Origin of the sequence: Allobosea sp. 47.2.35, from assembly GCF_024655635.1 — a bacterium.
Classification (GTDB): Bacteria; Pseudomonadota; Alphaproteobacteria; order Rhizobiales; family Beijerinckiaceae; genus Allobosea.
In genome coordinates, this window is sequence record NZ_JANLGI010000005.1 from 1 (window position 1) to 225,704 (window position 225,704).

General features: G+C 66.8%; 216 protein-coding genes, 1 tRNA gene and 1 pseudogene (1 of these 218 running past the window's edge). 106 read left to right on the forward strand and 112 right to left on the reverse strand.

The features are described 5' to 3' along the window. The 3 genes from NUV79_RS08250 to NUV79_RS08260 form a co-directional block, all read left to right on the forward strand. Window positions 1-398: electron transfer flavoprotein subunit alpha/FixB family protein (locus NUV79_RS08250; protein ID WP_257732596.1), on the forward strand; the 398-nt coding region annotated here is incomplete at its 5' end. Between the two features lie 82 nt (window positions 399-480). Beyond that, window positions 481-1,365 carry a 3-hydroxybutyryl-CoA dehydrogenase gene (locus NUV79_RS08255; protein ID WP_257732597.1) on the forward strand — a complete coding sequence of 295 codons (885 nt, stop codon included), beginning with the start codon at window positions 481-483 and terminating at the stop codon, window positions 1,363-1,365. Between the two features lie 224 nt (window positions 1,366-1,589). Continuing rightward, window positions 1,590-2,147 carry an HNH endonuclease gene (locus NUV79_RS08260; RefSeq protein WP_173044100.1) on the forward strand — a complete coding sequence of 186 codons (558 nt, stop codon included), beginning with the start codon at window positions 1,590-1,592 and terminating at the stop codon, window positions 2,145-2,147. A 3-nt stretch (window positions 2,148-2,150) separates the two neighbouring features. On the opposite strand, the gene NUV79_RS08265 is transcribed toward NUV79_RS08260, so the two are convergent. Both NUV79_RS08265 and NUV79_RS08270 read right to left on the reverse strand, forming a co-directional pair. Continuing rightward, window positions 2,151-2,678 (reverse strand): disulfide bond formation protein B, encoded by a 528-nt coding sequence (locus tag NUV79_RS08265; RefSeq protein ID WP_257732598.1) that lies wholly within the window; start codon window positions 2,676-2,678, stop codon window positions 2,151-2,153. Between the two features lie 7 nt (window positions 2,679-2,685). Further along, a complete protein-coding gene (locus NUV79_RS08270; RefSeq protein ID WP_257732599.1) occupies window positions 2,686-3,297 on the reverse strand; it encodes a YqaA family protein in 612 nt (203 codons plus the stop codon). A 198-nt stretch (window positions 3,298-3,495) separates the two neighbouring features. Between NUV79_RS08270 and NUV79_RS08275 the strand changes: the two genes are divergently transcribed. Beyond that, window positions 3,496-3,580, forward strand: a tRNA-Leu gene (locus tag NUV79_RS08275). Window positions 3,581-3,766: 186 nt separating this feature from the next. On the opposite strand, the gene NUV79_RS08280 is transcribed toward NUV79_RS08275, so the two are convergent. Next, window positions 3,767-4,639, reverse strand: a complete 873-nt coding sequence (locus NUV79_RS08280; protein ID WP_257732600.1) for a flagellar motor protein MotB — start codon at window positions 4,637-4,639, stop codon at window positions 3,767-3,769. 21 nt (window positions 4,640-4,660) lie between these two features. Beyond that, window positions 4,661-5,740 carry a flagellar motor stator protein MotA gene (motA, locus tag NUV79_RS08285; protein ID WP_257732601.1) on the reverse strand — a complete coding sequence of 360 codons (1,080 nt, stop codon included), beginning with the start codon at window positions 5,738-5,740 and terminating at the stop codon, window positions 4,661-4,663. A 508-nt stretch (window positions 5,741-6,248) separates the two neighbouring features. Between motA and NUV79_RS08290 the strand changes: the two genes are divergently transcribed. The 8 genes from NUV79_RS08290 to NUV79_RS08325 are packed head-to-tail and all read left to right on the forward strand — an operon-like array spanning window position 6,249 to window position 14,884. Next, a complete protein-coding gene (locus NUV79_RS08290; protein ID WP_173044066.1) occupies window positions 6,249-6,338 on the forward strand; it encodes a K(+)-transporting ATPase subunit F in 90 nt (29 codons plus the stop codon). Window positions 6,339-6,367: 29 nt separating this feature from the next. Continuing rightward, window positions 6,368-8,071: a potassium-transporting ATPase subunit KdpA gene (gene kdpA / locus NUV79_RS08295; protein ID WP_257732602.1), complete on the forward strand. Its 1,704-nt coding sequence runs from the start codon at window positions 6,368-6,370 to the stop codon at window positions 8,069-8,071. Between the two features lie 10 nt (window positions 8,072-8,081). After that, the gene (locus NUV79_RS08300) at window positions 8,082-8,252 is read left to right on the forward strand and encodes a hypothetical protein (protein ID WP_257732603.1); all 171 of its coding nucleotides are present in this window, start codon (window positions 8,082-8,084) and stop codon (window positions 8,250-8,252) included. 33 nt (window positions 8,253-8,285) lie between these two features. Next, window positions 8,286-10,343, forward strand: a complete 2,058-nt coding sequence (gene kdpB, locus NUV79_RS08305) for a potassium-transporting ATPase subunit KdpB (protein WP_257732604.1) — start codon at window positions 8,286-8,288, stop codon at window positions 10,341-10,343. An 11-nt stretch (window positions 10,344-10,354) separates the two neighbouring features. Beyond that, complete coding sequence (locus NUV79_RS08310; protein WP_257732605.1) at window positions 10,355-10,960, forward strand: K(+)-transporting ATPase subunit C; 606 nt, start codon at window positions 10,355-10,357, stop codon at window positions 10,958-10,960. Window positions 10,961-11,011: 51 nt separating this feature from the next. Continuing rightward, entirely contained in the window at window positions 11,012-13,720 is a 2,709-nt protein-coding gene (locus NUV79_RS08315) for a sensor histidine kinase (RefSeq protein WP_257732606.1), read from the forward strand. Then, window positions 13,717-14,409 carry a response regulator transcription factor gene (locus NUV79_RS08320; protein ID WP_257732607.1) on the forward strand — a complete coding sequence of 231 codons (693 nt, stop codon included), beginning with the start codon at window positions 13,717-13,719 and terminating at the stop codon, window positions 14,407-14,409. Before NUV79_RS08315 ends, NUV79_RS08320 begins: the two co-directional genes overlap by 4 nt. Before the next feature lie 28 nt (window positions 14,410-14,437). Then, on the forward strand, window positions 14,438-14,884 hold the full coding sequence (locus tag NUV79_RS08325) for a PTS sugar transporter subunit IIA (protein WP_257732608.1): 447 nt from the start codon (window positions 14,438-14,440) through the stop codon (window positions 14,882-14,884). Here the strand turns inward: NUV79_RS08325 and NUV79_RS08330 are convergent. Further along, window positions 14,857-15,858, reverse strand: coding sequence for a LysR family transcriptional regulator (locus NUV79_RS08330; protein WP_257732609.1), 1,002 nt, complete (start codon window positions 15,856-15,858; stop codon window positions 14,857-14,859). The genes NUV79_RS08325 and NUV79_RS08330 overlap by 28 nt on opposite strands. A gap of 108 nt (window positions 15,859-15,966) precedes the next feature. Here NUV79_RS08330 and NUV79_RS08335 point away from each other — a divergent pair, with 108 nt between their 5' ends. From NUV79_RS08335 to NUV79_RS08345, 3 genes are all read left to right on the forward strand, one after another. Further along, entirely contained in the window at window positions 15,967-16,803 is an 837-nt protein-coding gene (locus tag NUV79_RS08335) for an alpha/beta hydrolase fold domain-containing protein (RefSeq protein ID WP_257732610.1), read from the forward strand. Between the two features lie 51 nt (window positions 16,804-16,854). Beyond that, on the forward strand, window positions 16,855-18,054 hold the full coding sequence (locus tag NUV79_RS08340; protein ID WP_257732611.1) for an efflux RND transporter periplasmic adaptor subunit: 1,200 nt from the start codon (window positions 16,855-16,857) through the stop codon (window positions 18,052-18,054). A 79-nt stretch (window positions 18,055-18,133) separates the two neighbouring features. Beyond that, window positions 18,134-21,313, forward strand: coding sequence for an efflux RND transporter permease subunit (locus NUV79_RS08345; RefSeq protein WP_257732612.1), 3,180 nt, complete (start codon window positions 18,134-18,136; stop codon window positions 21,311-21,313). A 64-nt stretch (window positions 21,314-21,377) separates the two neighbouring features. Here NUV79_RS08345 and NUV79_RS08350 read toward each other — a convergent pair whose 3' ends face one another. From NUV79_RS08350 to NUV79_RS08370, 5 genes are all read right to left on the reverse strand, one after another. Beyond that, entirely contained in the window at window positions 21,378-22,247 is an 870-nt protein-coding gene (locus NUV79_RS08350) for an ABC transporter permease (RefSeq protein ID WP_257732613.1), read from the reverse strand. 111 nt (window positions 22,248-22,358) lie between these two features. Further along, entirely contained in the window at window positions 22,359-23,405 is a 1,047-nt protein-coding gene (locus NUV79_RS08355) for an ABC transporter substrate-binding protein (RefSeq protein ID WP_257732614.1), read from the reverse strand. Window positions 23,406-23,442: 37 nt separating this feature from the next. Next, entirely contained in the window at window positions 23,443-24,501 is a 1,059-nt protein-coding gene (locus NUV79_RS08360; protein ID WP_257732615.1) for an ABC transporter ATP-binding protein, read from the reverse strand. A gap of 4 nt (window positions 24,502-24,505) precedes the next feature. Next, on the reverse strand, window positions 24,506-25,321 hold the full coding sequence (locus NUV79_RS08365; protein ID WP_257732616.1) for an ABC transporter permease: 816 nt from the start codon (window positions 25,319-25,321) through the stop codon (window positions 24,506-24,508). Window positions 25,322-25,480: 159 nt separating this feature from the next. After that, window positions 25,481-26,716, reverse strand: coding sequence for a metal-dependent hydrolase family protein (locus NUV79_RS08370; protein ID WP_257732617.1), 1,236 nt, complete (start codon window positions 26,714-26,716; stop codon window positions 25,481-25,483). Window positions 26,717-26,935: 219 nt separating this feature from the next. On the opposite strand from NUV79_RS08370, the gene NUV79_RS08375 reads away from it, so the two are divergent. Together NUV79_RS08375 and NUV79_RS08380 are read left to right on the forward strand one after the other, a co-directional pair. Then, a complete protein-coding gene (locus tag NUV79_RS08375) occupies window positions 26,936-28,045 on the forward strand; it encodes a CaiB/BaiF CoA transferase family protein (protein WP_257732618.1) in 1,110 nt (369 codons plus the stop codon). Between the two features lie 264 nt (window positions 28,046-28,309). After that, window positions 28,310-29,053 (forward strand): aspartate/glutamate racemase family protein, encoded by a 744-nt coding sequence (locus NUV79_RS08380; RefSeq protein ID WP_257732619.1) that lies wholly within the window; start codon window positions 28,310-28,312, stop codon window positions 29,051-29,053. Window positions 29,054-29,063: 10 nt separating this feature from the next. Here NUV79_RS08380 and NUV79_RS08385 read toward each other — a convergent pair whose 3' ends face one another. Continuing rightward, window positions 29,064-29,975, reverse strand: a complete 912-nt coding sequence (locus NUV79_RS08385; protein WP_257732620.1) for an NAD(P)-dependent oxidoreductase — start codon at window positions 29,973-29,975, stop codon at window positions 29,064-29,066. A 101-nt stretch (window positions 29,976-30,076) separates the two neighbouring features. Here NUV79_RS08385 and NUV79_RS08390 point away from each other — a divergent pair, with 101 nt between their 5' ends. Beyond that, window positions 30,077-31,147: a LacI family DNA-binding transcriptional regulator gene (locus NUV79_RS08390; protein ID WP_257732621.1), complete on the forward strand. Its 1,071-nt coding sequence runs from the start codon at window positions 30,077-30,079 to the stop codon at window positions 31,145-31,147. A gap of 4 nt (window positions 31,148-31,151) precedes the next feature. On the opposite strand, the gene NUV79_RS08395 is transcribed toward NUV79_RS08390, so the two are convergent. The 5 genes from NUV79_RS08395 to NUV79_RS08415 form a co-directional block, all read right to left on the reverse strand. Next, window positions 31,152-32,057, reverse strand: a complete 906-nt coding sequence (locus tag NUV79_RS08395) for an NAD(P)-dependent oxidoreductase (protein WP_257732622.1) — start codon at window positions 32,055-32,057, stop codon at window positions 31,152-31,154. A 72-nt stretch (window positions 32,058-32,129) separates the two neighbouring features. Beyond that, window positions 32,130-33,032: a carbohydrate ABC transporter permease gene (locus NUV79_RS08400; protein WP_257732623.1), complete on the reverse strand. Its 903-nt coding sequence runs from the start codon at window positions 33,030-33,032 to the stop codon at window positions 32,130-32,132. Further along, window positions 33,025-33,981, reverse strand: a complete 957-nt coding sequence (locus NUV79_RS08405) for a carbohydrate ABC transporter permease (RefSeq protein ID WP_257732624.1) — start codon at window positions 33,979-33,981, stop codon at window positions 33,025-33,027. Before NUV79_RS08405 ends, NUV79_RS08400 begins: the two co-directional genes overlap by 8 nt. A gap of 138 nt (window positions 33,982-34,119) precedes the next feature. Continuing rightward, complete coding sequence (locus NUV79_RS08410; protein WP_257732625.1) at window positions 34,120-35,424, reverse strand: ABC transporter substrate-binding protein; 1,305 nt, start codon at window positions 35,422-35,424, stop codon at window positions 34,120-34,122. Between the two features lie 229 nt (window positions 35,425-35,653). Further along, the gene (locus tag NUV79_RS08415; RefSeq protein WP_257732626.1) at window positions 35,654-36,706 is read right to left on the reverse strand and encodes an ABC transporter ATP-binding protein; all 1,053 of its coding nucleotides are present in this window, start codon (window positions 36,704-36,706) and stop codon (window positions 35,654-35,656) included. A gap of 240 nt (window positions 36,707-36,946) precedes the next feature. On the opposite strand from NUV79_RS08415, the gene NUV79_RS08420 reads away from it, so the two are divergent. From NUV79_RS08420 to NUV79_RS08430, 3 genes are all read left to right on the forward strand, one after another. Next, complete coding sequence (locus tag NUV79_RS08420; RefSeq protein WP_257732627.1) at window positions 36,947-37,723, forward strand: FadR/GntR family transcriptional regulator; 777 nt, start codon at window positions 36,947-36,949, stop codon at window positions 37,721-37,723. Window positions 37,724-37,872: 149 nt separating this feature from the next. Further along, entirely contained in the window at window positions 37,873-38,847 is a 975-nt protein-coding gene (locus NUV79_RS08425; protein WP_374679031.1) for a 2-hydroxyacid dehydrogenase, read from the forward strand. After that, window positions 38,832-39,626, forward strand: a complete 795-nt coding sequence (locus NUV79_RS08430) for a protease inhibitor Inh/omp19 family protein (RefSeq protein ID WP_257732628.1) — start codon at window positions 38,832-38,834, stop codon at window positions 39,624-39,626. The genes NUV79_RS08425 and NUV79_RS08430 overlap by 16 nt, the downstream gene beginning before the upstream one ends. 39 nt (window positions 39,627-39,665) lie before the next feature. Here NUV79_RS08430 and hppD read toward each other — a convergent pair whose 3' ends face one another. Next, complete coding sequence (gene hppD / locus NUV79_RS08435; protein ID WP_257732629.1) at window positions 39,666-40,799, reverse strand: 4-hydroxyphenylpyruvate dioxygenase; 1,134 nt, start codon at window positions 40,797-40,799, stop codon at window positions 39,666-39,668. A 133-nt stretch (window positions 40,800-40,932) separates the two neighbouring features. On the opposite strand from hppD, the gene NUV79_RS08440 reads away from it, so the two are divergent. The 6 genes from NUV79_RS08440 to NUV79_RS08465 all read left to right on the forward strand — a co-directional run bounded on the left by NUV79_RS08440 (window position 40,933) and on the right by NUV79_RS08465 (window position 45,958). Beyond that, window positions 40,933-41,403 (forward strand): Lrp/AsnC family transcriptional regulator, encoded by a 471-nt coding sequence (locus NUV79_RS08440; RefSeq protein ID WP_257732630.1) that lies wholly within the window; start codon window positions 40,933-40,935, stop codon window positions 41,401-41,403. A 98-nt stretch (window positions 41,404-41,501) separates the two neighbouring features. Beyond that, a complete protein-coding gene (locus NUV79_RS08445; RefSeq protein WP_257732631.1) occupies window positions 41,502-42,386 on the forward strand; it encodes a tellurite resistance TerB family protein in 885 nt (294 codons plus the stop codon). 229 nt (window positions 42,387-42,615) lie between these two features. Next, window positions 42,616-43,506 carry a UbiA family prenyltransferase gene (locus NUV79_RS08450; RefSeq protein WP_257732632.1) on the forward strand — a complete coding sequence of 297 codons (891 nt, stop codon included), beginning with the start codon at window positions 42,616-42,618 and terminating at the stop codon, window positions 43,504-43,506. Continuing rightward, window positions 43,503-44,816 carry an FAD-binding oxidoreductase gene (locus NUV79_RS08455; protein WP_257732633.1) on the forward strand — a complete coding sequence of 438 codons (1,314 nt, stop codon included), beginning with the start codon at window positions 43,503-43,505 and terminating at the stop codon, window positions 44,814-44,816. Before NUV79_RS08450 ends, NUV79_RS08455 begins: the two co-directional genes overlap by 4 nt. Window positions 44,817-44,909: 93 nt before the next feature. Further along, window positions 44,910-45,524 carry a TlpA family protein disulfide reductase gene (locus NUV79_RS08460; protein WP_257732634.1) on the forward strand — a complete coding sequence of 205 codons (615 nt, stop codon included), beginning with the start codon at window positions 44,910-44,912 and terminating at the stop codon, window positions 45,522-45,524. A 134-nt stretch (window positions 45,525-45,658) separates the two neighbouring features. Continuing rightward, a complete protein-coding gene (locus NUV79_RS08465) occupies window positions 45,659-45,958 on the forward strand; it encodes a hypothetical protein (RefSeq protein WP_257732635.1) in 300 nt (99 codons plus the stop codon). An 88-nt stretch (window positions 45,959-46,046) separates the two neighbouring features. Here NUV79_RS08465 and NUV79_RS08470 read toward each other — a convergent pair whose 3' ends face one another. From NUV79_RS08470 to NUV79_RS08490, 5 genes are all read right to left on the reverse strand, one after another. Beyond that, window positions 46,047-47,495: an aspartate aminotransferase family protein gene (locus NUV79_RS08470; protein ID WP_257732636.1), complete on the reverse strand. Its 1,449-nt coding sequence runs from the start codon at window positions 47,493-47,495 to the stop codon at window positions 46,047-46,049. Next, on the reverse strand, window positions 47,492-48,496 hold the full coding sequence (locus NUV79_RS08475; protein ID WP_257732637.1) for an NAD-dependent epimerase/dehydratase family protein: 1,005 nt from the start codon (window positions 48,494-48,496) through the stop codon (window positions 47,492-47,494). The genes NUV79_RS08470 and NUV79_RS08475 overlap by 4 nt, the downstream gene beginning before the upstream one ends. 4 nt (window positions 48,497-48,500) lie before the next feature. Continuing rightward, window positions 48,501-48,623 (reverse strand): hypothetical protein, encoded by a 123-nt coding sequence (locus tag NUV79_RS08480; RefSeq protein ID WP_257732638.1) that lies wholly within the window; start codon window positions 48,621-48,623, stop codon window positions 48,501-48,503. Between the two features lie 8 nt (window positions 48,624-48,631). Further along, window positions 48,632-49,000, reverse strand: a complete 369-nt coding sequence (locus tag NUV79_RS08485; protein ID WP_257732639.1) for a DMT family transporter — start codon at window positions 48,998-49,000, stop codon at window positions 48,632-48,634. A 152-nt stretch (window positions 49,001-49,152) separates the two neighbouring features. Next, entirely contained in the window at window positions 49,153-50,472 is a 1,320-nt protein-coding gene (locus NUV79_RS08490; RefSeq protein WP_257732640.1) for a DUF3422 family protein, read from the reverse strand. A gap of 147 nt (window positions 50,473-50,619) precedes the next feature. Here NUV79_RS08490 and NUV79_RS08495 point away from each other — a divergent pair, with 147 nt between their 5' ends. From NUV79_RS08495 to NUV79_RS08505, 3 genes are all read left to right on the forward strand, one after another. After that, a complete protein-coding gene (locus tag NUV79_RS08495) occupies window positions 50,620-51,255 on the forward strand; it encodes a hypothetical protein (protein WP_257732641.1) in 636 nt (211 codons plus the stop codon). A gap of 297 nt (window positions 51,256-51,552) precedes the next feature. After that, window positions 51,553-52,491, forward strand: coding sequence for an ABC transporter ATP-binding protein (locus NUV79_RS08500; protein WP_257732642.1), 939 nt, complete (start codon window positions 51,553-51,555; stop codon window positions 52,489-52,491). An 8-nt stretch (window positions 52,492-52,499) separates the two neighbouring features. Next, a complete protein-coding gene (locus NUV79_RS08505) occupies window positions 52,500-53,261 on the forward strand; it encodes an ABC transporter permease (protein ID WP_257732822.1) in 762 nt (253 codons plus the stop codon). 25 nt (window positions 53,262-53,286) lie between these two features. On the opposite strand, the gene NUV79_RS08510 is transcribed toward NUV79_RS08505, so the two are convergent. Genes NUV79_RS08510 through NUV79_RS08520 form a run of 3 tightly spaced genes read right to left on the reverse strand, consistent with a single transcriptional unit; the run spans window position 53,287 to window position 55,521 of the window. Next, entirely contained in the window at window positions 53,287-54,138 is an 852-nt protein-coding gene (locus NUV79_RS08510; protein WP_257732643.1) for a class I SAM-dependent methyltransferase, read from the reverse strand. Between the two features lie 21 nt (window positions 54,139-54,159). Further along, the gene (locus NUV79_RS08515; protein ID WP_257732644.1) at window positions 54,160-54,357 is read right to left on the reverse strand and encodes a hypothetical protein; all 198 of its coding nucleotides are present in this window, start codon (window positions 54,355-54,357) and stop codon (window positions 54,160-54,162) included. Between the two features lie 30 nt (window positions 54,358-54,387). Further along, complete coding sequence (locus tag NUV79_RS08520) at window positions 54,388-55,521, reverse strand: APC family permease (RefSeq protein WP_257732645.1); 1,134 nt, start codon at window positions 55,519-55,521, stop codon at window positions 54,388-54,390. 195 nt (window positions 55,522-55,716) lie between these two features. Between NUV79_RS08520 and NUV79_RS08525 the strand changes: the two genes are divergently transcribed. Both NUV79_RS08525 and NUV79_RS08530 read left to right on the forward strand, forming a co-directional pair. Continuing rightward, entirely contained in the window at window positions 55,717-57,336 is a 1,620-nt protein-coding gene (locus tag NUV79_RS08525) for a peptide chain release factor 3 (protein ID WP_257732646.1), read from the forward strand. A 151-nt stretch (window positions 57,337-57,487) separates the two neighbouring features. Then, a complete protein-coding gene (locus NUV79_RS08530; RefSeq protein ID WP_257732647.1) occupies window positions 57,488-58,177 on the forward strand; it encodes an OmpW/AlkL family protein in 690 nt (229 codons plus the stop codon). Window positions 58,178-58,240: 63 nt separating this feature from the next. Here NUV79_RS08530 and NUV79_RS08535 read toward each other — a convergent pair whose 3' ends face one another. Next, entirely contained in the window at window positions 58,241-58,714 is a 474-nt protein-coding gene (locus tag NUV79_RS08535) for an Lrp/AsnC family transcriptional regulator (protein ID WP_257732648.1), read from the reverse strand. A gap of 178 nt (window positions 58,715-58,892) precedes the next feature. Between NUV79_RS08535 and NUV79_RS08540 the strand changes: the two genes are divergently transcribed. The 3 genes from NUV79_RS08540 (at window position 58,893) to NUV79_RS08550 (ending at window position 60,741) form a co-directional block, all read left to right on the forward strand. After that, on the forward strand, window positions 58,893-59,414 hold the full coding sequence (locus tag NUV79_RS08540; protein ID WP_257732649.1) for a cysteine dioxygenase: 522 nt from the start codon (window positions 58,893-58,895) through the stop codon (window positions 59,412-59,414). Between the two features lie 75 nt (window positions 59,415-59,489). Beyond that, window positions 59,490-60,080 (forward strand): glycoside hydrolase family 19 protein, encoded by a 591-nt coding sequence (locus NUV79_RS08545; RefSeq protein ID WP_257732650.1) that lies wholly within the window; start codon window positions 59,490-59,492, stop codon window positions 60,078-60,080. A 151-nt stretch (window positions 60,081-60,231) separates the two neighbouring features. Continuing rightward, on the forward strand, window positions 60,232-60,741 hold the full coding sequence (locus tag NUV79_RS08550; RefSeq protein ID WP_257732651.1) for a TspO/MBR family protein: 510 nt from the start codon (window positions 60,232-60,234) through the stop codon (window positions 60,739-60,741). 98 nt (window positions 60,742-60,839) lie between these two features. Here the strand turns inward: NUV79_RS08550 and NUV79_RS08555 are convergent, their stop codons facing one another. The 3 genes from NUV79_RS08555 to NUV79_RS08565 form a co-directional block, all read right to left on the reverse strand. Then, a complete protein-coding gene (locus tag NUV79_RS08555) occupies window positions 60,840-61,214 on the reverse strand; it encodes a response regulator (protein ID WP_257732652.1) in 375 nt (124 codons plus the stop codon). Between the two features lie 9 nt (window positions 61,215-61,223). Further along, a complete protein-coding gene (hpt, locus tag NUV79_RS08560; protein WP_257732653.1) occupies window positions 61,224-61,781 on the reverse strand; it encodes a hypoxanthine phosphoribosyltransferase in 558 nt (185 codons plus the stop codon). A 135-nt stretch (window positions 61,782-61,916) separates the two neighbouring features. Further along, complete coding sequence (locus NUV79_RS08565; RefSeq protein ID WP_257732654.1) at window positions 61,917-62,717, reverse strand: zinc-ribbon domain-containing protein; 801 nt, start codon at window positions 62,715-62,717, stop codon at window positions 61,917-61,919. 266 nt (window positions 62,718-62,983) lie between these two features. Between NUV79_RS08565 and ftsE the strand changes: the two genes are divergently transcribed. From ftsE to NUV79_RS08590, 5 genes are all read left to right on the forward strand, one after another. Then, window positions 62,984-63,607, forward strand: coding sequence for a cell division ATP-binding protein FtsE (gene ftsE / locus NUV79_RS08570; protein WP_374679082.1), 624 nt, complete (start codon window positions 62,984-62,986; stop codon window positions 63,605-63,607). Then, on the forward strand, window positions 63,594-64,556 hold the full coding sequence (locus NUV79_RS08575; protein WP_257732656.1) for a cell division protein FtsX: 963 nt from the start codon (window positions 63,594-63,596) through the stop codon (window positions 64,554-64,556). Before ftsE ends, NUV79_RS08575 begins: the two co-directional genes overlap by 14 nt. A gap of 112 nt (window positions 64,557-64,668) precedes the next feature. Then, complete coding sequence (locus tag NUV79_RS08580) at window positions 64,669-65,469, forward strand: YdcF family protein (RefSeq protein ID WP_257732657.1); 801 nt, start codon at window positions 64,669-64,671, stop codon at window positions 65,467-65,469. A gap of 18 nt (window positions 65,470-65,487) precedes the next feature. Continuing rightward, a complete protein-coding gene (locus tag NUV79_RS08585) occupies window positions 65,488-66,288 on the forward strand; it encodes a lysophospholipid acyltransferase family protein (protein WP_257732658.1) in 801 nt (266 codons plus the stop codon). A gap of 106 nt (window positions 66,289-66,394) precedes the next feature. After that, window positions 66,395-66,793 carry a hypothetical protein gene (locus tag NUV79_RS08590; protein ID WP_257732659.1) on the forward strand — a complete coding sequence of 133 codons (399 nt, stop codon included), beginning with the start codon at window positions 66,395-66,397 and terminating at the stop codon, window positions 66,791-66,793. Here the strand turns inward: NUV79_RS08590 and NUV79_RS08595 are convergent, their stop codons facing one another. Then, a complete protein-coding gene (locus tag NUV79_RS08595) occupies window positions 66,794-67,363 on the reverse strand; it encodes a gamma-glutamylcyclotransferase (protein WP_257732660.1) in 570 nt (189 codons plus the stop codon). A gap of 169 nt (window positions 67,364-67,532) precedes the next feature. Between NUV79_RS08595 and NUV79_RS08600 the strand changes: the two genes are divergently transcribed. Further along, a complete protein-coding gene (locus tag NUV79_RS08600) occupies window positions 67,533-68,573 on the forward strand; it encodes a DUF2125 domain-containing protein (protein ID WP_257732661.1) in 1,041 nt (346 codons plus the stop codon). A 58-nt stretch (window positions 68,574-68,631) separates the two neighbouring features. Here the strand turns inward: NUV79_RS08600 and rpoH are convergent, their stop codons facing one another. The 4 genes from rpoH to NUV79_RS08620 form a co-directional block, all read right to left on the reverse strand. Next, window positions 68,632-69,528, reverse strand: a complete 897-nt coding sequence (gene rpoH, locus NUV79_RS08605; protein WP_257732662.1) for an RNA polymerase sigma factor RpoH — start codon at window positions 69,526-69,528, stop codon at window positions 68,632-68,634. A 218-nt stretch (window positions 69,529-69,746) separates the two neighbouring features. Next, the gene (locus NUV79_RS08610; protein WP_257732663.1) at window positions 69,747-70,775 is read right to left on the reverse strand and encodes an RluA family pseudouridine synthase; all 1,029 of its coding nucleotides are present in this window, start codon (window positions 70,773-70,775) and stop codon (window positions 69,747-69,749) included. Window positions 70,776-70,821: 46 nt separating this feature from the next. Continuing rightward, entirely contained in the window at window positions 70,822-72,528 is a 1,707-nt protein-coding gene (locus NUV79_RS08615) for a heme biosynthesis protein HemY (RefSeq protein WP_257732664.1), read from the reverse strand. A gap of 18 nt (window positions 72,529-72,546) precedes the next feature. Next, the gene (locus NUV79_RS08620; protein ID WP_257732665.1) at window positions 72,547-74,397 is read right to left on the reverse strand and encodes a uroporphyrinogen-III synthase; all 1,851 of its coding nucleotides are present in this window, start codon (window positions 74,395-74,397) and stop codon (window positions 72,547-72,549) included. Between the two features lie 256 nt (window positions 74,398-74,653). Here NUV79_RS08620 and tsaD point away from each other — a divergent pair, with 256 nt between their 5' ends. From tsaD to NUV79_RS08640, 4 genes are read left to right on the forward strand one after another with little or no spacing between them, the layout of a single operon-like run. Then, window positions 74,654-75,709, forward strand: coding sequence for a tRNA (adenosine(37)-N6)-threonylcarbamoyltransferase complex transferase subunit TsaD (gene tsaD, locus NUV79_RS08625; RefSeq protein WP_257732666.1), 1,056 nt, complete (start codon window positions 74,654-74,656; stop codon window positions 75,707-75,709). After that, window positions 75,706-76,701 (forward strand): NAD(P)H-dependent glycerol-3-phosphate dehydrogenase, encoded by a 996-nt coding sequence (locus NUV79_RS08630; RefSeq protein ID WP_257732667.1) that lies wholly within the window; start codon window positions 75,706-75,708, stop codon window positions 76,699-76,701. Before tsaD ends, NUV79_RS08630 begins: the two co-directional genes overlap by 4 nt. A gap of 11 nt (window positions 76,702-76,712) precedes the next feature. Then, on the forward strand, window positions 76,713-77,039 hold the full coding sequence (locus NUV79_RS08635) for a hypothetical protein (protein ID WP_257732668.1): 327 nt from the start codon (window positions 76,713-76,715) through the stop codon (window positions 77,037-77,039). Further along, window positions 77,039-77,446, forward strand: coding sequence for an EVE domain-containing protein (locus NUV79_RS08640; protein ID WP_257732669.1), 408 nt, complete (start codon window positions 77,039-77,041; stop codon window positions 77,444-77,446). The genes NUV79_RS08635 and NUV79_RS08640 overlap by 1 nt, the downstream gene beginning before the upstream one ends. A gap of 4 nt (window positions 77,447-77,450) precedes the next feature. Here the strand turns inward: NUV79_RS08640 and NUV79_RS08645 are convergent, their stop codons facing one another. After that, window positions 77,451-78,584, reverse strand: coding sequence for a DUF2235 domain-containing protein (locus NUV79_RS08645; protein ID WP_257732670.1), 1,134 nt, complete (start codon window positions 78,582-78,584; stop codon window positions 77,451-77,453). 230 nt (window positions 78,585-78,814) lie between these two features. On the opposite strand from NUV79_RS08645, the gene acs reads away from it, so the two are divergent. Beyond that, the gene (acs, locus tag NUV79_RS08650; RefSeq protein WP_257732671.1) at window positions 78,815-80,767 is read left to right on the forward strand and encodes an acetate--CoA ligase; all 1,953 of its coding nucleotides are present in this window, start codon (window positions 78,815-78,817) and stop codon (window positions 80,765-80,767) included. 209 nt (window positions 80,768-80,976) lie between these two features. Then, window positions 80,977-81,699: an AprI/Inh family metalloprotease inhibitor gene (locus NUV79_RS08655; RefSeq protein WP_257732672.1), complete on the forward strand. Its 723-nt coding sequence runs from the start codon at window positions 80,977-80,979 to the stop codon at window positions 81,697-81,699. A 6-nt stretch (window positions 81,700-81,705) separates the two neighbouring features. On the opposite strand, the gene NUV79_RS08660 is transcribed toward NUV79_RS08655, so the two are convergent. Then, entirely contained in the window at window positions 81,706-82,320 is a 615-nt protein-coding gene (locus tag NUV79_RS08660) for a GNAT family N-acetyltransferase (RefSeq protein WP_257732673.1), read from the reverse strand. A 328-nt stretch (window positions 82,321-82,648) separates the two neighbouring features. Between NUV79_RS08660 and NUV79_RS25255 the strand changes: the two genes are divergently transcribed. Beyond that, window positions 82,649-83,356: a cold-shock protein gene (locus NUV79_RS25255; protein WP_308218174.1), complete on the forward strand. Its 708-nt coding sequence runs from the start codon at window positions 82,649-82,651 to the stop codon at window positions 83,354-83,356. Between the two features lie 115 nt (window positions 83,357-83,471). On the opposite strand, the gene bfr is transcribed toward NUV79_RS25255, so the two are convergent. From bfr to NUV79_RS08695, 5 genes are all read right to left on the reverse strand, one after another. Further along, window positions 83,472-83,966 carry a bacterioferritin gene (gene bfr / locus NUV79_RS08675; RefSeq protein WP_257732674.1) on the reverse strand — a complete coding sequence of 165 codons (495 nt, stop codon included), beginning with the start codon at window positions 83,964-83,966 and terminating at the stop codon, window positions 83,472-83,474. A gap of 117 nt (window positions 83,967-84,083) precedes the next feature. Then, window positions 84,084-84,371 carry a (2Fe-2S)-binding protein gene (locus NUV79_RS08680; RefSeq protein ID WP_257732675.1) on the reverse strand — a complete coding sequence of 96 codons (288 nt, stop codon included), beginning with the start codon at window positions 84,369-84,371 and terminating at the stop codon, window positions 84,084-84,086. After that, on the reverse strand, window positions 84,368-84,862 hold the full coding sequence (irrA, locus tag NUV79_RS08685; protein WP_257732823.1) for an iron response transcriptional regulator IrrA: 495 nt from the start codon (window positions 84,860-84,862) through the stop codon (window positions 84,368-84,370). The genes NUV79_RS08680 and irrA overlap by 4 nt, the downstream gene beginning before the upstream one ends. Before the next feature lie 284 nt (window positions 84,863-85,146). Next, window positions 85,147-86,739: a DHA2 family efflux MFS transporter permease subunit gene (locus NUV79_RS08690; protein WP_257732676.1), complete on the reverse strand. Its 1,593-nt coding sequence runs from the start codon at window positions 86,737-86,739 to the stop codon at window positions 85,147-85,149. Window positions 86,740-86,942: 203 nt separating this feature from the next. Further along, window positions 86,943-88,145 carry an HlyD family secretion protein gene (locus NUV79_RS08695; RefSeq protein WP_257732677.1) on the reverse strand — a complete coding sequence of 401 codons (1,203 nt, stop codon included), beginning with the start codon at window positions 88,143-88,145 and terminating at the stop codon, window positions 86,943-86,945. 148 nt (window positions 88,146-88,293) lie between these two features. Between NUV79_RS08695 and NUV79_RS08700 the strand changes: the two genes are divergently transcribed. Further along, entirely contained in the window at window positions 88,294-88,962 is a 669-nt protein-coding gene (locus NUV79_RS08700; RefSeq protein ID WP_257732678.1) for a TetR/AcrR family transcriptional regulator, read from the forward strand. Between the two features lie 3 nt (window positions 88,963-88,965). On the opposite strand, the gene NUV79_RS08705 is transcribed toward NUV79_RS08700, so the two are convergent. Together NUV79_RS08705 and NUV79_RS08710 are read right to left on the reverse strand one after the other, a co-directional pair. Beyond that, the gene (locus tag NUV79_RS08705; RefSeq protein WP_257732679.1) at window positions 88,966-89,898 is read right to left on the reverse strand and encodes a DMT family transporter; all 933 of its coding nucleotides are present in this window, start codon (window positions 89,896-89,898) and stop codon (window positions 88,966-88,968) included. A 147-nt stretch (window positions 89,899-90,045) separates the two neighbouring features. Continuing rightward, the gene (locus tag NUV79_RS08710) at window positions 90,046-91,080 is read right to left on the reverse strand and encodes an aspartate-semialdehyde dehydrogenase (protein ID WP_257732680.1); all 1,035 of its coding nucleotides are present in this window, start codon (window positions 91,078-91,080) and stop codon (window positions 90,046-90,048) included. Between the two features lie 480 nt (window positions 91,081-91,560). Between NUV79_RS08710 and NUV79_RS08715 the strand changes: the two genes are divergently transcribed. Both NUV79_RS08715 and NUV79_RS08720 read left to right on the forward strand, forming a co-directional pair. After that, the gene (locus tag NUV79_RS08715) at window positions 91,561-92,640 is read left to right on the forward strand and encodes a hypothetical protein (RefSeq protein WP_257732681.1); all 1,080 of its coding nucleotides are present in this window, start codon (window positions 91,561-91,563) and stop codon (window positions 92,638-92,640) included. A gap of 89 nt (window positions 92,641-92,729) precedes the next feature. Beyond that, window positions 92,730-93,035, forward strand: coding sequence for a hypothetical protein (locus NUV79_RS08720; RefSeq protein WP_257732682.1), 306 nt, complete (start codon window positions 92,730-92,732; stop codon window positions 93,033-93,035). A 210-nt stretch (window positions 93,036-93,245) separates the two neighbouring features. Here the strand turns inward: NUV79_RS08720 and NUV79_RS08725 are convergent, their stop codons facing one another. Together NUV79_RS08725 and NUV79_RS08730 are read right to left on the reverse strand one after the other, a co-directional pair. Continuing rightward, window positions 93,246-95,645 carry a transketolase-like TK C-terminal-containing protein gene (locus NUV79_RS08725; protein ID WP_257732683.1) on the reverse strand — a complete coding sequence of 800 codons (2,400 nt, stop codon included), beginning with the start codon at window positions 95,643-95,645 and terminating at the stop codon, window positions 93,246-93,248. A 158-nt stretch (window positions 95,646-95,803) separates the two neighbouring features. Then, the gene (locus NUV79_RS08730; RefSeq protein ID WP_257732684.1) at window positions 95,804-96,505 is read right to left on the reverse strand and encodes an invasion associated locus B family protein; all 702 of its coding nucleotides are present in this window, start codon (window positions 96,503-96,505) and stop codon (window positions 95,804-95,806) included. A 344-nt stretch (window positions 96,506-96,849) separates the two neighbouring features. On the opposite strand from NUV79_RS08730, the gene NUV79_RS08735 reads away from it, so the two are divergent. Beyond that, complete coding sequence (locus tag NUV79_RS08735) at window positions 96,850-98,271, forward strand: amidohydrolase (protein ID WP_257732685.1); 1,422 nt, start codon at window positions 96,850-96,852, stop codon at window positions 98,269-98,271. 86 nt (window positions 98,272-98,357) lie between these two features. Here the strand turns inward: NUV79_RS08735 and NUV79_RS08740 are convergent, their stop codons facing one another. Beyond that, entirely contained in the window at window positions 98,358-98,636 is a 279-nt protein-coding gene (locus tag NUV79_RS08740) for a hypothetical protein (protein ID WP_257732686.1), read from the reverse strand. A 278-nt stretch (window positions 98,637-98,914) separates the two neighbouring features. Here NUV79_RS08740 and NUV79_RS08745 point away from each other — a divergent pair, with 278 nt between their 5' ends. After that, window positions 98,915-100,024, forward strand: coding sequence for an aminotransferase class I/II-fold pyridoxal phosphate-dependent enzyme (locus tag NUV79_RS08745; protein ID WP_257732687.1), 1,110 nt, complete (start codon window positions 98,915-98,917; stop codon window positions 100,022-100,024). A gap of 122 nt (window positions 100,025-100,146) precedes the next feature. Here NUV79_RS08745 and NUV79_RS08750 read toward each other — a convergent pair whose 3' ends face one another. Genes NUV79_RS08750 through NUV79_RS08760 form a run of 3 tightly spaced genes read right to left on the reverse strand, consistent with a single transcriptional unit; the run spans window position 100,147 to window position 102,836 of the window. Next, on the reverse strand, window positions 100,147-101,100 hold the full coding sequence (locus tag NUV79_RS08750; protein WP_257732688.1) for a Rossmann-fold NAD(P)-binding domain-containing protein: 954 nt from the start codon (window positions 101,098-101,100) through the stop codon (window positions 100,147-100,149). Next, complete coding sequence (locus tag NUV79_RS08755; RefSeq protein WP_257732689.1) at window positions 101,093-101,710, reverse strand: helix-turn-helix transcriptional regulator; 618 nt, start codon at window positions 101,708-101,710, stop codon at window positions 101,093-101,095. Before NUV79_RS08755 ends, NUV79_RS08750 begins: the two co-directional genes overlap by 8 nt. Before the next feature lie 10 nt (window positions 101,711-101,720). Beyond that, window positions 101,721-102,836, reverse strand: a complete 1,116-nt coding sequence (locus NUV79_RS08760; RefSeq protein ID WP_257732690.1) for an aminotransferase class I/II-fold pyridoxal phosphate-dependent enzyme — start codon at window positions 102,834-102,836, stop codon at window positions 101,721-101,723. A 150-nt stretch (window positions 102,837-102,986) separates the two neighbouring features. Here NUV79_RS08760 and argH point away from each other — a divergent pair, with 150 nt between their 5' ends. The 3 genes from argH (at window position 102,987) to NUV79_RS08775 (ending at window position 108,692) form a co-directional block, all read left to right on the forward strand. Further along, on the forward strand, window positions 102,987-104,405 hold the full coding sequence (gene argH, locus NUV79_RS08765) for an argininosuccinate lyase (protein ID WP_257732691.1): 1,419 nt from the start codon (window positions 102,987-102,989) through the stop codon (window positions 104,403-104,405). Window positions 104,406-104,564: 159 nt separating this feature from the next. Beyond that, complete coding sequence (locus tag NUV79_RS08770; RefSeq protein ID WP_257732692.1) at window positions 104,565-107,573, forward strand: aminotransferase class III-fold pyridoxal phosphate-dependent enzyme; 3,009 nt, start codon at window positions 104,565-104,567, stop codon at window positions 107,571-107,573. A 90-nt stretch (window positions 107,574-107,663) separates the two neighbouring features. After that, on the forward strand, window positions 107,664-108,692 hold the full coding sequence (locus NUV79_RS08775; protein ID WP_257732693.1) for a LysR family transcriptional regulator: 1,029 nt from the start codon (window positions 107,664-107,666) through the stop codon (window positions 108,690-108,692). Here NUV79_RS08775 and NUV79_RS08780 read toward each other — a convergent pair. From NUV79_RS08780 to pip, 11 genes and pseudogenes are all read right to left on the reverse strand, one after another. Next, window positions 108,611-109,963 (reverse strand): MmgE/PrpD family protein, encoded by a 1,353-nt coding sequence (locus NUV79_RS08780; protein ID WP_257732694.1) that lies wholly within the window; start codon window positions 109,961-109,963, stop codon window positions 108,611-108,613. The genes NUV79_RS08775 and NUV79_RS08780 overlap by 82 nt on opposite strands. A gap of 37 nt (window positions 109,964-110,000) precedes the next feature. After that, on the reverse strand, window positions 110,001-111,011 hold the full coding sequence (locus NUV79_RS08785; RefSeq protein ID WP_257732695.1) for a serine hydrolase domain-containing protein: 1,011 nt from the start codon (window positions 111,009-111,011) through the stop codon (window positions 110,001-110,003). A gap of 41 nt (window positions 111,012-111,052) precedes the next feature. Then, a complete protein-coding gene (locus NUV79_RS08790) occupies window positions 111,053-111,847 on the reverse strand; it encodes an ABC transporter ATP-binding protein (RefSeq protein ID WP_257732696.1) in 795 nt (264 codons plus the stop codon). Then, entirely contained in the window at window positions 111,844-112,029 is a 186-nt protein-coding gene (locus NUV79_RS25375) for an ABC transporter ATP-binding protein (RefSeq protein ID WP_404979083.1), read from the reverse strand. Before NUV79_RS25375 ends, NUV79_RS08790 begins: the two co-directional genes overlap by 4 nt. A gap of 144 nt (window positions 112,030-112,173) precedes the next feature. Beyond that, window positions 112,174-112,632, reverse strand: a pseudogene (locus NUV79_RS25380) (ATP-binding cassette domain-containing protein); the annotation flags it as partial. Between the two features lie 70 nt (window positions 112,633-112,702). Further along, the gene (locus NUV79_RS08800; RefSeq protein ID WP_374679048.1) at window positions 112,703-113,635 is read right to left on the reverse strand and encodes an ABC transporter permease; all 933 of its coding nucleotides are present in this window, start codon (window positions 113,633-113,635) and stop codon (window positions 112,703-112,705) included. A 3-nt stretch (window positions 113,636-113,638) separates the two neighbouring features. Next, window positions 113,639-114,709: an ABC transporter permease gene (locus tag NUV79_RS08805; protein ID WP_257732699.1), complete on the reverse strand. Its 1,071-nt coding sequence runs from the start codon at window positions 114,707-114,709 to the stop codon at window positions 113,639-113,641. 10 nt (window positions 114,710-114,719) lie between these two features. Then, a complete protein-coding gene (locus NUV79_RS08810) occupies window positions 114,720-116,357 on the reverse strand; it encodes an ABC transporter substrate-binding protein (RefSeq protein WP_257732700.1) in 1,638 nt (545 codons plus the stop codon). Window positions 116,358-116,447: 90 nt separating this feature from the next. Beyond that, window positions 116,448-117,875, reverse strand: a complete 1,428-nt coding sequence (locus NUV79_RS08815) for a M20 family metallopeptidase (RefSeq protein WP_257732701.1) — start codon at window positions 117,873-117,875, stop codon at window positions 116,448-116,450. A 15-nt stretch (window positions 117,876-117,890) separates the two neighbouring features. Continuing rightward, the gene (locus NUV79_RS08820; protein ID WP_257732702.1) at window positions 117,891-119,705 is read right to left on the reverse strand and encodes a S9 family peptidase; all 1,815 of its coding nucleotides are present in this window, start codon (window positions 119,703-119,705) and stop codon (window positions 117,891-117,893) included. A 10-nt stretch (window positions 119,706-119,715) separates the two neighbouring features. Beyond that, window positions 119,716-120,693: a prolyl aminopeptidase gene (pip, locus tag NUV79_RS08825; protein WP_257732703.1), complete on the reverse strand. Its 978-nt coding sequence runs from the start codon at window positions 120,691-120,693 to the stop codon at window positions 119,716-119,718. A 242-nt stretch (window positions 120,694-120,935) separates the two neighbouring features. On the opposite strand from pip, the gene NUV79_RS08830 reads away from it, so the two are divergent. Beyond that, window positions 120,936-121,979, forward strand: coding sequence for a transporter substrate-binding domain-containing protein (locus NUV79_RS08830; RefSeq protein ID WP_257732704.1), 1,044 nt, complete (start codon window positions 120,936-120,938; stop codon window positions 121,977-121,979). Between the two features lie 182 nt (window positions 121,980-122,161). After that, entirely contained in the window at window positions 122,162-122,680 is a 519-nt protein-coding gene (locus NUV79_RS08835) for a phosphatase domain-containing putative toxin (protein ID WP_257732705.1), read from the forward strand. Here the strand turns inward: NUV79_RS08835 and NUV79_RS08840 are convergent. From NUV79_RS08840 to NUV79_RS08850, 3 genes are all read right to left on the reverse strand, one after another. Beyond that, a complete protein-coding gene (locus NUV79_RS08840) occupies window positions 122,656-123,342 on the reverse strand; it encodes a GntR family transcriptional regulator (RefSeq protein WP_257732706.1) in 687 nt (228 codons plus the stop codon). The genes NUV79_RS08835 and NUV79_RS08840 overlap by 25 nt on opposite strands. 75 nt (window positions 123,343-123,417) lie before the next feature. After that, window positions 123,418-124,449 (reverse strand): amino acid ABC transporter permease, encoded by a 1,032-nt coding sequence (locus tag NUV79_RS08845; RefSeq protein WP_257732707.1) that lies wholly within the window; start codon window positions 124,447-124,449, stop codon window positions 123,418-123,420. A 1-nt stretch (window position 124,450) separates the two neighbouring features. After that, on the reverse strand, window positions 124,451-125,713 hold the full coding sequence (locus tag NUV79_RS08850; RefSeq protein WP_257732708.1) for an amino acid ABC transporter permease: 1,263 nt from the start codon (window positions 125,711-125,713) through the stop codon (window positions 124,451-124,453). Between the two features lie 132 nt (window positions 125,714-125,845). Here NUV79_RS08850 and NUV79_RS08855 point away from each other — a divergent pair, with 132 nt between their 5' ends. Next, window positions 125,846-126,385 carry a phosphatase domain-containing protein gene (locus NUV79_RS08855; protein WP_257732709.1) on the forward strand — a complete coding sequence of 180 codons (540 nt, stop codon included), beginning with the start codon at window positions 125,846-125,848 and terminating at the stop codon, window positions 126,383-126,385. 1 nt (window position 126,386) lies between these two features. Here the strand turns inward: NUV79_RS08855 and NUV79_RS08860 are convergent, their stop codons facing one another. After that, window positions 126,387-127,085 (reverse strand): RNA polymerase sigma factor, encoded by a 699-nt coding sequence (locus NUV79_RS08860; protein ID WP_257732710.1) that lies wholly within the window; start codon window positions 127,083-127,085, stop codon window positions 126,387-126,389. A 148-nt stretch (window positions 127,086-127,233) separates the two neighbouring features. On the opposite strand from NUV79_RS08860, the gene NUV79_RS08865 reads away from it, so the two are divergent. Together NUV79_RS08865 and NUV79_RS08870 are read left to right on the forward strand one after the other, a co-directional pair. Beyond that, window positions 127,234-128,472 carry an amidase gene (locus NUV79_RS08865; protein ID WP_257732711.1) on the forward strand — a complete coding sequence of 413 codons (1,239 nt, stop codon included), beginning with the start codon at window positions 127,234-127,236 and terminating at the stop codon, window positions 128,470-128,472. Next, a complete protein-coding gene (locus NUV79_RS08870; RefSeq protein WP_257732712.1) occupies window positions 128,469-128,873 on the forward strand; it encodes an AtzH-like domain-containing protein in 405 nt (134 codons plus the stop codon). Before NUV79_RS08865 ends, NUV79_RS08870 begins: the two co-directional genes overlap by 4 nt. Before the next feature lie 16 nt (window positions 128,874-128,889). Here the strand turns inward: NUV79_RS08870 and NUV79_RS08875 are convergent, their stop codons facing one another. The 9 genes from NUV79_RS08875 to NUV79_RS08915 form a co-directional block, all read right to left on the reverse strand. Next, window positions 128,890-129,192 carry an alkylphosphonate utilization protein gene (locus NUV79_RS08875; RefSeq protein ID WP_061970508.1) on the reverse strand — a complete coding sequence of 101 codons (303 nt, stop codon included), beginning with the start codon at window positions 129,190-129,192 and terminating at the stop codon, window positions 128,890-128,892. A gap of 86 nt (window positions 129,193-129,278) precedes the next feature. Beyond that, a complete protein-coding gene (locus NUV79_RS08880) occupies window positions 129,279-129,824 on the reverse strand; it encodes a carboxymuconolactone decarboxylase family protein (RefSeq protein WP_257732713.1) in 546 nt (181 codons plus the stop codon). A gap of 17 nt (window positions 129,825-129,841) precedes the next feature. Then, window positions 129,842-130,705 (reverse strand): carbon-nitrogen hydrolase family protein, encoded by an 864-nt coding sequence (locus NUV79_RS08885; protein ID WP_257732714.1) that lies wholly within the window; start codon window positions 130,703-130,705, stop codon window positions 129,842-129,844. Further along, complete coding sequence (locus NUV79_RS08890) at window positions 130,702-132,369, reverse strand: ABC transporter ATP-binding protein (RefSeq protein WP_257732715.1); 1,668 nt, start codon at window positions 132,367-132,369, stop codon at window positions 130,702-130,704. The genes NUV79_RS08885 and NUV79_RS08890 overlap by 4 nt, the downstream gene beginning before the upstream one ends. Then, window positions 132,369-133,241, reverse strand: a complete 873-nt coding sequence (locus NUV79_RS08895; protein ID WP_257732716.1) for an ABC transporter permease — start codon at window positions 133,239-133,241, stop codon at window positions 132,369-132,371. The genes NUV79_RS08890 and NUV79_RS08895 overlap by 1 nt, the downstream gene beginning before the upstream one ends. Next, a complete protein-coding gene (locus tag NUV79_RS08900; protein WP_257732717.1) occupies window positions 133,238-134,182 on the reverse strand; it encodes an ABC transporter permease in 945 nt (314 codons plus the stop codon). Before NUV79_RS08900 ends, NUV79_RS08895 begins: the two co-directional genes overlap by 4 nt. Window positions 134,183-134,281: 99 nt before the next feature. Then, window positions 134,282-135,862 carry an ABC transporter substrate-binding protein gene (locus NUV79_RS08905; RefSeq protein WP_257732718.1) on the reverse strand — a complete coding sequence of 527 codons (1,581 nt, stop codon included), beginning with the start codon at window positions 135,860-135,862 and terminating at the stop codon, window positions 134,282-134,284. 43 nt (window positions 135,863-135,905) lie between these two features. Then, the gene (locus NUV79_RS08910) at window positions 135,906-137,375 is read right to left on the reverse strand and encodes a M81 family metallopeptidase (protein WP_257732719.1); all 1,470 of its coding nucleotides are present in this window, start codon (window positions 137,373-137,375) and stop codon (window positions 135,906-135,908) included. 7 nt (window positions 137,376-137,382) lie between these two features. Further along, window positions 137,383-138,708 (reverse strand): aspartate aminotransferase family protein, encoded by a 1,326-nt coding sequence (locus NUV79_RS08915; RefSeq protein ID WP_257732720.1) that lies wholly within the window; start codon window positions 138,706-138,708, stop codon window positions 137,383-137,385. Window positions 138,709-138,938: 230 nt separating this feature from the next. Between NUV79_RS08915 and NUV79_RS08920 the strand changes: the two genes are divergently transcribed. Continuing rightward, window positions 138,939-139,829 (forward strand): MurR/RpiR family transcriptional regulator, encoded by an 891-nt coding sequence (locus NUV79_RS08920; protein WP_257732721.1) that lies wholly within the window; start codon window positions 138,939-138,941, stop codon window positions 139,827-139,829. A 6-nt stretch (window positions 139,830-139,835) separates the two neighbouring features. Here NUV79_RS08920 and aptA read toward each other — a convergent pair whose 3' ends face one another. Next, window positions 139,836-141,185, reverse strand: a complete 1,350-nt coding sequence (gene aptA, locus NUV79_RS08925; RefSeq protein WP_257732722.1) for an omega-aminotransferase AptA — start codon at window positions 141,183-141,185, stop codon at window positions 139,836-139,838. Between the two features lie 141 nt (window positions 141,186-141,326). Between aptA and NUV79_RS08930 the strand changes: the two genes are divergently transcribed. The 5 genes from NUV79_RS08930 (at window position 141,327) to NUV79_RS08950 (ending at window position 147,090) form a co-directional block, all read left to right on the forward strand. Beyond that, the gene (locus NUV79_RS08930) at window positions 141,327-141,875 is read left to right on the forward strand and encodes a cupin domain-containing protein (RefSeq protein WP_257732723.1); all 549 of its coding nucleotides are present in this window, start codon (window positions 141,327-141,329) and stop codon (window positions 141,873-141,875) included. A gap of 400 nt (window positions 141,876-142,275) precedes the next feature. Then, entirely contained in the window at window positions 142,276-143,880 is a 1,605-nt protein-coding gene (locus tag NUV79_RS08935) for an ABC transporter substrate-binding protein (protein WP_257732724.1), read from the forward strand. A gap of 10 nt (window positions 143,881-143,890) precedes the next feature. Next, entirely contained in the window at window positions 143,891-144,832 is a 942-nt protein-coding gene (locus NUV79_RS08940; protein ID WP_257732725.1) for an ABC transporter permease, read from the forward strand. Continuing rightward, entirely contained in the window at window positions 144,829-145,701 is an 873-nt protein-coding gene (locus NUV79_RS08945; protein WP_257732726.1) for an ABC transporter permease, read from the forward strand. The genes NUV79_RS08940 and NUV79_RS08945 overlap by 4 nt, the downstream gene beginning before the upstream one ends. A gap of 195 nt (window positions 145,702-145,896) precedes the next feature. After that, a complete protein-coding gene (locus NUV79_RS08950) occupies window positions 145,897-147,090 on the forward strand; it encodes an amidohydrolase family protein (protein WP_257732727.1) in 1,194 nt (397 codons plus the stop codon). A gap of 150 nt (window positions 147,091-147,240) precedes the next feature. Here NUV79_RS08950 and arcC read toward each other — a convergent pair whose 3' ends face one another. The 6 genes from arcC to NUV79_RS08980 form a co-directional block, all read right to left on the reverse strand. Then, window positions 147,241-148,224, reverse strand: a complete 984-nt coding sequence (gene arcC, locus NUV79_RS08955; RefSeq protein WP_257732728.1) for a carbamate kinase — start codon at window positions 148,222-148,224, stop codon at window positions 147,241-147,243. Window positions 148,225-148,323: 99 nt separating this feature from the next. Then, entirely contained in the window at window positions 148,324-149,754 is a 1,431-nt protein-coding gene (locus NUV79_RS08960; RefSeq protein WP_257732729.1) for a YlbE family protein, read from the reverse strand. Window positions 149,755-149,756: 2 nt separating this feature from the next. Beyond that, complete coding sequence (gene fdrA, locus NUV79_RS08965) at window positions 149,757-151,301, reverse strand: acyl-CoA synthetase FdrA (protein ID WP_257732730.1); 1,545 nt, start codon at window positions 151,299-151,301, stop codon at window positions 149,757-149,759. Beyond that, window positions 151,279-152,181 (reverse strand): DUF2877 domain-containing protein, encoded by a 903-nt coding sequence (locus NUV79_RS08970; protein WP_257732731.1) that lies wholly within the window; start codon window positions 152,179-152,181, stop codon window positions 151,279-151,281. Before NUV79_RS08970 ends, fdrA begins: the two co-directional genes overlap by 23 nt. 39 nt (window positions 152,182-152,220) lie before the next feature. Further along, complete coding sequence (locus NUV79_RS08975; RefSeq protein WP_257732732.1) at window positions 152,221-153,453, reverse strand: tetratricopeptide repeat protein; 1,233 nt, start codon at window positions 153,451-153,453, stop codon at window positions 152,221-152,223. 109 nt (window positions 153,454-153,562) lie between these two features. After that, window positions 153,563-155,128 carry a SulP family inorganic anion transporter gene (locus NUV79_RS08980; protein WP_257732733.1) on the reverse strand — a complete coding sequence of 522 codons (1,566 nt, stop codon included), beginning with the start codon at window positions 155,126-155,128 and terminating at the stop codon, window positions 153,563-153,565. A 273-nt stretch (window positions 155,129-155,401) separates the two neighbouring features. On the opposite strand from NUV79_RS08980, the gene NUV79_RS08985 reads away from it, so the two are divergent. Together NUV79_RS08985 and NUV79_RS08990 are read left to right on the forward strand one after the other, a co-directional pair. Then, complete coding sequence (locus tag NUV79_RS08985) at window positions 155,402-157,024, forward strand: PucR family transcriptional regulator (RefSeq protein ID WP_257732734.1); 1,623 nt, start codon at window positions 155,402-155,404, stop codon at window positions 157,022-157,024. A 118-nt stretch (window positions 157,025-157,142) separates the two neighbouring features. Next, window positions 157,143-157,610, forward strand: a complete 468-nt coding sequence (locus NUV79_RS08990) for a hypothetical protein (protein WP_257732735.1) — start codon at window positions 157,143-157,145, stop codon at window positions 157,608-157,610. 1 nt (window position 157,611) lies between these two features. Here the strand turns inward: NUV79_RS08990 and NUV79_RS08995 are convergent, their stop codons facing one another. Continuing rightward, window positions 157,612-159,462, reverse strand: a complete 1,851-nt coding sequence (locus NUV79_RS08995) for a caspase family protein (RefSeq protein ID WP_257732736.1) — start codon at window positions 159,460-159,462, stop codon at window positions 157,612-157,614. A gap of 447 nt (window positions 159,463-159,909) precedes the next feature. Between NUV79_RS08995 and NUV79_RS09000 the strand changes: the two genes are divergently transcribed. From NUV79_RS09000 to NUV79_RS09055, 12 genes are all read left to right on the forward strand, one after another. Beyond that, complete coding sequence (locus NUV79_RS09000; RefSeq protein ID WP_257732737.1) at window positions 159,910-160,998, forward strand: LacI family DNA-binding transcriptional regulator; 1,089 nt, start codon at window positions 159,910-159,912, stop codon at window positions 160,996-160,998. Between the two features lie 141 nt (window positions 160,999-161,139). Further along, window positions 161,140-162,795: an FGGY-family carbohydrate kinase gene (locus tag NUV79_RS09005; RefSeq protein ID WP_257732738.1), complete on the forward strand. Its 1,656-nt coding sequence runs from the start codon at window positions 161,140-161,142 to the stop codon at window positions 162,793-162,795. Continuing rightward, a complete protein-coding gene (locus NUV79_RS09010) occupies window positions 162,792-163,520 on the forward strand; it encodes an SDR family oxidoreductase (protein WP_257732739.1) in 729 nt (242 codons plus the stop codon). Before NUV79_RS09005 ends, NUV79_RS09010 begins: the two co-directional genes overlap by 4 nt. A 90-nt stretch (window positions 163,521-163,610) precedes the next feature. Continuing rightward, complete coding sequence (locus NUV79_RS09015; protein WP_257732740.1) at window positions 163,611-164,651, forward strand: zinc-dependent alcohol dehydrogenase; 1,041 nt, start codon at window positions 163,611-163,613, stop codon at window positions 164,649-164,651. Between the two features lie 19 nt (window positions 164,652-164,670). Continuing rightward, on the forward strand, window positions 164,671-166,131 hold the full coding sequence (xylB, locus tag NUV79_RS09020; RefSeq protein ID WP_257732741.1) for a xylulokinase: 1,461 nt from the start codon (window positions 164,671-164,673) through the stop codon (window positions 166,129-166,131). A gap of 73 nt (window positions 166,132-166,204) precedes the next feature. After that, complete coding sequence (locus NUV79_RS09025) at window positions 166,205-166,882, forward strand: HAD family hydrolase (RefSeq protein WP_257732742.1); 678 nt, start codon at window positions 166,205-166,207, stop codon at window positions 166,880-166,882. A 7-nt stretch (window positions 166,883-166,889) separates the two neighbouring features. Then, window positions 166,890-167,837 carry a sugar-binding transcriptional regulator gene (locus NUV79_RS09030; protein WP_257732743.1) on the forward strand — a complete coding sequence of 316 codons (948 nt, stop codon included), beginning with the start codon at window positions 166,890-166,892 and terminating at the stop codon, window positions 167,835-167,837. 156 nt (window positions 167,838-167,993) lie between these two features. Next, complete coding sequence (locus tag NUV79_RS09035) at window positions 167,994-169,307, forward strand: extracellular solute-binding protein (protein WP_257732744.1); 1,314 nt, start codon at window positions 167,994-167,996, stop codon at window positions 169,305-169,307. Beyond that, entirely contained in the window at window positions 169,291-170,298 is a 1,008-nt protein-coding gene (locus NUV79_RS09040; protein WP_374679057.1) for an ABC transporter permease subunit, read from the forward strand. Before NUV79_RS09035 ends, NUV79_RS09040 begins: the two co-directional genes overlap by 17 nt. 4 nt (window positions 170,299-170,302) lie before the next feature. Then, window positions 170,303-171,193, forward strand: coding sequence for an ABC transporter permease subunit (locus NUV79_RS09045; protein ID WP_257732746.1), 891 nt, complete (start codon window positions 170,303-170,305; stop codon window positions 171,191-171,193). A gap of 29 nt (window positions 171,194-171,222) precedes the next feature. After that, window positions 171,223-171,963 carry a glycerophosphodiester phosphodiesterase family protein gene (locus NUV79_RS09050; RefSeq protein WP_257732747.1) on the forward strand — a complete coding sequence of 247 codons (741 nt, stop codon included), beginning with the start codon at window positions 171,223-171,225 and terminating at the stop codon, window positions 171,961-171,963. 3 nt (window positions 171,964-171,966) lie between these two features. Continuing rightward, window positions 171,967-173,451 carry a mannitol dehydrogenase family protein gene (locus NUV79_RS09055; RefSeq protein WP_257732748.1) on the forward strand — a complete coding sequence of 495 codons (1,485 nt, stop codon included), beginning with the start codon at window positions 171,967-171,969 and terminating at the stop codon, window positions 173,449-173,451. A 52-nt stretch (window positions 173,452-173,503) separates the two neighbouring features. On the opposite strand, the gene NUV79_RS09060 is transcribed toward NUV79_RS09055, so the two are convergent. Next, window positions 173,504-173,773 (reverse strand): hypothetical protein, encoded by a 270-nt coding sequence (locus NUV79_RS09060; RefSeq protein WP_257732749.1) that lies wholly within the window; start codon window positions 173,771-173,773, stop codon window positions 173,504-173,506. Window positions 173,774-173,960: 187 nt separating this feature from the next. Then, window positions 173,961-174,650 carry a GntR family transcriptional regulator gene (locus NUV79_RS09065; RefSeq protein WP_374679060.1) on the reverse strand — a complete coding sequence of 230 codons (690 nt, stop codon included), beginning with the start codon at window positions 174,648-174,650 and terminating at the stop codon, window positions 173,961-173,963. A 158-nt stretch (window positions 174,651-174,808) separates the two neighbouring features. Between NUV79_RS09065 and NUV79_RS09070 the strand changes: the two genes are divergently transcribed. The 6 genes from NUV79_RS09070 to NUV79_RS09095 all read left to right on the forward strand — a co-directional run bounded on the left by NUV79_RS09070 (window position 174,809) and on the right by NUV79_RS09095 (window position 179,660). Continuing rightward, window positions 174,809-175,795 (forward strand): TRAP transporter substrate-binding protein, encoded by a 987-nt coding sequence (locus NUV79_RS09070; RefSeq protein ID WP_257732751.1) that lies wholly within the window; start codon window positions 174,809-174,811, stop codon window positions 175,793-175,795. Between the two features lie 70 nt (window positions 175,796-175,865). Further along, window positions 175,866-176,399 carry a TRAP transporter small permease gene (locus NUV79_RS09075; protein ID WP_257732752.1) on the forward strand — a complete coding sequence of 178 codons (534 nt, stop codon included), beginning with the start codon at window positions 175,866-175,868 and terminating at the stop codon, window positions 176,397-176,399. Window positions 176,400-176,402: 3 nt separating this feature from the next. Next, window positions 176,403-177,683, forward strand: coding sequence for a TRAP transporter large permease (locus NUV79_RS09080; RefSeq protein ID WP_257732753.1), 1,281 nt, complete (start codon window positions 176,403-176,405; stop codon window positions 177,681-177,683). Window positions 177,684-177,693: 10 nt separating this feature from the next. Continuing rightward, window positions 177,694-178,530, forward strand: coding sequence for a 5-dehydro-4-deoxy-D-glucuronate isomerase (kduI, locus tag NUV79_RS09085; protein WP_257732754.1), 837 nt, complete (start codon window positions 177,694-177,696; stop codon window positions 178,528-178,530). After that, window positions 178,530-179,300: a 2-dehydro-3-deoxy-D-gluconate 5-dehydrogenase KduD gene (kduD, locus tag NUV79_RS09090; protein WP_257732755.1), complete on the forward strand. Its 771-nt coding sequence runs from the start codon at window positions 178,530-178,532 to the stop codon at window positions 179,298-179,300. Before kduI ends, kduD begins: the two co-directional genes overlap by 1 nt. A gap of 12 nt (window positions 179,301-179,312) precedes the next feature. Further along, window positions 179,313-179,660, forward strand: a complete 348-nt coding sequence (locus NUV79_RS09095; protein ID WP_257732756.1) for a cupin domain-containing protein — start codon at window positions 179,313-179,315, stop codon at window positions 179,658-179,660. Here the strand turns inward: NUV79_RS09095 and nagA are convergent. From nagA to NUV79_RS09110, 3 genes are read right to left on the reverse strand one after another with little or no spacing between them, the layout of a single operon-like run. Continuing rightward, window positions 179,657-180,775: an N-acetylglucosamine-6-phosphate deacetylase gene (nagA, locus tag NUV79_RS09100; RefSeq protein WP_257732757.1), complete on the reverse strand. Its 1,119-nt coding sequence runs from the start codon at window positions 180,773-180,775 to the stop codon at window positions 179,657-179,659. The genes NUV79_RS09095 and nagA overlap by 4 nt on opposite strands. Continuing rightward, window positions 180,772-181,533: a GntR family transcriptional regulator gene (locus tag NUV79_RS09105; protein WP_257732758.1), complete on the reverse strand. Its 762-nt coding sequence runs from the start codon at window positions 181,531-181,533 to the stop codon at window positions 180,772-180,774. Before NUV79_RS09105 ends, nagA begins: the two co-directional genes overlap by 4 nt. A gap of 47 nt (window positions 181,534-181,580) precedes the next feature. Further along, window positions 181,581-182,507, reverse strand: coding sequence for an N-acetylmuramic acid 6-phosphate etherase (locus tag NUV79_RS09110; RefSeq protein ID WP_257732759.1), 927 nt, complete (start codon window positions 182,505-182,507; stop codon window positions 181,581-181,583). 74 nt (window positions 182,508-182,581) lie between these two features. Between NUV79_RS09110 and NUV79_RS09115 the strand changes: the two genes are divergently transcribed. Then, window positions 182,582-183,481 carry a DMT family transporter gene (locus NUV79_RS09115; RefSeq protein WP_257732760.1) on the forward strand — a complete coding sequence of 300 codons (900 nt, stop codon included), beginning with the start codon at window positions 182,582-182,584 and terminating at the stop codon, window positions 183,479-183,481. Here the strand turns inward: NUV79_RS09115 and NUV79_RS09120 are convergent. Then, window positions 183,478-184,581, reverse strand: a complete 1,104-nt coding sequence (locus NUV79_RS09120) for an anhydro-N-acetylmuramic acid kinase (protein WP_257732761.1) — start codon at window positions 184,579-184,581, stop codon at window positions 183,478-183,480. The genes NUV79_RS09115 and NUV79_RS09120 overlap by 4 nt on opposite strands. Before the next feature lie 167 nt (window positions 184,582-184,748). On the opposite strand from NUV79_RS09120, the gene NUV79_RS09125 reads away from it, so the two are divergent. Genes NUV79_RS09125 through NUV79_RS09150 form a run of 6 tightly spaced genes read left to right on the forward strand, consistent with a single transcriptional unit; the run spans window position 184,749 to window position 190,639 of the window. Continuing rightward, window positions 184,749-186,278 carry an ABC transporter substrate-binding protein gene (locus tag NUV79_RS09125; RefSeq protein WP_257732762.1) on the forward strand — a complete coding sequence of 510 codons (1,530 nt, stop codon included), beginning with the start codon at window positions 184,749-184,751 and terminating at the stop codon, window positions 186,276-186,278. Window positions 186,279-186,296: 18 nt separating this feature from the next. Continuing rightward, window positions 186,297-187,247, forward strand: coding sequence for an ABC transporter permease (locus tag NUV79_RS09130; protein ID WP_257732763.1), 951 nt, complete (start codon window positions 186,297-186,299; stop codon window positions 187,245-187,247). After that, window positions 187,247-188,065 (forward strand): ABC transporter permease, encoded by an 819-nt coding sequence (locus NUV79_RS09135; protein WP_257732764.1) that lies wholly within the window; start codon window positions 187,247-187,249, stop codon window positions 188,063-188,065. The genes NUV79_RS09130 and NUV79_RS09135 overlap by 1 nt, the downstream gene beginning before the upstream one ends. Continuing rightward, window positions 188,062-188,511, forward strand: coding sequence for a GNAT family N-acetyltransferase (locus NUV79_RS09140; RefSeq protein WP_257732765.1), 450 nt, complete (start codon window positions 188,062-188,064; stop codon window positions 188,509-188,511). The genes NUV79_RS09135 and NUV79_RS09140 overlap by 4 nt, the downstream gene beginning before the upstream one ends. Beyond that, a complete protein-coding gene (gene murA, locus NUV79_RS09145; protein WP_257732766.1) occupies window positions 188,511-189,770 on the forward strand; it encodes a UDP-N-acetylglucosamine 1-carboxyvinyltransferase in 1,260 nt (419 codons plus the stop codon). Before NUV79_RS09140 ends, murA begins: the two co-directional genes overlap by 1 nt. After that, entirely contained in the window at window positions 189,767-190,639 is an 873-nt protein-coding gene (locus NUV79_RS09150) for a glucosamine kinase nucleotide-binding domain-containing protein (RefSeq protein ID WP_257732767.1), read from the forward strand. Before murA ends, NUV79_RS09150 begins: the two co-directional genes overlap by 4 nt. Here the strand turns inward: NUV79_RS09150 and NUV79_RS09155 are convergent. From NUV79_RS09155 to NUV79_RS09225, 15 genes are all read right to left on the reverse strand, one after another. After that, window positions 190,636-191,235: a histidine phosphatase family protein gene (locus tag NUV79_RS09155; RefSeq protein ID WP_257732768.1), complete on the reverse strand. Its 600-nt coding sequence runs from the start codon at window positions 191,233-191,235 to the stop codon at window positions 190,636-190,638. The genes NUV79_RS09150 and NUV79_RS09155 overlap by 4 nt on opposite strands. 4 nt (window positions 191,236-191,239) lie before the next feature. After that, window positions 191,240-192,178, reverse strand: coding sequence for an N-acetylglucosamine kinase (locus NUV79_RS09160; RefSeq protein WP_257732769.1), 939 nt, complete (start codon window positions 192,176-192,178; stop codon window positions 191,240-191,242). Continuing rightward, window positions 192,165-192,848: an N-acetylmannosamine-6-phosphate 2-epimerase gene (locus NUV79_RS09165; protein ID WP_257732770.1), complete on the reverse strand. Its 684-nt coding sequence runs from the start codon at window positions 192,846-192,848 to the stop codon at window positions 192,165-192,167. Before NUV79_RS09165 ends, NUV79_RS09160 begins: the two co-directional genes overlap by 14 nt. Beyond that, window positions 192,845-193,699, reverse strand: coding sequence for a carbohydrate ABC transporter permease (locus NUV79_RS09170; RefSeq protein ID WP_257732771.1), 855 nt, complete (start codon window positions 193,697-193,699; stop codon window positions 192,845-192,847). The genes NUV79_RS09165 and NUV79_RS09170 overlap by 4 nt, the downstream gene beginning before the upstream one ends. Continuing rightward, window positions 193,699-194,631 carry a carbohydrate ABC transporter permease gene (locus tag NUV79_RS09175; RefSeq protein ID WP_257732772.1) on the reverse strand — a complete coding sequence of 311 codons (933 nt, stop codon included), beginning with the start codon at window positions 194,629-194,631 and terminating at the stop codon, window positions 193,699-193,701. Before NUV79_RS09175 ends, NUV79_RS09170 begins: the two co-directional genes overlap by 1 nt. A gap of 108 nt (window positions 194,632-194,739) precedes the next feature. Continuing rightward, complete coding sequence (locus NUV79_RS09180; protein ID WP_257732773.1) at window positions 194,740-196,017, reverse strand: extracellular solute-binding protein; 1,278 nt, start codon at window positions 196,015-196,017, stop codon at window positions 194,740-194,742. Between the two features lie 29 nt (window positions 196,018-196,046). Continuing rightward, window positions 196,047-196,994 carry a hypothetical protein gene (locus NUV79_RS09185; RefSeq protein WP_257732774.1) on the reverse strand — a complete coding sequence of 316 codons (948 nt, stop codon included), beginning with the start codon at window positions 196,992-196,994 and terminating at the stop codon, window positions 196,047-196,049. Window positions 196,995-197,135: 141 nt separating this feature from the next. Then, complete coding sequence (locus tag NUV79_RS09190; RefSeq protein ID WP_374679069.1) at window positions 197,136-197,642, reverse strand: DUF411 domain-containing protein; 507 nt, start codon at window positions 197,640-197,642, stop codon at window positions 197,136-197,138. Between the two features lie 83 nt (window positions 197,643-197,725). Further along, window positions 197,726-197,986 carry a heavy-metal-associated domain-containing protein gene (locus NUV79_RS09195; RefSeq protein WP_257732775.1) on the reverse strand — a complete coding sequence of 87 codons (261 nt, stop codon included), beginning with the start codon at window positions 197,984-197,986 and terminating at the stop codon, window positions 197,726-197,728. A 65-nt stretch (window positions 197,987-198,051) separates the two neighbouring features. Continuing rightward, window positions 198,052-198,348: a hypothetical protein gene (locus NUV79_RS09200; protein ID WP_257732776.1), complete on the reverse strand. Its 297-nt coding sequence runs from the start codon at window positions 198,346-198,348 to the stop codon at window positions 198,052-198,054. Then, entirely contained in the window at window positions 198,345-198,623 is a 279-nt protein-coding gene (locus tag NUV79_RS09205) for a copper-binding protein (RefSeq protein WP_257732777.1), read from the reverse strand. Before NUV79_RS09205 ends, NUV79_RS09200 begins: the two co-directional genes overlap by 4 nt. Before the next feature lie 25 nt (window positions 198,624-198,648). Continuing rightward, complete coding sequence (locus NUV79_RS09210) at window positions 198,649-199,131, reverse strand: cupredoxin domain-containing protein (RefSeq protein ID WP_257732778.1); 483 nt, start codon at window positions 199,129-199,131, stop codon at window positions 198,649-198,651. Window positions 199,132-199,159: 28 nt separating this feature from the next. Then, window positions 199,160-200,596, reverse strand: a complete 1,437-nt coding sequence (locus NUV79_RS09215) for a multicopper oxidase family protein (protein WP_257732779.1) — start codon at window positions 200,594-200,596, stop codon at window positions 199,160-199,162. A gap of 21 nt (window positions 200,597-200,617) precedes the next feature. Beyond that, window positions 200,618-202,141, reverse strand: coding sequence for a TolC family protein (locus NUV79_RS09220; RefSeq protein ID WP_257732780.1), 1,524 nt, complete (start codon window positions 202,139-202,141; stop codon window positions 200,618-200,620). Continuing rightward, the gene (locus tag NUV79_RS09225; protein ID WP_257732781.1) at window positions 202,138-202,356 is read right to left on the reverse strand and encodes a hypothetical protein; all 219 of its coding nucleotides are present in this window, start codon (window positions 202,354-202,356) and stop codon (window positions 202,138-202,140) included. Before NUV79_RS09225 ends, NUV79_RS09220 begins: the two co-directional genes overlap by 4 nt. A gap of 169 nt (window positions 202,357-202,525) precedes the next feature. Here NUV79_RS09225 and NUV79_RS09230 point away from each other — a divergent pair, with 169 nt between their 5' ends. Together NUV79_RS09230 and NUV79_RS09235 are read left to right on the forward strand one after the other, a co-directional pair. Then, complete coding sequence (locus NUV79_RS09230) at window positions 202,526-203,302, forward strand: response regulator (protein WP_257732782.1); 777 nt, start codon at window positions 202,526-202,528, stop codon at window positions 203,300-203,302. Continuing rightward, window positions 203,299-204,717 carry an ATP-binding protein gene (locus tag NUV79_RS09235; protein ID WP_257732783.1) on the forward strand — a complete coding sequence of 473 codons (1,419 nt, stop codon included), beginning with the start codon at window positions 203,299-203,301 and terminating at the stop codon, window positions 204,715-204,717. The genes NUV79_RS09230 and NUV79_RS09235 overlap by 4 nt, the downstream gene beginning before the upstream one ends. A 22-nt stretch (window positions 204,718-204,739) precedes the next feature. On the opposite strand, the gene NUV79_RS09240 is transcribed toward NUV79_RS09235, so the two are convergent. Continuing rightward, a complete protein-coding gene (locus NUV79_RS09240) occupies window positions 204,740-205,729 on the reverse strand; it encodes a GlxA family transcriptional regulator (protein WP_257732784.1) in 990 nt (329 codons plus the stop codon). Between the two features lie 142 nt (window positions 205,730-205,871). Here NUV79_RS09240 and NUV79_RS09245 point away from each other — a divergent pair, with 142 nt between their 5' ends. The 10 genes from NUV79_RS09245 to NUV79_RS09290 all read left to right on the forward strand — a co-directional run bounded on the left by NUV79_RS09245 (window position 205,872) and on the right by NUV79_RS09290 (window position 216,061). Then, complete coding sequence (locus NUV79_RS09245; RefSeq protein ID WP_257732785.1) at window positions 205,872-206,699, forward strand: alpha/beta fold hydrolase; 828 nt, start codon at window positions 205,872-205,874, stop codon at window positions 206,697-206,699. 105 nt (window positions 206,700-206,804) lie between these two features. After that, window positions 206,805-207,584, forward strand: a complete 780-nt coding sequence (locus NUV79_RS09250; RefSeq protein ID WP_257732786.1) for an SDR family NAD(P)-dependent oxidoreductase — start codon at window positions 206,805-206,807, stop codon at window positions 207,582-207,584. 28 nt (window positions 207,585-207,612) lie between these two features. Continuing rightward, the gene (locus NUV79_RS09255) at window positions 207,613-208,113 is read left to right on the forward strand and encodes a hypothetical protein (protein WP_257732787.1); all 501 of its coding nucleotides are present in this window, start codon (window positions 207,613-207,615) and stop codon (window positions 208,111-208,113) included. Between the two features lie 193 nt (window positions 208,114-208,306). After that, window positions 208,307-208,735 carry a RidA family protein gene (locus NUV79_RS09260; protein WP_257732788.1) on the forward strand — a complete coding sequence of 143 codons (429 nt, stop codon included), beginning with the start codon at window positions 208,307-208,309 and terminating at the stop codon, window positions 208,733-208,735. Between the two features lie 14 nt (window positions 208,736-208,749). Next, complete coding sequence (locus NUV79_RS09265) at window positions 208,750-209,907, forward strand: NAD(P)/FAD-dependent oxidoreductase (RefSeq protein ID WP_257732789.1); 1,158 nt, start codon at window positions 208,750-208,752, stop codon at window positions 209,905-209,907. Window positions 209,908-209,921: 14 nt separating this feature from the next. Continuing rightward, window positions 209,922-210,635, forward strand: a complete 714-nt coding sequence (locus NUV79_RS09270; RefSeq protein WP_257732790.1) for an SDR family NAD(P)-dependent oxidoreductase — start codon at window positions 209,922-209,924, stop codon at window positions 210,633-210,635. 71 nt (window positions 210,636-210,706) lie between these two features. Further along, a complete protein-coding gene (locus tag NUV79_RS09275; RefSeq protein WP_257732791.1) occupies window positions 210,707-212,260 on the forward strand; it encodes an ABC transporter substrate-binding protein in 1,554 nt (517 codons plus the stop codon). 132 nt (window positions 212,261-212,392) lie between these two features. Then, window positions 212,393-213,331 (forward strand): ABC transporter permease, encoded by a 939-nt coding sequence (locus NUV79_RS09280; RefSeq protein ID WP_257732792.1) that lies wholly within the window; start codon window positions 212,393-212,395, stop codon window positions 213,329-213,331. A gap of 13 nt (window positions 213,332-213,344) precedes the next feature. Continuing rightward, window positions 213,345-214,235 (forward strand): ABC transporter permease, encoded by an 891-nt coding sequence (locus NUV79_RS09285; protein WP_257732793.1) that lies wholly within the window; start codon window positions 213,345-213,347, stop codon window positions 214,233-214,235. Beyond that, window positions 214,232-216,061, forward strand: a complete 1,830-nt coding sequence (locus tag NUV79_RS09290; protein WP_257732794.1) for an ABC transporter ATP-binding protein — start codon at window positions 214,232-214,234, stop codon at window positions 216,059-216,061. The genes NUV79_RS09285 and NUV79_RS09290 overlap by 4 nt, the downstream gene beginning before the upstream one ends. Before the next feature lie 38 nt (window positions 216,062-216,099). Here the strand turns inward: NUV79_RS09290 and NUV79_RS09295 are convergent, their stop codons facing one another. The 9 genes from NUV79_RS09295 to NUV79_RS09335 all read right to left on the reverse strand — a co-directional run. Continuing rightward, window positions 216,100-216,705 (reverse strand): histidine phosphatase family protein, encoded by a 606-nt coding sequence (locus NUV79_RS09295; protein ID WP_257732795.1) that lies wholly within the window; start codon window positions 216,703-216,705, stop codon window positions 216,100-216,102. Continuing rightward, window positions 216,702-217,805, reverse strand: a complete 1,104-nt coding sequence (locus NUV79_RS09300; RefSeq protein WP_257732796.1) for an ABC transporter ATP-binding protein — start codon at window positions 217,803-217,805, stop codon at window positions 216,702-216,704. Before NUV79_RS09300 ends, NUV79_RS09295 begins: the two co-directional genes overlap by 4 nt. After that, on the reverse strand, window positions 217,805-219,544 hold the full coding sequence (locus tag NUV79_RS09305; RefSeq protein ID WP_257732797.1) for an ABC transporter permease: 1,740 nt from the start codon (window positions 219,542-219,544) through the stop codon (window positions 217,805-217,807). The genes NUV79_RS09300 and NUV79_RS09305 overlap by 1 nt, the downstream gene beginning before the upstream one ends. A 62-nt stretch (window positions 219,545-219,606) precedes the next feature. Continuing rightward, complete coding sequence (locus NUV79_RS09310) at window positions 219,607-220,719, reverse strand: ABC transporter substrate-binding protein (RefSeq protein WP_257732825.1); 1,113 nt, start codon at window positions 220,717-220,719, stop codon at window positions 219,607-219,609. A 43-nt stretch (window positions 220,720-220,762) separates the two neighbouring features. Continuing rightward, a complete protein-coding gene (locus tag NUV79_RS09315; RefSeq protein ID WP_257732798.1) occupies window positions 220,763-221,599 on the reverse strand; it encodes a MurR/RpiR family transcriptional regulator in 837 nt (278 codons plus the stop codon). Between the two features lie 194 nt (window positions 221,600-221,793). Further along, on the reverse strand, window positions 221,794-222,678 hold the full coding sequence (locus tag NUV79_RS09320) for an inositol monophosphatase family protein (RefSeq protein WP_257732799.1): 885 nt from the start codon (window positions 222,676-222,678) through the stop codon (window positions 221,794-221,796). A gap of 42 nt (window positions 222,679-222,720) precedes the next feature. Then, window positions 222,721-223,854, reverse strand: coding sequence for an ABC transporter ATP-binding protein (locus NUV79_RS09325; RefSeq protein ID WP_257732800.1), 1,134 nt, complete (start codon window positions 223,852-223,854; stop codon window positions 222,721-222,723). A 30-nt stretch (window positions 223,855-223,884) separates the two neighbouring features. Continuing rightward, window positions 223,885-225,114: an ABC transporter substrate-binding protein gene (locus NUV79_RS09330; protein WP_257732801.1), complete on the reverse strand. Its 1,230-nt coding sequence runs from the start codon at window positions 225,112-225,114 to the stop codon at window positions 223,885-223,887. A 47-nt stretch (window positions 225,115-225,161) separates the two neighbouring features. Then, a protein-coding gene (locus tag NUV79_RS09335) for an ABC transporter permease (RefSeq protein ID WP_257732802.1) crosses the window boundary here: on the reverse strand, window positions 225,162-225,704 show its 3' portion. It continues 1,293 nt past the right edge of the window; only the last 543 of its 1,836 coding nucleotides appear in the window; its start codon lies off the right edge, out of view; its stop codon occupies window positions 225,162-225,164.

Genomic DNA, 225,704 nt, shown 5'->3' on the forward strand with positions numbered 1-225,704 from the left:
CGAAGTCCGACCGTCCGGAGCTGGCCTCGGCCAAGATCATCATCTCGGGCGGCCGCGCGCTCGCCTCGGCCGAGAATTTCGGCAAGGTGATCGAGCCCGTCGCCGACAAGCTCGGCGCCGCGATGGGCGCCTCGCGCGCGGCGGTCGATGCGGGCTATGCCCCGAACGACTGGCAGGTCGGCCAGACAGGCAAGGTGGTCGCGCCCGAGCTCTATATCGCCGTCGGCATCTCCGGCGCGATCCAGCATCTCGCCGGCATGAAGGACTCGAAGGTCATCGTCGCCATCAACAAGGACGAGGAAGCCCCGATCTTCCAGATCGCCGATTACGGCCTCGTCGGCGACCTGTTTACGGTGCTGCCGGAGCTCGACGCCGAGCTCGCCAAAGCCGGCAAGTAAGGCCGACGTCACCCTTCCGGGCCGCCATTGGGCGGCCCGCTCCGCTCCTGCGGGAGCCTGAACGTTCATCCGGGATCAAACCATGTCGGACCACGCGATCAAGACGATCGGCATCATCGGGGCAGGCCAGATGGGCAACGGCATCGCGCATGTCGCGGCCGCCGCCGGCTTCGACATCCGGCTGCACGACATCGCCGAGGAGCGCATCAACGCCGCGCTCGCCACGATCGACGGCAACATGGCCCGCCAGGTCTCGAAGGGCGCGCTCGCCGAGGAGGAACGCCGCGCCGCGATCGCCCGCATCCAGCCCGCCATCGGCCTCGCCGATCTCGGCGATTGCGATCTCGTCATCGAGGCTGCGACCGAGAACGAGGAGGTCAAGCGCAAGATCTTCACCGCCGTCTGCCCGCATCTGCGCCCGGACGCGATCCTGGCCTCCAACACCTCCTCGATCTCGATCACGCGGCTTGCCGCGGCGACAGATCGCCCCGAGCATTTCATCGGCATCCATTTCATGAATCCGGTGCCGCTGATGCAGCTCGTCGAGCTGATCCGCGGCATTGCCACCGATGACGGCACCTTCGAGCGCGCCAAGAACCTCGTCGGCAGCCTGCACAAGACCGTGTCGGTCTCCGAGGATTTCCCGGCCTTCATCGTCAACCGCATCCTGCTGCCGATGATCAACGAGGCCGTCTACACGCTCTATGAGGGCGTCGGCTCGGTCGAGGCGATCGACACCGCCATGCGGCTCGGCGCCAACCACCCGATGGGCCCGCTCCAGCTCGCCGACTTCATCGGCCTCGATACCTGCCTTTCGGTGATGCAGGTGCTCCATGACGGCTTGGCCGATTCGAAATATCGCCCCTGCCCGCTGCTGGTGAAATATGTCGAGGCCGGCTGGCTCGGTCGCAAGACCAAGCGCGGCTTCTACGACTATCGCGGCGAGAAACCCGTCCCGACCCGCTGACGAATCAGGCCGGCCGCCCGCAAGCTGCGAAAACCCGGCCGGGTTTCATCGCAAACTACCGCTTGGCTGCCACGGACGAGGCCGATCCTCGCCCGTGCGCGGGTGCTTGCCGCAGTCGCAATAAGTTCCTTCACATTCCTGTCGTCTCGCGCTTACATTGATCCTTGAGCGGGATTCGTTCCGCTTGGTGAAGCGGAGGTGCGACGGGTTTGACGGCGCATGTGATGCATCCGATGGCATCGCCGGACGGCTGTCCGGCTTTGGTGCTGAACGCCGATTTCCGGCCGCTCAGCTACTATCCCCTGTCGCTGTGGAGCTGGCAGGACGCGATCAAGGCGGTCTTCATGGACCGCGTCAACATCGTCTCCGAATACGACACCGTGGTCCGCAGCCCGAGCTTCGACATGCGGCTGCCCTCGGTGGTTTCGCTCAAGAGCTATATCAAGCCTTCGCGGACCCCGGCCTTCACCCGCTTCAACGTCTTCCTGCGCGACCGTTTCGCCTGCCAATACTGCAACACGCGCGAGGAGCTGACCTTCGACCACGTCATCCCGCGCTCCAAGGGCGGTCTGACCACCTGGGAGAACGTCGTCGCCGCCTGCTCGCCCTGCAACCTGCGCAAGGGCGACAAGATGCCGGCCGCGGTCGAGATGTTCCCGGCCCAGAAGCCCTATGCGCCGACGGTCAACGACCTCCACCGCAACGGCAAGCTCTTCCCGCCGAACTACCTGCACGAGAGCTGGCTGGACTATCTCTACTGGGATTCCGAGCTGGAGCCGTAAGCCTCACGCCTGCGACCGCCCGCGCAGCAAACCAAACACGGCAAGCAGGAAGAGGCCGGCCGAGGCCAGAGCATTCCAGCCCGCAAGCGACAGCCCGAGGAAGCGCCACGCAGCCTCCGAACAGGCGACGATCCGCGTCGTCTGCAACTGCTTCATGAAGTCCTGCAGGCCAGCCGCAGCCGGCGCAGCCCCGCCGCAATCGTTCGGCCCCATGAACCAGCCCCATTCGACACCGGCATGGTAGACACCGAGCCCGGTGCTCCAGGCCATCAGTCCGGCCAATCCCAGCAGGACGAACCACTGCAGCCGCGGCGAGCGCGCCAGCACCAGCCCGACGACTGCGAGCCCGATCGCGGCATAATGCGGCGCGCGCTGCTCGAGGCAGAGCTTGCAGGGGCGCAGGTGCAGGACGAGCTCGAAGAACCACGCCCCGGCGATCAGCGCCAGGCTGACCACGCCGATGAGAGCGATCAGTTGCCGCGAGTTCGGCAGGCGGCACGAAGCGGGGGCAGCGGCAAGGGAGGCAGTCATGACGGGCTCAGCAGGAGAAAAGCTGGCCAGACCCTGCGACGAGCTTGAGGCCGAAATAAAGCAGGATCAGCAGGGCGGCGCCCACCACCGCGATCACTTTCAGGCGACGTTCGATGAAATGGCGGATCGTGTCGCCATAGCGCCGGAGCAGGAAGGCGAGCGCGAAGAAGCGCGCGCCACGGGCCAGAACGCAGGAGATGACGAAGAAAGTCAGCCCGATATGGACGGCCCCGGCCAGGATCGTCACCACCTTGATCGGCGGCAGATGGGCAAGACCGGAGGTCGTCAGCAGGATCAGCGTCGTATCCGGCCCGGCGCAGGCCTTGAGCGTCTCGAAGGCGCCGAGCTTGCCGTAGAAGGCGAGGACCGGCTTCGCCAGCGCCTCGAAGGCGTAGTAGCCGAGCGCGTAGCCGGCGATGCCGCCGAGCACCGAGAACAGTGTCGCGACGAAGGCAAGCCGGTAGGCCCGCTGCGGCCGGGCGAGTGCCATCGGCACGAACAGCACATCGGCCGGGATCAGGAAGAAGGAGCTTTCGACGAAAGCGACCACCGCCAGCCAGAGCTCCGCCCGCGGCCGGGCAGCGAGCGACATCGTCCATTCATAGAGGCGCTTGAGCATGGCGCGCTCTAGAGCATGCGCCACCCGCTGACGCAACGGCTTCCATGCATCGGGAAGGCGTGATTTCGAGCTACCTCGCCCGCTCTTCGTTTCCGGCGGCGAAAGGCCTTGCAGTCTCTTCGTCAAAACCCGCTGGATTGGCGGAAGCAGCGATTGACCGGCATCGATCGATCGCTATAGTCCGCCCGCCTGCAAAGGGCCCCTGTGGCGGAATTGGTAGACGCGCTCGACTCAAAATCGAGTTCCGCAAGGAGTGCTGGTTCGATCCCGGCCAGGGGCACCAAAGGTTCTTTTACTGGCCTTCGCCAACCTTCGAAGCGTCCGATAAGATCCGGAGACGACAAGCGCTGGCTCTCCGCCGGCCGTCGCTGACAGCCGGCGATGGGATGGCCTCGTGAAGGCATAAGGCCGCTACTCCAAGAGCCGGGGCCATTCCCGTTTGGGCACTCTCATGGGAGGCGCCTTGTCGTCAGGGAAACACGCCCGGGGGCAGCGGCGGCTCCGCGTTGAGCAGCGTGATCGTCACGCGCCGGTTCGGCGGAATGTAGGGATTGTCGGGAAAGAGCGGCTCTGTGTCGGCGCGCCCCACCACGGACGTGAAGCGGTCGTTGGGGAGCCCGGCAGCCGACAGGATCTCGCGCACGGCGAGCGCGCGCCCGGCGGTGAGGCTCCAGGAATCGACAGCCTGCACCGAGCCCGGGCGCGCGGCGGCCGTATGGCCGGTGACAGACAGGCTGTTGGGCATCCGGCGAATGGTGGGCGCGAGCGCCTCGAGCACGAGACGGGTACGCTCGTAGGGCTGGACCGAGCCGTCGGGGAACATGGAGCGGCCATTATCGTCCACGAGGGAAACGTTCAGCCCCTCTTTGGTCTGCTCGATCACGATGTTGCGCGAAAGCTCGGCGATCTCGGGCATGTTCTGGAGCGCCTGCCGGAGGCTGGCTATGGCACTGTAGTTGGCCTGCACGCTGGGGGCCCGGCGGCTGACCTCGCGGTCGCTGGCGCCGCCTGAGTTGGTCGGTCGCGCTTTGTCGTCCTGCCCGGTGATGCCCCTCGCCGCGTCGCGGGGCACTGACGACCTGTTGCCCGACTTGTCCAGGGCACTGCCCATCAGGACGCCGCCAGCCCCGCTGTTTGTCGGGCTCAGGGCCGCCGGCGCGAAATATTCCGCCAAGCCTTCCTTCTGCTCCTGCGTCGTCATGCTGATCAGCCACATCAACAGGAAGAACGCCATCATGGCGGTCACGAAGTCCGCATAGGCGATCTTCCAGGCCCCGCCATGGTGCGCATGACCGGCCTTCTTGACCTTCTTGATGATGATCGGCTGGATGGGCTTGTCCATCGAGTCCTGCTGGAGATTGGATCAGACGCTGGCGGGCAGGGCGGCGGTAGCCGCTTCCACTTCGGCGAAGGTCGGGCGGACGTCGCTCATCAGGGCCTTGCGGGCAAATTCGACCGCCATCACCGGCGGTTGGCCGCTGATATGGGCGAGGAGCCCCGCCTTGAGTGAGAGGAAGTATTTGGATTCCGCCTCGAAGGTGCTCTTGAGCGACGCCGCCATGGGCGCGAAGAAGCCGTAGGCGACGAAAACGCCGAAGAAGGTGCCGACGAGCGCGCCGCCGATCAGATGCCCCAGCACCTCCGGCGGCTCCTTGATCGCGCCCATCGTCTTGATCACGCCGAGCACGGCGGCGACGATGCCGAGCGCCGGCGTTCCGTCGGCGATCGACTGCATCGCCGAAACGATACGCTCCTGCTCCTGGTGGTGCGTCTCGAGCTCCTCGTCCATGAGAGCGTCGATCTCGTGGACGTTGTTGGCGCCCAATGTCAACATGCGCATGTAATCGCAGACGAACTCGACCGCATGATGGTTCGCGGCAAAGGTCGGAAAGGCATTGAACAGCGACGACTCGCTCGGATTTTCGATATGCTGCTCGACCGCGAGCATGCCCTTCTGCTTCACGAGTTTGTACAACGAATACTGCATCCCCAGCAGTTCTACGTAGCATTCCTGCTTGTACTTGGGACCCTTCACGATCGTGCCGAGCATGCCGGGCACGGCCTTGAGCACCGGTCCGGGGTTGCCGATGACGAAGGCGCCGATCGCTGCACCGAGGATGATGACGAACTCGAACGGCTGCCACAGCACCTCGAGATGGCCACCCATAGCCGCGTAGCTGCCGAAGACGCAGACGAAGACGATGATTGAGCCGACGATCAGCCGCATGGTTTGCCACCCTCGCGCCGCAGCAGGTACAGCCCGCGCGAAGCCACTACTAAGTCCAACGAAATGACCGATCGAGGTTAAGGGCAAGTTTATTGGCGCTTGCTCCGCAGGTTCGGAAGCGTCGCTCTCCGGCCGCGGCTTTGGTGCTTGAAGCGGGTGTAGGGCACGGATGAGATCGCAAGCGCGAAGAAACCGCGCATTCACCGGAACCGACAAGCACTGGCTTCACCGCACCTTCCGCGTGGCGGTCCAGCCAGACGCGCGCGGCGTTACAACATTGGTGTCGCCACCCTGCCTCTGGGGGCACGAAGACAGAAGCTCCTGCCCGCCTCCCAACTCGGGATGCTGTTGCAATGGGGCAGACATCGCCTGCGTCCCACGCGGAACGCGTGTTCCGCATGCACTGGGATGTCCCATCGCAGCGCAGAGGCAGAACTCCCGATCGCTGCTCCGGAATCCGACGAATTCCTATAAAATTCCTATTCTGCAACCGCGCCCGCCGTCTCGAACGGCTATGCCGCCGGCACGATAATCCCTGCCATGGTCGATCCGCTCGCGTCCTCGCCTTCCGCCGGAAGGTGGGTCCGCGCGCGTCGGCCCATCGGTAACGCCCGGTCGAAAGGACCACGGCAATGGATATCGCCATGCTCGCGCTCGCGCTCGGCTTCTTCGGAGCCGCGCTCGCCTATGTCTCGGCCTGCAACGCGCTCTGAAGGAGCCTCCCATGTTCGTCGATTATCTCCTCGGCGGCGCGGTGACTGCGGTCCTGCTCGTCTATCTCACCTATGCGCTGCTGCGCCCCGAGCGCTTCTGAGCGCCGGCGCGAGCTGAGAAAGCCCTCCCATGACACTCTATGGCTGGATCCAGATCCTCGTCTTCTGCGCGATCGTGCTCGCCTTGATGAAGCCGCTCGGCAGCTACATGACGCGCGTCTTCAAAGGCGAGCGCACCTTCCTCTCCCCCGTGCTCGCACCGGTCGAACGTGGGCTCTACGCGCTTGCCGGCACGCATGAGCGCGAGGAGCAGCACTCGAGCGGCTACGCCGTCGCGCTGCTGCTGTTCAACCTCGCCGGCCTGCTGCTGCTCTACGGGCTGCAGCGCTTCCAGGGCGTGCTGCCGCTGAACCCGGACGGCATGGGCGCGGTCGCACCCGACCTCGCCTTCAACACGGCGGTCAGCTTCGTCACCAACACCAACTGGCAGGGCTATGGCGGCGAGAGCACCATGTCCTACCTGACGCAGATGCTCGGCCTCACCGTGCAGAACTTCGTCTCGGCCGCGACCGGCATCGCCATCGCCGTCGCGCTGATCCGCGGCTTCGCGCGCGCCTCGGCCCAATCAGTCGGCAACTTCTGGGTCGATCTGACCCGCGCGACGCTTTACCTGCTGCTGCCGCTCTGCATCCTGCTGACGCTGGCCTATGTCGCGCTCGGCGTCCCGCAGACCCTCGACCCCTCGGTGACTGCGACGACGCTCGAAGGCGCGCAGCAGACCATCGCGCGCGGCCCGGTCGCCTCCCAGCTCGCGATCAAGATGCTCGGCACCAATGGCGGCGGCTTCTTCAACGCCAACTCGGCCCATCCCTTCGAGAACCCCGACGCCATCTCGAACCTGATCCAGATGGTCTCGATCTTCGCGATCGGCGCCGCGCTCACCAATGTCTTCGGCCGGATGGTCGGCAACGAGCGCCAGGGCTGGGCGATCCTCTCGGCCATGGGCGTGATGTTCATCGCCGGCATCGCCGTCTGCTACTGGGCGGAAGCCGCCGGCAATCCGCTGCTTCAGTCTCTCGGCCTCCAGGGCGGCAATCTCGAAGGCAAGGAGATGCGCTTCGGCATCCCGCTCTCGGCCCTCTTCGCCGTCGTCACCACCGCTGCCTCCTGTGGCGCGGTCAACGCCATGCATGGCAGCTTCACCGCGCTCGGCGGCCTGATCCCGCTGATCAACATGGAGCTGGGCGAGATCATCGTCGGCGGCGTCGGCGCCGGCTTCTACGGCATCGTGCTCTTCGTCGTGCTGGCGATCTTCGTCGCCGGCCTGATGGTCGGCCGCACGCCGGAATATCTCGGCAAGAAGATCGAGGCCCGTGAAGTCAAGATGGCGATGCTCGCCATCCTCTGCCTGCCGGCCGGCATGCTGGTCTTCACCGCGATCGCGGTCGTGCTGCCCGGTGCGGTGGCGTCGGCCGGCAATAGCGGCCCGCACGGCTTCTCCGAGATTCTCTACGCCTATACCTCGGCGGCGGCGAACAATGGCTCGGCCTTCGCCAGCCTCTCGGCGAACACGCTCTGGTACAACACCACGCTCGGCATCACCATGCTGGTCGGTCGCTTCCTGGTCATCATCCCGGCGCTCGCCATCGCCGGTTCGCTCGCCGCGAAGAAATCCGTGCCCGCCTCGGCTGGCACCTTCCCGACCGACGGCCCGCTCTTCGTCGGCCTGCTCGTCGGCGTCATCCTGATCGTCGGCGGCCTGACCTTCTTCCCGGCGCTGGCCGTCGGCCCGATCGTCGAGCATCTCGCGATGCTCGCGGGCCAGAGTTTCTGAGGAGGCCGCCATGGCAAGCTGCCTGCGCCAAATGCGCCGCGACGCCGTCCATCGCGACGCCGCCTCGCGGGAAACGGACAGGGCGCCTCCGCGCCCTGCCACCCTCATCCTCGGCCTGACGGTCGCTTTGTTCCTTGTCCTGCTGCTCGTCCGCGCGCTCGCCGGCCTCGTCGCCGCTTGAGCCGGACCCGACACCCCTCCGCTGGAGCCTCTTATGAGCCAGTCCAAATCCGCGAGCCTGATCGACGCCCGGATCCTGCTGCCGGCGCTTGCCGACGCCTTCCGCAAGCTCGACCCGCGCAGCCTCGCCCGCAACCCGGTGATGTTCGTCGTCGCCGTGGTCTCGGCCCTGACCACCATCCTTTTCCTGAAGGACCTTGCTACGGGAGGTGCCAATCTCGGCTTCTCCTTCCAGATCGTGCTCTGGCTCTGGTTCACCGTGCTCTTCGCCAATTTCGCGGAAGCGGTGGCGGAAGGGCGCGGCAAGGCCCAGGCCGACTCGCTGCGCAAGACCCGCAGCGAGACGGAAGCCAAGCTGCTCTCGGGCGATGACCGCGGCCAGTTCCGGCTCGTACCGGGCACTTCGCTCAAGGTCGGCGATCTCGTGCTGGTCGAAGCCGGCGACATCATCCCCTCCGATGGCGAGGTCATCGAGGGCGTCGCCTCGGTCAACGAAGCCGCGATCACCGGTGAGTCCGCGCCCGTCATCCGCGAATCCGGCGGTGACCGCTCGGCCGTGACCGGCGGCACCCAGGTGCTCTCCGACTGGATTCGCGTGCGCATCACCGCCGCGGCGGGCTCGACCTTCATCGACCGCATGATCGCGCTGGTCGAGGGCGCCGAGCGCCAGAAGACCCCGAACGAGATCGCGCTCAATATCCTGCTCGCCGGCATGACGCTGATCTTCGTGCTCGCCACCGTGACGATCCCGAGCTTCGCCACCTATGCCGGCGGCTATATCCCGGTCGTCGTTCTGGTCGCGCTGTTCGTCACGCTGATCCCGACCACGATCGGCGCGCTGCTCTCGGCCATCGGCATTGCCGGCATGGACCGCCTGGTGCGCTTCAACGTGCTCGCCATGTCCGGCCGCGCCGTCGAGGCGGCCGGCGACGTCGACACGCTCCTCCTCGACAAGACCGGCACGATCACGCTCGGCAACCGCCAGGCGACCGAGTTCCGCCCCGTGCGCGGCGTCGGAGAGCAGGAGCTGGCCGATGCCGCCCAGATCGCCTCGCTCGCCGACGAGACGCCGGAAGGCCGCTCGATCGTCGTGCTCGCCAAGGAGAAATACGCCATCCGCGCCCGCGACATGGGCTCGCTGCATGCGACCTTCGTGCCCTTCACCGCGCAGAGCCGGATGAGCGGCGTCGATCTCGAGGGCTCGCAGATCCGCAAGGGCGCGGTCGATGCCGTGCTGAAATATGTCGAGGGCGCCGATATCCGGTCCACGCCCGAAACCGTGCGCGAGATCCAGGCCATCGCCGCCGAGGTGTCGAAGGCCGGCGGCACACCGCTGGCGGTCGCCCGCGACGGGCGTCTGCTCGGCATCGTCCATCTCAAGGACATCGTGAAGGGCGGCATCCGCGAGCGCTTCACGGAACTGCGCCGCATGGGCATCCGCACGGTGATGATCACCGGCGACAACCCGATGACCGCAGCCGCCATCGCGGCCGAGGCCGGCGTCGACGATTTCCTCGCCCAGGCCACGCCTGAGAACAAGCTCGCCCTGATCCGCGAGGAGCAGGCCAAGGGCAAGCTCGTCGCCATGTGCGGCGACGGCACCAATGATGCGCCCGCACTGGCCCAGGCCGATGTCGGCGTCGCCATGAACACCGGCACGGTCGCGGCCCGCGAAGCCGGCAACATGGTCGATCTCGATAGCGACCCGACCAAGCTCATCGAGATCGTCGAGATCGGCAAGCAGCTCCTGATGACGCGCGGCGCGCTGACGACCTTCTCGATCGCCAACGACGTCGCCAAGTATTTCGCCATCATCCCGGCGATGTTCCTGGCCTTCTATCCGCAGCTCGGCGCGCTCAACGTCATGGGTCTGGAGACGCCGCAGAGCGCCATCCTCTCCGCGATCATCTTCAACGCGTTGATCATCGTCGCGCTGATCCCGCTCGCGCTGAAGGGCGTGAAGTACCGCGCGGTCGGCGCCGGTGCGCTGCTCAGCCGCAACCTCACCGTCTACGGGCTCGGCGGCCTCGTCGTCCCCTTCATCGGCATCAAGGCCATCGACATGGCCATCACCGCCATCGGCCTCGTCTGAGGAACACGACCATGCTCAAGCAGATTCGCCCCGCCCTCGTGATGATCGTCGCGCTTGCGGCCATCACCGGCCTCGCCTACCCGCTCGCCATGACCGGCATCGCCCAGGCCGTCTTCCCACGCCAGGCCAATGGCAGCTTGATCGAGAAGGATGGCAAGATCATCGGCTCCAGCCTGATCGGCCAGAACTTCGTCAGCGAGCGCTATTTTCACGGCCGCCCTTCGGCGACGGTCGGCGCCGACCCGAACGACAGCACGAAGACCGTGGACGCGCCCTATAACGCCGCCAATTCCGGGGGCTCCAATCTCGGCCCGACCAACCAGAAGCTGGTCGACCGCATCAAGGCCGAGACCGAGACGCTCAAGGCGGAAAACCCGGGTGCGCCGGTGCCGATGGAGCTGGTGACGGCCTCAGGCAGCGGGCTCGACCCGCATATCTCGCCCGAGGCCGCCTATTTCCAGATCGCGCGCGTCGCCAAGGCTCGCAATGCCGACCCGGCGACACTGAAAGCGCTCGTCGATACCCATGTCGAGCGGCGCAAGCTCGGTTTCATCGGCGAGTCCGTCGTCAACGTGCTCGCACTGAACCTTGCTCTCGACGGCGCGCCCCCGCGCTGACACAAAGGCCCCGGCGGCGCATGAGGCGCCGCCGCTTTCCCCGCGGACCGCATGACCATCGCCGACAGCCATCGCGAGACGAGAGGCAGGCCCTCCCCCGAAGCGCTGCTGGCCAGCGCCCAGCGCGAAGGCCGCGGGCGCCTGAAGATCTTCCTCGGCGCGGCGCCGGGCGTCGGCAAGACCTACGAGATGCTGACCTCCGGCCGGGCCCGCCGGGCGGAAGGGATCGATGTCGTGATCGGCGTCGTCGAGACCCATGGCCGCAGCGAAACGCAAGCGCTGGTCGACGGCTTCGAGATCGTCCCGCGCCGGCTCGTCGATTACAAGGGCCGCGCGCTCGACGAAATGGACCTCGACGCGATCCTGGCGCGCCGCCCGGCCCTCGTCCTCGTCGACGAGCTCGCCCATACCAACGCGCCCGGCAGCCGCCACCCCAAGCGCTATCTCGATGTCGAGGAATTGCTCGCACGCGGTATCGACGTCTACACCACGCTCAATATCCAGCATGTCGAGAGCCTGAACGACGTCGTCGCCCAGATCACGCGCATCCGCGTGCGCGAGACCGTGCCGGATTCGATCGTCGACCGCGCCGACGATATCGAGATCATCGACCTGACGCCGGCCGACCTGATCAAGCGCCTCGAAGAAGGCAAGGTCTATCTCGGCAAGACCGCCAAGCGCGCCGTCGCCAACTATTTCTCGCCGGGCAACCTGACCGCTTTGCGCGAGCTGGCGCTGCGCCGCACCGCGCAGCGGGTCGACGACCAGCTCCTCAGCCATATGCAGGAGCATGCGATCTCCGGCCCCTGGGCGGCGGGCGAGCGCATCCTGGTCTGCATCGACGACAGCGTCGGGGCCCCTGCCCTCATCCGCCATGCCAAACGGCAGGCCGACCGGCTGCGCGCGCCCTGGAGCGCGCTTTATGTCGAGACACCACAGGCCGTGGCCCTGCCCGAAGCGGCCAAGACGCGCATCGCCAATACGCTCCGGCTCGCGGCACAGCTCGGCGCCGAGGCGATCACCCTGCCCGGACAGGACGTGGCGGGCGAGATCCTGCGCCATGCCGCCAGCGGCAACGTCACCCAGATCATTGTCGGCAAGCCGGCCAAGCCGCGCTGGCGCGAGTGGCTCAGGGCCTCCGTCTCGCATGAACTGATCGGCCGCGCCGGCGATATCGGCATCCATGTCGTCGCCTTGCGGGAGCAGCCGCCGGAGGCGGATGCCGGCGTCTCGGCCATCGGCAAGCCTAGCTTCACGCCAAGGCCCTATCTCGCGGCGGCGGCCTATGTCGCGGCAGCGCTCGGCGCGGCCGAACTGCTCAGCCAGATCATGGACCTGCGCAATATCGCGCTGGTCTTCCTCACCGCCGTGCTCGCCTCGGCCGTCACCACCGGACTGGGGCCGGCCCTCTTCGCCTCCTTGCTGAGCGCACTCTCGCTGAATTTCTTCTTCATCCCGCCGCTCTACACGCTCACGATCGCCGATCCCGAGAACGTCGTCGCGCTCGGCTTCTTCCTGCTCGTCGCGCTGATCGCCTCGAACCTGACCGCCCGCGTCCAGCGCCAGGCCAATGCCGCCCGCCAGCGCGTCCGCACCACCGAGGACCTCTATCTCTTCTCGAAGAAGCTCGCCGGCACCGGCACGCTCGACGACGTCCTCTGGGCCAGCGCCTTCCAGATCGCCTCGATGCTGTGCCTGCGCGTCGTCATCCTGATGCCGGATGAGGGAACGCTCGACGTCCGTGCCGGCTACCCGCCTGACGACACGCTGGTCGATGCCGATATCGCCGCCGCGCGCTGGGCCTGGGAGCATGACCGCCCGGCCGGGCGTGGCGCCGATACCTTGCCCGGCGCCAAGCGGCTCTACCTACCCCTGCGCACCGGCCGCACCGCGATCGGCGTGATCGGCCTCGACGACGACAAGGAAGGCCCGCTGCTGACGCCGGAGCAGCAGCGCCTGCTCGACGCACTGGCCGACCAAGCCGCCGTCGCCATCGAGCGCATCCAGCTCGTCGCCGATGTCGACCGCGCGAAACTAGCGGCCGAGGCCGACCGTCTGCGCTCGGCGCTGCTGACCTCGATCTCGCATGACCTCAAGACACCGCTGGCCTCAATCATGGGCGCGGCCGGCACCTTGCGCGATTACCGCCAGGCTCTGCCGGAAGAGGATCGCACCGCCCTGCTCGCGACCGTGATCGACGAATCCGAACGCCTCAACCGCTTCATCGCCAATCTCCTCGACATGACCCGGATCGAATCCGGCGCGATGGAGCCGAATGCGGCCTTGGTCGATGTCGCTGATGTCGTCGGCAGCGCGTTGCGCCGCGCCAACAAGATCACCGCAGGCCACCATGTCGAAACCGCCCTGCCCGGCGACCTGCCGATGCTCAGGCTCGATCCCGTCCTGTTCGAGCAGGTGCTGTTCAACCTGCTGGACAACGCCGCGAAATACGCGCCCGCCGACAGCGCCATCACCATCCGCGCCTGGCAGGGCGGCCGCGAAGTGCTGGTGACAGTGACCGATGAGGGGCCGGGTATGCCGCCCGCCGATCTCGAACGCGTCTTCGACAGCTTCTACCGCGTCCGGAAAGGCGATCAGGTCCGCGCCGGAACCGGGCTCGGCCTTGCCATCTGCCGCGGCTTCGTCGAGGCGATGGGCGGCACGATCACGGCGGCCAACCGGGCGGACCGCAGCGGAGCGGTCTTCACCATCCGCATGCCGGCCGACGCCCAGCCCAACCGAGTGGAACCACAATCATGACGGCAACGGATATCAAGGTGCTGGTCGTGGACGACGAGCCGGCGATCCGCCGCCTGCTCCGCGTCGGCCTCTCGACCGAGGGCTATGCCATCCGCGAGGCGGCCACCGCGCGCGAGGCGATCGAACGCGTCGCCGAGGACCTACCCGATCTCGTCATCCTCGATCTCGGCCTGCCGGATATGTCCGGGCAGGAGCTTCTGCAGAAATGGCGCGCCGAGGCGCTCGCCCTGCCGATCGTGATCCTGTCGAGCCGTACCGATGAGGCCGGCATCGTCGGGGCTCTCGAAAACGGGGCCGACGATTATGTCACCAAGCCTTTCGGCATGAAGGAACTGGCCGCCCGCCTGCGCGTGGCGCTACGCCACAAATTGCAGCAGCAGGGCGAGAAGCCGATCTTCCAGACCGGCGAGCTCTCGGTCGATCTCGTCAAGCGCATCGTCAGGCTGGGCGAGCAGGAGGTGAAGCTCTCGCCCAAGGAATACGACATCCTGCGCATCCTCGTGCAGCATGCCGGCAAGGTGCTGACCCATCAGTTCCTGATGAAGCAGGTCTGGGGTGCCTCGGCCGATGTGCAGTACCTGCGCGTCTATGTTCGGCAACTGCGCCAGAAGATCGAGCGTATCCCCGACCAGCCGCAATACATCACCACCGAGACCGGCGTCGGCTATCGCCTGCGCGAAGCCGAGTGAGCCCTGCCGCAAGGCAGAAGACCGATCCATGATCCCAACAGACATCATCCGCCCGCGCTCGATCGTCAGGCTTGCCGCCGCGAACAAGCCGGCCCTGTTCCGGGCGCTCGCGAAGAAGGCGGCCGAGCAGCTCGCCTTGCCCGAAACCGTTATTCTCGACGCACTGAACCGCCGCGAGGCGCTGGGCTCCACCGGCGTCGGCGGCGGGCTGGCGATGCCGCATGCGCCGGTCGAAGGCCTCCCCGAGCCTTTCGGCCTGCTGGCGCGATTGGAGAAGCCTGTCGCCTATGAGGCGATCGACGGCGCGCCGGTCGATCTCGTCTGCCTGGTGCTGACGCCTGTGAACGGCGGCAAGGGCCGCATCGACGCACTGGCCTGCATCGCCAAGCGCCTGCGCCCGGCCGAGATCCGCGAACGCATCCGCAGGGCCGCAGGCGGCGAGGACATCTACGCGCTGCTGCTCGACGAGAGCTGATCGGCCTTGGCCGGGATCGGCACCGGCACGGACGGCAGGATCGTCGGCTTGCAACTTGCGCCGCGCGACAGGACGAACTCGTCGCGCGCGAACAACTCCGCCAGCCAGTCGACGAAGACGCGCACCTTGTTGCTGAGGTGGCGGTTCGGCGGATAGACGATGTGCAGCGGCTTCGGCGCCGTGCACCAATCCATGAGCAGCGGCACGAGCCGTCCGTCCGCTATCGGCACGCGCGCCATGAAGGTCGGCAATTGCATGATGCCGTGGCTGGCGAGCCCGGCCGCGAGATAGCCCATGCCGTCATTGAGCGCGATCGCGTAGCGCCCGTTGACCTCGATCGTCTCACTGAGGCTCTGGTAGACCAGGGACAGCACCCGGCCGCCGAGCGCCGGCCGATAGGCGACGATCTGGTGGCCGTTCTCGATATCGCGCGGATGGACCGGCGTACCGAAGCGGGCGAGGTAATCCGGTGTCGCGCAGGTGATGAGTTGCATCTCGCCGATCCGCCTCGCGATCAGGCTCTGGTCGACGATCTCGCCGGCCCGCACGGCACAGTCGAGGTTCTCGCCGATCAGGTCGGCCGGCCGGTCGCTCAGGCCAAGGTCGAGCTGGATATCGGGATAGCGGGCCTGGAATTCGTGCAGCGCCGGGATGATCACGGAGACCGCCAGCGACGAACTGCAATCGACCCTGAGCCGCCCGCTCGGCCGCGCCTGCGCCAGCGTCAGGCTCGCATCGAGCTCGGAGAGCTCGTCGAGCAGGCGTAGCGCCCGCTCGTAATAGGCCGCGCCGTCCATGGTCACGGTCACGCGCCGCGTCGTCCGGTTCAGCAGCTTGGCGCGTAAGTGTGCCTCGAGCTGCTGGATCAGCTTGGTGACGGTCGGCTTCGGCATATCCAGGAGATCGGCGGCGCGCGTGAAGGTCCCGGTCTCGACGACCCGCACGAAGGCCCGCATCGCGGCAAGCTGGTCCATATGCCCTCGGATTGTTTCTGCATGTGAACAATGAATGAGCGGATAGCGTATTTATTCCAGAATGCCGATTCACTATCTCGTGCTGCAACGCAACAGCGAGGGTGCGTCATGCCCGCGATCGCCGCGCAGAAATTGCAACCGGTCCTCTCCGTCTTCTGGCGGGAGGAAACCCTGAGCGCCCGTGGGGAGAGCTTCACCGGCCGCCTCTACGTCCCCGCCGAGGTCCCGGACAATGCCGGCTTGGTGCTGCACCTGCATGGCGGCCACTTCAACAGCGGCTCGCCGGCCGAGGGGCAGGCCGTCGCCACGGCCTTGACCGAAGCTGGCGCAGTCGTGTTCTCGCTCTCCTACCCGCTCGCGCCGGTGCAGCGCTTCCCCGAGACGCTGGAGCGCATCTATGCAGCGCTCGAGGCTCTTGCCAGGGGGCGCAATCGCTGGGCGACGCGCGGCGCGCCGCTCTACATCGCCGGCGAGGAAGCCGGCGGCAATCTCGCTGCGGCACTTGCCATGATGGCGCGCGATCGCGGCGGCCCGGCGCTGGCCGGCCAGATCCTGTTTTCGCCGATGCTCGACGCTTGCCTCGGCACCGCCTCGCTGCGCGGCGCGCAGGCCGGCCCGGTCGGCTGCCGCTGGGCCGATGGCTGGGCCGACTATCTCGGCACGCCCGAGCGCGCCGCCCACCCCTACGCCGCCCCGCTTCAGGCAACACGCCTCGCCGGCCTGCCGCCGGCCCTGCTGATCAGCGGCCAGGACGATCCGATGCGCGACGAAGCCACGCAATATGCCGCTCGCCTCGGCCAGGCCGGCATCGCCGTCCGTCATGTCGAGTTCAGCGCGCCGACCCGTTGGCCGCAGGCCTATGCGGATGCGGCCGAGGAAGGCTCCTGTCTCTGCAAGAGCTGCGGCGAGATCGCCGCCTTCTATGAACGGACCGCGCCCTCCTAGCGCCCGCTCTCTTTCGAACACTCCAAGCATTTCCAAGGAAGGACCGACCCCATGATTCCGGGAACGAACCGTCGCGGCCTTTTGGCCGGCCTCACTGCCTCCGTCGCGCTGACCGCCATCACGGTCTTCGCATTATCCGGAACCCGCGCGCAGGGCGACACCGCCCCTGCCGCGCCGCCTGCCGTCCCCGTCTCCGTCGCGACCGTCGAAGCGCGCGAGGTCGTGCCCTGGGCCGAATTCTCCGGCCGGCTGGAGGCGATCGAGCGTGTCGAGTTACGCTCGCGCGTCGCCGGCGTCGTCGAAGCCGTGCACTTTCGCGAGGGCAATCTCGTGAAGCAGGGCGAGCTGCTCGTCAGCATCGACCAGGCGCCCTATCTCGCCGATCTTCAGCGAGCCGAGGCGCAGGTGCAGGGCGCGAAGGCGCGCGTCGCGCTCGCCGAGAGCGAGAACGAGCGTGGCCAGCAGTTGCTGGCGACCCGCAACCTCTCGCAGCGCGACGTCGATACCCGCGTCAACAACTTGCGGGAGGCGCAGGCCAATCTCCAGGCCGCCGAGGCCGCCCGCCGCACGGCACAGCTCAACCTCGACTACACCCAGATCCGCGCCCCGATCAGCGGCCGCATCGGCCGGCTCGACGTCACCATCGGCAACCTGATCGCGGCCGGCGGGCAGGTCCTGACCTCGCTGCTTTCGGTCGATCCGATCTATGCTGCCTTCAATGCCGACGAGCGCAGCGTGCTCGACGCTCTCGCCTCGCTGCCCGACGGCTCGCGGGCGCTGGAGCAGATCCCGGTCAGGCTGACCACCGCGACGGCGCAGGCCGCGCAGTTCACGGGCAAGCTGCATTTCGTCGATAACGGCATCGACGGCGCCAGCGGCACGGTCCGCGTCCGCGCCCAGCTCGACAATCCCGACGGCAAGCTGATGCCCGGCCAGTTCGTCCGGGTCCAGCTCGGGCAGGCCAGGGCCGAGCAGCAACTCGTCATCAACGAGCGCGCCGTCGGCACCGACCAGAACAAGAAGTTCGTCTTCGTCGTCGGCGATGACGCCAAGGCGGCCTGGCGCGAGGTCTCGCTCGGCGCCGCCCATGACGGCCTGCGCGTCGTCATCGCCGGCCTGAAGCCCGGCGAGCGCATCGTCGTCAACGGGCTCCAGCGCGTGCGCCCCGGCGCGACGGTCGCACCCGAGCCGGTGCCGATGGCCGAGAAGAGCGAACTGAAGAAGCCCGCGACCGAACTCGCGCAACGCTGACATCAATGACCCGCCACGGACGCCGCAAGGGCGGGTCCGTGGCCGCAGGTCCAATAAGCCGCTCGAAAGGGGGCGCACCATGAACCTCTCGAAATTCTTCATCGACCGGCCGATCTTCGCGGCGGTCCTCTCCGTGCTCATCTTCCTGGCAGGGTTGCTCTCGATCAGGGCCCTGCCGATCTCCGAATACCCGGAGGTCGTCCCGCCGACGGTCGTCGTGCGGGCGCAATATCCGGGCGCGAGCCCGCGCGTGATCGCCGAGACGGTGGCGACGCCGATCGAGGAGCAGATCAACGGCGTCGAAGGCATGCTCTACATGTCGAGCCAGGCGACGACGGACGGCGTCATGACGCTGAACGTCACCTTCCGCTTGGGCACCGACCCGGACAAGGCCCAGCAGCTGGTGCAGAACCGCGTCAGCCAGGCCGAGCCGCGCCTGCCCGAGGAGGTGCGCCGGCTTGGCGTCACCACGGTCAAGAGCTCGCCCGACCTCACGATGGTGGTGCACATCACCTCGCCGAACGGCCGCTACGACATGACCTATCTGCGCAATTACGCGGTGCTGAACGTCAAGGACCGGCTCGCCCGCATCGACGGTGTCGGACAGGTCCAGCTCTTCGGCTCGGGCGATTATTCGATGCGCGTCTGGCTCGACCCGCAGAAGGTCGCCGAGCACGGGCTCTCGCCCGGTGATGTCGTGCGCGAGATCCGCGCCCAGAACGTCCAGGCCGCGGCCGGCGTCATCGGCGCTTCGCCGAACGCGCCGGGCCTCGACCTGCAGCTTTCGGTCAATGCTCAGGGCCGCCTCCAGAACGAGGAGCAGTTCGGCGAAATCATCGTCAAGACCGCAGCCGACGGCGCGGTCGTCCGGCTGAAGGACATCTCCCGCATCGAATTGGGCGCTGCCGACTATGCTTTGCGCTCGCTGCTCAACGGCAAGTCGGCCGTCGCTGTGCCGGTCTTCCAGGCACCGGGCTCGAACGCCATCGCGATCGCCGACCGCGTCCAGGAAACGATGCGCGAGATCAAGCAGAACATGCCCGAGGGCGTCGACTACTCGATCGTCTACGACACCACCCAGTTCGTGCGCGCCTCGATCAAGGCCGTCATCACCACGCTGCTTGAGGCGGTGGCGCTCGTCGTGCTCGTCGTCATCGTCTTCCTGCAGACCTGGCGCGCCTCGATCATCCCGCTCGTCGCCGTGCCGGTTTCGGTCGTCGGCACCTTCGCGGTGATGTATCTCATGGGCTTCTCGATTAATGCGCTCAGCCTGTTCGGGCTGGTGCTCGCCATCGGCATCGTCGTCGACGACGCGATCGTCGTGGTCGAGAATGTCGAGCGCAATATCGAGAACGGCCTCTCCCCGCGCGAAGCGACCTACAGGGCGATGCGCGAGGTCTCCGGCCCGATCATCGCGATCGCGCTGGTGCTGGTCGCGGTCTTCGTGCCGCTGGCCTTCATCTCCGGCCTGACCGGACAGTTCTACCGCCAGTTCGCGCTGACCATCGCGATCTCGACGGTGATCTCGGCGATCAACTCGCTGACGCTCTCGCCGGCTCTCGCCGCGCTGCTGCTGAAGGGCCACCACGCTCCCAAGGACGCTCTGACCCGCTTCATGGACAAGCTGTTCGGCTGGTTCTTCCGCGCCTTCAACCGCTTCTTCAACCGCTCCTCCGAGGCCTATGGCGGCGGCGTGCGCCGGGTGATCTCGCATCGCGCGATCATGCTCGCGGTCTATGTCGTCCTGCTCGGAGCGACGGGCGTGCTGTTCAAGGCGGTGCCCTCGGGCTTCGTCCCCGGACAGGACAAGCAGTATCTCGTCGGTTTCGCGCAGCTGCCCGATGCCGCGACCCTCGACCGAACGGAGGACGTCATCCGCCGCATGGACGAGATCGCGCTGAAGCATCCGGGCGTCGAGAACGCCATTTCCTTCCCCGGCCTCTCGATCAACGGTTTCACCAACTCGTCGAATTCCGGCATCGTCTTCGTCGGCCTGAAGCCCTTCGACCAGCGCAAGGACCCGGCCCTGAGCGGCAACGCCATCGCGATGCAGCTCAACAAGGAGTTCTCGGGCATCAAGGAGGCCTTCATCGCAATGTTCCCGCCGCCGCCCGTGCAGGGCCTCGGCACCATCGGCGGCTTCAAGCTGCAGATCGAGGATCGCGCCGGGCTGGGCTATGCCGCGCTGGACGAGGCGACCAAGGCCTTCATGGCCAAGGCCGCGCAGGCGCCGGAGATCGCCGGCATGTTCTCGAGCTTCCAGGTCAATGTCCCGCAGCTCTATGCCGATATCGACCGCACCAAGGCCCGCCAGCTCGGCGTGCCCGTGACGGAAGTCTTCGACACGCTGCAAACCTATCTCGGCTCGACCTATGTCAACGACTTCAACCGTTTCGGGCGCACCTACACCGTGCGCGTCCAGGCCGATGCACCCTTCCGCGCCCAGCCGGAGCATATCGGCCAGCTCAAGGTGCGCTCGACCTCCGGCGAGATGATCCCGCTCAGCGCGGTGCTGAACGTGCGCACCGATTCCGGGCCGGAACGTGCCATGCGCTATAACGGCTTCCTCTCGGCCGATATCAATGCCGGCGCGGCTCCGGGCTTCTCCTCGGGACAGGCGCAGGAGGCGGTGGAGCGCATCGCGAAGGAGACGCTACCCAAGGGCTTCGCCTTCGAATGGACCGAACTGACCTATCAGGAGATCCTGGCCGGCAACTCGGCGGTGATCGTGTTCCCGGTGGCGATCCTGCTGGTCTTCCTCGTGCTGGCCGCCCAGTACGAGAGCATGACCCTGCCGATCGCGATCCTGCTGATCATCCCGATGGGCCTGCTGGCGGCGCTGACCGGCGTCTGGCTCTCGGGCGGAGACAATAACGTCTTCACCCAGATCGGCCTCGTGGTATTGGTCGGACTATCCGCCAAGAACGCCATCCTGATCGTCGAATTCGCGCGAGAACTCGAATTCGAGGGCAGGACGCCGGTCGAGGCCGCGATCGAGGCCAGCCGCCTGCGTTTGCGCCCGATCCTGATGACCTCGCTCGCCTTCGTCATGGCCGTGGTGCCGCTGGTGGTCTCGACCGGGGCCGGCGCCGAGATGCGGCAGGCGATGGGCATCGCGGTCTTCGCCGGCATGATCGGCGTCACCGCCTTCGGCATCTTCCTGACGCCGGTCTTCTACGTGCTGATGCGCAAGCTCGCAGGCAACCGCCCGCTCGCCCGGCACGATATCGAGCAGCCGGTCCTGCAGGCTGCCGAGTAAGCCTAGGCAATGAGAGGGAACCGCCTCCAGCCACTCGGCCGGAGGCGGTTTCGCTTGAGCCGCGTCAGCGATAGCGCCGCTGCACGGTGAGATGGGCGATCATGGTGAGCAGGATCGTCGCAGTCATCAGGATGAACGAGATCGCGCCGCCGAAGGGCCAGTTGTTCTGCTGCGCGAACTGGCCATAGACCAGCGGCCCCATCATCTGGAATTTAGGCCCGCCCAGCAGCACCGGCGTGGCATAAGCGTTCATCGCCAGGATGAAGGTCAGGATCGTGCCGGCGAGAATGCCGGGCAGCGCCAGCGGCCAGAGCACGCGACGGAACATCGCCGCGGGGCCTGCGCCGAGGCTGAAGGCCGCCTCCTCGACATTGCGCGGAATGCCCTCGATCACGCTCTGCAGCGTCAGCACCATGAAGGGCAGGTTGACCGCGATGATGCCGATCAGCACGGCATTCTCGGTATACATGATCTCCAGCGGCTGATCGATCAGCCCTAAGCCCATCAGCGAGGCGTTGAACGCGCCCTTGCTGCCGAACAGCGTCATCCAGCCGGCGGCGCGCACGGCATTGCCGACAAAGAGCGGCAGCACCACCGCGATGACCATCAGGTTCTTGAAGCGGCTCTGCGTGCGCGCCAGCACATAGGCGAGCGGGAAGCCCATGATCAAGCAGGCCAGCGTGCAGATCACCGCGACGCGAACCGTGCGGGCGAGCACGTTGAGATAATAGGCATCGGTGAAGAACTTGACGTAGTTCTCGATCACCAGCGCGTCGACCATGAACTGGCCGGGCACGAACTTGTTGAGCGAATAGCGGAACAGGATCGCCAGCGGCCCGATCAGCATGAGCGCGACGAAGAGCGTCGCCGGCATGACGAGCAGGCCGGCGAGTCTGGTCCGTGCACCGGCGACGGCTTCGGGAGCGGCGCTCATGAACCACTCCCCAAGCTTATGTCAACGGCATGGTTTGACCGTTCGCCAGCGCGAGCCGGGAGCGCAGAAAGCCGCGTCAGGCGGCCGCGATGGTCGAACGGACGAGGCATGTCAGCCCTTGAAGACCTTGTCCCACCACTCCTTCATCGCCGCGTCGTTCTTGGCGAGGAAGGCGTAGTCGAGATCCTTGAGGGTCTTCTCTTCCTCAGGCGTGAAGCCGATGCGCTTGTGCAGCGCCGGATCGACATTGAGGCCGGTGACCGTGCCGTTATAGCCCATGTCGACCGCGAAGGCCTCCTGCGGCGCCTTGGCCAGCATCGCGTCCATGTAAGCGTAGGCGTTGTCCTTGTTGGGCGCGTTCTTCTGGATCACGAAGCCAGAGACATAGGTCGGAATGCCCTCGATCGGCGAGACCGCCTCGCAGGGGATGCCGGCGTTCTGCCACTGCACGACGCGCGCCTTCCAGATCGCGCTGATGCCGACTTCCTCGTTCTTCATCGCCTGGGCGAAGGCCTCGTTGGTCGGATAGACACGCGCGCCGGCCTTCTTGACCGCGAGCAGGACCTCCTTGGCCTTCTCGATGTCGTTCATGTCCTTGCCGCCGGTCGCAGCCATCGAGGCCGCGATGAAGATCGACTGGTACTGGATGTCGATGAAGCCGATCTTCGAGCCCCATTTCGGGTCGAGCCAGTCCTTGAAGCCCTTCGGCGCCGGCGAGATGATCTTGGGATTGTAGATCACGACGTTGCCCGAATAGATGTGCCCCATGCCATAGGGGTACTTCATCGTCGGCAGCAGGTTCTTGGCGTTGGGCAGCTTGGAATAGTCGATCTGCTCGAGCACACCGGCTTCGTTCATCTCGTACATGTTGGCGGCCGACAGGCCCTGGATGTCGACCGTGCCGCGCGGCAGGCGCCGCTCGGCGACCATCTTGGCGCGGCGCGGCGCATCGCCGGCCTGATCCTGCACCACCTCGAGGCCCTTGGGCTTGAGGATCGGGTCCTCGATATTCTTGGTCAGGAGCCGCGCATAGTCACCGCCCCAGGTGCCGACGACCACGCGCCCGCCGGATTGAGCAAGAGCCGGCATGCCGGTGGCCGTGGCCAATGCGGCCGCACCGGCGCCTTTCAGAAGATCCCGCCTGTCGAATGAAGCCATGGTATTCCCCTCGTTTCTGGACGCCGATTGGGAGCTTTCAAGCCCCTTGCGGATAGACGAGCCCGGCGCTTTCGGCCCAGCCTATCGTGATGGTTTCGCCGACATGCGGTTCGGCGAGCCCGACCTTGTTCGGGATTTGCAGGAGCATGCGGTCCTGCTCGTTGAGCGCGACCTGCACGTCGAGAAGTGCACCGAGATAGGAGGCATGCTCGATCCGGGCCGGGAAGCGGTTGGGCAGGCCGTCCGCCTCGCCGCCGACCGCGATCCGCTCCGGCCTCAGCGCCAGCGTCGCCGGCCCAGCCGCGCCAGCCGCGGTGCAGGCGATGTCGAGCCCGCCGGCCGTGCGGAAGCGGCCCTGCCCGGTGACCTGCCCCTCGATGAAGGCACTGCGCCCGATGAAGCCCGCGACGAAGCGATCGGCCGGCTTCTCGTAGAGCTCGCGCTGGGTGCCGATCTGGCGCACCTGCCCCTTTTCCATGACGACGAGGCGGTCCGCCATCGTCAGCGCTTCCTCCTGGTCATGGGTCACCATGATCGTCGTCAGGCCGAGCTTCTGCTGCAAGTCGCGGATCTCGATCCGGACTTCGAGCCTGAGCTTGGCGTCGAGATTCGAAAGCGGCTCGTCGAGCAGCAGCACCTTCGGCTCCATCGCCAGCGCGCGGGCGAGCGCGACGCGCTGCTGCTGGCCGCCGGAGAGCTGGCGCGGATAGCGCTCGTCGAAGCCGCCGAGCCGGACAAGACGCAGCGCCTCGGCGACGCGCGGGCCGCGCTCGGCCTGCGGCACCTTGTGCATCTCCAGTCCGAAGGCGACGTTCTGCCCGACGGTCATGTGCGGGAACAGCGCATAGCTCTGGAAGACCAGCCCGCAATGGCGCTTCCACGGCGGCAGGTTGGTGACGTCCTGCTCGCCGATGGTGATCGCCCCGGAACTCGGCGCGATGAAGCCGGCGACCATGCGCAAGGTCGTGGTCTTGCCGCAGCCGGAAGGGCCGAGCAGCACCAGGAACTCGCCATCGGCGACGGCGATGTCGACATCGTCGACGACCGTCAGCGCGCCATAGGTCTTCTTCAGATGCGAAATCGAGAGCCGCGCCATCCGTTCACACCACCCGGCTCAGTTTGACATAGCGATCGGTCACGATCATCGCGACGCAGATCAGGACGATCTGGATGAGAGAGGCCGCGGCCACCGTCGGATCGATCTTCCATTCGAGATACTGGAGAATCGCGATCGGCAGCGTCGTGCGCCCCGGCCCGACCAGGAACAGGCTCATCTCGAGATTGCCGAACGAGGTGACGAAACCGAACAGGGCCGCCGCGACGATGCCCGGCCGGATGCTCGGCAGCGTCACTCGCCAGAAGGTCGTGACCGGGCCGGCGCCGAGATTCTGCGCGGCCTCCTCGATCGAGCGGTCGAAGCCGGCGAGGCTCGCCGTCACCAGCCGCACCACCCAGGGGATGACGACGAGCGTATGCGCGGCGATAAGGCCGGCGAGCGAGCCCATCACCGGCAATTGCGTGGCGATCTCGACCTCGATCTGGAAGACATAGGTCGCGGTGCCCAGCACGATGCCCGGCATCACCAGCGGCAACAACAAGAGCGTGCTGACGCCCGGCCCGAGCGGAATACGGTGACGTACCAGCGCGAGGCTCGCCGGCACGCCGAGGACGAGGCCGATCAGCGTCGATGCGACGGCGACCTGAAGGCTCAGCATGAAGCCGTCGATGAAGGGCTTGTTGTTCGCCGCGGCGGCGAACCATTTCAGCGAGTAGCCTTCCGGCGGGAAAGACGGAATCTCCTGCCGGAAAAAGGCAAGCCAGGTCACGAAGATCAGCGGCAGCAGGATGAAGCCGAGCGAGAGCGCGGCCGCACCGTTCAGCGCATAGCGCCCGAAGCGCTGCGAACCGGCGCTCACCCGGCGTTGTCCCGATGGCAGGCCGCTCCGGCTGCCTGCCGCTTGTTGTGCACTGTGAAAGCCAAAGCCGTCCCCTTGTTTGCGTGACAGTTTGCGACGCCAGTTACAAACAGTGAAGCCCGCTTTTCCGTCATCGGCTGGCCGGCGCCTGGGCAGGCCTCAGTGCAGCGTGTTCTTGTGGAAGGCGCCACCCTTCATGATCGCCGCCAGGTGCTTGCCCTGCTCCTGGAACAGCGCGAGATCCTTCAGCGGATCGCCATCGACGAGGATGAGATCGGCGAAGGCGCCGGTCTGAACCGTGCCGACCTTGCCTTCCATGCGCAGGATCTGGGCACCGACCGTCGTCGCCGAGCGGATGATCTCCAGCGGCGAGAGCACCTCGCGACGCAGCAGGAACTCGCGCGACTGCTCGCTCTGCAGCTGGCCGAGCAGGTCAGAGCCATAGGCGACGGGCACGCCGGCGCGCTTGCAGATTTCGAGGGACCGCAGGCCGCCATCGATGACGAGATCGTTCTTGGCCAGCATGTCGCCTGTCATGCCGAACTCGGCCGCCCGCTCCTTCATCGCGTAATAGGCGACGAGATTGGCGGTGAGGAACATGTTGTTCTCCGCCATCAGCTTGGCGGAGGCCTCGTCGATCAGGTTACCGTGCTCGATCGCGCGCACGCCGCATTGCGCCGCCCGCGTGATCGCCTCCGGCGTATAGGCGTGGGCGCAGACATAGCGCCCGAAGGCCTTCGCCTCCTCGACGGCTGCCTTCACCTCGTCCACGCTGAACTGCATCGAATCCAGCGGGTCATAGGGGCTCGCCACACCGCCGGACATCATGATCTTGATATGGTCGGCACCCAGCCGCATCTGCTCGCGCACCGACTTGCGCACCGAGGAGACACCGTCGGAGACGTTCATCGTATAGGCCATGGCGTTGCAGCAATGGCAGCGTGCGCCGAAATCGGTGCGCCGGCGCGGGTCGCTATGGCCGCCGGTCGGGCCGATGGCAGCGCCGGCGATGAACAGGCGGGGACCCGCGACATCACCCTTCTCGACTGCCTCCTTGATGCCCCAGTCGGCGCCGCCGGTGTCGCGCACGCTGGTGAAGCCGCGATCGAGCATGCCCTTCATCAAGCGGACGGCGCGCGCCGTCATCAGCGTCAGCGGCATGCTCTCCATCGTCCGGATATAGACCTCGGACAGGAAGACATGGACATGGCTGTCGATCAGGCCGGGCATCAATGTGCGGCCGCCGCAATCGACCACATCGGCCTTGGCCAGCTTCAGCGGCTTGTCGGAAAGCTCGCGGATTTTGTCGCCCTCGACGACGAGCTCATAGCCCTGTCGGAGCTCACCGAAACCGGGTTCGAGCAAAGCGAAGTTCTTGAAATGCAACATCGTCATTCCCGCCTCCGAACATGCTTGCCGGCGCACACCCGGCTCCAGACGAGCGCATGATATGCACGCAACATCCAACTTGTCGACAGAGCAGAAGCGTTTGGATCCGCTTTCCGAGAATATCCTTCGTCCGCCGCCGATCTAGGGGGTGTCCTGCCGTGAGCGACGTTGCGCCACCGCTCGATGGCAGCTTCACTGCGGCCCGAACGGAGATTCGTACGCGCCATGCCGGGACCACTGGACGGGATCAAGATCGTCGACCTGACCACGGTCATCGCCGGCCCCTATGCGACGCAGACGCTCGGTGACATGGGCGCCGATGTCCTCAAAGTCGAGCCACCGGGCGGCGACATCATGCGCGCCCCCGGCCCGGCCCGTTCGCCCGGCATGGGCGCAGCCTTCCTCAACTGCAACCGCAACAAGCGCAGCATCGCGCTCGACATGAAATCGGCCGAGGACCTTGCCCGCCTGCGCGCGCTCATCGCCGATGCCGACATTTTCATCCACAACATGCGCATGGAGGCCGCCCGCCGTTACGGGCTCGATCCGGAGACGCTGCTCGCCGGCCATCCACGCCTGATCTATTGCGCCATCGTCGGCTTCGGTCAGGCCGGGCCCTATCGCGACCGCCCGGCCTATGACGACGTCATCCAGGCCGCCTCGGGCTGGGCCGCGCTGGCCGAGCGCAGCGGCGATGCGCCGGCCTACGCCCCCACCATCGTCGCCGACAAGACCACCGCCCTCTTCGCCGTCGGCGCGATCAATGCCGCGCTTTATCACCGCGCTGTCTCCGGAGAGGGCCAGGCGATCGAGGTCCCGATGTTCGAGGCGATGGTCTCCTTCCTCGCGGTCGAGCATCTCGGTGGCCGCAGCTTCGCGCCCGCACTCGGCCCAAGCGGCTATTCGCGCGTCCTGTCGCGGCATCGCCGGCCCTATCGCACGGCGGACGGCTTCATCGCCGTGATGCCCTATACGGCGGCGCATTGGCATGCCCTGTTCCAGGCGGCCGGCCGGGAGGATTGGGCCGCGGAACCGGCGCTCAGCGACGGAGCCGCCCGCGCCGCGATGATCGACACGCTCTACGAACGGCTGGCGGAGTGCCTGCTGCACCGTCCGTCCGCCGAGTGGCTGGCGATCCTCGACCGGATCGATGTGCCCTGTTCCGCGATCAACACGCTCGACGACCTGCTCGACGACCCGCATCTGAAGGCGACCGGCTTCTTCGAGACGGTCGAGCATCCCGAGGAAGGGCGGCTGGTGACGACGAAACCGCCGATTCGCTTCAGCCGGACGCCCTGTGCGATCACGAAGCAGGCACCGAGCCGGCCGCGCTGAGCGCGCATTGCGCCGGCCGCGCCATCGGCGTGCTTGCTGTCGGCGCCACGGAATGCGAGAACGCCGAACAGTGCGAACAAGGGCCGGCCGTGCCGGAATGAAAGCACTGTTTCTCCATTCCTCCGCTTGCGAGCCGAACTGCATATCTGCTGTTGATTTCAGACCGATGAGACACCGTTCGCTCCTGATAGCCGCTGCATGGCCATCGCTCGATCGGGCGATCGACGGTGCCACTCTGCTGAATCGCGGATTGTGAGGCTTCGCTTGCGCATTCTCCTGCTCAACCCCAACACCATGCCGGAGATGACGGCGCTGGTGACCCGCGTGGTCCAGCCCTATCTGCCGGCGCAGACCGAACTCGTGCCGGTGACGGGCCGCTTCGGAGCGGAATATATCGCCAGCCGCAGCGCCGGCGTCATCGCCGCCCACGCGGCGCTCGAAGCCTTCGCCGAGCATGGCCAGGATTGTGACGGAGTCTATCTCGCCTGCTTCGGCGACCCCGGCCTGCTCGCCCTCAAGGAGATGGCGCGGGTCCCGGTGATCGGCATGGCCGAGGCCAGCAGTCGCTATGCCGCGGAAAAGGCCGAACGCTTCGCCATCGTCACCGGCGGCGAACGCTGGGGGCCGATGCTGCACGAATTCGTCGGCTCGATCGGGCTCGGCGACCGTCTCGCCGCCGTCGAGACCGTCGCTCCCACGGGCGCCGATATCGCTCGTGATCCGGACGGCTCGATCGCCATGCTCGCGGATGCCTGCCACCGTGTCGCCACGCGCAACGGCGCGGGTGCCGTCATCCTCGGCGGGGCGGGGCTCGCAGGGCTTGCACCCCGTGTCCAGCAATATGTCGATGTACCCGTGATCTGCTCGGCCGAGGCCGGCATCCGGATGCTGCTGACAGAGCTCGACCAACCCCGGCCGAAGCCGCAGGAGGGCGATCTCGCCCTGCCTGCCCCGGTCGCCAGCACCGGCCTCTCGGAAGGCCTGTCGCGGTTGCTGGCGCAACCCTGATCGGCGCCGCTCAGCCCCTGCCCGCAAGCGAGGTGCCGTTCAGCCCCGCGATCCAGTCCGAAAGCATCGGCACATAGTCATCGCCCTTGCCGCTGGCGACGGCCGCCGCATAGCTGTTCTTCACGGCATTGCCGATCGGGTTGGCCACGCCCGCGTCATTGGCGACGCTTTCCAGATAGCGCACGTCCTTCAGCGCATTGCTCAACGTGAACTTGTGGGCGTCGCGGTCGCGCTCCAACACGTATTGCATGAAGGTCTGGTAGAAGCCGCAATCCATGCGGCTGCCGCGGATGACGCTGTCGAAGGTCTGGGGCGTGATGCCGATCTTCTGGCCGAGCGTCAGCGCCTCCGCATAGATCGCGGCATAGCCGAGCGACAGGAAATTGTTGATCAGCTTCATCTTGTGGCCGTCGCCGACCGGGCCGAGATGCACGATCTTCTGCGCCCAGGCCTCGCAGGCGGGCTTGATCCGCGCGAACACCTCCGGCGAGGCCCCGATCATCGCGGAGAGCTGTCCCAGCGCGGCCTGCGCCGGCGTGCCGCCGAGCGGCGCGTCGGCAAGGTGTAGCTCCTTCGCCTCCAGCTCGGCGGCGAGCTTCACCGTCACGGTCGGGTCCGAGGTCGAGCAATCGACGATCACCGTGCCTGGCTTCGCTCCGGCAATGATGCCGTCAGCACCGCTCAATACGGCCTCGACCTGGGGCGAGCCGGTGACGCACAGGAAGATGATGTCGGAGCGCGACGACAGCTCCTTCGCCGTCTTCGCCTCCACCGCGCCGGCCGCGACCAGCTCCTCCACCGGATTGCGGTTGCGGTGTCCCATCACGGTTAGCGGGAATCCCTTGTCGAGGAGATTGCGGGCCATGCCCTGCCCCATCAGGCCGACGCCGATGAAGCCGATGGACTCTTTGGTTGCAGTCATCTTCAAATTCTCCCGCTGATATGGTTGAGATGGAGCCGGAAGTCGGCGAAATGGCCCGACCGGAAGCCGGCCTCAAGGCCCGCGCTCAGTGTGGACGTGTCATGACTGCCAGCGACCCGCCCGGGCCCCGTCAGCCCAACAGCCCTGCACCGGCCGGCCGCAGCCGCGTCACGCTGCAGGTCATCGCCGAGCGTCTTTCGGTCTCGACCGCGACGGTGTCGCTCGCACTGCGCGGCTCGCAGCTCGTGGCGGAAGCGACGCGCAACCGCGTGCGCGAGATCGCCCGCGAGATGGGCTACAGCTACAACCGCAGCGCCGCCTCGCTGCGCACCGACCGCACCAACATCATCGGCGTCGGCTTCCACGACATCACCAATCCCTATTTCGCCGAACTGCTCGCGGCGATCGAGGAGACCGCCGGCCGCTACGACCGCTCGATCCTGCTCGGCACCTATGCCGAGAATCTCGACCGGCAGCAGCGCGTGCTCGGCACGCTCGCCGAATACCGGCCGGACGGCATGGTCCTGTGCTCGGCCGGCGGCAGCACGGCGGAAAGCCTCAGCCCCCTGATCGATGCCGGCATCCCGATCGTCCAGCTCTCGCGCGAGATTCCAGAACTCGACCTCGATTTCGTCGGTTCCGATGATCGCCATGGCACCAATCTCGCGATGGAGCACCTGATCGGGCTCGGCCATCGCCGCATCGCCTTCCTCTGCGCCAACGAGAGCATCTCGACCGGCCGCAACCGCTATGCCGGCTATCGCGACGCGCTCGCCCGCCACGGCCTGCCCTTCGACCCGGCGCTGGTCCATTTCGATTACGGCACCCGCGAGAACGGGCTGAAGGGCATCCAGAAAGTGCTCGACGCCCATGATCCGCCGACCGCCGCCGCCTGCATGAACGACCTCGCCGCCTTCGGCGCCATGCTCGGCCTGCGCCATCGCGGGCTGGAGGCCGGCAGCGATTTCTCGATCGTCGGTTGCGACGACGTGAAGGAGGCGGCGCAGTGGTTCCCGGCGCTGACCACCATCTTCAACTTCCAGAACGACATGGGCGCCAAATCGGCCGAGTTCCTGCTGAACCGCATCGCCGATCCCACTGCCCCGAGACAGCGCCTGCTGTTGACGCCCGCCCTCCACGTCCGGGGAACGACCTGCCCGCCGCGGCGCTGAGCCCTCAGGCATCGTTCGCGGGCTTGGCGTTGAGCGCCCGATAGGCCCGCACGACCTGCGAATCGTCACGCCCGCCATGGCCGAGGCCCGACGCCGACAGGAACATCTGGTGCGCCGCGGCGGCCAGCGGCAGCGCCGTCTTCGCGGCACGCCCGGCATCGAGCACGATGCCCAGGTCCTTGACGAAGATGTCGACGGCGCTCGCCACCAACGGATCGGGTTCGTGCATGCGCGGCCCGCGATCCCTGAGCATCCAGGACGAGGCGGCCGATCCACCCATGATCTCGAAGAGCAGGCGCCCATCGATGCCGGCCTTCTCGGCCAGCGACAGGGCCTCGGCAGCGACCGCGATATGCACACCGCAGAGCAACTGGTTGACGGTCTTCACCGTCGCGCCCTGCCCGGCCTTCTCGCCGACATGGAAGACCTTGTCGCCGAGCGCATCGAGCACCGGCTTCGCCCGCGTGAAGCTGTCGTTGGGCGCACCGACCATGATGGTCAGCGTCGCATTGCGCGCGCCATTTACCCCGCCCGAGACCGGCGCGTCGATGAAATGCCGCCCGGTTTTCGTAACCTCCATTGCGATCGCCTCGGCCTCGCCGGGCGGGCAGGTCGCCATCAGGATGATCGCCGCGCCGGGCGCCAGCACGTCCAATGCCCCTGCCTCGAACAAGACAGAGCGCGCCTGCGCCGCATTGACGACCATCAGCACCAGCGCCTCGGCTCCCCTAGCCGCCTCCTTCGCGCTCGCCGCCGCGTGCCCGCCGGCCGCGACGAGCGCGTCACGGGCCGCCTCGCGCATATCGAAGCCGGTGACGCGGAACTGCTTCCCGACGAGGTTCTCGGCCATCGGCGCGCCCATGGCGCCGAGCCCGACGAAGGCGATGCTGGAGATCGGTTGAGCGGACATGAGGCAGACACTCTCGCAACGAAAGCGGGCACAGCTCGCGCCATGCCCGCAGGAAACCCGACGCCAGGTCGGTTACTCCTTCACCGCCCCCGTCATGGACGCGACGTAGTAATCGACGAAGAAGGAATAGAGGATCGCGACCGGGATCGAGCCGAGCAGCGCGCCAGCCATCAGCGAGCCCCAGTGATAGACGTCGCCTTCGACGAGCTGGGTCAGCACCGCGACCGGAACCGTCTTCTTCTCCGCCGACTGGATGAAGGCGAGCGCATAGATGAACTCGTTCCACGACAGGGTGAAGGCGAAGATGCCGGCCGAGATCAATCCGGGCATGGCGAGCGGCAAGGTGATCCGCCACAGCGTCTGCAGCCGTGTCGCCCCGTCGATCATCGCGCATTCCTCGAGCTCGTAGGGGATCGACTTGAAATAGCCGATCAGGAGCCAGGTGCAGAACGGGATCAGGAAGGTCGGATAGGTCAGGATCAGCGCCAGCGGCGAATCGAACAGGCCGAACTGGAAGATCAGCGTCGCCAGCGGGATGAACAGGATCGAGGGCGGCACGAGATAGGCGAGATAGATCGCGAGACCCACATATTGCGAGCCCTTGAACCGCAGTCGCTGGATCGCATAGGCCGCGAGCACGCTGGAGAACAGCGAGAGCGCGGTGGCCACGGCCGCGACCATCATCGTGGTCCACAGCCATTGCGGGTAGTCGGTCTGGAAGAGCAGCTTGTTGATGTTCTCCAGCGTCGGCGACTTCACCCAGAACGGGTTGTTGTTCTTGTAGTCGAGCAGTTCCCCGTTCGGTTTGATCGCCGTGATCGCCATCCAGTAGAACGGGAACAACAGCACGAGCACGAAGACCGATAGCGGCAGGTAGAGCGTGATGAAGCGCCGCGGGCCGGACGACCAGTCGATGACGCCTTCGCGTTCCTTGTCCGTGAGCTGCGGGCGCGTGGCGAGGGTCTGGTCAGTCATTGTCTTCCCCCTGCTGCCACTTCCGCCGGGACAGGCCGTAATAGCTGAATAGCGTCGCCATCACGAGGAACGGGATCATCGCGACCGCGATTGCCGCGCCCTCGCCGAGCTGGCCGCCCGGGATGCCGCGTTGGAAGGCGAGCGTCGCCATCAGGTGCGTGGCGTTGACCGGCCCGCCGCGGGTGATCGCGTAGACCAGCTGGAAATCGGTGAAGGTGAACAGCACCGAGAAGGTCAGCACCACCGCCAGGATCGGCATCAGCATCGGCAGCGTGACATGCCGGAAGCGCTGCCAGGAATTGGCGCCGTCGAGCATCGCCGCCTCGTAGAGCGAGGGCGATATCGTCTGCAGGCCGGCGAGCAGGCTGATCGCGACGAAGGGGATGCCGCGCCAGATATTGGCCGCGATCAGCGAGAACCGCGCCGGCCAGGGCTGGCCGAGGAAGTCGATATAGGTGTCGCGCCAGCCGAGCACGTCGACGAGCACATAGGAGATGATCGAGAACTGCGGATCGTAGATCCACCAGAAGGCGATCGCCGACAGCACGGTCGGCACGATCCAGGGGATCAGGATGATCGCCCGAAGCAGCGATTTGAACGGCAGGTGGTTGTTGAGCAGCAGCGCTAGCCACAGGCCGAGCGCGAATTTCCCGAAGGTCGCCACGCCCGTATAGAGCAGCGTGTTCCAGACCGAGGTGATGAAGACCCGGTCATGCCAGAGCGATTCGAAATTCTCGAAGCCGATGAACTGCCCGACACGGCCGATGCGCGTATCGGTGAAGGCGAGCCAGATACCGAGGCCCAGAGGATAGCTGAGGAAGACCAGCAGGAAACCTGCCGCCGGCAGCAGGCACAGGAAGATCAGGAACGGCTTGTAGTCGAACAGACGCACAAGCCAGCTCTGCTGCAGGCTGTGGACGGTTCGCGATTCGGCGGCAGCTACGGCCATGGCGCCCTCGCGTTCGGGTCGGCAACGGCATCGGAGCGAAAGACGGAAGCCGCCTCTCCAAGGAAATCCGATGCGATCTTTCGTCGGCCGCCGGACGAGCCGGCGGCCGCATGTCTCCGGATCAGCGCGACCGACGCATCAGGTCCGGTAGTAGCGCCGGGCGCGACGCTCGGCCTCCTTGGCCGCCTCTTCCGGCGTCGCCTGGCCGGCGCAGACGGAAGCGACCATCTGGACGACGACATATTCGGCATTGACCGTGCCGGCCGCCTCGTTGATCGCGCCCTTGTAGCCACTCCACAACGCCCGATCCCAGGTGTCGCGATAGACCACGATCTTCGGATCGGCCGACCAGACCTTGCTCTCGGCAAAGGCCTTCAGCGGCTGGGCCCAGTAGCCGTAGCAGCCGGTCAACCACTTGTCGTACTGTTCCTTCTCCATCATGAAGCGGAGATATTCCTTCGCGGCGTTCGGGAACTTCGTGTGCTTGAACGCCATGGCATTGATGATCAGCGCCGGCTCCGACGGGCGGCCGAGCGGGCCGACCGGCATCGTGGCATGGTTCAGGTCCTTGCCGATCGCCGCGGTCTTCTCGTCCTTCGAGTTCTTGATCGAGAAGTAGAGCGAGACACCATTCTGGGTCAGGCCGATTTCACCGGCCGACAGCGCCTTGTTGTTGCTGATGTCGAGCCAGGAGAGGGTGCCCGGAATGAAGGTCTCATAGAGCGCCTTGGCATATTTCAGCGCCTCGATCGTCTCCTTCGAGTTGATCGCGACCTTGTTGTTCTCGTCGACCATGTAGCCGCCATGGGTCCAGACGAGCCAGTTGCAAAAGGCGTTGCCGTCGCCGACCGCGTTGCCGAGCGCGAAGCCGGCGGGATGGCCCTGCTCCTTCAGCTTACGGCAGAGCCTGAGGAAGCCGTCGAGGTCCTTCGGGAAGGTGTCGAAGCCCGCTTCCTTGACCCAGGATTCACGATACACAGCCGGCGCGCCGGAGGCGCCCATCGGGATCGAGATCCACTGGTTGGTCTTGTCCTTCTTGCCGTATTTCTCGGCGATCGGGTACCAGCCGCCATATTTCTTGCCGAGCCCGTCAGCGATCTCGGTGAGATCGATCAGCTTGTCCGAGAAGATATGCGGATCGTCGGCCCAGCCGACGACGATGTCGGGCCCGGCGCCGGTATTGGCGGTGACCGCCGTCTGCGGGCGCAGGTCTTCCCAGCCGGCATAGTCGACGCGGACCGGAACGCCTGTCGCCTTGGTGAAGGCCTCGGTGTTCTCGTTGAAGATGGTCTGGTCGGGATCGACGAACTTAGTCGGGCGCAGCACGCGAAGCGTCGCGCCCTGCTCGATCTTGGCCTGCGCGATGGACGGGGCGAGCGGCAGCGTGGCTCCTGCCGCGAGTCCGGCGCCGCCGATCAGAACGTCTCTTCTGGAAATGCTCATGGAAACCGTCTCCTCCGTTGGCGCGGCGGCGGCCTGCATGGGACCTCCGTCCTGCATGATTATGGGCGTTGACAGCGATCATCCGTCGCTCCGCCTGGCGGGAGCGGCGAATTCCTTGGAGCCGGGCTCGATCAGGCCAAGACGATCCGATCGAGAAGGCGGCTTCTGAACACGCAAGAGAGACGCATGGCCTGATCGGATCGCGATACGATCCGATCAGCGCGTACCCTCAGAGACGCTTGCCCGTCGCGGCGTCGAACAGGTGCGTCACGCTGGTATCGGGCGTGATGCCGATGGTCTCGCCGGGCTTGGCCGAGATGCGCTCGCGGAAGATGCAGGTCAGGTCCTGCCCGCCGCAGCGGACGACGACCTGCGTCTCCGAACCCATCGGCTCGACGACCGCGACCTCGGCCTTCAGGCCGTTGGAGTCGAGCCGGATATGCTCGGGCCGAATGCCCAGCACTGCGGCAAGCCCGTCGGAGCCGATCGGATGCTTGCCGATCGGCCAGACCGTACCACCTTCGGTCTCGAAGCCGTTACCGACGATTTTGCCCTTGAGCAGGTTCATCGAGGGTGAGCCGATGAAGGCTGCGACGAAGAGATTGGCCGGGTTGTCGTAGAGATCGAGCGGCGCGCCCATCTGCTCGACGATGCCGTCATGCATCACGACGATCTTGTCGGCCATCGTCATGGCCTCGATCTGGTCGTGCGTAACATAGACCGTGGTGGTCTTCAGGCGCTGGTGCAGCTCCTTGATCTCGGTGCGCATCTGCACGCGCAGCTTGGCGTCGAGGTTCGAGAGCGGCTCGTCGAACAGGAAGACCTGCGGATCGCGCACGATCGCGCGGCCCATGGCAACGCGTTGGCGCTGGCCGCCCGAGAGCTGGCGCGGATAGCGGTCGAGCAGTTTGGTGAGCCCCAGGATCTGCGCCGCCTTGTTGACGCGCTCGTCGATCTCGCTCTTCGGCGCTTTCCGCAGCTTCATCGAGAAGGCCATGTTGTCGGCGACCGTCATATGCGGATAGAGCGCATAGTTCTGGAACACCATGGCGATGTCGCGCTCCTTCGGCGGAACGTCGTTCACCACGCGCGGGCCGATCCTGATCTCGCCGCCCGAGATGTTCTCGAGCCCGGCGATCATGCGCAGCAGCGTCGACTTCCCGCAGCCGGACGGGCCGACCAGGATGACGAATTCGCCGTCATTGATGTCGATATCGACGCCGTGGATGACCTGCGTCGACCCGTAGGCCTTGCGCACATCGGCGATCTGGACTGAGGCCATGCCGTCCTTCCCTGCTTTCCGTTCCCTGGTCGCTCCGCCCGTCATGCAGGCGGCTCACGACCACAATCGGTTTCTTGTGACCGAATGATGAAACCGGATATCGCCTGTTGCCGGCGATTGTCTCCGTTCCAATCTGCGATAAAGTCATACGATAGAAGCGGCCCTGTCAAGCGCCGCCACAGCCTTCGCAATGCCGCAAATTCAGGCTGGCCGGAGGCGCCCGAGGGAGGGGCACCAGCGATGCGGGTACGCGACTTTTCGCGGCCGACGACGCTCAATCCGGACCGGCTTTTCGGCCAGGTCGCCCAGAAGCTCGCCGTTGCGATCATCACCGGCCGCGTCCGGGCGGGCGAAGTCCTGCCCAACGAGGATGACCTGCGCTCGGAGATTTCGGTCTCGCGCACCGCCTATCGCGAAGCGGTCAAGATTCTGACGGCCAAAGGACTGGTCGAGGCCCGCCCGAAGAGCGGCACCCGCGCCGCGCCGCGCGAACGCTGGAACCTGCTCGATCCGGACGTTCTGTCCTGGCATTTCGAGTCTGATCCGAACGAAAAATTCATCCGGGATCTCTTCGAGTTGCGCCGCTTCGTCGAGCCCAGCGCCGCCCGCCTCGCGGCGCAGCGCCGGACCTCGGCCGACATCGCCCGCATCGAGGCGGCCTATCGCGGCATGGCCGATGGCGCGCCCTATGCCGAGAGCACGATCCGGGCCGACCTCGCCTTCCACGAGGCGATCTTCGCCGCCGCCCAGAATGCCGCCCTGCAATGCCTTTCCAGCGCGGTCATCGCCACGCTGCAATGGTCGTTGCTGCTCAAGACCGGGGACGAAGCCGCCTATATCGAGTCCCTGCCCGATCACGAGCACGTCCTGCTCGCCATCATCGACCGCGACGGCGATCTTGCCTCCGCCCGCATGGCTGGCCTCGTCATCGACAGCCTGAACACGACGCTGGCTTCGCTCGGCACGCATGTCGCCACGGAGACTGGGAAAATCGCCAGAATAAAGCATACTAAATGAACGCTTCGCATCGCCAGCGAAGCGTGTTCGGATAGCGCTCATGCGGCCGCGGGGCTATGCCTGTCCGGCAGACCACGTCATTTCATTTTAATCGATTCAGATCAGCCGAATCAACGACCTTCCTCACCACATCGACGGACAGCCCGACAATGACAATCTCCAACAAGCCCGAAATCGTCATGACCGGCCCGCTGATGGCCTATGCGGCCGACCAGCTCAAGGCCCGCTTCACCGTCCATGAACTGTGGAAGGCGGCCGATCGCGCCGCACTGCTGCGCGAGGTCGCGGACCGCGTGCGCGGCGTCGCCGCCGGCGGCGGCCACAACCGGGTCGACGGCGCGCTGTTCGACGCGCTGCCGAAGCTCGAGGTCATCGCCAGCTTCGGCGTCGGTTACGACCATGTCGACGCGGCCGAGGCCGGCCGGCGCGGGCTCGTCGTCACCAATACGCCCGATGTCCTGACCGACGAGGTCGCGGACCTCGCCATCGGCCTGCTGATCGCGACCGTCCGCCAGCTCCCCCAGGTCGACCGCTACCTGCGCGAGAGCAAGTGGCTCAAGGGCAATTACCCGCTCACCACCTCGCTCCGCGGGCGCAAGGTCGGCATCGTCGGCCTCGGCCGCATCGGCAAGGCGGTGGCGCAACGCGTCGAGGCCTTCGGCCTGCCGGTTGTCTACCATGGCCGCTCGCGCCAGCCCGACGTCTCCTATCCCTACTATCCCTCGCTGGTCGATATGGCTGCCGATGTCGACACGCTGATCTCGGTCGCGCCGGGCGGCGCCTCGACCCATCACATCATCAATGCCGATGTGCTGAAGGCGCTCGGCCCCAACGGCATCCTGGTCAATGTCGGCCGCGGCACGGTCGTGGACGAGCAGGCGCTGATCAAGGCCCTCAACGACAAGACTATCCTCTCCGCCGGTCTCGACGTCTTCGAGGACGAGCCGCGCGTGCCGGACGAGCTGATAGCGATCGAGCATGCCGTGCTGCTGCCCCATGTCGGCTCCGCCTCGGTCCATACCCGCGAGGCGATGGGCCAGCTTCTGGTCGACAACCTGGTTTCATGGTTCGATGGCAAGGGCCCGCTGACGCCCGTGTCGGAGACTCCATGGAAAAAGGCCTGATCCGCCGGCTGCTGCCGCTTATCCTTCTCGGCGCCGGCGCCCTGCCGGCCGCCGCCCAGACGGCGCCGCTACCGCGCGGCGCCGACAAGGCGCCCGAAGCGATCCGCCGCTGGCTTGGCGCCTGGGAGCTCGCGCTCGCCGATGCATCGAGAAGTTGCACCGTCACGCTAGGCGTGGAGCCGGCCGGCAACCGGCGCCAGCTGCGCTTCCCAGCCACCTGCCGCCGCGCCCTGCCGATCCTCGACACGGCGACGTCATGGACACTGAACGGCGGCGGGCAGCCGCAGTTCATGGATGCCAGTGGCAAGGAGGTCATCGGCTTCCAGAGCGGCACGCCCGAGGCCGGTCTCGACGGCAAGGGCGGCGACGGCAAGGCTTATAAGCTCTCGTCGGGAGCTCATTCCCGCGTCTCGCCGCAGGCCGCCCAGAACCCGGCAGCGACAGCAGCCCAGCGCGCCACGGTCGTCGATCCCGCGACAGCGCCGGCACCCGCTTCCTTGCCCGGGCGCTATGTCCTGATGCGTCAGCAGAACCGCGAGGCCTGCCGCCTCGTCCTCTCACCAGCCTCGGCCGACGGCCGCCAGCCCGCGGCCTTCGAGGGACTGTGTCCGGATACCGGGCTGACGATCTTCGACCCTGTCAGCTGGCGCTATGCCGGCGGGCGCCTGACGCTCGTCGCGCGTCGTGGCCACGGCATCGACCTCGTCTTCGAGAACGGCCAGTGGCGTAAGGACCCCGCCGTCGGCGCGCCCCTGCTCATGCGCAAGCTCGCGCCGTAACACGCATGGCCGGCCAGGCCGGCCATGCGGTTCGCTTGGTTACTCCGCGGCAGCCGGGCTCAGCACGCCCCTGCGGATCTGGTCTTCCTCGATCGATTCGAAGAGCGCGCGGAAATTGCCCTCGCCGAAGCCGTCATCGCCCTTGCGCTGGATGAACTCGAAGAAGATCGGCCCGAGCACGGTGCCCGAGAAGATCTGCAGCAGCACCTTGCTCATCCGGCCCTGCTTTTCGCCGAGCGCAACCGCGCCCTCGCCGTCGATCAGGATGCCGTTTTCCTTGAGCCGCTCGACCGGCTCGCCATGGTTCGGTACGCGGGCGTCAACCTTCTCGTAGTAGGTCGCGGGCGGCGACGGCATGAACGGCAGCCCGTTGCCACGCAGGGCCTCGACACTGGCATAGATGTCGCGCGAACCCATCGCCACATGTTGGATGCCCTCGCCCTTGTACTGGCGCAGGTATTCCTCGATCTGGCTCTTGTCGTCGAGCGACTCGTTGATCGGGATGCGGATCTTGCCGCAGGGCGAGGTCAGCGCCCGCGAGATCAGGCCGGTCAGCTTGCCCTCGATGTTGAAGAAGCGGATCTCGCGGAAATTGAACAGGTTGCCGTACCAGCCGGCCCAATGGTCCATGCGCCCGCGGATGACGTTATGGGTGAGATGGTCGAGATAGTAGAGTCCGGCCTGCTCCGGATGCGGATCGCGCTCGCCGATCCACTCGAAATCGACGTCCCAGATCGAACCCTTCTCGCCATAGCGATCGACGAAATAGAGCAGCGAGCCGCCGATGCCGCGCACCGCGGGGATCGCAAGCTCGCCCGGCCCGATCGCGCTCTCATAGGGTTCGGCACCCAGCGATACCGCCCTATCGAAGGCGTGCTTGGCATCGACCACGCGAAAGGCCATGGCGCAGGCGCAAGGACCATGCTCGGCCGCGAAGGCCTGGGCGAAGGAATCGGGCTCGGCATTGACCACGAAATTGACGTCGCCCTGCCGGTAGAGCGTCACCTGCTTTGAGCGGTGGCGGGCGACCTTGGTGAAGCCCATCGTCTCGAACAGGGCACCGAGCTTCTCGGGCTCGGGATGGGCATACTCGACGAACTCGAAGCCGTCGGTGCCCATCGGGTTGGCGGCCGAGATCGCGGGCGGGGCGGCATCGTGCGGAAACGGACCCATTGGCATTCCTCCTGTCTGCTCTCATCGGGGTGCTCAATCATCGCGCAGTTGGCAGGCAAATGGCGTGCAAATTTGCCTTTTTTGAAAATTTCAATGCACGATTCACGCATAGTAAACGCAATGGATGCACCGAATGGCTACGCTTGACGCACTCGACTGGCGCCTGCTCGATGCGCTGCAGAGCGACGCTTCAATGACCAACGCCGCCTTGGCCGAGACCATCGGCTTGTCGGCGAGCCAGGTCTCGCGTCGGCGGCAGCGTCTGGAGCAGGAAGGTGTCATCCGCGGGTACCGCGCCGCGCTGGAGCCCTCCGCCGTCGGGCTCGGCGTCATCGTCTTCATCCATGTCGCGCTCGATACCCACACGCGGGACAATGCCCGCCGCTTCCGCGATCTCGTGCGATTGACGCCCGCGATCCTCGAGGCCCATGCCTTGACCGGCGAGGCGGACTATCTACTGAAGGTCGCCGTCGGCGACCTCAAAGCGCTCGCCCGCCTCGTCAACGAAATCCTGATGCCGCATGAAAGCGTCGCCCGCGTGCGCTCGGAGATCGCGCTGGAGACGCTGAAGGAGCCGGGACTGCTGCCATTGCCGATGACGTAGACGCGCAGCTGTGCAAAATCGCGCCTTGGTCACGCCGTTTTCATACGGCTGATCAAACTCGACTGCGCGGCATGACGGCCGCCAACAGGAGAAACGATATGTTCAACGCCAAATCCCTGCTCGACGCCCTGATCAGCGCCGGCAGCCAGGCAGGCGCGCAGGCGGGACAGCAAGGCGGTCTCGGCGGCATGCTCGGCGGATTGGCCGATCAGGTCCAGCGCTCGGGCGGCATCGGCGGGCTCGCGGGGCAGATCCTGACCCAGGCGACACAAGGCCTCGGCGACGCCGCGCGCCAGACAGGTGTGCAGCAGGGCGCCGGCGACGCGCTCGGCCGGGTCACCGGCGGCCGGACGCCGGACCAGCTCATCGAGCAGGCCAAGGGCGTGTTCACCAGCAATCCCGCGCTGGCGACAGCGGTGCTCGGCGGCCTCGGCGCGCTCGTCTTCGGCACCAGCACCGGCCGCTCGGTCGCAGGCTCGGCGGCCAAGCTCGGCGGCCTCGCGCTGATCGGCGGCCTCGCCTACAAGGCCTATCAGAACTATCAGGCCGGAAAGCCGCTGCTCAATGCCACCCAGCAGGAGGTGCTGCCGGCGCCGGCCGGCACCGGCTTCGAGCCGCAGGCCGCGAGCGAGGCCACCGCCCTCGTCTTCATCCGCGCCATGATCGCGGCCGCCGCCGCCGACGGGCATATCGATGCGGAAGAGCAGAGCGCCATCCTCGGCGGCCTGAAGGAGGCCGGCCTCGAGCAGGAGGCGCATGAGTGGCTGGCGAAGGAGATGGCGAAGCCCGCTTCGATCGACACGCTGGTCGAGGCGGCCGAAAGCCCCGAACTCGCTGCCCAGATCTATACGGCCGCGCGCATCGCCATCAATCCGGACAACGCGGCCGAGAAGGACTTCCTGGCCGGGCTCGCCGGCTCGCTCGGCCTCGATGCCGAACTGGTCGCCAATATCGACGCCGCCGCCAGCGCCGCGAAGGTCTGAGACGCGGCGGTTACCCTTTGACGGTGCCCGGTCCGGGCACCGTCAGCGCCGGCTTTCGCGGAACGCGGAAGCCGGGCGTTAAGCATGGCGTTGAAATCACTGCCCGTTTCGGCGCCACATGCACCCCCGCTTAGGGTTTTACGTCCGATAACGCCCGCGCCGGTTGCACCGGCTGTCGGGTTCCGCGTCGCGGAGGCCGGCCCATGTCTTGGGGGAGACGGGTCGAACAATGTCTGTGACCGCGATGATCAGGGCGATGCGGCCGCACCACTGGCTCAAGAACGGCCTCGTCTTCGTTCCGATCCTGCTCAACCACGACGCGTTCGATCCGCACGCGCTTTGGCTTGGCCTGATCGCCTTCGTCGCCTTCAGCCTGATCGCCTCCGCGATCTACCTCCTCAACGACATCAAGGATGTCGAGGCGGACCGGCGCCACCCGACCAAGTGCAAGCGCCCGCTCGCGGCCGGCGAGATCACGGCGGCGCAGGCCTATGCAGCCGTCCCCATCCTGCTCGTCGCGGCCTTCTCGCTGGTGCTGCTCGTCCCGCAGCCGCAACCGTTCCTGCTTTCGCTGCTGGCCTATCTCTTCCTGGCGCTGGCCTATCTGCTCTTCCTCAAGCGCAAGCTGCTGGTCGACGTGCTTGGGCTGGCCGCCATGCACACGCTGCGCATCCTCGCCGGCAATGCCGCCGCCGCGATCCCGGTCTCGTCCTGGCTGCTCGCCTTCGCGATGTTCCTCTTCCTCAGCCTCGCGCTGGTGAAGCGCTATGCCGAACTGCGCCTGACCCAGGACCAGTCCGGCCTGAAGAAGGCGGGGCGTGGTTATCAGGCTGAGGATATCGAGGCCTTGTCCCAGCTCGGCATGGCCTCGGGCTGCACCTGTGCGCTGATCATGGCGCTCTATGTCGACAGCGCCAATGTGAAGCAGCTCTACAGCCAGCCGAAGCTGATCTGGCTGATCTGCCCGATCATCCTCTACCAGATGGCCCGGATCTGGTTCCTGGCCCGTCGCGGCCATATGCCGGACGATCCGCTGGTCTTCATGATCCGCGACTGGCGCAGCCAGTTCATGGGGCTGCTCGTGGTCCTGATCATGGTCGCTGCGACATTCCTGCCGTGACCGCATCGCTTTCGGATTTCCGGTCCTGGGGCGGGCTCGCAGCCCGCGGCAGCACGATCCTCGATGCCCGCGACTGGCTGGATGCGCCTCACCGCCCGCGCCGCCCCCTCCTTGCCTATGGCAACGGTCGCTCCTACGGCGATTCCTGCCTGAACGACGGCGGCACGCTGATCGATGCGCGCGGCCTCGACGACATCCTCGCCTTCGATCGCGAGACGGGCCTCATCACCTGCGGCGCCGGACTCATGCTCGACCGCCTGCTCGAGATCGCCGTGCCCGCCGGCTGGTTTCCGCCGGTCACGCCCGGCACCGCTTTCGTCACCGTCGGAGGCGCGCTCGCCAATGACGTCCATGGCAAGAATCACCACAGCGCCGGCACCTTCGGCAGCCATGTCCGCGCCTTCGAGCTCGTCCGCTCGGACGGGCAGCATCTGATCTGCGCACCGGACCTGAACGGCGAGCTCTTCGCCGCGACCATCGGCGGCTTCGGCCTGACCGGGCTGGTGACGCAGGTGACGCTGCAATTGATGCCGATCGCCTCGGCGGAAATGGCGCAGGAGGTCCTGCCCTTCGACAATCTCGATGGCTTCTTCGAGATCGCCGCCGCCTCCGACGCCACGCATGACTATACGGTCGCCTGGATCGACTCGCTCGCCAGCGGGCGGAATTTCGGCCGCGGCGTCTTCTTCAGGGCCAATCACGCCCCCGCCTCCGGCGAACCGCCTCCGCGCGAGGCGCGCTCCCTGCCCTTCCCGCTGAAGCCACCTGTCCCGCTGATCAACCGCGTGACGCTCGCTGCCTTCAACTGGCTCTATCGCAACAGCCAGCCGCGCGATCGCCTCGAACGCCGCGTACCCTATCGTCCGTTCTTCTACCCGCTCGACCGCATCCATGACTGGAACCGCGCCTATGGCCCGAAGGGCCTGCGGCAGTTCCAATGCGCCATCCCGCCGGAGAACGCCGCCGCAACCGTCGCGGAGATGCTGCGGCAGACGCTCGCTGCCGGTGAGGCCTCCTTCCTGACGGTGCTGAAGCTCTTCGGCGACAAGCCCTCGCCCGGCCTGATGTCCTTCCCCATGCCGGGCGCGACGCTGACGCTGGATTTCCCCTATCGCGGCGAGCGGACCGAGCGGCTGCTGACGCGGCTCGACGGCCTTGCGATCACCGCCGGTGGGCGGGTCAATCCCTACAAGGATGCCCGCATGTCTTCAGCGACCTTCGCAGCCTCCTTCCCGCGCTTGCCCGAGTTCGCCGGGCATATCGACCCGGGCTTTTCCTCAGATTTCTGGCGCCGCGTCACGGCGCAGTAGAGGCGGGCTGCGGCATCACGGCCAGGTGAGGCAGGCGCGACGGCGGTTTCCCGGCAGGCGGCCTGCTGCTAGCAGCGGCTCATGACGACCCCTGTGAAAGATCAAACGGCACTGAACCGCGACATCGCCCTTTCGCCGACACGCCGCCGGGCTCTCGCCCTCACGCTGTTCTCGCCATGGGCCGCCACGCCTGCCGCGGCCCGGCAGCCACCGCGGTTCGCCGGACCGAGCTCGCAATTCATCCAGATCGACCCGCCGGAAGAGGCGGGCTCCCTCGTCCTGACCGATCTCGCCGGCAAGACCCGGGCACTCTCCGCCTATCGCGGCAAGGCGGTCCTCCTGAACTTCTGGGCGAGCTGGTGCCCGCCTTGCCGGCGCGAATTGCCGATTCTGCGGCGGCTGCAAGCCAGAGCAACCAGCGAGCCCTTCGTCGTCGTGCCCGTCTCACTCGACAAATCCGTGGCGACCGTGAAGACCTATCTCGACCGGCTCGGCCTTGCCGATCTCGCGACCTTCATCGATGCCGAGGGAACGGTGGCCTCGGGGCCGAAATCGACCAAGCCCACGCCGTTCCCACTCTATGGCATGCCGATGACCTATCTGCTCGACCGCGAGGCGCGCAGCGTCGGTTATCTTGTCGGCGAAGCGGACTGGACGAGCCCGGAGGGACTGGAATTGCTGCGCTTCTATGGGCGAGCTGCGGGTTGAGCGCACCTGCGCTTCATGGCAATCCGAGCCGCTCCGAAAAAATCTCACGCCACCTTTGAACCCGTCTGCCGCTCACCGAGACCAATGAGCATGAAGAGCGAAACCTTCGCTCTCGCAGAGATCGGGAGACGAGCATGACGACGTTCCGCAAGACCGTGACCGCGACCCTCGCGGCCCTCACCCTGGCCACCACCTTCGCGGCTTCCGGTGCCGAGGCGCGGCCGCGCTGGGGTTACGGCTACGGCTATCGGGGCTGGGGTGTCGGAGCCGGTGTGGTCGGCGCGCTCGCTGCGGGCGCCATCATCGCCGGCGCCACCCGCCCCGCCTATGGCTACGGCTACTACGCCGCCCCCGTCCGCTCCTGCGACATGGTCGAGCGCTTCGACCGCTGGGGCAACGTCATCGGCTACCGCCGGGTGTGCGGCTACTACTGAGCCTTTCTGGAAGACCCCTGTTTCGAGACCCTTGACTCAAAAGGCCGGCTTACGCCGGCCTCTTTTTTGTTGTCGCAGAGCGAACCGCTCAGCCCTTGCCGACCGCGACCTTGCGCAGGTAGCCGGTGACGATGCCGGTGACGCCGCCTGACAGCACAGCCTCAAAGGCCGCGAGGAACTGGTCGCACTGCTCGCGCGTGACGATCAAGGGCGGCTCCAGCCGGATGACGTTGCGGTTGTACTCGGTGAAGGCGACGAGCACGTCATGCTCCTTCAGGAGCAGCGCGCCGACGAAGCCGCAGAGCGAACCCTTCAGCTTGTCGTCGAGCAGCGCGACCATGTGCTTCAGTCCGAAGGGCATGGTCTCGCTGATATCCTGGAACTCGACGCCGATCATCAGGCCGCGCCCGCGGATTTCCTTGAGCAAGGTCGGATACTTGGCGCGCAGGCCGTTCAGCTTCTCGATCAGGTAGTCGCCCTGGCGCTGGGCATTGCCCATCAGGTCCTCGTCATAGAGGACGTTGAGGGCCTCGATCGACGAGACGCAGGCCTCGCCCATGCCCCCGAAAGTCGCCTGCGCATGGATCAGCGCGCTCTTCGGCTTGCCATAGGCCTTCATGTAGATCTCGCGCCGCGCAATCATCGCGCCCATCGCGGCCTTCGAGCCGCCCAGCGCCTTGGCGAGCGCGGTGACATCCGGCACCACCCCGTCACGCTCGAAGGCAAAGAACTGGCCGGTTCGGCCGAGCCCGCATTGCACCTCGTCGGCGACCCAGAGCACGCCATGCTTGTCGCAAAGCGCTCGCAATTCGCGCCAGAAGCCCGCGGGCGCCTCGACGATGCCGCCGCCGCCCTGGATCGTCTCCATCACGACGATGCCGATCGAGGGATCGCTCTCGAGCGCCTGCCGGACGGCGTCGATGTCGCCGAACGGCACCTTCACCCGATTCTCGACCAGCTTGAACTGCGACTGGTAGAGCGTCGAATCCGTGACCGAGAGCACGCCCTTGGTCTTGCCGTGGAACGAGTTCGCGGCGTGCAGGATCTTGGACTTCTCCGGTCCCTGCGCCTGCTCGGCGACCTTCAGCGCCGCCTCCATCGCCTCCGAGCCGGTCGAGCCGAGGAAGACCATGTCGAGATCGCCCGGCGCGATGGTGGCGAGGTTCTTCGCCAACGCTGAAGCATATTGCGACATGAAGGCCATGCAGATCTCATGACGGTTCTCGTCCTGGAACTTCTGCCGGGCCGCGACGATGCGCGGATGGTTGTGGCCGAAGGCGACCGAGCAGAAGCCTCCGAAGAAATCGAGGATCTTGCGGCCATCCTTCGTGATGTAATGCATGCCCTCGGCACGATCGACGAGGATCTTGTCGAAGCCGAGCAGCTTCAGGAAGTGAAGCTGGCCGGGGTTGATATGGTTGGCGAAGAGTTCCTTCACCTGCGCGGCGTCGAGCTGCTTGGCGGCTTCCACGCTGATGAGCTGAGGCCGGGCATTCGTCACGGCTATGTCCTCGTTCTTGAAAGCGGGCATGCTCATGCGGCGAGGCTCCTCTCGGCCTGTTTCAGGCCATCCTTGGCCTTGCGGTATTCGGTATAGGCGGCGAGCAGCATGTCCTCGTCGCGATATTGCGGCGCCCAGCCGAGCTCGCGCTTGGCCTTGGAGGTGTCGAGGATGCAGATCTCGTCGGCGATCTTGTACTGCTCGGGATCCATGATCGGCAGGTTGATCGCGTCGAGCGTATCCAGCGTCAGCTTCACCAGCGAGGCGGGCGTCGGCAGCAGGATCGACTTGGAACCTGCATGCTTGATCAGGTCGCCGAGCAGCTTGCGCACCGGCGGCGGATCGTCGGAGCCGAGATTATAGGCCTCGTTCGGGAAGCCCGCCTTCCAGGCCGCGACGCAGGCGCTGGCGCAGTCGAAGACCGAGATGAACTGGTAGGGGTTCTTGCCCGACCCGATCATCGGCACCGGCAGGTTCATGTCGATCAGCTTGAACAGCTTGACGAGGATGCCGAGACGGCCGGGCCCGATGATCAGGCGCGGCCGGAAGATCGGGATGCGAAAACCCTTGGCGCGGTATTCGTCGGCGAGACGCTCGGTCGCAAGCTTGCTCTCGCCGTACTCGCCGAGCGGATGGGCCGGGTGCGTCTCGTCCTGCGGTACGGTCACCGAATGGCCGTAGATCATGTCGGTGGTGAAATGGACGAGCCGGTTGGCGCCGTTCTTCTCCATCCAGGACAGGATGTTCTGGGTGCCGTGATAGTTCACCGGCCAGAAGAACTCGTGCCTCTCGGCCCGCGTCACGATCGGCGAGAGCATCTTGGCCGAGAGATTGTAGACGAGGTCTTCCGGCGAAAGCGGGATTGAATTCACGCTCTCGGCCTGGGTCACGTCGATCTTCAGGAACGGCACCTTGGCGTAATGCGCATGGCCGCTCTGGTGGATGTCGGCGACCAGCACCTCCTCGCCCATGGCGGAGAGATCCGCCGCCAGATGCGAGCCGACGAAGCCGTCCCCGCCGATGATGATGTGCTTCATCGCGTCACCTCCGGTCGACAGGCAGGCGAGGATGGCGGTTGCGCACCGGCACGGGCACCGGCTGCGGCGCCACCGGCGGCTCAAACAGGGCGCCGAGGCGCAGGAACAGGCGTACGATCAGGTCCATGATCTCCCTCAGCTTTGTGCAATGAAAATGGTGCCCAGCACGATGAAGCCGATGCCCGCGATGCGCATCGCGCTCAGATCCTCGTGGAAGACGAAATAGGCGTAAGCCGCGACCACGACATAGGCGAGGCTCAGGAACGGGTAGGCGTAGCTGATCTGCACCTTGGAGAGCACGATCAGGTGCGAGGCCATGCTGATCACGAAAGTGCACAGGCCCGCGAAGACGAAGGGGTTGAAGACGACGCGGAAGATCGTGGCGATCAGCCCGTCGCCGGCGACATCGAGCGAACCGACGCCGGTCATGCCGCGCTTCAGCATCAATTGCGCGGCGGCATTGGTCAGCACCGTGAACAGGATCAGGGGAAGATAGGCGTTCATGGTGGCGCTTGCCGGCTCCGCATGGCTTCGTCGCCACTGGGATGCAGCCGAAAATACTTCAAATGCCTTAGGGGCCGGCGCCGACTTGCTTCTAGCGTTAAGGCTCTGCTGACGGGATCGCAGAAAATCGCAGGCGCTTCTTCAGGCGTTGCTCAACTCTCGTGATGCCCGCGCCGGATGCGCCTGACCGCCAGCCAGACGCCGGCCAGCGCCACCGGCACGAACAGCGCCATGGCGACGCCGGTATCCGGCATCGGCCAGCCCGCTTCTTTCGCGCCCTTGGCGAGATAGCCGAACAGGCTGACGACGTAATAGGCGATGGCCGCGACCGACAACCCCTCGACCGTATGCTGCAGCCGCAACTGCAGCCGCGTCCGCTCGTTCATCGCGGCGAGCAGGTCGCGGTTCTGCTGCTCCAGTGCGACATCGACGCGGGTGCGCAGCAGATTGGAAGCGCGCCCGAGATTGCGCGAGAGATCGGCCAGGCGCCCGACCAGCATCTGGCAGGTCCGCATCGCCGGCGCCATCCGCCGCGACAGGAAGGCGGAGATCGTCGGCCAGCCCTCATGCGGCTGCTCGCCGATCGCGGCGAGCCTTTGCTGCACGATATCGCTATAGGCGCGGCTCGCGCCGAAGCGGTAGCCGGCAACGGTCGCCTCCGCCTGGAGCCGGGCGGCGAGCGCCGTCATCTCGTCGAGCAGCGCGTTGTCGGCGGCGAGCCCGTCGGTCCGCGTCATCGTGCCGGCGATCCGCACCAGCGCCTCCTCCGTCGACTTGACGAAGGGCGCGATGCGATAGGCCTCCGGCAGGCCAAGCAGGGCCAGCGTCCGGTACGTCTCGATCTCCAGCAGGCGTTGCGCGAGCGCGCCCGTCTGCGCCGGCGTCAGCGAGCGATCCCGCACCAGGACGCGCACGAAGCCATCGGCGCAGGCCCGGAAATCCGTCGCCGCCATGGCCGCGCCGCCATCGACCGAGACGACGGCGAGGCTGGAGGCATCGAAGAGGCGGTCGAAAGCCTCGGTCGGCCGCTCGACGACCAAATGCAGATCGACAGAGACGAGATGCGGCCCCGGCTGCGGCAATTCGAGCATCGGCTGCGGCAGCATCGTGGGCGGCGGCTCGAAGGGCTGGCCGCCATTCGCCTGCAACTCCCAGCTATAAGTGGTGAACTCGCTATGCTGCTCCCAGCGCAAACCGGTGTCGTTGAGCCGGACACGATGATGCTTCGCGTCCTCCGACGGACCGGCGACGCCGCGCTCGGCACAGAAGCGCGCCAGCGCCGCGCGATCAGCGGCAGCCTGCTCGGCATCGGTCAGGAAGGCGAAATGCAGGACGCGGCTCGGCGTCGCCATCGGCGCGAAAGGGCGGGCATGCACCTCGCCCAGGATCAGGCCGCGATCGGGATGGGCGATCAGCCGCGACGGCGCCGGCTGTGGCGCCTGAATCGCATTCGCATGACGCACGTCTTCCATCGCCGTCCCCCCGCCTGGACGAAGCCAGCTTGCCTTAGGTCATCCGATGCGCCAACACGCTCCAGCGTCGCAGGGCCGGGCGCTGCTGCCACGGCCTGTCGCGCCCGGCCCGGATGCTCACGACGGTCAAGCTCGGCGAGCCCTCCCATGCCCCTTCCCAACCGCGTCAGGCCCGATGGCACGCTCTTCGCCGATCCGGCACGCGGCACCTTCTACGGCAATCGCGGCGGCCGCTTTCACGACCCCACGGCGCATGAGGTGCCCAGCCGGATCCAGGCGACGCATCACTGGCTCTGCTGCGTCCTCTCCTTCAAGGGCCGCAAGCGCAAGGTCTGGGGCCGCGGCTATACCGAGCTGTTCTTCTGCGACGAGGTGACGGCGCTCGCGGCGGGCCATCGCCCCTGCATGGAATGCCGGCGCCCGGACGCGCTCGCCTATCGCGAGGCGCTTGTCAGAGGCCTCGGCCTCCCCGAGACACCGCTCTTCCCCGAGATCGACCGCATCCTCGACGCCGACCGCCGCGACGGCCGGATGAAGCGCACGCACCGGCTGGCGGCGGAGCAATTGCCCAATGGAGCGATGCTGCGATCGGATGACGGAACGAGCTTCCTGGCGCTGCGCGGCGCCTCCGCCCTGCTCTGGTCGCCCGGTGGCTATGTCGCGCGGCAGAGTCGTCCAACGGGAACCGTGACCGTGCTCACTCCACCCGCAACGCTCGCAGCCTTGCAGCATGGCTATCGCCCGCAATGGCACCCGAGCGTGGAAGCTTTCGGCACAGCCTGACGGCCCGCAGGCAGGAACTTTTTCCCTCCGAAAAACGTTGCCGCAGCATCATCGATCCAACGAGGGGCTGACACATGCGCTCGATTATTCTGTGGCTTGTAGGCGTTCCGATCCCGATCATCATCCTGTTGTGGTTCTTCATGAAGTAGCGTGCGGTTGCGTCGCGTGGAGAAGGCCGGGCCCTGTGCCCGGCCTTTTCGTTTCGCGGCGCTTCCCGCCATGAACTGACAGGCGATCATGCTTTCCCCGCATGCTCCCGCCATCGCAACCACGCAACGGCTCCCCTATATGCCGCCCATGTCAGACACGACCTCGCCGATCATCTCGGTCTCCGGCCTCTCCAAGACCTACGCCTCCGGCTTCAGCGCGCTGAAATCGGTCGACCTCGCGATCAGGCGCGGCGAGATCTTCGCCCTGCTCGGCCCCAACGGCGCCGGCAAGACGACCCTGATCAGCATCATCTGCGGCCTGGTCCGGCCAAGCACCGGCACGGTCACGGCCGATGGCCACGACATCCTCACGGACTATCGTGCCGCCCGCGCGGCCATCGGTCTCGTCCCGCAGGAGCTGACAACCGACGCCTTCGAGACGGTGTGGTCGACGGTGAATTTCAGCCGCGGCCTTTTCGGCAAGCCGCGCGATCCCGCCCTGATCGAGCGCATCCTGAAAGACCTCTCACTCTGGGAGAAGAAGGACAGCCAGATCCGCATGCTCTCGGGCGGCATGAAGCGGCGCGTCATGATCGCCAAGGCGCTCTCGCACGAGCCGCGCATCCTCTTCTTGGACGAGCCCACCGCCGGCGTTGATGTCGAGCTTAGACAGGATATGTGGCGGATGGTGCGACGCCTCCGCGACGACGGCGTCACCATCATCCTGACCACGCACTATATCGAGGAGGCAGAGGAGATGGCCGACCGCGTCGGCGTCATCTCCAAGGGCGAGATCATCCTGGTCGAGGAGAAGGCCGAGCTGATGCGCAAGCTCGGCAAGAAGCAGCTCTCCCTCCAGCTCCAGCAGCCGATCGCGGCCGTACCGGAAGCGCTGGCGAGCTTCGACCTCAGGCTTTCCGCCGCCGGCGACGAGATCGTCTACACCTACGATACCCAGGCCGAGCGCACCGGGATCACCACCTTGCTGCAGGGCCTCGCCGAGGCCGGCATCCGCTTCCGCGACCTCAGCACCAGCCAGAGCTCGCTCGAGGACATCTTCGTCAGCTTGGTCAAGGAGCGCCGCTGATGACCGGCCTGAACCTGCACGCCATCGCCGCGATCTACCGTTTCGAGATGGCCCGCACCTGGCGGACACCGCTCCAGAGCATCGTCTCGCCCGTGCTCTCGACCTCGCTCTATTTCATCGTCTTCGGCGGCGCGATCGGCTCGCGCATGCAATCTGTCGAGGGCGTGCCCTATGGCGCCTTCATCGTGCCCGGCCTGATCATGCTCTCTCTCCTGACGCAAAGCATCGCCAACGCCTCCTTCGCGATCTATTTCCCGAAATTCACCGGCACGATCTACGAATTGCTCTCCGCCCCCGTCGCCTGGTGGGAGGCGGTGATCGCCTATGTCGGCGCGGCCGCGACCAAGTCGATCCTGCTCGGCCTGATCATCCTGGCGACGGCCGCCTTCTTCGTGCCGCTCCGGATCGAGCATCCCTTCATGATGCTGCTCTTCCTCGTGCTGACGGCGACGACCTTCAGCCTGTTCGGCTTCATCATCGGCATCTGGGCAGACGGCTTCGAGAAATTGCAGGTCATCCCGCTCCTGATCGTGACGCCGCTCGCCTTCCTTGGCGGCTCCTTCTACTCGATCTCGATGCTGCCGCCCTTCTGGCAGACGGTGACGCTGTTCAACCCCGTCGTCTACCTGATCAGCGGCTTCCGCTGGAGCTTCTACGGCCTCGCCGATGTCAGTCTCGCCGTCAGCCTCGGCATGACGCTGTTCTTCCTCATAGCCTGCATCGCCACCGTCGGCTGGATCTTCAAGACGGGCTACCGGCTCAAGAACTGAGCCGGCAGCTCCGCCACGCGCTCCGTCAGCTACTGGAGCGCGTCGCCTGCCAATCCAGCTTGGCGCCGGCCGCCTCGCTGCTGCCGGTCATGCGGTCGTTGTCGACACGCCCGGTATAGCTGCGCCCACCAGCCATGAAGCTGATCTCGCCGCCCTTCATGCGGGCGTCCGAGATCGGCTGCGCCTTGCCCGCGACCGTCAGGGTCCCCGACAGCTTCTGGAAGCTCTGCGCCAGCTTGAGCTCGCCATCGCCGAGCCGCCAGGTGCCCGCCACCTTGGCCGGGACGACCCAGTGATAGGCGCGGCAATAGCTCGAGCAGTTATCGGCGACGACAGCGGTCTCGTCCGGCTCCCAATCATCCATCATGAAGGTGTTGGAGACGACGCGGGTGCCCGGCTTCATGTTCAGGATCGTCGGCCGCAGCTTGAGATTGAGCTCCGGCAGCAGGAACAGCGTCAGCACCGTCGCGTCCGAGAAATTGGTCTCGAAGATATCGCCCTCGACGAAGCGCGCCTTGTCGGTCACGCCCTCGGCTTCCGCCGTGCGCTTCGACAGCGTCACCAGATCGGGATTGTATTCGATGCCGAGCGCGCGCACGCCGCGCTTGGCCGCCGAGATGACGGTGCGCCCGTCGCCCGAGCCGAGGTCGATCAGGTAGTCGTCCTTCGTCAGCCTGGCCATCTCGAACATGCGCTCGATCAGGACCTGCTGGGTCGGCACCCAGACGACATCCTTGCCCGGCTGGCCGGAGCGCGGCACGTAATCGGGGACCGCGCTGGGGTCCTTCGTCGCCTGGACGGGCTGGGCCTGGACGGCAAGTGGAGCGAGCAGGCCGATGGCGCAAGCGGCAGTGAGGATGCGAACGATCTTCATCATGTCTCTCCTGTCGGGCGGTCGTTACTTGAGCGGGGCAGGTGCGGCATCTGCGGGCAAGGCGGTCTCGGGCTCCCGGCGACGGAACAGCAGCAGCGGCAGGCCCGCCAGCACCACGGCGAGGCCGACGAGAGCGCCCTTCCCGGTATAGGCGAGGCTGGCATGCAGCATGTAGGCGCAAGCCATGCAGAAGAGGATCGGCGTCAGCGGATAGAGCGGCACCTTGAAGGGCAGCGTCCGCCCGGGCTCGCGCTAGCGCAGGATCGGCAGGGCGAGCCCCACCAGCAGCAGGAAGGCCCAGAATACCGGCGCGCTGTAATCGACCATGGCCTGGAAGCCGTCGCGGCTCGCGGCACCCAGCCCGACGAGCAGCAGCGCGACGGCGCCTTGCAGCAGCAGGCCGTTGGCCGGTGCTCGCCCGCGCTCGTCCCATTCGCCGACGCGCGGCAGCAGGGTGAGATCCCGCGCCATCGCGAAATAGACGCGCGCGCCGGTGAAGATCGTGGCGTTCAGGGTCGAAAGCGCGGCGACGACGATCGCGAGGCTGACGATCAACGCGCCCGGCTCGCCCGCGACACGCCGCATCATGTCGGCGGCGACCGCCTCCGAACGGCGCAAGCCGTCAAGGCCGAGGATCGAAAGCAGGGCGAGATTGGCCAGCACATAAATAGCGATCAGGATCAGCGTCCCGATCGTCAGCACCTTCACCATGTTGCGGGCGGGGTTCTTGAGCTCGCCCGAGAGATAGGCGGCCTCCGACCAGCCGCCATAGGTCAGCAGCACGAAGACCATGGCGAGCCCGATCGCGGCCGATGCCGGCGCGGGTGCGGCCGTTTGCGGCGGCGCCTCACCGCCTCCGAACAGCCCGAGCAGGATGATCGCCCCGAGCGCGCCGACCTCGACGAAGGTCATGACGATCTGCATCCTCTTGCTCTGGGTCGTACCGATGACGTTGAGCGCGGTCAGCGCGACGATGGAGAGCGCCGCATAGATCGCCGGCCCCATCGGCCCGATCGGCGCGATCTGCGCGGCGTAGTCGCCCAGCACGAAGGCGACGGCCGCGATCGCGCCGGTCTGGATCACGGTGCCGCGCGCCCAGCCGAACAGCATAGCGACCGGCCGGCCATAGGCGCGGGTCAGGAAATGATATTCGCCGCCGGCATGGGGATGGGCGGCGGCAAGCTCGGCATAGCAGAGCGCGCCGATCAGCGTGACAATGCCGCCCGCGACCCAGACGCCGATGAAGACGGCCTCGCTCCCGACATTGGCCGCGACGATCGCCGGCGTCTTGAAGATTCCGATCCCGACGACGATGCCGATCATGATCGTCACGGCATCGAAAACGGACAAGGTCGGCTGCGGCTCGGCCTTCGCGGCTGCGGGCATTCAGTCCCCCTCGTTTGATCAGAGTCGTACGACGGAAGTCGGATCGGAGAATGCGGCGGGAATGGCGGTTGTTCCGCTCACAAACCGGTCGGCAATGCTCACGGAACCGTGAGCGGGGCGTGATTGCGCGTGTTGCCCGGCGCACAAGCCGAGAATGATTGACTTCCCCCGCCTCATCCTGTCTTCACACCGGCCATGACCGATCTTTCGACCCTTCAGGCCCCGGTGGCCGAGGCGCCGCATGCGCGCCGGCGCACCTTCGCCATCATCTCGCACCCGGACGCGGGCAAGACGACGCTGACCGAGAAGCTGCTCTATTTCGGCGGTGCCATCCAGCTCGCCGGTGAAGTCCGCGCCAAGCAGGGCCGCCGCCAGACCTCCTCGGACTGGATGAAGATCGAGCGCCAGCGCGGCATCTCGGTCGTCACCTCTGTGATGACCTTCGAATATGGCGGCCACGTCTTCAACCTGTTGGACACGCCCGGCCACGAGGACTTCTCGGAAGACACCTACCGGACGCTGACCGCCGTCGACGCCGCCGTCATGGTCATCGACGCCGCCAAGGGCATCGAGGATCGCACCAAGAAGCTGTTCGAGGTCTGCCGCCTGCGCGACATCCCGATCGTCACCTTCATCAACAAGGTCGACCGCGAGACGCGCGACCCCTTCGACCTGATCAACGAGATCGAGACGACACTGGCGCTCGACGTCGCGCCGATGACCTGGCCGGTCGGCCGCGGCCGCGAATTCGTCGGCACCTACGATCTCAAGGCCAATACCTTCCGCCGCAACCAGAAGGGCGACGAGCGCGCCGAGGACCGCCAGGTCTCCGGCTGGGACGATCCGCTCTTCGACGAATTGCTGCCGCATGGCGCGGCCGAGACCTGGCGCGAGGAGGTCTTCCTCGCCGCCGAAGGCCTGAAGCCCTTCGATCTCCAGGCCTTCCGCGAGGGCCATCTGACCCCGCTCTATTTCGGCGCGGCTTTGCGCGACTATGGCGTGCGCGACCTGATCGATGCGCTGGGCGCCTATGCCCCGAGCCCGCGAGCCCAGCTCGCCGACAAGCGCCCGATCGAGGCGGACGAGCCGAAGATGACCGGCTTCGTCTTCAAGATCCAGGCGAACATGGACCCGAACCATCGCGACCGCATCGCCTTCATGCGGATCTGCTCGGGCAAGCTGACCCGCGGCATGAAGGCCAAGCTCGTCCGCACCGGCAAGCCGATGCCGCTCAACGCGCCGCAATTCTTCTTCGCCCGCGACCGCTCGATCGCCGAGGAAGCCTTTGCCGGCGACATTGTCGGCCTGCCGAACCACGGCACGCTGCGCATTGGCGACACGCTGACCGAGGGCGAGGACATCGTCTTCAAGGGCGTGCCGAGCTTCGCCCCGGAAATCCTGCGCCGCGTCAAGCTGAAGGATGCGATGAAGGCCAAGAAGCTGCGCGAGGCCCTGCAGCAGATGGCCGAGGAAGGCGTCGTCCAGCTCTTCCTGCCGCATGACGGCGCGCCCGCCATCGTCGGCGTCGTCGGCGCGCTCCAGCTCGACGTGCTCAAGGAGCGCATGGATGCGGAATACTCGCTCCCGGTCGATTTCGAGCCCTGCCAGTTCTCGATCGCCCGCTGGGTCTCTGCGGACGACAAGGTCGCGCTGGCGAAATTCGTCGGCCACAAGCCCTCGGCCATGGCCGACGATCTCGACGGCGACCCGGTCTTCATGGCGTCGAGCCAGTTCACGCTGAAATACGACGCCGAGCGCGCGCCCGACATCACCTTCTCGGACGTGAAGGACTACCAGAAGGTCACGAAGGCCTGATCGGCAGCCGTGGCCTGAAAGTCACAATCGGCACCAGCCGCTGCCTTGGTTGATCCGCATCAATTCGCATCACGCGAAACAGGCGCTGATGGAGCCATGAGCTGGAGCGGCCGACAGGCCGCCCCGGCTCGCCACTCCAGGGGCTGCCGCCATGACGTTTCATTCGATCAAACTTTCCCTCGCCGCCGCGCTGCTCGGCGCCACTGCCTTGACCGGCGCTCAGGCAGCCGACCTGCCTTCGACCAAGCTGGCCCCGATTGCGCCTGTCCTGACGCAGTGGAGCCCGTGGATGATCCGCGGCCGCGCGCTGTTCGTCGTCCCGCAGGAAAAGGCCAGCCTGAATATCGGCGGCGCGCCGGTCATCGGCGGCAAGGTCGATATCTCGAACTCGGTCGTCCCCGAACTCGACATCACCTATTTCTTCACTAAGAACATCGCGGCCGAGCTGATCCTCGGCGTCACCCCGCACAACGTGAAGGGCGCGGGCAGCCTCGCCGGCGCGCGCATCGGCTCGGCCTGGCTGCTGCCGCCGACCCTGATGCTGCAGTACCACTTCACCGATCTCGGCGCCTTCAAGCCCTATGTCGGCGCGGGCGTGAACTACACGGTCTTCTTCAACGAGAAGGCCAAGGGCGGCTTCACCGATTTCGATCTGAAGGACTCGTTCGGCTTCGCCCTGCAAGCCGGCTTCGACTACATGATCGACCGGCATTGGGGCTTCAACTTCGACGTCAAGAAGCTCTTCCTGGAGCCCAAGGTGAAGGTGAACAACGGCCTCGTCGCGGGCAAGGTCAAGATCGATCCCTGGCTGATCGCCGCGGGCGTGACCTACCGCTTCTGACCCTTCCCTCGCTGGATGATGAAGGGAGCGGTCCGCCGCTCCCTTTTGCCCGAGATTGCGAGCTCAGCGCTCGGCAAAGCCCAGCGGGATCGCCGAGGTCGATTTCAGCTCCTCCATTGCAAACATCGAGGTCACGTCGCTGAGGTCGATGCGCGAGATCAGCTTCTTGTAGAGCGCGTCATAGGCCGCGATATCGGCGACATAGGCCTTGAGCAGATAATCGATCTCGCCGCTCATCCGGTAGAAATCGACGATCTCGGGCAGGTCATGCACCGCCTGGTGGAAGCGCTCCAGCCACTCCATCGAATGGCGCGCCGTCTTGACCGCGATGAAGACCGTGACGCCGGCCTTGAGCTTGTCGCGATCGAGCAGCGCGACGCGGCGCTTGATATAGCCGCCCTCCTCCAGCTTCTGCACCCGCCGCCAGCACGGCGAGGACGACAGCCCCACCGCCTCGGCGAGCTCGGCGAGCGGCAGGCTGGCATCCTCCTGCAAACGCGCCAGGATACGCAGGTCGAAAGCATCGAGCTTGGCCATGGCTCCTCGTAAAAATCAGAATCAGCTTCCTCTCCAGCGAATGAAGCCGAGAGAAATTTCCACACATAATCCCATGCAAGGCATACAATTCCAACTGGGGATGAAAATTCTCCAACTCCGCAAACCACTGCCTCGGTTCGCGTCCTATCATTTCCCGAGTGATCCAGAGGGGAATGGCATGCAGGGTTTTCTCAGCGAGGAGCGGCGCGGGGCCGTGCTGCGCAATCTGCGGACCGATGCCGGCACGATGACGCGCGACTACCTGAGCGCCGCCCGCGAAGTGCTGCAGGAGCTCGTCGCCATGCCTGACCTGATCCAGCGCCTGCCGCTGGAACGCAAGGCCGGCTGCTATAGCCGCAACCTCCTCGCCGGCGACGAGAACGTCAGCGTCTGGGCGATCGTCTGGGGCGAAGGCTCTGCCACCTCGATCCACGACCACCATTGTTCCTGCTGCTTCGGTGTCGTCTCCGGCACCGTCACCGAGACCTGGTATCGCGCCATCGACGCCAATCGCGCCGTGCAGACCGAGGAGCAGGAGCGCAAGCCGGGCTATGTCGCCTGCATGCTGCCCTCGGGTCCGAATATCCACCGCATGCGCAATTTCGGGGCGGGCGAGGCGATCTCGATCCATATCTACGGCTTCGACCACGAGGTGCATGCCTCCTCGATCGAGACCGAATACACCGCCGTCAGCGGCTGACCTTTCCCGCGGATATCTTATCCCCTGCCCCGCGACAGCGGCGATGATGCCCTCCTTCCCCGGGAGGGCATTTTCATGTCGATGCGCGCCATCGGAAACTGGGTCGGTCTCGACCACGCAGCCGAGCCGAGGCTGGCGGTCACGCGCGAGCGCCTGCTGCGCCTCGCCCCTTCCGCCAAAGCGACGATCGTCGCCGGCATTGCCGAGCGCTTCGACGAACTGGCCGCTGATCACGACATCGCGACACCCCGACGCATCTGCCATCTCCTGGCGCAGGCAGCGCACGAGACCGACGGCTTCCGCACGCTGGAGGAATATGGCGGCCCCGCCTATTTCAGCCGCTACGAGGGCCGCCGCGACCTCGGCAACATCCAGGCCGGCGACGGCGTCCGCTATCACGGCCGCGGCATCTTTCAGCTGACTGGCCGGACGAATTACCGGCGCTTCGGCCAGATTCTCGGCATTGATCTGGAGCGCAATCCCGAGCTGGCGATGCAGCCCGAAACCTCGCTGCGCGTCGCCTTCGCCTATTGGAGCGAGCGCGCGATCAATGCCGCCGCCGATGCCGACGACGTGGAACGCGTGACCAGGCTGATCAATGGTGGTCGCAACGGGCTGGTGGAGCGGGCCCGGTATCTCGCGAAGGCAAAGGGCATTTGGCTCTGAGGGGCCTTCGCGCGTGCCGGGATCGGTGATGCCCGGCGCTTCCTTGGGGATAAGTCCCGAAAAAGTTCCATGACAAGCGGGAATGCTCGCTGCATGCCGCAAGCAGGCCCATCGCCTTGCGAGGCATCCCGCACCGCTCCATCATCGGGTCATGACGACGCCTGCCGATATCCGGACCGACCATCGCCCGCCGCTCTGGGCGGCGCTCGCCATCGCGATCCTGCCGGTCGTTGCCGCCTCGATCGCCGGCAGCGCGGTGACCGTCCCGCAGATCCCGACCTGGTATGCCGGCCTCGCCAAGCCGCCCTTCAATCCGCCGAACTGGATCTTCGCACCGGTCTGGACCACGCTTTTCGCGCTGATGGCGCTTAGCGTTTTCCGCATCCTGCGCCTGCCGGTCGGCATCCCCGGCCGCCGGCGCGCGCTGCTGGTCTACCACCTGCAGCTCAACTTCAATATCGGCTGGTCCTTCGCCTTCTTCGGCGCCAACAGCCCGCTGGCCGGCCTCGCTGTCATCCTGCCGCTGCTGGTCCTGATCGTCGCGACGATCGCGGCCTTCCGACCACTCGACCGGCTCGCCTCCAACCTGCTCTGGCCCTATTTCGCCTGGGTCGGCTTCGCGACGCTGCTCAACGCCTCGATCTGGTGGCTGAACCGCTAGAGCATCGGACCGAAAAGTGGGAACCGCTTTTCGGAAGAAGCAGATGCCAAAGCAAGGAGCTGGATCGTCACCTCGCGCCCGGAAGGGCGCGCGACGATCTAGCCGATCGAGCGCTCGATCACCTTCATCACGGTCGCGCGCAGATCGGCGATGGTGAAGGGCTTGGCCATCACCTCGGACACGATCGACTCGAGGCTCTTGGCCCGCTCGCGCTGCTCGGCATAGCCGGTCATCAGCATGATCGTCAGCTCCGGGAACTGCTGCTTGGCCGCAAGCGCCAGCGCGATGCCGTCCATCAGCGGCATGCGGATATCGGTCAGCAGCAGGTCGAAGCGGCCCTGCTCCGCTTCGAGGATATCCAGCGCCTCGGCCCCATCGGATGCGGTCAGGCAGCTATGCCCGTCGAGGCTCAGGCCGCGCGCGACCAGCACGCGCAGCGGCTCCTCGTCATCGACGACCAGAATACGCGACATGGATACTCCTCAGATGCCGGGCAGGCCGGCCTGATCATCGGTCTCGACCACGCCGACGAAGGGCAGCTGCCGATAGGAATGAGCCACGTCCATGCCGTAGCCGACCACGAAATAATCCGGGCATTCGAAGCCGACATAATCCGCCTGGATATTGACCGCCCGCTTATGCGGCTTTTCCAGCAGCACGGCGGTCGAGACCTTCCCGGCGCCGCGTGCCGCCAGCAGATCCTTGGCGAAGGCCAGCGTCCGGCCGGATTCGAGGATGTCGTCGACCAGCAGCACGTCGCGCCCGCGCACCTCGCTCTGGACGTCGCGCAGAATCTCGACCTGGCCCGAGGAGGTCGTGCCGGCCCGGTAGCTCGACAGGTGAACGAACTCGACCTGCGGCGAGAGCCCGGTGCGGTGCATCGCGCGGATCAGGTCGGCGGCAAACATGAAGGAGCCCTTCAGGACGGCGACGACGAGCAGGTCCTTCGGGTTGCTGGCCGCAATGGCCTGCGCCATCTCCTCGTTGCGCCGCGCGATCGCCGCTTCATCGTAGAGAACCCTGATGCGCCGTTCCGGCATGATGACTCCGTTTCGATATCCGGCCGCAACCAGCCTCGCGCTACGCCGATGCGCCAGCGAGCCGATGCGGCCAATGTCTGCGAACGCCGTCCGGTTCGGCACCGGAACGGTCGGCAGACACCCGTCCTAGCAGCCTCAGTGCTTGCTGGCGAGATTGGCCGCGCTCTGCGCGGATGTGAAGCGCACCTTGACCGACTGCCCCTGCTCCGGTGGCGAGGCCAGCCGGGCCCTGAAGCGGACGAGCTCGGCCGGCTCCAGGCTCGCGCGCGGCGGCTCGGTCGTCCAGGTGTAGAGCGTCGCGCCGCCGGCATCCTTGACCGCGACCTCGATCAGCGGCACCGCCGTCTTGCTTTTGGTGATGTTGGTGACATCGCCCTCGACGATGAGGAAACGGTTCTGGCCGTCGGCAACGACCCCGCTCTCGATAGAGCTGAGGCTGAGGCCCCGGACATTCACGGGCATGCCGATTGTCTCGAACAGGCCGGCCAATTGCGGCGCAGCGCGGACAACCGCCTGGCGCTGCCAAGCGACGATTCCAATCAAGGCAAGACCCGCGAGCGCCGCCGCCACCGGCAGCCCCGCTCCGCCCCGGCGCAGGAAGGCGCTCGACGCCTTGCCCGGCTTGGCAGGGCGCTTGCCCCGGCGCTTCGGCACGGCAGCGACCGGCGCCTCGACGACCGGAGGCTTCTCGGAAACACCCTGCGCGCCCGCTTCGGCAGCTAGCGCGGTGATCTCGGCATCGATCGCGGCGGCGCGCTCCAACTCCTCGGCGAGCAGCGCCTGGGTCTCGGCCTCGCTCGGCGGCTCGGGGAAGGCGCTCGGCTCGACATGCCAGGATGTCTTGCAGCTGGCACATCGCACCTTGCGCCCTTCCGGCCCCAGTTTGGCCGCGTCGAGTTCATATTGGCTCGCGCAGGATGGGCAGACGATCAGCATGGGTGCGAGCCAACTCCTTCAAGACGGTTGCGGCAAGCGCTTCGGCACGGCAGCGAGGCGCTGCACCACAGCAGCAATTGCGCGCGTCTCCATTGGCGCGATTTATGGTTAACGCCTCGTGAAGAATCTTCGGCGCAGATTGGCCGCGTCACGGTCTTTCCGCGCGCGTCGGCTTGCGGTGTAGGATCGTCCGCGGATTCGCAAGAGATCGGTTCAACGAGGAAGACCGCTTGGTTCGGTTCGAGAATGTCGGCCTGCGATACGGCATGGGCCCGGAGGTGCTGAAGGACATCAACTTCAGCATCGAGCCGCGCTCGTTCCAGTATCTCACCGGTCCCTCCGGGGCCGGCAAGACGACGCTGATGCGCCTCATCCTGATGGCGCTGAAACCGACGCGCGGGCTGGTCAACCTGTTCGGCCAGGATGTCTCGCGGCTCGACCCGGATACGCTGACAGCCTTCCGCCGCCGCATGGGCGTCGTCTTCCAGGATTTCCGCCTGCTCGATCATCTCACGGTCTATGAGAACGTCGCGCTGCCGCTTCGCGTCCTCGGCAAGGAGGAGGCGAGCTACCGCGCCGAGGTCGTCGAGTTGCTGCGCTGGGTCGGGCTCGGCGAGCGCATGCATGCCGTACCGCCGGTGCTCTCCGGTGGCGAGAAGCAGCGCGCGGCCATCGCCCGCGCCCTGATCAGCCGGCCAGAGCTCCTGCTCGCCGACGAGCCCACCGGCAATGTCGATCCCGGCCTCGGCCGGCGTTTGCTGCGCCTGTTCATGGAGTTGCAATCGCTCGGCACCGCCGTCGTCATCGCGACGCATGACCTCAACCTCATGGATATCTACGACGCACCGCGCCTCGTACTGGCCGACGGACACCTCCATGTCGACGCCTGAAGCCAGCGACCGGGAGCCCGGACGAACGGAGCGCGGCCTGCCCGCCAACCTTCGGCGCGACCAGCCGCTCGTCCCCGTCGACAATGTCGCCGGCCGCGCGCTGATGGCGGTGATCGCGATCCTGACCTTCCTCGCTTCGCTCAGCGCGGGGGCAGCGGTCCTCGCCGCGCGCGCCTCCGATCAGTGGCGCGGCGCCATCTCCAACGAAATGACCATCCAGGTCCGCCCCGATTCGCATCGCAAGATCGACGATGACGTCGCCCGCGCCGTCATGCTCGCCAGCGGGCTGAAGGAGGTCGAGAGCGTCCGCGCCGTGCCCAAGGCCGAATCCGACAAGCTGCTCGAGCCCTGGCTCGGCACGGGGCTCGACCTCGTCGAATTGCCGGTGCCACGCCTGATCGTGCTCAAGCTCAGATCGGAAGCAGGCTCCGATCTCGCCGGCTTCGGCGCGACGCTTCGTCGCGAAATACCAACCGCGACGCTCGACGACCACCGGCTCTGGGTCCGGCGCCTCTCCGCCATGGCCGGCACCATCATCGCATCCGGCTTCGCGATCGTGCTGCTCGTCCTGACGGCGGCGGCGCTCGCCGTCGCCTTCGCCACCCGCGGCGCGATGGCCGGCAGCCGCGACAGCGTCGAGGTCCTGCATTTCGTCGGGGCCAACGACGATTTCATCGCACGCGAATTCCAGAGCCGCTTCATCCGGCTCGGCCTTCGTGGCGGCCTGTTCGGCGGCCTTGCTGCCATCGCCACGATCGCCGTGCTCGGCTTCCTCGCCTCGCGCTGGAGCGCGACGCCCGAGGCCGAGCAGCTGCAGGCCCTGTTCGGTGCTTTCGAGATCGGCTGGACGGGCTATGGTGCCGTCATCCTCGTCGCGCTCGTCGTCGCCGTCATCGCCGGCCTCGTCTCCCGCTTCACCGTGCGTCACCACTTGAGGATGCTGGCATGAGCATCGCAAGCACGGCGCGACATCAACCAAGCCTTAACCGTTGCGGCACAGCCGGACGTAAGTCCGCCGCCGTTATGCCCGATTGGCGCGCTAGGACGGCGGCGTCATGGCCATGATCGGCAACACAGACGACCATCTCACGATGGCCCGGTCCGATTCCGCGCCCCGGAGCGGCAAGCCTGCCCGGTCGATCTCGCTGCGCCGCATTCTCGGCCTGACGGCGGCCACTCTCGCTGGTGCCGGGATTCTGCTCCTGGGCATGGGCTATGTCCGTTTCGCCGGCATGATCGACGCGCGCGAACCGGCCACCACGCCACGCACCGATGCGATCGTCGTCGTCACCGGCGGCGCCCAGCGCGTCGGCGACGCCATGGGCCTGCTCGGGGCGGAGCGCGGACGACGGCTCCTGATCAGCGGCGTCAACGAGAAGACCGGCCGCGAGGAGCTCGCCAAGCTGAACCCCGCCACGCGCGACCTGCTCGCCTGCTGCGTCGATCTCGACTATCGCGCGCGCAACACCATCGGCAACGCCATCGAGGCCCGCCGCTGGCTCCGCCGCCACGGCTTCCGCTCGCTGCTAGTCGTGACCTCGAACTACCACATGCCGCGCACGCTCGCCGAATTCGCCCATGCGATGCCGGGCGTCGAACTCGTCGCCCATCCGGTCGTGACCGAGCATATCGACACGGCTGGCTGGTGGAACCGCTGGTCCACCATCAAGGTCCTCGTGCCGGAATACGCGAAATACCTCGTCGCGCGCCTGCGCAGCCTCGTCGAGAGCGACCCGGAAACCTCGCGCCTTTCGGTGATCATCGGCGGCCGCAAGCCGGTTTCGCCAAAGCCCGCCGACGTGCTCGGCCCGGCAGCCGAGAAGCGCACGCGCCTTCCGGGCGAGCATCGCCACGAAGGTTGATGGCGAAAAGCCAAGGCGATGCTTGACCGGGACGGCATCTCGGGCTCATTGCGCAGCATGCTCGTCCTGCGCTCCCTCGCCTTCAATATCCTGTTCTATGCCAATCTCGTCCTCTGGCTGATCTTCGCGGTCCTGCCCGCGCTGCTGCTGCCGAAACGCGCGCTGCTGGCGGTCGCGATCGGCTGGTCGCACTCGTCGCTCTGGCTGATGCGCGTCATCGCCGGCACGCGCTACGAGATCACCGGCACCGAGAACATCCCGCAGGGCGGCCTGATGGTCGGCGCCAAGCACCAGTCCTTCCTGGAGACCTTCGCGCTGGTCACCGTGTTCACGAACCCGGTCTTCATCCTGAAGCGCGAGCTGACTTGGATCCCAGTCTTCGGCTGGGCACTGACCAAGATGCGGATGATTCCGGTCAATCGCGGCGCCCGCGCCCGTGCGCTGTCCGACGTCACGCGCCGCGCCAAGATCGAGCTCGGCCAGAACGGCCGCCAGCTCCTGATCTTCCCGGAAGGTACCCGCCGCGCGCCCGGCGCCCCGCCGGCCTACAAATTCGGCGCCGCCCATCTCTACGCCGAGCTCGGCGTGCCCTGCGTCCCCGTTGCGCTGAACACCGGCCTGTACTGGCCCCGCCGCAAGTTCCTGCGCCGCCCGGGCACCGTTCGGATCGAGATACTGCCGGCGATCGAGCCAGGGCTCGACAAGGTCGCCTTCCAGGCCATCCTTCAGGAGCGGATCGAGACGGCGAGCGACCGCCTTCTGGCTCAGGGCCGCGCGGAACTCGCCGCGCGCGGCATGGACCCGCTCGCCAACTCCTGACACACCCTGACAGCAGCGGAACAGGAAAGCGCCGACTCCATCGCCGGCAGCGCTTGACTTATCCCCATATCGTTCCCATTTTGTTCCTATCACTGGAGGAACGGATATGGCCGCTCTCGCCTATCGCTACACCCCCGATCTCTTCGACGAGGCCCCTGTCGCCCGCGAAATGCCCCTGCGCAGCACCGCGGCTCTCAACGAGCGCCGCTTCACGGCCTGGCGCGGTCGCTCGGGCCGGCGTTATGTCGCCTCGGTCTTCTCGGTCGACGACACGCATGCCCTGAGCTTCACCGATGCGGTGCTTCTTGCGATCTCGGCCGATCGGCGCGTCATCGCCGCCCGCGATTCCGGCCCGTTTGGCATCGAGGCCGCGCTCGGCCGCTGGCAGCGCGCGGTCATGGCCGCAGGCGCCTGCGAGATCCATGTCCATCTGCTCGCCGAGGACGGGATGAGCCGCCGCGCCGCCTTGCTCGACCTGATGCCGGAAGCCAGCCCGGAAGGCTGATCAACCCGTCAGCGGCGGATGGGGTGCGCCTAGCCCCGGCGCCAGCTGCTGCGCGAGTTCCGCCAGCACGGGATCGAAGATACCCATCTTGCGCAGATGATCATGCGTCTGCAGCACATAATCCGGGTTCTCGCCGGACTGGCCCTTGCCCTCCCGCACGAGCTTGAGCAGCTGCGCCGCGGGCAGCTTGCCGGCATATTGCAGGTGCTTGCGGTCAGCGACATAGACGATGCCGCGCACCTGCCGGCCATCCTCCAGCTTCAGCGGCACATGGCGTTCGAGATAGACCGCCGTCGCCTGCTCGCGTGCCCGGAGATAATCCACCGTCTCCTGCGCCTGTCCAGCCGCGACGCGGAAGGCAAGGCCGCGGCAAACCCCGCCGCGATCGAGCCCCAGCACCAGTCCCGGCCGCTCCGGCGTGCCGCGGTGCACATGCGAGAATACGCAAAGCGAGCGGTGATAGCCGTGGAGCCGCGCCTGCACGCTCTCCTCGAAGGCGAAGCCCGGCCGCCAGATCAGCGAGCCATAGCCGAAGACCCAGAGATCCGTTGCGCCGAATTCGGTCGTCATCCTCGTCCCATAATTTGGCCGCGCCGGCCTGCTTGCTTGAGCATCAGACCGAAAAGCGGTACCCGCTTTTCAAGCAAATCCGGTGTCACGACAACGAGATAGATCGGCCGCGACGGCAGTCCGGGCGATCTAGCGATCCGCCCGCCTCCGCGCAAGGAATGCCTGCCGCATGACCGATACTCTTCCGACGCGCCGCCGCAGCCGCTTCTGGCTCTATGGCCCCTTCATGCTGCTGGTCGTCCTCGCCGTCGCCTGGTCCACCTTCTGGTTCTATGCGCGCGGCCGCGTCTCGGCCGAGATCGAGAACGCGCTGGCCCGCGAGGCGCAGCGCGGCCGCACCTGGACCTGCACCGACCGCTCCGTCAGCGGTTTCCCCTTCCGCATCGAACTACGCTGCAACGCGCTGGCCCTGACCTCGACGCGCTGGGGCGATGCGGTCCGCGTCGAGACCGGCCCCGCCGTTGCCGTCGCTCAGGTCTATTCGCCCGGCCTCGTCATCTTCGAGGTGTCGGGCCCGGCCAAGGCAACCCTCCCCGAAGGCCGCCTCTTCGACCTCAGCTGGAAAAGCCTCGGCGCCAGCCTCGCCTGGCGCAGCCCCGAACGCTTCGCGCTCGTCGCCAGCGAACCGCGCGGCGTGCTGACCACGCCCGGCCTCGCCACCGAGACCTGGGGTGCGGCCGCCCTCGAAGCGCATCTGCGCCGCAACCCGACGCGCCCCGCAACCGAGCAGGCCGTCGACATCGCCATCTCCGCCAAGGGCACGATCCTGCCACCGATCGATGCCCTGCTTGGGAACACCGAAGCCGGCGAGATCGCCCTGCAGGCGACGCTCACTCAGGCCGAAAGCTTCCGCAAGGGCTTCAATCCCGACGCCCTCGAAACCTGGCGCACGGCGAACGGCACGCTCGAACTGACGCGCCTCGTCTCGACCAAGGGCAAGGCACGCGTCGATGGCAGCGGCCAGTTGATCCTCGATCAACTGCACCGCGTCGCCGGCGATCTCCAGCTGGCGGCGGCCGGCATCGAGCAGATCGGCGGCCTGCGCATCGGCAACCTGCTTGGCGGCCTCGGCGGCTTCCTGGGCGGACGCGGCAGCAATGCCGGCGCGGCGCCCGGCCTCACCACTCTGCCGCCGGTCTCGCTGCGCGAAGGCCGGGTCTTCATCGGCCCGTTCCGCCTGCCGCTCCAGCCGCTGCCGCCGCTCTACTGACAGCAAAGAAAAGGGGCGCCTCGCGGCGCCCCTTCAAACTCTCGACGGCAGAGCCGGCTCAGGCCGCCGGCAGCGCGGCGCGCGGCGCCTCGATGCGGGTGATCGCCTTCTTCACGGCCTCCTGCACCTTCTCGAAGGCACGCACCTCGATCTGGCGGACGCGCTCGCGCGACACGCCGAACTCCTCGGAGAGCTGCTCCAGCGTGATCGGGTCCTCAGCCAGGCGGCGCGCCTCGAAGATGCGGCGCTCGCGCGGATTGAGCACTTCCAGCGCCTCGCGCAGCGCCGAGTGGCGGTTATCCGCCTCCTCGGAATCGGCGAGGCGGCGCTCCTGGCTTTCCGAATCGTCGACCAGCCAGTCCTGCCATTCGCCCTCGCCATCCTCACGCAGCGGCGTGTTGAGCGACGCGTCGCCGCCGAGGCGGCGATTCATGTCGACCACGTCCTGCTCGTTGACGCCGAGCTTGGTCGCGATCTGCTGCACCTGATCGGGGCGCAGATCGCCCTCGCCCAGTGCCGAGATCTTGCTCTTGGCCTTGCGCAGGTTGAAGAACAGCTTCTTCTGGTTCGCGGTGGTGCCCATCTTCACCAGCGACCACGAACGCAGGATGTATTCCTGGATCGAGGCCTTGATCCACCACATCGCATAGGTGGCGAGGCGGAAGCCCTTCTCGGGCTCGAAGCGCTTCACCGCCTGCATCAGGCCGACATTGCCTTCCGACACGACTTCGCCGATCGGCAGGCCGTAGCCGCGATAGCCCATGGCGATCTTGGCGACGAGGCGCAGGTGCGAGGTCACGAGCTTGTGCGCCGCATCGCGGTCGCCATGCTCCCGCCAGCGCTTGGCCAGCATGTATTCCTCGCTCGGTTCCAGCATCGGGAACTTGCGGATTTCATCGAGATAACGTGACAGCCCGCCTTCGGCGGACAGGACGGGCAGCGAAGCACTCGCCATGCTCGTTCTCCTCATCGAGGCCCCCGCTTGGCGGCAGGCCCTCCGCGCGATCAACCTTCGCGCAGGCTTCGGATTCGGCAAAACGATCCAACGCTGGAACCTGTCATCGGTTCGGTCGGAACGCTCGCTTGCGGCGCCCCCTTGGCCATCCGCATCCGAACAACCCCAGTATATGCGAACTCACTCTGGCGGAAAGGTGGCAAAATCGCCCGGTTCGCTCACAGCCGCGCGAGCGCTGCTTGCAAATTCGCAAAATCCTCGGGCGGTTCGGACTCGAACAGCATCTCTTCACCGCTCGCCGGATGCTCGAAACCGAGAATCGCCGCATGCAACGCCTGTCGGCCGAGCGTGGCCAATGCCGCTTGCGCATCGGCGGGCAGGCGGACCGCCTTGGTGGCGAAGCCCGAGCCGTAGAGTTGGTCGCCGAGCAAGGGATGGCCGATATGGCTCATATGCACGCGGATCTGGTGCGTGCGCCCGGTCTCCAGCCGGCATTCGATCAGGCTCGCCAGCGGCTCGGTCTCGTCCAGCCCCTTCAGCAAGGGCGGAAAGCGCTGGAGCAGTTCGATATGGGTGATCGCCTCGCGCCCGCGCCCTTCCTTCACCACGGTCATCTTCTCGCGGTTGCGGGTCGAGCGTTCGATCGGCGCGTCGATCGTGCCCTCGCGCAGGCGCGGCACGCCCCAGGCGATGGCGAGATAGGCGCGTTGCAATGGCCCGGTGCGGCCATGGTCGGCGAACTGCTTGGCGAGCTTCTGATGCGCGCGGTCGTTCTTGGCGACGACGAGCAGGCCGCTGGTATCCTTGTCGAGCCGGTGCACGATGCCCGGCCGCCGGATGCCGCCGATGCCGGACAGGCTCTCGCCGCAATGGGCGATCAGCGCGTTGACCAGCGTGCCGTCCTCATGGCCCCCGGCCGGGTGGACGACGAGCCCTGCCGGCTTGTCGATCACGATGAGGTGCTCGTCCTCATAGACGACGTCGAGCGGGATATCCTGCCCGACCGGATCGGCCGGCTTCGCGGCCGGCATGACGAGCGCGATCGTGTCGCCCTCGACCACCTTGCGGCTGCCATCGCTGAAGACGGCGCCGTTGAGGCTGACCCCGCCCTCCTTGATGACCTGCTGGAGACGCGCGCGCGAAATCTCGCCGGCGAGAAGGGCGAGCGCCTTGTCCAGGCGCTGGCCGGCCTGCTCGGGACCAACCGTCAGGGTAACAGCGGCATTCGGATCGAGAGTGGATGTCATCGCGTCGCTATAAGGCGCATGGCCGCCGGCCGCACGCCTTTTCCGCTCAGCCGAACAGCCTGAAGCCGCTCTTCTTCGGCTCCGGCGGCGGTTCCTCCTCCGGCCCTGGATCGTCAGGCGCGTGCGAGACCGGGAAGATCACCGGTTTGGGCGACGCCGCCTCGCGCGGAGCAGGCTTGCTTTCGACCGGCTTGGCCTCGGCTGGCTTCGATTCAACGGGCTTCGCGGGCTCGACGACCGCTTCCACCGGCTTCGACTCGACGACCGGCTTCGGCTCCTCCTTCGGAACCGGCGGCGCAGCGGCCACAACCGGCTCCGGCTTGGGCTCTTCCTTCGGGGCAGGCGGAGGTGGCGGCGGCATGACGGCCGCAGACTCGATCGTCGTGACGCTCTCGGCCTTGGCCTCGATCAGCTTGGTCGAATCGTCGAGATCGGCCAGCACGTCGTCGACGGCCTGCGCGCGGCTTCCCAGCGTCGCCGGCGGCACGGTCCAGACGAAGGCGTCGAGCCGGCCGGTGATCGGCGAGACCGGCATCCAGTGGTCGGAAACCAGCCCATCCGCCACCCAGGCGGCATCACGCGGCGCCCGCGTCGCCCGTGCCAGCCATTCGCGCACGCGCCCGGCGGCGCCATGCTCGGCATCCTCAAGCTCGGCCATCAGCAGGCAGGCCCGTACCGAGGCACCACCCGCCAGCAAGGGCTTCAGCGTCTCGCGCGCCTTCTGGAACTCGCGGGCCTGGATGGCGGCGCCAGCCAGCGCGAGAACGCTTTCCGGATCGGAGGGACGCAGCTTCGTCAGCGTCGTCGCCCGGTTTAGGCGGTCCAGCGCGCTGTCGCCCGGCCGCGCATCGAGATAGGCGGCGGCGATATCGGGATGCGGCGCATCCTTCCAGGCGGCCTCCAGCAGTTTCGACGCCTTGCGGACGTCACCGCGCTCGGCGAGCATCCGCCCGGCCAGAGCGGCGGCCGGCGTCAGGGCCGGCGCGAGCTTCACCGCTTCGAGCGCGGCGGCGAGCGCCTTCTCGGGCTCGTTGTCGCGTGCCTGCAGGGCTTCGGCGGCCAGCAGCACGGCGCGCTGACGGCGCGCCTCCGCCTTGTCGGCAAGTCTCAGCGCCGCGCGGCGCTCGACGGCGGTGCGGGCTGCCTGCCAGTCGCCGGCCTGCGTGTGGAAATCGAGCAGGGCGTCATTGGCCCAGGCAAGCGATGGCGAGCGGCGCACCGCATCATCGGCGAAGGCGCGCGCGGCGGTGGCATCGCCGCGCCGCTTGGCCTCGACGAAGAGCCCGCGCAGGCCCAGCACCCGCGTCTCGGATTTATCCAGCATCGCCTTGAAGGCGGCCTCGGCCTGCGCCCGGTCGCCGCTCAACTGCGCGGTCTGGGCCTCCAGCAGCAGGGTCAGCGGTTCGCCCGGAACGAAGCGGCGGGCCTCGCCGGTATAGCGCCCGGCGGCGATGGGATCGCCCGCGCCGATCGCGACCATTCCACGCGACACCGCCTCGAAGCCGCGCGCCCGGCGCCGCGCCCGCGAAGACAGGCTGAAAGCCGAAGGCAAGCCGAAGACGAAGCGCAGCACCGCCCAGGCCAGCAGGACGAGGAAGGCCAGCGCGACGACGCCGATCGCCGCCAACGCGACGCTGGTCTCGATCCGGTAGCCCTGCCAGAGCACGGAGACTTCACCCGGCCGGTCGGCAAGCCAGACGGCGCCGAAGGCAAGGCAGGCGAAGACGGCGAGGTAAACGAGAACGCGAACCATGGACCCCTCAACCCTCCGTCAGCCGGCCACGCCAAGCGCCGCGACCGCATCCTGCGCGATTTTGGCGATCGCCGCATCCGCCGCGGCACGCTTCTGCAGATCGGCGCCGAATTCCGCACTGGCACGGCGCGCCGGCTCCGGCAACTGGCCCCACAGGGCCGCGGCCTTGACGATGTCGCCGGCAGCAATGGCGCTTTCCAGCCGGATCGGCAGCGTCGCCGGATCGGTCGAGCCGCTGTCGCCGACCGGGCGCACCGTGACGATGCGGCTGGTCAGGGCCAGCAGCTTGTCGCTCCAGCTGTCGGAAGCCGGCATCACCTCGCGCTGGAACGTCGCGCCATGCTTGCGGAAACCAACCTGAAGCGCCTCGCGGGTCGGCGCCCCCGAGGTCGCGACCGCCGTCAGCGCGGCGAGATCGGCCTGCGCCACGCCGCTTTTCGTCAGCGCCGCGATATCACCCGCAAAGGGCCGCCCAGTGACGAGCGCGCGCTGCACCCGCTCGGCCAGGACGATCCGCGCCGCCGCCATCGCCTCCGGGCTCGCGCCCGCTGCGGCTTTTGCCTGCGTCTCGACGCTGCCGAGCCGCCCCGCAATCTGGTCGAGACGCTGACCGACGGCGGCCGCCGCCGCTTCGGCGCGCTGAGCCTGAGCGCTGAAGGCGCTTGTATCCGGCGCCTGCGCATTGCTGCCGAGCGAGGCGAGCTTAGCCGTGACGGCCTGAAGTTCGGAGCCGGCCTTCGCGGCAGCGTCCGACGCCGCAGCCGCCTTGCGGTCGGCCGCAGCCGCGCTCGCCTGCAAGGTTTCGATCCGGCTGCGCAGTTCAGCGATCGCCTCGGTGCTTCCTGACGGCGCCGGTTTGGGGAGCACGTAGGACACGAGCGCACCGCCGATCACACCACCGACAAGAGCGGCCGCGGCCACCGTGAGCCAAGGCGTGCGAGCGGGACCATCACGATCAGCGGGCGGTCGCACCGGCTCGACCGGCGGCGGGGAGAATTCCTGCGGCAGCGCTTCGGTCGGCGCGACCGCTTCCGGCGAAGGCTTCGCCTCATCCGCATTCTCCGCTGTTTCCGACGACACCGCCTGCAGGTCGACGGTCGGCGGCGTGCGTTGCAGGCTGCCACGCGGCTCCGCTCGGGCCGGATCGCCAAGGCGCTCGCGCGCCGAGACCTGCTGCAGCGCCGCCAGCATCCCCGCTTCTTCAGGATGCTCCGCAACGAGAACCGTGCTCGCACCAGCCGAAATCAAGGGCGAGGCGACATCGGCGGAGAGGGTGACATGGGTCAGTTCCAGTGCTTCGTCGGCAACATTGGCGGCCTGTGCCAGCGCGATGAAGGTCCGTGCCCCGCGCGCCGAATAATGCAGTGCCGCACCACCACCACCATGCCTGAGCGCTGCCTGCGTATCCTCGGGCAGGACCGAGACCGGCTCGGCCGCATAGGCGGTCCAGAGCGTCACCTCGTAACCGGCCTCGCGCAGGCGGTCCGGCACATCCTCCTTGCGGTCACGCCCGACGATCATCAGGAGCTTGGCAGGCGCCGGCAGGGTGCGCTTGATCAACTCGATCAGGTCGTTGCGGTCGCCATCGGCGCTGCGGGTATCGTCCAGCCCGGCCTCGCGCACCTTCGCCGCCGTCCGGCTCCCAACGGTGAAGACCGGCAGGTCACGCCAGGTCGCGGGGCCATCGGCCAATGCCGGCACGCCGTTGCCGCTGGTCAGCACGATCGCATCGAACGCGCCCTCGGGCGCGGCATCCGTCAGGCGGATCACCTCGAAGAGCGGCGCGACCACCGGCTCGAAGCCATGCTCGGCAATGGCGCGCGCGGTCCGTTCGGCATCGGGACGGGGACGAAACACGAAAACGCGCATTCACAGCTCCTGACGAGACAGGCAACGGGCACTGGGCGATCCGCGAAGGATGCAGCATTCCGCGTTCGGGCTGCATTGAGGCGGAACAATGATGCCGAGCATGCCGTCTCCCATTTTGTATCTGGCGCGAAGGCAGCATCCGCGCGCCCTTGGCCTTGCATCCTGCCCCGCACTATACGAAGGAATTGCCGGCGAGGAACTGCCGGACAAAGCCCTTCATCCCGTTCTTCCGTTCCACGAGGTTAATCGAGCGATCATGCGTGTCCTTGGGATCGAGACGACCTGCGACGAAACGGCGGCCGCGATCGTCTCCGTCGAGCGTTCCGGCGACAGCAAGATCCTGTCGAACGAGGTGCTGAGTCAGATCGCCGCACATGCCGCCTATGGCGGCGTGGTCCCGGAGATCGCGGCCCGCGCCCATGTCGAGGCGATCGACCGCATCATCGCCCGCGCCTTCGCCAATGCGGATCTGAAGCCCAGCGACATCGACGCCGTCGCGGCAGCGGCCGGCCCCGGCCTCGTCGGCGGCGTCATGGTCGGCCTCACCGCCGGCAAGGCGATCGCGCTCGCGACCGGAAAACCCTTCATCGCGATCAACCATCTCGAGGCGCATGCGCTGACCGCCCGCCTCACCGACGACCTCGCCTTTCCCTACCTTCTGCTGCTCGTCTCCGGCGGCCATACCCAGTTGCTCGCCGTGCGCGGCGTCGGCGACTATCTCAAGCTCGGCGGCACGATCGACGACGCGGTCGGCGAGGCCTTCGACAAGATCGCCAAGATGCTGGCTTTGCCCTATCCCGGCGGCCCCTCGGTCGAGCGCGAGGCGGCCAAGGGCGATCCCGAGCGCTTCGACTTCCCGCGCCCGATGCAGGGAAGGCCGAGCCCGGATTTCTCGCTCTCCGGCCTCAAGACCGCCGTGCGCCTCGTCGCCGAGCGAATTGCGCCGCTTTCCGACAACGACGTCGCCGATCTCTGCGCCTCCTTCCAGGCCGCCGTGGTCGATGTGATGGTGGATCGCACCCGCGCGGGCCTGCGCGCCTGCCGCGAGGCCGGCCTCACACCCTCGACCCTGGTCGTCGCTGGCGGTGTCGCCGCCAACCAGGCGATTCGCAGCGGGCTCAACCGGCTCGCGACCGAAGCCGGCCTGCCGATGGTTGCCCCGCCCTTGGCGCTCTGCGGCGACAACGGCGCGATGATCGCCTGGGCTGGCCTGGAGCGTCTCAGACTCGGTCTCGTCGATGACATGAGCGCCGTCGCCCGCCCGCGCTGGCCGCTGGACGAGCTTTCGGCCGCGCCCTCGACCGCCGCATGAGCCCTCGCAACGCCTATCGCAGCATCGGCGTCGTCGGCGCCGGCGCCTACGGAACCGCGCTGGCGCTGGCCGCCGCCCGTGCCGGGCGTGATGTCCGGCTCTGGGCGCGCGATGCCGCGACCATCGAGGCCATCGCGCAGGCGCGGCAGGCGCCGAAACTTCCCGGCATTGATCTGCCGGAGACCATCCACGCGACCAGCTCCCTCGCCGCTCTCGCCGATTGCGACGCCCTGATCATCGCCGTGCCGACGCAGGCCCTGCGGTCGGCCTGCGAAGGACTGGCCGCAGCGCTGCCGCCGCGCGTGCCGGTGATCTCCGCCGCCAAGGGCATCGAGCAGGCGAGCGGCCGCTTCGCGACAGAGATCATCGAGCAGACCTGGCCCGGCGCGATCGCCGCGATCCTCTCCGGCCCGAGCTTCGCTGCCGATATCGGGCGCGGGCTGCCGACGGCGGTGACACTCGCCGCCAGCGACCCGGCTCTGGCGCAGGCGCTGGCCGCGACACTGAGCTCGCCGGCCTTCCGCATCTACCACTCCGCCGATACGCGCGGCGTCGAAATTGGTGGCGCCGCCAAGAACGTGCTCGCCATCGCGGCCGGCATCGCCATCGGCCTGGGTTATGGCGAGAGCGCTCGCGCGGCGCTGGTGGCGCGTGGCTTCGCCGAGCTGCGCCGTTTCGGCGAAGCTTATGGCGGCGACCCGGAAACCTTGATGGGCCTCTCCGGCCTCGGCGATGTCGTGCTGAGCTGCGCCTCGCCGCAATCGCGGAATTTCTCCTATGGATTGGCGCTGGGTCAGGGCAAAAGCCCGGCCGAAGCTGCCGGCGGCAAGCTGGCCGAGGGCGCCTTCACCGCCCCGGTCCTCGTCGAGATGGCCCGCGCGAAGCAGGTCGAGACGCCGATCGCCGAGGCCGTGGCCGCGATCATCGCCGGCCATGTCGGCGTGCGCGATGCGGTTGCGGCACTGCTGGCGCGGCCGATCCGGGCGGAGTGAGGGAGGAAAGCATGGCGGGAGACTGGTCCGACCTGACGAAGCGCGTCGCGCGCGGCATCGCCGAGGTCAAGAAGACGACGGGCTCAGAGCTGATCGCCGAGAGCGGCCCGGTGCCATTGGCCGGCCGCATCGCCGGCCCGGTGATCCAGCATCGCAAACGCCGGGCGGAGGGCACACATCGCTTCGTACTGATCCTGCCCTTCGGCGAGGGCGAGGTCCGCGTCGAGCTCGACCCCAAGGATTATGCCGCGCTGACCCGCGAGATGGTGCGGTTCTGGAACGAACAGGGCGAAGCGGCCTCGCAGCCGCCGGTGCCGCTCAAGGAGGACGAGGCCTGATGGCTCACTGGCTGATCAAATCCGAACCGTCGAAATGGTCCTGGGACCAGCAGGTCGCCGCCGGCGCCAAGGGCACGCATTGGGACGGGGTGAAGAACCACACCGCCAAGCTCAACCTGATGGCGATGAAGCTGGGCGACCAGGTCTTCTTCTACCATTCCAACGAGGGGCTCGAGGTCGTCGGCATCGTCGAGGTCATCAAGGAAGCCTATAACTGGATTCCGGGCGAACCCTGGGTCCTCGTCGACTTCAAGGCGGTGAAGCCGCTGCCGAAGCCCGTCTCGCTCGTCGCGGTCAAGGCCGAGCCGAAGCTCGCCAAGATGTCGCTGGTCACCTCCTTCCGCCTCTCGGTCCAGCCGGTGACGGACGCGGAATGGGACATCGTCTGCAAGATGGGCGGGCTCTGAGCCCTCAGCCGCGATAATAGTGCTCGAAGGGCGGATAGCCCGCCAGCGCGCGCGGCCGATAGGGCCGCATGTCGTCGAGGATCGGTACGGCCGCAGCCTGCTGGCGCGGCTCGACGGCCTCAGCCATGCGGGCCGGCTGCGGCTGGAACCGATGCTGCACGAAGCCTTCCCGCGTGCCCTCGCTCCAGGGCAGCCAGGAGGTCTTGCGCTCGTCATGCTGGCGGCCAAGCGCATCCGGCCGCAATTCCGCGATCAACCCCGGCTCGACGATGAGCGGATGCGCGATGGCCTGCGCCTCCGCGATCATCCAGCCGAGTGACAGATCGGAAAGCCCCATCTTCAGGCCGTAGCCGCCGCCGATATCGGTATGCACGCCGGCAAACCAGACCTGCCTGATCTGCCCGGACGGCGCCGCGCTCTCGTCCCAGAGCTCGGGCGCGAAGACCTGTCGGTTCTCGTCGATCGCCAGGACGTGGCGGCCATGGGCGACCTGCCGGTTGAGGATCGCATCGTGGAATTTGTGCCGGCCGGGCAGGCTGCCGATTCCCGGCAGGCCGAGCGCCCTGACCGTATCCCAGACGCCGACGAAGAAGGGCGGATTTGACTGCGCGCCATGGCGCTGGCGGAACGCCGCCGCAGCCTCGGCCCGGGCGGTGGCGTCCTTGACCATGTAGACGTCCTTGATCGCGCTCGCGGCCAGCGCCCTGACCTCTTCCACCTTGATCGCGGCGCTGAATCCATCCCAGCGTGTCACATGCGCGAAGCCGCCCGGCACGCCGCAAAGCGCCAGAACCCCGCCGAGGCTGCGGACAGTGTAGGCGCCGCGGCTGAAGCCGAACAGGAATATCCGGTCGCCCGGCCTGTAGGCACAGAGCAGCGCAGCATAGCAGTCGATGATGTTGTCGGTGATGCCGTAGCCGGTCGCCTGCGCCAGCAGATCCTTGAAGCGTCGGAACGGGCCGCGAATCTCGCCCTCGTCCGGATTCGAGCCGAGGCCCGGATCGTAGAAGCAGATTTGCCCGGCGCCATCCGCCTCGCGCGTCGCCATGAACAGGCGATAGACATTCGTCCAGTTGATCGGGTTGGCGCCGCCGGCCTGTCCCGTCCCATCCGAGAAGATGCCGATATTGCGCGCCATGTGGCCTCCCAGAGACCTATCCTACCATTGGATGAGGCGAACCGGGGATGTTTTGGCGCTGCGTCATGCCCCAAACGCCGGTCCCTGCCACGAAAGTGCGATGCACAATGGGTTGCCGCGCCGCGCGCGCATCCTATGATGCGTCGAAATCGAAGAAGCGACGTCCGCCGTGCCTACCCTTGAGGCGGACCAGCGCAACACAGACGATCCAAGTCTGGGGAGACGCCCGAATGTCCGAGATCATCTACGACGTCCCGACCTCCTGGTCGAAGAAGGCCTGGGCGACCGACGCCAAGTACAAGAAGATGTACGCGGCCTCGATCAAGGACCCCGACAAGTTCTGGGGCGAGCACGGACAGCGGATCGACTGGTTCAAGCCCTACACCAAGGTCAGGAACGCCAGCTACAAGCCGGGCAAGGTCTCGATCAAATGGTTCGAGGACGGTACCACCAACGTCGCCCATAACTGCATCGACAGGCATCTCGCGACCCGCGCCAAGCAGACCGCGATCATCTGGGAAGGCGACGACCCCAGCGAGTCGAAAAAGATCACCTACGGCCAGCTCTATACCGAGGTCTGCAAGTTCGCGAACGTCCTCAAGGCCAATGGCGTCAAGAAGGGCGACCGCGTCACCATCTACCTGCCGATGATCCCGGAAGCGGCCTATGCGATGCTGGCCTGCGCCCGCATCGGCGCGGTCCATTCGGTGGTGTTCGGCGGCTTCTCGCCGGATTCGCTGGCGAGCCGCATCGAGGATTCCGATTCGAAGATCGTCATCACCGCCGATGAGGGCCTGCGTGGCGGCCGCGCCGTCCCGCTCAAGAAGAATGTCGACACCGCCGACGACAAGGTGAAGGGCGGCATCGGCACCGTCATCGTCGTCAAGCGCACCGGCGGCAACGTCACCATGAAGGACGGGCGCGACGTCTGGTACCACGACGAGGCCGCGAAGGTCTCCGGCCATTGCCCGCCGGCCGAGATGAAGGCGGAGGACCCGCTCTTCCTGCTCTACACCTCGGGCTCGACCGGCAAGCCGAAGGGCGTGCTGCATACCAGCGCCGGCTATCTCGTCTACGCCTCGATCACCCACCAGTACGTCTTCGACTACCATGACGGCGACATCTACTGGTGCACGGCCGATGTCGGCTGGGTGACCGGCCACAGCTACATCCTCTACGGGCCGCTCGCGAATGGCGCGACCACGCTGATGTTCGAGGGCATCCCGACCTACCCGACGATCTCGCGCTTCTGGGAGGTCATCGACAAGCACAAGGTCAACACCTTCTACACCGCTCCGACCGCGATCCGCTCGCTGATGGGCGCTGGCGAGGAGCCGGTCAAGAAGACCAAGCGCAAGTCGCTGCGCCTGCTCGGCTCTGTCGGCGAGCCGATCAATCCGGAAGCCTGGGAGTGGTATCACCGCGTCGTCGGCGAGCGCCGCTGCCCCATCGTCGATACCTGGTGGCAGACCGAGACCGGCGGCATCCTGATCTCGCCGTTGCCCGGCGCGACCCAGCTGAAGCCGGGCTCGGCGACGCGGCCCTTCTTCGGCGTCAAGCCCGAGATCGTCGATGCCGAAGGCAAGGTGCTGGAAGGCGCCTGCGAGGGTAATCTCGTCATCGCCGAGAGCTGGCCCGGCCAGATGCGCACGGTCTACGGCGACCACAAGCGCTTCGAGGAAACCTATTTCGCGACCTATCCGAACAAGTACTTCACCGGCGACGGCTGCCGGCGCGATGCCGACGGCTATTACTGGATCACCGGCCGCGTCGACGACGTCATCAATGTCTCCGGCCATCGCATGGGTACCGCGGAGGTCGAATCGGCTCTGGTCGCGCACCCCTCGGTCTCGGAGGCTGCGGTCGTCGGCTACCCGCATGACATCAAGGGCCAGGGCATCTATGCCTATGTCACGCTGATGTCAGGCGAGGAGCCGACCGACACGCTCCGCAAGGACCTCGTCGCCTATGTCCGCAAGGAGATCGGCCCGATCGCCTCGCCCGACCTGATCCAGTTCGCACCCGGCCTGCCCAAGACCCGCTCCGGCAAGATCATGCGCCGCATCCTGCGCAAGATCGCCGAGGACGAGTATGGCGCGCTCGGCGACACCTCGACCCTGGCCGATCCGGCCGTCGTCGACGACCTCGTCGCCAACCGCCAGAACAAGCGCAAGGCGGGCTGAGCCGCCCTTCTCCGGGATGAACCCAAAATGGCCTGCCGCACCTGCGCGCAGGCCATTTTCATGGGATTGGGCCCGGCAGGCGGGAACCGAAGCGGATATCGAGGGTTCGCAACGCCGCAGGCCTGCGCTAGATCATGCTCATGCCGCGTTCATCGTGTTTCCTGATAGTGACGCAACGTTCGGCTGACCGAGATCGGAACCCGCGCCTGATGACGACGACGATCAAGACCGCATCGACCGCCGCCCTCACCCGCGCGGCCGCCTTGCTGCCTCTGCTGGCGCTGACCGCCTGCGCCGGTTCGCAGCGCTTCAGCGGGCCGGTGATGAACCAGCCTTCCTACAGCCAGCCCCTGCCCTCCGCGCCGCCGGTGAGTTCCGCGCCGATCACCTCGGAGCCCTTGCCCCCGCCCGGCGGGTATCCGGCTGCCCCCCCGCAAGCCGGCGGCTATCCCGCCGCGGGAGGCCCGCAGGGTGGTGGCGCGCTGCCCCCGCCCCAGGACCCGTTCTTCGACCCCAATGCCGGCGGCGCGGCGCAGGGCCAGCCCCTGCCCGCGACAGGCCAGCCGGTACAGGATCCCGGCCTGCGCGGCAGCAACAATCAGGTCGCGGGGCTCGGCTCGGCCCCGGCAGCGGCGCCGCGTCCCTCGGCCAGCCGCGACAGCATGGTCGGCGGCTGGACGGCGCGCGAGGCGACCGGCGGCTCCTGCCGCGTGCAACTGTCGAGCAGCCCGACGCTCGATCTCTATCGCGCATCATCCTCCGGCTGCACGAACAAGGACCTGCAGAAGATTTCGGCCTGGGATTTCCGGGACGGCGAGGTCTATCTCTACCAGCAGGGCGGCACGGTTGCGGCCCGGCTGCGCAGCTCCGGCTCAGGCGGATTGGACGGCGCCGTCACCAAGTCCGGCGCCTCCCTGTCGTTGAACCGCTGATCCGGCTCAGGCGCCGGGAACCCGTGAGAGCAAGGCTGTCGGCCAGAAACTTTTCTGGATCGACAGCGCCATGGTCGCGAAGCCCTTCGCGTTGTCGAGGGCTTCGTCGAGGATCGTGAAGGGCGTCGGACCACCGGTCGCGATCACGCCCTCGACATCGGCATAGCCCCCGACGAGATCGGCCTCGAACTTCGCCGCGAGCCGGCGCATGGCCGCATTCTCAGGCAGGCAGGTCAGATAGAGCGTGCGGACGCTGCGATTGCGCGCCGCCGTGATCAGGCGCCCGAACAATTGCGCGCCGACGCCGCGCCGGCGCCAGGGCGTCTCGACGCTGAAGGCGGCCTCGCCAGTGAGTGCGATGATGTCGTCGAGGCCGCGCAATTCGGCCGCCCCGCGCACTACGCCATCGACCACATAGGCATAGACCAGACCACCGACGCCGAACGTCGTCCTGGCATAGTTCTCCAGGAAGGCGTCATTGACCGCCGTGCCGAAACGCTGGTGGCGCGTGACGGCATCGAGCCTGAGCAGATGCTCCTTGAAAAGATCGCGCTCCGTCGGCCAGAGCCTGCGGATCACGCCATCGCCGGCCTTCTTGCCGGATTGTCGCGAACGAACCAATTCTCATCTCCTGAACAGCGCATGTGTCGCGCTTACCGACCAGGAGGCGTTGTCTTCCCTAACTCGCTCATCACATCGTATGAGGTGAGCACGATTGCAAGAGCGAGATCTGCGGCATTTTCGCCGGGTCAGCGGAAAGATCAAGCCCTCAACCGAGCTCCACATGCATCGGATGCATACGTTGGGCGCTAGATGACGTTGGGGACGGGGGCGAAAAAACCACTGTAACGCCGTAAAATGTCGTGCAATAATTTCGCATTGACCCCGATGACGGCGCGCCCGGCATGAGCTAAGTTGCGTGCTCCCGGTCACTCATATTTGAAGATCCATGTTCGATCGTCGCAAGCCTCCCGCTGCCCAGCCCTTCGTCACGCACGAAAACATCGAAGCCAAGGTCAAGTGGTTCGACCCCGAGAAGGGGTTCGGTTTCGCATCGCCCTCCGATGGTTCGGGCGATGTCTTCCTGCATGTCTCGGCCATCGGTCCGCTCGATCAGCAGGACCTGCTGCCCGGCGCCACGATCGTCGCCGATCTCGGCGAAGGCCGCCGCGGCCTTCAGGTCGTCGCGGTCCATGAGATCGACGCCTCCACGGCCACGCAGACCGCGCCGGCTCCCCGCGCCTTCTCGCCTCGTCCTCCCCGCGATGATTTCGGCGGTGGCGGCTATGGCGACCGGGATCGCGGCGGCTTCGGCGGCGATCGCGGCGGCTATAACGACCGCGGCGATCGCGGTGGCTACGGCGGTGGTGATCGCGGCGGCTTCGGCGGCAGCGATCGCGGCCCGCGTGGCGGCGGCGGCTTCCAGGATCGCAATAGCGGCCCGGTCGAAGGCCCCTATGATGGCGCCGTGAAGTTCTTCAACTCGGATCGCGGCTTCGGCTTCATCGCCCCGGACAAGGGCGGCCCGGACGTGTTCCTGCACGTCTCGTCGCTCGGCCGCAGCGGCCTGCAGCCGCCGATGGACGGGCAGCGCGTGCGCTTCTCGATCCGCACCGGCCGCAAGGGCCCAGAAGCCGCCGACGTCAGCTTCATCTGACGCCACGCAGCTTCGCTGAAAAACGGAAAAGGCCCGCCAATGGCGGGCCTTTTCTTTTTGGCGCGACAGGCCGTGCAGAACGCGCGCCACCTAAGCGGCGCGCGTCGCCCCGGGCTCAGTGGCCGTGGTCGTCGCCTTCCAGGCCGCCGATATGCTTCTGGGTGTAGAGCTCGATGCCGATGCGGCTGATGAGGTCGAGCTGGGTCTCGAGGAAGTCGATATGGCCTTCCTCATCCTTCATCAGGGCCTTGAACAGGTCCTCGGACGGGAAGTCGCCGACCTCGCGGCAATACTTCGCCGCTTCCTGATAGAGCGAGCGAGCCTCGATCTCGGCCTTGAGATCGCATTCGATCACTTCCTTGACGGTCTCGCCGATGCGCAGCTGGTCGAGCGTCTGCAGGTTCGGGAAGCCCTCGAGGAAGAGGATGCGGTCGACGAAGCGGTCGGCATGGACCATCTCCTCGATCGATTCCTTCTTCCAGGTCTTGGCCATGTCCTTCAGGCCCCAGTTGTCCAGCATGCGGTAATGCAGCCAGTACTGGTTGATGGCCGTGAGCTCCGAGCGCAGCCCCTTGTTGAGATATTCGATGACCTTCTTATCGCCCTTCATCGGGTGCACTCCGCAATCCACATTAGAATGATCCTAATGTAGACCCAGCCTGCCCGGAAGTGAAGAGGTAAAAAACGAACCCGCCGCTTTTGATCGATCAGGCGATCGGGGCAGCGCTCAGGCCGCGATGCTCTCGTCGTTCAGCTCGATCCCATCGAGCATGATGCCGACCGAAACATGCACCGCGCACTCGACCTCGCGGCTGGCGCAGCTGCCGCATTGCGTCGCGCAGACCGCGCGGGCTTCGGCCAGAAGGGCCCGGACCTCGCGCGCGCAACGGCCGCAATCCGGGCTGCAACCCAGGCAATCGTAGACCTCGCCGGCCGTCCGGGGGCCGCTGCCGTCAGCGGCGACAGTCCCCTTGATCTGGCCGCAGGACAGAACGTTGCAGGAGCAGACGATCACGCGTGGTGGCCCACCACCCGCTTGGTCTCGACTTCCTCGCCATCGGCGCTGCGCAGGCGGACGATGACCTCGACCGAGGAGATCACCATGCCTTCCGGAGCCTCCGGCAGGCCCGCGACCTGGATCATCGAGCCCGGGATATCGGTGACGGTCTCGTCGTCCTCGTTGTAGAAATGATGGTGCTCGGAGACGTTGGTGTCGAAGAAGGTCTTGGGACCGGAGACGGAAACCTGGCGCAGCAGGCCAGCTTCCGAGAACTGGCGCAGCGTGTTGTAGACGGTCGCAAGCGAGAGCGGCTCGCGCGCCCGCAGCGCCTCCTCATAGAGCATCTCGGCGCTGACATGGCGGTCGCCCTTGGCGAAGAGCAGCCAGCCCAGAGCCATGCGCTGGCGCGTCGGGCGCAGGCCCGCCGTCCGCAACCGCGCCTTCACGGCGCTGATCGGGCAGGTCGACGGGTTTTTCTGCGGCCACGGGATATGATCGCCCGCCATGGGCTTGTGATCGTGATCCTTGCTCGCCAGAACACTCATTGTAACGCCTTCCACACGCCGAACCTCGGCAGCGTAGTTTAGAAATCCTCTAAACTACTGATATTATTGTCATTTTTGCCAAAACACCTCTCAAATGTCAATCTTCGCAGCTGCGGCATCGGGTAGCGTCCACAGCACAACCGCGTGACCGCAGTGCCGGTCCCCCGCGCAGTGCGCATGACTATGGCTTTCGAGGCCGCCATTCCCGACCAACTGCGCAGCCGGAAGTTCTGCGTGGAAACGCGCTAGTGGCCTCCGCCGCCGCCAGCGCCTGCGACAGGCTTCGGCGGCTTGCGCAGGAACAGCGCCATCACGACCAGGCTCGCGAAGATCATGGTCAGGCCGAGGAAGACGTCGCCGAAGGCCATGACCAGCGCCTGCTTGTGGACGCGCTGATTGATCAGCGCGAGCGCCATGGTCTGCGCCGCATCGCCATAATCGATGAAGCGCTGCGCCGTATTGGCGATCGCGTCCTCCGCCACCCCGCGGCCGGCCGCGACCATCTCGTGCAGGCGGGCGATGTGCAGGTCGGTCCGGGTGTTCAGCATCGTGTTGATCACCGCGAGCCCGACGGCGCCGCCGAGATTGCGGGTGAGGTTGTAGAGGCCCGACGCGTTCTTGAGCTGCTGCGGCGGCAGCGAGCCGAGCGCGATATTGTTGATCGGCACCATGCACAGCATCAGCGAGCAGCCGCGCAGGATCTGCGGGACGAGGAGTTCGTAGAAATCCCAATCCGAGGTGATGAAGGAAGCCCACCAGGTGCCGACCGCGAAGCCGCCGAAGCCGATCATCATCATCACGCGCGGGTCGAGCTTGGTCGAGAGCCGCCCGGCGATCGGCGCCGTCAGGAACATGCACAGGCCGGTGACGAACATCGTCTCGCCGATCATCAGCGCGTCATAGCCGCGGATGCGCCCGAGATAGACCGGGTAGAGATAGGTCAGCCCGTAGAGGCCTATGCCCATCGTGAAGGAGAACAGCGAGCCGAAGGCGAAGTTGCGGTTCCGGAAGGCGTAGAGATCGACCAATGGATCGTCCCGCGTCAGCGCGCGCCAGAAGAACAGCACGGCGCCCAGCACCATCACGACCGAGAAGAACACGATCTCGTGGCTCTGGAACCAGTCGAGCCGCGTCCCCTCCTCCAGCACATATTCGAGGCTGCCGAGGAAGGCCGCCATGGCGCCGAGCCCCAGCCAGTCGAAGCGCTTGAGCAGGCTATGGTCGGGCTTGTCGAAATCGATCAGCGTCCAGGCCGCGATGGTCACCCCGATGCCCGGCACCACGTTGACGAGGAAGAGCCAGTGCCAGGAGAAGGCATGGCTGAGATAGCCTCCGACGGTCGGGCCGATCGTCGGCGCCAGTGTCGCGACGAGACCGATCAGCGGCGAGATCACCGGCCGCTTCGAGGGTGGGAAGATGGTGAAGGCCGCCGCGAAGACGCCGGGAATCATGCCGCCGCCGATAAAGCCCTGCACCGCCCGCCACAGGATCATCTCGTTGATCGAGGTCGCCTGCGCGCAGAGCACGCTGGCAATGGTGAAGCCCGCCGCCGCGATAGAGAAGAACACCCGCGTCGACAGCGCCCGGCTGAGATAGCCGGAGAGCGGGATCATGATGACTTCGGCGATCAGATAGGCGGTCTGGACCCAGGCGACCTCGTCGGACGAGGCGGACAGGCCAGCCTGAATCTCCGCCAGCGAAGCCGAGACGATCTGGATATCGAGGATCGCCATGAACATGCCGAAGACCATCGCCATGAAGGCGAAGATCCTGCGCAAGGGTACGGCATCCGAAGCCGGCGGCGCTCCCGCCGGCGCAGTCAGGGTCGCGGTGGCCATGGCGGCCTACCTTTCCTCGGGGCTGTCTTCCCGTGCGCGCTGCGGCACGGAATGCCGCTGCGCAGACACGGGACCGTCATCAGAAAGAGGCGCCCTCACAGAGCGGGGAGCCGATAACATTTCGTCCTGCGGTCCCGCATCTGCGCAGCAGCGCTTCTCGCTGCAGCGCGTGCGGGATGGCCCGCTTCATCAATGGTGCCTGATCAACGCTGGCCGGCCGGTCGCGGATCGATCGAGACCACCACCGACATACCGGGCCGCAGAACGTGCTTCGCCGCCGCGTCCTTGTCGAGCATGATGCGCACGGGCACGCGTTGCACGATCTTGGTGAAATTGCCGGTCGCGTTATCGGGCGGCAGCAGTGTGAACACAGAGCCCGTGCCGCCGGCGATCCCGCTGACCGTGCCGTGGAAGACCTGCCCCGGCAGGGCATCGACGGTGATGCTCGCCTTGTCGCCGGTCTTCAGCGGCCCAACCTGCGTCTCCTTGAAATTGGCGTCGACATAGACCTGATCGAGCGGAACGATCGACATCAGGCGCTTGCCCGCGCCGACGAGGTCGCCGATCTGGACGTTGGTGTTGGCGATGACGCCATCGATCGGCGCGGCGATCTTCATGAAGGAGAGATCACGCTCGGCCTTCTGCTCGGCGACCTTGAGCTCGTCGATCTGGCGGGCTGCCTCGATGCGCTGCGCCTCCAGCACCTTGATATTGGCCTGCGCCTGCACGACGCCGGCCTTGGCGCTCGCCACTGCGGCGACAGCCTGGTCACGCGCCGCAGTCGCGGCATCGAGCGTCGCCTGCGAACCATAGGACTTGGCGGCGAGGCTGTTGGCGCGGTCGAAATCCGCCGCCGTGCGGGTCACTGCCGCCTCGGCCGAGTTCTGTTGCGCCTGCGCCTGCATCTGGGCGGCACGCGCCGCCTCGACCTGGCTGTCGATGCGGGCGAGCGTCGCCTGCGCCGTCGCGGACTTGGCACGGGCGCTGTCCAGCGCGATCCGCCAGTCGCCATCGTCGAGCGCGACGAGCGGCTGCCCGGCCCTGACCTCCTGGTTCTGGCGCACCGAGACGGTCGCGATATTGGCGGAGAGCTTCGCCGAAATGGTCGCCATCTCGGCGCCGACATAGGCGTCGTCGGTCGAGACGATGAAGCGGCCATTGCGCCACCAGTCGACGCCGTACCAGAGCCCGGCGCCGATAACGGCAGCACCCACGACGAGCAGCGCGCCGCGCTTCAGCGGGCTCTTGCCGGATTTCGCCCTGGTCTCGGCAGTTTCGGGTGGCGCGCTCTTCGCCTGCGCGTCGCGGGCAGTGGCAGGTTCGGCCGCCGGCTGGGCGGTCTCGGCCTTGGCATCGACCAGCTTCAGCCGGTCGCGGCGGTGTTCGGTGGCGGTTTCAGCAGACATTGGGCGTCCTGCATGTCAATTCGAACCAATCAGTTCGATTGAACTTGAAATAACGCGGGGCATGATGCATATCAAGTCAAATCGAACCAATTGGTTCGATTCTTTTTCGCAGCAGCCATGCAGAGCCCGCAGACCGGGCCGGAACGAGATGTCGGAAAGCTCTGAAAGCCCGGTAAAGACGGGGCCCCGCAATCGCCGGATCGCCGGCACCGATCCCGACAAGCGCCGCCAGATCCTGGACGGCGCCTTGCATATCTTCACCTCGCGCGGCTTCGACGCCGCCAGCATGAGCGATATCGCAGCCGCCGCGAACGTCTCGAAGGGCACGCTCTATGTCTATTTCGAGGACAAGGAGCATCTCTTCGTCGCGCTGATCCAGCGCGAGCGCGAAGCCCAGAAGCGCGGCGCGATCGAGGCCTTGAACGAGGATTCCGATCCCGTTCGCGCACTGACCACCTTCGGCCGCTGCATCGTCAGGATGATCAATGGCGACCTTGCCGTCAGCGCCCACCGCGTCGTCATCGGCGTTGCCGAGCGCATGCCGGACCTCGGTCGCGGCTTCTACGAGAACGGCCCGATGCTGGGCTCCAAGCTGATCGCGGGCTATCTCGACCGCATGGTGGCCGAGGGCAAGCTCGCGATCGACGACACCTATCTTGCCGCCGTCCAGTTCCTCGATCTCTGCCAGTCGACCCTGACCCGCCCGCGCCTGTTCAATGCCGTCCGCACCGCGCCGAGCGACGAGGAGATCGAGCGCGTCGTCGCTTCGGCCATGGCGATGTTCATGGCGCGCTACGGCGTGAAGCCGCAGGACTGAGCCTCAGCCCGCGACCTGCCGGGCGCGGATACGCTCGCGATGGGCGGTATAGAGGCCCGAAGCCGCGATGATCGCCGCCCCGACATAGGTCCAGATATCCGGGATCGCGGCGAAGACCAGATAGCCGAAGATCGAGGACCAGAGCAGCTGCGAATAGGAGAAGGGCGCCAGCAGCGAGGCATCCGCGTAGCGGAAGGCCTGGATCAGGAAGATGTGCCCGATCGTCGAGATGCCGCCGATGAAGAGGCCGATCAGCACCGCCTTGAGATCGAGCGCCTGCCAGCTGAAAGGCACGGCCAGCGAGAGCAGGAGGAAGCCGATCGTGGCGGAATAGGCCAGCGTTACCACCGGTATCTCGGTGCGGCTCATCATCCGGGTGACGATCAGCGAAAACGCCCAGAAGAACGACGACCCGAGCACGAAAAGCGAGGCGCCATGAAAGCCGTCGCCGCCGGGACGCACCACGACCAGCACGCCGATCAGCCCGACGATCGTGGCAAGCCAGCGCCGCCAGCCGACGATTTCGCCGAGGATGGGAATGGAGAGGGCCGTCACGAAAAGCGGCGAGACGAAGGAGGTGGCGGTCGCGTCAGCCATCGGCAGGTCGTGCAGCCCGGCCACGAAGAGAATCGAGGAGATGGTGACGCCCAGGGCCCGCAGCACCTGCAGGCCGGGCCGGCTTGTCTTCATCCTGCGGAAGCCGCCGGTGAAGCTGATGGTGACGAGCATGATCGCGGCGAAGGTGCCGTAGCGCATCCAGGTGATCTGGAGCGCGGGCAAGGTGGTCGCGAGATATTTGGAGGCGATGTCGCCGCTGCACATGAAAATCGATGAGAGCAGCAGAAGCGCGATGCCGCGCGCGGAATTATCGATGCGCAGCGGCCTGCCTTCCTGCGAAGGAACGACCGGCGGTTCAGGAAGGGGGGCGTTGGGCAATGGCTAATGTTCGCGCGCAAGGACTGCTCAAGCCTTAGCCGTTTTGTCCGGCATAGCCACACGCAAAGACGGTCGCCCGCCCATGCGTGTGGGCATTGCCGGTAACCCTGCCCGGTTTCCGGACAGGGTCGGATCGCGTTGCTTACCTCAGGCGGCCTGCTTGCGCGGCTGGATCAGCTTGCGGTTGACCAGCACCTCGGCGATCTGCACCGCGTTGAGCGCCGCGCCCTTGCGCAGGTTGTCCGACACGCACCAGAAGGCGAGGCCGTTCTCGACGGTCGAGTCTTCGCGGATGCGCGAGATATAGGTCGCGTCCTCGCCGGCCGCCTCATGCGGGGTGATGTAGCCACCGGGCTCGTGCTTGTCGATCACGAGGATGCCCGGCGCGGTGCGCAGCACCTCGCGCGCCTCGTCGGCGGTGATCGGCTTCTCGCACTCGATGTTCACGCTCTCGGAATGGCCGATGAAGACCGGCACGCGCACGCAGGTCGCGGTCAGCTTGATCTTCTTGTCGAGGATCTTCTTGGTCTCGACCACCATCTTCCACTCTTCCTTGGTGAAGCCGTCCTCCATGAAGACGTCGATATGCGGAATGAGGTTGAAGGAGATGCGCTTCGGGAACTTCTTGGTGGTGACCTCGCCGGCCGAGAACACGGCGCGGGTCTGGTTGAACAGTTCGTCCATGCCTTCCTTGCCGGCGCCGGAAACCGACTGGTAGGTCGAGACGACGACGCGCTTGATGCCGAACTTGTCGTGCAGCGGCTTCAGCGCCACGACGAGCTGCGCGGTCGAGCAGTTCGGGTTGGCGATGATGTTCATCTTGGTGAAGCCCGCAGCAGCGGCGGCATTCACCTCCGGCACGATCAGCGGCACGTCGGGATGCATGCGGAAGGCCGAGGAATTGTCGATGACGACGCAGCCCTGCGCGCCGATCTTCGGCGACCAGGCCTTCGAGACGTCGCCGCCGGCCGACATCAGGCAGATATCGGTGTCGGAGAAATCATAATGTTCCAGGGCCTTGCACTTCAGCGTCTTGTCGCCGAAGGAAACCTCGGTGCCGACCGAGCGCGACGAGGCGAGCGCCACGACCTCGCCGACGGGGAAGGCGCGCTCGGCGAGAATGTCCAGCATCTCGCGGCCTACATTGCCGGTTGCTCCGACGACTGCGACCTTGAAGCTCATGATGTGATCCTTTGCGGATAAGGCGGTTCTGGTCTCCCTTTGGGGGCCGCCCCGCACCGGTTCGGGCGGGTTCGGCGATCTCTCCCCGCCGGGGGGAGATGGACCCGGAACCGAGGCGAAGCGTCAGCGCGACAGGCCGGTTTTCCCGGTCGTCGTTTTGGTCGTGAGTTTCGTCGTCGTCAGACGGACAGTCACAGAGCCAATCCCGAAGGGCTGAAAACTTCGCTAGGCGGCACAACCTTGCGCCACGCCTTGTCAGAACACCGGGAACGCCGAAATGTCAATCTCCTCCTCATAGTGGTGCCCGGTCCGCGCATTAACCCTGCCCGTTGACCTCCTGTTCACTTTGCCGGCCGATCGCCCGGCGCCGGTAACCCGGCGGCGACTCTCAGCGTCCAGCCTGCCCGCCTGACGATCGATGGCACGGCCGGCCTTGCGCCGCGCGGGAGTGACGGGTTGCGTTTGCGTTCGGAGGAATTGATGGACCGGTTGCGGTCCCTGTCGCAGCAATTGCGGCAGGGCTTGTCCGTTGCCGGCGCCGGATGCCGCGTCATCTGGGCAAGGGTCGCAGCCATCGATCTCGTCCCGGCGCTCATCACCTGCGTCGACCGGATCGAGAGCGGCTTCCGCACCGTCTCCCATATTCTTCGCCGCCTCATGCCGCGCAGGGGTCTGGGCTTGCCGGGTGCCCTCGCCTGGCGGATCGCGGCAGCTCTCGGCGGCATCAGCCTGACGGCAGCGCTCGTCACAGCGCTGTCCGGGAATGGCGAGGGCCAGTCGCAGCTCGCCAGCCTGGCATCACCCGTGGCAGCGGCAACCACCCAGAACGCCGCCGTCAATCGCAAGCCGCTCCTCGCCACCACGGAGGCCGATTGGGTCGCGATCACCCGCCCGATCACGATCTTCAATCTGGAAGCTCCCGAACTTGGCCGCGAGGCTCCCGCGATCGAGGCTCGTCGCAGCCGCGATGGCGGCCGGCGCGAAGACCTCCTGAGCTTCGGCACCTTCGCAGGCGCCGCCCCCCATCTCTTGCTGCGCCTGCAGACGGGCGATGGCATCGCCGCCCATTCCGGCTCCTTCACGGTCGCGCTGGTTCATGCGGCGGCACTTCGCAGCCTCGCCGTCGAGCGCGGCAGCACGCCCGCCACGATCGAGACCCGCTTCGGCCCTCTCGAAACCGCCGATATCGTTCTCGGCGACGGTTCGGAAACCCGCGCCTGCCTCGCCTTCCGCTCGGTCGGACCTGATGCTCCCTTCGCGATGAGCGGCTGGTGGTGCGCCGGTGCCAAGCCCAGCGACCGCAAGCAACTGACCTGCCTGATCGACCGGCTCGACCTCGCCAATGCCGGCGCCGAGCCCGAACTGCGCGCCGCCTTCGCCCGCAGCGAGCTTAAGCGTCAGCCGGGCTGCGCCACGCCGCGCCTAGCGGCGACCGGCCGCAAGGTCTCCTGGCTTGACGCTGATGGCACGATGCCGGCCCTGCGCATGAAGACCGCGACCGCCGAGCCGGCAGCCGAATCTCGGCCGCGTCGTGCGAAAAAGCCCCGTCGCGAGCGCTAACAAAGTTGTTAACGACGCGGTGCTAGTCTTTGCACCGGTTTTTGGATGCTTACATCGAGCGGATCGATCCGCTCCCGGAGATTGCCGTCATGATGTCGTTCAAGCGCGTTGCCGCCATCCTCGCCGTCGCCGCGACGGCCTCGACCGTGATGGTCAGCATCGCCGAAGCACAGAACCGCCGCGGCCCGCTGCGCGTCACCGTCCAGAAGCGCAGCTATCTCGATCCCGGCAATGTCGTGCCGGTCGGCTCGCTGAACCGCTATGCCAGCCAGCACATGTCGGCTTCGCCGGTCTATGCCAGCACGGGCGAGCTTTATGGCGAAGGCACCCTGCCTGGGCGTATCGGCGCGGGCGTGAACCCGTTCGCAAATACCTTCGCGACGCCGCGTTTCTGAGAAGCCCATTCGTCAAGGGCACCTTCTTGAAGGGCGCTTGTCATCCCGTGTCTGCGCCGCAGCGTGCAACGCTGCTGCGCAGACACGGGACCGTTCTCAGGAAAAGGCGCCCTCTCGTCGCGCGATCCCGCATCTGCGCAGCAGCACCACGTGCCGCAGCGCGTGCGGGATGACACCCTTCATTAACGCGCCCCCTTCGTGTCGCGCCCCTTACTCCGGCAGCGCCCTGAGATAACGCACCGGCCGCCCCGGCGCCGCCGCGTTCGCCGCATGCACGATCGCGTTAGCATCGATACCGAAATGCCGGTAGAGGTCCGCCACCGTGCCGGTCTGGCCGAAATGCTCGACGCCAAGCGCCTTCTGCCTGTGGCCATGCACGCTGCCAAGCCAGGCTAGCGTCGCCGGATGCCCGTCCAGCACCGAGACGATGCCGCAATCGCGCGAGAGTTCGCCGAGCAGCCGCTCGACATGGCTCGTCGCCTCGACATTGCCGCGCTGGCGCGCCCGCTCCGCCGCCTGCCAGCCGGCATTGAGCCGGTCCGCCGAGGTGATCGCGAGCAGGCCGACATCGCGCCGGTCCTCGCTAAGCAACCCGACCGCCTCGATCGCCTCGGGCGCCACCGCGCCGGTAAAGGCGATCACGACCGATGCGTTCGGCCCCGGCTTCCTCAGCCAATAGGCGCCATCGATGATGGCGCGCTCCAATTCCGGCGTCATAGCACGGCTCGGCTGCTCGACCTGCCGTGTCGAGAGGCGCAGATAGACCGAGCCCCCGGTCTCGTCGCGCAGCCAGGTGCGCTCGTCGGGGTCGCCCTCGCCGTCGCGCTGCATGTAGTCGAAGGACCAGCGCATCATCACGGCAAGCTCATCGACGAAAGCCGGCTCGAAGGAGCAGAGCCCGTCCTGGCTCATGCCGATCAAGGGCGTCGCAATCGACTGATGCGCCCCGCCTTCCGGCGCCAGCGTCACGCCTGACGGCGTCGCCACCACCATGAAGCGCGCATCCTGGTAGCAGGCATAGTTCAGCGCATCGAGCCCGCGCGAGATGAACGGATCGTAGAGCGTACCGATCGGAATCAGGCGCTCGCCGAAGATCGAATGCGACAGGCCGAGCGCCGAGAGGTTGATGAACAGGTTCATCTCGGCGATGCCGAGCTCGACATGCTGCCCCTTCGGCGAGAATTCCCATTTCTGCATCGAGGGAATGCGCTCGTCCTTGAAGGTGTCGGCCATCGACGCCTTGGCGAAGAGCCCGCGCCGGTTCACCCAGGGCCCGAGATTGGTCGAGACGGTGACGTCCGGCGCCGTCGTCACGATACGGTCCGCAAGCGGCCCGCCCGTCTTGGCGAGATCGTCCAGCACCTTGCCGAAGCCCATCTGGGTGGACATCGACGGCTGGATGCCGGCCTCCAGCTTCTCCGGAACCGGCAGCTTGGGGGCCGAGAAGCGCCGCCGCCCCTGCGAGAAGAACGGCACCTTGTCGAGGAAGGCGCGCATCTCGCTCTCGGACAGGCCAAGGCCCTCGAACAGGTCCCATTCATGGCCGGGGCGGATATTATTCGCCTTGCGGAAGCCGTCGAGCTGCTCCTTGGTCATCAGCCCGGCATGGTTGTCCTTGTGCCCGGCGATCGGCAGCCCGAAACCCTTCACCGTATAGGCGAGAAAGCAGACCGGCCGGTCATGGTCGATCACCTCGAAGGCCTCGAGGATCGACGGCAGGTCGTGGCCGCCGAGATTGCACATCAGCTTCGAGAGCTCGGCATCGGAGCGCTTCTCGATCAGCGTGGTCACCGGCCCCTGGTCGCCGAGATCGTCCATCAGGCGCTTGCGCCAGGCCGCGCCGCCCTGGAAGGTCAGCGCCGAATAGAGCTGGTTCGGGCAGGAATCGATCCAGGCCTTCAGCCGTTCGCCGCCCTTTTCCTTGAAGGCGGCCTGCTGGAGCGAGCCGTATTTCAATGTGACGACGTCCCAGCCGAAATTGCGGAACATCGTCTCGAAGCGGTCGTAGAGCCCCTCGCGGATGACGGCGTCGAGCGACTGGCGGTTATAGTCGATGATCCACCAGGTATTGCGCAGCCCGTGCTTCCAGCCCTCCATCAGGGCCTCGAAGATATTGCCCTCGTCGAGCTCGGCATCGCCGATCAGCGAGACCATGCGGCCTTCCGGCCGGTCCTTCGCCCAGCCATGCGCCTTCACGTAATCCTGCGTCAGCGAGGAGAACAAAGTCTGCGCAACGCCGAGGCCGACCGAGCCGGTCGAGAAATCGACGTCGTCGATATCCTTGGTGCGCGAGGGATAGCTTTGCGCACCCTTGTAGCCGCGGAAGTTTTCCAGCTTCTCGCGGGTCTGCAAGCCCATCAGGTAGTTGATGGCGTGGAAGATCGGCGAGGCATGCGGCTTCACCGCCACCCGGTCCTGCGGCTTCAGCGCGGCCATGTAAAGCGCCGTCATGATCGTGGCGAGCGAGGCCGAGGAGGCCTGATGCCCGCCCACCTTCATTCCGTCCTCGTTCTGACGGATATGGTTGGCGTTGTGGATCGTCCACGAGGCCAGCCAGAGGATCTTCTTCTCCAGCTCAGCGAGAAACGGCAGGCGCGGATCTGTTGTCATGAAATTGGCCCGAACTCCCAGTGCCGCCGATCATGCACGGAAGCACTGGCAGAACGAGCCAAATTTCTGTGCGGCGCCAGCCGGCTTTGGTGATTTCCGCTACGGCACGGCGGCCGGGCGAGGAAAACCACCAATCGGACAGCCGGGCCGGTTGCCGGCTACTTGTCGATCTGGGCGATCCGGTCGAGAGCTGCAGCGAAGCCGCTCAGCGAGACGTTGAACGAGACCGGCTCGTTATTCGATAGGTTCAGCGCCGCGACCGTCAGCGCCTTGCCGGCCTTCATCGCATCGGTCGCCACAGTCGGGAACGAGATCGGCAGCAGGCAGCCCTGCGCCAGGCAGGTCGAGAAGCGCAGGCCTTGTCCGAGATCCTTGTCGTCAAGCCTGAGAACGGCGCCATTCTCCAGCTTCATCCCGTGCGGGAACAGGATCGTACCCTCGGCGCGCCCATCCCTCGGCGCGCGCAACTCGATGGCGAAGACGCGCTGGCCGGTCTGGCTGTTGCCCTGCGACTGCAGGAGCACGCAGAGCCGCTGCCGCTCGACGATGCGGCAATCGACGGTCCAGTCGCCATAGGTCTCGTTGATCGCAGTGGCACCGTTCGGCAGCGTCGCGGCTGGGGCCGCAGGCTGGCTGACGCTCGGCGCAGCCGGAGAGGCCGGCGCCTGCGCGACGGGCTGGGCCGGCTTGGGCGCGGGCTTCGGAGCGGGCTTGGGCGCCGGACGGGGGGCAGCTCGTTGCGGCGTAGCTGCGGCCGGCTGCTCCGCCGGTTCTTCCTGCGCATGCACAGCCGGCGACGCGAAGGAGCCGAGCGCGAGAACGGCGGCGAGGGAGGCGGTGCGGAAGGAATGATGTTTCATGTCAGCGCTGTCGTATGAAGATATGGCTCGCCCTATCGCAGAAACCACTCCGGAGAGAAAGCACGAAAACGCTGCCTCGCCGAAATAGATGATTTCAGAGATCGAATGCTCAGCGAGATCAACAATAGAATCATTTCAAACTGAAAGTATTCGCTTCATCGAGAGCCTGCTTCGAGTGAGGCATCCGAAGCTCGATCTTGCGGCTGTAAAATCCTTAGAGACGCCTGACCTCTGCTGTCCGCGCAGGCGAACCCTGCCGCCGGCCTGCTTGTGAGCGCCCCGCCCCGCATGTCAGAAACCGGCACGGAATCGGGCCGCACGACCCGCGCAGGAGGAACCTACCCATGAGCAACAGCAAGGATGTCTGGCGTCGGGTCGACGACAAGGCCCCAGCCTATTTCGGGCTCTCCGACCGCATCTGGCACATGCCCGAGCTGAACTATCAGGAGGTCCGCTCGGCCGCCGAACACGGCGCCATGTTGGAGAGCGAGGGTTTTCGGGTGACGACCGGCGTCGCCGGCATTCCCACAGCGGTCGTCGGCGAGGCCGGCGAAGGCGGCCCGGTCATCGCGATCATGGGCGAATTCGACGCCCTGCCGGGCCTGAGCCAGGAGGCCGGTAACGCGACCGAGACCCCGGTCGAGAGGGGCGGCAACGGCCATGGCTGCGGCCATAACATGCTGGGCTCCGCCTCGCTGCTCGCCGCCGCCGCGGTGAAGGACTATCTCGCCGCCAACGGACTCAAGGGCCGCGTGCGCTACTATGGTTGCCCCGCTGAGGAAGGCGGCTCGGCCAAGGGCTTCATGGTCCGCGCCGGCGCCTTCGACGATGTCGATATCGCCCTGTGCTGGCACCCGGCCTCGTTCAACGGCGTCAACCGCGCCTTCTCGCTCGCCTGCGTCGAGATCGAGTTCACCTTCTCCGGCCGCGCCTCGCATGCCGCTGCGGCGCCGCATCTCGGCCGCTCTGCGCTCGATGCGGTCGAGCTGATGCATATCGGCGTCAACTACATGCGCGAGCACATGCCTTCGACGGCGCGCGTGCACTACGCGATCATCAATGCCGGCGGCATCGCCCCCAATGTCGTGCAGGCCACCGCGACGACCCGCCAGCTCATCCGCGCCGCCACGCTCTCCGAGATGTGGGAGCTCGTCGCCCGCGTGAAGAAGATCGCCGAGGGTGCGGCCCTGATGAGCGAGACCACAGTCGCGATCAAGCAGCTCTCGGGCGACGCCAATCTCGTCGGCAACCGCCCGCTGGAAGAGACGATGCAGGCCAACCTGCTGGCGCTCGGCGGCCCCGGCTTCGACGCCGCCGACCATGCCTTCGCCGCAAAATTCCAGAAGACGCTGAGCCCGCAGGACATCGCCGCCGCCTATGGCCGCTTCGACCTGAAGCCGAAGGAGGGCGAGGCGCTGAGCGACGAGATCTACCCGCTCGGCGCCGGCAACGACACCTCGGTCGGCTCGACCGATGTCGGCACCGTGAGCTGGGTCGTCCCGACCGTGCAGTGCCGCACCGCCTGCTACGCGATCGGCACGCCCGGCCATTCCTGGCAGCTGGTCGCACAGGGCCTCGCCCCGGCCGCCCACAAGGGCCTCGCGCTCGCGGCCAAGGCGATGGCCGGCGTCGCCTCCGACGTGCTGAACGACCCCGCCCTGCTCAAGGCAGCCAAGGACGAGTTCGCGGCCTTCCGCGCGAAGAATTCCTTCGCCAACCCGATCACTGACGATGTCGAGCCGCCGCTCGACATGGCCGCGCATTGATCGGGCGGACCAGAAGCGACAAAGCTTGATCAGCCGGCCGGACGCGGGAGAGCCCCCACATCCGGCCGGCTTATTCGGGGAATGCGCTAGCCACCCTGTAGTCCGGACAGCTCGACACGGATCGTCGGGCGGGTCGCCTTGAACTCGGCGACGGCAGCCGAAGTGAGGTCCGAGACCGAGTCGGAGGCGTTCGACATCAGGCGCAGGATGATCCGACCGAGCCGGTCGCGGGCTTCGGTCTCCAGCTCGGTGTCGAGCCTGTCGTCATGCCCGATCGCAGCCCAGGCCCTGGCCTGGACGGCTTCGGCGACGAGCAGTTCCTGGGAGTTCAGCACACCGGGGAAGCGGAAATTCGAGCTAGGCATCGGCGATTCAAACATGGCTGGCCAACGGATATAGGGCGGCCTCGGTTCCCGGCAAGGCAAAGAGAAAATCCGCAGCCGGATAGGTCGCCCCCTCACCATCGAAATTCCATGTGACGAGCGCGCTACGAAGCCGGACAAACAGGTCGGATAAACATAAAATCCAAATTGGACTTATTGTCCAAATTTGCCTTGACCCGCTCCCTCCCCGCCTGCACAGATGGCCGGCACAGCCTTGCCGCCCCGACGGCAAGCCACAGGCCGCAAGGCGGGAGGCTCGCGTGAAGTTCGACATTTTCCAGATGGAGCGGAACCAGACGCTCTTCGAGAACGACGTCGAGATCAACCTGACCGAGAGCGGCGTCCATCCCTGGTCGGTCGAGGACATTCTGGGCGAAGAGGCTGCGCGCGACCTGCTGAAACAGCCGCTCGGCTATGGCTGGACCGATGGCCGGCCCGATCTGCGGGCCAATATCGCCTCCTGGTATCCCGGCGCCACCGCCGCAAACGTGCTCGTCACCAACGGCTCTTCCGAGGCGACGATGATCGCGCTGATGGCGCTGTTCGAGCCCGGCGACTCCCTGGTCTTCGCCCTGCCGAACTTCATGCAGATCGACGGGCTTGGCCGCGCGCTCGGCTTCGATATCCGCCGGCTCGCATTGTCGGGCGACAGCGACTGGCAGATCGATCCCGCTCAACTCGCCAAGGTCGCGACAGGCGCCAAGGCGATCGCCGTGACCAACCCGGCCAACCCGACCGGCAGCGTGCTCTCGGCTGCGAGCCGCGCCGCCCTGATCGAAGCCGCGAAGCACAACGACGCCTGGCTGATGGTCGACGAGATCTACCGCGGCGGCGAGATCGACGGTGCCGAGACGGAAACGCTCTGGGGCAGCTACCCCAAGGTCGTGATTACATCGAGCCTGTCGAAATCCTTCGCCTGCCCCGGCCTGCGCCTCGGCTGGATCGTCGCGCCGGCCGAGGTCGTGGCCTCCGCGGCCGAGCGGCAGGATTACACCACGATCGGCAGCGGCATCCTCAGCCAGATCCTCGCCGAAGAGGTGATGCGCCCGGAAACACGCGGCCGTCTGCTCGCGCGCAGTCGCGATTTGCTGCGCAGCAATGCCGATCTCGTGGCGCAATGGATGGCGCAGCATAACAACTGGTCGTGGCGGCGCCCGCAGGCCGGCGGCATGGCCTTCCTGCGCTATCCGCTCGATATGTCTTCCGAGGTCTTCTCGCAGAAGCTGCGCGAGGAGGAGAGCGTCTTCGTCGTCGCCGGTAGCTGGTTCGGCATCGAGAACCACATCCGCATCGGCATCGGCGTCCCGACCGAGGTGCTGCGCGACGGCCTGGCGCGGATGGATCGGTTTCTGGCGCGGCAGAAGGGCTGAGGAGCCTTCCCGCCTTGCCGTCATGCTCGGGCTTGACCCGAGCATCTCCTGTCGAAGGAGGCTCCTGTGCCTCTCTTTCATGAGGTTCTCGGGTCAAGCCCGAGAATGACGCCTTGTCCCGTTCAGCGCCCGATCCCGTCCAACACCACCCGTGCGATCGCGATGTCCTGCACCGCGATCCCCGTGAGATCGGCGATGGTGATGTCGTCGTCCGAACGCCGCGCCGGCACGTTGCCGGCGAGCACCGCTCCCAGCTCGACGCAGTCACCCGCATCGATCAGCCCGACCGCCGCAGCGGCGGCGAATTCACCATGGTCGAGGCTCTGCTCCAGCGAATCCGCGATCCTGACATCGGCGAGCGCGACCAGCGCGGAATCCAGTTCCTGCTTGCCCGGCGCATCGGCACCGAGCGCGGTGATATGCGTCCCCGGCCTGATCCAATCGTCGCGGATGATCGGCGCCGCAGCCGGCGTCACCGTGATCAGCGCATCGGACTGCGCGCAAAGCGCCTCCAGTTCCGCCACGGGCTCGATAACGATACCTTCGCCTTCGAGATCACGCCGCAGCGCCTCCAGCTTTTCCGATGAGCGCGCCCAGACCGCGAAAAGCGGCTCGCGACCGCGCAGCAGATGCGCGGCGGCGCGGATCTGGAAACGCGCCTGCGTGCCGGCGCCGACAATCCCGATTCGGCGCGCATCGGCCCGCATGCCGGCCCGCGTCGCAATGGCGCCGGCCAGCGCCGTCCGGAGATCGGTGAGCCAGCCCTCATCGCGCAGGATCGCGACCACCGCGCCGGTCTCGGCCGAAAACGCGATCATCATCCCGCTCGTCGTGGGCAGGCCCTTGGCGGGATTGTCATAGAACCCCGTCGCGATCTTCACGACGAAGATGGCATCGCCGGCGATATGGCCGAACTTGATATGGCAGTCGCCGTTATGCGCGGGGAAGCCGAGATAGCCGACCGGCGGCATCTGCACCTGCCCCGCAGCCGCGGCCTTGAACCCCTCCTCCAGCGCGATGAAGGCCCGGTCGAGATCGACGGCGGCCTCGATCTCCGCACGCGACAGGTCAAGCATCCGGGGTCTCGTTGGCCTGGTTGAGATAGTTGTAGACGGTCGCGCGGGCGAGCCCGAGGATGCGCGAGATATAGGCGGCGGCATTGCGCCCGCCGAAGGCGCCATTGGCCGCGAGATCAGCCACCAGCTCGCGCTTCTCGGCCCGGCTGAGGCTGGTCACCGCGAGGCCGCGGCTTTGCGTCCATTGCTGCACGAACTCGTTGATGCGCTCGTGCCAGTCTTCCTTGAACAAGGCCTGCGGCTTCTCGACGCCGGTCGGCACGGTCGCCAAGGCAGAAAGCGTCTGCATCAGCGCGTGGAATTGCGAGACGTCGACATTGATGCAGAGCACGCCGATCGCCTTGGCCCCGACTGAGAGCACGATGCTGATCGATTTCAGCCGCCGCCCGTCCCAGTTCACCTTCTCATAGGGGCCGATGATCGTCTCGTTCGGATCGAAGCCGATCTCGTCGAGCAGGGACGGCTCGCCGAGCACGCGCTGCGAGAAATTGCCGGCGATATGCACGACGCTCTGCGAGCCGAGATCGTGCAGCACGACCTCGGCATGCGGCCGGAACAGCAGTGCCACCGCATCGCAGACCGGCAGATAGGGGGCGAGTTCCGGCGTCATGCCCGCTCCGTCAGCGCGGCTGCGACTTGAGATAATCGCTCAAGCGTTCCAGACCTGCCGAAAGATGGTGGCCCGGCGCGCCGATGCCGATGCGGATATAGCCGTCGAGCCCGTAGACATCGCCCGGCAGCAGCATGATCCCGCGCTCCTCGCGCAACCGGTGGACGAGTTCGGTCGAGTTCATCGAGTGGCTGTACCGGATGAAGGCCATGCCGCCGGCCTTGGGCGGCACGAAGGAAAAGAACTCGTCGTTCGCCTTCACCCAGTTCGTCAGCAGCGCGAGATTCTCCCGCAGGATGGTCTTGCTCCGCTGCAGGATTTCGGCGCGCTTGGCCGGCTGCACCACGATGCGGGCGATATGCTCGCTCAGCGCGCTCGTCGTGATCGAGGTGTAGTCCTTGTTCTGCCAGGCAGTATAGATGTCCCTGGCCGGCCCGACCAGCCAGCCGATGCGCAGGCCGGGCAGCGCCATCGCCTTGGAGAGCCCGCTGGTGATGATCGCCTTCTCGTAGAGATCGGCGAAGCTGGGCGGCTCGTCGGTTTCGAGCTCGGCGCCCTTGTAGACCTCGTCGGCATGGAGATAGCAGCCCTGCGCCCGGGCGATCGCGACCAGCGCGTCCATGGTCTCGCGCGAAAGCAGGCTGCCAGTCGGATTGTTCGGGTTGCAGATCGTCATCAGCTTGGTGCGGGGCGTGATCGCCCGGCGGACCTCATCGAGATCGGGCGTCCAACCCAGCTCCTCGCGCAGCTTCACCTCTTTGACGGTGGCGCCGATCGCCCGAGCCCAGCCCCAGATCTGCAGGTAGTTCGGCACGAAGACGACGATCTCGTCGCCCGGCTCGATCAGCGACATCACCATCAGGAAATTGGCTTCTGCCGAGCCGTTGGTGACGATCACCTCGTCCGAGGTCCGGTTGCGGTAGAGCTTGGCGATGTCCTCGCGCAATTCGACCGCGCCATTGGTCCAGCCATAGCCGAGCTCGACCTCCATCAGCTTGGCGCGCTGCTCCGCGCTGAGCAGCTCGTTCAGCGAATAGGGATGGACGCCGCTATCGGAGAGATTGAACTCGACGGTGTTCTCGTAGAGCGACTGGATCCGCTCCAGTGTGAATTCTTCGATCTTCATGCTGCCCATCCCGCGCCGGCCGATCCGCCGCATCTCCCGCGAGTATGATGGGCATCATTTGGACGTCAAGGTCGATTTTGGAATTTACAGTCCAAATCATGGTTGCTATCCCTTGGTGACCCCGTCGCAGCCGCTCCCGGAGAGCCCATCATGTCCGACCAGAACCCCGGTGCCAACAAGATGTGGGGCGGGCGCTTCACGCTGGCTCCGGCCGATGTGATGCGCAGGATCAATCCCTCGATCGGCTTCGACTACCGGCTTTACCGGCAGGACATCGCAGCGTCGAAGACCCATGCCGCGATGCTCGCCCGCCAGGGCATCATCGCCGGCGCCGACAACGAGCGCATCCAGGCCGGGCTCGACCAGATCCGCGGCGAGATCGACCGCGGCGAACTCCAGTTCAGCATCGACTTGGAGGACATCCACATGAACGTGGAGGCGCGCCTCAAGGAGATCATTGGCGAGCCCGCCGGACGCCTGCACACGGCCCGCAGCCGCAACGACCAGGCGGTCACCGATGTCCGCCTCTGGATGCGCGATGCGATCGATGCTCTCGACGGCACTATCCGCGAATTGCAGCAGGCCCTGATCGAGCGCGCCACCGAGCATGCCGAAACGATCATGCCCGGCTTCACCCATATGCAGGTCGCCCAGCCCGTGACCTTCGGCCACCATCTCATGGCCTATGTCGAGATGTTCGGCCGCGACCGCGAGCGCCTGGCCGGCGCGCGCCAGCGCACCAATGTCTCGCCGCTCGGCGCCGCTGCTCTGGCGGGCACGGCCTTCCCGATCGACCGGCAGTTCACGGCGGCCGAGCTCGGCTTCGCCCGGCCGACCGAGAACTCGATGGATTCGGTCGGCGCGCGCGACCATATCTGCGAATTGCTGTTCTGCTGCTCGATGCTGGCCGTGCATCTCTCGCGCCTCAACGAGGAGATCACGCTCTGGTGCAGCGACGGCTTCCGCTTCATCGCGCTGTCTGACGCCTTTACCACCGGCTCCTCGATCATGCCGCAGAAGCGCAACCCGGACGCGGCCGAGCTGGTGCGCGGCAAGACCGGCCGCGTCGTCGGCTCGCTGACGGCCATGCTGGTGACGGTCAAGGGCCTGCCGATGACCTTCATGAAGGACATGCAGGAGGACAAGGAGCCGATGTTCGACGCGCTGGAAACGGTCGAGCTCTGCGTCGCCGCCACCACCGGCATGGTCCGCGACCTCACCGTGCGCCCCGAGGGCATGCGCGCCTTCCTCGATCGCGGCTTCCCGACTGCGACCGATCTCGCCGACTGGCTGGTGCGCGAGGCCGGCATACCCTTCCGCGACGCCCATCATATCACCGCCCGCGTCGTCGCGCTGGCCGAGGCCAAGGGCTGCACCTTGCAGGCGCTCGATCTCCACGCCATGCGCTCGGTCGATCCCCGCATCGGCGAAGCAGTGTTCGCGGTGCTGGCGCCGGAGCACTCCGTCCGCAGCCGAAGCAGCTATGGCGGCACGGCTCCCGACACCGTCCGCGAGGCGATCGAGCGGGCGAAGCAGCGCTGGCTGTCCGGCAAGCCGATCCAGAACTGACTTCCCCCTCGCCCCACGCAACCCGGCGGCCGCCGTCCCGCAAACTTTGCGGGATCAAACCGGCCGCCTTTCTGGCTATGGAAGACGGCGCCGGTCGATTCGACCGGGCCTGAAAAAACGAGCGCGGAGCCATAGCAGCTCCGCGGCGGGGGAGAGATGATGGAACACGTCTGGTTGCGTGGGGTTGCCGAGCAGTTCGGCATCGCTGGCGGGCTGCGGCAGCTCGGCGGCGAATACGATCTCAACTTCCGCGGCCGGACCAGCGAGGGCGACGTCATCGTCAAGGCGATGCGCCCGCAGGGCGAGCCCGCCCTCGTCGACCAGCAATGCGCCGCGATCAGCCACGCGCTCGCCGCCGACCCGACGCTGCCGCTGCCGCGTCTTCTCCCCACCGAAGGCAAGCGCTTCTGGCAGAACGTCGCGGACGCTCAGGGCAATCAGCGCATGGTCTGGGTCCAGCGCGCCTTTACGGGCATCCCGATGGGCGAAGCCGGGCCGCAGCCGCCCTCCGTCCTCGCCGAACTGGGCGCGCTGACCGCGCGTCTCGACCTCGCACTCCGCGACTTCAAGGTCACCGCCGCGCCGGATGCGGCGAAATGGGACCTGACCGAGGCCGGCTGGATCAAGCCGCATATCGATGTTCTCGAAGGCTCGCGCCGCAAGCTCGTGGCTGAGATCGTCGCCGGCTTCGAAGCGCTGAAGCCTGCGCTCGACAAGCTGCCGCGCCAGACCATCCATAACGACCTCAACGACTTCAACATCCTGGTCGAGCCGCGCCTTGGCGAACCCGCCCGCATCAGCGGCCTGATCGATTTCGGCGATATGACCAATGGCCCGCGTGTCTGCGAGATCGCCATCGCCGCCGCCTATGCCATCCTCGACCACGAGGCGCCCGAAGCGGTGCTCGCAGCCTTCGTTGCCGGCTATCACGACGTCTCGCCGCTCAGTGCCGAGGAGATCGGCCTGATCTGGCCGCTCGTGCGCATGCGGCTCGCGGTCAGCGTGGTGAACTCGACGATCGAGGCCAAGGGCCGCCCGAACGACCCCTATGTCACGATCTCGCAGGCCCCGGCCTGGCGCCTCCTCGAAAACCCGGCCGTCGACGGCGAATTGATGGGCGCGCGCCTGCGCAATGCCTGCGGCCTCCCGGTCACCGATGCCGCCGGCCGCATCGCGAGCTGGATCGCCGGACAACGCGGCAGCTTCGCGCCCGTGCTCGGCCGTGCGCTCGATGGCCTGCCGGTCGGCTCGCTCGGCGTCGCCGAAGCGACGATCCCGCAGAACCCGTTCGAGCTGCGCGCCGACGAAGCCCGCAATCTCGGCGCCGGACTGGGCATCACCTCGCAATGGTGGCTCGGCCAATATGGCGAGCCACGGCTGGTCTATACCGACAAGGCTTTCCGCAAGGGCCGCTGGCTCGCCTCGAACCGCCGCACCATCCATATGGCCGTCGATGTCTTCGCGCCGGCTGGGGAACCGGTCCGCGCGCCTATCGCTGGTAGGGTCGCGCTGGCGGAGAACCGCGAAGGTCATCTCGACTATGGCGGCGTCGTCATCCTCGAACACCACACGCCGGCGGGCGACGTCTTCCACACGCTCTATGGCCATCTCGCCGCCGACGGCGCCGCCAGGCTGAAGCCGGGTCAGGAAATCGCGGCCGGCGAAGCCTTCGCGAAGCTCGGCCCGGCCGAGGAGAACGGCGGCTGGGAGCCGCACCTGCATTTCCAGCTCGCTCTGACGCTGGACGGCATGGGCCATGACTGGCCGGGCGTCGCCGACCCCGACGACTGGGCACTCTGGCAGGCGATCTGCCCGAACCCCGCCGCCCTGCTCAACCTGCCCGACGCTGTCGTCGCCTATCAGGCGATCGACGAAGCCGCGCTGCTGGCCGAGCGCAAGGCCCGCTTCGGCGCGAACCTGAAGCTCAGCTACAAGCAGCCGGTCACCTTCCTGCGCGGCTGGCGCCACCATCTCTTTGACGCGATGGGCCGGCCCTATCTCGACGCCTATAACAACGTGCCGCATGTCGGCCACGCCCATCCGCGCATCCGCAAGGTGGCGATGGACCAGCTCGCGCGGATGAACTCCAACACGCGCTATCTGCACCCGGCGCCAATGGCGCTGGCCGAGCGCCTGACGGCGAAGCTGCCGAAAGAGCTGGAGGTCTGCTTCTTCGTGAATTCCGGCTCGGAAGCCAACGAGCTGGCCCTGCGCCTCGCCCGTGCGGCCAGCGGCGGCTACGACATCGTCACACCCGATCACGGCTATCACGGCAACACCACCGGCGCGATCGACATCTCCGCCTACAAGTTCAACAAGCCGAACATGGGCGGCCGCAAGCCCTGGGTGCAGCTCGTCGACGTCGCCGACGACTATCGCGGCCGCTTCCGCCGCGACGACGCCCACCGGGCGCTGCACTACGCCCAGCAGGTCGATGGCGCTCTCGCAGCCATCGCCGAGCGCGGCGGCAAGGTCGCCGGCTTCATCGCCGAGACCTTCCCGAGCGTCGGCGGGCAGATCATCCCGCCGCCCGGCTATCTCGCGGCCGTCTACGAGCGCATCCGCGCCGCCGGCGGCATCTGCATCGCCGACGAGGTGCAGACCGGGCTCGGCCGTCTCGGCGACTATTATTTCGGCTTCGAGCAACAGAATGTGCGGCCGGATATCGTCGTGCTCGGCAAGCCGCTCGGCAACGGGCACCCGATCGGCGCGCTCATCACCACCCGCGCCATCGCCGAGCGCTTCGCTGAGGGACCGGAGTATTTCTCGACCTTCGGCGGCTCGAACCTGTCCTGCCGTATCGCCTCGGAAGTGCTGGATATCGTCGAGGAGGAAGGGCTTTCAGCCAATGCCAAGGCGATGGGCGACAAGCTGCTCGCCGGCATGCGCGCTCTGATGGCTGACTACCCTTGCGTCGGCGACGTGCGCGGCATCGGCCTCTTCCTCGGGCTGGAGCTGGTCACGGATCGCGAGACGCTGGAGCCTGCGACCGATGCGGCAGCCCATGTCATGAACCGCCTGCGCGACATGCGCATCCTCGTCGGCCGCGAGGGGCCGGCCGACAATGTCCTCAAGATCCGCCCGCCGCTGACGGTCGGAGCCGACGATGTCGAGATGATCCTCGACCGGCTCAGGATCTGCCTGCGCGAGGTCGAGGCCGCGCGCTAGCCAGCCGGCACGGCGCCTGCATGTCCTGGCCCGCTTCTGGCGTGGCCGGGGCAGCCGTGGCATCTTGCCCCGGCGTGCGGAGGAGTGGTTATGGAGTTGAAATGGCTGGAAGACGTCCTGAGCCTCGCCTCGACGCTCAGCTTTTCGCGCTCCGCCCGTGAACGGAACGTCACGCAATCAGCCCTGAGCCGCCGGGTCCGGCAGTTGGAGGACTGGCTGGGGGCGCCCCTCTTCGACCGCAGCAGCTACCCGATCCGCCTCACCGAAGCCGGCCAGACCTTTCTGCCGCGGGCGCAGGACATCCTCAGGCAGGTGCAATGCGCCCGCCAGGAGGTGCTCCAGCAGCAGGAGGATGTCTCGGAGATGCTGGTCTTCGCGACGCTGAACACCCTGTCGCTGACCTTCTTCCCCGGTCTCGTCCGCCGCATCGAGGACAGGCTCGGCCCGCTGAAGACGCGTTTCTGCGACCAGCGCGCCTCCTTCGGCGGCAATGTCGCGCTGCTAAACCGCGGCGAATGCGATTTCCTGCTGACCTATGCACATCCGACGGTATTGCCGGAGCTCGACGCCGAACGCTTCATGTATCGCCATCTCGGCAACGAGCGGGCCATCCCCGTCTCACTGCCCGACGATGACGGCGAGCCGCTTCACGGCTTCTGCTCCGGTGGCACTCCCGTCCGCCTTCTGAGCTACGGCAACAGCTCTTTCTTCGCGCGCCGGCTTGCCCTGCTCTTCGCCGAGCGGCCGACACCATTGATCACCGTCTACGAGAACCCGATGTCGGTCGGACTCAAGGCGATGGTTCTGGCCGGGCGCGGCGCAGCCTGGGTCCCCGAGAGCCTCGTCATCGACGAGCTGCGTGACGGCCGACTTGTCCCCGCCGCTGACCCGTCCTGGTACATCACTGCTGAAATCCGGCTCTACCGGGCCAGACAGCAGGGCCGGCCTGCCCTCGAACGGTTCTGGGAGGCCATCGCGGTCGAAGTTCAGCCGGAGCGCCCGGCTGAACCGGCCCGGACAACCGCCGGAAGGCGCAACTACACGCGCTCCATTTCGGCCGGCTGCGACAGCAGGAACCCGAGATCCCCCGCCGCATCGATCTCGGTGAGCCGGGCGTAAAGCACGTCGGCACCCGGCATCCCGGCACAGCAATCCGCAAATTTCGCCGCGCGATCGTCGTCGTCGAACGGCACAGCGGTCGAGCCCTTCGCCTCCCGCCGTTCGGCCTTGAACACGCGCCCGTCCTTGAGATTGATGGTCACGCGATGCGGCTGGCGTCCGCCCGCCTCCTCGCTCTTCTCGTAGGATCGCATCACCGTCAGCGGCAATAGGCGCCGGACCTCCGCGCGCCCGACCGCTTCCGGCGTGAAATCGGCCAGTGACAGCCGGTCCTGCAAGAGCGCCAGCGCCACGCAGTAATGCATCGAGAAGCGGCCCTGCATCTCATCCTGCGGGTCGGGATAGGCGAGGTTGCGGGCATTGGCGATGCCGACTAGCGTATCGACCGACGCGACGTCGTCGGCGCCGAAACCGTGCTCTGCCCTGAGGTCAAGGATCGCATCGACCGTATTATGCGTCGAACCGCAGCAGGGATGGCGCTTCGGGGTCAGCCCGTCGCTCTCGATCACATGCGGCGAGGCCAGCACCATCTCGTCCCAGCCGGCAGCGCTGTCGTCGCCGAACAGCTCGGCGATGCCCATCGGGCATTCCAGGATGTCGAGACGCCCGGTCATGCCCGCTGCCGCGAGAGCTGAGGCATCGACGGCATTGCGCGCGGCGAGCCCGGCATGAAGCGGTTTCGCCGGCGTGCCGAACTGCCCCTTGGGGCCGGAGGCCATGCTGGCGGCGACGCTCATGGCGCGGGCAATGCCGGCAGCATCGAGCCCCATCAGCCAGGCCGTGCCCGCCGCCGTGCCGATGGCGCCGACGGTCGAGGTCGCATGCCAGCCGATCGTGTAATGCGCCGGATTGATGCCGCGCCCGACGGCGGCCTGCGCCTCCAGCCCGACGAGATAGGCATCGACGAAAGCGCGTCCGCTCGCCCCGCGGCCCTGCGCCACAGCGAGCAGCGCCGGCACGAGCACGGCCGAGGCATGGGTGATGCCCGGCCTGAAATTGTCGTCATAGTCGAGCGCATGCGCGGCGGTGCCGTTGACCAGTGCGGCAATCGCCTCGCTCGCCCTGCCGCCGCCCGCGACCGCAGCCGCTCCCTGCGGGCCGATGCCGGGCGCGAAGGCCTGCCGCACCGCCTGCGTCGCCTGATCGCTGATACCGGCCAGCATGCAGGCGACGGTGTCCGTGATGGCGTGATGCGCCCTCAGCCGCGCGAGCGGCGAGAAGACCGGCCCGGAGCGGCTCCATGCGGCGATACGTTCGATGGCGCTGGGCATGATCACTCCCGGTCGGTCTGGCGGAGGCTAAGGCTGGTCAATCCTGCCGGCGTGCTTCGAGGATCAGGCGCAGCAGGCGGCCGAAGACGAAGCGGTTCACCTCCGTGCCCTTGATGTCGGTATTGACGCGGTGGACGATCACGAGGTCGAGCGAGGGGATGACGAGGCAGTTCTGCCCGCCGACGCCCTGCGCGCTGTAGCTGCCGGCCGGCAGCACGACACCGGGGAAGCCCGCACCGGAGCGCTCGGTCCACCACATATAGCCGTAGCCGCCGCGCGGCCCTGCATCGGAGAGCGGCAGCACGCTGGTCGCGACCCAGTTGGCAGGGATGACCTGCTCACCCTGCCAGCGGCCCTGCCGCAGGAACATCAGGCCGAAGCGCGCCAAGTCGCGCGTCGACATCCGGAACGGGTAGGCAGGGTGAACCGAGCAATCGTCCGGCTCCAGCCAGCCGTCGCGCCGCTCGCCGTCGAGCCGGAAATCCTCCATGCCGAGCGGTCGGCCGATCCGCGCCAGGAAATCGTCATGGATGCCGGCGCCGGTCAGCGCCGTGAAGATCGTGCCGAGCGCATTGAAATCCCAGTTGTTGTAGAGCCAGAAGGCGCCCGGCGGCTGCGAATGACGCTGCGGCTTGATCGACTTCATCCAGGGCGATTCATAGCCGGCCGGATGGAAGATGCCCGAACGCGCGGTCAGCAGATCGTAGACCGTCGCGGCCTTCTCGCGCTCGCTCAGGCCTTCCTTGTCGTCGATGCCGAGATCGGCGAGCGTGCGGGAGAGGTCGATCCGGCCGTCTTCCTCATGGATGCCGATCAGAGCGCTGAGGAAGCTCTTGCGGACGGAGTGGCACTGGTAGCGATGCGCGAGGTCGCCGCGGCTCGCCACCACGCGCCCGCCCTGCACGATCATCACCGTCGCGGTCGAGATCGTGTCGGCATAGCGCCAGGCCCGGTCGAGCCCCTCCTGCGACCATCCAGCCGCCTCCGGCGCGACGCTCTCCCAGTCCTTCACCGGCCAATGCTCTCCCGCCAGGGCCTTACCCGTCATGCCTGCCTCTTCCATGTCCTGATCCGTCGAAGCCCGTCCGCTCAGGCGATCGGGCGATAGCCCACGCTCGCCTCGAGGAACTCCCGCGTATAGGGCTCCTGCGCCCGGCCGGCCCTGACATCGGCCGAGCTCATCTCCTCGAGGATGCGCCCCTCGCTCATCATCGCGACGCGTTCGCAGAGATGCGTGACGACCGCGAGATCGTGGCTCACCATCAGGTAGGTCAGGTCGCGGTCGCGGCGCAGCTGCTTCAGCAGGTTGAGGATCTCGGCCTGCACGGAGACGTCGAGTGCCGAGGTCGGCTCGTCCAGCAGCAGAAGCTCCGGCTCGATGATCAGCGCACGCGCGATCGCGACGCGCTGACGCTGGCCGCCCGAAAGCTCGTGCGGGAAGCGATAGCGGAAGGACGGTCCGAGGCCGACAGCGGTCAGGATTTCGTCGATGCGCTCCTGCGGCCGGTCGAAGCCATGGATCTTGAGCGGCTCGGCCAGCACGTTCTGCACCATCTTGCGCGGGTGCAGCGAGGCATAAGGGTCCTGGAACACCATCTGCACACGGCGGAAGAAGGCCTTGTCGCGCTTGTGCGGCACCTCGCGGTCATGGAAGGCGATCGTGCCGCCATAGTCGCTGTTCAAGCCCGCGAGCGCGCGCAGCACCGTCGACTTGCCGCAGCCGGACTCGCCGATCAGCCCGAAGGCCTCGCCATGGCCGAGCGTGAAGGAGACATCGTCCACCGCCTTCAGCGCCGCGGCGCCGCGGCCGAAGATGACGGAGAGATGGCTGACCGTGAGGGCCGCCGGGCGGTTCACAGCCATGACCGGATCGCTCGCGTTCATGCCCGGCTCCCGCTCTGCAAGGTCGGCCCGTCCAGCCAGGCCGGATCGCGACTCGGCACCTGCAGCATGTCGGTCTGCCGGTCGAGCCGCGGCAGGCTGTCGAGCAGCGCGCGCGTGTAGGGATGGCGCGCATTGCGCAATTCGCGCGCCGGGATGTCCTCCATGATGCGCCCGGCATACATCACCAGCACGCGGTCGCAGAAATCCGCCACGAGATTGAGGTCGTGGCTGATGAAGATCAGCCCGGCGCCGCGCCGCGTCACCAGTTCGTCGAGAATGCTCAGCACCTGCCGGCGGATCGTGACGTCGAGCGCCGAGGTCGGCTCGTCCGCGATGATCAGGTCCGGCTCCGGGATCAGCATCATCGCGATCATGACGCGCTGGCCCATGCCGCCGGAGACCTCGTGCGGGTAGAGCTTGAAGACGCGGGCGGGGTCGCGGATCTTCACGGCCTCCAGCATGGCGAGCGCCCGCGCCTCGGCCTCCTTGCCGCCGACCTTGTGGTGCAGGCGATAGGCCTCGGTGATCTGCTCGCCGACCCGCATCAGCGGATTGAGCGAAAATTTCGGGTCCTGCAGGATCATCGAGATGCGGTTGCCACGGATGCTGCGCATCTCGCGCTCGCTGGCGCCGAGCAGGTCGATCCCGTCGAAGGACAGCTTCTTGGCGGAGATCGTCGCCGCCTTCGGCGTCAGCTTCAGGATCGTGCGCCCGGTCAGCGACTTGCCGGAGCCGGATTCGCCGACGATGCCGACCTTCTCCCGGCCGACGCTGAAGGAGATGCCGCGCACCGCCTGCACCAAGCGATGCGCGCCCTTGAAGGTGACGGAGAGGTCCTCGACCTCGAGCAGCGGCTTATCCATGGCGGGGGTCCAGGATGTCGCGCAGGCCGTCGCCGAACAGGTTGAAGGCCAGGCTGGTGATCAGGATGGCGAGGCCGGGAATGCCGGCGATCCAGCCATTGGTCAGGATGAACTCGCGGCCCGATGCCAGCATCGCCCCCCATTCCGGGCTCGGCGGCTGCGCGCCGAGGCCGAGGAAGCCGAGCCCCGCCGCGGTCAGGATGATCGACGCCATATTGAGCGTGATGCGCACCACGACGGAGGGAATGCACATCGGCACGACATGGCCCAGGATGATCCGCAGCGGCGACGCGCCTTGGAGACGAACCGCCGCGATATAGTCGGACTTGCGGATCGACAGCGTCTCCGCTCGCGCCAGGCGCGCGATCGGCGGCCAGGCGGCGAGCGCGATCGCGATGATCGCATGGTCGATGCCCGGCCCGAGCGCCGCGACGAAGGCCAGCGCCAGCACGAGGCTCGGGAAGGCCAGGAAGATATCGACGATGCGCATCAGCACGATATCGGCCCAGCCGCCGAGATAGCCGGAGGTCGTGCCGATGATGAGGCCGAGCGGCGCCGCGATCACCGCCGTCAGCAGGGCGATGTAGAGCGTGATGCGCGCACCGAAGACCAGCCGGCTGAAGATGTCGCGACCGAGCTCATCGGTGCCGAACCAATGCGCGGCCGAGGGTCGTTGCAGGCGGTTCGTCAGGTCCTGCGCGTAGATGTCATGCGTCGCGACCAATGGCGCGAACAGGGCCACCAGCGCGATCAGCACAATGATGGCGAGCCCGAACATGGCGGCGGGGTTTGCTCGCAGCCGCCACCATTTCAGCGAGAGTTGCTGCATCCGCGCCTGGAAGGGCGAGGACGGGACGGGCGCCGCGAGCCAGGCCCGCAGGCCCCGCTCACTGGCCTGGTCGATGGAATGTGGTGCCATGGCCATGCCTCAGCGGGTCCGCGGGTCGAAGACCCGGTAGAGCAGGTCGCACAACAGGTTGAGCGTGACGAAGATGACGCCGACAAGCAGCGTGCAGCCGACGACGGCGTTCATGTCGCCGGCGAGCAGCGCATTGGTCAGGTAGCGGCCGAAGCCCGGCCAGGCGAAGACCGTCTCGGTCAGCACCGCGCCTTCGAGCAGGAAGGCGTAGGACAACGCGACCACCGTCACCACCTGCACGGCGATGTTGCGGAAGGCATGGCCCCAGACGGTGCGCGCCCAGGATAGGCCCTTCACGCGCGCGGTCACGACATATTCCTGGCTGAGCTGCTCCATCATGAAGCTGCGCGTCATGCGGCTGATATAGGCCAGCGAGCTGAAGGCCAGGATCGAGGCCGGCAGGATGATGTGCGACACGGCATTGCCGAACATCTCCCAGTTGCCGGCGAGCAGGCTGTCGATCAGCAGGAAGCCGGTGACCGGTTCGAGATCGAACTCATAGGTGAAGTCGATGCGGCCCGGGCCGCCGACCCAGCCCAACGTCGCGTAGAACAGCACCAGCCCCATCAGCCCAAGCCAGAAATTCGGCGCGGAATAGCCGATCAGCCCGACGACGCGGACGATCTGGTCGAGCCAGGAACCGCGATACATCGCCGAGAGCACGCCGAGCGGAATCCCGAAGCTCGTACCGATCACGATCGCCACGCTGGCGAGCTCGATCGTCGCCGGGAAGACGCGGGCGATATCCGCCACGACCGGCTTGCCGGTGGTCAGCGCCATCCCGAAATCGAGATGCAGCACGCCCCAGAGATAGCGGCCGAACTGGATGTAGAGCGGCTGGTCGAGACCCAGCTGCTTGTACATCGCCTGATAGGCTTCCTGGGTGACGTTGTCGCCGAGCACGGCGACGACGGGATCGAGTGGCAGCAGGCGGCCGATGAAGAAGGTCAGCGCCGCAAGCCCGAGCAGGGTCACGGCGAAGGAGGCGAGGGTCCGGCCGGAAGCCTTGAGCCAGGACGGGAGGATAGCCCGCCCTGGATCGGAGTTCAGGCCGGGCGCCGCGGCGGCGGTCCGGGACATCGCGGCGGCCTTACTTGGCCGCGCGCTCGTAATAGGTCCGGAAGCCGTTCCAGGTCCACGACTTCAGGTCCTTGCGCACGCCGGCGACGCTGTTCATCTGGAACATGAAGGCCATCGGGCCCTTGGCCATCACCTCCTTCTGGATCGTGGCGTAGAGCGCGTCGCGCTTGGCCGCATCGGGCTCAAGCAGGGCCTGCTCGATCTGCTTGTTGAGGTCGAGATCCTGATAGGCCGAGCGCCAGCTCGGATACTGGGTCTGCTTGGCTTCCAGCCGGTTGTCGGGGTTGAAGACGAGACGCGAGGCGTTGCCATGAGCATCCGGCACGCCGGTCTGCCAGGCCAGCATCGCCGACTGGTATTCACGCCCGCGCACCTTGCTGAAGAGCTGGGCATTGGCCATGCGTTCGAGCGAGAGCTTGACGCCGACCTTGGCGGCGTTCTGCTGGACGCTCTGGGCGATCGGATTGGCATGCGGCAGCGTGCCGAAGATCATGGTCGCCTCGAAGCCGTTGGGATAGCCGGCTTCGGTCAGGAGCTGCTTGGCCTTGTCGAGGTCGAGCTTGAAGGGCTGGCCTTCCTTCGCGTCGAGCGCGCCGACGGCTCCGAGCTGGGCGAAGCTGGCGCGCGGCACGCCGAGATGGGTCATCACCGTCTTGCCGAGGCCCTCATAGTCGATCAGGTAGCGCATCGCGAGGCGCACCTTCTCCTTGGAGAACGGGCCGTCCGCGACGTTGAAGCCCCAGTAGAACAGTTGCGGCCGCAGCACCTTGTCGATCGTGATGTCCTTCGAGCTTTCGAGATCCCTCAGGTCCTCGGGCGTCAGGTCTCGCGCCACGTCGACATCGCCCTGGCTGAGCAGCAGGCGCTGCGTGCCGGGCTCGGCAACATGGCGGATCAGCACGCGCTTCAGCGCCGGGGCCTTGCCCCAGTAACCGTCATTCGCCTCCAGCACGATCGACTCGCCGGCGTTCCAGCGCGTCAGCTTGTAGGGGCCGACACAGGCCGTGCGCGTCGCCAGGTACTTGTTGCCGAGGTCGCCGCCCTGCTCGTTTGCCATCAGGGTCTTCTTGTCCATGACCATGGACACCCGGTTGGCGGCGATCCCCTGCAGCACCAGCGTCGTCGGATAGGGCTTGTCGAGCTTGAGGGTCAGCGTATCGCCCGCACCTGCGACGATGTTCTGCTCGACATTGTCCTTGGTGAAGCCGTACTCGGTCAGCGTCGCGGCATTGCCGAAATTCAGCTTGACAACCCGGTGCAGCGACCAGGCGACATCCTCGGCCGTCACCGGATTGCCGGAGGGGAACTTCGCACCCTTGTGCAGGTGGAAGGTGATCTGCTTGCGGTCCGGCGAGACATCCCAGCGCTCGGCGAAGCTCGGCACGACCTTGCGCTCGTCGGCCTGGTCGAAATCGACCAGCGTGTCGCAGGTATTCTGCAGGATCTCGTTGGTCACGACCTCGCCGACCTGGGCAGGGTCGAAGGTGCTGATCGCGTCGATATTCCAGGCCATCACCAGCGCGTTCTTCGGCGTCGCGGCGATGGCGGCACCCGCACCAGCGCAGAGGGCCGCGGCGGCAACGGCTGAGAGCAGCTGGTGCCCGGCGAGGCGCGGCGTGGTTCCGGTCTTGTCGTTTCGGTTGGCCATGATCTCGATCCCGCTCTTTGATTGTTGTTTGATTGAAGACGTCTTGGTCGCCGGGAGCAACTTTGCCGGATGCTCCCGGGAGATGCCGGTTCAGGCGGCCTGGGGCCGCGGCTTGATCGGCGGCTTCACATCGGCCGGGATCGGGCAGACATAAGGCGTCTGCGTCGTCCGCTCCTGATGATCCTTCTTGGCACGGGCCAGCAGCGTCTCGTCGCTGATCACGTCGACCGCCGTCGCCGCCATGATCTTGGCGGCATGGACCATGCCCTTATGCGCGGCCGGCGCCTTGCCCTGCGCCGTGATCTGCCAGGAATGGCCGGGCGTGCCGATCGCATGGGTCGCGACGCGCGCCTGGATGGTCGGCACCTTCCAGCTGACATCGGCGACATCAGTCGAGCCGATCATCGGCACGCCGCGCGTGCCCTGCGGCACAACGAAATCGCAGAGCGGCGTGTCCTCGCGCGGCGCGATGCCGGTGCGGCGATAGTCGTTGAGGATGTCGGCCGGGCCGAGCGTCGCCTGGATCTTGGCGGCATAGGCCTTGTCTGCCGCATCGAAGGGCACGGGGCCGAGCCGGTCGATGTTCCTGAACATCGCGTCTTCCAGCGGCGTATTGCCGAGCATGTTGGAGACCGCGCTCATGATCGAGATCGAGACCGTGGTCTCGGTCATCAGCGCCGCGCCCTCGGCGATCTTCTTCACGCGCTCGTTGAGCTCCAGCATCCCGGCGAGGTCACGCGCCCGGATGGCGTAGCGCACCTTGGCCGAGGCCTGCACGACGTTGGGCGCGATGCCGCCGGCGTCGAGATAGGCATAGTGGATGCGCGCATCGGACGGTGCGTGCTCGCGCATGTAGTTGACGCCGACATTCATGAGCTCCACCGCATCGAGCGCCGAGCGGCCGAGATGCGGCGCAGCAGCCGCGTGCGACGCGCGGCCGGTGAACTGGAAATCCATCCTTGTATTGGCGAGCGACAAGGCATCGTCGACCTTGGTCATCGTCGCCGGGTGCCACGAGATGGCGACATCGACATCGTCGAAGGCGCCGGCGCGCACCATGAAGGCCTTGGCCGCGCCGCCCTCTTCCGCCGGGCAGCCGAAATAGCGCACCCGCCCGGCCCGCCCGGTCTTCGCAAGCCAGTCCTTCACCGCGGTGGCCGCGAGCAAGGCAGCCGAGCCCAGCATGTTGTGGCCGCAGCCATGGCCATGGCCGCCGGCCTCGACCGGCTTCGGCTCGGCGATATTGGCTTCCTGGCTCAGGCCCGGCAGCGCGTCATACTCGCCGAGGATGGCGATGACCGGGCCGCCCTCGCCCGCCTCGCCCATCACCGCGGTCGGGATGCCCGCGACATTCTCGGTGATGCGGAAGCCCTGCTCCTTCAGCATCGCGATATGCTCGCCGACCGAGCGATACTCGGTATAGGCGATCTCGGGCATGCCCCAGACGCGGTCGCTCAGCGCCTCGAAAGGCTGCCGCTTGGCATCGACCAGCTCCCAGATGATCTCGGAATTCTGCATGGCTGGTTATTCCTTCTACAAATGCTCTCGCAGGAAACGGGCCACGCCGCCGAAGACGGTGCGCCGGTTCTCGATCCGGGCGAAGCCATGGCCCTCATGCGGAATGCGCACATACTCGACCGGCCGGCCGAGCCCGCGCAGCACCGAATAGACCATCTCGCTTTCGCCCGGCGGCACGCGGGGATCGTCGAAGCCCTGCGCGATGAAGAGCGGCACGCGGATCTGGTCGAGCTTATGGATCGGCGAGAAGCGGATCAGGTTTTCGCGGTCGGCGACGGGATCGCCATATTCGACCGCGCGCAGATAGCGCCGCCACGGGCCAGTCGTCTCCAGCAGCGTCAGGAAATTCGCGATGCCGTAGAACTCGATCCCGACCTTCCACAGGTCCGGCTGTTCGGTCAGCGCCGCCAGCACCATGAAGCCGCCATAGGAGCGGCCATAGACCGCGACGCGGTCGTCATTCACGTCGGATTGCTCGCGCAGCCAGAGCCGGACCGCCCCAAGATCGGCGACGCTGTCCATGCGCAGATGCTTGTCGTCGAGATGATGATAGCTGCGGCCATAGCCGGTCGAGCCGCGCACGTTCGGCGCGATCACCATGATGCCCTGGCTCAGGAAGAACTGCAGGTCGGCGCGGAAGATCGGGGTCCACTGCGCCTCAGGCCCGCCATGGACCACGACGACAGCCGGATAGCCGCCTTCCGGCACCTTGCCGCGCGGCCGATAGACGAAGAACGGCACTTCGAGCCCGTCGAAGCTCTTGGTGCTCGCGACCGTCGGCTCGACGAAGGTGGATTGATCGAGCCCGGCCTTCGAAGCATCGGTCAGGCGCTTCACCTGCTTCGAGGCGATATCGAAACGCCAGATATCGGGCGACGAGGTCGAGCCGTCGAGCGGGAAGACGAGCCCCGAACCATCCGGCAGCCAGGCGACGGAGCCGACCGAACCGGCAGGGAAGCCCTCGACCTCGAACTCCGCCCCCCCGGCGATGTCGCGCACGAAGATGCGGTTCCAGCCGCGATCATTGGCGACATAGGCGAGGCGGTTCTGGTCCGGCGCCAGCGCCACCGCCTCGATATCCTGCCCGTCGCGCTCGACGATCCAGCTTAGCGTGCCGTCGGCCGCCGAGCGGAAGGCGACGCTGAGAAATTCGCGGCCCTGGTCGGTGATCGAGAAGAAGCCGCTGCCATCCTTCTTCATCCGGTTGGCAGCATAGCGGGCGCGGCCCTCATGCGGCAGCAGCGCCTCGCGCGCCCCGCTTTCGAGATCGAGCCGGAACAGGTCCTGGTCGTTCATCGCATGGGTGGCGTCAGTGACCAGCAGCGAGCGCCCGTCCGGGAAGAAAGCGACCGCCTCGCGATAGCCGCTGCCCTCGAAGACGCGCCGCGCCGCGCGCGTCGCCATGTCCATCACATAGATGTCCATATGCTCGCGATCGCGTGCGTTCGATGCGAAGGCGATGCGCTGTCCGTCCGGCGCCCAGCAGCCCCAGACATGGACCACGGTCGGATCGTCGGTCAGCGGCTGCGGCACACCGGAGGCGCCCGGAACGAGCCAGAGCTGATGCCGTTCATCGCCGCCGCAATCCATCGTGAACAGCAGGTCGCGGCTCTTCGGGTTGAAGGCGATCGCGCCGACCGGTTCCGGCATGTCGGTCAGGCGCCAAGGCGCCCCGCCGGCGAGCGGCCGGAGCCAGATCTGGTGCGTGCCGCTCTCGTCGCTGAGATAGGCGAGCAGCTCGCCATCCGGCGCAAGCGCGGGGCTCTTGGCGCTGCGGATTTCGAGATAGGGCTCGATGCCCAGGCGGATCTGGCTGGCGGCTTCGTACATGGTCGTTCCTTCAGGCCGCGAGGGCCAACATCGAATCGCGCAGGCGATCGGTCGCATCGCGCAGCGCCAGCGACAGGGCCGGTGCGCTCGGCGTCGCCGCGTGATTGGCCTCGGTCACGATGGTGAAACGCGCCTCGGGCCAAGCCGTCTTCAGGCGCCAGGCCGTACACATCGGCGTCACGATATCGTAGCGCCCCTGCACGATCTCCGCCGGTAGGTGCCGGATGCGCGAGACGTCGCGCAGCAATTGGCCGGGGTCGAGGAAGGCGCCGTTGACGCAGTAATGCGTGAAGATGCGGGCGAGCGCGAGCGCGGCATCCGGCTCGGTCAATGCCGCGACATGCTCGGCATCGGGCAGGAAGGTCTGCGTCTTGCCCGAGAAGGTGCGCAAGGCGATCGCCGCCGCGATCTGCTGCTCACGATCGGGGCCGGTGAGCCGGCGATAATAGGCGCCGAGCAGGTCGCCGCGCTCTGCTTCCGGCACGAAATGGGCGAAGACCTCCCAATGGTCCGGAAAGATCGTGCGCGAGCCGTGGAACCACCAATCGATCTCGGCCCGCTCGGCCATGAAGATGCCGTGCAGGCGGAAGCCGAGGCAGCGTTCGGGATGGGCCTGCCCATAGGCGAGCCCGAGGCAGCTGCCCCAGGAGCCGCCTGTCACCAGCCAGCGATCGATGCCGAGATGCTCCCGGATGCGTTCGAGATCGGCGATCAGCGCCTGCGTGGTATTGCCCGCGAGTTCCGCCAGGGGGCTGGAGCGCCCCGCCCCGCGCTGGTCGAAGGTCACGATCCGGAAGGCGGTGGGATCGAAGGTCCTGCGCTGCGCCGGCTTGGTGCCGCCACCGGGCCCGCCATGCAGGAAGACCACGGGAATGCCGTCGGGATTGCCGCTCTCATCGACATGAAGCTCATGCCCGTCGCCGACCGGCAGGCGCAGGGACCGATAAGGCTCGACCGCCTCGTAGAGAGCGTTCTGGTCGTCTGGCACGCCGGGCTCCGCCGAACCGGAGCATCGCGACGCTCCTCGATCCCCGGAGGATGGCACGCGCGAAGCGCTGCTGGCTAATGCATTCGCGGCGCATTGTTATGACGATCCGGAATAGATTAGCGCCTTCCGCGGCCCCGACAACCGACTTTCCTCAAACCCGGCAGCTGACGCAAGAGCAGCGTTTGACGTATGTCTGAGTTGCTGTATACAGCTCTATAGCTCGATAACGGGAGAAGATCGGGATGGCATTCAGCATCATTCGTGCGGCGCTCGCCACGGCAACGCTAACCCTGGTCGCGCCGGCGGCGCAGGCCGGGCCGGTGCTCGACAAGGTCAAGGAAGACGGCAAGATCATCTGCCTGGTGAACCCGAATTCGCCGGGCTTCTCGGTTCCCGACAGCGCCGGCCGCTTCCAGGGCTTCAATGTCGAATTCTGCCGCATGGCCGCCGTCGCGATCTTCGGCGACGCCAACAAGGCGGAGCTGCGCGGCATCGGCTTCTCCGACAGCCTGAAGGCGATCATCAGCGGCAGCGCCCATATCGCCTCGCGCGGCATCACCGCGACCGGCACGCGCGACGCCGATCCCGGCGTCTCCTTCGTCACCACCACCTTCTATGACGGCCAGGGCTTCATGGTGCCCAAGAGCCTCGGCATGACCAAGCTTGCCGACCTGTCGGGCGCGACCGTCTGCGCCGAAGAGGGCTCGACCACCCTGCTCTATCTCGCAGACTGGTTCGGCGAGGCGAAGCTGCCCTACAAGGTCGAGAACATCGCCGACAAGACCGCCCGCCTCCAGGCCTTCTTCTCTGGCAAATGCGACGCAGTTGCGAGTTCTGTCTCGGCGCTCGCCGCCGACCGCCTGCTGGCGCCGAAGCCGGACGATTACGTGCTGGTTCCCCAGCGCTCCGCGACCGAGCCGCTGGCGCTCGTCTCCCGCCCTGATACCGAGCTTGAGAAGACCCTGTTCTGGGGCGTGCAGGTCATGGTCGCGGCCGAGGAATTCGGCCTGACCTCCAAGAACGTCGAGGCCAAGCTCGCCGCACTCAAGGACCTGCCGGTCGATGCACAGCGCCTGATCGCACCGAACGGCCCGACCGCCGACATGGCCAAGAAGCTGGGCCTGCGCCCGGACTGGGCCTTCCAGATCATCAAGCAGGTCGGCAATTACGGCGAGGTCTTCGAGAAACATATCGGCAAGGCTTCGCCGCTGGCGATGGACCGCGCCCAGTCGCCGAACCGCCTCGCCCGCGACGGCGGCCTGATCTTCTCCTACCCGGTCCGCTGAGACGCCCCATCGGCGCTACCTCCTCACAGGCCCTCCCGGAGCAATCCGGGAGGGTATTTTGTTTTTGCAAAGCCTGGCCCGTCAGCATGCCTTCAACAGTAGACAATCCCCGCCTCGATCCGCTTCATGAGCACCATGAGCACCGCATCTCGCGATGGCGGGACTGCCGGGCGGAGGGGCGCATGGCTGAGGGGATTGCCTGGGTCGAGCCACCGGACCTTGCCGGGTCGATCGGCATGCTGCCGCTCCCAGGGCTCGTGATCGCCAAGCGCGGCGAGCGCTACGTCGACGGCGCCTTGCAGGAAGAGGTGCTGGCCGCCCTCGCCGCACGGCAGACCGCCCTGCTGGTGATGCTGCTCGACGATGACGAATGCGGCCCGGACGAAATCGACGATCTGGCCGGCGCCGCCGAAGCGCGATCGATTGCCTTGCTTCGCGCACCGATCGCCGATTTCTCCGCGCCGGGCCAGCGGCTCGACTGGCCGGCCCTGATCGAGCGTCTCGCCGGAGAACTCCGCCAGGGGCGCCGCATCGCCTTCTGCTGCCTCGCCGGCTATGGCCGCTCGGGCATGATGGCGGCAAGGCTTCTGATCGCTACCGGCTCAACCGCGGAGGACGCCATCACCGCGGTGCGGAGCGCACGTCCCGGCGCGATCGAAAGCGAGGAGCAGGTCGCCTATTTGCTGTCCTGCGCGCCATAGCGCGCCAGCATGCGCTCGAGATGCGTCGCATGCAGCCGAAACAGCTCAGGGGCCGACAAGGCAGTCGCCTGCCCGACCACGGCCGCGATCTCCTCGACCAGCAGCGCATGCATCGCCATGGGCTCGCGCTTCAGCCAGTCGATCCAGCTGCGCGCCGTGCGGAAGAAGATGGTGTCGTCCATCTGCCGGAGCGCCTCGTCACCGATCAGGGCGTTGCGGACCTCGTGATGCGTCCGCCAGACGTCCCAGGCCTCCTTCAGCGAGGATTCCGGCTTGAGCAGCCCGGCCAGCGCCTGCAGCCGGGCATAGTCGGAGCCGAGTGTCGAGGGCAACTGGAGCGGGATCAGGTCGGCGATCAGGCGCGTCAGGCCGATGCGGAAGCGCAGCATGTCAGCCGATTGCGGCCCGACATAGGAGACGATCGTGCCCACGCCGTTACGAGTCTCGGCAAGCTGCTCGTAGACCAGCCGCTGCAGGACCTGCCGGATCGGCGTGCGGCTGACGCGGAACTCCGTCGCCAGCGCCGTCTCGTGGATGACATGGCCTTCGTCATATTCGCGCAGGCAGATGCGGTCGCGCACGATCTCGAAGATCACGTCGTTGCGCGAGCGCACCAGCTGGCGCAGCTGGCGCGTATCCGAACCGGCGATATCGACCGTCATCGTCTCTCTTCCTGCCCGCTCTGTGCTTAGAGCATCGCTTGAGCGGCTGGCCACTTCTTTTGTCGAAGGTCGGCCCTAGCGCGCCTTGACGGCGCCATGGCCGAGCCGCCGCGCCCGTTCCGAGATCAGCCAGCAGCAGATGAAGTAGAACAGGCCGATCGCCAGGTTCGCCTCCAGCGAATAGGCCTGCCATTGCGGATCGGCATAGGCCATGCGCGCGGTCGAGAGCAGGTCGTGCATCCCGACGATCGCGACGAGCGAGGTGTCCTTGAAGCTGCCGATGATCGAGTTGGTGATGCCGGGGATCGCCGTGCGCAGCGCCTGCGGCAGCACGACGAGCCGGATTCGCTGCGCCGATGACAGCCCGAGGCTCGCAGCCGCTTCGGTCTGGCCCTTCGGCAGGGCCTGCAAGCCACCGCGCACGTCCTCGGCGAAATAGGCGGCATAGAACAGGGTGAGCACGATCAGGATGGCTGCGACCGGCTCGATCGCGGCGCCGCGCGACAGGAGCAGCGGCAGGATGAAGATACCGGCGAACAGCACCGCGACCATCGGGATCGCGCGGACGGTCTCGATATAACCCACGGCGAACAGGGAGAGCCCGCGCTGGCCCGACCAGCGCGCGAGTGCCAGCACGACGCCGAGCGGAAAGGCCGCGGCCATGCTGAAGGCCGAGAGGAAGAGGATCAGCGGCAGGCCGTTCCAGCGATGCGATTCCACCACGGGAAGGCCGGCGACGCCAATGGGCGCCTTCGCGAAGGCGAGGATGGCCGCGATCATCACGAAGCTGGCGAGATAGGCGCGCCAGCGCTCGGGCTCGGGATAGGTCCCGGTCAGGACGAGATTGGCCTTCTCGCGCAGGAAGGCCCAGCAAGCGCCGCTCGCCGCCGCGCACTCGGCCCGGCTGCCGGAGAAGGGCACGGCATCGACCACGCCCCAGTTCAGCGCCTTCGCCACGAAAGCCACGACCCCGTACAGGACGAGGCCGGTGAGCAGCGTGTTCCACCAGCTCGAGAACAGGTTCGACCGCAGCCAGCGGCCGGCCGCGACGATGCGGCGGCTGCGTGGCGGCCCGACGACGAGAGGCGTCTCGGCGAGCGTGGTCATCTCAGCGCCCCCTGATGCGGAAGACATGGTTGCACCAGTTGACCCCGGCCGAGATCAGCAGGTTCGCGGTCAGGAAGAACAGCGCGACCAGCGTCATCAGTTCGATCGGCCGGAAGGTCTGGTTGACCGAGGTGCTGACCACGCTGAGCAGGTCGGAATAGCCGATCGCAAGCGCGATCGAGGTGTTCTTGAGCAGGTTGGAATACTGGTTGCCGAGCGGTGGCGTGATGACGCGCAAGGCCTGCGGCAGCACGATCAGGCGCATCGTCCGGAGCCGGCTGAGCCCCAGCGCCAGCGCCGCTTCGTGCTGGCCGCGCGAGGTCGCGAGGATGCCGCCCTCGACAATCGCGCCGATCTGCCCGCCATGATAGACCGAGAGCGCCAGGACGAGCGCCGCGAATTGCAGCGAAAGCCCCATCCCTCCGCTGACATTGAAGCCGGTCAGCTTCGGCACCGACCATCCGATCTGCGCGAGCCCCGACAGGATCAGCCCGGCATAGAGCGCGAGCCCCGCCACCAGCACCGGCAGGGCGACCGGCCGGCGCTGTCCGGTCGCATCCTGATGCCGCTTGACCGCCCGCGCCCAGAACGCCCAGCCGACGAGCCAGAGGCAGGCCGCGAGCGCCAGCAAGAGCCCGCCATGCCCGATGACCGGCGACGGCAGGGCGAGCCCGCGATTGCTCAGCATCGCGCCGAAGGGGCCGGTCCAGGCCGCCTTGATATGCGGCAGGCCGCGGACCAGCGCGACATAGAGCGCGATCACGATCAGGAGCTTCGGCAGGTTGCGCAGCAGCTCGACATAGAGCCGCGCGAGATTGCGCACGAGCCAGTTCGAACTGGTCATGGCGATGCCGACGACGAGGCCGATGGTGCTCGCCAGCACCAGCGTCACCGCCGCGGCAGCCAGCGTGTTCAGGATGCCGACAAGCAGCACATAGGCATAGGTATCGCGTGGGGAATACGCGATCAGGCTCTCGCTGACGTCGAAGCCGGCCTGCTGCCAGAGGAAGGAGAAATCGATTTCCATTCCGGCCGCCGCGAGATTGGCCGAGACGTTCCGCGCCCCCAGCACGCCCACACTGACGAGCCCGAGCAGGATGACGAGCGGCCAAAGCAGCCCTTGCAGGCGCTCGCGCAAAGGCGCGCCCGGCGGCGGCGGACTCGGCGCCTTGAGCACGCCGGCCGCGAAGGCCTGGCCGCCCGGAACGGGGCCGATCTCGCTGGCGGGGTCGTGTGTGGACAGCATGATGATATAGCTGTACACAGCTATATCATCATGTCAATCGACGAGCCCCGAAGCCCGATCGAACGACACGTTTCGCGTGAAGACGATGCGGCAGGTAGAATGCCCACCGTCCCGCCTCTGGAGGATTGTTTGCACAGCCCGGCGCCTTCCGTGTCCCGCCTCGCCCTGCCCGGCTTCGCCGGCGCGCTCCTGCTCGGCCCCTGCCCCGGTCGGCGCAAGGACACGCTCGATGATGCCGCCTCACAGGAGGTGCTGACGGAGGATCTGTCGCGGCTTGCAGGCTTGGGCGCGACCGGGCTGCTCAGTCTCGTCGAAGCCAAGGAATTGCCGGGCGGCATCGACGGTTTCGCTGCGGCTGTCCACGCTGCCGGGCTGGAATGGACCCATCTTGCCATTCCCGATTACGGCGTGCCGGATACGGATTTCATCGCCGGCTGGCGCAAGCTGGACCTGGCGCGTCGCCTGCGCGAGGGCGAAAACTGGGCGATCCATTGCCGGGCCGGACTCGGCCGCACCGGCACCATTGCCGCTCTGCTCCTCGTCGAGAACGGATCTGGCGCCGCCGAGGCGATCGCGCGGATTCGTCGTGAGCATGATGCCGCCGCGGTCGAGACCGAGGCGCAGGAAGCCTTCCTGATCGCGCAGCAACAGGCTGCGCTCCGGGCTGCCACCACCTCGGGCGCGAGCTGACTCAAAGGGCGTAGCCGAGCCTTTTCATCACCGCGGCCGTCAGGCGTTCGCAGCGCCGGCCGGCGAACGGAAAGGCATCGAGCAGCACCGGGCCGATCTGGTGCTCCAGCTCCTTGCGCACCAGCAACCGCGCCCGGTGCAGCCGGGTCTTGACCGTCTCCGGCCGGATGCCGAGGAGATCGGCGGTTTCCTCGACGCTGCGTCCCTCGATCACCCGCGCCATGAACACCCCGCGATAGACGTCGGGTAGGTTGTCGGTCGCACGCTCGACCAGTTGCAGGATCTGCCGCTGCGCCATCATTCGCTCCGGATCGTCGCCGCTGGTGCTGCCGGGGAACGGGATGATCTGTGCGGGAACGTCCTGATCCTCGGCGCGCAATGCCTTGTCCGCCCGCTTCTTCCGGCGCAGGCGGCCCAGCGCCTCATTGAGGGTGATGCGCGACAGCCAGGTCGACAGCGTCGCCTCGCCGCGAAAACTGTCGAGATGGCTGAAGGCCCTGACATAAGCCTCCTGCACCACGTCCTCGGCCTCGCTGTCGTTGCGGATCACCGCCCGCGCGATGCGGTAGAGCGCCTGGTTATGCGTCGTCATGATGGTGCGGAAGGCTTGCGGATCGCCCGCGCTGGCACGCCGGGCGAGGTCGATATCCCCTGTCGAGGCGGAGCCTGCATCGCGCGCGACCGTCGGAATGGATGGCATGATCTGTCCTCCTGCCCCCATCGGATGGCCGAGCCCGCAAAAGGTTCCCGATGATCGGCTGCGGGGCAAGTCGGCAAGCTGCCGTTTGCAGCGGCGGCAAACCTGCTTAGGCTGCCCCCGAACCACAAGCCGAACACCACGAAGGACGATGAGCCGTGCCGATGCCGACCCGACCGACCTCCCCGGACGAAACACGATCGCCGAGGCCGTGATGGAGGATCGCGTCAACGCCTTCGTGCCCGGCCCGCGCATCCATATTCCCGGCCGGCCCGGCGGATCGCTCTCGGGCCTCACCTTCGCCGTCAAGGACCTGTTCGACGTCGCAGGCACGCCGACCGGCGGCGGCAACCATGACTGGGCCCGGGCCAGTCCCGTCCCGGAACGCCATGCCTGGGCGGTGCAAACCCTGCTCGATGCCGGCGCCGAGTTCGTCGGCAAGACCATCACCGACGAGGTCTCGCTCGGCATCCTCGGCGAGAACGCCTTCGACGGCACGCCCTTGAACACGGCCGCGCCCGACCGCGTGCCGGGCGGCTCCTCCTCTGGCTCGGCCGCGGCCGTCGCCGCCGGGCTCTGCGACACCGCCTTGGGCACCGATACCGGCGGCTCGATGCGCGTGCCCGGCAGCTTCTGCGGGCTCTACAGCATCCGGCCGACCCATGGCCGGCTCGACCTCACCGGGCTGATGCCGCAGGCGCCGAGTTCGGACACCGCCGGCTGGTTCACCCGCGACGCCGCGACCTTCGCCCGTGTCGGCTCGGTCTTGCTCGGCGAGGCGCCCGGCCCGCTGCCGACGAAATTGCTCGTCGCCGTCGACGCCTTCGGCTTTGCCGACCCGGAGGTTGCGGAGGCCCTTCAGCCGATGGTCGCGCGGCTCGCTCGCATACTCGGCGCCACGCCGCGCGACGAGATCATGGCGCCGCAGGGCCTCTCCGTCTGGGCGCGGGCACAGCGCAGCCTGCAACCGGTCGAGGCCTGGCAGACCTTCCGCCCCTGGATCGAGCGGGACAATCCGCGCATGGCCTTCACGGTCGCGGCCGGGCTGATCGCCGGCTCGCAGGTTCCTGTAGCCGAGCAGAACTGGGCCGCGCTGATGCGCGAGGAAGCCCGCGCAAGGCTGCGCTACCTGCTGCCACCCGGCACGATCCTGTGCCTGCCCACGACGCCTTTCCCGGCTCCGCTGCGCGGTCTGCCGATGCCGGCGCTCCGGCCGATGCGGGACCGCATCACCTGCCTCTGCGCGCAGGGCGGGCTTGCCGGTCATCCGCAGGTCAACCTGCCCGGCGCCCGCGTCGACGGCGCGCCCGTCGGCCTGTCCATCATCGGCGGGCGCGGCACGGATGCCAGCCTCATCGCCGTCGCGCAGGCCATGGAGGCCGCATCATGACCGACCTGACCCCGAACATTCCCGAGATCGTGGCCGAGATCAGCGCCCTGTTCGAGGCTTACGAGCAGGCGCTGATCGACAAGAATGTCGACGTGCTCGACGCCGCCTTCTGGAACAGCCCCTACACCATCCGCTACGCACTGCACGAGAACGGCTACGGCTTCCAGGAGATCCACGGCCATCGCGTCGCCCGCCCGCCGGGGCCGGGGATCAAGGAGAAGCGGATCAGGCTGGAGATCCTGACGCTGGGACGCGATATCGCCACGGTGAACCTGGAGTTCAAGGTGCGCGGACGCGACGTGATCGGCCGGCAGAGCCAGAACTGGGTGCGCTTTCCCGATCTGGGCTGGAAGGTCGTCTCCGCCCATGTCTCCACGATGGAAGGGCCGCGCCTCTGGTAGGCGCAAGCCCGGCACCTCAGCGCTTGCGGACGAATTCCGTCCGCAGCACGAGGCCCTTGATCGTGTCGTGGCGACAATCGATCTCCTCGACATTCTCCGTCAGGCGGATCGAGCGGATGACCGTGCCCTGCTTCAGGGTCTGGTTGGCACCCTTCACCTTGAGGTCCTTGACCAGCACGACGGAATCGCCGTCGGCGAGCACATTGCCGGCGGCATCGCGCACGACTGGCGCCGCGGCAGCTGCGGCGGCCTGCTTAACTTCCGAGGCCGGACGCCATTCCCCAGTCGCCTCATCATAGATGTAATCGTCGTCGGACATGTCGTTCCCGTCTTGCGGCCGGGCGCTCGCCATCGGCCCGATCCGGCGGGGTTACACGATGCCCGGCGACTTCGCCAAATCGGCGGCTAGACGGTGCCCAGCGGCTTCTCGGCCATCTCGGTCACGATCGCCTCGTCGATCGGCGTCTCGTAGGTCATCAGCATGTAGCCGAGCACCGAATAGAAACCGACCGTCGCGATCAGGTCGAACACGGCCTCGCGCCCGAGCGCCGCGGCAAGCTCGGCTTCGAGCGCAAGCGACAGGCGCTTGTCGTCGAAGAGCGCATCGACCGCCCGTACGATCAGACCGTCCTCGCCTTCCGGCTGACCACGCAGCGCCGCGATGCGCGCGTCGCTCATGCCGAGCACGCGCGCCCGGCTGACATGATGCGCCCATTCATAGGGCGAACCCATCCGATGGGCCGCGCGCAGGATCACCACCTCCGAGCGCACCGGCCCGAGCGCGCTGTCCTTGACGACATGCTGGCGCAAGGGCGCCCAGGCCTTCAGCAGTGCCGGATGATGCGCCATCGTCCGGTAGACGTTGAGTGCGGTGGCGAAGCCGCCCTTCATCTCGGCGAGCGCCTCGGGCCAGTCGGCATCGCTGATCGGCGGGCAGGGAGAGGTCGTCATCGGGGATCTCGCGAAGGTCAGGGCGTCAGGTATTTGGCGTAGAGGGCAGGCACGCGGTCGGCCCAGATGCCGGTGAAGCTGCGATAGCGCGCGACCTCGGCGAGGTCGATCTCCACCCGCAGCACGTCCTCGCGATCATGATCGAGCGCGCCGAGCACGCGGCCATCCGGCGCCACCGCACAGGAGCGGCCGAAGAAGCGCTGCCCGCCACGGCTGCCACTGCGGTTGCAGCTCAGGAAGAACACGCCGTTCTCGGTTGCCCGCGTATAGGCGCGGTGGATGAAGAGCGCCTCGTCGGTCACCGGCGCGGTCTCGGCTCCGAAGGAGGCCCAGACCGAAGTGACGATGCTCGCGCCCTGCAGCGCGAGGATGCGGGTGATCTCGGGAAAGCGGATATCGTAGCAGACCTGCATGCCGAGCCGCGTCCCGAAGACGGGATAGGTCTCGATGCTGTCGCCGCCGCTGAAGAACAGCTTCTCGTTCTGCCACTGGTGGATCTTGGTGTAGTCGCCGATCACGCCCTCCGGCCCGATCAAGAGCGAGGCGTTACGCATCACGCCCGCGCGCAGGCGGTCACGCAGGCCGAGCCCGATGACGAGATGCACGCGATGCTTCGCGGCAAGCGCGACGAGCGCCTTGATCTCCTCGCCATCCGGCGCGGCGCAGGCCTCGTAGAGCGCCGCCCCGAAATGCGGAACGTCGCTGATTACGGCTCCACCCGGCACCAGCGGCTCGACATAGCCGGTATTGGCCAGCTCCGGGAACAGGATGAGCTGCGCGCCCTTTGCCGCTTCCTCCGCGACGAACTCGTGGATGCGCCGGAAATTCTCGGCCGGCGCCAGGGACTGGACGTCCATCTGGACAAGGCTGGCGGAAATCATACGGTCGCTCCAGCGATGCGGCGCCCGGCCGCGAAATCCCAATCCCGGCCCGGCGCCGCGTTGATCAGCGCACGGGTATATTCGTGACTCGGCCTGCCCAGAACCTCGGCGGCCGGCCCCATCTCCACGACGCTGCCGCGCTGCATCACCATCACCTCGTCGCAGATTTGCGCGGCGACGCGCAAATCATGCGTGATGAACAGCACGGCGAGATTGCGCCGCTCCTGGATCTCGGCCAGCAGCGCCAGCACCTGCGCCTGCACGGAGACGTCGAGCGCCGAGACCGCCTCGTCGGCGACGATCACCTCCGGCTCCATCATCAGGGCGCGCGCAATCGCGATGCGCTGGCGCTGGCCGCCGGAGAACTGGTGCGGGAAACGATCGAGGCTGGAGCTGGGCAGGCCGACCACTTCCATCAATTCGCCCGCGCGCGTCAGCGCGGTCTCGCGATCCTCGCCGAGATTCAGCGGCCCCTCGATCAGGCTCTCGCCGATGCACAGGCGCGGATTGAGCGAGCGGTTCGGGTCCTGGAACACCATCTGCACGCGCCGCCGCGCCGGCGCCAGGGCCTGCTGACCCTGCAGGTTGGCGATGTCCTGCCCGTTGACGCGGATCTCGCCGCCGGTCGGATGCTCCAATCGCATCAGGCAGCGCGCCACGGTCGACTTGCCGGAGCCGCTTTCGCCGACGATGCCGAGCGTGCGTCCGCGCGCCAGCCCGAAGCTGACATCCTTCACCGCGCGCACGCTGCGGCTCTCGCGGCCCATCAGCTTTCCGAACAGCGAGCCGAAGCTGAAGGTCTTCTCGAGATTGCGGATTTCCAGCACCGCTTCGCCCCCGGACGAAGCGCGCGGCGCGCGCGGCGTCAGCGACGGCACGGATTGCAGCAGGTCGCGCGTATAGGCTTCGCGCGGCCGGCTCAGCACCTGCTCCACCGGGCCGGTCTCGACGATCTCGCCGCGTCGCATCACGCAGACCCGGTCGGCGATGTCGACGACCACGCCCATGTCATGGGTGATGAACAGGACGGCGGTGTTCTGCTTGTCCTGCAATTCGCGGATCAGACTGAGGATCTGCTTCTGCGTGGTGACGTCGAGCGCGGTCGTCGGCTCGTCGGCGATCAGGAGCTTCGGCTTGAGCGCGAGCGCCATCGCGATCATCACGCGCTGCCGCTGTCCGCCCGAGAGCTGATGCGGATAGCTGTCATAGATGCGCTGGGGATCAGGCAGGTGCACGGCCTCGAACGCGGCGAGCGCGGCGTCCCGGCGCTCCTTCGGACGCATCTTCGTATGCGCCCAGTAGACCTCGTCCATCTGCAGCCCGATGGTCAAAACCGGGTTCAGCGCGGTCATCGGCTCCTGGAAAATCATCGCCATCTCGGCACCGCGCAGCGCCTTGGTCCGGGCCGGCGTCGCGGTCAGGATATCCTCGCCGTTGAACCGGACGGCGCCGGCCGTCGCCCGCAATTCGTCGCGCGGCAGCAGGTCCATCGCGACCAGCGAGGTCACCGACTTGCCGGAGCCGGATTCGCCGACGAGGCAGAGCGTCTCGCCGGGATGGATGTCGAAGCTGATGCCCTTCAGGATGTCGTTGGGCTGGCGCCCGCGCGTCGCGACCTTGAGATCGCGGACGGAAAGGACGGGCTGGGTCGCGGCGGTCGCCATCACGGAGCCCTCCCCTGCATTTTCGGATCGAGCCGGTCGCGCAGCGCGTCGCCGAGCAGGTTGATCGAGAGGATGCAGAGCGACAGCACGATCGCCGGCCAGAACACCAGCCAGGGGTTGATCGCGAAATAGAGCCGTCCCTCGGCCATGATGTTGCCCCAGCTCGGAACCTCCGTGCCGATACCGACGCCGAGGAAGGAGAGCGCCGCCTCGGTCAGGATGGCGGAGGCGTACATATAGGTGCCCTGCACGATCAATGGCGCGATCGTGGTCGGCAGCAGATGCTTGCGGATCAGCTTGCCCGGCCGGGTGCCGAGCAGCACGGCGGCATCGACATAGGTCTCCTCGCGCGCCGCGATGACCCGCGCCCGGACGAGGCGCACGACCTGCGGGATGGCCGGGATCATGATCGCGATGATCACGGTGACGAGCCCGCCCCGGACCAGCGCGACGATGGCGATGGCGAGCAGGATGCCGGGGATCGCCATCAGCCCGTCCATCATCCGCATCAGCACGCCGTCGATGCCGCGATACCAGCCGGCGATCAGCCCCAGCGGCAGGCCGATCACGATCGCGCCGACGGCAACGCCGGCACCGACCAGAAGCGAGACCCGCGCGCCGTAGACCACGCGCGAGTAGAGATCGCGGCCGAAGGAATCCGTGCCCAGCCAATAGGTGTCGGAGGCCGGCTTCAGGCGCATCGCGGCATTGAGCTTGGTCGGCTCGAAATTGGCGAGAAGCGGCGCGAACACCGCCATCACGATCACGGCGACGAGGACGATGACGGCGAGCACCGTCGTCCAGTGCGGCGGGTTGTCGAGCAGGCGGCGGCGCGGATGCGCGCCCTGCGCGGGGTTCGACGGAGCGCTCATTGGTAGCGGATCCTCGGGTCGGTCAGGGCATAGGAGAGATCGATCAGCAGGTTGATCAGCACATAGGTGCCGGCCGTCAGCAGGATGATCGCCTGGATCAGCGGGTAGTCGCGGGCAAGCACGCCATCGACCACGAGGCGCCCGAGGCCGGGGATGTTGAACACGGTCTCGGTGACGACGACGCCGGAGACCATCATGGCAAAGCCGGTGCCGACCACCGTGAGGATCGGGATTGCGGCGTTGCGCAGCGCATGGCGGAACAGCACGATCCGCTCGCCCAACCCCTTGGCCCGCGCCGTGCGGACATAATCCTCGCGCAGCACCTCCAGCATCGAGGCGCGCGTCATCCGCGAGACCAGCGCGATATAGAAGAAGGAGAGCGCCAGCCCCGGCATCACGATGCGATGGAAGAACGGGCCGAAGCCGTCGGCCAGCGCCCTGTAGCCCTGCACCGGGAACCATTTCAGGTTGACCGCGAAGACCGCGATCAGCACGTAGCCGATCATGAAGATCGGCACCGAGAAGCCGACGACCGAGAGCGCCATGACGAAGCGGTCGACCATGCCGCCATGGCGCCAGGCGGCGAGCACGCCGAGCGGCAGGGAGATCACCACCGTGAAGATCATCGCCATGACCGCGAGCGCCAATGTTGGGCCGATGCGCTGGCCGATCATCTCCAGCACCGGGCGCTGCGAGATCAGCGATGACCCGAAATCGCCTGCGGCCATATTGGTGATCCAGGCCACGAACTGCCCGGCGATCGGCTTGTCGAGGCCGAGATTCTCGCGAATGGCCGCAAGCTGCGCCGGGGTCGCCTGGTCGCCGGCGATGGCCTGTGCCGGATCGCCCGGCGTCAGCCGCAGCAGCAGGAAGACGAACAGCGCCACGAAGAACATGACGGGGATCGCCATCGCGAGCCTGCGCAGGAAATAGGAAGCCATGGAGTTCTCCACGCGCCTGGGCATCCACCCAAGCGGGCGATGCCGGAAACCGGGCCGGTCAGGCCGGGCGGCGAAGCACCGCCGCCCGGCGCCTCGGCGTTACTTGCTGACACCCCAGAACAGGGTGATCGGGCCCGGCTGAAGATTCTTCAGCTTGGCGTTCCAGGCGGCGACGGACTGGAATTCGCCGGCATTGAAGTAGAAACCCTCGTCGAAGGCGATCTGCTGGATTTCCCGGGCGATCTTCTTCTGCTCGTCGAGCGTCGCGGCGGTGATGTAGGCCGTGCGCAATTCCTCGACGCGGGCGCTCTTCGGCCAGCCCGACCAGGCGGTGTCGGCGCCGGACGCGTCGAGCATCGCATGCACGGTCGGGTTCCAGATGCCGGACACGCCCCAATAGGTGAAGAACACGTTCCAGCCGCCCTGCGCCACCGGCTGCCAGCCGTTCTTGCGCGACTGGAGCGTCGCCCAGTCCATCGAGGCGACATCGATCTTGAAGCCCGCCTCGCGCAGGCGCTCGGCCGCGACGATCGGCTGGGTCGAGAGGATCGTCAGGTCGGTCGGCTGCATCATCAGCACCGGCGTGCCGTCATAGCCGGAGGCCTTGAGCAATTCCTTGGCCTTGGCCATGCGCTCCTTAGCACTACCCTTGAGGTATTCGGAGCCGGCATCGGAGGCGAGCGGCACGTCGCAGCCATAGACCGAGGCGCAGAGCTTGTAATACTGGCTGTCGCCGATCGCGGTCTGCATCAGCTGGTCCTGGTCCAGCGCATACATCGCCGCCTGGCGGACCTTCGGGTTGTCGAAGGGCGGCAGGCGATGGTTGAAACGGCCGGTCACCTGGCTGCCCAGCGCATTGATGGCGCCGGTCTTGATCTCGTCATTGGCCTTGAGCAGCGGCAGCAGGTCGATCGTCACCTGCTCGATCAGGTCGACATCGCCGGATTGCAGCGCATTGATCGAGGTCTGCATGTCCGGCATCGCCTTCCACACGACCTTGTCGACATTGATCACCTTGCCGCCGGCAGTCCAGCTCATCGGCTCGGTGCGCGGCTTGTAGTCCTTGTTCTTGACATAGACGGCCTGATCGCCCGGCCGGTACTGCTCCGCCACGAAGCGGAACGGGCCGGAGCCGACCATCTCGGTGACCTGCTTGCCGGCCGGCGTCTCGGCGAGGCGCTTCGGCATCATGAAGGGCGGCACCGGCGATGGCTTGGCCAGCAATTCGAGCACCTGCCCGAAGGGCTTCGCCAGCTTGATCACCAGGACCTTGTCGGAGGTGGCCTCGATCGAGGCGACATGCGCCATCATCGTGCGAGCGGCGCCATCGTTCTCGCCCCAGCGCTTCAGCGATGCCACGCAGTCGGCGGCCGTGACCGGCGTGCCGTCATGCCATTTCAGGCCGTCGCGCAGCGTCAGCGTATAGGTCAGCTTGTCGGCCGAAACGGCATAGTCGGCCATCTGCGGCTGCGGGTTGTACTTGGCGTCCATGCCGAGCAGCGTGTCGAACACCATGAAGCCGTGCGTGCGCACGATCTGCGCCGTGCTCAGGATCGGGTCGAGCGACCGCAGCGGCGCCTGCATGACGACATTGAGCGTCGTCTCGGCCAGGGCCGGCATTGCGGAAAGGGAGCCAGCGACCAGCGCGGCAGCCCCGACAATCTTGAACCGAAACGTCATTGTTATCCCCTCGTTTTTGGTTGCTTGGATAGGTCGAGCGTCGTCAGGTGGGAGCGTCGCTCCACGGATAGGCGCGTGCCGTATCGAGCTGGCGGTACGGGATCAGCCGCACATCGGCGGGGCCGAGATCGGGCGTGTCGACCACGAGGATGCGGTCGGCCATCGGCTCGTAATAGTCGCGGAAATGCGTCTTCGAGCGCAGCAGGATCACGTCGTAATCCTCCGGCCGCTCGCCGAAGATAAAGAACGGGTCGCCATCGACCGCGAAGGCGAAATGCGAGACCACCGAGACGCGGATCGCGCCGATCTGGATGAGCGCGGTGAGCCCGAGATCGACGAATGAACCGCGCTGGTAGCGCCCGGAGACGTTGAAGGATTTCGGCCCGGACCAGATGACCCGCGCCACGGCTTCGACCGGCCCGCCGGTCTCCGGCGCCGTCTTGCCGGCGAGCGCGACGGTGATCTCGGCGCCCTCGCCTGCCGCATGGGCCTGCGCCGCCGTCTCGGGATCGAGCAGGAAGGGAACGTTGACCCGCCCGACGTCGCGGCCGAGCAGCGCCCGCAGCAGATGGGTCGAGTCGTTCATCCGGTCGGCATGTTCGAGCAGCACGATCGGGCGGCCCTGCGCCGGCTTGCGCGCGACATCCGCCAGTGCTTCCTCGACACTCAGGATCGGAATGGCGTTGGCGATGGCCTTCCGCGCCGCGCGCAGGCGCTCCGAAAAGGCCTGCGCCTTGGCCTCGGCCGCGTCCTGCCCATCCCAGTCGAGGCAGATCACCGACATGCCGGTATTGGCGCTATCGGCATAGGAGAAGCCGGCCATGATCGAGATGTCGCAATCGCCCGCCTGCTCGGTGGCGCGTGCCTCGGCGATGATAGAGGCCAGAGGCTGAAGCGCCGTCGCCGACATGATTGAGGGGATGACGACATCCGGCCGCGCCACCGCGAGACCGGGCCGGCGTCCCTCGCGCAGGAACCGCAGCAGGGCGCGGGCCGCCCGCTCGCCGGTCTCGCCCATGTCGATATGCGGGGAATGGCGATAGGCGACGGCGATATCGGCGCCGCGCAAGGTCTCGCGATCGATATTGCCGTGATAGTCGAGCGCGACAGCGATCGGCAGCGCCGGGAAGGCCGCACGCACTGCATCGATGACGTGCCGCTCGACATCCGGGTAGCCCGCCGCCCAGCAGGCGCCGTGCAGGAACAGGATGACGCCGTCGAGCGGGCCGCTTTGCCCGATGCCTTCGACAATCTCGCTGGTGTAGTGCGCGACGGCCGCATCCGCCGTCGGGCCGAGCGCGCCGAGCAGCGTATGGAACAGCGGCACGAATTCCGCGCCCTCCGCCTCGCAGATCTTCAGGCAGCCGCCGGGCACGGTGTTGGTGCCACGGAACCGCTCCGTCAGCTGCCGCCCGCGCACGCAGACGCGCTCGAACTCCGCCAGCTCCACGATCTGCGGAACGGCCGTTACCGATTCGAGGTTGAAGCCGGCGAAGGCGATGCGGAACGTCATGCCCGCGTCAGCCCCGGACCGCCGCGTCGATCGCGCCGGCGATCCGCTCGACGATCTGGTCGATCTCTTCAGGCGCGATGATATAGGGCGGCGCCAGCAGCACATGGTCGCCCTGACGCCCGTCGATGGTGCCGCCCATCGGGTAGCAGAGCAGGCCGCGCGCCATCGCTTCCTTCTTGATCCGGGCATGGATCTTCAGGGCCGGATCGAAGGGCGCCTTGGTCTCCTTGTCGGCGACGATCTCGATGCCGCGGAACAGGCCGCGCCCGCGGATATCGCCGACATGGGGATGCTGGCCGAGCCGGGCGTCGAGCCCGGCCTGCAGGCGCTCGCCCATCAGCCGGACATTCGCCAGGATCTCCGGCTGCGAGATCAGCTCGACCACCTTGAGCGCCGCCGCTGCCGCCATCGGATGGCAGATATAGGTATGGCCGTGCTGGAACAGGCCGGAGCCTTCGGCGAAGGCACGATAGATCTTGTCCGAGAGCAGCACGGCGCCGATCGGCTGGTAGCCGCCGCCGAGGCCCTTGGCGATGGTGACGAGATCGGGCGAGATGCCCTCTTGCTCGCAGGCGAACACCGTGCCGGTGCGGCCCATGCCGCACATCACCTCGTCGAGGATCAGCAGCACGCCGTATTTGTCGCAGATGCTGCGGATGCGGGCGAAGTAATCCGCGACCGGGCCGACCGCGCCGAGCGTCGCGCCGACGACCGGCTCGGCGATAACGGCGATGACCTCGTCCGCGCCAAGCTCCAGGATCTTGGCTTCCAGCTCGTCGGCAAGCCGGGCGGCGTAGGCTTCCGGCGTCTCGCCGGCCTTCTGGTCGCGATAGGCGTAGCAGGGCGAGACATGGTGCGTCTCGGGCAGGATCGGCTGGAACTGCGCCCGCCGCCAGGCGTTGCCGCCAGCGGCAAGAGCGCCCAGCGTGTTGCCGTGATAGCTCTGCCGGCGCGCGATGAAATGCCGGCGCTGCGGCTGGCCGATCTCGACGAAATACTGCCGCGCCATCTTCATCGCGGCCTCGACGGCTTCCGAACCGCCGGAGACGAGATAAACGTAGTCGAGCCCCTCCGGCGCCAGATCGACCAGCCGGTCGGCCAGCTCCTCGGCGACATCGGTCGTGAAGAAGGAGGTGTGCGCGTAGGCGATGCGATCCATCTGCGCCTGCATCGCGGCCATGACCTCGGGATGGCCGTGGCCGAGGCAGGAGACGGCGGCGCCGCCCGAACCATCGATATAGCTGCGCCCGTCCGCGTCAGTGATGAAGACGCCCTGCCCCGCGACGGCTTGCGGCAGGCTGCCGCCGATCGAGCGATGGAGAATCCTGGTCATCTCGACATTCCCGGATTGGCGCGGACAGAGCGCCGCGGCGCGCAGCCTCATGACACGCTTCATTAATGAATGCAACATTTGTTTTATATGATACAAAAACGAAACGATTGACTTCTAAACTGTTGCGTCGGAACAATACGTTGCAAGCTGAGGGAAAAGCGGAAAAACCGTTTGAAATCCGTCCGCCGCGCGGGAATGGTCGCGATCGGACAGAGAAGGGCGCGATTCAAATGTTGCAGGCCGATCCCTTGCGCGAGCGCATCGTCAGCCTCTTCGACGGCATGTCCCCGCAATTGCGGCAGGCGGCGCGCTACATCATCGAGCATCCGCAGGAGGTGGCGCTGGTCTCGATGCGGGAGCTCGCCCGCAATGCCGGCGTGCAGCCCTCGACCATGACCCGCCTTGCCAAGTTCCTGGGATTGGCCGGCTATGACGACATCCGCGCCCATCATGCCGAGGCGATCCGCTTCCGCGTCGACGGCTTCGCCGCACGCGCCATGCAGACTGAGGAGAACGAACAAGACATGGCGGCGGCACAATTGTCGCGCCGCATGCTGCAGGGCCTCGCCGCCCAGATCGCGCGCCTGACGGAGCCGGCCTCGCTCGAACGCCTAGCCGCCGCCGCCGACCGGCTGGCACAGGCCCGCCGCATCTTCGTGCTCGGGCTGCGCTCATGCCATTCGGTGGCCTGGCATTTCCATTACGTGATGACACTGCTCGGCGAAAAGACGACCCATCTCGACGGCCCGGCCGACACGGTCGGCGACGGGCTGATCCGGGCGGGCGCGGAGGATGTCCTGCTCGCCATCTCGATCAACCCTTACGCCCTGCACAGCCTGGAGCTGGCGCAGCTCGCCCGCGAGAAGGGGCTCGGCATCGTCGCGATCACCGATAGCGAGGTCTCGCCGCTGGTCGGGCTCGCCGACCTCACCATCCTCTGCTCGACCGAGAGCCAGAGCTTCTTCCACACCCTTGCGCCGGCGCTCGCCATTTCCGAGGTGCTTTGCGGGCTATTGGCCAACAAGGATCGCACGGCGGCACTCGCCGCGCTGCAGCGCGCCGACCGCCACCTGCTCTCGCTGAACACCTATGCGACGGCGATCCCGCGCCGCCGCATCTGAGGACCGTCAGGCCACCCGCTTCAGCGCACCGCGCAGCGTCTCGACCATCTCGCCGATCTGGTCCTCCTCGACGATCAGTGGCGGCGACAGCGCGATGATGTCGCCGGTGACGCGGATCAGCAGCCCCTTCTCGAAGCAGTCGACGAAGACCTCATAGGCGCGGGCACCGGCAGCGCCGTCGCGCGAGGACAGCTCGATGCCGGCGACGAGGCCGAGATTGCGGATGTCGATGACATGCGGGGCATCTCGCAGCGAATGCATCGCGCTCTCCCAGGCCGGCGCCAGCTTCGCCGCCCGCGTCAGCAACCCCTCGTCCGCATAGATGTCGAGCGTGGCGAGGCCCGCCGCGCAGGCAACCGGATGGCCGGAATAGGTATAGCCGTGGAACAGCTCGATCATGCCCTCCGGCCCGGTCATCAGGCCGTCATGCACCTTGCGGCTGGCGAAGACCGCGCCCATCGGCACCGCGCCGTTGGTCAGGCCCTTGGCCGTAGTCATGAGGTCCGGCATCACCCCGAAATAATCGGCGGCGAAAGGCGTACCGAGACGTCCGAAGCCGGTGATGACTTCGTCGAAGATCAGCAGGATGCCGTGCTTCGTCGCGATCTCGCGCAGGCGCTGCAGATAGCCCTTCGGCGGCAGCAGCACACCGGTGGAGCCGGCCATCGGCTCGACGATGACGGCCGCGATCGTCTCCGCGCCATGCAGCGCGACCAGCCACTCGAGATCGTCGGCAAGCTCGGCGCCATGCTCGGGCAGGCCGCGGGTGAAGGCATTGCGGGCGGGATCATGGGTGTGGCGCAGATGGTCGGTGCCCGGCAGCTGCGGGAAGACACGGCGGTTGTTGACGAGCCCGCCGACCGAGATGCCGCCGAAGCCGACGCCGTGATAGCCGCGCTCGCGCCCGATCAGGCGGGTCCGCGTGCCCTGGCCGATGGCGCGCTGATAGGCGACCGCGATCTTGAGCGCGGTATCGACCGATTCCGAGCCCGAGCCGGTGAAGAACACCCGGTCGAGCTTGTTCGCGCCCTCGCCCGGCGCCATGGCGGCGAGCCGTTCGGCGAAATCGAACACGATGGGGTGGCCCATCTGGAAGGCCGGCGCGAAATCGAGCTCGGCGATCTGGCGCGAGACGGCCTCGCTGATCTGCCGGCGGCCATGGCCGGCATTGCAGCACCACAGGCCCGCGGTGCCGTCCATGACCTTGCGACCATCCTCGGTGGCGTAATGCATGCCGCTGGCGCTGGCGAGCAGGCGCGGCGCCTGCTTGAACTGCCGGTTCGCGGTGAACGGCATCCAGAAGGCATCGAGCGAACGGGCGTTCTGCAGCGCGGACGGCTTGGTGTTGACGGTCATGACGGCCTCCCTTTTGTGGCCCGTCAGTGCTCATGTTTTCGTCAACGCAACAAGTCTATTTCAGTGACGAGCTAATGCCTTGAAAAATCTAGATCGATCTACGTATCGTTGAATATCGAGAACAGCAGGAACAGGTTGGCGATGAACATCGATGTCGGAGCCCGCCTCAGATATGTCCGGATGCAGCGCGGCCTGTCGCAGCGCGCGCTCGCCAAGCAGGCCGGCGTGACCAATTCCTCGATCTCGCTGATCGAGGCGAACGAGGTGAACCCCTCGGTCGGCGTGCTCAAGCGCATCCTCGACGGCATCCCGATCAGCCTGTCGGAGTTCTTCGCCTTCGAGCCGGAGAAGCCGCGACAGGTGTTCTACCAGGCGGAAGAGCTGGTCGAGATCGGCAAGGGCGGCATCTCCTTCCGCCAGGTCGGCGAGAACCTGTTCGGCCGGGCACTCCAGATCATCAAGGAGCGCTACGAGCCCGGCGCCGATACCGGCCGCGTGCTGCTGACCCATGAAGGCGAGGAAGGGGGCGTCGTGCTCGCCGGCCGGATCGAGCTCACCGTCGGCGAAGAGCGCCGCATCCTCGGCCCCGGCGACGCCTATTATTTCGAGAGCACCCGCCCGCACCGTTTCCGCTGCGTCGGCCCGGTCCCCTGCGAAATCGTCAGCGCCTGCACCCCGCCGACCTTCTAGGCGCTATCAGCGCCATCACAGAGAGATGCCCTCTTGTCATTCCGGGGCTTCGCGCAGCGAAGAACCCGGAACCCACGACTGGGTGAGCCCCTCTCACCCGACACTGAATGCCTCACCCAGTCGTGGGTTCCGGGTTCGCGCCTATGGCGCGCCCCGGAATGACAAGGGGTGGCGTCCCTGCCTCTTCATTCGATTCCTGCATGATAATAATTGGATGATTTAATTTGAAAATCGGAAAGATGGCCTCATCATAACACCCGAATAATATAACAATTCCGGGAAATAAAAATCGACGCCTTTTGACGATGCCTATGACGTCGGCAGTCGAACTTGCCTGCGCATGGCCTCGAAAACGCGATCGAAATGCAGATCGACCTCCCGGCAACATCAGGGGTGAAACATGAATAGGCGCAATTTCCTCAAGCTCTCCGCTCAATCGGCCATCTTTACACAGCTTGCACCATTCTTCACCGCGCCGGCCCATGCCGCCGGGAAGAAGGAACTCCGCTATATTCCCGAAGCGGACCTGAACATCCTCGATCCGGTGTGGAGCACCTCGACCATCGTCCAGGTCTATGGGCACCTCGTCTTCGACACGCTCTACGGCTTCGACAAGGACTATAACGTCCATCCGCAGATGGCCGAGGGCCACACGGTCTCGGACGACAAGCTGCAATGGACGATCAAGCTGCGCGACGGACTGCAGTTCCATGACGGCCAGCCGGTCCTCGCCAAGGATTGCGTCGCCAGCATCAACCGCTGGGGCAAGCGCGACTTCATGGGCGCAGCCCTGCTCGGCGTGGTCGACACGATGACGGCGGTCGACGACCGCACGCTCCAGTTCAAGCTCAAGAAGCCCTTCCCGCTGCTGCCGATGACGCTCGCCACCAGCGGCTCGAACATGCCGGCGATCATGCCGGAGCGCATCGCCATGACCTCGCCGACCGAGCAGATTCGCGAGAGCATCGGCTCCGGCCCCTATCGCTTCGCCAAAGAGCAGTGGGTTTCCGGCTCGAAAGCCGTCTTCGAAAAATTCGCCGGCTACAAGCCGCGCAACGATGCTTTCGCACCGACCTATACGGCCGGGCCGAAGATCGCCCATTTCGAGAAAATCGTCTGGAACATCATCCCCGACGCCTCGACTGCCGCAGCCGCCCTCCAGGCCGGCGAGATCGACATGATCGAGATGGTCGGCGCCGATTTCCTGCCGGTGCTCAAGGCCGATCCCAATATCCGCCTGCTGCCGCGCACGACGCCCAATTTCGCGGTGATGCGCTTCAACCACCTGCAGCCGCCCTTCAACAATCCAACGATCCGGCGGGCTCTGCTCAAGGCCTTCGACCAGCGGGCGATCATGTCCGGCACCTTCGGCGAGGAGAACAAGGAATTCTGGCAGTCGGGCGTCGGCTTCTTCAGCCCGGATTCGCCGATGACGACCACAATCGGCCTGGAGGCCTTCACCAGCCCGCGCGACGTCAAGAAGGCGGCCGAGGAGATCAAGGCCGCCGGCTACAATGGCGAGCGCGTCGTGGTGCTCGATCCCGTCGACTATCCCTGGACGCATCCCTGCACGCTGCTCGCCGCCGACACGCTGAAGAAGGTCGGTCTCAATGTCGACATCCAGGCCATGGACTGGGGCACCCTGATGCAGCGCCGCCTCAGCAAGGAGCCCGCCGACAAGGGCGGCTGGAACGTCTTCCTCACCGCGCTCTCCGGCATGAGCAACTTCAACCCGGTCGGCCATATCGGCCTGCGCGGCAACGGCAACGATGCCTGGGTCGGCTGGCCGACGGCGCCGCGCCTCGAGGAGTTGCGCCAGCAATGGCTCGATGCGCCCGACGTCGCGACCCAGAAGAAGATCTGCGAGGAGATCCAGAAGCAGGCGCTGATCGACGTGCCCTATATCCCGCTTGGCGGCTTCGCCACCGTCAGCGGCTACCGGAACAACCTGACCGACATCCAGCTGCAACGGCCGCTCTTCTTCACGATGACGGCCAAGGGTTGAGACAGGCCCCATGCTCTCCCATATCGCGCGCCGGCTGCTCGCAGCGCTGCCGGTCATGGCCTTCGTCGCGCTGTTCGTCTTCGGCCTGCTCTATCTCGCGCCGGGTGATCCCGCCGCGATCATGGCCGGGGACCAGGCGACGGCGGCCGACATCGCCCGCATCCGCATCGCCCTGAAGCTCGACGACCCGTTCCCGATCCGCTTCGGGAACTGGGTCTGGAGCCTGCTCCACGGCGATCTCGGCCTCTCGCTCTTCACCAACCAGCCGGTCGCCGCGATGATCGTGCAGCGCCTGGAGCCGACCTATCTGCTGATGCTGATGACGCTCGTCGTCTCGGTGACGCTGGCGCTGCCGATCGGCGTGATCGCCGCCTGGAAGCACAACACGGCGAGCGACCGTGCGGTCATGGTCTTCGCCGTGCTGAGCTTCTCGGTGCCCTCCTTCGTCGTCGGCTATCTGCTCGCCTTCGTCTTCGGCCTGCAGCTGCGCTGGCTGCCGGTGCAGGGCTATGTGCCGATGTCCAACGGCCTCTGGCCGGCGGTCCGCAGCCTGATCCTGCCGGCGGTCGCGCTCGGCAGCGTCTATATCGGCCTGCTCGCCCGCATCACCCGCGCCACCATGCTGGAGGTGCTGGCCCAGGACTATGTCCGCACCGCCCGCGCCAAAGGCGCCGAGGAGCGCAAGATCCTGTTCAAGCACGCGCTGAAGAACTGCTCGGTGCCGATCATCACCACCATCGGCAGCGGCGTCGCCCTGCTGATCGGCGGCGCCATCGTCACCGAGACGGTCTTCGCCATTCCAGGCCTCGGACGCCTCACCGTCGATGCCATCCTGCGCCGCGACTACCCCGTCATCCAGGGCGTCATCCTGCTGTTCAGCTTCATGTACGTGCTCGTGAACCTGCTGGTCGACATGCTCTACACCGTCTTCGATCCGAGGATCCGCTATTGACCGCCATCACCTCCGACGTCGCGCCGCGCGGCGGCCGGCAGAGCCGGCTCGGGCAGCTCGCCCGCAATCCGAGCATCGCCTGCGGCGCCGCCGTGCTCGTCCTCCTCATCCTGGTCGCGCTGCTCGCGCCCTGGCTCGGCACGCGTGACCCGACGGCGATCTCGGCCTTCGACCGCGCCAAAGTGCCATCGGCCGCGTTCTGGTTCGGCACCGACATGCTCGGCCGCGATCTCTATTCCCGCGTGCTCTACGGCACGCGCGTCTCGCTCATCGTCGGCTTCTCGGTGGCGATCGGCGCGACCATCCTCGGCGTGCTGATCGGCGTCTTCGCCGGCTTCCTGCCGCGCTTCGACGCCTTCGTCATGCGGGTCATGGACGGACTCATGGCGATCCCCTCGATCCTGCTCGCCATCGCGCTGATCGCGCTCAACCGCGCCTCGATCTGGAACGTCATCCTCGCCGTCACCATCGCCGAGACGCCCCGCGTCGTGCGTCTGATCCGCGGCGTCGTGCTCTTCCTACGCGAGGAACCTTATGTAGAGGCCGCCCGCTCCTGCGGCGCCAGCGTGCCCTGGATTGTCTTCCGCCACATCCTGCCCAACACCTTCGCGCCGATCGCCGTGCAGGCGACCTATATCTGCGCGGTGGCGATCCTGGCGGAAGCGGCGCTCTCCTTCATCGGCGCCGGCGTGCCGCCGTCGACGCCGTCCTGGGGCAATATCATGGCCGAAGGCCGGGCGCTCTGGCAGATCAAGCCCTACATCATCTTCTTCCCCGCGCTGTTCCTCTCCATCACCGTCCTCGCCATCAACATGCTCGGCGACGGCCTGCGCGACGCCCTCGATCCGCGCCTGCGCAAGCGGGTGTGATCCTCGAATGCCTCCACGGGGAGCCAAGCTCGGTACGCCCCACTCACCGTGGATAACTCGCCCCGCCGCGCGACGCCGGCGGGGCGCCTTTTATGCCGGCGGCTGCGGCAAGCTGGTTCTATGATCCCAGCCGGCCAAAGCCGTCATCGACGTTGAGAAGCCGGCACAGGCCGGTCTGGAAGAAGGAGACGCCTCGTGACCGATACCCTCTTGATCCGGAATGTCCGCCCGGCCGGCGGCGCGGCGACGGACGTGCTGGTCCGTGACGGGCGCATCGCGGCGATCGGCGCCAGCGCCGCCGGGGCGGACTTAACCTTCGATGCCGGCGGCCGCCTGATGATCCCCGGCCTCGTCGAGGCACATACCCATCTGGACAAGAGCTTCTGGGGCATGGGCTGGCACCGGCACACCGCCGGCCCCGCCCTGATCGACAAGATCGAGACCGAGCGCCGCAACCGCCGCGAATTCGGCATCGATGCCGACCGCCAGTCCGGCCGGCTCGTCGCCCAGATGGTCAAGCTCGGCACGACCCATATCCGCAGCCATGTCGATGTCGACACCGAGGTCGGCCTCGCCGGCATCGAGGGCGTCATGGCCATGCGCGAGCGCCTCAAGGACGTGATCGATGTCGAGATCGTCGCCTTCGCGCAGTCGGGCATGCTGATCCGGCCCGGCACGCTCGAACTGCTCGACCAGGCGATGGCGATGGGCGCCGATGTCGTGGGCGGCCTCGATCCCTGCACGCTCGACCGCGACCCCAAGGGCCATCTCGACGCGATCTTCGGCCTTGCCGAGAAATACGGCCGCCCGCTCGACATCCACCTGCACGAGCGCGGCGAGGTCGGCGCCTTCTCGATGGAGCTGATCATCGAGCGCACCCGCGCGCTCGGCATGCAGGGCAAGGTCGCGATCAGCCACGCCTTCTGCCTGGGCATGCCCGATGCCGACTATGTCCGCCGCCTGATGGAGGACCTGGCCAAGGAGCGCATCACGCTGGTGACCACGGCACCCGCCGCCTCGCCCGCCCCCTCGGTCATGGCCTGCCTCAAGGCGGGTGTCGTCATCGCCGGCGGCTCCGACGGCGTGCGCGACAGCTGGAACCCCTATGGCATGGGCGACATGCTGGAGCGGGCGACACTGGTCGGCCTGCGCAACAATTTCCGCCGCGACGAGGAGATGGAGCTGGCGCTCGATGTCTGCACCTATCAGGGCGCCAAGACGATGGGCATCGAGAACTACGGCCTCGATGTCGGCTGCAACGCCGATTTCGTCATCCTGCCCGGCGAGACCATCTGCGAGGCCATCGTCGAGCGCCCTGCCGACCGCACCGTAGTCAAGCGCGGCAGGATCGTCGCGCGCCACGGCGAACTGACCCAGCCCATCGCCTGACGGGCCGATCCCGTATCATCAGCGGCGTCGCGAGGCTTCTGGCTTCGCGGCGCCGTTTTCGTTTGTCGCCCGATAGACGACCGACAGCATGAAAAAGGGCCGCCGGTCTCCCGACGGCCCTGCCCTCCCATTGCCTTGATCGACAAAGCTTCAGGCCGCCGCCGCGAAGGCCTCGTCGGAGACGATCTGCGTGCCGGCCTCGCCGCGCAGCGCCGCGACTGCATCCTCGATGCGCGCGATGATGCAGCGCCTGCCGCCGCCTTCGATGAACTGGACGGCTGCGTCGATCTTCGGCCCCATGCTGCCGGGCGGGAAATGACCTTCGGCATGCAGGCGCTTGATCTCGGACAGGCTGACGCGATCGAGGAAGCGCTGCTCCGGCTTGCCGAAATGCACCGCGACGCGCGGCACGGCGGTCAGGATGATCATGTCCGGGATGTCGAGCAGGTTCGCCATCTTGGCCGTGGTGCGATCCTTGTCGATGACGGCCTCGACGCCGCGGCTCTGGCCGTTCGGCTGGCGCACCACCGGCACGCCGCCGCCGCCGCCCGCGATCACGACCGCGCCCTTCTCGGCCAGCGCCTGCACGAGGTCGAAATCGACGATGTGCTGCGGCAGCGGCGAGGGCACGACATGGCGGTAGCCGCGGCCGGAATCCTCCTTCATCAGCCAGCCCATCTCGGCGCTCAGCGCCTTCGCCTCCTCCTCGGTGTAGAAGTAGCCGATCGGCTTCGACGGGTTCTGGAAGGCCGGGTCGTTCGGATCGACTTCGACCTGAGTGAGGACGCAGGTGACCTCGCGCGGATTGCCCTTGGCGCGCAGCGCGTTCTCAAGTGCCTGCGTCAGGAGATAGGCGATGCCGCCCTGGCTATGGGCGACGCAGATGTCGAGCGGCATCGGCGCGACGCGATGGCGGGCGATGGCATGGCGCAGCAGCATCTTGCCGACAACCGGGCCGTTGCCATGGGTGATGATGAGCTGCGAGCCAAGCTCCATCAACGGCAGCAGGGCAGCGCCCGTCTCGGCGGCGAGCTGCTCCTGCTCCTCGGCCGTGCCGCGAATGCCCTCGGGATGAATGGCGTTGCCGCCGATGGCGATGATCAGGCGATCCGGAACGGCGTCGATCGAAGTCATGAATCCTCCTCCCACGCGCCGGCCGGCAGGTCGCGACGCATGTTGAAATTGTTCGTTGATGCGGAACGCGGGTCGCTCCGAGGCGGCCCGCGGCAGTCTTCAGCCCGCGACGCCCTCCTGGCGCGCGAAGGCCAGCAAAGCCTTCTCGAAAGCCTCCATCGGCGGATAGGTGATGCCCGCGCCAATCATGCCGATGCCGGCTTCCTTATGGGCGATGGCGGTGTTGATGACGGGCATGATCCCGGTCTGCAGCACCTTGCGCATGTCGATGCCGGTCGGCACGCCCTTGAAGTTGAGCAGGGGCACCGTGACGTTGGGGTTCTCGGCCGTGGTGATCTCGGCCATGCGGACGGAGAAGCCGATGGCTTCGTCGACCGTGCCGCCGACGAGCGGCACGATGGCCGGCGCCGCCGCCATGGCGAAGCCACCGATGCCATAGGTCTCGGTGATCGCGCTGTCGCCGATATCGAGGCCTGAATCCTCCGGCTTGTAGCCGGCGAACATCGGGCCGATGACCTTCTGCGCCGGGCCGGTGAACCAGGTGAAGCCCGGCACGCCGCTGATGCGGATGCCGAACTCGACGCCGTTGCGGCACATCGTCGTCAGGATGGTCGAGTGCGGCACGTCATGGGCGGCGTCGAGCGCGCATTTGCACATCGCCATCCAGGTCGGCCCGGAGAAATAGTCGCTGCTGGCGACGAAATCGAAGACTTCCCGCTTCTGGGCCGTGGTGAACGACGTCTCCAGGATGAAGGGCGCGAGCTTCTGGATCAGGATGGTGGTGCCGGCGACGTTGCGGTTATGACACTCGTCACCCATGTGCAGCGCCTGCGAGAGCAGCAGGCGCAGGTCGATCTCACCGGCGATCTGCATGGCTTCGCGCAGGATCGGCCCGAGCACGTCGCTCATCCAGTTCAGCCGAGCGATGACGGTCTCGTCATTGGCGCCCATACGCAGAATCTTGGAGAGCTGCTCGCTGAGATTGGTGTAGGCGACGTTGCCATAGGTCTTGTTCTTGACGATGTGCATGAACATCGAGGCCGAGGTCACGCCCGCCATCGAGCCCACGCAGTTATGCTCGTGGCAGGGCGAGAAGGTGATCTCGCCGGAGGCCGCGAGTGCAGCCGCCTCCTCCAAGTTCTTGGCGAGCCCTTCGAAGACCAGCGCGCCGGTGACGGCGCCCTTCATCGGGCCGGACATCCGCTCCCAGGTGATGGGCGGGCCGGCATGGAGGATCGTCGTCTTGGTCATGCCGGGCACGACCTCCAGCGCCGGGCCGAAGCCGACCAGCACGGGCTGCGACTTCAGGATGCGCTCGACCGCTTCCTGGTTCGCGGTCTCGATGCGCGCCGCGATCTCAGGGCGCGCCAGCGCTTCGAGCGCGTCGATCAGCTCGGGCTTGCCGCCCGCCGGCGGGCGCCAGTCGAGATGGACGGCGCTGCCGCCCTGCTTCTCGATATCGTCCTTGAACATTTCGAGGCCGACATTGATGACGCTGACCTTGCTGAACAGGTCGTTGATGCTGGACATGATCAGATCTCCTTGGAGACGAAACCGCGCGCCAGCAGGCCGGCATTGGTGCAGCTGCTGGCGATGGTGACGCCCACTTCCGAAAGCTTGGCCGTCTGCTCGGCGAGCGACTGGCTGTCGAGATCCGTGCCGAGGACATAGCCGAGGATCTCGAGATGGCGGCCGTCAGTCGCCGCGATCTGCTTGGCCTCGACGAGGGCGGGGATCATCACGCCGGCCGGGTCCTCATGGGCGCCGTAGCCGAGGATGAAATCGAGCACGATGACACCGACCGAGGGGTCGCGTGCCTCCTGCACCAATCGCGCGAGGCGCTGGGAGGGGTCGATCATCGGATGCGGCCGGCCGCGGGTGAAATCGTCGTCGCCGAAATCGATGAAGGTGTGCTCGATGCTGGTGGAGACGTCCTTCAGCTTGCGCGCCGGGTCCTTGGCGATGTTGCTGTAGACGTTGTCGTAGCTCTCCTTGGCGATCAGCATCATCTCCTCGCAGAGCGTGCCGCCGCAGAGCAGCGCGCGGATATAGCGCTGCTCGGGCTTCAGCTTGGCGCGGGTCTCGGCGATCAAGGGCAGGTTGAGTGCGCGCTTGTTGATCTCCTCCTCCTTCCGGCCAGCCCGGATGACGGCCTTCAGCGCAGCCTCCTTGGTGGTCTTGCCGAATTGCAGGCCGGCCTTGGTGACGGCCTCCTCGGAGCCACCGAGCAGGCAGGCGACGACCGGCTTACCGCAGGAAGCGGCCGCCGCCAGCACCTTGTCCTGCACCGACTTCGCGGGGGGCTTGGAGACCAGCACGATCACCTCGGTCGCCGGATCGCGGGCGAGCGCATTGATGCCGTCGATCATCATGATGCCGCCGACCTTCTCGTTGAGATCGCGCCCGCCGGTGCCGATGATCTGGGTGATGCCGCCGCCGAAATCATGAATGCGGGCCGCGACCTCCTGGCTGCCGGTGCCGGAGGCGCCGACGATGCCGATATTGCCGGCGCGCACCGCATTGGCGAAGCACAGGCCGACGCCGCCGATATATGCAGTGCCGCAATCCGGCCCCATCATCAGCAGGCCCTTGTCATGGGCGAGCGTCTTGAGGGCGACCTCGTCCTCGATCGAGACGTTGTCGCTGAACATCATGACATGCAGGCCGCTCTCCAGCGCGCGGCGCGCCTCGCGGCTGGCGAACTCGCCGGCCACCGCGATGATCGCGAGATTGGCGCCGGGCACATGCGCGACAGCGGACTCGATCGTCGCGTAGTTCATCTTGCGGCCGCTCTCGTTGCCGCCCTTCTGCTTGAACAATTCGTCGATCTCGACCAGCGCCTGTTCGGCGATCTCGTCCGACGCCGAGCGCACCACGATCATCAGGTCACCACTCTGGGCCTCCGCCGCTTCCGGCGTCAGCATGCCGACATTCTGGAGCACCTCCTTGTTCATGGCGGTGCCCATGCCGATCATCGCCTGGTCGACGCCGGCAACGGCGTTGGCCCGCCCGGTCACCGACATCAGCGAGACCGAGTCGAAATAGGTGTTCCGCTTAATGGCGGTCTTGATGGCCATGATCCCATTCTCCGTTGTCGATGAGCGACGCCAGTCCACGGATGACGCCGAAAGCGATCTCGGTCCCGGATGAGGAGCCGATCGCGAGAACCTGTGCGAGAGCCTGCGAAGGCGGCTCCGCCGTCGTGCTGCCGAGCGCGATGATGAGGCGCGCGACCCGCTCCCTGACTTCGCCGCGCGCCGCCTTGGCGATGGCCGCGTAGGCGATCGGGTTGGTCGCGCTCTTGGCGAGCCTGATCACGCCATGCGCGAAGGCGTCGCTGCCGAGATCGGCCTGCCGCCGGCAGAGCGCGCGGGCCGCGAGCAGCCCGGTGAGGAAGTCGTCGCCCGATGGCGTGAGCCCCGGCCCAAGGCCGAGGAGCCGGCGGGCATGGGTCAGCGCCGCATCCGTGTCGCCCCGTCCCAGAGCGAGCGCGAGCCCGTCCGCGCCTTCATGCAGCATCCGTGTCGTCAGTCGCGCGACCTCGGTATCGGCCATGCCCTCGATGAAGCCGCCGGGGGTGCCGTTGCACCGGATCGTCGCCTCGGCTTCCGCCAGTCGCCGACGCAGCAAACCCGTCGCGCAATGCGTCTCCGGCACGGGCGTGCGCCAGACGACCGCTCCCGCGACATTCACCATCGCCTTGCCGGCGATCGCGAGGCTGCCGCCCCCGGCCCTGACGCTGTCGCCCTGGCAGATGCCGATGGCGAGGAAATCCTCGGTCACCACGACCAGCGAGTTCGGCCCGTCATCGAGATCGCCGGTGACGAGCGTATGCAATTCGCCATTGCTAAGGCAGGCGATGTTGACCGCCCGATGGAAGGCGCTGTGAACCACGCCCGCGAAGGCCGCGCCGTTCACGCGTGCAAGGAAGGCGCCGTCGCCGGACCTTGCCTGCATGGTGACATGCGCGCGCATCGGGGCGGGCCCGGCCGGCATTCAGCTGGCGCGGGCGGCCGGAGGCCGGCCTGCCGTCGTGAGCTCGGCCTGCGCCTCGGCCTCGCGGCCGAGCAGCCGAAGCGACTGCGCCTTGTGCTGGCGGTAAAGCGGATTGCCGGGATCGGACGCGATCGCGATCTCGATCGCGCTGATCGCCTCCTCGTGCCGGCCGAGCGAGCGCAGGCTGTTGCCCTTGTGGAAGGCGAAGTCGTAGCGGCCGGGAGCGCGCGCCAGCAATTCGTCCATCACCGAAACGGCAGCCTCATGGCGGCCGAGTTCACGCAGATAGTTCGACTTGTGGTAGCGCAGGAACAGGGCGTCCGGCTGTTTCGCGATGCCCGCATCGAAGGCTGCCAGCGCCGCTTCCGGCTGCTTCATCACCCGCCAGGCATAGGCGATGTAGAAATGGAACTCGATCGCTTCGGGGGTCGCCGCGAGCACCGCCTCGAAGGTGCGGATCGCCTCCTCGTTGCGCCCGAGCTCGTAGAGGTAATAGCCTTTGTAATAGCCGAGATCGGCGTCGCCCGGATGCAGCGCCAGCGCTGCCTCGATGATGGCGAGCGCCTCCTCGTAGCGCTCCGCCTTCTCGGCCTGCTTCGCCTGCCGGATCGACGCTGCGCCCGGCCCGGCCGCAGCGCTCTCGCCGCGGAAAATCTTGAGAACGCGCTCCTGACCGAGCACTTGCGCATGTTCCAGCGAGGACTTGCCGTCGCGGTCCCTGAGATGCTGATCCGCGCCCGCCTCGACCAAAGCCTCGATCACGTCGCCATAGAGCCTGCCGCCATCGCCGAGGATCACGGCTTCGAGCAGGGCCGACCAGCCGAGATCATTGGCACGGTCCACCGGGATGCCGGCTGCAAGGCAAACCCGCACCGTGCGCAAAAAGCCCTTCTCGCTCGACGGCAGCAGCGGCGTGCCGCCGAAGCGGTTGACGCTGTTCGGGTCGGCGCCCGAGGCGATGGCGAGCTTCAGGATCTCGTTGAAGCCGTTCGCGCCCGCGCAGAGATAGGGCGAGAGCATGGTGATGTCGCGGGCATTGACGTCGCCGCCCGCTGCGATCAGCCGCCGCGCCAGCGGCAGGTTGTTCTTCTGGGTCGCCGCCATCAGCGCCGTGCGGCCGGCCTCGTCCTTGGCATCCACCTTGGCGCCCTCGGCGAGGAGGCGCTCGACGGCGGCCATGTCGCCCTTGTCGGCGGCGGCAATCAGGGGCGGGTTGGCGGACGGGGCGTTCATCGGGTCTTCCTGTCGGTCGGTGGTGCGGCGCTCGGACGGGCGCCGCGAAAGGCATGGCAGGCGGCAGCGAGGCGAGCCCATCCGCAGGCGGCGGGCTCGCCTCGCCGGCTCATGCCTTGCTGGCCTGGGTAGCCGGCTTCATCTCGCCGGTGGCGATCGTGCGATCCGCCTCGCGCAGGTTGAGGTAGTGCTTGAGCACGAAGACGCCGGCAATCATGCAGTATGCATAGACCAGCGGCATGGCGTGCGGCTGGGCGAAGCCGACCGTCGGCGCATGGATCACGCCGAACAGCGTCAGGAAGCCGCCGACCAGCGCCGCGACCGCGCCGCGCATCGGCTTGTCGGTGATTGCGAAGATCGTGATGCAGCCCCAGGTCATGCTGCTCAGCGGCGCGCCATTTCCGAGATTGGACAGGCCCTGATAGTACACGCCCTTCTTGGCGAGCGCCTCGACGCCCACGGTCTTGGCGGCGGTGCCGGCGGCCGACAGCGTGTTGTTGGCCAGCGTCAGTGCCCAGTTGGCGATCCACGGGAACATGGTGACGAAAATCACCGGCACTTCATCGCGCGGCGACTCGCGCACCACCTGATTGGCCGTGACGATGCCGATATAGACGAGGATCGGAACCACCGCGACCATCGGGATCAGCGCCAGCAGGAAGGCACCGAGGCCGAACAGCGAGACCAGGAACATGGTCAGGCCGGTGAAGAAGGTGTAGCCGGTGCCGGCGCCGATCGATTTCCAGCCGGCATGGCCGATATAGACGGTGACCGGGAACGGGTTGCCGAAGAAGGCGCCGAGCGTCGAGGACAGGCCGTTGGCCATCATCACCTGGCGCGTCGGGTAGGGATCGCCGGCGGCATGCGCGCTCTCGATATTCTCGAGGTCGAACACGTAGTTGGCGAGACCGAGCGGGACGGCCGAAGCGAGATAGGGCAGCGCATGCGGCAGGCCCTGCATGAAGCTCGAAATATGCAGCGTCGGCGGGTTGAAGCCGAAGGTCGAAAGCGAGTTCTTGATCTCGGCCGGGCTCTGCAGACCGAAGATCCAGGCCAGCGCGGTGCCGGCGGCGAGCAGCAGGAAGCCGGTCGGAACCTTCGGGAAGAGCGGCTTCTTGCCGAACCAGTTCAGGAAGATCAGAGCCAGAACCACGAAGGCGACCGTCGGCGTCTCGAAGGACTGCAGCATCGGGTTCATCGCCAGCAGCAGCAAGCCGAGGCCGGCGAGGCAGGACAAGAGCACCGTGCGCGGGATCGTCTTGCGGATGGTCTCGCCAAGGAAGGAGCCGCCGACCAGGATCATCGCCTCGACGAAACACCAGACCAGCGCGATCTGCAGAGCGAACTCGGCATCCTTGGTCTGGAGATAGACCGGCAGGATGACGAGGAAGGTCACCGTGAAGATCGAGGGCGCGCTCGGGCCCGAGGGCAGCGCGGTCACGTCGGCGCGGCCGGTTTCCTTGACGAGCTTGTAGGCGAAATAGGTGTACCAGAGGCTCGCGGCGAAGACGGCGAGACCGAAGGCCGGCGCGATCCGGCCATAGACCATCTCCTTGGGGAAACCGACGACGAAGAGCAGCAGACCGATCATCGTCAGCAGATTGGTCAGGTTGTTGGCCAGCAGGCCGAAATACCCGCCCCAGTCGCCCTTTCGCCAGATAAATGATCTGTCCATCGATGCCCCCATCCTCTCGGGTGCGCTCCAGCCGCGCGATCCCCGCCGTCGAACGATCTTCTTTTGAGGGGAGCCTAGTGAGCCGGCGGCAGGCGAACCATTGCCAAGCCACCTAAATTGACCAGCCTTGTTTTATCCAGAGCAGATAAATATCGAACCGTTCTAACCGGCTTTTGCTTGCGAATACCCGCCATCCACGCATAGATCGGCGCGGCGGAGTGGTCACTGGCGCGGCAGGAACGGCAGGCGCGGGCCACCCTGGGAGCCCGGACCATGGCCCATCAGCTCAAGATCTCCGAACTGCTGCAATTCGCGCCTTTCAGGCAGGCCCGCCTGATCTGCGGGGAAGAGGGCCTGTCCAACCCCGTCCGGGGCGTCAACGTCATCGAGGCGCCTGACGTGACCGACTGGGTGCAACCCGGCGACGTGCTCCTCACCAATTTCTATTCGCTCGACCGCCTGCGTCCGCTCGACGCCTTCATCGAGAAGGTCGCGGCCCGCAAGCTCAGCGCCTTGATCGTCAAGACCGGCCTCTTCGTGCAGGAGGTCCCGGAGGAGATCGTCGAGGCCGCGCGCAGGCACCGCCTGCCCGTCATCGAGATCCCGCGCAACGTGCTCTACCGCACCATCGTCCTGTGCATCTCCGAGCACCTCCTCAGCGAGCGGCTCGGCGTGCTCGAACGCTTCAAGGAGATCAGCGACCATTTCCTCAGCGCCTCGCTGGCGAACCAGGGCGCCTTCCGCATCCTGAAATCGCTGGAGACCTTCATCGGCAACCCGGTCGGGCTCTATGACGAGAAGCTGCAATGCCTCGCCGGCACGACCGGCAGCTCCATCAGCCTGATCCCGCCGGAAGGCCATCAGGAAGGCGCCCCGTATTATATCCAGACCATCGCTGCGCCGGAGGCCGATGACCGTGCCTGCAACCGCTATGTCTTCTCGGTCCGCGTCGGCGACGAGGTCAGGCTGTATCTCACGGTCCTCGAGCTGAACGGCGAGCTGGAGGATGTCCAGTCGATCGCGATCGAGAGCGCGATCAACGCACTCGCGCTCGACTTCCTGCGACAGCAGGCGGTGATCGAGGTCGAGAAGCAGTTCCGCTTCGACCTGATCGGCGACCTGCTCGGCGGCAGCGCCCTGCCCTCCAGCGAACTGTATCGTCGTGCCGGGTTGATCCAGTGGGACCTGAAGCGCCGGCATGTCGTCGTCGTGCTCGGCCTCAAGACCACTCAGAAGCAACCTGTCTCCGGTTCGGGCGACGGCAAGAAGCTGGAGCGGCTCGCGCAGCTTCTCACCGACCTCATCGACAACGCCCATGCCCAGGTCCGGGGCTGCCATGTCGTTCTGTTCTGGCCGGCAGGCGAGGGCCGCGAATGGCGCACGCAGCTCGAACGCCGCTTCGCCGAACTGAACGCGCTCTGGTCACGCGGCGAGGAGCGCGCCGTTCTGCATGCCGGGATCGGCGAAGTCGCCGCAGATATCGAAACCCTGCCCCGGAGCTACCGCCAGGCGCTCGACGCGCTGAACATCGGCATCCGGGCGCGGTTCGCGAAGCAGCTCGTCGCCTTCCACGAGCTCGGCATCTACCGCATGCTCTGCCGGCTCGCGCCGCAGCAAGAGCTCCGGGAGATGGTCCCGCCATCGCTGCAGCGGCTAGTCTCGGTCAGGACACGAGCCCGCGCCGACCTCGTCGAGACGCTTGAGGCCTACATCGCCTGCAACGGCAACGCGCTCGAAACCTCACGGCGCCTCGACGTCCACCCGAAGACGGTGCTCTACCGGCTCGACAAAATCAGGTCGGAAGCCGGCATCGATCTCGACGATGCAGACGAGATGCTGATGGTTCAGATCGGCCTCAAGATCCTGAAAATGGAGGATGCGGTGGAGACCGCCTGAAGCTATCTGCCCGTCATGCGCGAGAGAGCCGGGACCGAGCCGCGAAGGTCGGTTGACGTAGCGACAGCATCCCGGAGATCATCGCGCCACGAACGCCACCAGCCCCATAGGGACGCCGATGCGCCGTTTTCCAGGATATCGAACGATCACCCTCTCCGCTCTCGCCCTCTTCCTGAGCGGGTCTCTGGCACTAGCCGCCGAGCCCGTCCGCCTGATCACGGCCGAGGAGGCCCGCCTGCCCTCCGCCGATCCGGGCACGGCGCAGGAGCGCAACCTGACCCGTGGCCCCGGCATCGACGCAGTCGCGCCGCCGCCGATCGGAGTCAGCGGCACCTTCCGGCTGGCCGTCCGGTTCAAGCCGCGCAACAGCGTCGCGATCGATCCCGAGAGCGTGCGCGTCACCTATCGGCGCCAGCCCGAGATCGACCTGACGCCGCGCCTCAAACCTTTCGTCACGACGGCAGGCATCGAGGCGCCGGCGGTGATCGTGCCACCCGGCAAACATGTCATCGTCATCGAGGCGACCGACAAGGAAGGCCGCATCGGGCGCAGCCAGATGACGTTGACGGTCGCGGAAGCCAAATAAGCTAGCGCGCAGCCTTCTTCGGCAGCAGCGCCACAGATGGCGCTGCGCCATAGGCCGCCGGCACCTGCCGCCCTTCGGTCTTTTCGGAGACACGGGCCGCCGTCTCCTGCACGACCGCGTCCAGTGTCTTGCCGGGTGACGACAGCGTCTCCAGCAGGGCGCGCACGAAGGGGCTGTCGAGGCCGTCGCCGTCGGAGGCTGTCTTGCCTGGCTGGGTGGAGTGCAGCACGACATTGTTGGGCGCCGGCTGCGGGGCGGCTGCCAATCCGCCATGGATGCGCGCCGGCAGGGCCGCGAGCTGCCGTCCGGCCGAGCCACGCGACGCCGCCACGGCCTGCGCCTCCGCGAAGGGATCGTCGCGGCAGGCATCGACGATGACGAGCGCGCCGCGCCGCGCCTTGGCCGCGGCAGCCGCCAAGGCGCGCAGTGCGAGCGCGTCACTTTGCAGGGCCTTGTCGCTGTCGAGCGTCGCATCAGTCGGCACGAGATAATTGACCCCGCCGGTCTCGACCCCATGCCCGGCATAGAAGACCAGAACGACATCGGCCTGGGCAGCCTGCTCGGCGATCAGGGCCGGAATCCGGCGCAGATCGGCCTTCCCAACATTCTCCGCGATCTCGATCGCATCAAAGCCCATATCGGCGAGCGCGTTCGCCATGACGGCCGCATCGCGCCGTGCATTGGGCAGGCTCGACAACTCGGCATAATCGCTGGAGCCGATAACGAAGGCGATGCGCTTCAGCCCGTCGGGCGAGGGCTTGGCCGGCACGACGCCGGAATCGAATCCGCTGCGGAACGGCCCCGTGCCGCGGAAGGCCGGCTGCGAGAGTTGCTTCAGGCGCCAGGATGCAAGGATCCGTTCCAGCAGTTTCGGCGTCGCGCGCGTCGCCGCCAAAATGCGCTTGTAGATCGCCTCCGCCTTCGCCCGCTCGCCCTTGACCTCGGCGACGCGCGCCAGGCCGAGCGCCGCCGACCAGTTCTTCGGCGCCAGCTTTTCGGCCTCGCGATAGAGTTTCTCCGCCGTCTCGGTATCCTTGAGCTTGTCGAGCGCCAGTGCCCCCGCCTGCACGAAGAGATCGGCGCTCGCGAGAGCCGCATCGGCCTTGGGCAAGTCGCCGGTTTCGCGCGAGGCCGCGACGATATCCTCATAGGCCGCACGCAGGTCGCCCGCGCGCAGTTCGAGTTCAGATTTGCGCATCAGGGCCAGACGCCGAAACGGCGGCCCCAGCGCCGCCGCGCCCTCCAGATCGATGCGCGCCCGCTGGAGATAGCCGAGCCTTCGCAGCAAATCGCCGCGCGCCGACAGGGCCGTCCCGGCTTTCGGATCGAGCTCCAGCGCCCGGTCGAGATCGATCATGGCGGCATTCACATCGCCATCCCGCTCGTGCTCCAGCGCACGCTGCACGAAGGGCGTTGCATCCTTGGGCGCAGCCTGCATGGCTTCCGCGACATCGGCCCGCGCCTCGGCGCTGCGCCCGATCGTCTGGTTGATCGTGGCTCGCAGCGCCAGCGCGTCGCCCTTCATCGGCCCGTCCAGTCCGATCGCCGCCTCGATATCGACGAGTGCCGGCCGGACCTGCGCCAGGGTCGGCGGCGCATAAGCCACGGAGCCGTCAGTCTTCGCTGCGGCCGCAGCCCCTCTCTGCACCACTTGCAGGAAGCGCATCAGCCCACGATAGAACGAAGCCTTCTGCTGGTCTGCCGTGGAGGCATTACCGGAAAGGACGCGGCTGCAGGCCGCTTCGGCGGCCGACAGCTGCGCGGGCTGCAGCATTGCCGTCTTCACGCGCTCGTCGGCACAGGCCGCCAGGTCGGCCAGGGCCTGCGGCCTTGCCGCTTCAGGCACGATCATCAGAGCCAGCGACAGACCTGCGGACAAGAATCGAAGACGAGGCAACAGGGACCTCCGAATTGACGCTGAGGCAGAACGCTAACAATCTCTGTAGTCACTGGCCAGAGGACACGCCTCCTCCAAGCTGATGACATGGCGGCCAAGCCGCGGGATTTGTCGGAGCAGCTTGCGCTGCGTCAACAACGCTAAAAGCAGCACGACCTATCGTGGGCTCCCGAGAAGGAGACACGGGCGTGGTCTATGCTCTGATCATCAACAGCCTGCTGCGACTATCCGCCTTCCTGCGCTGGACACGAACCGGCTGAGGCGAAGACAGCTCGGCCGGTCACATCTCCGACCGACGATCCCTGGCGAAAATCTCGATCGACTCGAAGCCGCCACGCGCACTTGCAGCGCGTCACTCGCCCTGTTAAACGTTTTTCTGTAAAACGTTTAACAGGGCGAGCTATGGACAAGGCCCGCGTCACGATCCGCGAGGTCGCCGCCCGCGCGGGCGTATCGATCGCGACCGTCTCGAACGTGTTCAGCGGCAACAAGCCGGTGAATGCCGAACTGCGCGAGCGCGTGCTGAAGGCGGCGGACGAACTCGCCTATCAGGTCGATCGCGCGGCATCGCAACTTCGCTCGGGTCAGGCCCGCGTCGTCGGGGTGCTCGTGCCCGATCTCGACGACGTCTTCTTCACCTCGCTCGTCTCGCAACTGGAAGTGCTCGCCCAGAAGGACGGCTACGACATCCTCGTCGCCAGCTGCCGCGACGATCTCGAGCTGGAACAGTCGCGATTGCGCACCCTGCTCGCCTGGCGCCCATCGGGGCTGATCGCGGTGCCCTGCTCCGACACCGTTCCCGAAGCGCTGCGCGGCGAGATCGGCCGCCTGCCCATCGTCTTCGCCGATCGCGTGCCACCCCAAGGCTCGGTTGTCGATACCGTCGCGATCGACAACCGCGAGGCCGGCGAGATCGCCGCCCGGCAACTGCTCACGAGAGGCCATCGCGACATCCTCCTCGCCGCTTCCAGCCTTGCCATCTCGCCGATCCGCGAGCGCGTCCGCGGTGCCAGCGAATTGATCCGGACCGTGCTCGACCGCGAGCCGACCGTGATCGAACTCGGCTCCAACGCGGATCGCGGCGCGGCGACCTTCCTGCACTGGCTCGAACGGCACCAGCCGCCCAGCGCCGTCATCGCACTGACCAATGTCACGACGCTCGGCACGCTCTCGGCGCTTGCCCGGATGCGGATCGACATCCCCGATCCCGTCTCGTTCGTCGGCTTCGACGATTATCCCTGGATGAGCGCCCGCAAGACCGGCCTCACCGCGATCCGCCAGCCCATCGCCGAGATTGCCGAGACCGCCTGGGCGCGCCTGCGCGCCCGCATGGCCGGCGACCGGACGCCACCCACCCATTCCGTACTGCAGACAAGCTTGCAGGTCCGCGATTCCGTACGCGATCTCGCCATAGCATCCCCAAACAGCCGCGACCCCGGCCCTCACCCGAACCCGGAAAGGCCGGCTGCTTCGCCCAAGGCGGTGCACTGACGAAGACAACCTGCGGGCGCTTAGGCGCCCGAGCCACCGGGCCGGCAGAGCCCGGAGCAAAGAAACTCCGGAGGACAATGTGCAGCTTCGACAAACCGCACGCTCCTCATGCCGGGCGACAGAACCGCGCCACGGCCTGAGATGAACGGGTACTTCATCGGTATCGACGTCGGCACCGGCAGCGCACGCGCCGGCATCTTCGACCCGGCCGGGCGCATGCTCGCGACGGCGAAGCGCGACATCGCGCTCTATCGCGACGGCCCCGATCTCGCCGAGCAGTCGAGTGCGGATATCTGGCAGGCCGTCTGCGCGAGCGTGCACGAAGCAATGGCCGAGGCCGGGCTCACGCCGGACGGTATCGCCGGGATCGGCTTCGACGCGACCTGCTCGCTCGTCGTGCTCGGACCGGGCGGCAAACCTCTTCCAGTCGGACCGCATGGCGATGCCAGCCGCGACATCATCGTCTGGATGGACCACCGCGCCATCGCTCAGGCCGAGCGCATCAATGCGGCCGGTCATCCCGTGCTCGCCTATGTCGGCGGCACGATTTCGCCGGAGATGCAGACGCCGAAGCTGCTCTGGCTCAAGGAGAACCTGCGCGCGACCTATGACGCCGCCTGGCAATTCCTGGACCTGCCGGATTTTCTGACCTGGCGCGCCACCGGCTCGCTGGTGCGTTCGACCTGCACGGTCACCTGCAAATGGACCTATCTAGCCCATGAAGGGCGCTGGGACCCGAGTTACTTCCGGCGGATCGGCCTCGGCGACCTTGCCGATGACGGCTTTGACCGGATCGGCACAGAGATCGTTCCGGGCGGCACCGCACTCGGGCAGGGCCTGTCCGAACAGGCGGCCTCTGAGCTTGGCCTGAATCCCGGCACGGCCGTCGCGGCCGGCCTGATCGACGCCCATGCCGGCGGCGTCGGTTCGGTCGGCGTGCGCTCGTCACATGGCACGGCGCTGACCCGCATGGCCTATGTCTTCGGCACCTCGGCTTGCACCATGGCCAGCAGCCGCGAGCCGATCTTCATCCCCGGCATCTGGGGCCCGTATTTCTCGGCGATGGTGCCGGGCCTCTGGCTCAGCGAGGGCGGGCAATCCGGCGCAGGCGCCGCCATCGAGCAGCTGATCGGCTTCCACCCGGCCGCGCCCGAGGCGCAGCGCCTTGCCAAGGCCGAAGGTCTCTCGCTCCCCGATTGGCTCGCGGCACAAGCGGCCCGGCATGCCGCCTCTCCTTCGGAGGCGGCCCGCCTCGCCGGCGAGATCATCGTCGTGCCCGATTTCCTCGGCAATCGCTCGCCCCATGCCGATCCGCAGGCGCGCGCCGTGATCGCCGGGCTCGGCATGGCGCGCGATCTCGACGATCTCGTCGCGCTCTATGTCGCGGGCCTCACCGGCATCGGTTACGGCCTGCGAGAGATCATCGAGGCGAGCCGCGCCAAGGGCGCCATATTCGAGGCGATCGTGCTCAGCGGGGGCGCCGGCCGCCATCCCCTGATCCGGCAAGTCCTGGCGGATTGCGCCGGGCTGCCATTGCTGGCGCCCGATGATGTCGATCCCGTCCTGCTCGGCTCGGCCATGCTCGCTGCAACCGCCGCGAAAGTCTTTCCCGACCTCGGCGCGGCCATGACCGGAATGGCGCCGGGGGCCGCCATCTTCATGCCCGCTGCTGGCGACATCGCCAAACGGCACGCGAGCCGCCTCGCCGCTTTCGAGGCGCTGCAAACCGCGGCCCGTACAGCGCGCGAACTCATGCAGACCGCCCGGATTCATGCCTCGCCGGAGACCACGACGTGACCCACGACCTGACCGGAAAGACCGCCGCGATCACCGGCGCCGCCTCGGGGATCGGCCTCGCCTGCGCGAAGCGCCTGCTCTCCGCCGGAGCCCGCGTCGTCCTGATCGATCGCGACAGCGAGGTGCTGGCGCGGGCCTGCGCGCCGCTTGGCGCCAATGCCATCCCGCTCGTCATCGACCTGACTGATCCCGCCTCCATCGCTGGCATGCTGCCTGCGATCCTCGACAGGGCCGGCCCGCTCGACATCTTCCATGCCAATGCCGGTTCCTATGTCGGCGGCCCGGTCAGCGAGGGCGATCCCGACGCCTGGGACCGGATGCTGAGCCTCAATATCAACGCCGTCTTCCGCAGTATCCATGCCGTGCTGCCGCATATGATCAACAGAAAGACCGGCGACATCCTCGTCACCAGCTCGGTCGCCGGCGTCGTCCCCGTGGTCTGGGAGCCCATCTACACCGCCTCGAAACATGCGGTTCAGGCCTTCGTGCATACCTTGCGCCGGCAGGTCATCCCGCATGGCCTGCGCGTCGGCGCCGTCCTGCCCGGCCCGGTCGTGACCGCCCTGATCGCCGACTGGCCGCAGGAGAAGCTCGATGCCGAGCGCGCCCGCGGCGGCCTGATCGAGGCGGAGGAGGTGGCGGAGGCCGTGCATTTCATGCTGACCCGCCCGCGCAACGTCACCATCCGCGACCTCGTGATCCTGCCGCAAAGCACGGACCTCTAGCCGCCACCGCTTCGAAAACGCCAAGAGAAGTCAATTTCGGCGACAGGCGGGTTCGCTTGCGTCCTGTTCGCCAGGGGAGTTTCGATCGCCATGTCCCGAGCCGTCTTCCTTCACGCCGCCGGCGATGCGCGCGTCGCGCCGTTCAATCTTCGCGAGGGCGCGGCGGGCGAGACCCTGCTCGATGTCGCCGCCGTCGGGCTCTGCGGCAGCGACCTGCACTATTACAAGGATGGCGGCATCGGCTCGGCCGTGATCGCGGAACCCTTCGTGCCCGGCCACGAGTTCAGCGGCTGGCTGACCGAGGATCTGCCGGAACTCGGCCTGGAGCGCGGCGCCCTCGTCGCGGTCGATCCCAACCAGGCCTGCGGCCATTGCGAGCATTGTCGCAACGGGCACCCCAATCTCTGCCCCGAGGTCGTCTTCATCGGCGCGCCCCCGCATGACGGCGCCATGACCGAGCGCATCTGGGTGCCGAAATCGCAGATCGTCGCGGTGCCGCAGGACTTCTCGCCAAGCGAGGCGGTGATGCTCGAGCCGCTCGGCGTCGCGATCCATGCCGTCGATCTCGCCAAGCCGCGCCTGCTCGAACGCGTGGCGCTGATCGGCTGCGGGCCGATCGGCCTGCTGATCCTGCAGGTGCTGCGCACGGCCGGCGTCGGCGAGATCCTCGCTTGCGATCCGCAGCCGCATCGCCGCGAACTGGCCCTCAGGCTGGGCGCCAGCAAGGCCGGCGCCAGCGTCGCCGACATCGCCGAATGGACGAAGGGCGAGGGTCTGCCATTGGTGATCGAGGCGACCAACGCTCCCGAAGGCTTCCGCGACGCCATCCGCGCCGCCCGCATCGGCGGGCGCGTCGTGCTGGTCGGCATTCCCGACGGCGACAGCTATGTGATCCCGGCGGCGGAAGCCCGCCGGCGTGGGCTGAACATCAAGTTCTCGCGCCGGATGGGTCATGTCTATCCGCGCGCGATCGAGCTGGTGGCGCAAGGCAAGGTCGATGTCGAGGCGGTCGTGAGCCATCGCTTCCCGCTCGCTGACGGGCCGGCCGCCTTCCGCCGCCACGCCGACAACGAGGCCGGCATGGTCAAGAGCATGATCTATCCGGGCGGCCTGCCCGAAGATCGCCGCTGAACCGCAAGCAGGAGCGGATGTGAGCTTCATCGGCATCGATCTCGGAACCTCCTCGGTCAAGGCCGTGCTGGTCGATGAGCGGCAGCGCATCCTCGCCACGGCGGCGCGGGAACTCACGGTCACGCGCCCTGCGCCGCTCCGGTCGGAGCAGGCTCCGGCGGACTGGGTCGCGGCAACGCTGGAAGTCCTGTGCAGCTTGAAGGATGCGGCCCCGGAGGCCTTCCGACGCTGCATCGGCATCGGCCTCTCCGGGCAGATGCATGGCGCGGTGCTGCTGGATGAGCGCGACGAGCCGCTGCGCCCCTGCATCCTCTGGAACGACGGCCGCGCTGCAGCCGAATGCATCGAGATCGAGGCGAACGAGCCGGAATCCCGCGCGATCACCGGCAACATGGCCATGCCCGGCTTCACCGCGCCCAAGCTGCTCTGGGTACGCAGACACGAACCCGACATCTTCCGCCGCACCCGCAAGGTCCTTCTGCCGAAAGCCTATCTCCGGCTCGTCCTCACGGGCGAAGCGCTAGAAGAGATGTCCGACGCTTCCGGCACGCTCTGGCTCGATACCGGCCGCCGCGACTGGTCCGACCGGATGCTGGCCGCGACCGGGCTTGATCGCAGCCAGATGCCCGCGCTCGTCGAAGGCTCGCAGCCTGCCGGCCGCATGCGCCCCGAACTCGCCCGCGAACTCGGCTTCGACGCTCCGCCGCTTTTCGCGGGAGGCGCGGGCGACAATGCCGCCGGAGCGGTCGGGCTGGGCACGGTCGATCCCGGCAGCAGCTTCCTGTCGCTCGGCACTTCGGGCGTCCTGTGGCGCACGACGGCGGGCTTCGAGCCGCGCGCCGGCAACGCCGTGCACGCCTTCTGCCATGCCCTGCCCGGCCGCTGGCATCAGATGTCGGTGCACCTTTCAGCCGCGGCGAGCCTAAGCTGGTGGTCTTCCATCTCCGGGCAATCCGAAGCGGCTCTTCTGGGCGAGCCGGGCGCGCAAATCGACCGCCCCTCGCCGGCCCTCTTCACGCCCTATCTCTCCGGCGAGCGCACGCCGCATAACGATCCGCAATTGCGCGGCGGCTTCCTCAGTCTCGGCCACGATACGGATCGCAAGGCGATGACCCAGGCCGTGCTGGAGGGCGTCGCCTTTGCATTCCGAGATGGCAAGGAAGCATTGGAGGCCGGGACATCGCCGATCGGTGAGACCATGGCCATAGGCGGGGGCGCGCGCTCGGATGCGTGGCTCGCGATCCTCGCCGACGTCCTGAACCTGCCGCTGCGGCGCTATCGCCAGGCCGAAGCCGGGGCGGCCTTCGGCGCCGCGCGTCTCGCCCGCCTCGCCTGCACCGGCGAAAACCCGGAAGCGATCTGCACACCGCCTTCGGGCGAGGCCGATATCTTCACGCCGCACCCTGACAGGGCGGCGGCCTATGCCGAGCGCCACGCCCTCTGGCGTCGCGCTGCGGAGGTCAGTCGCGCGCTGCACTGACCGAGGCGAAGTTTGACAGACGACCGGGCGAATGCTCTTCATGTGAGCATTCGTTCAAATCGACTGTTGCCCGATGCTCACTTCACGCCAGCCCTTCGACCTCGTCATCCTCGACTGCGACGGCGTGCTCGTCGACAGCGAAACCATCAGCTGCCAGACCCTGGTCGATATTCTCTCGCCTTTCGACGAGAGCTATGATCTGGAGACGGTCATGCGCCGCTATCTCGGGCGGCCCGCCAGCGCAGTCATCGAGGATTACGAGAGAATGACCGGTCGCCCGGCCTCGGCAGACTTCACGCAGGACTGGCGAGCTCAGCTGTTCGCTTCCTTCAGGAGCGATCTCCAGCCGGTCAACGGCGTCCGCGAGGCCGTCGAATCCTTCGCCAGCGATTATTGCGTGGCGTCGTCCAGCGACGAGGAGCGCATCGAAATCTGCCTGCGCAAGGCCGCACTCTGGGACCTGTTCGAGGGCCGGATCTTCAGCACAACACGCGTGAAGCGCGGCAAGCCGGCGCCCGACCTCTTCCTGCTGGCAGCAAGCGAGCGCGGCATCGCGCCCGAGCGATGCCTGGTGATCGAGGACAGCGTCAGCGGCGTGACCGCGGCGAAAGCGGCGGGCATGACGGCCTATGGCCTCGCCGCAGGCAGCCATTTCGCCGTGCTCGACCAGCGCCAGGCGCTTCTGACAGCCGGAGCCGACCGGCTTTTCGAGTCCTGGCGGGAGCTTGCGCTCGCGCCAGTTCCCCACTGAGATCGCGATGGCCGAGAACGACAGCACCCGCCTCGACGACGCCGCCCGGGCCGGCTGGCTCTATTACATCGCCGGGCGCACGCAGGACGATATCGCGCAGATCCTGAACATCTCGCGCCCGGCGGCGCAGCGCCTCGTCTCGCTTTGCCGCAGCGAAGGCCTGATCAGCTTCAGGATGAACCATCCGATCAGCACCTGCATGGACCTCGCAGCTAGGCTGCGCGACCGTTTCGAGCTGCTGCATTGCGATGTCGCCCCTTCCGACGGCTCGCCAGACACGGGAGCAGCCGGCGTCGCCGCGCTCGGCGGAGTGCTGATCGAGCGCTGGCTGCGCTCGCGCAAGTCGCTGGTCATGGCGCTCGGCACCGGCCGCTCGATGCGCGCCAGCATCGAGCGCGTGCCCTCGATGTCCTGCCCGTTGCACCGGCTGGTTTCACTGGTCGGCACCATCTCACCCGATGGTTCGGCCAGCCCGTTCGACACGCTGGTGAAGCTCGCCGAGATCACCAAGGCCCAGCATTTCCCCATGCCGCTGCCGCTCTATGTCTCGAGCCCGGAGGAGCGCGCCCAGCTCGTCGAGATCGAGTCGATCCGGCGCATCCGCACTATTGCCGGCGAGGCCGATCTTTGGGTCATGGGCATCAGCCAGATCGGCGAGGACGCCGTACTCTATCGCGACGGCTTCATGAATCGCAGCGAATTGCTCGACATGGTCCGCCACGGCGCCGTCGGCGAAGTGACCGGCTGGGTCTTCGACGCCGAAGGCCGCTTCCTCGATCGCGGCACCAACCTGCGCGTCACCAGCGTGCCACCGGAGCCGGGCAGCAGCCGCCTGCGCATCTGCATCGGCCAGGGCCCGGCCAAGGTCCTGCCGCTGCGCGCCGCCCTGACCGGCAAGATCATCAATGGCCTCGTCACCGACGAGGATACCGCTCGCGCCCTGCTCGCGGACTGACCCCACCCATCACCTCATTCATCCGCCCCATGCGCGAGCGATTGCGTGTGGCTGTCATGCGGCCGTCACCAACGGTTGACATAACAAGCCAGTGTGCGAGCATATGCTTCAACAAAGAGCATATGCTCGCAGAAGACGGATGAGGGAGGCTTTGACATGCGACCTTTCTATGGTGCTTTGGCGGGCGCAGGCGCCCTGCTGCTGACGGGGATGTCCGCCGTGCAGGCGGCAACCGAAATCGAACTCTGGCACGCGATGAGCGGCGCGCTCGGCGAGCGCGTCGACGAGGTCGTCAAGAAGTTCAACGACTCGCAGAAGGACTACGTCGTCAAGTCGATCGCCAAGGGCACCTATGACGAGGTGCTGAACGGCACGATCGCGGCCTATCGCGCCAAGCGCCAGCCCGAGATCGTGCAGTCGAACGAGCGCTCCTTCCTGACCATGGTCAATTCCGGCGCCATCGTCCCGACGAACGAGTTGATGGCCGAGCAGGGCATGCCGCTCGACACCTCGAAATTCATAGCGCCGGTGGTCAGCTACTTCGCCATCAACGGCAAGCTCCAGGCGATGCCGTTCAACTCCTCGACGCCGATCCTGTTCTACAACCGCGACCATTTCAAAGCCGCCGGTTTCGACAAGCCCGGCGCGACCTGGCAGGAGCTTGAGCCGCAGCTCGACGCGATCAAGGCCAAGGGCGTCTCCAAATGCGCCATGGTGCTCCCCGGCGATTACGAGTGGAGCTTCCTCGAGAACTACAGCGCCGTGAACGACATCCCGTACGCGACCAAGCGCAACGGCATGGACGGGCTCGACACCAGCTTCGTCTTCAACAAGGGCAGGCTCGTCGGCCAGGTCGAGCGGATGAAGCGCCTCGTCTCGTCGGGCGTGATGCAGCTCGCCGGCCAGGGCATCATCCCGATCCAGCTCTTCACCTCCGGCGAATGCTCGACGATCATCGCCTCGACCGCTTCGCATGCCGCCGTGGTCGCGGCCGCGAAGTTCGACTGGAGCGCGCGAGAAATCCCCTATGAGCAGGGCGTCACGCCGAAGAACAGCGTCATCGGCGGCGCCGCGCTCTGGACCCTGAAGGGCCATACGCCGGAGAAGTACAAGGCCGTTGCCGCCTTCTACGACTTCCTCGCCAAGACCGACACGCAGGTCTGGTGGCACCAGGCGACGGGCTATGTCCCGGTCACGACCGCCGCCTATGATGCCGCCAAGGCGCAGGGCTATTACCAGAAGAACCCGACCCGCGAGATCGCCGTGATCCAGCTGATGCGCGGCACGCCCAGCGACAATTCCTTGGGCTTCCGCATCGGCAACAGCAACCAGATCAATGTCGCCATCATGGAAGAGGTCTCAGCCGCCTTCCTGGGCCGCAAGCCGGTGCAGCAGGCGCTCGACGATGCCGTCTCGCGCGGCAACGAGGCGCTGCGCCGCTACGAGCAGCTCAATGCTGGCAAGAAATAAGCCGGCAAGCATTCCGGCGGCGGCTGGCGGGGGCGGTCCACGCCTCCGCTCGCCGCTGCGGCGCCTTTTCGTGAAGGGCGCCAGCGACGGCCAGTCGGAAAGCGGACTGAAGCGCGCGCATTTCAAGGAATGGCGCCTGCCCTTCTGGCTGCTGGCGCCGCAGCTCTTCATCCTGCTGTTGTTCTTCTTCATCCCCTCGATCAGGGCGCTGATCCAGGCTTTCCAGTTGACCGATCCGTTCGGCGCCACGACCCAGTGGGTCGGCTTTCAGAATTTCGAACGGCTCTTCCGCAGCAACGTCTACTGGTCCTCGGCGCAGGTCACGCTGATCTTCACGATCGCGCAGAACGTGCTGACCCTGTCGCTGGCACTGCTGCTTGCCTTTGCTTCGAACCACATCCTGCGCGGCCGCGGCGCCTATCGCACCGTGCTGCTGCTGCCCTACGCCATCGCTCCCGCGATCGCCGGCATCATGCTCGCCTTCCTGTTCAACCCCCGCGTCGGCCCCGTCGCCCATATGCTGCAGGGGATGGGGCTGGACTGGGATCCGAACCGCAATTCCTGGCATGCGCTCGCGCTGGTCGTGATGGCCGCCTCCTGGAAGCACATCTGCTACAACTACATCTTCCTCGTCGCCGCGCTGATGTCGGTGCCGCAGTCGATCCTCGAATCCGCCTATTTGGATGGCGCCGGGCCGATCCAGCGCTTCCTGCGCATCTCGCTGCCGATGATCGCGCCGACGCTGTTCTTCCTGATCGTGATCAACTTCGTCTACGGGCTGTTCGAGACCTTCGCCATCGTCGATGCGACCACGCGCGGCGGCCCGGCCGGCGCCACCTCGATCCTCGTCTACAAGGTTTATCAGGACGGCTTCGTCACGCTCGACCTTGGCTCGTCCGCCGCGCAATCCGTCGTGCTGATGGCGCTCGCCCTGCTCCTGACCTTCGCGCAGTTCCGCTTCGTGGAGCGCCGCGTGAACTACAGCGTGTAGATCGATGAACGAGCGCACCCCCGTCATCGACGCCCTCTGTCACCTCATCCTGCTGGTGGGTGCGGCGCTCGTCTGCCTGCCCATCTATTTCGTCTTCGTCACCGGCTCGCTCACGCAGCAGGAGATCATGCGCGTGCCGATGTCCTGGCTGCCGGGTAGCCAGTTCTTCGCGAACATGCAGACAGTGCTGAGCAACGCCAATTTCGGCCGGCTGCTGCTCAACTCCTTCATCATCGCCACCGGCATCACCATCGGAAAGCTCGCGGTCTCGGTGATCGCGGCCTTCGCCGTCACCTATTTCCGCTTCCCCTTCCGGATGACGGCCTTCTGGCTGATCTTCATGTCGCTGATGCTGCCGATCGAGGTGCGCATCGTGCCGACTTATGAATCTGCCGCGAATGTCGCGCTACCGCTGAACATTCTCGGCTCCTGGCTCGGCATCAAGGCGCTGGTCGATCTCGACTGGAACCTGGTCAATACCTATTCCGGCCTGATCCTGCCGCTGATCGCCTCGGCGACCGCGACCTTCCTCTTCCGCCAGTTCTTCCTCACCATCCCCGACGAACTCTGCGAGGCCGCGCGCATTGACGGCGCAACGCCCTGGCAGTTCTTCCGGCTGATCCTGCTGCCGCTCTCGCGCTCGAACATCGTGGCGCTGGCGATCATTCTCTTCCTGATGGGCTGGAACCAGTATCTCTGGCCGCTCCTGCTCACCACCGAGCCCGCCATGGCCAATGCCGTGATCGGCCTGAAGAAGCTGATGCCGCAGAGTGACTCGCTGCCGACCTGGCATCTCCTGATGAACGCGGCCTTCCTGACGATGCTGCCGCCGACCATCGTCATCCTCATCCTCCAGCGCTGGTTCGTGAAGGGGCTGGTGGATAGCGGCAAATAACCGCCAACAGGCAAGCAGGGCTTTTCGACATGCGGATCATCGGTCATCGCGGCGCGCGCAACATCTGGGCGGAGAACAGCCTCAGCGGCTTCCGCAACGTCTGCGCTCTCGGCGTCGACGCCGTCGAACTCGACGTGCATCTCTCCAGCGACGGCGAGATCATGGTAATCCACGACCCGCTGCTCGACCGCACGACCGATCACAAGGGGCCGGTCGCGCATCTCGCGTGCGCGGCGCTCGCCAAGGTGACGCTCGACGATACGCTGGGCGAGACGATCCCGACCTTGCCGGAGGTGCTCGACGTCTTCGGCCCGACCGGGATCGAGCTTGAGATCGAGATGAAGATGGATGCCTTCGGCAATCCCTATCCCGGCCTGCTCGACAAGGTCATCGCGCTGGTCGAGGCCCGCAAGATGGCCTCGCGCGTCGTGCTGACCTGCTTCGTGCCGGAGGTGATCGAGGAGATCCGGGCGAAGGCGCCGCATATGCGCCGGCTCGCCTCGGTCGATCGCCGCTCCTGCGAGGCCTTCGGCGGGGTTGATCGCACCTTGCAGCGCTTCGTCGATCTCGGCTGCATCATCGCCGTCGAGCAGTCGCTGCTGCGGCTCTGCGTCGACCGCGCCGTCGGCATCGTCGGGCGCGACAAGCTCGGCGCCTGGGTTCCGAACACGGTGCGCGATCTTGACTTCTGGTTGGGCCAGCCGATCGCGCAGATCACCAGCGACCGCCCTGACCTTGCCTTGATGCTGCGCGCCGCACGGAAGGCCTGAACCATGGCGGTGCGCCTGTCCCGCGCGACACTCGGGCAGTTGGGGCCTTCGGTCGGCATCCCCGGCTATCGACGGGACGACCTGAGTCCCGGCATCGTCCATATCGGCGTCGGTAATTTCCATCGCGCCCATCAAGCCGCTTATCTCGACGAACTCTTCGAGCGCGGACTGGACCATGACTGGGCGATCATCGGCACGGGCGTGCGTGAGAGCGACGCCGAGATGGGCCGCGACCTTGCCGCGCAGGACTTCCTGACCACTGTGGTGACGCAGGAAGCCGGGAGTTCTCAGGCACGCGTCACCGGCGCGATGATCGATTTCGTCCCCCCGGGCGATACGGCCGCGATCATCGCGCGCCTTGTCGATCCCCATACGCGGATCGCCTCGCTGACCGTCACCGAAGGCGGCTACTATATCGACCCGGCGACACAGGCTTTCGATCCCAGCCATCCCGATATCGTCACCGATGCGGTGGACCGCCTCGCCGCCCCGAAGACGGCGTTCGGCCTGATCGCCGCCGGCCTCCTCAGGCGCCGCGCCGCCGGCCTGCCTCCCTTCACGGTGATGTCCTGCGACAACCTGCCGGGCAACGGCCATGTCACGGCAGATGCCGTCGCCGGGCTGGTCGATCTTATCGACCGGAACGACGCTAGCTGGATCCGCGACAGCGTCGCCTTTCCGAACGGCATGGTCGATCGCATCACCCCCGCGACCTCGGAGCGCGAACGCCAGTCATTGCGCGAGGATTTCGGCATCGCGGACAGCCGCCCGGTCTTCTGCGAGGGTTTCCGGCAATGGGTGCTGGAGGATCATTTTCCGGCCGGCCGACCGCGCCTCGAAGAGGTCGGCGTGCAGTTCGTCGCCGATGTCGCGCCCTTCGAACTGATGAAGATCCGCATCCTCAATGGCGGCCATGCGGCGATCGCCTACCCCGCAGGCCTGCTCGACATCCATTTCGTCCATGAGGCGATGCAGGACACCCAGATCGCTCGCTTCCTCTCGGCCCTGCTCGACGACGAGGTCATCCCCGTCGTCCCGCCAGTGCCGGATACCGATCTGGCCGACTACAAGCGGACCATCGGGCGGCGCTTCGCCAATCCGAAGATCGGCGACACCATCCGCCGGCTTTGCCTCGACGGCTCGAACCGCCAGCCGAAATTCATCTTGCCGACGCTGCGCGATGCCTTGCAGGCAGGCAGACCGATCGAGGGGCTCGCGCTGGTAAGCGCCCTGTGGTGCCGCTACTGCTACGGCGAGACGGAAAGCCGGCAAATCATCCAGCCTAATGACCCGAACTGGCCACGCTTGACCGAGCAGGCCCGGCTCGCGCGGAACGCTCCCGAGGCCTGGCTCGCGATGCAGGACATCTATGGCGATCTCGGGCAGGACGAGCGTTTCAGGAGCGCTTTTACCGAGGCGCTCCAACGGCTCTGGCAGTCGGGAACCCGCGCGAGCCTCGACCATTACATGGCTTCACGCAGCTCCTGACTGGGAGCAGATACCCGCGACCTCATCTCATCGAAAGCGCAGGCAAAGGGCGCTAGGCTACATCGTGACCATGCGCGACCGCGCGAAACTCGACATATCGGCGGCGCGCTTCGGCGGTGTTTGGCAAACCGGTTTCGCGTAGCCAAGCCAGGAATTCGGCCGGCTTGATTGTCACGATCTCCAGCGCACGCCCGCGCGCGAGCCAGATGTTCATCACCGCGACCGCGTTGCGATGCCAGGCCTCGTAATCAGACGGCATCTCCTCCCGGTCATGCGCGAGCTCCCAGAGCTGGGAGAAATCCTCCCGCTCGTACCACGGCATCGCAACCGTATACGCCTCGACAGTAGGCTTCACAGTGAGGCCGATCGTCCGCGCGCGGCGCGGAAACTGAGAATGCTAACCGCCCAATCGGGGATAGTCAGCTTGCATTGAGTAGGCGCTGGGCAACACAGGAAGTCAATGCGACACGCAGCACGACCATCCGGCAGAGGCGCAACGAAGCGCGCCCCTATTCGAACAGATCGGGATAGCTCGCTTCGGTCTTCGGCAAGGCTCGCAGGATCTCAGTCAGGTGGTGGCGCATGGCGGCCTCGGCCTCGGCCGCATCGCTCGCATCGATCGCCGCCATGATCCGCCGGTGCTGCTGGACCAGCGGCAGCATCGCCTCCGGCCCCGGCAAGGTCAGCTGACAGACCCGGTCCATATGCGCCTTGATGTCCCGGATCGCCTCCCAGGCGAGCGGCATGCCGACGCCTTCCGTCAGCTCGACATGGAAGAGCTCGTCATAGCGCTGGAAGGAGGCGTGATCGTCGCGTGCGGCCGCCTTGTCCTGCATGTCGAGAAGGTCGCCGATCCGCTGCCGGCTCTGGGCGGCGAAGGACTGGCAGGCCTGCCGGACGATCGCGACCTCCACCGCCTCTCGCACGAAGCGCGATTCCATCATCTTGCGCACCGAGAACTTGACCACGACCGTGCCGCGCTGCGGCTGGATGTCGACGAGCCGCGTCTTGGCGAGCGCGATCAGCGCCTCGCGCACCGGCTGGCGCGAGACGCCGTATTTCAACGCGATCTCCTGCTCCGACAGGCGCGTGCCCGGCGGCAATTCGAGCGCGATGATCGCCCGGCGCAGCTCGGCTTCGACACGCCCGGCCGCCGAAGCGCCCGAGACGAGGGCGGGTGACGCCAACGAAAGGCTCAAGTCAAAAACCTCCACAGCCTGTTGCGTACCATACCACAACATACTACCATACAATCACTGCCGCAACCGAGACGGGGGCGGACAGCAAGCTTAAGTTCGGGGCGCCACCAAACAAGCCGGGAAACGGCAGCGCGCCCGAAAACACGGGAGAACGCACCATGACCGCACGCCGCACATTCCTTGCCTATACCGCAGCGCTCGCCTTCTCGGCCGCTGCCGCGACCTCGGCGCTGGCCCAGAGCGTGACGCTACGCTCGGCCGATATCCACCCGACCGACTACCCGACCGTCGAAGCCGTCCGCTATCTCGGCAAGCTGCTCGAGGAACGCACGCAAGGCCGCGTCAAGATCAACGTCTTCCACTCGGCCCAGCTCGGCCAGGAGAAGGATACGATCGACCAGACCCGCTTCGGCGTCATCGACATCAACCGCATCAACATGGCGCCGTTCAACAACCTGATCCCGGCGACCAACATCCCCTCCCTGCCCTTCATCTTCCGCTCGGTCGACCATATGCGGAAGGCGATGGACGGGCAGATCGGCGACAACCTGCTCAAGGAATTCGAGAAGCACGACCTGATCGGGCTCGCCCTCTATGATTCAGGCTCGCGCTCGTTCTACAATTCCAAGCGCCCGATCAACACGCCCGCCGACATGAAGGGCCTGAAGATCCGCGTCCAGCAGTCCGACATGTTCGTCGCGCTGGTCTCGGCGCTCGGCGCCAACGCCACGCCGATGCCCTTTGGCGAGGTCTATTCGGCACTCCAGACTGGCGTCATCGACGGCGCCGAGAACAACTGGCCGTCCTATGAATCGACCCGCCATTTCGAGGTCTCCAAGTTCTATTCGGTGACCGAGCACTCGCTCTCGCCGGAAGCGCTGGTGATGTCGAAGAAGAGCTTCGAGAAGTTCAACGCGGCCGATCAGGCGATCATCAAGGCCGCCGCGAAGGAATCGGTCGCCAAGATGCGCGAGCTCTGGGATGCGCGCGAGAAGGCCTCAGAAGCCAAGGTCAAGGCCGGCGGCGCCCAAATCAACCAGGTCGACAAGAAGCCCTTCATCGACGCGATGAAGCCGGTCTACGACAAGTTCGTCACCGACCCGAAGCTGAAGGACATGGTCGCCGCCATCCAGGCGGTGAACTGAGTCTCGTCCAGGCGGGGCTGCCCATCATGGCCGCCCCGCTTCCGGCCCCTTGCCAGCCCGGGCAGATTTCATGCGCGCTTTCACAGCCTTCCTGACTCGTATCGACGCCAAGCTCAGCCTGTTCGCGCTGATCGCCGCCGGAGCCGGCCTCGTCCTGATGACCGTGATGGTCGCCTGGGGCGTGTTCGGTCGTTATGTGCTCAACGACACGCCGATCTGGGTCGAAGCCGGAGCACTCTTCCTGATGTCCTGGTTCATCCTGCTCGGCGCCGCCGTGGGCGTGCGCGAGAGCGACCACCTCGGCTTCGAGGTCGGGCTGGTAATGTCGCCGCCGCCCCTGCGCGCCGCGCTGATCGTCATCGGCGAGGCCCTGGTCTGCGCCTTCGGCCTCGCCATGCTCGGCTATGGCTGGCAGCTCGCCGCCGGCACCTGGGCCGACCGCATGCCGATCATCGGCATCTCGCGTGGCTGGGACTATGTCCCGATCGCGGCAGGCGGCGCGCTGATCGCGCTGTTCGCGCTGGAAAAGCTCCTGCTCTTCATCACCGGCGAGCAGCAGGCGCCTCTCGGCTTCGTCCATTTCGGCGAAAGCCAGGAGGCCTGAACCATGGAACTCTGGATTCTCTTCGGCGTCTTCACGCTCCTGCTGCTGATCGGCGTGCCGGTCGCCTTCTGCCTCGGCATCGCCTCGGTCGCGACCGTCGCTTATATGGGGCTGCCGCCGGTCGTCGTTTTCCAGCAGATGAATTCCGGCATGAACGCCTTCGCCATGATGGCGATCCCGTTCTTCATCTATGCCGGCGACCTGATGATCCGTGGCGGTATCGCCGAGCGGCTGATCCAGATGGCGGCGAGCCTCGTCGGCCATCTGCGCGGCGGTCTCGGCCAGGTCAATGTCGTGACCTGCACGCTCTTCGGCGGCATTTCCGGCTCGGCCGTGGCCGATGCTTCCGCCGTCGGCGGCCTGATGATCCCGCAGATGAAGAAGCGTGGCTATGACACCGACTACGCCGTCAACGTCACCGCGAACGCGGCGATCATCGCGCTCCTGATCCCGCCTTCGCACAACATGATCATCTATTCGCTCTCGGCGGGCGGCAATCTCTCGATCGCGGACCTGTTCACCGCCGGCATCGTGCCGGGCCTCATGCTCTGCGCCGCGCTGATGGTCGCTGCCTGGGCCGTAGCGGTGAAGCGCGGCTATCCGCGCGAGCCTTTCCCCGGCTTCGCCATCGTCGGACGCTATGTCGTGCTGGCGCTGCCAGGCATCCTCCTGATCGGCATCATCTTCGGCGGCGTCCGCTCCGGCGTCTTCACCGCGACGGAATCCTCCTGCGTCGCCGTCGTCTACGCCATCCTCGTCACCATCCTCGTCTATCGCCAGCTCACCTGGACGGCCTTCGTCGAGGCCACGCTGGGGGCCGTGCGCACCACGGCGATGGTGCTGCTGGTGATCGGCACGGCCGGCGCATTCGGCTGGCTGATGGCCTTCCTGCAGGTGCCGCAGGCGACCATCGCCGCGATGAAGGCGGTCTCGGACAACCCCATCGTCATCCTGCTGATGATCAACCTGATCCTGCTGGTGCTCGGCACCTTCATGGACATGGCGCCGATGATCATCATCTGCACGCCGATCTTCCTGCCGGTGGTGAAGGCCTTCGGCGTCGATCCGATCCATTTCGGCGTGATCCTGATCCTCAACGCCGGCATCGGCCTCAACACCCCGCCGGTCGGCTCGGTGCAGTTCGTCGCCTGCGCCATCGGCCGCATCTCCATCGGCGAGTCCATGCGCACGATCTGGCCGTTCTACGGCGCCAGCGTCGCCGTGCTCCTGCTCGTCACCTATGTGCCCGGCCTGTCGCTCTGGCTGCCGCGCCTGTTTCACTGAAGGACCGATCATGACCATCGAGATTCGCCAGGTTTCGCACCCCGAGGCCGTCAAGGGCTTCGACACGGCGGAGCTGCGGCGCCACTTCCTGATCGAAACGCTGTTCACTCCCGGCGAGGTCAGGCTGACCTACAGCCATCTCGACCGCGTCATCGTCGGCGGCGCCATGCCGACGGCAAGCGCGATCGTGCTGCCGACGCCAAAGGCGGTCGGCACCGACGCCTTCCTGAAGCGTCGCGAGCTCGGCATCGTCAGTGTCGGCGGCCCCGGCAAGGTCTCGGTCGGCGGCAAGGATTACGCGCTCGCCAAGCGCGACGCGCTCTATGTCGGCAAGGAAGCCGGCGAGGTTTCCTTCGCCAGCGACGATGCGTCAAACCCGGCCAAGTTCTACCTGCTCTCGACCCCGGCCCACGCCATGCACCCGACCAAGGTGATCCGTGAGTCAGACGCCAAGACGCTGGCGCTCGGCGAGCAGGCGACCGCCAACAAGCGCGTCATCCGCCAGTACATCATCCCCGGCGTCTGCGAGACCTGCCAGCTCGTGATGGGCGTGACCACGCTGGAAGAGGGCAGCATCTGGAACACCATGCCCTCGCATGTCCATGACCGGCGCTGCGAGATCTATCTCTATTTCGACGTCCCTGCCGATGCGCGCGTCTTCCACCTGATGGGCGAGCCGCAGGAGACCCGACACCTCGTCGTCGCCAACGAACAGGCGCTCCTTTCGCCGGGCTGGTCGATCCATTCCGGCGTCGGGACGAAGGCCTATTCCTTCATCTGGGGCATGGGCGGCGACAATGTCGACTATACCGACATGGACATGGTCGCGACCGGGGACCTGCGTTGATGTCCTCAGCCTTTGATCTGAGCGGCCGGACCGCGATCGTCACCGGAGCCAATACGGGCCTCGGTCAGGCGATCGCGGTCGCGCTCGCCGAGGCTGGCGCCGGCATCGTCGCGGTCGGCCGCTCCAGCATGGCCGAGACCAAGGCGCTGGTCGCCGAGACCGGCAAGCCCTTCTATGAGATCGCCGCCGATCTCGCGACGCTGGAGCCGATCACGCGCATCGTGGAGGAAGCCGACGCCGCCGCGAAGGCCGAGGGCTCGCGGCTCGACATCCTCGTCAACAATGCCGGCATCATCCGCCGCGCCGACGCGATCGATTTCACCGAAGCCGATTGGGACGCGGTGATGGACGTGAACTTGAAATCGACCTTCTTCCTGACGCAAGGCGTGGCCAAGCGCATGCTCGCCGACGGCAAGGGTGGCAAGGTCATCAACATCGCCTCGCTGCTCTCCTTCCAGGGCGGCATCCGCATCCCCTCCTACACCGCATCGAAGAGCGGGCTTGCCGGACTGACGCGGCTGCTCGCCTGCGAATGGGCGGGCAGGGGCATCAACGTCAACGCGATCGCGCCGGGCTATTTCGTCACCAACAACACCGAGGCCCTGCGGGCCGATCCCGAGCGCAACGCCGCGATCCTCGCCCGCATTCCGGCCGGCCACTGGGGCAATCCACAGGAGCTCGGCGGGGCTGCCGTATTCCTCGCCTCGGACGCCGCCGCCTATATCCACGGCGTCGTGCTGCCGGTCGATGGCGGCTGGCTCGCGCGCTGAGAAAGAACCGACATGGACCGCAAGAACGAGCCCTTCGCCCATGATGCCGACCTCGCCTGGGAGCCGGCCGGCGACGGCGTGACGCGCAAGATCCTGACCTATCGCGACGAGGTAATGATGGTGCGGGTGCGCTTCGAGGCCGGTGCGATCGGCCCGGCCCACAGCCATCCGCATATCCAGTGCTCTCTGGTCGAAAGCGGCGTCTTCGACATCACCATCGCCGGCCACACGAACCGCCTTGTCGCCGGCGACAGCTTCACCGTGCCGCCCGATGCGATCCACGGCGCGGTCAATATCGAGGCCGGCGTGCTCGTGGATGTCTTCACGCCGATGCGTCGCGACTTCGTGGCTTCTACCTAGTTCGTCGTCCGCAGGACGGAGAACGCCGCCTTTCGGCCCGGCGCGATCCGGCCATGGCTGCCGGAGAGGCCGAGATAGGCGGCCGGCACTGTGCTCGCCATCGCCAGGGCCTCGGCGAGGGTCGCGCCGCCAAGGCGATGCGCGTTCAGGATCGCCGTGTTCATGTCGAGATGGGCACCGGCCAAACGGCCCTCGACATTGACGAGGCGCCCGTCGCTGACGCGAATCGTCTCGCCGAACAGTTCGAAAGCGTCGCGCGGCGAGCCGATCGTCGCCATGGCGTCGGTGACCAGCATCATCCGCTCCGGCCCAATCGCACGGAACGCCGCCTGGAACGACGGCCAGGCGACATGATGGCCATCCGCGATGATACCGGCGGAAAGCCCGTCATCCGACATCGCGGAGCCGACCACACCCGGCTCGCGCGAACCGAGTTGCGACATGGCGTTGAACAGATGCGTCACGCCGGAGAGACCCTCCGCACGGGCCCGCGCCATCTCCGCCGCGGTGGCGTTGCTGTGACCGGCACAGACCTTGACGCCGCTATCGACCAGCGCGCGGATGAAGCCGCTCGGCACGCATTCAGGCGCGAGCGTCACCAGCGTCACGCCGCTGGGCCCGAGCGATGCCAGAAGGTCGATATCGGACGGCTCCGGCCGCAGCATGTTGGCGAGCGGATGAGCGCCGTTGCGCTGCGGATTGATGAAGGGGCCTTCGATGTGGATGCCGAGCGCGCCGGGCACGCCCTGCGCGATCGCCTCGCGGGCCGCGGCAATCGCCCGGGCGATGTCAGGACGGGTCGCGCTGATCAGCGTCGGCAGCAGGAAGCGCGTGCCGAAGCGGGCATGGGCCTCACAGATCGTGGCGATGCCCTCGGCCGACAGGCTGTCGTTCAGCATCACGCCGCCGCCGCCATTGACCTGGATATCGATGAATCCCGGCGCCAGGACGGCATCCTCCGGCAGCTCCTCGATCACGCAACCGGGCGCGGCATCGCCGGGAAGGATCGCGCTGACGACACCGTCCTCGGCGACGACGATCCGGTCCGTTTGAATCGCCGTCCCATCGAACAGGCGCCGCGCATGCCAGGCCTGCCGCCGCTCCGAAAGCGTCATGGTTGCGGCCCCATGGCTTCGCCCTTCAGCGTGGCAACGAAGTCGTAGCGGTCCCCGCGATAGGCGGAGACCGTGAACTCGACCGGCTTGCCATTGCCGAGGAAGGCGCGTCGCTCGATCCGCAGCAGGGCGCTGCCGGCGGGCACGCCGAGATGTTTCGCTTCTTCGGCTGTCGCAAGGCCGGCATGGATGCGCTGCACGCCATGGGCCGGCGCCGCGCCCCGCTCCGCCAGCGCGGCATAGAGCGAGGTGCCGATCAGGTCCGGTGAGGGCAGGATCGTCGCCGGCACGACCGCGCATTCGATCGCGAGCGGCTCGCCATCGGCCGTCCGGACGCGGGTCAGGCGCACGACGCTATCGCCGGGGCCTAAGCCCAGTGCCATCGATTCCTGCGGCTTCGGCCTCGTCAGCTCCTTCGACAGCCAGATCGAGCCCGGCCGCCCGCCACGGTTCTCGATATCGGCCGAGAAGCTCGCCAGCACCGAGAGCGGCTGCTCGATACGCGAGGCGACGAAGGTGCCTGAGCCATGCCGGCGCGAGAGCGTGCCGCTGCGGATGAGCTCGTCGATCGCGTTGCGCACGGTGACACGGGCATAGCCGGTGAGCTGCGCCAGATCGCGCTCGGACGGAACCGCATCGCCCGGCTGGAAGACATCGCTCTCGATCAGGCGCGACAGGGCACCGGCGAGCCTGAGATAGCGCGGTGTCGGGTCGTCGCCGGCCAGCGCCTGCAGGATCGCCTGCTGCTTGGCCGTCATCGCCTCCGGCGCGGGCCCACGCACAGCACGTCCGGACCCGGCCTCGCTCACGGCACCGCCTTGGGCCGAACCGGCGCCTCCGCCGCCGACCCGGAACCGAGATCGACGAGCGCGAGGCGTAGATTGCCGCGATGGCGCGTTAGCAGGGTTTCAGCCTGGGCAGTATCGGCGCCGCTGGCCAGCAAGGCCGCCCGCTTCACGTCGCCGCGAGCGCGGTCGAGATGCCGGGCTGCCGCCTCGATGCCGCAACCGGTGATCATGTCGACCATCTCGGCGGCTCGGTGCCTGAGCTTGGCGTTGGTGGCCCGCATATGGACCATCAATCCGCGATAGACACGGCCCAGCCGGATCATCAGCAGGGTCGAGAACAGGTTGAGCACGATCTTCTGCGCCGTGCCCGCCTTCATCCGCGTCGAGCCGGCAACGACCTCCTCGCCGGTTTCGATGAGGATGCCGAGATCGGCGGTGCGCAGCAGGGCCGAGCCGCGATTATTGGCGACGCCGAGCGTCAACGCACCGCGCGCCTTCGCCTCGCCGATCGCCGCGAGCGTATAGGGCGTGCGGCCGCTGGCGGCGAGGCCGATGACGACGTCGTTCGCGCCGATATTCGCGCGGCGCATCGCCTCGGTGCCGTCATCGACCGAATCCTCGGCATTCTCGACCGCGTGCAGGATCGCCTCATCGCCGCCCGCGATGGCGAAGCCGAGGCGCTCTTCCGGCCAGTCGAAGGTCGGTGTCAGTTCCGCGCCGTCCTGCACGCCGATGCGCCCGGAGGTGCCGGCGCCGGCATAGATCAGGCGCCCGCCCGCCTCGAGCCGCGGCACCGCGGCAGCAACGGCCTCGGCGATCGCCGGCAATGAGGTCGCGATCGCCGCGACAGCCGCGAGTTGCCCCTCGTAGAGCGCCTTCAGGATATCGAGATCGCCCCAGGCATCGAGATCCTGAAAGCGCGCGCTGACATCTTCGGTCGCCATGAACAGCCTCTTGTGACCAGACCAAATTAAGTCCACTTTAGCCCAGTAGCAAGCCGGAAGCGGACAGGGAAGCCATGTCGCAACCAGAACCGCCGATTTCCCTTCCAGCTCGCGCCGCACGCCTGACCGCCAATGTCTCGCCCTTCCTGCTCGGCCTCGCCGGAATTGCCCTGCTCACAGTGATGGACGGCGTCGTGAAGGCGCTTTCGCCGCGCTACAGCGCCTTGCATCTCACCTTCCTGCGCTTCGCGGTGACGGCCGCGATGGGCGCCCTGCTCTTCCTCGCCCTGCGCGCGCCGCTGCCGGACCGCGGCGTCGTCACCGGCAATCTGCTGCGCGGGGTACTGGTCGTGCTGTCGACGCTCGGCTTCTTCTACGGGCTCGCCGTGCTGCCGCTGGCAGAGGTCTTCATCATCTCCTTCATCGCGCCGCTGCTGGTCGCGCTCATCGCGATCCCGCTGCTTGGCGAGCGGCCGAAGCCGCTGGTCTATGTCGCGCTGGCGCTCGGCTTCATCGGTGTCCTGGTGACGGCCGGCGGCTTCAGCCTCGCGACGATCGCGCCGGAGCGGGCTCTTGGAATTGCCGCTGTGCTCGGCTGCGCCGTGGCCTACGCGCTCTCCATCGTGCTGCTGCGCCAGAGGGCCAAGCGCGGCGACCCGCCCTTGACGATCGCGCTGTTCCAGTCGGCGATCCCCGCAGCCCTGCTTGCTCTGCCGGCCGCGCTGTTCTGGGCGCCGATCGCGCCTGCCGACTGGCCGGCCCTCATCCTGATTGGCGCGCTCGGCCTTGCCGGCCATGTCGCGCTGGCGCTCGCCTTCGCGCGGGGTGAGGCCAGCCGCCTGGTCGCGGTCGAATATACCGGGCTGATCTGGGCGATCCTGATCGGCCTCGTCTTCTTCGCGGAAATGCCGACGCCGCACTCCCTGCTTGGCGCCGCGCTCATCATCGGCGCCTGCTGGCTGCTCAGGCGCTAGGCCGGAAGGTTCAGCCGCCCGCCGGTCAGGGGCTGCGGCACGCCGGTCGTGCCGGGCAGGCTGAGGGCCAAGCCCTTCACCGAGCGGATCGCGAGATAGCCGAAGGTCTGCGCCTCGATGACGTCGCCGGCCCAGCCGGCCGCCTCGACCGGCTCGACCGGCACGCCGAGGCGTGCCTGCAGGCGGCGCATGAAGTGGCCGTTGAGGCGCCCGCCGCCGGTGACGAGCCAACGCCGCGGCGCCTTCGGCACATGCCGCAGCGCATCGACCACGCTCTCGACCGTGAAAGCCGCGAGCGTCGCCGCGCCATCGGCATCGGAAAGCGCTTCGACGACCTGCGCACGGCGATGGAAATCGTTGCGGTCCAGCGATTTGGGCGCCGGGCGGTCGAAATAGGGATTGACCATGAATTCGGCGACGAGGTCCTCGCGCACCGTCCCGCTAGCCGCCAGCACGCCATCGGCGTCATAGGTCTTGCCGAGGCGGCGCAGGACGAAATCGTCGAGGATCGCGCTGGCCGGGCCGGTATCGAAGGCGATCACCTCGTCACCATCGATATAGGTGACATTGCCGACCCCGCCGAGGTTGAGCACCATCACGGGCTGCTCCAGTCCCTGGGCCAGCGCACGGTGATAGAGCGGCGCGAAGGGCGCGCCTTCGCCGCCGGCCTCGACATCGGCATGGCGGAAACGGTCGACGGTCGGGATGCCGAGCGCGCGCGCCACGGCAGGCCCGTCCATCAGCTGGCGCGTGAAGCGGATTTCGGGGCGATGATAGACGGTCTGCCCGTGCAGGCCGACAAGATCGACGCTCTCCGGCTTGACCCCCTGCTCCGCCATGAATTGCCTGATGGCATCGAGATGGGCCGCAGTCACGGCCGCTTCCAGCTCCTGCAGCGGTTCCGTCACCGCGCGCTCGGCCTCGGCGATCAGCGCCTGCAGCGCGCGACGGGTTTCGGGCGGATAGGGATAAGAGGCACCGGCGCCGAAGCCGAGCTGCTCGCGGCCGTCGCTCTCGACGATCGAGACATCGATGCCATCCATCGAGGTCCCGCTGATCACGCCGATCGCCGTCAGCACCGGCTTATCGAGGTCACGCATCGCCGCTTCGCTCCCCTGCAACCTCGCGCGAAGCTGCCGCGAGGCTTGCACCGGCTCTAGGCGATCGGCTAAGCCTTGTCCAGATTGGTCCATAAGTGGTCCATATAGGATAAGAACCTGCGCGAGCGCCGGCCAAAGGCGCCGTCTCATCATCTGGAGGGGTGATCATGCAACATGTCGTGAAGCCAGGCTTCGGGCTGCGCCGCGCCTTGCGCTGCAGCGTCGCCGCGGCAGCCTTCGTCCTGCTCGCCGGCACCGCTTCGGCGCAGGTGCTCGAAGTCGCCGTCGAGGCCTCGCCCGCGGGGCTCGACCCGCATATCGTCACCGCCTTCGCCTCGTCGCAACTGGTGTTCGGCCCGATCTACGAGGGCCTCACCGCGCTCGACAAGGACCTCAACATCATCCCGGGGCTGGCCCAGTCCTGGACCGCTTCGGCCGACGGCAAGACGGTGATCTTCAAGCTGCGGCCCGGCGTCACCTTCCATGACGGCAAGCCGATGGAGGCTGAGGATGTCGCTTCGTCGCTGCGCCGCGTCCTGTCGAAGGATGTCGGCTCGCCGCTCGCCAGCCGCCTCTCCGCGATGGAGAGCGCGACCGCCATCGATGCGACGACGCTGGAGTTGAAGCTCAAGGAGCCCTCCGCGCCGCTGCTCGCCTCGCTCACCGGCATCGCCATCGTGCCGCGCGGGCTGGAGGGCAACAAGGACGCGTTGCAGCGTGCGCCCATCGGCACCGGTCCGTTCAAGTTCGAGGAATGGCAGCCGAACGGCTTCATCCGCCTCGCCAGGCATGCCGGCTACTGGAACGCCGCCGAGGTCAAGCTCGCGGGCGTGAAGTTCAACTTCGTGCCGGAAGCGGCGACCCGTCAGGTCGGTATCGGCAACGGCCAGTTCGCGCTCCTGCCGCATACCGATGCGGCGACCGCGCTCCAGCTCAAGGGCAAGCCGAACATTGCCATGCGAGAGACGACCGAACTCGCCTACACGCTGATCGGCATGAACACGTCGAAGCCGCCCTTCGACAACGCGAAGGTGCGCGAGGCCCTGAACTACGCGCTGAACCGCAAGGAGATCATCGATGCCGCGCTGTTCGGCAGCGGCACGCCGGCAGCTCCGCTCCCGGCCGTGCTGAAAGACTGGGCCGTCGATGTGAAGGACCTGCCCTGCTACGCCTATGATCCGGCCAAGGCGCAGGCCCTGCTCAAGGAGGCCGGCGTCGCGACCCCGGTTACGGTCAGCATGACCGTGCTGCCGCGCCAGGATATCCGCGACATCGCGCAGGTCGTGCAGCAGCAACTCGGCAAGGCTGGCTTCAAGGTCGAGCTGAAGAACCCCGAGCTCGGCCAGTTCGTGCAGGACTGGCGCAACTCGAATTTCGACCTCTTCGCCTCGACCAATGCCGGCAGCATCGAGCCGGACGATTATTTCTACCGCGCCTTCCGCACCGGCGGCTCGACCAACGTGTTCAAGTACAGCAACCCGGAGCTCGACGCGCTGCTCGACAAGGGCCGCGCGACGCTGGACAAGCCGGCGCGACAGGCTGCCTATCGCGACGCGCAGAAGATCCTGGGCTGCACGGGACCGGCAGCGCATATCGCCTATCCCACGCTGTTCAGCGCGGTGCGCGGCAATCTGCAGGGCTACGACATCTACGCCAACCGCTCGCTGGTCTCGCTCGGCCGCGCCAGCCTGCGCTGAGCTAGCAAAGGTCGAGGCATGCTCCGTCACCTGCTGCAGCGCGGCCTCGACCTCCTGATCGTGCTGTTCGGGATCTCCGTGATCGTCTTCCTGATGATCCGATTGATCCCGGGCGACGCGGTGGCGATCATGCTCGGCGCCAATACCGAGGTGACGCCGGAGCGCATCGCCGCGATGCGCGGCGCGCTCGGGCTCGACCGGCCCCTGCTGGAGCAATACTGGGTCTGGCTCAGCCAAGCCCTGCGCGGCGATTTCGGCACCTCGATCTGGACCGGGCGCCCGGTGATGCAGGAGATCGCGGCCCAGATCTGGCCGACGCTCCAGCTCACGTTGTTTTCGCTCGTGCTCGGCGCGGGGCTCGCGATCCCGGTCGGCTGCCTGATGGCGCATTGGCGCGGCGGCCGGGCCGATCTAGTCCTGCGTGTCGGTGCCATCGCCGGGCTCACCATCCCCTCCTTCTGGCTCGGCATCGTCATGCTGATGACAGTCGCGACGCTGGCGCCGAGCTTCGCCTCGCTCGGCTACGTCCCGTTCAGCGAGGACCCGCTCGGCAATCTCCAGCGACTGCTGCTGCCGGCGATCGCACTGGCACTGCCGATCCTGGCCAATCTCTCGCGGCTGGTGCGCACCGCCATGCTCGATGCGCTGGGCCAGGACTATATCCGCACCGCCCGCGCCAAGGGACTGGGCGAGCGCGCCGTGCTCTACCGGCATGCCTTGCGCAATGCACTGATCCCCTTCGTCACCAGTGTCGGCATCATGACCGGCTATCTCCTCGGCGGCGCGATCGTGGTCGAGCAGGTCTTCTCGATCCCCGGCCTCGGCCGCCTGATCCTCGGCGCCATCGCCGAGCGCAATTATCCACTGGTCCAGGCCACGATCCTCGTCGTCACGGTCGGCTTCGTGCTGGTCAACGCCCTCGTCGACTTCGCCTACGCGCTGATCGATCCTCGCTTGAGGACGGCCTGATGAGCCAGAGCCGCCGCATCGCCGTCGTCGCCGGCATCTTCGTCGTCCTGCAGATCGTGCTGGCGCTCGCAGCGCCCTGGGTAGCGCCCTATGACCCGCTGGCGCAGGACATCGTCGCCCGGATGAAGGGGCCGAGCCTCGCGCATTGGCTCGGCACCGACCATCTCGGCCGCGATATCCTCTCGCGCATCCTCTACGGCTACCGCACGGCGCTGGTCGCCTGCGGCATCGCGGTCGGGCTCGCGCTCGTGATCGGCGGCAGCCTCGGCCTGCTCGCCGCCTTCTACCGCGGCTGGTGGGACCGCATCATCATGCGGGCGATGGATATCCTCTTCGCTTTCCCGGTGATGTTATTGGCGATCGGCATCATCGCCATGCTCGGCCCGCGCACGGAAAGCGCCGCGATCGCCATCGCCGTGGTCTATGTGCCGATCTTCGCGCGCCTGATCCGGGGTCCCGCGATGGTGCTGGTCGAGAGCGATTTCGTCGCCGGCATCCGCTCGATCGGCGCGACCGATCTCAGGATCATGCTGCGCCATATCCTGCCCAATCTCGCCTCGGTCATCCTGGTGCAGAGTTCGCTGCTGCTCTCGGCCGCGATCCTGGTCGAGGCCTCGCTTTCCTTCCTCGGGCTCGGCACCCAGCCGCCGACGCCCTCGCTCGGTCTGATGCTGGCGGAAGGGCGCAATTTCGTGCTGCTTTCGCCCTGGAACGCGATCTTCGCCGGGCTCGGCATCCTCCTGCTCTCGCTCGGCTTCAACCTGCTCGGGGATGCCCTGCGCGACGAGCTCGATCCGCGGCTCAGGGGCCAGTCGTGATCATCCGCAGGGCGGTCACGGCCGATATCGCGCCGGCCGCCGCGCTGATGGCGCAGGCCTATGCCACGCATTTCCGGCCGATCATGGGCGATGCCGCGCTCGATTTCGACCAAGCGCATTTCGAAACGCGCTTCGCTCGCGAACTGGCTGACCTGACCGTCCTCGATGCGGACGGCGTGCGCGGCGTGCTGCTGGTCAAGGACGGGCATATCGCCATGCTCTTCGCCGCCGAGACCGGCCAAGGTCATGGCGCCGCGCTGCTGGCACATGCCGAGGCTCATGGCGCTCGATCGCTCGAAGTCTTCGCCACCAACGAAGGCGCGCGGCGTTTCTACGAGCGGGCGGGCTGGCAGGCGGTGCGCGACTACGAGCGCGAGTTCGCCGGCGCAACGCATCGCTTCCTGCGCTATGAGAAGCCGATGATTCCGGCACGGAGACAAGGCTGATGGACAAACTCCTGATCCGGGGCGGCCAGAGGCTGTCCGGCACGGTCGAGATCCGCGGCGCGAAGAATGCGGCGCTGCCGGCCTTTGCCGCGGCCCTGCTCTCGGACAAGCCGCTGACCCTGCGCAACTTGCCCGATGTCGTCGACGTCAAGACCATGCAGGCCTTGCTCGAAGGCTATGGCGTCGCCTTCTCCGGCCGCGCCGCCGATGCCTTGACGCTCGACGCCGCCAAAGCCGGGCCGCGCGAAACGAGCTACGACACCGTCCGCAAGATGCGCGCGACCATTCTCGTGCTCGGGCCGCTGGTGGCGCGCTTCGGCGAGGCGCGCGTCTCGCTGCCGGGCGGCTGCGCCATCGGCGCCCGGCCGGTCGACCTCCACATCAAGGCACTCGAAGCGCTCGGCGCCGAGATCGACGTAGCCGGCGGCTATATAGAGGCCAGGGCGCCGCGAGGCCTGAGCGGCGTGCGGATCGTCTTCCCGTTCTCCTCGGTCGGCGCGACCGAAACCGCGCTGCTGGCGGCAAGCCTCGCCAAGGGCGAGACCGAGATCGTCAACGCCGCCAAGGAGCCGGAGGTACTCGACCTCGCCCGTTGCCTCACGGCGATGGGCGTCAGGATCGAGGGCATCGGCAGCCACCGTCTGCTGGTCCAGGGCGCGCAGAGCCTGTCGCCCGCGACCCATCAGATCGTCGCCGACCGGATCGAGGCCGGCACCTATGCGGTCGCTGCTGCGATCACCGGCGGAGAGCTGGAGCTGGTCGGCGCGCGGCTCGAACATCTCGCCGCCGTCGGCGAGGCGCTGGAAGCGGCCGGCGTCCGGCTCTGGCCGAGCGACCGCGGCCTGATGGTGACGCGCCCCGGCCGGCTCACCGGCATCGACATCATGACCCAGGCCTATCCCGGCTTCTCGACCGATCTGCAGGCGCAGTTCATGGCGCTGATGAGCGTCGCGGACGGCACCTCGCTGATCCGCGAGACGGTGTTCGAGAACCGCTTCATGCATGTGCCGGAACTGGTCCGGCTCGGCGCCGACATCACGCTGAAGGGCACCAGCGCGACCGTGCGCGGCGTCACCAAGCTGAAGGCGGCGCCGGTGATGGCGACCGACCTGCGCGCATCAGTCAGCCTCGTGCTGGCCGGGCTCGTCGCCGAGGGCGAGACCGTGGTCAGCCGCATCTACCATCTCGACCGTGGCTATGAGGCGCTCGACCGCAAGCTCAAGCGCTGCGGCGCCGATATCGAGCGGGTACCAGCATGAGCGTGCCAGCCGATCTCTATCTCGGCGTCGATGGCGGCGGCACCGGCTGCCGCTGCCGTCTCGAAACCGCAACCGGCGAAGTGCTGGGCTCCGGCATTGCCGGCCCGGCCTCGCTCCGGCTCGGGCTCGAAACCTCACTCGCCGCCGTGATGCAGGCTGCGCGCGGCGCGATCGCCGAGGCCGACCTCACCGAGGTCGACTTCGCACGCGTCCATGCCGGCATCTGCCTTGCCGGCATCGGGCGCAAGGGCATGCAGGAGGCGCTCGCCGCCTGGGAGACACCCTTCGCTGAAACCGTCTTCGAGAGCGACGGCCTGGCCGCCTGCCTCGGCGCGCATGCCGGCGAGGACGGCGGCATCGTCATCATCGGCACCGGCTCGATCGGGCTCGCCCGGGTGAATGGCGAGGAAATCCGCATCGGCGGCTACGGCTTTCCGATCGGCGACGAGGGCAGCGGCGCCGATCTTGGCCTCGCCGCCATCCGCGTCTCGCTGCGCGCTCATGACGGGCGCGAGCCGGCGACGCGCTTCACTGGGGATGTGCTGGCGCGCTTCGAGGCCGATCCCTTCGAGGTCATCGCCTGGATGGACAAGGCCCATGCCACCGACTACGCGACGCTGGCGCCGCTGGTGCTGCGCCATGCCGATCTCGGCGATTCCCATGCCCGCATGATCATGCAGAACGCCGCCGCGATGATCGACGCGATGGTGCGTACGTTGTTCGAGCGCGGCGTGCCGCGCGTAGCGCTGATCGGCGGCCTATCCTCGGCAATGGAGGCCTGGCTTGCGCCCGATGTCCGGCGCCGGCTGTCGCATGTGAAGAACGACGCGATCGCCGGGGCGCTCTCGCTGGTTCGGCCGAAGGCCTAGGACGCGGCGCCAGCTCCTTCGGGGACGATGTCGCGCCAGCCGTGATGCAGGGCGCGGCTCTCCCTATCGAAGGCGAAGTAGCAACCGCCGCCAGCGATGGGCTGACCGTGTCGGCGCGAGATCGGCTCGCCACGGAGGTCGCTGAGCAGCAGCGTGCCGACGCCGCCATGCGCGAAGATCACGAGATCGCCCGTGCCGCTTCGCGCCGCGATGCAGGCGGCGACGCCAGCCTTGATACGCGCCTGCGCATCCCGCGCCGTCTCCCAGCCGAGAACGCTGGTATCCGGCTCCCCGAAAAACTGGTCGACGATCTCCCAGAAGCGCGGCGGCGCGACATAGCCGGTAGCCGAGCGGTCGTTCTCGCGCAGGTCTTCGTGTGTGGTGAAGGGTAGGCCACGAGCGCGCTGCAAGGCTGCGGCACAATCCATCGCCTTGCGCTCGTCGCTGGTGAAGACGTCCGTTACACCAGCCAACTCCGGCCTCTGGCAAAAGGCTTCGACGCGCTTCCAGCCGACGGGCGACAAGCCCCAATCCGGCACTGGGACCTGCGGATCGACGATGACTTCAGGATGGGTGACGAAATAGACGATCGCCATGATATTAGAACCGCTTCTCATTTGCGTGAGCAAGCTCACAGGCCAGACGGGCGGCACAACCGGGCACATCGACCAGCATCTCGTCCAGCGCGACCGGCGGCGCCACCAGCGCCCGGAAGCGCTGGGCGATCAGCGGTGAGAGCGTCGCGGCGCGGCCGCAGAGGACGACCGGCTTGGAGCCGGCGCGCGCTCTCAGTGCCAGCGCGAGCCGTGCCAGCTCCTCGCCAGCTTGCGTGAAGATGTCGAGGGCCATCGGATCGCCTGCTTCCGCCGCCACGGCAACCGAACGCGCCAGCAGGCCGAGGCTGCCGCGATCGCCGCCATAGACATGGGTGCGCACGGCATCCCATGAGCCTCCACCCAGCGCCTGCGCGAGCGCATACCCAAGCGCGCTGTCCCAGCCCGAACCGGAAGCCTCGTCCTCGCGGCGCAGCAAACGGCACAGGGCCTCGGCCGCGATCCAGGCAGCAGAACCGCCATCGTCGATCAGCACGCCGCGCCCGCCGGCCCGGATGATCTCGCCCTCGGCGCTGAGATGATAACCGATCGAGCCCGTGCCGGAATAGACGATGATGCCCTCACCGGGCTCAAAGCGGGCGCGATAGCCCAGCCACATGTCGTCGACCACGAGGATCTTGTCCTCAGGGCATCCGAACGCCGTCGCCAGGATTTCGGAGAACACGGCCCGGACGATGCTTTCCGGCCCGAGGCCGGTCACGCCCGCGACGATAGCCGCCGGCCTGCCAATGCCATTGAGATCGGCCGCTAGCCTTGTGAAGATGCCCGCGACCCTGTCACGCTCGGTTTGCGTGAAGACATGGCCGGTCATCGGCTCCAATTCGCCGCGCGCAACGACCGCGCCCGAGGGAGCGGAGAGGCACCAGCGCGAGCCGGTTCCGCCCGTCTCGATGCCGAGCCCGAAATCGTCCTCAGGCACCGGCATGACGAACAAAGCGGCGGGTGATCTCGCGGGGATTGGTGATCGCCGTGCCGACGACGACGGCATGCGCGCCGGCCGTGAACGCGCGCTCCAGTTGCTCCGGCTGCTCGAAGCGCCCTTCGGCGATGATCGGCACGGAAACGGCCTTCGCGAGGGCCTCGATCAGGGCGATGTCGGGACCGAGCGCCTTCCGCCCTTCCGTCTCCGGCGTATAGCCGGAGAGCGTCGTCGCGATATAGCTCGCGCCCAGCGTAGCCGCCCGCACGCCATCCTCCAGCGTCGCACAATCCGCGAAGACCGGCTTGCCCAGCTCATCGCGAATGCGGGCGATCAACCGCTCCAGCGGTTCGCCGTCGCGCGCCCTCGCGGTGGCATCCACCGCGATGATGTCGGCGCCGGCAACGGAGATCGCTGCGGCGCTGGCGAAATCCGGCGTGATATAGACCGGGAACCGGTCGTCCCAGCGCTTGAGGATGCCGATGATCGGCAGGCGGCTCACGGCACGGATCGCGGCGATATCGGCCGGACCGTTGGCGCGAAAGGCGAGCGCCCCGCCCTGCTCGGCCGCCTGCGCCATCGCCGCCATGAAGGCGGGCCCGTGCAGGGGATTGTCGGCCCGCGCCTGACAGGAGACGGCAAGGCTGCGGCGGGGGATCAAGGCTTCGACCGTCACTTCACCGCTCCGGCGGTCATGCCGCGGATGAACTGCCTGGACATCAGGATGTAGACGATGGTCAGCGGCAGCGCGGCGATGGTGAGGCCCGCGAAGAGCATGCCCCAGTCGGTGGTGTATTCGCCCATGAAAACCGAGAGGCCCTGCGGCAGCGTCTTGCGGGCGTCGGTCTGGATGAAGACCAGTGGGAAGAAGAAGTCGTTCCAGGTCGGGACCGCGTTCTGGATCGCCGCGATCACCATCGGCGGGATCGAGAGCGGCAGCATGATCGAGAGCATGATGCGGGGCTCGGAGGCACCGTCGATGCGCGCGGCCTCCTCCAGCTCGACCGGCAGCGTGCGCAGGAACCCGGTCATGATGAAGATGGTCGAGGGCAGGCCCATCGCCGTGTAAATCAGGATCAGGCCGAGCCGGGTGTCGAGCAATCCGAAGTCGCGCATCTGCAGGAAGAGCGGGATCACCGCGAGCTTCAGCGGCAGCATCAGCCCGGCCAGGAAGAACATGAAGATCGCCGAATTGCCAGGGAAGCTGTAGCGCGCCAACCCATAGGCTCCCATCGTACCGAAGAGCAGCGTCAGCAGGATCGACGTCCCGGTGATGATGACCGAGTTGACGAAATAGCTGGGAAGACTGGTCTCGCCCCAGATCCGTGCGAAATTCTCGACATAGGCGAAATCCGGCACGGCGAAGGGCGCATCGAAGATTTCCGGCGTCGTCTTGAAGGCCGAGAAGACCATGATGACGATCGGATAGAGCATCAGCACGGAATTGCCGATCAGGAGCGCGGCAGCGATCAGGCTCCCAGTGCTGCTGCGCGGAAAGAGCGGGTCGTTGCTGGCGGCACGGAACATCACAGCGCGACCTCCCGCCGGCGCAGGTATTGGGTGATGACCGTCGCGACCACCGCGATGAACATGAACATCAGCACGGCCAGCGCATTGCCGTGCCCGAAATCCTGCAGCCCGGCGGTCTGGTTGCCGAAAGCGGTGCGGTAGAAATACAGGCCGAGAACGTCGGTCGAGCCATAGGGCGAGCCGTCCAGCCCCGCCATGATATAGGGCAGCTCGAACCAGTTGAAGGCGCCGATGAAGAGCAGCGTCAGCGTGATCGTGGTCGAGGGCGTCACCAGCGGCCAGACCACGCGGGTCAGCATCTGCCAGCCATTGCAGCCGTCGAGCTTGGCGGCTTCGAGGATCTCGCGCGGGATGCGCTGCATGCCGGCGAGATAGACCAGCGCCGGAAAGCCGATCCAGTGCCAGGCATTCGCGAGCACGAGCGCCGGCAGCGCCGTCGTCTCCTGTCCGAGCCAGGGCTGGCGCAGTTGGCCCAGCCCGATCATCTCGAGCAGCTGGTTCACCAGCCCGAAATTCGGATCGAGGAACAGCTTCCACAGGAAGCCGACCAGCACGGTCGAGAGGATCACCGGCATGAAGATCGCGATGCGGTGGAAGCGAAAGCCGAAGGGCTCGCGATAGATGAACCAGGCGAGCAGGAAGCCGACGCTGTTCTGCACGACGAAGAGCGAAAAGAAGACGAAGAGGTTGTGGCGGAAGGCGCGCCAGGTCATCGCCGCGAAATGATCGCCGAACAGCACGTCGGCGAAGTTCTTCAGGCCGACGAACTCGCCCTGCGCCATGCCGTCCCAGCGATAGAAGGCGGCGCTCAGGGCCGAGAGCAGCGGCCAGACCACGAAGGTCAGCATGATCGCGAGCGGCGGCAGGATCAGGAAGGCGATCCAGGCCGCACGCCTGCGCTTCTCGCGATTTCGGTAATCCGTCTGCATCGGCTCTGGCCCTCGGGATGCGCCGGCGAGGCGAACTGCGGCTGCACGAAGCCAGCGCTCACGGCAACAGGGGCCGTGAGCGTCAGGCGAGCGCCGCCGCTGTCGCGCTTACTTCTTGAAGGGTGCGTAGTAGGTCGCGATGCCCTTGGTGATCTCGGCGCCGATTTCCGCCGGCGTCGCCTTGCCGGCGAGCATCTTCTGCACGCCCGACTGCAGCAGCACCGAGCCGGTCGGCTCCTGATAGCGGAAATTGACCAGCATGATGTAGGACATCGCGCTCTGGTTCAGCGCCGCGACCTCCTTCAACAGCGGGTTCTCGAAAGCCACGCCCTTGATCGGTGAGATGTTCTGCAGGTCGTTCGAGAAGGCCGTGCCGAATTCGGACGTGCCGAGGAAGCGCAGGAACTTCAGCGCCGCGTCCTTGTTCTTCGACGCCGCGTTGATCGCGAAGCCGCCGTCATAGTAAAGCGCGACCAGCCGCGGATCGCCGGCCTTGGCAACCGGCGACGGGAAGAGACCGAGCTTCAGCTTGGGGTTCTGGCGCAGGAAATTGGCGATCTCGAAGGAGCCGCCCGCGAACATCGCCGCCCGGCCGGCCGCGAAGAGCTGCTGCGACGCCGCATAATCGACGCCCGAGAAGTTCGGCGCGAAATAATCCTTGATCTCGTTGAGCTTGGTCAGCGCGCCGACGAAGCGGGCATCGGTGAAATCGGCCTTTCCGGCGAGCACGTCCTGCTCGAACTGCTTGCCGATCTGCGAGGAGAGCAGCGCGCCGACGATGGTCTCGTTCTGCCAGGCCGTCGCCGTGCCGTTGCCGAAGGGATTGATACCCTTTTCCTTCAGCGTCTTGGAGACGCTGACGAGCTCGTCCCAGGTGTCCGGCGGGGTCACGCCGGCCTTCTCGAACAGCTCCTTGTTGTAGATGATCAGCATGGTCTGCGATGCCAGCGGCACCGCGTAGAGCTTGCCGTCGGCCCGCATCGTCTCGGCCGCGATCGCCGAATCCGGGAAGTTCGCGAATTCCGGGATCATCGTCTTGTCGAGCGGCACGAGATAGTCGGGCTTGCCGACGCCGAGCGTGCCATAGGCGCGCACCTGGACAATGTCCGGCCCCGTGCCACCGGCGAGCGCCGTCGACAGCACGGTGTTGTAGTTCGCGGCCTCGAAGGCCTCGAACTTCACGTTGATGTCGGGATGCTGCTTGCGGAACGCGGCGATGAACTTGGCATAGGCCGCCTTGTCCTCCTGGCGCCAGCTCCACAGGGTGAGGTCCTGGGTCTGCGCTCGTGCCGGCGCGGCGAAAGCCGTCGCAGCCGCGAACAGCGTGAGCGCCAGCTTTCCGAACGTCCGCCTGACGATGGATTTGGTCTGAATTCCCGCCAACATTGTCATTCTCCCTCGTTGTCCTGATCGTCTTATGACGACTTTTCGATCTCGGTGTCGCTCAGCTTCGGTCTCACGACCAGAGCGGTGGCATCGTCATGGATCTTGACGCGCCTGTAGCGCTCAGCCTCCGGATCAGCGCCTTCCAGCTGGCGCAATTCGGCGATGGCTCCGGCCGCACCCGCGCGCGCCACCGCGTCCATCAGCCCGGCCTCGTCGTGATGCGCGATGACATCGACGAGGCGCATGAAGCCGTCGGAAGCAAGCAGCACGGTCGCTTCCGACGAGACCTCAGTCGAGAACAGACGCAGGCCCGCCGTCCAGCTCAGACCGGGATTGGCGGCCCAATAGCCACCCGGCCGGTTGAGCGAACGCCGGTTGCGCAGGACCTGCGCCAACGCAGCGGCGGGGATGACCTCGCCGGGGCGGTGCCCGTCCGCGGTCGCGGCCGCGATGGTCAGGGCCTCGAAAGGACCGGAAGAAGGATCGGTCCAGCGCTCGAGCCGGTCGCCGTCCCGGATCAGGATCGAGACATCGCCGATCACCGCGCCGTCGATGCGGCAGCGACCGCCCTCGCGCCGCAGCCGGACCAGGCCGAACACGGCGGAGGGCCCCTCGCCGGGCTCGCGTTCCGGATGCCCCTGCCCGAGCGCGGCATAATCCTGTTGCAACTGCCGTTCGAGCCCCTCGGCCCAGACGGGAAAGGGCACGCTATCGGGAGGGCTTGCACGCAATGCCTGATCGATCCGCCGGACGAACCAGGCTCCCTCGGATTCACCGGCGGTCCGGGCCGCGCCATTGAAGAACGCCGAACCGTCGACGATCCAGGCGCAGGAACCGGCTACGCCGGCCATATCCTCGTTATAGGCGGCGCTGCCTTGTTCGCTGGCCTGCGAGAGCACGCGCCAGCCAGGGCCGGCCTCATGGGCAACCGGCGCGCGGCGATCGACCGATAGTGAAGCGCATCCCTCGCCCTGCACCGTCCCGGATGCTCCTGATCTGCCAAGCCTGACGCGAGCCGCGCCCTTGACCTAGACCAATATAGAACCAGTTCAGCCGGCACAAGTCGGAATCTGGCGGAGCGGCGAGAGGGTGGCGATGATGCGGACCCCTGCGGCGGTTCAGCTCCGTTCAAGCCCCCGGTACCGCGCGAAGACGTTCTGCCGCCCGGTCGAGAAGATCGTCACCTCATAAATGTCCGGTGCCTGACCCCGGACCTCCATGCCGGGCGAGCCGACAGGCATGCCAGCGACCGCGAGCCCGATCGCCTTGGGGCGCTCGGCCAGCAGGCGCTTGATCGCCTCGGCCGGCACATGGCCCTCGACGACATAGCCGCCGACCTGCGCGGTGTGGCAGGAGGCGAGCGCATCGGGCACGCCGAGCTTCGTCTTGAGCGGCGCGACATCGTCGATCTCGATCACCTCGACGGGGAAGCCCGCAGCCTTCACATGCGTGACCCAGGCTCCGCAGCACCCGCAATTCGGGTCGCGCGTGACGGTCATCTTCGGCAAGGCCTCGGCAGCGGTCGCCGGGCGCCACAGCATCAAGCCGGCTGCCATCTGGGCCGTGCCGAGCATCAAGGCGCGGCGCGTTGGCGAAAATCCGTGCGTCACGACGTTTCTCTCCATCTTCACACTCATATCTACGCCGTCCGCAATCGGGCGGTGCGAGCCGATCACACAGGACCGGCCCACATGGCGTCAACCGGCCGTCAAAGGTCGGGCGTATAGCCCGCCGCGGTCACGGCAGCCTTGATCGCTTCATGGTCGGCCGAGCCCAGAACGCTCACGCGTTTACTGTCGGGATCAGCGGTCACCGACGTTCCCGGCACGCGGGCTTCGATGGCGCCCTTGATCCGACCGGCACAGTGGCCGCAGGTCATGTCCTCGACCTGGAAGGCCACGGCATTTTCGGCCGGTGCGGCCGCCTCGGTTCCCGGCTTCGCATGCTGTTGGCAGGAGCACATCTGCATCATCCTTTCGATCTGGCGATGACAGGAGCCTGCGCCTTCCCATCGTAGGAAGGTCAAGCGGCATTTTACGGAGGGCCGCGATCGCCGTTCGAAGGGCCCGGGCTGCACCGGCCCTTGCTGCAGACGATGGTGATGATCTTGTGGGAGGTACCCAGGCAATTGGCGCGATAGGCGACAAGATCGCCTTGCTGCAGCACCGTCTCGATCCGGGGCGCGGCGCAACCGCTGTCGAGCAGGGCCTTCTGCAGGTCGGCATCGGAAGCCAGAGCGGCCGGGCTTGCCACGACGGCTCCGACGAGGATCGCCGCATCGAGATCAAAGCGGGTGCGCCGAGGCCACCCGCCTTTCTTGGATATCGTCACTTCGCCTTCTGGAGCTTGATCACAGTGATCTGGCCATTGACGCGGTCGGCGTCGAACTTGACCTTGGTTCCGGCCTTCAGCCCCTTCAGCATCTCAGGCTCGCCGGCTTTGAACACCATGGTCATGGCGTCCATGTCGAGATTCTTGATCGGGCCGTGGTTGATCGTGAGCTTGCCCTGGGCCTCATCGACCTTGGTGACGGTGCCGCTGACCGACTGCGCGGCGGCCGGCAGCGCGGCGATCAGGAAGGCAAGGGTGGCAGCGGTCTTCAGCATGGCAGGCTCCTTTCGCTGAATTCGTTCACTTGACGATGATCTTGCCGGTCATGCCGGCCTCGCGGTGGCCGGGGATGAGGCAGGAGAAATCGAACTCCCCTGCCTTGGTGAAGGCCCAGACGATCTCGCCGGTCTTCTTCGGCGCAAGCCGCCTGGCATTCGGATCGTCATGCTCCATGTCGGGGTTCTTCTGCATCTCGACGGCGTGCTTGAGGTTCTCCTCCAGCGTCGCCAGCACCAGCTCATGGTCGAGCTCGCCATTGTTGCGCAGCTGGAAGCGGATCTGCTCGCCGCGGCGGATCTCCAGCCGGTCCGGGATGAAGGCCATCTTGCCGTCGCGCTCGCTCATCACGACCTGGATGATGCGGGCCGGTTTCTTCGGATCGCCCGCCTTGCCATAGGCAGTCTCCCCGCCATGGCCATGGCCGGCACCGCCGGGGCCTGCGAGTGCCGCACCCGCTGAAAGAAGGACCGCGATTGCGGCAAGCTTGAAGGCTGCTGTGCTCATCTGCCTCTCCTGATCGTGGGCATGCATGTCAGTGGTTGGAATGCGGGCTCTTGGCGGCGGGACGTGGCTTGCCGTCCGGCCCGAGGCTCGGCTTGCGCGGGTCCCTGGCGCGCCATTCGGCCGCCTTCACGCCGCCCTCAGGCGATGCCGCGCGCGGCGCCTCGCCGAGCTTCGTACCCTTGAGCTCGTAGGCGACGGTTCCCTCGGGATGCTTGAACCAGCCGGGGTCCTTGTAGTCGTTCTTCGCCAGCCCCTCGCGGACCTTCACCACCGAGAACATGCCGCCCATCTCGACCGGGCCGAACTGGGCATGACCGCTCATCATCGGCAGGGTGTTCTCGGGCAGGGGCATCTCCATCGAGCCCATCTCGCCCATGCCGTTCGAGCCCATCGGCATGTAGCCCGGCGCGATCTTCGCGATACGCTTCGCCAGGTCCTTCTTGTTCACACCGATATAGTTCTTCACCGAATGCCCCATGGCATTCATCGTGTGATGCGACTTGTGGCAGTGGATCGCCCAGTCGCCGGGCTCGTCGGCGACGAAATCGAAGGCACGCATCTGACCGACGGCGACGTCGATCGAGACCTCGTCCCAGGTCGCAGCCGGGTCGACCCAGCCGCCATCGGTGCACGAGACCTTGAACTCGTAGCCATGCATATGGATCGGGTGGTTGGTCATGGTCAGGTTGCCGAAGCGGATGCGGACCTTGTCGTTCTTGCCGACGACGAAGGGGTCGAGCCCCGGGAACACGCGGCTGTTCCAGCACCACATGTTGAACTCGGTCATCTCGGCGACGCGCGGCACATAGGAGCCGGGCTCGATGTCGAAGGCGTTGAGCAGGAAGACGAAATCGCGATCGACGCGGCGGAAGGCCGGGTCTTTGGGATGGACGACGAAGAAGCCCATCATGCCCATCGCCATCTGGACCATCTCGTCCGAATGCGGGTGGTACATGAAGGTGCCGGAGCGCCGCAGCAGGAACTCGTAGACGAAGGTCTTGCCGGGCGGGATATGCGGCTGCGTCAGCCCGCCGACACCGTCCATGCCGTTGGGCAGGCGCTGGCCGTGCCAGTGCACCGCCGTGTTCTCCGGCAGCTTGTTGGTGACGTAGATGCGGACCTTGTCGCCCTCGACCGCCTCGATGGTCGGCCCCGGCGACTGGCCGTTATAGCCCCAGAGATAGGCTTTCATGCCGGGCGCCAGCTCCCGCACCACCGGCTCGGCGACGAGATGGAACTCCTTCCAGTCGCCGTTCATCCGCCAGGGCAGCGACCAGCCGTTGAGGGTCGCGACCGGCTGGTAGTCCGGCCCGGTCGTCGGCACGAGCGGCGCCTGCGTCGTTGCCTCCGTCATGGTCGGCGCCTCCGGAACGGCGGCGAAGGCGGTGCGGCCTGAGACGGCCGCTGCCCCGGCGAGCACGAGCCCGGATGAGCCGATGAAGCCTCTGCGCGATAACATGGTCATTGTTGCGCTCCTTCCGCTCGCTCAGTGTCCGCCACCACCGGCATCGCCGCCGCCTGCCGCGGCGACCGTGGCCGAGCCGCCTTCGCTGCCGCCGCCGATCAGCGCGTGCTTGAAATCGGTATGGGCGATCCAGAAATCGCGGCGGGCATTGATCGCGGCGACATTCGAGAGGATGCGGCTGCGGGCATCCGCGATCAGGTCCGTCACGTCGTTGAGCATGCCGCTGTATTGCAGCAGCGACTGCTCCTGGATGATCTTGCGCAAGGGCAGGACGTTGGTCTGGTACTGGCGCGTGATGTCGTAATTCGCGCGGTAGGCGGTATAGGCCTCGCGCGCCTCGGAGCGGATATTGACCGCCCTCTCCGCCAGCTTGTTGGCGGCCTGCATATAGCTCTGCTCGGCGAGCGCGACCTTCGACTGGCCGAAATCATAGATCGGGATGTCGATCTCGAGTTCCACCGTCCGGCTGCGGCTGGATTCGCGCTCGACATGGCCGTGGTCGTTGATGCTGCGGCTGCGGTCATAGGTGCGCCGCCCGAGCAGGTCGATATCGTCCACGAAGCGCGTCGCTTGCGTGAGCCCGAGCGACTTGGCGAGCGTGTCGAGCTCGGCCCGCGCGATCCGAAGATCGACGCGCTTGCGCAAGGCCTCGGCCTCGATCGCCTTGACCGATTGCAGGCGCGGCAAGGGCGGCAGGCTGTCGACCCTGAACTTCAGCTCGTCGCCCCAGAGGCCGAGCTGGCGAACGAGGCGCTCGCGCTCCTGGCGCTGCTGCTGGCGGGCCTGGGCGAGTTGCACGGTGAGCTCCGCCTCGAAGGCGAATTCGCGGGCCTGGTCGATCTCGTTGACGCCGCCGGATTCGCCGAGCCGCTTGAGCAGTTCGGACGCCGCGTCGGCCGAGCCCTTTGCCTCCTGGTAGAAGGCGACCTGCGCATTGGCTGCGACGGCCCGGTAGTACTGGCGGCGGGTATCGGCCGCGAGCCTGAGCACAGCCTCCGCCGTTCGCATCTGCGCGGTCTGGAAGCGGTCGCGCGCGATTTCGGCCCGCGCCGGCAGCGTCGCCAGCGCCAGCAGGCTGCCGACGATCTGACGCTCGATCTCGACCTCGAAGCGGCCTGAGAGCTTGGAGATACCCAGGCGCGGATTCGGCGGCAGGCTCGCCGCGACCATCTGCGCCTCGGCCATGCCGAGTTCGTTGAAGGCGGCCTGCAAACCGCGATTGTTGAGCAACGCGACCTGCACCGCTGAATCCGCCGTCAATGGCTTGCGCAACAGCTGGTCGACGCGCCCCTTCGCGGTGAGCGAGGCCTGATCGCCATCGATCTTGACCACGTCCTTGCCGATATCGGCATAGGTCGCGGTCTGGATCGCGCTCATGCCGCCATCGGCGGAGAAGCCCGCACAGCCGCCGAGCAGCGCAGCGGCGCCGGCCAGCAGGGCCCAGCGCAGCAGGCGCCGGGCTTTCGGAACAGGGGAGGAGGACAAGGCCAGTCCTTGAACGGTGGTGCGCACCGGCGCGGCGGCAGGATGGTTCGGCAGCGTCATGATGTCGGCCCGACCCGGCGATTGAGCTCACGCCAATCCTTGGGATCGGCCGGGCGATAGGTGGCGGCGCCCGCCGTCACGCTGCCATAGGTGATGGCGGGAACACGGGCATTGGGATCGGCCGGCCGGGCCAGATGGTCTGGAATGGCGGAGACCGTGCAAGCGCCCAGCGCCAGACCGATCGCCCCCAGGAACGGCAGCTTCACCAAGCTCACGACTCAAGGCTCCCCTGTTGCGGTGAGGCAGGGGTAGCAACGCCGCTTCCTCGGCGTCCGTTACAAATTGTTTCAAACCGGGGCGGGCAACGGCGCTGCGGGCGCGCTATGGTCGGGACAGATAGGAAAGGAGAGCGTGCGCTCGAACGGCATGGCGATGTCAGGAAATATGAGCAGCGAGACGGATCAGGCCCCTGTCGCGCCGATCACCGACGATCACGGCCATATCCTGGTGGTGGACGACGATCCGCAGATCAGGCTGCTCGTCGCGCGCTTCCTCCAGCGCCATGGCTATCAGGTGACTGGCGCCCCGGATGGCCGCGCCATGATGGAGACGCTCGCGCATAGCGCCGTCGACCTGATCGTCCTCGACCTGATGCTGCCCGGACGCTCCGGCGTCGAGCTGTGCCGCGATGTGCGCGCGACCTCGCAGGTCCCGATCGTGATGCTGACTGCGCGAAACGAGGAGAGCGACCGCATCACCGGCCTCGAGGGCGGGGCGGACGACTATGTCACCAAGCCGTTCAGCCCGCGCGAATTGCTCGCCCGCATCCGCGCGGTGCTGCGCCGCGGGCGGGCGCCGCGGAACTCCGTCCTGACGCAGCCGAGCGGGATCGTGACCTTCGACGGCTGGCGCATGGACCTGCGCCGCCGCGAATTGCAATCGCCGGTGGGCACGTTGATCGACCTCTCGACTGGCGAGTTCGACCTGCTCGTCGCCTTCGTCGAGCATGCCAACCGCGTGCTGTCGCGCGAGGCGCTGATGCAATTCGCCAAGGCACGGATGAGCGACGATCCCTTCGACCGGACGATCGATGTCCAGATCAGCCGCCTGCGCCGCAAGCTCGAAGCCGATGCCGGCGGCAGCCAACTGATCAAGACCGTTCGCGGCGCAGGCTACATGTTCGCCTCCACGATCGGGCGCGAAGAGGGACAATCCGCTTGACGAGCCTGCTCCGACGCTGCTGGCCCGACACGGTGGCAAGCCGCGCGATCCTGATCCTGGTCGCGGCGCTGCTCGCCTTTCACGTGCTCGGCTACTGGGCTTTCCGTGTCAGCGTGGAGAGCTTCGCCTCGGCCGGGCGCGACGGCAGCCTGGCCGAGCGCATCGTCTCGATCAAGCGCGCCATCGCCAGCCTGCCCGATGCCGCCGAGCGCGACCGGGTCGCGCATGATCTGTCGAGCGCGAGCCTCGAAGTGCACTGGAGCAAGGTCAGCCTCGTGCTCGGCAGCGCGCCTGCGACCGAGCGGACGCGTGCCCTCGAAGCGCGGCTGAAAGAACAGGCTCCTGATCTCGCAGCCACCCCCTTCCGCATCGGGCAGGCCGATGATGGGGCGCTTCCGGCCGGCACCGCCAATGCGGACCGGCACATCATGCTGGTCTCGATCCAACTCGACGATGGCAGCTGGGTCAATTTCTCGTCCTCGGCGCTTGGCGCTGCGCAGCATCTCGACTGGAACCTGACCGCGATCATGATCTGCTTCGCCGTCGGGATCGTCGTGGTCGCGTTGCTGCTGCTGCGCTGGGCGACCCGGCCGCTGCGCGATCTCGCGCTGGCCGCCGAGCGCTTCAGCCTGGATCAGGTGCCGCAGCCCCTGCCGGAAGACGGCCCGGCCGAGGTGCGCCGCGCGGCGCGGGCCTTCAACACCATGCGCGAGCGCATCCAGCGCCTCGTCAGCGAGCGGATGCAGGCGATGGCGGCCGTGTCGCACGACCTGCGTACGCCGATCACCCGGCTCCGCTTGCGCTCCGAATTGCTCGACGACGATGCGACGCGGCGCCTGATCGATGCCGATCTCGGCGAGATGGAGGAGATGATCGACTCGACGCTGGAATATCTGCGCGGCGGGGCCTCCAGCGAGGCGGCCAGGCCGGCCGATCTCGCCTCCATCATCGAGACGATCGTCGACGAGCATCTCGACCAAGGCCATCGGGTCAGCCTGTCGGGTCTCAATACGGCTCCGATCCTTGGGCAGGTACTGCCGTTAAAGCGGGCCTTTTCCAATCTCATCGGCAACGCGCTCAAATACGGCGGCACGGCCAGCGTCGGTATCACTGAAGCTGGCGGCCGCTTCGTTGTCACGGTCGAGGATGAGGGACCGGGCATCCCCCCAGCCGACATGGAGCGGGCCTTCCTGCCGTTCGTGCGGCTGGAGGAATCGCGCGGCCGCGAGACCGGCGGCTCAGGCCTCGGCCTGACGATCGCGCAGGCCGTCGCCCGCTCGCATGAAGGCGCAATCGCGCTGGAAAACCGCGCCTCTGGCGGCCTGTGCGTCACCGTTTCCGTGCCGCGGCTAGACCGCCCTGCGGAGAGCCATGCCATCCGCGCCGAGCCGCTGACCCGTGGCGGGAACGCCTAACGGGCTCCGGAAGCAGACTTCATCACGCGGCGGCGACCGCGACGAAGCGATGGCGGTAATCGCCCGGTGACAACCCGACGAGGCGGTGGAAGAGCTTGCGGAAGGCAGCGACATCCTCGTAGCCGACGGCCCAGGAGATCTGCTCGATCGGGCGCCGGGTGAACTCCAGCAGCTCCCGCGCCTTGCCGACGCGCAGGTGCTGGGCATATTCGATCGGCTTCAGCCCGGTCGCCGCCTTGAAGCGGCGCTGGAAGGTGCGCTCTTCCATGGCGATGACCTTCGCCATGTCGCCGACGCTGATCGCCTTGGCCTCACGCGCTTGCAGCCAATGCTGCACCTTCAGGATCGCCTCGTCGCCATGGGTCAGGCGCGGGGCGAAGCGGGAATAGTGGCGCTGCTCGCGCCCGGCGGAATCGATCAGCATGAAGCTGCCGGTCTCGGCCATCACGGTCGAGCCCAGCAACCGGTCCACGAGCCGAAGGCCGAGATCGGTCCAAGCCATCAATCCGCCGGCCGTGATGATGTCGCCGTCCTCGATCACCATCTTGTCGGTGTCGAGCCGGACATCGGGAAAGCGTTCACGGAAGGCGTCCGCGAAAAGCCAGTGCGTCGTCGCCGGGCGCCCGGACAGCAGGCCCGTCGCCGCCAGCGCGAAGACCCCGCCGCAATTGGCCGCGAGCGTCGTCCCCTGGGCATGCCGGTCGAGCAGCCAGCGCGCATAGGGCGTCGCCTCCTCGATCTCCATCGGGCCGGTGAGCCGGCCGGGCACGACCAGCACGGCGGGCTCCATCGGCCGGTCGAGATCGGGATGGCTGTCGAAGACCCGGCCGAGGCGGCCATCCTCACCCGGTCGCCAATGGCTGACGCGCAGCCCCGGCCCGCCGCGCTTGGCGGAGAAATGCCCGGCGATATCGAGAAGGTCGGTCATGCCGTGAACCATGGCGGTCTGGCAGCCCGGATAGAGCACGAGCCCGATCTCGGCCTTCGGTGGCGCTGGAATGGCTGCGACCATGGCTCGTCTCCACGATTGTCGGTTTTGGCCCGGTGAATGTCGGTTCCGCCAATCCCGATCATTCCTCACCCGGCGTAATCCTTCAACCACGGGGCGCGGACGTCCCGGCGAGTTTCCTCAAGGCATTGAAAGGATGACGACAATGACCACGATCACCACCAGGGACGGCACCCGCATCTTCTACAAGGACTGGGGCCCGAAGGACGGGCAGCCGATCGTCTTCTCGCATGGCTGGCCGCTGACGGCGGATGCCTGGGACGCGCAGATGGTCTTCTTCGCCAATCAGGGCTTCCGCACCATCGCCCATGACCGGCGCAGCCATGGCCGTTCCAACCAGGTCTGGGCCAACAACACCATGGACCAGTATGCCGACGACCTCGCCGAGCTGATCGAGCAGCTCGACCTGAAGGACGCGATCCTGGTCGGCCATTCGACCGGCGGCGGCGAAGTCACCCGCTATATCGGCCGCCACGGCACGGGCCGGGTCGCCAAGATCGGTCTGATCGGCGCGGTTCCGCCGCTGATGCTCAAGACCGAGGCCAATCCGGGCGGCCTGCCGCTCGACGTCTTCGACGGCATCCGCAAGGGCACCTACGACAACCGCTCGCAGTTCTTCCTCGACCTGACCATCCCGTTCTACGGCTACAACCGGCCGGGCGCCGTGATCTCGGAAGGCATCCGCCAGAGCTTCTGGCAGCAGGGCATGATGGGCGGACTCAAGGGCCAGCTCGACTCGATCCGCGCCTTCTCGGAGAGCGACTTCAACGCCGACCTGAAGCGCTTCGACAAGCCGACGCTGGTGCTGCATGGCGACGACGACCAGATCGTGCCGATCGGCGCTGCGGCGCTCTCGACGGTGAAGATCGTCAAGCACGCCGTCCTCAAGGTCTACGAGGGCGCCGATCACGGCCTGACCCAGACCCATCAGGACCGCTTCAACGCCGACCTGCTGGCCTTCATCAAGGGCTGACCGCCCGCCGGCCGGACTGATCCGGCCACCTCACACTCATCGCGAACCCGACAACGGACGGCATCCATGGCGTCCGCTCGCCCCCTCACGTCCCGGAGAACCCCAATGACCAAGCAGACCCTCCTCGTGACCGGCGCCTCCAATGGCATCGGCGCCGTCTATGCCGATCGCCTCGCCAGGCGCGGCCATGATCTCGTCCTCGTCGCCCGCAGCGCCGACAAGCTCCAGGCGCTGGCCGAGCGCCTGCGCCAAGAAACCGGCGTCGCGGTCGAGGTCCTCGCCGCCGATCTCGGCAAGTCCGGCGATCTCGCGAAGGTCGAAGCCAGGCTGCGCGAGGACGCCGCGATCACCGGCCTCGTCAACAATGCTGGCATCGCCGGCGAAGGTCCGATCCTGACTGCGGACCCCGCCATTATCGACAGCATGATCGCGCTGAACGTCTCCGCCGTGACCCGGCTTGCCGCCGCGATCGCCCCGCGCCTCGCCGCCCGCGGCGCCGGCACCATCGTCAACATCACCTCGGTGACGGCGCTGATGCCCGAGGCCTTCACCGCCGTCTACCCGGCGACAAAGGCCTTCGTGCTTGCCTTCAGCGAAGCCTTGCAGGCCGAACTCGGGCCGAGGGGCGTGCATGTCCAGGCCGTGCTGCCCGGCATCACCCGCACGGCGATCTGGGAGGAGGAGCGCCTCGCCCAGATCCCCGCCGAAATGGTGATGTCGGTCGATGACATGGTCGACGCCGCTCTCGCCGGTCTCGATCTCCGCGAACGGATCACCATCCCCTCGCTACCCGATACCGCCGATCTCGACCGCTTCCTCGCCGCCCGCGGCGCGCTGCGCCCGAACCTCTCCCTTCGCAAGCCCGCCCCGCGCTACCGCGCCTGAAGCAGCGACCAGACCAAGGACAACGATCATGATCCCCGGACTTTCCATCGAAACCCTGCTGACCGTCCATGTCGCGGTCAGCCTGATCGGCATCGCCACGGGGCTCGTGGCTATGCCCGCGCTTGCCGCCAGCCGCTGGCTCGTAGGCTGGCAGGCCGTCTTCCTGATCACGACGGCGCTGACCAGCGTGACCGGCTTCCTGTTCCCGTTCAGCGGCGTGACCCCGGCCTTCCTCTTCGGCGTGATCTCCATGGTGGCGCTCGCCGTCACCGCCGCGACCTGGCCGTTCCGGACGCAGCGCGCCGCCGGCATCGCCTATGCCGTCACTGCTACGCTCGCGCTCTATCTCAATCTCTTCGTGCTGATCGTGCAGTCCTTCCAGAAGGTTACGGCCCTGCAGCCGCTGGCGCCGACGCAGAGCGAGCCGCCCTTCGTGATCGCCCAGGCCATCCTGCTGGTCGCGGCGCTTGCTGTCGGCACCCTCGCGGTGCGCGCAACGCGCCGCCGGGAGCCTAACGCCGCCGCCTGAGGTGATTGGTATACACCAGAACGCTTCCCACTGCCTCTACAACCAGAACTACCGTAGTTACCGGCGGCTCCACTCCCGCCCGACATGTCCTTGACAGCCCGGATCAACTCAAGTGGTATACACCAATTCCCGCAATCGGGTGGCTGCCGGCGAGGGCTTCCGGCAGCGTAGGGCGCAGCCTCCGGAGACCGTCATGAGCGAGATCGTCAAAGTCAAATCCGGCAGCAAATACGAGACCCTGAACAGCTATTCGCGGATCGTCGTCGCCGGCGACATGATCTTCGTCTCGAACACCGCCGGCCGGAACTACAAGACCCGCGCCATCGCAGCGGACGCCAAGGGCCAAGCCGAGCAGGCCTTCAGCAACATCGAGGGAGCGCTGGCTGCCGTCGGCGCCTCGCTGAAGGATGTCGTCGCGGTCAAGGTCTTCGTGCCTGATATCGCCGACATGGACGAGGTCAACGAGGTCGTCGGTGCCAAGTTCAGGGGCATCGACCCGGCCAACACCACGACCTGCACGCCGCTCGGCCAGCCCGAGCTCAAGGTCGAGTTCGAGATCACCGCCTATAAGCGGCGCAACCCGGACCAGCCCGAGCAGCGCATCAGCGTCGACCTCTCCTGAAATCGGGCACCGCCATGCCGGACGCCGTCATCGTCGGGGGTGGGATCAGCGGGGTTTCGGCCGCCTATGAGATCGCGCGAGCCGGCCATTCCGTGACGCTGCTCGAAGCCCGCAGCCTCGCGGCGATGGCATCGAGCTGGACGCTCGGCGGCGTGCGCCAATCCGGGCGCGACCCGGCCGAACTTCCGCTGGCGCAAGCCGCAGTCGAACGCTGGGGCGGGCTCGATGAGGAACTCGGCGCGCCCACCGGCTATCGCCGCCATGGCAACCTGCGGCTGGCGCGAACCGAGGCGGAAGTCGCTGTCATCCGAGAACTGGTCGCGCAACAGAGCAAGCTCGGCCTGACCATCGAATACCTGCCGGACAATGCAGCGGTGCGAGACAGGGCCCCAGCGATCGGCTCCGGCATCCTCGCCGCTTCCTTCTGTCCGGGCGACGGGCACGCCGATCCGGTCCCGACTGTCCGCGCCTATGCCAAGGCTGCCCGTCGGCACGGCGCCGTCATCCGCGAAGGCGTCCCGGTTCGCGCCCTGACCCGTTCGGGCGACCGGATCACCGGCATCGAGACGCAAACCGGCGAAACAATCGCTGCCGACCGCGTCATCGTGGCGACCGGCATCCACACACCCGAGCTATTGACCCCGCTCGGGCTCGACCTGCCTCTCTCCGTCAAGCTGGTCTGTGTGATGCAGAGCGTGCCGCTGCCGCCCTTGCTCGCGCCGGTCTTCGGCGTCGCCAATGCCGATTGCGCCGGGCGGCAGGAGATCGACGGGCGCTTGCGCGTCACCACCGGCATCGGCGACTGGCCGCATGATCCGGCGAGTTGGACCACAGCCTCGCTCGCCCCGCGCAGCCGTGACATTGCGGCATTGATCGCCCGCACCACGCAGGTGCTGCCGGCGCTGGCCGAGGCTGGCATCGGCCGGCTCTGGGGCGGATTGATCGATCTCACGCCGGACGCCCTGCCCGCGATCGATGCCGATACCGGAATCGACGGGCTGGTTGTTGCCGCCGGCTTCTCCGGGCACGGCTTCGGCATCAGCCCCGTCACCGGCGAAATCCTGGCCGATCTCGCGCTGAAGCGCCGGCCCCGCTTCGATCTCTCGCCGTTCCGGCTGAGCCGCTTCACCGAGAGCAGGCGGCAGGCCGCCGAACTTACCCTGCACGGATAGGACATCGCCTCGCCATGCTGCCCCCCGATGGACGCGTCATCCTGATCTCCGGTGCCAATCGCGGCATCGGTCGCGCCGTCGCCGAAGTGCTGCAGGCGCAGGGCTACAGCCTGAGCCTCGGCGGGCGCGACCTGAACTCCCTGAAGACGATGAGCGCCGACTGGGAGCCGTCGCGCCTCCACATCGCCCGCTATGACGCGGCCGACTGGGCGAGCCATCGCGAATGGGTCGATGCGGCCGCCGCCCGCTTCGGCCGGATCGACGGGCTCGTCAACAATGCCGGCATGCACAGCGCCATGACCCTGCGCGCGCCTGACGAAGCCGCGCTCGACGCGATCTGGGCTGCGAACTGCAAGGGCCCGCTCAACCTGATCCATTGCGCGCTGCCATATCTGGAAGCCTGCGGCGCCGGGCGCATCGTCAATGTCGCCTCGCTCTCCGGCAAGCGCGTGCGCAACGACCAGGTCGCCTACAACATGACCAAGCACGCGATGATCGCGCTGAACCATGCGGCGCGGCGCATCGCCTGGGACAAGGGCGTGCGTGCGACCGCGCTTTGCCCCTCCTTCGTGCGCACCGACATGACGGCTTCAAGCGCGGCGCTGCCACCGGAAGCTATGACCCAGCCGGCCGATCTCGCCGCGCTGGTTGCCACCGTTCTGGCCCTGCCCAACAATGCCACCGTCGCGGAATTGCTGGTCAATTGCAGGCTGGAGGACACGCTCTGACGAAGGCGCCGGGAGAGCGCCGCTACCCGATCTCGATCATCACGCTCAACGACAAAAGCAGGGGAAGAGCCATGAAGAGACCCGTTTCGATCCTCGCCGCCCTGGTGGCCGGCGCCCTGATGGCCGGGCCGGCCCTCGCGCAGAAGACCGTGCTCACCGTCGGCATGCAGAGTTCGGATGCCGGCGTGCTCGACCCGCATCTGAACTCCGGCACGCCCGGCAAGGCGATGCTGCAATGGATGTTCAACGGGCTGGTGCGCATCAAGCCGGGCGAGCTCTCGCCGGAATTCATGGAGCCTGATCTCGCCGAGAGCTGGACCTCTTCCGCCGACGGCAAGGAATGGACCTTCAAGCTGCGCCAGGGCGTGCAGTGCCATCACGGCTATGGCGAGTTCACCGCCGAGGACGCGGTCTATTCGCTGAAGCGCGCCGCGACCAAGGAAAGCTCGGCCTTCTCGTCGGACTATGCCGCGGTCGATGCGATCGAGGCGCCCGACAAATACAGCGTCAAGATCACGTTGAAACAGGCGATCCCGAGCCTGCTCGGCATCGTCATGAACTACCATGGCGGCAACATGGTCTGTAAGAAGGCAGCCGAGGAATTGGGCAAGGACGGCTTCGCCAAGAAGCCGGTCGGCACCGGCCCGTTCATGTTCCAGGAATATGTGCCGCAGCAATACGCCAAGCTCGTCGCCAACCCGAATTATTTCCGCGGCAAGCCGAAGCTGACCGAAATCCTCTACCGCTTCATCCCCTCGGATTCCTCACGCGACCTCGCCTTCCAGTCCGGCGAGCTCGACATGATGCTCGGCCGCCAGGAGCAGGCCTGGGTCGACCGCATGACGGCACTGGCTGGCGTCAAGGTCGTCGCGATGGGTCCGGCCGAGATGTCGGTGCTGCACCTCAACACCAGCCAGCCGCCGCTCGACAACATCAAGGTCCGGCAGGCCTTCGCCCACGCCATCGACCGCAATGCGATCTGGCAGTTCCGCGGCAAGAACATCTCGCGCCCGGCTGTCTCGGTCGTGCCCTCGGGCTATCTCGGCACGGATGAGAAGGCCCCGCTCCTGCCCTTCGACCTTGCCAAGTCGAAGGCGCTGCTGGCGGAAGCCGGCTTCCCCAACGGCGTCACCATCAAGGCGATCAACACCACCCTGCCCTCGATGCTGAGCTTCACCGAAGCGACGCAGGCGCTGCTGAAGCGCGCCGGCATCACGCTGGAGATCCAGCCGGTGGAGCACGCGACCTTCCACCAGCAGATCCGGCAGGACCTCTCACAGGTCGTGCATTTCCAGGCGGCGCGCTTCCCGGTGGCGGATGTCTATCTCTCGCAGTTCTTCCACTCGCGGGCGATCGTAAAGACGCCGACGGCGGTGACCAACTTCTCGCATTGCAAGGTGGCGGACGCCGAGATCGATGCCGCCCGCTCCGAGACCGACAAGGCCAAGCAGCTCGCCCTCTGGAAGACCGCGCAGGAGAAGATCATCAAGGAAGTCTGCGCCGTGCCGGTCAACGAGATGATGCAGCTCTGGGCCTACAAGGACAGCCTCGATCTCGGCTACGAGCTCAAGGCCTCGCTCAATCTCGGCCCTCCGGTGCTGGAGACGACGCGCTTCACCAAGTGAGCAGACACTCTAAGCGGCGTCATCCCGGACAAGCGGCGCCAGCCGCGCCGATCCGGGATGACGGCGTGAGGTGAAAATGGCTTCGGCGCAGCGACCAGCCGCTGCGGTTACCTCCTCAAACAGGGCGGCATCATGAGCGCCTTCCTCGTCAAACGGCTCGGCTTCGCCATCGTCACGCTCTGGGCCGTGCTCTCGCTGGTCTTCGTGGTGGTGCGGATCGTGCCCGGCGACCCCGCTCAGGTGATCCTGGGCGATCAGGCCGATGCCGCGGCCATCGCCGCGATGCGCACGCGGCTCGGCCTCGATGCCTCGATGAGCGAGCAGTATTTCAGCTTCCTCGGCGGCGCCGTGCGCGGCGACTGGGGCGTCTCGCTCGTCACGGGCCGGCCAGTGATCCAGGAGGTCCTCGCCGTGCTGCCCTGGACGATCGAGCTGACCATCGTCTCGCTGGCGATCGGCATCGTCATCGGCGTGCCGCTCGGCGTCTGGGCCGCGGTCAACCGCAACCGCATGCCGGACTACGTCACCCGTATCGCCTCGCTGCTCGGCCTCTCCTTCCCGCCCTTCGTCTCGGCGATCATCCTGCTGATCGTCTTCGCGATCATGCTGCGCTGGTTCCCGGTCATCAGCGCCGGCACCGGCTCGGCCTCGGCCTGGTTCCAGTCGATGGCGCTGCCAGCGCTCAATCTCGGGCTGATCATGGCGGCCTACATCACCCGCGTCGCCCGCTCGGCCATGCTGGAGGTGATGCAGGAGGATTATGTCCGCAGCGCCCGCGCCAAGGGCGTGCCCTGGCGCGTCGTGATCTGGCGTCACGCCCTGCGCAACGCGCTGATCCCGATCATCACCATCGTGGGCCTGTATCTGGGCATCCTGATCGGCAACTCGGTGCTGACCGAGATCGTCTTCAACCGGCCGGGCCTCGGCAAGCTCATCGTCGGCGCGCTGAACCAGCGCGACTACACCATGCTGCAGGGCATGATGGTGATCTACACGCTGATCGTCGTGCTCGTGAACATCGCGACCGACATCACCTACGCCCTCGTCGATCCAAGAGTGAAACTGTCATGATGGTGAAGCTGTCATGAGCACCTCCGTCCATGATGCCTCCCCCGTCGCCCCGCCGCGCCTGCGCTGGCTGAAGGCGACGATCGGGGCCTTCAACGCCAACAAGACCTCCTGGGTCGGGCTCGCCATCGTCGTCGCGGTGATCCTCGCGGCGGTGCTGGCGCCGGTCATCGCGCCGCATGATCCGCTGGAGCAGAACATCCTGTCGCGGCTCCAGCCGCCGCATGAGAACTATTATCTCGGCACCGACTATTTCGGCCGCGACATCCTCTCGCGGCTGCTCTACGGCGCCCGCATCTCGCTGGTGATCGGCATCGCCTCGACCGTCATCGCCATGGTCGTGGGCTCGCTGATCGGTTTGCTCGCCGGCTATTATGGCGGGCGCTTCGACATCGTCGTGATGCAGGCGATGGACATCCTCCTCGCCTTCCCCTCGCTGATCCTCGGCCTGATCCTCGTCGCCATGCTCGGCCCTTCGATGGAGAACATCACCATCGCGATCGCGCTGACCTCGATCCCCTCCTTCGCCCGCATCGCCCGCGCCCCGACGATCACGGTCAAGGAACGCGACTATATCGGCGCCGGCCGCGCGCTGGCCTTCTCCGACGCGCGCATCATGGCCGGCCACATCCTGCCCAACATCTTCCCGGAAATCCTGGTGATGGCCTCGCTCTGGCTCGCCAACGCCATCCGCACCGAGGCCTCGCTCGCCTTCATCGGGCTCGGCGTCAAGCCGCCGATCGCGACCTGGGGCGGCATGATCCGCGAGGGTTTCGAGAACATCCTCGACAGCTACTGGCTGGTGCTGGCGCCGTCGCTCGCGATCCTCGTCGTCGTCTTCGCGCTCAACGTCCTCGGCGACGGGCTGCGCGACGCCATCGACCCCAAGCTGAAGGGCGAGCGATGAGCGGCCCCGTCCTTTCCGTCGAGAACCTCCAGACCGCCTTCCGCGTCGGTGGCCAATGGCGCTGGGCCGTCGAGGACCTGAGCTTCGATGTCGCGCCCGGCGAGACGGTCGCCATCGTCGGCGAATCCGGCTCGGGCAAGAGCGTGACCGCGCTCTCGGTGATGCGATTGGTTTCGGCCGCGAACGGCCGCATCCAGGGCCGGATCGCGCTGGAGGGCCGCGACCTGCTCGCGCTGAGCGAGGAGGAGATGCGCAAGGTCCGCGGCAACGATGTCGCGATGATCTTCCAGGAGCCGATGACAAGCCTGAACCCGGTGCTCACCGTCGGCTTCCAGATCGCGGAGGCTCTGCGCTACCATCGTGGGCTCGATGCCGGCGCGGCCAAGGCCGAGGCCCTGCGCATGCTCGACAAGGTCCGCATCCCCTCGGCGAAGACGCGCTTCGACAATTACCCGCACCAGCTCTCCGGCGGCATGCGCCAGCGCGTGATGATCGCGACCGCGCTGGCCTGCAAGCCCAAGCTCCTGATCGCAGACGAGCCGACCACGGCGCTCGACGTGACGATCCAGGCGCAGATCCTCGAGCTGATCAAGACGCTGCAGGACGAGGAGCGCATGTCCGTGCTCTTCATCACCCACGACATGGGTGTGGTCGCCGAGATCGCCGACCGCGTCGTGGTGATGTGGAAGGGCCGGAAGCTGGAGGATGCGCCGGCCTCACAGGTCTTCAATACGCCTGTACACGGCTACACCAAGGCGCTGCTCGCGGCCGTGCCCAAGCTCGGCGACATGAGCGGCCATGCCCGGCCGTTGCGCTTCCCGCGCATTGATCCCGAGGACGGCAAGGTCGAGGGCAAGCCGGCCGAGCAGCCCGACACAGTGCAGGCGGCCGAGCCGCCCTTGCTCGAAGTCGCCGGACTGACAACGCGCTTCGGCATCCGCGGCGGCGTGTTCGGTCGACTGCGCGGGCAGGTCCATGCCGTCGAGGATGTCTCCTTCAGCCTGCGGCGCGGCGAAACGCTGGCGCTGGTCGGCGAATCCGGCTGCGGCAAATCGACGACGGGGCGCTCGATCCTGCGGCTCGTCGAGCCCTCCTTCGGCACGGTGCGCTTCGGCGGGCGCGACGTGACCGGCCTCGGCAAGAGCGACCTGCGCGATGTGCGCCGCGACATGCAGATGATCTTCCAGGACCCGTTCGCCAGCCTCAACCCACGCAAGAGCGTAGGCAGCGCGCTGGCCGAGCCGATCCTCGTCCACGGGCTCGCCAAGGGTACGGAGGCGCAGGACCGCGTCGCGGAGCTGCTGCGCAAGGTCGGGCTCGCCCCCGAGATGCATGTGCGCTTCCCGCATGAATTCTCCGGCGGCCAGCGCCAGCGCATCGCGATCGCCCGCGCGCTCGCGCTTTCGCCCAAGCTCGTCGTTGCGGACGAGGCCGTCTCGGCGCTCGACGTCTCCGTGAAGGCGCAGGTTTTGAACCTGATGCTCGACCTGCAGGCCGAGCTCGGCCTCGCCTATCTCTTCATCTCGCACGACATGGCGGTGGTCGAGCGCGTCAGCCATCGCGTCGCCGTGATGTATCTCGGCGAGATCGTCGAGATCGGCCCGCGCGAGGCGGTCTTCTCAGACCCGCGCCATCCCTATACGCGCAAGCTGCTCGCAGCGGTCCCGGTTCCCGATCCCGGCCGCCGGGCGCTCCGGCGCGAGCTTGCCGTCGACGAATTGCCGAGCCCGATCCGCAAGCTCGACTGGCAGGCCCCGCCGACGGCTCTGGTGGAAGTCAGTCCCGGCCATTTCATCCGCCAGGCGACGGAGACCGGCGGGGCGTAGGTAGGATCGGAGCGCTGCAGGACAGCGCTCCGACGGGTTCAATCCGCGACGGAGACGTCCGGCGCGACCGACCCGATATTGTAGCCTTCGAGCTGTGCGGCCGTCGCATCGGCGGAGGCGAAGTTCAGGATCGTCGCCGTACCCGGCGTCACCGGGATCACCCGCGACGGCGGCAGGCCGACGAATTCATGGCAGGCGGCGCGGATGACACCGCCATGGACGACCGCCAGCAGGTCGCCTTGCGCCTTGTGCAGCCAGTCCCGGATTCCGGCCGCGACCCGGGCGCGAAAATCGCCCCAGCTCTCGCCCTTGTCCGGCGTGAACGTGCCGGCCCGCCAGGCGTGGTAGCGTTCCGGCTGCTCGGCGATCAGGTCGCGCTTCCGGCGGCCGGTCCATTCGCCCATGTCGAGCTCGCGCAGGCGGGCATCGGACGGCGCATCCGGATAGCCGATGAGGCCGACCGTCTGGCGGGTGCGGCCGAGATCGGAGGAGACCACATGCGCCGGCAGCAGCGCCCTGACATAGGGCACGAATTCGCGCGCCTGCCGGATGCCGCGCTCGGAGAGCTCGGAATTGTCGTGCCCCTGCAGCCGCTGCTCGACATTCCACAGCGTCTCGCCATGGCGCATCAGGATAAGTCTCATGGATTGATCCTTTCGCCTTCCATCGTGAAGGCGGCATCGGGTGTGCTGGAGAACGACAGGCCGACCTCGTCGCCCGGTGTCGCGGTGAAGAAGCCCTCGGCCATGCCGGTGAGGCGCAGGTCGCCAACCATGACCGTGACCATCGACTGGCCCGCGATTGGCGCAGCCTCGGCGAAGCGCCCGACGAGCTGGTGCCCGTCACCGATCCGCCCGACGGCGATATCCTGCGCCCGGTAGAGCAGTTGCACCCGCTCGTGCCCCGCGGCGAAGGCAGCCGGGGCCAGCGCCACATTCGCGAAGGCGAACCGGTCCTGCACGCGGGTGACGGGCAGGAGATTGGCCGGCGGCGTGCCGAGGAACGAGGCGACGAAGGTGGTCGTCGGCCGGCGCAGAAGGTCGATCGGCGCGCCGAACTGCTCGACCCTGCCATGGTTGAGGACGGCGACATGGCTGGCCATGGTCATGGCCTCGACCTGGTCATGCGTGACATAGACGGATGTCGCGCCCGTCGCCCGGTGGATGCGCATCAATTCGCTGCGCATCTCGATGCGCAGCTTGGCGTCGAGGTTGGACAGGGGCTCGTCGAACAGCAGGATGCTCGGCTTCGGCGCGATGGTGCGCGCGATCGCGACGCGCTGCTGCTGGCCGCCCGAGATCTCGGCCGGGTAGCGGTCGCGCAGGGCCGAGATGCCGAGGAGCGCGAGCACCTCGTCGACGCGGGCGTTCCGGTCGGCCTTGGACCAGCGCGCGACCTTGAGCGGCCAGGCGATGTTGCCGGCCACCGTCATATGCGGCCACAGCGCATAGGACTGGAAGACCAGCCCGGCATCGCGTGCGCCGGCATCGGCGATGACGCCGCCCGTCCCGCTCGACACCGTACGGCCGACGAAGGCGATCTCGCCCGCGCTCGGCTCCTCCAGCCCGGCGAGCATGCGCAGCAGCGTGGACTTGCCGCAGCCGGAGGGGCCGACCAGGACCAGGAAGGCTCCGCGCGGCACGGAGATGTTCACGTCCTTGACGGCGGCGACGTCGCCGAAGCGCTTCACCAACTGGCTGATGCGAATGGCGTCCTGCGCCGGGGCGGTCGATGCGGGCGCCATCACTGCTTCCACTTCTGCACACGGGTCTGGATGAGATGCGCCGCCAGCGAGGCCGCCAGGCAGATCACCAGGATCACCAGCGTGATCGCGTTGGCGAACTGCATGAAGCCCTCGGACGCATAGCGGTAGGCGACCATGCTGAGCACCGGCGAGGTCGCGGTGAACAGCAGCACGACGAGCGACAGGTCCCGCACCATCTTGACGAAGACCAGGATCGCGCCGGCAAGCAGGCCGCGGATCGTCAGCGGGAAGATGATGAAGACAAGGCGGGTTAACAGCCCCGCCCCGGTCAGGCGGGCGCTCTCCTCGATATCGTTGGAGATCTGGCCGAGGACCGAGCGGCCCGACTGAACCGCATAGGGCAGGTTATGCGCCGTCGCCGCCAGCACCAGCAGGGCGAAGGTGCCATAGAGCGACGGCAGCGGCCCGATTGGGGCGCCGAACAGCGCGATATAGGCCGCGGCGAAGGCAATGCTGGGAACGAGCAGCGGCAGGAAGGCGAGCTGGCTGAGCACCGCCGCGAGCCAGGTCCCCTTGTTGCGGACGATCGTATAGGCCAGCGCCAGCCCGAGCAGCATGGTCGTGAGCGCCACCGTCAGGCCGAGCTTGAGCGTGTTCCACAAGGCCCCGACGATCATCGGGTTGCGGAACAGGCCGGCCTGACCCTGGGCGAGCGCGCCACCGCCCTCCCCGACCCAGAAATGCAGCGTCCAGTTCGAGAACAGCGCCCCGCCCTGCGGCGCGAGGCTCGACGCCGCCAGCACCAGCACCGGCAGGACCGAGGTCGCGAGCCCGATCACGAGCGCGATGGCGAAGAGCGGCCAGCGCCAGGCCCCGAGCGGAAAGCGCTTGATGCGCCCACCCTTGCCGGTGACAGTGGTGAAGGCCTTGCGGCCAGCGACGAGCCGATCGCTGAAGAACAGCAGCGCGGCTGAGACCGCGATCAGGAGCAGCGCCAGCACGAAGCCGCGCTCGGTCTCGCCAGTCTCGATCATCCCGAACAGCCGGGTGGAGAGCGTCTGCATCCTGACCGGCAGGCCGAGCAGGGCCGGCGCCGCGAAATTCGCCACCGCCCCGGCGAAGGTCAGCGAGGCCGCGGCGATCAGGGCGGGCGTCACCACCGGCAGGACGATGCCGAAGAAGATGCGCCCGCGCCTTGCCCCGGCAACCTGCCCGGCCTCGATCAGATCGGCACCGACCGAGCTGAGCGCGGCGGCGATGATCGTGTAGGCGAGCGAGAAATAATGCGCGATCAGGACGATCATGGTCGGCGCCAGCCCCCAGGCCAGCCAGTCCGGCACGTCGAAGCCGTTCGCCTGGAAGAAGCCGGGCGAGCCGCCAAGCCGCTCGTTGCGGAACAGGGTGCCCCAGGCCAGCGCACCGGCGAAGCTCGGGATCATGAACGGCAGGGTGGAGAGCGTCGCGACGAGGCCGCGTCCCGGCAGGTCGGTCAGCGTCACCAGCCAGGCGAGGAAGCCGCCGACGAGCAGGCAGCCGGCCGCCACGCCGAGACCGAGCAGCATCGTGGTGAGTAGCGGGCGCCACCAGAGATTGGCCGAAAGCGGGCTGGCGAGGACGGTCGTCCAGGCCTGGAGCCCGTCCGGCGTCAGCGTCGCCAGCAGGATCTTGACCAGCGGCGCCGCGACCAGAAGCGCGATCACCACGGAGAGGACGAGCGGCAGGACGCGGTTGGCGCGCAGCAGCGGCGCGCGCCCGGACACAAGCGCGAGTGAGGTCATGGCAGCGTTTCCCGGAGCGAGGCCGGCCTCTCCCGCGAGAGGGCCGGCTCGCGGCGTCGGCGTTACTGGAGCGAGATGATGAGGTCGTTGATGCGCTTCCGCGCCGCGGCCGTCCGCGCCGGGTCGATGCGCCACGCCTTCAGCTTGTCGAGCGGGACGGAATCCGGATCGTCAGCGATCGTCTTGCGCGTGGCATAGTCGCCGGGAACGTTGAACGGCTCGAAAGCCGGGCCGCCGGTCGGCGAATTGTCCCCGAACATGAAGTCGACCAGCAGGCGGGCAGCGGCCGGGTGCGGCGCCTTGCTCGCGATCGTCAGCACGGCCGGGAACAGGATGCCGTTGGCCGGCTCGACATTGTTCGCCACCTGCAGCGCCCAGCCTTCCTTCTTGTTGTCGCGCCGGTCGGAATAGGTGCTGAAGCCGACGGGCGGGTTCTTGCTGTTCTTGTCGCCGACGGCCTTGTTCACGAGGTCGCTGTTGGCGACCAGGATCAGATCGTTCTTGAACAGGGCGCGGATGAACTGCTCGCCGGCCCCCTTCAAATCCTTGTCAATGGCGATATCCTTGCCGAACTGGGCCTTGTAGGCCGCCGCCATCTCGTCCGGATGCAGGGCGATCTCGGTCATCAGGTCGAGCAATTCGCCGCGCTGCGCCGGATCGACCATCAGCACCTTGCCGCGCCATTGCGGGGTGGTGAGCTGCCAGAGATTGGTGACCGGCGAGCCGTTCGGATGCGCGGCCTCGTTATACATCAGCACCTTGGTCGAGAGCCGGTGCACGAGCAACGGCGCCTTGTACGCGGCGTCGATCTCGCCCGCCACCCGCGGCGGCAGGTAGTTCTGGACCCGCCCCGCCTTGAGCAGCTTGTCGTAGACCACCGGCGTATCCGCCAGATAGAGCACGTCCACGGCATTCACGCCCGCCTGCTGCTCGGCCTCCAGCCGCGCGATCTGCTTGACCGAGCTCATGTCGAGACCGATCAGGTCGATGCCCGGATAAGCGGCCTCGAACGCCTTCTCGATGCGGGCGATCCGGCTCGACAGCGAGAAGATCGTCACGCTGCCTTCCTTGACCGCCTGGGCGACAAGCTGCTCGCGCGTCATCGTGTCGAGATTCTGCGCGATCGCGCCGCCTGCCGCCAGCAGCATCGCCGGCAACAGCAGAGACCGCGCCAGTTTCGATAGGATCTGCATCCGTCCCTCCCATTTTATCGTTATGTCATTCGAATTCTGAGAACAGGTCCGCGAGCTTCTCGAGCCGGCCCATGATCGGATCCTGATGTCGTCCCGCGATCGTCATCAGGATGGCGTTGACGATCGCGAAGGGAATGGTGGGCGTCTGGAACTCGCTGCCGGAACGCCCGCGCGGGGCCGCCAGCAGGAGTTGCGCCTCCGGCTTCATCATCGGCCCGGCGAGGTCCGAGATGAGCAGCGTCGCGGCGCCCACCTGCGCGGCATGGCGCATCAGCGGCTCGTAGCTCGCAGGCTGCTTGCGGAAGGCCAGCGTCAGGACGACATCGTCGGCCTTGAGGCTGACCACGCGCTCCGCGATGTCGCGCCCGCGCCCGGACAAGGCGATCGCCGTCATGCCGAACCGGTCGAGGCGCCGTTGCAGGAAGCTCGCGACGGAGCGCGCATGGCCCTGCGCGAAGATGAAGACGCGCCCGGCCGCGAAAATCATGTCTGCCGCCTGGTCGATATCGGCCTGCGAGATGCAATGGCTGAGCTCGTTGAGCGCGGCGATCTCGGCGCCGATCAGGTCGGTGAGGAAATGTCCGTCCTCGACCTTGGCGACCGAGCGGCGCATGCGGTTGGCCGCGTCCTGCCCTTCCAAAACCTCGCGCTGGAGCTGGTTGCGCAGCTCCGGATAGCCCTTGTAGCCGAGCTTCTGCGCCAGCCGCGTCGCCGTCGCCTCATGGACCTGCGCCCGTTCAGCCAGCTGGATTCCGTTGAGATAGGCGGCTTCTGCCCGGTTCTCGAGCAGGGTGGTGACAAGCCGGCGATCGGCATCGGTCAGCTTGTCGGAATGCGACTTGATCCGCTCGAGGATGCTCATGGCTTTCCTGCAAAATCATTTGCATAGGAAAGCTAGATCACAAAATCCCCTGCCGTCAATGATAATTGTACCGAGACGTATCCCTGCAAAAAACATTGCAGAGAATAGGAGTACATACGGCTCCGCGCACCGCTGGCGAGAGCCATCGCATCTGGCGAATGGAGGCCGGAAAGAGTAGCGCGGGGACTAGCCCGTCAGCACCGCAGACTGGCGAGCCGCCCGATCCCCGCGGCCCTGACCGGGCCCTCGGAGGGGACATCGAACAGGGTATCGCGCAGCAATCGCCAGCTATCCTCGTCCGGCGCGCAGAGGATGCCGCCGCTATGCGTCGTCGCATTGTAAGGCGAGCCATCGAAACGCGCCGCGAATCCGCCGGCCTCGCGATGGATCAGCCAGCCTGCGGCATGGTCCCATGGCATGATCTTGCCCTGCAGCAGGAAATGATAATGCCCGCCCGCGATCATCCGGTATTCGTGCGCGCCGCAGCGATAGCTCGGCGCCGCCCGTACCTTGGCGAGATTGGTCAGCAGGGTGGTCTTGACCGGCTCGGCCAGCTGGTTCCAGGCGACGCAGCCGACCATGTCGTGCAAGGGCGCTGCCTGCGCCACGCGGAGATCGTTTCGCCGGCCGTCGGCCGTCTCGATCCAGGCGCCCTCCCCCCGCAAGCCGATGGCGACGTCGTTGCCGATCGGATCGAGAATGAACCCGGCGATCACCTCGCCCCGGTGGGCAACCCCGATGATGACGCCGAAGAGCGGCAGCCCGGCCGAGAAATTCTTGGTTCCGTCGATCGGATCGACGATGAACGCCAGCTCGGCCTCCGCCAGACGGTCGAGCAGCGCCGGATTGGCGGCGGTGGCCTCCTCACCGATCACCGCCGCGCCGGGAAAGCGCGCGCGCAGCATGGCCGTGATCGCGGTTTCGGCCGCCTCGTCGGCATCCGTCACGATGTCATGGATCGAGGTCTTGAACCGGATGGCGCCGGGCGACAGGTTGCGCCAGCTGGGCAAGATCTCGGTCCGTGCGACTTCGCGCATGATCTCGACGACGGAAAGGGCGTCGCCGCTGGAGAATTTCATCGGAATTGTCCCGCTCTTGAGCCACCGCTGCCCATCGGTTGATTAGCCCCCGGCCGCATGCCTGAGGTCCCGCGGCGCTGCCGGCCCGGACCTGCGGCACAAGCGCTGCTCCCGGTCGAAGACCAGGATGTGCTCGGGATTGAAGGCGACATGGACCTCACCCTGTCCGAAATCCCGCGCGAATTTCGGGATCAGGGCGGTGATGGGGTGCCCCATGACGGTCAGCGAGACGATCGTCTGCGCCCCCGTCGGCTGCACGATATCCACGGCGGCCGGGACCGAGCCGGGAACGGCCTTCGCGTGAACCTCGACATGCTCGGGCCGGATCGCGAATGTCACCGGGCCTTCGATGTCATGGCCTTCGCCGAGCGGCACGCTGAAACCTGCGAACACAGCCCGGCGACCCTGCGCATCATCGGCGATGTGGCCGGCGAGGATGTTGATCTTCGGGTCGCCGATGAACTCGGCGACGAAGAGGTTGGCCGGCTCGTGATATAGCTCGTGCGGCGTGCCCTGCTGCGCGATCACGCCGTCCTTCATCACGACGATCACGTCCGACATGGTCAGGGCCTCGACCTGATCATGGGTGACATAGATCGTCGTGGCGCCGAGATGGGCGTGCAGCCGCTTCAGCTCCTTGCGCATCTCGGTGCGCAGCTTGGCATCGAGGTTCGACAGCGGCTCGTCCATCAGGAGGATCGCATTGCGTGCCGCGATCAGCCTTGCGACCGCGACACGTTGCTGCTGCCCGCCCGAAAGCTCGGAGGGGTAGCGATCTTCCAGTCCCCTCAGCTGCACCTTGTCGAGGGCGTCCTCGAGCCTGTTTCGCACCTCGGCCGCCGGCATGCGGGCCTCGGTCAGCGCGAGCGTGATGTTGCGGGCGACCTTCATGTGCGGCCACAGGGCGTAGCTCTGGAAGATGAAACCGAGTCCGCGCTTCTCAGGCGAGATGAAGACGCCCTCGGCGCTGGAATAGACCCGCCGCCCGCCCAGCGAAAGCGAGCCGGTCGAAGCCTGCTCCAGCCCGGCGATGATGCGCAGGGTCGTGGTCTTGCCGCAGCCCGAGGGCCCCAGCAATGTCACGAAGCTGCCTTTCGCGACATCGAGGTCGAGACCCGGGATGGCCAGGTGCTTTCCGTAGGTCTTGGTGACGGACCTCAGTTGAATCTCGGTCATCGAGACCTCCCAGAATGAGCCGGGCCCATCTCAGTTCGCGCGCGAGAGCCAGAAATCGTTCAGCTTGGCGATGTTGTCGCGCACGAATTCCGGCGAAGCCTGCCACTTGGCCGCAGCCGGCCAGCGCTCGCCGTTCGGCGGCATCGGCATGTCCTTGCGCGGCGAGAACGAGCCGATCCGGAAGAAGGGCGCCATGCCTTGCAGCAGCTTGCCCGTCTCGCCGGTGCGGAACGGCGGCGTCAGCTTCGAATCCTTGTTGAGATCCTTCGATCCCATCATGAAGGCGATGAACAGCTTGGCCGCGTTCGGGTGCGGGGCCTGCCCGCCGATGGCGATGAAGTTCGGGTAGGTGACGATGCCCGACGGCACGAGGTCATAGGCGGCGACATTGACGTAGCCGTCCGTCTCGTTGCGCGGCAGATAGGCCATCGGCGCCAGCGTGATCGGCGGGTTCTTCTGGCCAGCCTTGCCCGAGGCCTCGGCAAGCTTGCCGCTGTTCGCCTGGATCACGACGTCGTTGGCGAGGATGCGATGCAGGAACTCGTATCCGGCATTCTCGACGCCCTTGGAAAGCTCGAGCTTCTTGCCGGCATAGGCCTCGTAGGCCTTGCTCAGCTCGTCGGAGCGCTCGATGAAGGCGGCCAGGGCCGTCGCCGTCGTGGCCGACCCGACCGGCGCCTTCATGATGAAGCGCCGCTTCCATTTGGGCTCGGTGAGCTCCCAGATGTTCTTGATCGGCGGCTCCGTGTTGGCAGCGCCGTTATAGGTGATCGCGAAGGCCTCGATGTTCTGCGTGAGCAAAGGCTCGCGATGCTTTTCGTCGATCCGGTCCTTCAGATAGCCCGGAACGTAGTTGACGATGTTCCGGTCCGGCAACAGCTCGTAGACCATCTGCTGCGTGCCGCCTGAATAGACGACGTCGACGGCATGAATGCCGGCCTGATGCTCGCTGAGCACCTTTTCGATGGTTTTCTCGGAGCCGAGCGGGAACACCTGCACCTTGATCTCGGGATAGGCCTTGGCGAAGTCCTCGCCGGCGGCCGTCATCGTCGTCGCCGACGAATAGACCGTCAGCGCGCCCTCCTTCTTCGCAGCCGCGATGATCTCGTCCCAGTTGTCCTCGCCCTGATGGACGCCGAGCTTGGCCGCCTTCAGCCAAGCCTCGAATTTCGGCGAGTTCTGCGCCCAGGCCCCGGTGGCCGCGGCGGATGCCAGGCCGATCCCCAGCAGCAATGTCAGGTGCTTTGCTTTCAAACGCATGCCGGTTCTCCCCTTTTTCGGCGTTGAGTATCTGGTTTGGCGCGGGCTCAGATCACGTCGATCCTAGCCCTGCGCGCGATCGCGCGGGCGATGAAGTTGATCGCGATGACGAGCACCACGAGCAAGGTGGAGGCGACGCCGACCAGCTGATCGAGGCCGCCGATCTGGTAGTTGTAGATCGCGCCGGCAAGCACGTTGGTCGACGGCGTGACCAGAAGGATGATCAGCGAGAGCTCGCGCATGACGCTGACGAAGGCGAGCAGCATGCCGGAGAACAGCCCGCTGGCCATGATCGGGATGACGATGTGCATCATTCGCTTGCTCCAGCCGATGCCCTGCACCTGCGCCGCCTCCTCCAGCGACCGGTCAAGCTGGAGCAGGGTCGAGATGCTGGTGCGCGTGATGATCGGCAGCATCTTCACCGTGCAGATCAGCACAAGCAGGGCGAAGGTGCCGTACAGCGCCGGCAGCGGGCCGATCGGCCGGGCGAACAGGCCGATATAGATCGCGCCGAAGGCCATGGCCGGGAAGATGTAGGGCATGAAGGCGATCGTCTCGAGCGCCCGCGAGCCGAATGTTCCGCGTGTGCG

Coding starts and splice junctions, on each gene's coding strand:
- NUV79_RS08905 (WP_257732718.1), bottom strand. CDS start 135,862: ATGACGTTTCGGTTCAAGATTGTCGGGGCTGCCGCGCTGGTCGCTGGC.
- NUV79_RS08310 (WP_257732605.1), top strand. CDS start 10,355: ATGCTCAAGCAGATTCGCCCCGCCCTCGTGATGATCGTCGCGCTTGCG.
- NUV79_RS08415 (WP_257732626.1), bottom strand. CDS start 36,706: ATGGCCTCAGTCCAGATCGCCGATGTGCGCAAGGCCTACGGGTCGACG.
- ftsE (WP_374679082.1), top strand. CDS start 62,984: ATGGGCCCGGAGGTGCTGAAGGACATCAACTTCAGCATCGAGCCGCGC.
- NUV79_RS25255 (WP_308218174.1), top strand. CDS start 82,649: ATGTTCGATCGTCGCAAGCCTCCCGCTGCCCAGCCCTTCGTCACGCAC.
- kduD (WP_257732755.1), top strand. CDS start 178,530: ATGTCCTCAGCCTTTGATCTGAGCGGCCGGACCGCGATCGTCACCGGA.
- NUV79_RS08690 (WP_257732676.1), bottom strand. CDS start 86,739: ATGGCCACCGCGACCCTGACTGCGCCGGCGGGAGCGCCGCCGGCTTCG.
- NUV79_RS09115 (WP_257732760.1), top strand. CDS start 182,582: ATGTCGCAACCAGAACCGCCGATTTCCCTTCCAGCTCGCGCCGCACGC.
- NUV79_RS08975 (WP_257732732.1), bottom strand. CDS start 153,453: ATGAACGCCCCGTCCGCCAACCCGCCCCTGATTGCCGCCGCCGACAAG.
- NUV79_RS08800 (WP_374679048.1), bottom strand. CDS start 113,635: ATGGCCATGGCACCACATTCCATCGACCAGGCCAGTGAGCGGGGCCTG.
- NUV79_RS08620 (WP_257732665.1), bottom strand. CDS start 74,397: ATGCGCGTTTTCGTGTTTCGTCCCCGTCCCGATGCCGAACGGACCGCG.
- NUV79_RS08260 (WP_173044100.1), top strand. CDS start 1,590: ATGCATCCGATGGCATCGCCGGACGGCTGTCCGGCTTTGGTGCTGAAC.
- kduI (WP_257732754.1), top strand. CDS start 177,694: ATGACCATCGAGATTCGCCAGGTTTCGCACCCCGAGGCCGTCAAGGGC.
- NUV79_RS09095 (WP_257732756.1), top strand. CDS start 179,313: ATGGACCGCAAGAACGAGCCCTTCGCCCATGATGCCGACCTCGCCTGG.
- arcC (WP_257732728.1), bottom strand. CDS start 148,224: ATGACTTCGATCGACGCCGTTCCGGATCGCCTGATCATCGCCATCGGC.
- NUV79_RS09155 (WP_257732768.1), bottom strand. CDS start 191,235: ATGGCGATCGTCTATTTCGTCACCCATCCTGAAGTCATCGTCGATCCG.
- NUV79_RS08565 (WP_257732654.1), bottom strand. CDS start 62,717: ATGCTGATCGTCTGCCCATCCTGCGCGAGCCAATATGAACTCGACGCG.
- NUV79_RS08535 (WP_257732648.1), bottom strand. CDS start 58,714: ATGGCCAAGCTCGATGCTTTCGACCTGCGTATCCTGGCGCGTTTGCAG.
- NUV79_RS09120 (WP_257732761.1), bottom strand. CDS start 184,581: ATGCGTGACCTCGATAAGCCGGTGCTGACGGCGATCGGCGTGATCAGC.
- NUV79_RS08655 (WP_257732672.1), top strand. CDS start 80,977: ATGACGACGACGATCAAGACCGCATCGACCGCCGCCCTCACCCGCGCG.
- NUV79_RS08865 (WP_257732711.1), top strand. CDS start 127,234: ATGAGCCGTGCCGATGCCGACCCGACCGACCTCCCCGGACGAAACACG.
- hppD (WP_257732629.1), bottom strand. CDS start 40,799: ATGGGTCCGTTTCCGCACGATGCCGCCCCGCCCGCGATCTCGGCCGCC.
- NUV79_RS08475 (WP_257732637.1), bottom strand. CDS start 48,496: ATGAAGCACATCATCATCGGCGGGGACGGCTTCGTCGGCTCGCATCTG.
- NUV79_RS08715 (WP_257732681.1), top strand. CDS start 91,561: ATGGACCGGTTGCGGTCCCTGTCGCAGCAATTGCGGCAGGGCTTGTCC.
- NUV79_RS08530 (WP_257732647.1), top strand. CDS start 57,488: ATGACGTTTCATTCGATCAAACTTTCCCTCGCCGCCGCGCTGCTCGGC.
- NUV79_RS09110 (WP_257732759.1), bottom strand. CDS start 182,507: ATGGCGACCGAAGATGTCAGCGCGCGCTTTCAGGATCTCGATGCCTGG.
- NUV79_RS09000 (WP_257732737.1), top strand. CDS start 159,910: ATGGACAAGGCCCGCGTCACGATCCGCGAGGTCGCCGCCCGCGCGGGC.
- NUV79_RS09080 (WP_257732753.1), top strand. CDS start 176,403: ATGGAACTCTGGATTCTCTTCGGCGTCTTCACGCTCCTGCTGCTGATC.
- NUV79_RS09190 (WP_374679069.1), bottom strand. CDS start 197,642: ATGGAGAGAAACGTCGTGACGCACGGATTTTCGCCAACGCGCCGCGCC.
- NUV79_RS08725 (WP_257732683.1), bottom strand. CDS start 95,645: ATGACAACAGATCCGCGCCTGCCGTTTCTCGCTGAGCTGGAGAAGAAG.
- NUV79_RS08760 (WP_257732690.1), bottom strand. CDS start 102,836: ATGAAGATCGAAGAATTCACACTGGAGCGGATCCAGTCGCTCTACGAG.
- murA (WP_257732766.1), top strand. CDS start 188,511: ATGGACAAACTCCTGATCCGGGGCGGCCAGAGGCTGTCCGGCACGGTC.
- NUV79_RS09075 (WP_257732752.1), top strand. CDS start 175,866: ATGCGCGCTTTCACAGCCTTCCTGACTCGTATCGACGCCAAGCTCAGC.
- NUV79_RS09250 (WP_257732786.1), top strand. CDS start 206,805: ATGACCAAGCAGACCCTCCTCGTGACCGGCGCCTCCAATGGCATCGGC.
- NUV79_RS09280 (WP_257732792.1), top strand. CDS start 212,393: ATGAGCGCCTTCCTCGTCAAACGGCTCGGCTTCGCCATCGTCACGCTC.
- NUV79_RS09015 (WP_257732740.1), top strand. CDS start 163,611: ATGTCCCGAGCCGTCTTCCTTCACGCCGCCGGCGATGCGCGCGTCGCG.
- NUV79_RS09330 (WP_257732801.1), bottom strand. CDS start 225,114: ATGCGTTTGAAAGCAAAGCACCTGACATTGCTGCTGGGGATCGGCCTG.
- NUV79_RS08370 (WP_257732617.1), bottom strand. CDS start 26,716: ATGACGATGTTGCATTTCAAGAACTTCGCTTTGCTCGAACCCGGTTTC.
- NUV79_RS08585 (WP_257732658.1), top strand. CDS start 65,488: ATGCTTGACCGGGACGGCATCTCGGGCTCATTGCGCAGCATGCTCGTC.
- NUV79_RS09135 (WP_257732764.1), top strand. CDS start 187,247: ATGAGCCAGAGCCGCCGCATCGCCGTCGTCGCCGGCATCTTCGTCGTC.
- NUV79_RS08490 (WP_257732640.1), bottom strand. CDS start 50,472: ATGGAAGACGTGCGTCATGCGAATGCGATTCAGGCGCCACAGCCGGCG.
- NUV79_RS08830 (WP_257732704.1), top strand. CDS start 120,936: ATGGCATTCAGCATCATTCGTGCGGCGCTCGCCACGGCAACGCTAACC.
- hpt (WP_257732653.1), bottom strand. CDS start 61,781: ATGCCGGAACGGCGCATCAGGGTTCTCTACGATGAAGCGGCGATCGCG.
- NUV79_RS08700 (WP_257732678.1), top strand. CDS start 88,294: ATGTCGGAAAGCTCTGAAAGCCCGGTAAAGACGGGGCCCCGCAATCGC.
- NUV79_RS08940 (WP_257732725.1), top strand. CDS start 143,891: ATGCTCTCCCATATCGCGCGCCGGCTGCTCGCAGCGCTGCCGGTCATG.
- NUV79_RS08815 (WP_257732701.1), bottom strand. CDS start 117,875: ATGCAGAATTCCGAGATCATCTGGGAGCTGGTCGATGCCAAGCGGCAG.
- NUV79_RS09210 (WP_257732778.1), bottom strand. CDS start 199,131: ATGAGCACAGCAGCCTTCAAGCTTGCCGCAATCGCGGTCCTTCTTTCA.
- NUV79_RS09265 (WP_257732789.1), top strand. CDS start 208,750: ATGCCGGACGCCGTCATCGTCGGGGGTGGGATCAGCGGGGTTTCGGCC.
- NUV79_RS08935 (WP_257732724.1), top strand. CDS start 142,276: ATGAATAGGCGCAATTTCCTCAAGCTCTCCGCTCAATCGGCCATCTTT.
- NUV79_RS08840 (WP_257732706.1), bottom strand. CDS start 123,342: ATGACGGTCGATATCGCCGGTTCGGATACGCGCCAGCTGCGCCAGCTG.
- rpoH (WP_257732662.1), bottom strand. CDS start 69,528: ATGGCGAGTGCTTCGCTGCCCGTCCTGTCCGCCGAAGGCGGGCTGTCA.
- NUV79_RS09290 (WP_257732794.1), top strand. CDS start 214,232: ATGAGCGGCCCCGTCCTTTCCGTCGAGAACCTCCAGACCGCCTTCCGC.
- NUV79_RS09295 (WP_257732795.1), bottom strand. CDS start 216,705: ATGAGACTTATCCTGATGCGCCATGGCGAGACGCTGTGGAATGTCGAG.
- NUV79_RS25375 (WP_404979083.1), bottom strand. CDS start 112,029: ATGTATGCCGGGCGCATCATGGAGGACATCCCGGCGCGCGAATTGCGC.
- NUV79_RS08890 (WP_257732715.1), bottom strand. CDS start 132,369: ATGGCGACCGCCGCGACCCAGCCCGTCCTTTCCGTCCGCGATCTCAAG.
- NUV79_RS09180 (WP_257732773.1), bottom strand. CDS start 196,017: ATGTTGGCGGGAATTCAGACCAAATCCATCGTCAGGCGGACGTTCGGA.
- NUV79_RS08980 (WP_257732733.1), bottom strand. CDS start 155,128: ATGGACAGATCATTTATCTGGCGAAAGGGCGACTGGGGCGGGTATTTC.
- NUV79_RS09230 (WP_257732782.1), top strand. CDS start 202,526: ATGAGCAGCGAGACGGATCAGGCCCCTGTCGCGCCGATCACCGACGAT.
- NUV79_RS09215 (WP_257732779.1), bottom strand. CDS start 200,596: ATGACCATGTTATCGCGCAGAGGCTTCATCGGCTCATCCGGGCTCGTG.
- NUV79_RS08470 (WP_257732636.1), bottom strand. CDS start 47,495: ATGAGCATGCCCGCTTTCAAGAACGAGGACATAGCCGTGACGAATGCC.
- NUV79_RS08835 (WP_257732705.1), top strand. CDS start 122,162: ATGGCTGAGGGGATTGCCTGGGTCGAGCCACCGGACCTTGCCGGGTCG.
- NUV79_RS08970 (WP_257732731.1), bottom strand. CDS start 152,181: ATGCAGGCAAGGTCCGGCGACGGCGCCTTCCTTGCACGCGTGAACGGC.
- NUV79_RS08510 (WP_257732643.1), bottom strand. CDS start 54,138: ATGATGAAGATCGTTCGCATCCTCACTGCCGCTTGCGCCATCGGCCTG.
- NUV79_RS08820 (WP_257732702.1), bottom strand. CDS start 119,705: ATGTACGAAGCCGCCAGCCAGATCCGCCTGGGCATCGAGCCCTATCTC.
- NUV79_RS09035 (WP_257732744.1), top strand. CDS start 167,994: ATGCGACCTTTCTATGGTGCTTTGGCGGGCGCAGGCGCCCTGCTGCTG.
- NUV79_RS08400 (WP_257732623.1), bottom strand. CDS start 33,032: ATGACTGACCAGACCCTCGCCACGCGCCCGCAGCTCACGGACAAGGAA.
- NUV79_RS09160 (WP_257732769.1), bottom strand. CDS start 192,178: ATGCCGGTGCCTGAGGACGATTTCGGGCTCGGCATCGAGACGGGCGGA.
- NUV79_RS09175 (WP_257732772.1), bottom strand. CDS start 194,631: ATGCAGACGGATTACCGAAATCGCGAGAAGCGCAGGCGTGCGGCCTGG.
- NUV79_RS08710 (WP_257732680.1), bottom strand. CDS start 91,080: ATGAGCTTCAAGGTCGCAGTCGTCGGAGCAACCGGCAATGTAGGCCGC.
- kdpB (WP_257732604.1), top strand. CDS start 8,286: ATGAGCCAGTCCAAATCCGCGAGCCTGATCGACGCCCGGATCCTGCTG.
- NUV79_RS09320 (WP_257732799.1), bottom strand. CDS start 222,678: ATGAAATTCTCCAGCGGCGACGCCCTTTCCGTCGTCGAGATCATGCGC.
- NUV79_RS09150 (WP_257732767.1), top strand. CDS start 189,767: ATGAGCGTGCCAGCCGATCTCTATCTCGGCGTCGATGGCGGCGGCACC.
- NUV79_RS08600 (WP_257732661.1), top strand. CDS start 67,533: ATGACCGATACTCTTCCGACGCGCCGCCGCAGCCGCTTCTGGCTCTAT.
- NUV79_RS08845 (WP_257732707.1), bottom strand. CDS start 124,449: ATGACCACGCTCGCCGAGACGCCTCTCGTCGTCGGGCCGCCACGCAGC.
- NUV79_RS08375 (WP_257732618.1), top strand. CDS start 26,936: ATGCCGGGACCACTGGACGGGATCAAGATCGTCGACCTGACCACGGTC.
- NUV79_RS08885 (WP_257732714.1), bottom strand. CDS start 130,705: ATGATTTCCGCCAGCCTTGTCCAGATGGACGTCCAGTCCCTGGCGCCG.
- NUV79_RS09170 (WP_257732771.1), bottom strand. CDS start 193,699: ATGTTCCGTGCCGCCAGCAACGACCCGCTCTTTCCGCGCAGCAGCACT.
- NUV79_RS08545 (WP_257732650.1), top strand. CDS start 59,490: ATGTCGATGCGCGCCATCGGAAACTGGGTCGGTCTCGACCACGCAGCC.
- bfr (WP_257732674.1), bottom strand. CDS start 83,966: ATGAAGGGCGATAAGAAGGTCATCGAATATCTCAACAAGGGGCTGCGC.
- kdpA (WP_257732602.1), top strand. CDS start 6,368: ATGACACTCTATGGCTGGATCCAGATCCTCGTCTTCTGCGCGATCGTG.
- NUV79_RS08880 (WP_257732713.1), bottom strand. CDS start 129,824: ATGACGACCTCTCCCTGCCCGCCGATCAGCGATGCCGACTGGCCCGAG.
- NUV79_RS09045 (WP_257732746.1), top strand. CDS start 170,303: ATGAACGAGCGCACCCCCGTCATCGACGCCCTCTGTCACCTCATCCTG.
- NUV79_RS09070 (WP_257732751.1), top strand. CDS start 174,809: ATGACCGCACGCCGCACATTCCTTGCCTATACCGCAGCGCTCGCCTTC.
- NUV79_RS08410 (WP_257732625.1), bottom strand. CDS start 35,424: ATGAGCATTTCCAGAAGAGACGTTCTGATCGGCGGCGCCGGACTCGCG.
- NUV79_RS08405 (WP_257732624.1), bottom strand. CDS start 33,981: ATGGCCGTAGCTGCCGCCGAATCGCGAACCGTCCACAGCCTGCAGCAG.
- NUV79_RS08630 (WP_257732667.1), top strand. CDS start 75,706: ATGAGCCCTCGCAACGCCTATCGCAGCATCGGCGTCGTCGGCGCCGGC.
- NUV79_RS08440 (WP_257732630.1), top strand. CDS start 40,933: ATGGCTACGCTTGACGCACTCGACTGGCGCCTGCTCGATGCGCTGCAG.
- NUV79_RS08290 (WP_173044066.1), top strand. CDS start 6,249: ATGTTCGTCGATTATCTCCTCGGCGGCGCGGTGACTGCGGTCCTGCTC.
- NUV79_RS08635 (WP_257732668.1), top strand. CDS start 76,713: ATGGCGGGAGACTGGTCCGACCTGACGAAGCGCGTCGCGCGCGGCATC.
- NUV79_RS08785 (WP_257732695.1), bottom strand. CDS start 111,011: ATGACGGGTAAGGCCCTGGCGGGAGAGCATTGGCCGGTGAAGGACTGG.
- NUV79_RS08995 (WP_257732736.1), bottom strand. CDS start 159,462: ATGATCGTGCCTGAAGCGGCAAGGCCGCAGGCCCTGGCCGACCTGGCG.
- NUV79_RS09285 (WP_257732793.1), top strand. CDS start 213,345: ATGAGCACCTCCGTCCATGATGCCTCCCCCGTCGCCCCGCCGCGCCTG.
- NUV79_RS08555 (WP_257732652.1), bottom strand. CDS start 61,214: ATGTCGCGTATTCTGGTCGTCGATGACGAGGAGCCGCTGCGCGTGCTG.
- NUV79_RS08595 (WP_257732660.1), bottom strand. CDS start 67,363: ATGACGACCGAATTCGGCGCAACGGATCTCTGGGTCTTCGGCTATGGC.
- NUV79_RS09255 (WP_257732787.1), top strand. CDS start 207,613: ATGATCCCCGGACTTTCCATCGAAACCCTGCTGACCGTCCATGTCGCG.
- NUV79_RS08255 (WP_257732597.1), top strand. CDS start 481: ATGTCGGACCACGCGATCAAGACGATCGGCATCATCGGGGCAGGCCAG.
- NUV79_RS08810 (WP_257732700.1), bottom strand. CDS start 116,357: ATGGCCAACCGAAACGACAAGACCGGAACCACGCCGCGCCTCGCCGGG.
- NUV79_RS08355 (WP_257732614.1), bottom strand. CDS start 23,405: ATGGCTTCATTCGACAGGCGGGATCTTCTGAAAGGCGCCGGTGCGGCC.
- NUV79_RS08640 (WP_257732669.1), top strand. CDS start 77,039: ATGGCTCACTGGCTGATCAAATCCGAACCGTCGAAATGGTCCTGGGAC.
- NUV79_RS08610 (WP_257732663.1), bottom strand. CDS start 70,775: ATGACATCCACTCTCGATCCGAATGCCGCTGTTACCCTGACGGTTGGT.
- nagA (WP_257732757.1), bottom strand. CDS start 180,775: ATGACGCTTTCGGAGCGGCGGCAGGCCTGGCATGCGCGGCGCCTGTTC.
- NUV79_RS08465 (WP_257732635.1), top strand. CDS start 45,659: ATGACGACGTTCCGCAAGACCGTGACCGCGACCCTCGCGGCCCTCACC.
- NUV79_RS08900 (WP_257732717.1), bottom strand. CDS start 134,182: ATGGCTTCCTATTTCCTGCGCAGGCTCGCGATGGCGATCCCCGTCATG.
- NUV79_RS09245 (WP_257732785.1), top strand. CDS start 205,872: ATGACCACGATCACCACCAGGGACGGCACCCGCATCTTCTACAAGGAC.
- NUV79_RS09050 (WP_257732747.1), top strand. CDS start 171,223: ATGCGGATCATCGGTCATCGCGGCGCGCGCAACATCTGGGCGGAGAAC.
- NUV79_RS08385 (WP_257732620.1), bottom strand. CDS start 29,975: ATGACTGCAACCAAAGAGTCCATCGGCTTCATCGGCGTCGGCCTGATG.
- NUV79_RS09305 (WP_257732797.1), bottom strand. CDS start 219,544: ATGACCTCACTCGCGCTTGTGTCCGGGCGCGCGCCGCTGCTGCGCGCC.
- NUV79_RS08740 (WP_257732686.1), bottom strand. CDS start 98,636: ATGCCTAGCTCGAATTTCCGCTTCCCCGGTGTGCTGAACTCCCAGGAA.
- NUV79_RS08775 (WP_257732693.1), top strand. CDS start 107,664: ATGGAGTTGAAATGGCTGGAAGACGTCCTGAGCCTCGCCTCGACGCTC.
- NUV79_RS09195 (WP_257732775.1), bottom strand. CDS start 197,986: ATGCAGATGTGCTCCTGCCAACAGCATGCGAAGCCGGGAACCGAGGCG.
- NUV79_RS08430 (WP_257732628.1), top strand. CDS start 38,832: ATGGAAAAAGGCCTGATCCGCCGGCTGCTGCCGCTTATCCTTCTCGGC.
- NUV79_RS08730 (WP_257732684.1), bottom strand. CDS start 96,505: ATGAAACATCATTCCTTCCGCACCGCCTCCCTCGCCGCCGTTCTCGCG.
- NUV79_RS08615 (WP_257732664.1), bottom strand. CDS start 72,528: ATGGTTCGCGTTCTCGTTTACCTCGCCGTCTTCGCCTGCCTTGCCTTC.
- tsaD (WP_257732666.1), top strand. CDS start 74,654: ATGCGTGTCCTTGGGATCGAGACGACCTGCGACGAAACGGCGGCCGCG.
- NUV79_RS08780 (WP_257732694.1), bottom strand. CDS start 109,963: ATGCCCAGCGCCATCGAACGTATCGCCGCATGGAGCCGCTCCGGGCCG.
- NUV79_RS09130 (WP_257732763.1), top strand. CDS start 186,297: ATGCTCCGTCACCTGCTGCAGCGCGGCCTCGACCTCCTGATCGTGCTG.
- NUV79_RS09315 (WP_257732798.1), bottom strand. CDS start 221,599: ATGAGCATCCTCGAGCGGATCAAGTCGCATTCCGACAAGCTGACCGAT.
- NUV79_RS09030 (WP_257732743.1), top strand. CDS start 166,890: ATGGCCGAGAACGACAGCACCCGCCTCGACGACGCCGCCCGGGCCGGC.
- argH (WP_257732691.1), top strand. CDS start 102,987: ATGTCCGACCAGAACCCCGGTGCCAACAAGATGTGGGGCGGGCGCTTC.
- acs (WP_257732671.1), top strand. CDS start 78,815: ATGTCCGAGATCATCTACGACGTCCCGACCTCCTGGTCGAAGAAGGCC.
- NUV79_RS08750 (WP_257732688.1), bottom strand. CDS start 101,100: ATGCTTGACCTGTCGCGTGCGGAGATCGAGGCCGCCGTCGATCTCGAC.
- NUV79_RS09205 (WP_257732777.1), bottom strand. CDS start 198,623: ATGCTGAAGACCGCTGCCACCCTTGCCTTCCTGATCGCCGCGCTGCCG.
- NUV79_RS08335 (WP_257732610.1), top strand. CDS start 15,967: ATGCCCGCGATCGCCGCGCAGAAATTGCAACCGGTCCTCTCCGTCTTC.
- NUV79_RS08525 (WP_257732646.1), top strand. CDS start 55,717: ATGACCGATCTTTCGACCCTTCAGGCCCCGGTGGCCGAGGCGCCGCAT.
- NUV79_RS08270 (WP_257732599.1), bottom strand. CDS start 3,297: ATGCTCAAGCGCCTCTATGAATGGACGATGTCGCTCGCTGCCCGGCCG.
- NUV79_RS08735 (WP_257732685.1), top strand. CDS start 96,850: ATGAGCAACAGCAAGGATGTCTGGCGTCGGGTCGACGACAAGGCCCCA.
- NUV79_RS09300 (WP_257732796.1), bottom strand. CDS start 217,805: ATGGCGCCCGCATCGACCGCCCCGGCGCAGGACGCCATTCGCATCAGC.
- NUV79_RS08645 (WP_257732670.1), bottom strand. CDS start 78,584: ATGGCGCGCAATATCGGCATCTTCTCGGATGGGACGGGACAGGCCGGC.
- NUV79_RS08450 (WP_257732632.1), top strand. CDS start 42,616: ATGTCTGTGACCGCGATGATCAGGGCGATGCGGCCGCACCACTGGCTC.
- NUV79_RS08985 (WP_257732734.1), top strand. CDS start 155,402: ATGGCCCATCAGCTCAAGATCTCCGAACTGCTGCAATTCGCGCCTTTC.
- NUV79_RS08495 (WP_257732641.1), top strand. CDS start 50,620: ATGCCCCTTCCCAACCGCGTCAGGCCCGATGGCACGCTCTTCGCCGAT.
- NUV79_RS08755 (WP_257732689.1), bottom strand. CDS start 101,710: ATGACGCCGGAACTCGCCCCCTATCTGCCGGTCTGCGATGCGGTGGCA.
- NUV79_RS09325 (WP_257732800.1), bottom strand. CDS start 223,854: ATGACCGAGATTCAACTGAGGTCCGTCACCAAGACCTACGGAAAGCAC.
- NUV79_RS08540 (WP_257732649.1), top strand. CDS start 58,893: ATGCAGGGTTTTCTCAGCGAGGAGCGGCGCGGGGCCGTGCTGCGCAAT.
- NUV79_RS09125 (WP_257732762.1), top strand. CDS start 184,749: ATGCAACATGTCGTGAAGCCAGGCTTCGGGCTGCGCCGCGCCTTGCGC.
- NUV79_RS09220 (WP_257732780.1), bottom strand. CDS start 202,141: ATGACGCTGCCGAACCATCCTGCCGCCGCGCCGGTGCGCACCACCGTT.
- NUV79_RS09275 (WP_257732791.1), top strand. CDS start 210,707: ATGAAGAGACCCGTTTCGATCCTCGCCGCCCTGGTGGCCGGCGCCCTG.
- NUV79_RS09025 (WP_257732742.1), top strand. CDS start 166,205: ATGCTCACTTCACGCCAGCCCTTCGACCTCGTCATCCTCGACTGCGAC.
- NUV79_RS08265 (WP_257732598.1), bottom strand. CDS start 2,678: ATGACTGCCTCCCTTGCCGCTGCCCCCGCTTCGTGCCGCCTGCCGAAC.
- NUV79_RS09040 (WP_374679057.1), top strand. CDS start 169,291: ATGCTGGCAAGAAATAAGCCGGCAAGCATTCCGGCGGCGGCTGGCGGG.
- irrA (WP_257732823.1), bottom strand. CDS start 84,862: ATGGCGGGCGATCATATCCCGTGGCCGCAGAAAAACCCGTCGACCTGC.
- NUV79_RS08280 (WP_257732600.1), bottom strand. CDS start 4,639: ATGGACAAGCCCATCCAGCCGATCATCATCAAGAAGGTCAAGAAGGCC.
- NUV79_RS08575 (WP_257732656.1), top strand. CDS start 63,594: ATGTCGACGCCTGAAGCCAGCGACCGGGAGCCCGGACGAACGGAGCGC.
- NUV79_RS08345 (WP_257732612.1), top strand. CDS start 18,134: ATGAACCTCTCGAAATTCTTCATCGACCGGCCGATCTTCGCGGCGGTC.
- NUV79_RS08315 (WP_257732606.1), top strand. CDS start 11,012: ATGACCATCGCCGACAGCCATCGCGAGACGAGAGGCAGGCCCTCCCCC.
- NUV79_RS08420 (WP_257732627.1), top strand. CDS start 36,947: ATGCGGGTACGCGACTTTTCGCGGCCGACGACGCTCAATCCGGACCGG.
- NUV79_RS08895 (WP_257732716.1), bottom strand. CDS start 133,241: ATGAGCGCTCCGTCGAACCCCGCGCAGGGCGCGCATCCGCGCCGCCGC.
- NUV79_RS08500 (WP_257732642.1), top strand. CDS start 51,553: ATGTCAGACACGACCTCGCCGATCATCTCGGTCTCCGGCCTCTCCAAG.
- NUV79_RS08695 (WP_257732677.1), bottom strand. CDS start 88,145: ATGTCTGCTGAAACCGCCACCGAACACCGCCGCGACCGGCTGAAGCTG.
- NUV79_RS08860 (WP_257732710.1), bottom strand. CDS start 127,085: ATGCCATCCATTCCGACGGTCGCGCGCGATGCAGGCTCCGCCTCGACA.
- NUV79_RS08425 (WP_374679031.1), top strand. CDS start 37,873: ATGACAATCTCCAACAAGCCCGAAATCGTCATGACCGGCCCGCTGATG.
- NUV79_RS08550 (WP_257732651.1), top strand. CDS start 60,232: ATGACGACGCCTGCCGATATCCGGACCGACCATCGCCCGCCGCTCTGG.
- NUV79_RS08395 (WP_257732622.1), bottom strand. CDS start 32,057: ATGTCCGCTCAACCGATCTCCAGCATCGCCTTCGTCGGGCTCGGCGCC.
- NUV79_RS08590 (WP_257732659.1), top strand. CDS start 66,395: ATGGCCGCTCTCGCCTATCGCTACACCCCCGATCTCTTCGACGAGGCC.
- NUV79_RS08720 (WP_257732682.1), top strand. CDS start 92,730: ATGATGTCGTTCAAGCGCGTTGCCGCCATCCTCGCCGTCGCCGCGACG.
- NUV79_RS08875 (WP_061970508.1), bottom strand. CDS start 129,192: ATGTCCGACGACGATTACATCTATGATGAGGCGACTGGGGAATGGCGT.
- NUV79_RS09060 (WP_257732749.1), bottom strand. CDS start 173,773: ATGCCGTGGTACGAGCGGGAGGATTTCTCCCAGCTCTGGGAGCTCGCG.
- NUV79_RS08960 (WP_257732729.1), bottom strand. CDS start 149,754: ATGTCCAGCATCAACGACCTGTTCAGCAAGGTCAGCGTCATCAATGTC.
- NUV79_RS08770 (WP_257732692.1), top strand. CDS start 104,565: ATGGAACACGTCTGGTTGCGTGGGGTTGCCGAGCAGTTCGGCATCGCT.
- NUV79_RS08910 (WP_257732719.1), bottom strand. CDS start 137,375: ATGACGTTCCGCATCGCCTTCGCCGGCTTCAACCTCGAATCGGTAACG.
- NUV79_RS08330 (WP_257732609.1), bottom strand. CDS start 15,858: ATGGACCAGCTTGCCGCGATGCGGGCCTTCGTGCGGGTCGTCGAGACC.
- NUV79_RS08360 (WP_257732615.1), bottom strand. CDS start 24,501: ATGGCGCGGCTCTCGATTTCGCATCTGAAGAAGACCTATGGCGCGCTG.
- NUV79_RS08445 (WP_257732631.1), top strand. CDS start 41,502: ATGTTCAACGCCAAATCCCTGCTCGACGCCCTGATCAGCGCCGGCAGC.
- NUV79_RS09105 (WP_257732758.1), bottom strand. CDS start 181,533: ATGACGGCCAAGCAGCAGGCGATCCTGCAGGCGCTGGCCGGCGACGAC.
- NUV79_RS09260 (WP_257732788.1), top strand. CDS start 208,307: ATGAGCGAGATCGTCAAAGTCAAATCCGGCAGCAAATACGAGACCCTG.
- NUV79_RS08340 (WP_257732611.1), top strand. CDS start 16,855: ATGATTCCGGGAACGAACCGTCGCGGCCTTTTGGCCGGCCTCACTGCC.
- NUV79_RS08990 (WP_257732735.1), top strand. CDS start 157,143: ATGCGCCGTTTTCCAGGATATCGAACGATCACCCTCTCCGCTCTCGCC.
- aptA (WP_257732722.1), bottom strand. CDS start 141,185: ATGACCGTCAACACCAAGCCGTCCGCGCTGCAGAACGCCCGTTCGCTC.
- NUV79_RS08390 (WP_257732621.1), top strand. CDS start 30,077: ATGACTGCCAGCGACCCGCCCGGGCCCCGTCAGCCCAACAGCCCTGCA.
- NUV79_RS08300 (WP_257732603.1), top strand. CDS start 8,082: ATGGCAAGCTGCCTGCGCCAAATGCGCCGCGACGCCGTCCATCGCGAC.
- NUV79_RS08350 (WP_257732613.1), bottom strand. CDS start 22,247: ATGAGCGCCGCTCCCGAAGCCGTCGCCGGTGCACGGACCAGACTCGCC.
- NUV79_RS08930 (WP_257732723.1), top strand. CDS start 141,327: ATGAACATCGATGTCGGAGCCCGCCTCAGATATGTCCGGATGCAGCGC.
- NUV79_RS09005 (WP_257732738.1), top strand. CDS start 161,140: ATGAACGGGTACTTCATCGGTATCGACGTCGGCACCGGCAGCGCACGC.
- NUV79_RS08480 (WP_257732638.1), bottom strand. CDS start 48,623: ATGGACCTGATCGTACGCCTGTTCCTGCGCCTCGGCGCCCTGTTTGAG.
- NUV79_RS09270 (WP_257732790.1), top strand. CDS start 209,922: ATGCTGCCCCCCGATGGACGCGTCATCCTGATCTCCGGTGCCAATCGC.
- NUV79_RS08915 (WP_257732720.1), bottom strand. CDS start 138,708: ATGACCAGGATTCTCCATCGCTCGATCGGCGGCAGCCTGCCGCAAGCC.
- NUV79_RS08580 (WP_257732657.1), top strand. CDS start 64,669: ATGATCGGCAACACAGACGACCATCTCACGATGGCCCGGTCCGATTCC.
- NUV79_RS08790 (WP_257732696.1), bottom strand. CDS start 111,847: ATGAACGCGAGCGATCCGGTCATGGCTGTGAACCGCCCGGCGGCCCTC.
- NUV79_RS09240 (WP_257732784.1), bottom strand. CDS start 205,729: ATGGTCGCAGCCATTCCAGCGCCACCGAAGGCCGAGATCGGGCTCGTG.
- NUV79_RS08870 (WP_257732712.1), top strand. CDS start 128,469: ATGACCGACCTGACCCCGAACATTCCCGAGATCGTGGCCGAGATCAGC.
- NUV79_RS08485 (WP_257732639.1), bottom strand. CDS start 49,000: ATGAACGCCTATCTTCCCCTGATCCTGTTCACGGTGCTGACCAATGCC.
- NUV79_RS08325 (WP_257732608.1), top strand. CDS start 14,438: ATGATCCCAACAGACATCATCCGCCCGCGCTCGATCGTCAGGCTTGCC.
- NUV79_RS08805 (WP_257732699.1), bottom strand. CDS start 114,709: ATGTCCCGGACCGCCGCCGCGGCGCCCGGCCTGAACTCCGATCCAGGG.
- NUV79_RS08320 (WP_257732607.1), top strand. CDS start 13,717: ATGACGGCAACGGATATCAAGGTGCTGGTCGTGGACGACGAGCCGGCG.
- NUV79_RS09055 (WP_257732748.1), top strand. CDS start 171,967: ATGGCGGTGCGCCTGTCCCGCGCGACACTCGGGCAGTTGGGGCCTTCG.
- fdrA (WP_257732730.1), bottom strand. CDS start 151,301: ATGGCCATCAAGACCGCCATTAAGCGGAACACCTATTTCGACTCGGTC.
- NUV79_RS08520 (WP_257732645.1), bottom strand. CDS start 55,521: ATGCCCGCAGCCGCGAAGGCCGAGCCGCAGCCGACCTTGTCCGTTTTC.
- NUV79_RS08920 (WP_257732721.1), top strand. CDS start 138,939: ATGTTGCAGGCCGATCCCTTGCGCGAGCGCATCGTCAGCCTCTTCGAC.